Below are 228,340 nucleotides of genomic sequence, written 5' to 3' on the forward strand. Positions count from 1 at the left end.
GTCGATCCGGCCGTCGTCGGCGTTGTCGACCTTGAGCTGATAGCCCCACGCCTGGAGCGAGATCGGCTTGTCCAGCCCCTCGAACGGGCTGAGCATCAGCTTCTCCTTGCCCCGCACCTTGTCGGCGAGCTTCGTCACCTGGTCGGCGGGCAGGTCGGGGCGGTAGGTGATCCAGACCGTGCCGTGCTCCAGGCTGTGCACCGCGTGCTCGTTGGCGATCTGGGCGGGGTAGACGTCACCCATGCAGTTCTGCCAGGCCGCGTTGTGCGGGCCGGCCACCGGCGGCAGCACCGTGTAGGTGATGGGGCCCGTCTTGTGGTTGCCGCCCGCCACGAGGTCCTTGTCCTTCTCGCGGTAGTTGACGATGCCGTCGATCGCGTCCGCCCGGTCCTCCCACGGCTTAGCACCCTGGAACGTCGCCCAGGCGCCGTAGCCGATGATCGCCACGGCCAGCACACCCACGGCGACGAAGAGCGCGATCGGGCCCCACGAGCGGCCCTGGCTCACCTTCACCGGGGCGATGGGCTTGCGGCCCTTGCCCCCGGCGCCGGGGCGGGTGCCCACCGGCTTGCCGGACCCGGCCCTGGCACCGGTGGACCCGGTCTTCGCGCCGGTGGAACCGGGCTTGGCGCCGCCGGACCCGGCCTTGGCGCCTGCTGCCGGCCGGCCCGCCGCCGGCTTCTTGCCGGTGCTGACCACGTTCGGGCGCCGCTCGGGGCCGCCACCCGGTGTGCTGATGCTCATCGTGCCTCGTCAGGTCGGTCGGTCAGGGGATCCGGCGGGCCGGTCTCACACACTGGGTCGCCGCCGCGGGTGCCGAGTCTACCCCCGATAACATGGATCGGTGACTCCCGCAGAACTCGCCGAGGTCGTCCTCTCCGCAGCCCACGCCGTCTTCACCGAGCGTGGCCTCGACCGCTCCGCCCTGCCGGAGCGGACGGTGGTCGAGCGACCCCGCAACCCCGAGCACGGCGACTACGCCTCCACGCTGGCCCTCCAGCTCAGCAAGAAGGTGGGCGTCCCGCCGCGCGAGCTGGCGACGGCCCTGGCCGACCAGCTCGGCCGCGCCCCGGGGGTCAAGTCGGTGGAGATCGCCGGCCCGGGCTTCCTCAACATCCGGCTCGACGCGGCCGCCGCCGGCCAGCTGGCCCGCGCGATCGTCGAGGCGGGCGAGGCGTACGGCCGCAGCGACCGGCTCGCCGGCCAGCGGATGAACCTGGAGTTCGTCTCGGCGAACCCGACCGGCCCGGTGCACATCGGCGGCGTCCGCTGGGCGGCGGTCGGCGACGCGCTGAGCCGGCTCCTGCGTGCCACCGGCGCCGAGGTGGGCACGGAATACTACTTCAACGACGCGGGCTCCCAGATCGACCGGTTCGCCCGTTCCCTGCTCGCCGCCGCCAAGGGCGAGCCGGCCCCGGAGGACGGCTACGCGGGGGCGTACATCAACGAGATCGCCGACGCCGTGCGCGGCATCCGGCCCGACGTGCTGGAGCTGGACGACGACGCCGCCCAGGAGGTCTTCCGGGTCGAGGGGGTGCAGCTCATGTTCGCCGAGATCAAGTCCTCGCTGCGCGGCTTCGGCGTCGAGTTCGACACCTACTTCAACGAGAAGGACCTGCACGACCGGGGCGAGCTGGACCTGGCCCTCCAGCGACTGCGCGAGCAGGGCCGGGTGTTCGAGTCCGACGGCGCGACCTGGCTGCGCACCACCGACTTCGGCGACGACAAGGACCGGGTGCTGCGCAAGTCCAACGGCGAGTGGACCTACTTCGCCGCCGACTGCGCCTACTACCTCGACAAGCGGGAGCGCGGCTTCGAGCGGGTCGTGATCATGCTGGGCGCCGACCACCACGGCTACATCGGCCGGATGAAGGCGATGTCGGCGTGCTTCGGCGACGACCCGGAGCGCAACCTGGAGATCCTGATCGGCCAGATGGTCAACCTCGTCCGCGACGGCGCGCCGGTCCGGATGAGCAAGCGGGCCGGCACGGTCGTGACCCTGGAGGACCTGGTCGACGCCATCGGCGTGGACGCCGCCCGCTACGCGCTGGCCCGCTACTCCAGCGACTCCCCGATCGACATCGACGTGGAGCTGTGGACCCGGGCCACCCGCGACAACCCGGTCTACTACGTGCAGTACGTGGCCGCCCGGACGGCCAGCGTGGGCCGCAACGCCGCCGAGGTGGGGCTGACCCGGGGCGACGCCGAGGCGTTCCGGCCGGAGCTGCTCGGTCACGAGAAGGAGAACGAGCTGCTCAAGGCGCTCGCCGAGTTCCCCGCCGTGGTGGCAGCGGCGGCCGAGCTGCGGGGCCCGCACCGGGTCGCCCGCTACCTGGAGGAGCTGGCCGGGGCCTACCACCGGTTCTACGACGACTGCCGGATCCTGCCGCGCGGCGACGAGGAGACCACCGACCTGCACCGGGCCCGGCTCTGGCTGAACGACGCCACCCGCACCGTCATCGCCAACGGCCTGCGCCTGCTGGGCGTCTCGGCGCCGGAGAGGATGTGAGCGCCGTGCGAGCGCGACGAGTGAGCTTGCGAGCCCCGCAGTCGCGAAGCGGAGACAGCTGAGATGCGTGCTCACGAGGCCGGTGCGCTGCACGGTGACATCGGCAGCCGGGGGCCGGCGTGGCTGCGTGCCCCGGCCGACGTCAACGCCCTCGTGCCGCAGCTGTGGCCGCGCAACGTCGCGCGCGGCGGCGACGGCGTGCTCGCGGTGGCCGGGCTCGGCGTGCGCGACATCGCGGCCGAGTTCGGCACCCCGGTGTACGTCCTCGACGAGGACGACCTGCGCTCGCGCGCCCGGGACTTCCGCACCGCCTTCGACGGCCTCGACGTCTACTACGCCGGCAAGGCGTTCCTCTGCCGCGCGGTGGTCCGGATGATCGCCGAGGAGGGCCTGCACCTCGACGTCTGTACGGGGGGCGAGCTGGCCACCGCGCTGTCGGCCGGGATGCCGCCCGAGCGGATCGGCTTCCACGGCAACAACAAGTCGGTACGCGAACTGACCCGCGCGCTCGACGCCGGGGTCGGCCGCATCATCCTCGACTCGTTCGACGAGATCGACCGGCTCACCGCGCTGGCCCGCGAGCGGGGCGTCCGCCCCCGGGTGATGATCCGGGTCACGGTCGGTGTCGAGGCGCACACCCACGAGTTCATCGCCACCGCCCACGAGGACCAGAAGTTCGGCTTCTCCCTCGCGGGCGGGGCGGCGGCCGAGGCGGCCTTCCGGGTGCTCGACGACGGCGTGCTGGAGCTGCGCGGCCTGCACTCGCACATCGGCTCGCAGATCTTCGACGCCAGCGGCTTCGAGGTCTCCGCCCGCCGGGTGCTCGGCCTCCAGGCGCAGATCCGCGACGCGCGTGGGGTGGAGCTGCCCGAGCTGGACCTCGGCGGCGGCTTCGGCATCGCGTACACGACCCAGGACGACCCGGCCGCACCGCAGGACCTGGCGAAGCGGCTGCGTCGCATCGTCGAGTCGGAGTGCGCCGCGGAGCGGCTGGCGGTGCCGCACCTGTCGGTCGAGCCGGGCCGGGCGATCGTGGGACCCGCCGTGTTCACCCTCTACGAGGTCGGCACGGTCAAGTCCGTGCCGGTAGGCACTGGTGGTGACGGAGCGGACGGGCGTCGTGCCTATGTGAGCGTCGACGGCGGGATGAGCGACAACATCCGGACGGCCCTCTACGACGCGTCCTACTCGGCGACGCTGGCGTCCCGGGCGTCGGCCGCCGAGCCGATGCTCGCCCGCGTGGTGGGAAAGCATTGTGAGTCCGGGGACATCGTGGTGAAGGATGAATTCCTGCCCGCCGACGTGCAGCCCGGAGATCTTGTCGCGGTGCCCGGCACCGGTGCCTACTGCCGGAGCATGGCCAGCAACTACAACCACGTGCCCCGCCCCCCGGTCGTCGCCGTGCGCGACGGCCAGGCGCGCCTGATCGTCCGGCGGGAGACCGAAGAGGACCTGCTCGCCTTGGATGTGGGTTGACATCGTCCGCCGCCCTGATGGGCGGGGACTCCTTCGGTCACCCGAAGGTGTTCCTGCTTCGTCGCCGACTGCCCGTAGGGAGAATCCCGTGAGGTGTTACGTCAGCTCGACAGGCGTTTTACCTCTCCGCAAGCCCTGCGGCGAGAATGTTGTTGGCGGCGTTGACGTCCCGGTCGTACGTGGTGCCGCAGCTGGGGCACGTCCAGACGCGGACGCCGAGGGTGAGTTTGGTGTTGATGCGTCCGCACGCCGAGCAGGTCTTCGACGACGGGTAGAACCGGTCGACGGCGATCACGGTGCGGCCGTACCAGGCTGCCTTGTACTCCAGCATGTTGCGCAGTTCCGACCAGGCCGCATCGGAGATGGCCCGGGCCAGCCGATGGTTGCGAAGAATGTTGCGTACGCTGAGATCCTCGATCATGACCGTTTGGTTCTCGCGGATGAGTCGAGTGCTCAGCTTGTGCAGATGATCGCGTCGCCGGTCGGCGATGCGGGCATGGATACGGGCCACCTTGACGCGGGCCTTGGCCCGGTTCGCGGACCCCTTCTCCTTACGGGACAGGTCCCGCTGTGCTATGGCCAGCTTCCGCCGCTCGACGCGCTCGTGACGCGGGTTGGTGACCTTATCTCCGGTGGAAAGGGTCACCAGGCTGGTGAGGCCGGCGTCCACACCAACCACGCTGGACGAGGGCGGCAGCGGGACGACGGTCGGGTCTTCCACCAGCAGGGACACGAACCAGCGACCGGCCGTGTCTCGGGACACCGTCACCGTGGACGGATTCGCGCCTTCGGGCAGGGGCCGGGACCACACGACAGCCAGCGGCGCGTGCATTTTCGCCAAGGTGAGCTGACCGTCGCGCCAGCGAAACGCCGACCGGGTGTACTCCGCCGACGCGCGCGATTTGCGCTTGGACTTGAATCGGGGGTATCGGGCGCGCTTGTCCCAGAAGGCGGCGAAAGCACTTTGCAGATGTCGCAGCGTCTGCTGCAACGGCACCGACGACACCTCGTTGAGGAACGCCAGGTCGTCGGTGCGTTTCCATTCCGTCAACCACGCCGAGGACTGCACGTAGCTGGTGCGCTGCCGGTCGTTGGCCCATGCCCGAGTGCGCGCTGCCAACGCCCGGTTGTAGACCAGACGCACGCATCCGAACGTCCGGTTCAACTGTTCGGTCTGCTCAGGGGATGGATAAAAGCGGTACTTGTACGCCCGCTTCACTACCTCACCCACGCCTCATATCTTACCGGTTTGAGAACACTCACCGAGGGGAGGGAGCGGCGTTACCTCCCCTGCCTGGAGGCCGGGGTATCCACGCCGCGACACCGATGACGTCACCTGTGCGCCTGGCACTGCTCGGCTGCGGCACGGTCGGTAGCGAGGTGGTCCGGCTGCTGCACGGGCAGGCCGCCGACCTCGCCGCCCGGATCGGCGCCCCGCTGGAGATCGCCGGCATCGCCGTACGCCGTCTCGGCCGCGACCGGGGTGACCTGCCGGTCGACCCGACCCTGTTCACCACCGACGCGCTCGGCCTGATCAAGCGCGACGACGTGGACGTGGTCGTCGAGGTCGTCGGCGGCATCGAGCCGGCGCGGGGCTGGCTGGTCGAGGCGCTGCGGGCCGGCAAGAGCGTGGTCACGGCCAACAAGGCGCTGCTCGCCGAGGACGGCGCCGCCCTGCACGACGCGGCGGCCGAGGGCGGCGGCGACCTCTACTACGAGGCGTCCGTGGCGGGCGCGATCCCGCTGCTGCGCCCGCTGCGCGAGTCGCTGCACGGCGACCGGATCAACCGGGTCACCGGCATCGTCAACGGCACCACCAACTTCATCCTCTCCGCCATGGACGCCACCGGCGCCGGCTTCGCGGAGGCGCTGGAGGAGGCCACCGAGCTGGGCTACGCCGAGGCCGACCCGACCGCCGACGTGGAGGGCTTCGACGCGGCGGCGAAGGCGGCCATCCTCGCCTCGCTGGCGTTCCACACCCGGGTCGGCGCGGCCGACGTGCACCGGGAGGGCATCACCGAGGTCACGGCGGCCGACGTGGCCAGCGCCAAGGCGATGGGGTGCACGATCAAGCTGCTCTGCATCGCCGCCCGGGGCGCCGACGCCGCCGGCCGGGAGGCGGTCAGCGTGCGGGTGCACCCGGCGATGATCCCGCTGGGCCACCCGCTGGCCAGCGTCGGCGACGCGTTCAACGCCGTCTTCGTGGAGGCCGAGGCGGCCGGGCCGCTGATGTTCTACGGCCGGGGCGCGGGCGGCGCGCCGACGGCCAGCGCGGTGCTGGGCGACGTGGTGGCGGTCTCCCGCAACCGGCTCGCCGGGGTGCGCTCGCCCAGCGAGAGCGCGTACGCCGACCTGCCCGTACGGCCGATGGGGGAGGCGCTGACCCGCTACCACATCAGCCTCGACGTGGCCGACCGGCCGGGTGTGCTGGAGGCGGTGGCCGGGGTGTTCGCCCGGCACGACGTGTCGATCGCCACCGTGCGGCAGGGCCCGGCGGGCGGCGGCGCGGCCGGCCGGGGCGAGGACGCCGACCTGGTCATCGTCACCCACGTGGCCCCGGACGCGGCGCTCGCCGCCACCGTGGGGGAGCTGCGCGGGCTGGACATCGTCCGGTCGGTGGCGAGCGTGCTGCGGGTCGAGGGCGGGCTCTGACCGACCGGCCGGTGGGTGGGCTCGCGGGCTGACCGGCCGGTGCCTCCGGCTCCCGGGCTGACCCGTCCGGTGGCTCCGGGTCGCGGCCCGGGCGGCCGGTGACGGTGCCGCCCGACGCCCCGGCGGGGCGGGCGCCCACGCGTCTCGCCTGGTGGTTAACTGCGGGTGCGGCGGCGGCGACCGGGCGATGCTGGTCCAGGCTCAAGGGGCACCCCGCGCGGCGGGGCGGTACGAGGCGAGGGAGAACGACATGTGGCGGGGTCTGATCGACGCGTACCGGGACCGGCTGCCGGTCACCGACGCCACCCCGGTCGTGACCCTGCACGAGGGGAACACCCCGCTGCTGCCCGCTCCGGTGCTCTCCGCCCGGCTCGGTTGCGACGTGCACCTGAAGGTGGAGGGGGCCAACCCGACCGGCTCGTTCAAGGACCGGGGCATGACGCTCGCGGTCTCGAAGGCCGTGGAAGCGGGCAACAAGGCGATCATCTGCGCCTCCACCGGCAACACCAGCGCCTCCGCCGCGGCGTACGCGGCCCGCGCCGGCCTGACCTGCGCGGTGCTCGTGCCGCAGGGCAAGATCGCGCTAGGCAAGCTGGCCCAGGCGCTCGTGCACGGGGCGAAGCTGCTCCAGGTCACCGGCAACTTCGACGACTGCCTTTCGCTGGCCGCCAAGCTCGCCCAGGACTACCCGGTGGCCCTGGTCAACTCGGTCAACATCGACCGGCTGCACGGCCAGAAGACGGCCGCGTTCGAGATCGTCGACGCGCTGGGCGAGGCGCCCGACATCCACTGCCTGCCGGTCGGCAACGCGGGCAACGTCTCCGCCTACTGGATGGGCTACTGCGAGGAGCTGCGGGACGGCAACGCCACCCGCACCCCGAAGATGTACGGCTTCCAGGCGGCCGGCGCCGCCCCGATCGTCAGCGGGCAGGTGGTCCGCGAGCCGTCCACGATCGCCACCGCTATCCGGATCGGCAACCCGGCGAGCTGGACCAGGGCGGTCGACGCCCGCGACGCCTCGGGGGGCGTGATCGCCGCCGTCACCGACCGGGAGATCCTGGCCGCGTACCGGCTGCTGGCCCGCGAGGTCGGGGTCTTCGTCGAGCTGGGCAGCGCGGCCAGCGTGGCCGGCCTGCTCCAGCAGGCCGCCGCCGGTCGGGTCCCGGCCGGCTCGACGGTGGTCTGCACGGTCACCGGCCACGGCCTGAAGGACCCGGAGTGGGCCATCTCCACCGCTCCCGTGCCGACCACCATCGCAAACGACCCCCTGGCCGCCGCCCGTTGTCTCGACCTGGCCTGAGCCCCGGGGGCCGCGCCGAGGTCGGCCGGGCCGACGGTGGCGGGGAGGGACGCCGCGCGGCGGAAGCGAGTCCTGTGCATCGGACGGGGGCAGGGGCGAGCGGGGCCGCCCGCGCGGGGTGGGGGAGAATCCGTACCCCGCCAATCGCCTTTTCCAGGAGTGAGTCACGCCGATGTCGCTGCTCGCCAGATTCAGCCTCGCCAACCGGGGGCTGATCGCCCTCATCGCGGTGGTGACCACGCTGTTCGGGGCGTTCGCCGTACCGTCACTGAAGCAGCAGCTCCTGCCGTCGTTGGAGTTCCCGGCCGCGTTCATCGTGGCGGTCTATCCCGGCGCCGGGCCCGAGGTGGTCGAGTCGCAGGTCACCGAGCCGATCGAGAACAGCCTCCAGGGCATCCCCGGGCTGGACCAGGTCACCTCGACCTCCCGCGAGGGATCGGCGACCGTCCAGGTCCAGTACGAGTTCGGCACCGACCTGGACGACGTCGTCAACAAGATGCAGACCGCGCTCAACCGGATCGACGCGCAGTTGCCGGAGGGGGTCGACCCGCAGGTCATCGCCGGCAGCACCGACGACCTGCCCGCGGTGGTGCTCGCCGCCTCCGGCGGTGACGACCAGCGCGTCCTCGCGGAGAAGCTGCGGGGCACGGTCGTGCCGGAGCTGGAGGCGATCGAGGGGGTACGGACGGTCGAGCTGACCGGTGCCCGCGACGACGTCGTGGTGGTCACCCCGGACCCGGCCAAGATGGCGGCCGCGAAGCTCCAGCCCACCGCCCTCGGCGCGGCGCTGAAGACCAACGGCGTGACGGTGCCGGCCGGCGCGGTGACCGACGGCACCCGTGCCCTCCCCGTGCAGGTCGGCACCCGGCTGGCGACGCTGGACGACCTGCGGGGCGTCGTCGTCGCGCCGGCGGCGGGCCGGGCGGCCCCGGTCCGCCTCGGCGACGTGGCCACCGTCGAGCAGCAGCTCGCCCCGGCCACCGCGATCACCCGCACGAACGGCAAGGACAGCCTGGGCATCGCGATCACCGCGGCCCCGGACGGCAACGCGGTGGAGATCTCCCACGAGATCCGTGACCGCCTCGCCGACCTGCGGGGGGCCTCCGGCGCCGAGCTGACCGTCGTCTTCGACCAGGCGCCGTTCGTCGAGAAGTCGATCGAGACCCTGACCACCGAGGGCCTGCTGGGCCTGGTCATGGCCGTCGTGGTCATCCTGGTCTTCCTGCTGTCGGTCCGCTCCACGATGGTCACCGCGGTCTCCATCCCGCTCTCGGTGGTGGTCGCGCTGCTCGCCCTCTGGATCGGCGACTACTCGCTCAACCTGCTCACCCTCGGCGCGCTCACCATCGCGGTCGGCCGGGTGGTCGACGACTCGATCGTCGTGCTCGAGAACATCAAGAGACACCTGGAGTACGGCGAGCCGAAGCGGGAGGCGATCCTCGCCGCCGTCCGCGAGGTGGCCGGGGCGGTGACCGCGTCCACCCTCACCACGGTGGCCGTCTTCGCGCCGATCGCGCTGGTGGGTGGCTTCGTCGGGCAGCTCTTCGCGCCGTTCGCGATCACCGTCACGGTGGCCCTGCTCGCCTCGCTGCTGGTCTCGCTGACCGTCATCCCGGTGCTCGCGTACTGGTTCCTGAAGCCGCCGACCGGCACGGCGGACGACGCCGCGCTGCGCCGGGCGGCGGAGGAGAAGGAGCTGCGCAGCCCGTTGCAGCGGGCGTACCTGCCGGTGATCGGGTTCGCGACCCGTAAGCGGGCCACCCGGTGGATCACGCTCGGGCTCGGCATGCTCGTGCTCTTCGGCACCTTCGGCCTGTCCCGGCAGCTGGAAACCAACTTCATCGACGACTCCGGCCAGGACACCCTGAGCATCACCCAGGAACTGCCGGCGGGCACCGGCCTGGTCGGCACCGACGCGGCGGCCAAGCAGATCGAGGCGGTGCTGGAGCGCACCGAGGACGTCCAGACGTACCAGGTCACGGCGGGCGGCGGGGACAACCCGTTCGGCGGCGGCGGCAACAACGTCGCCAACTGGTCGCTGGCGCTCGGCGACGGCACCGACGCCCAGCAGATGCGGGAGAAGCTGCGCCGGGAGTTCGACGCGCTGGGCCCGGGCATCGGTGAGGTCAGCTTCGGCGCCGGTCAGGGCGGGGCGGCGGCCAACCAGATCGAGGTGGTCGTCCAGGGCGCCGACCCGGAGGCGCTGACCCGGGCCGCCGAGGAGGTCCGGTCGGCGATGGCCGGGCTGGCGGGCGTCGAGGACGTCTCCACCAGCCTCGCCACGCGGGTGCCGCGCGTCGACGTCACCGTCGACCGGGTCGCCGCCGGTCGGGTCGGGCTCACCGAGGCCGCCGTCGGCCAGGTGGTGGCCCAGGCGTTCCGGGGCTCGCCCCTGGGGCAGGTCACGCTCGACGACGGGCAGCGCGACGTGGTGCTGCGGTTCGCGGGCAAGCCGCCGACCACGGTGGAGGAGCTGCGCGCGATGCCGGTCGGGCCGGTGAAGCTCGACGACATCGCCGACGTCACCCAGACCGAGGGCCCGCAGCAGGTGAGCCGGATCGACGGCGAGCGCAGCGTCTCCGTCACCGGTACGGCCACCGGCTCGAACCTCGGGGCCATCACGCAGGAGTTGCAGAAGAAGCTGGACGGCATCAAGGTGCCGGGGGCGAGCTTCGAGATCGGCGGAGTCAGCGCCGACCAGGAGGAAGCTTTCGCGGACCTGGGCCTGGCGGTGCTCGCGGCCATCGCGATCGTCTTCCTGATCATGGTGGCGACGTTCCGCAGCCTGGTCCAGGCGCTGATCCTGTTGATCTCCATCCCGTTCGCGGCGACCGGCGCGATCGGCCTGCTGCTCGCCACCGGCACCCCGCTGGGCGTGCCGGCGCTGATCGGCGTGCTCATGCTGGTCGGCATCGTGGTGACGAACGCGATCGTGTTGCTGGACCTGGTCAACCAGTACCGGGCCCAGGGCATGGGCGTCCAGGAGGCGGTGGTCGAGGGCGGCCGGCGCCGGCTGCGGCCGATCCTGATGACCGCGGTCGCCACCATCTTCGCGCTGCTGCCGATGGCGTTCGGCCTCACCGGGGAGGGCGGCTTCATCTCCAAGCCGCTGGCCATCGTGGTGATCGGTGGTCTGCTCAGCTCGACGCTGCTCACCCTGATCCTGGTGCCGACGCTCTACGCGATGGCGGAGAACACCAAGGAGTCGTTCCGGGCCCGGCGGGCCCGCCGCTCCGGTGGTGCGGTGCCGGCCACCCCGGCGGGTGCGGACCCGGCTGGCGACGACGGCGGGACGCCCGCCGCCGAGCCGGTCCCGGTGCCCGCCGCGGGCCCGGCGTCCAGCGCCGACGCCGAGGCCGCCGACGCCCCGGCGTCCCGGCCGGCGCCGTCGGGCGCGCTGGTGGACGGCACCGACCAGTTCGAGGTGCTGCGGCTGCCGAAGAGCCGCACGTCCCCGCTGCCGCCGGCCGAGTAACGGCGGTCCGCGAACGCCCCCGACGGGTCCCACCCGCCGGGGGTGTTCGCGTTCGGTCAGGTACCCGCCGTACGCCCGGCCCGCCGGTCGCCGCCCGGTAGGGTCCCGGACGTGCCGTCCACCGTCTCGGTCCTCACCCACAACCGCAACTTCCGCAATCTGTTCCTCGCCGAGCTGGTGGTCTTCGGCGCCGACTGGTTCGTCATGGTGCCGCTGCTGGTGATGCTGCCGGACCTGACGGGCAGCGGCGTGTGGGGCGCGCTGGTGCTCGCCGTCGACACCGGGATCGTGGCGCTGCTGCTGCCGTACACGGGCACGATCGCGGACCGCTTCGACCGACGCAAGATCATGATCATTTCGAACGTCGCGGCACTGCTCGGCGTGCTGCTGCTGCTCGGGGTACGCAGCGCCGGAACGGCCTGGCTGGCGATGGCCGGGATCGGGGTGGTGGCGGTCGCCAAGGCCTTCTACTCGCCGGCGGCCCAGGCGGCCCTGCCCAACGTGCTCGACCCCGACGAGCTGGCCGCCGGCAACGCCGTCGCGGGGTCGGCCTGGGGCACGATGACCGTCGTCGGCGCGTCCCTCGGTGGCGTGCTCAGCGCCGCCGTCGGCCCGTACGCCTGCTTCTGGGTGGCGGCCGTGGGCCTGGTGGTCGCCGCGGGCCTGGCCACGCTGATCCGCCGGCCGTTGCAGGCGCCCCGCGACGCGGCGCTGCCGGTGCAGCGGACCTGGCCCGCGATCCGGGAGGCGCTGGGCTACATCGGGCACCGGCCGAGGGTCCTGGCGCTGGTCACCGTGAAGTCGGCGGTCGGCCTCGGCAACGGCGTGCTGACGGTGTTTCCGCTGCTCGCGGCGGTGTACGGCGTAGGCCCTGTCGGCACCGGGCTGCTCTTCGCGGTCCGCGGGGCGGGCGCGCTCGTCGGGCCGATCCTGATGCGCCGGGTGCTGACCAACCGGGCCTGGCTGCTGCCCGGGCTCGCGCTGTCCATGTCCCTCTACGGCCTGGCCTACCTCGGCACCTCGGTCGCCCGCTGGTTCCCGCTGGTGCTGGCCCTGGTCTTCGTCGCCCACTTCGCGGGCGGCAGCAACTGGGTGATGTCGAACTTCGCCCTCCAGGGCGAGGTGCCGGACCGGCTGCGGGGCCGCGTCTTCGCCACCGACATGATGCTCGCGACCCTCGCCGTCTCGGTGAGCCAGCTCGCGGTCGCCGCCGTGGTGGACACCGTGGACGAGCGGGTGGTGCTGGCCACCTGCGGCCTGGTCACGGTGGTCTACGCGATCGGCTGGCGGATCGCCACCCGCCGGCTCTCGCTCACGGACCCGGCCGGGCAGCCGGCCCCGACCCCCGCCCGCTGACCCGCCCGGCGGTCAGGGTCGGTCCGGCGCGGTGCCTGTCGGCGCGTCGGGCCGGGACCGCCCGTCCCACTGCGCCGGCACGTCGGCGCCGCCCGCCGCGTCCCACCCCGCGCCCGCCGGCGGCACTGGCTGAGCGCCCGGCACCGGCTGGCCGGCCGGCGGCACCGGCTGAGCGCCCGCCGGCGGCACCGGCTGAGCGCCCGGCACCGGCTGGCCGGCCGGCATCCGCCCGCCGTCGCCGAACGGGCCGGCCTCCGCGCCGCGCGCCCGCCGCCCGGCCAGCACCGCCGCGATCAGCAGACCCGTCCCGATCGGGTACGTCAGGGACTGCAGCCCGCCGTAGGCCATGTTCATCAGCTGGAAGTTCGAGCGCCCCCAGTCGAAGTCGAACGCGCGGGGCAGCAGCAGGGTCCAGGCCACGCTGAGCACCGCGTTGACCAGCAGCACGGTGAGCCCGGACATCGCCAGCAGCCGGGGCTTTCGGGGCAGCCGCCGCCCGGCCGTCGCAGCCAGTACGAGGCCGACCAGCAGTACCAGCGCCGTGGGCGTCTGGAAGGCGGCCACCGTCGCCACGTACCCGAGTTCGCGCATCCCTGCCTCCATCCGCCGTCGGTCGGGCCAGGCTAACGGAAGCACAGTGCCGCCACCGGCCGCCGGAGCAGCCAGCCGTCCGGCCCGTCCCAGCCGGCGGGCGGAGATTCGCGTCGTCGGTGTGCAGCCCTACCATGAGCCCGTGCCGACGAACTTCACCTCCGGCCCGGTCCGGGTCCGGGTCCCCGCCACCAGCGCCAACCTGGGGCCGGGGTTCGACGCCCTGGGGCTCGCCCTGGCGCTGCACGACGACGTGGCCGCCGAGGTGACGGCGCAGGGCGTCACGGTGGCCGTGGCCGGGCAGGGCACCGGGGAGCTGCCGACCGACGACCGGCACCTGGTCGTCCGCGCCATGCGTGCGGCCTTCGACGTGCTCGGCGGGCAGCCGCCCGGGCTGTCGGTGGAGTGCGTCAACCGCATCCCGCAGGCCCGTGGGCTGGGCTCCTCGTCCGCGGCGATCGTCGCCGGCGTACTGCTGGCCCGTGCGCTGGTCACCGACGGGGAGGCGCGCCTCGACGACAGCGCCGCACTGCGCCTCGCCGCGCAGATCGAGGGCCATCCGGACAACGTGGCGCCGTGCCTGCTCGGCGGCTTCACCCTGGCCTGGACGGAGCCGTCCGGCGCCCGCGCGGTGTCGCTGCCGGTCGCCGACGGCGTACGACCGATGGTCTTCGTGCCGGCGGAGCGCGGCCTGACGGCGGCAGCGCGGGCCGCGCTGCCGGCCACCGTGCCCCACGTCGACGCGGCGCTCAACGCCGGCCGGGCCGCGCTGCTGGTGCACGCGCTGACCGCCGACCCCGCTCTGCTGCTGCCGGCCACGGTCGACCGGCTGCACCAGGACTACCGCGCGCCGGGCATGCCGGGCACCGCCACCCTGGTGAAAGCGCTGCGTGAGGCCGGTGTGGCCGCTGTGGTCAGCGGTGCGGGCCCCACCGTGCTGGCCCTGAGCGACCCGCCCGAGGGCTTCGAGGCGGGAACAGGTTGGCAGGTCTGGCGGTTGGATCCAGACGGGCGCGGAGCACAGGTTGCCCGGGGTAGACTGGGACACGCAGAGCGGGACCCTGTTGCCGCAGGTCGGAAGAGTTGATTACGCTCTAGACTTAGCACAGCCGCGAAGCATGCGATCTCCCTGCGGGTCGGCGCACCCCCGAAGCTTTCGGCGGTCAGCCCGTCACCCCTGCCTAGGCCCACGCCGCACCGCAGTCTTCACAGGTCGCCGCAGACGGCGAGACCTGCTCACCGACGTTTGGTGAGTCGGGAAACCGACCGGCTGCTGTGTTACAGACTCCCGCGACGCGTCCTTGCGAGGCGGGTGCACCGAGGCCGCCCGGCCACCTTGCTTTTCGACCCCGGGCAGTCCCGGCCTATCGAGGGAAGGAATCCATTGAGCGACACCACCGACGTGACGTCGGATGTTTCCAACGTCGCTGGCGATGCCACCACCGCCGCCGCCCCCGCCCGTCGTCGGCGTAGCGGCACCGGCCTGTCGGCGATGCTGCTGCCGGAGCTGCAGAGCCTGGCCGCGTCGCTCGGCATCTCGGGCACGGCCCGCATGCGCAAGGGCGAGCTGATCAGCGCGATCTCCGAGCGGCAGGGCGGCGGCGCCGCCGGGACCCCTCGACCGCGGGCCGAGGCCGCGGCCGCTGCCGCTCCCACCCGGGAAGAGGCCCCCGCCGAGGTCCGCGAGAGCACCGAGCGGCCGGCGGCCGAGCGGCGCGCCGCGGAGCAGGCTCCGGCCGAGCCGGCGGCGGTCGAGGCCGAGCCGCGTGGCCGGACCCGGCGCAGCCGGGCCGCCACCTCCGAGGCGCGGGCCGCGGAGGCCCGCCCGACGGAGACGCGTCCCACGGCGGAGCGGCCCGCGGAGTCCCGTCCGGCCGAGACGCGTACGGACGAGGCCGAGGCCGGCGAGCGTGCCGAGGGCCGTGGCCGTGACCGCGCCGAGCGTGGCGACCGTACCGAGCGGGGCGCTGACCGTGCCGAGCGCGGCGACCGCAGCGAGCGGGGCGCTGACCGTGCCGAGCGCGGCGACCGTGCCGAGCGCGGCGACCGTACCGAGCGGGGCGCTGAGCGTGCCGAGCGTGGCGAGCGTGCCGAGCGGGGCGACCGCAACGACCGTGGCGAGCGTGCCGAGCGGGGCGACCGCAACGACCGTGGCGAGCGTGCCGAGCGGGGCGACCGGGACCGTAACGAGCGCGGCGACCGGGGCCAGCGGGTCGAGCGCGACAGCGACGGCGACGACGACGAGGGCGGCGGCCGGCGTGGCCGGCGCAGCCGGTTCCGGGACCGTCGCCGTGGCCGCGGCGAGCGTGCCGAGGGCGGCGACGGCGGCCGTGACGGCGGGCGTGACGGCGGGCGCGAGCCGCAGGTAGGCGAGGACGACGTGCTCGTCCCGGTGGCCGGCATCATCGACGTGCTCGACAACTACGCCTTCGTGCGGACCACCGGCTACCTGGCGGGCCCGAACGACGTCTACGTCTCCATGTCGCAGATCAAGAAGTACGGCCTGCGGCGCGGTGACGCCATCACCGGTGCGGTGCGCGCCTCGCGCGACGGCGAGCAGCGGCGGGACAAGTACAACCCGCTGGTGCGGCTGGACACCATCAACGGGATGGAGCCCGACGAGGCCAAGCGCCGGCCGGAGTTCTACAAGCTCACCCCGCTCTACCCGCAGGAGCGACTGCGGTTGGAGACCGAGCCGCACATCCTCACCACCCGGGTCATCGACCTGGTCATGCCGCTCGGCAAGGGCCAGCGTGCGCTGATCGTGTCGCCGCCGAAGGCGGGCAAGACGATGGTGCTCCAGGCCATCGCGAACGCGATCACGCACAACAACCCGGAGTGCCACCTGATGGTGGTGCTGGTGGACGAGCGGCCCGAAGAGGTCACCGACATGCAGCGGTCGGTGAAGGGTGAGGTCATCGCGGCGACGTTCGACCGCCCGCCGCAGGACCACACCACCGTGGCCGAGCTGGCGATCGAGCGGGCGAAGCGCCTGGTCGAGCTGGGCCACGACGTGGTCGTGCTGCTCGACTCGGTGACCCGCCTCGGTCGGTCGTACAACCTGGCGGCGCCGGCCAGCGGCCGGATCATGTCGGGTGGTATCGACTCCACGGCGCTCTACCCGCCGAAGCGCTTCCTGGGTGCGGCCCGCAACATCGAGAACGGCGGCTCGCTGACCATCCTCGCCACCGCGCTGGTGGAGACCGGGTCCATGGCGGACACGGTCATCTTCGAGGAGTTCAAGGGCACCGGCAACGCGGAGCTGAAGCTGGACCGGAAGATCGCCGACAAGCGCATCTTCCCGGCCATCGACATCCACCCGTCCGGCACGCGTAAGGAGGAGATCCTGCTCGCGCCGGAGGAGCTGGCCATCATCCACAAGCTCCGGAAGGTCCTGCACTCGCTGGACTCGCAGGCGGCGCTGGACCTGCTGCTCGACAAGCTCAAGCAGACCCGCACCAACATCGAGTTCCTGATGCAGATCGCGAAGTCGACGCCGGGGGAGTGACCCTACCCGGGTGAGACGAGCGAGCAGGGCACGGCCATCCGGCCGTGCCCTGCTCGCGTTCCGGGCCTGGTCTCGTCATCTCTGGCAGCGGAGCCGCCGACGGCGCCCGCCACGGGTCATCGACATCGCCGATCGCCCGAGTTGCTGTCGGTGACCAAGGCCTGCGGCGAATCCAGCATCACTCTGCGTGATTGATTGTGGTCGCGTGGCGAGTCCCAACGATTGGGCTGTCGCTGCTGACGCCCGTTGACCAGGCGATTCGCCGAAAGAGCCGAAGCCGCCCTGCCACTCTCCACGCCCCCTTTGCTCTGCATCCATAGGCGCACCGCTTACCGTGCGTGCCTGGTGCCTATGTGGATGCAGAGCAAAGGGGCGGAGTTGGAGGTGGGAGAGGGGCGGAGATCTTACGCTGCGTGATTCAAGGTGGAGGGGTGGGCGCGGCGGCTGTGCGACACGGTGCAGGCCGCGCGCCCGCTCCTGCGGCCCCCGCGCCGCAGTGCGGTTCCGTGGCACGGCGCCGCCTCCGCCGTGCCGCCGTGTCGCGGTGCGGCCGCGGGCGCGGTGCGGCTCAGGGCGGTGGCAACCCGGCGGGCGGAGTTTTCCTTCGCTTTGGCTGGCAGGTATTGAAACTTCTATTCACCGTCCGGTTGACTGTCGCCCATGCGTACCCGCAGACGATCCGCCCGGCTCGCAGGCGTCCTGCTGCTGACGCCGCTGCTCACCCTGGCCGGCACCGTGCCGGCGAACGCCGGTGCGCCCGCTCCGGCCACCGATCCCTCCGTCACCGCGGCCGAGGACGCACCGCGTGCCTCCTCGTACTCCGCGGACTCCGTGACGCTCGCGGGCGATCCCGCCGCGAGCACGTCGGCCGCCGCCGCACCGACCGGTGTGGAGCCGGCCGGCGGGCTGGAGACAGCGAAGACCACCCGCCCGGTCGCCCCGGGCCTCGCCCTGACCTCCTTCGACCGGTACGACGCCGACGGCTGGCTGCGCGCGGACGCGCTGACGGCCGACCTGACCGGCGGCCTCACCGTGGACTACGTCAACTCCGGCGCGGTCAGCCGGGCCGAGCCGCTGCGGGGCGCCGTCGACGCGGCCCGGGCGGTCGCCGCGGTCAACGGCGACTTCTTCGACATCAACAACTCCGGTGCCGCCCAGGGCGTCGGGATCCGGAACGGGCAGCTGGTCCAGTCGGCGGTCAGCGGGCACCGCAACGCCGTCGCGATCACCACCGAGGGGCTCGGCCGGGTCATCGAGGTGAACTTCGACGGCACCGCGACGCTGCCCACCGGTCCGGTGACGTTGACCCAGTTCAACAACATGATCCAGGCGAACGGCATCGGCGTGTTCACGGCGCTCTGGGGGTCGTACACCCGGGAACGTGCGGTTTCCGGCGCCGCCCGCGTGACGGAGGTCACGGTGGTCGACGGCCGCGTCGTCACCGTCGCCGGTACGGCCGGCAGCGGGGCGATCCCGGCGGGCGCCACCGTGCTGCTCGGCCGCGACGCGGGTGCGGACGCCCTCGCGGGGCTGCGCCCCGGCGACGCGGTGACGGTCGCCTACCGGCCCAAGCCGGCCGACGGCAGCAACCTGCACGCGGCGGTCGGCGGCGGCAGCGTGCTGGTCCGCGACGGGGTGGTGCAGAGCATCGCCGACACGTCGCTGGCCCCGCGTACCTCCGTCGGCTTCTCCGCCGACGGCCGACGCATGATCATGTTGACCGTGGACGGCCGGCAGGTCGACAGCCGCGGCGTCACCCAGACCGAGATGGGCCGCATGATGGCCGAACTCGGCGCGCACCACGCGCTCAACCTCGACGGCGGCGGCTCGTCCACGCTGCTCGCCCGGGAGCCGGGCGCGGCGGCCGTGCAGGTGGAGAACAGCCCGTCCGACGGCAGCGAGCGTGCCGTGCCCAACGGTCTGGCCATCTACGCGCCCAAGGGCAGCGGCCGGCTCACCGGGTACTGGCTGGAGACCGCCAGCGACCCGACGACCGCCCCGGGCGTAGCGCCGGTGCGCGGCGGCCGACCCGACCGCGTCTTCCCCGGCCTGACCCGGCGGCTCACCGCCGCCGGGCACGACGAGACGTACGGCCCGGCGGCCGGCGCGCCGACGTGGCGGGCCAACCCGGCGGTGCACGGCATCGTCGACAGCAAGGGCCGGTTCCGGGCCGGGTTGCCCGGGAAGACCACGGTCACCGCCTCGCGGGGCGCGGCCCGGGGCACCCTCGACCTCACCGTGCTCGGGCCGCTGGCCCGGATCGACTCCACCGTGGAGCGGGTCGGCCTGACCGGTGTCGAGGGCAGCGCGCTGTTCGGCGTCGTCGGCTACGACGCCGAGGGCAACACCGCCCCGATCGAGCCGGCCGACCTGAAGCTCGACTACGACAGGGACCTGCTGAAGATCGCCCCGACCGCCGACGGCAATCTCGCCGTGACCGCCCTGCGGGACACCGGCTCGGCGCTGGTCACCGTCCACGTCGGCCGCAGCAGCACCGTCCTGCCGGTCACCGTCGGGCTCACCGACGTGCCGGTGGCCGGCTTCGACGACGCGGCGGCCTGGAAGTTCAGCCAGGCCCGGGCCAGCGGTGCCGTCGCGCCCGCGCCGGGCCGCACCGGCACGGGCCTGAAGATGACGTACGACTTCAGCCAGTCCACCGGCACCCGGGCCGCGTACGCGGACCCGCCGGCCTGGATCACGGTGCCCGGTCAGCCGCAGGCGTTCGGCATGTGGATCCACGGCAACGGCACGGGGGAGTGGCCCAGCCTGCACCTGCACGACGCGCAGGACACCCAGCACGTGCTGCGCGGCCCACTGATCACCTGGACGGGCTGGAAGTACGTCGAGTTCGCCGTCCCCGCCGGGGTGCAGTACCCGGTGCGGGTCCGCCGGTTCTACGTGGCGGAGACCAACGCCGCCGCGCAGTACCGCAGCGAGGTGGTCATCGACGACCTGGTGGCGAAGGTGCCGCCGACGGTCGACGTGCCGGCCGAGAAGCCGCGTACCGACCGGGTGGTGCTGCGCGACGGCACTGTGGATGGTGCGCCCTGGCGCTTCGCCGTCCTGTCCGACGCGCAGTTCGTCGCGGCGAACCCGGACAGCGACCTGGTCGCCCAGGCCCGCCGTACGCTGCGCGAGGTCAAGGCCGCGAAGCCGGACTTCCTGGTCATCAACGGCGACTTCGTGGACACCGCCTACCCGGCGGACTTCGCGCTGGCCAAGCGGCTGCTGGACGAGGAGCTCGGCGGCGAGGTGCCCTACTACTACGTGCCCGGCAACCACGAGATCATGGGCGCCCCGATCGCCAACTTCCGGGCGGCCTTCGGCGACACCGAGCGCACCTTCGACCACAAGGGCACCCGGTTCGTCACGCTGAACTCGTCGACCGGCTCCCTGCGCGGCGGCGGCTTCGACCAGGTGCGGATGCTGCGCGAGGCGCTCGACTCGGCGGCCGGCGACCCGGCCGTCGGCTCGGTGGTCGTGCTGCACCACCACCCGCCGCGCGACCCGAGCCCGGCCAAGGCCAGCCAGCTCGGCGACCGCAAGGAGGCGGCGCTGCTGGAGCAGTGGCTGGCCGACTTCCAGCACCGCACCGGCAAGGGGGCCGCGTTCGTCGGCGGGCACGTCGGCACCTTCCACGCCGACCGGGTCGACGGGGTGCCGTACCTGATCAACGGCAACGCGGGCAAGAACCCCTCCACCCCGGCCGACCAGGGCGGCTTCACCGGCTGGACCGAGTTCGGGGTGGACCCGGTGAGCCCGGCCGAGGCCGACCGGGCGCGGCGCAACCCGCTCGTCGAGGGCCCGCGCTGGGTCGCCGCCGAGACCCACGCGCACGTGGACGCGCTGGCGCTGACCGCCCCGGCCAGCGTCGCGGTCGGCGCCCCGGCGACGGTCACCGCCGCGGTGACCCAGCCCGGCGGGCGTACGGTGCCGGTGGCGGCGCCGGTGAGCGCGGACTGGTCCGCCTCGCCGAACGTGCACGTCGGCTCGATCCTCGGGCTGAAGCCCTGGCACGTGGCCCGCTTCGATCCGGCCACCGGCAAGCTCACGGCCCTGCGCCCCGGCGCCCAGGTCAAGCTGGCCGTCGCGGTCAACGGCGCGCACGCCGAGGCCACGATCACCCTGACGGCCGCCGCCCAGGCCCCGGCCGCCTGACAGGTGCGGAGGGCCCTTCCGGCGGCAGCCGTCCGGAGGGGCCCTCCGCACTCCCGGGAGCGCGCGGGCCGGCCGGTCGGGCGACGGCCGGACGTCGGTGGTCCCGTCGCCTCCCGCGCCGTGCCCCGTGCGGGGCACGCCCGGACGGCGGCCGTGCCGGGGTGAATGCCCGGCCACGCTGCGGGAATGCGGGAGGTGCGGCGGGCGTTGTCGATGCCGGACCAGCCGTGCGGCCCGATTGCCGGGCCGGCGTCCGCCCATGGCACACTGGTCAATCGGCCACCGGTTCCGGTTCACGCCCGAGCCCGTCGCACGCCGCGACGGACACCGACGGCGACCCGGCGACCACCCACGAGAGGACCGAGGCGAGATGAAGTCCAACATCCACCCGGAGTACGTGACCACCGAGGTCAGCTGCTCCTGCGGCAACACGTTCACCACCCGCAGCACCGCCAAGGGCGGCTCGATCCACGTCGAGACCTGCAGCGCCTGCCACCCGTTCTACACCGGCAAGCAGCGCGTCCTGGACACCGCGGGCCGGGTGGCGAAGTTCCAGCAGAAGTACGCCAAGGTTCAGGCCAAGAAGGCCAAGTAGCTCCTCGTTCGGCGCCCGCGTCCGGTCTCGTGCCGGACGCGGGCGCCGTCCGTATTCCCCCTGGTCCCGCCCTCGTCGTCGAAGGAGCCTCCCCCGCATGAGCAGCGAGCGTCTGGCCGCCCTCCTCGACGAGTACGCCGAGCTGGAGAAGCGGCTGGCGGACCCGGCCATCCACGCCGACCAGGGCACCGCCCGCCGGGTCGGCCGCCGGTACGCCGAGCTGGTGCCGCTGCACAAGGCGGCCGGTGAGCTGGAGCAGGCCCGCGCCGACCTCGCCGCCGCCCGCGAGCTGGTCGCCGAGGACGCGTCCTTCGCCGCCGAGGCGGAGTCGATCGCGGCGAGCCTGCCGGGGCTGGAGGAGCGGCTAGCGGAGTTGCTGATCCCACGCGACCCGCACGACGCCAAGGACGTGATCGTCGAGATCAAGGCGGGCGAGGGCGGCGAGGAGTCCGCCCTGTTCGCCGGCGATCTGCTGCGCATGTACACCCGCTACGCCGAGCGGCGCGGCTGGCTCACCGAGGTGATCGACGCCCAGGACTCGGACCTGGGCGGGGTGAAGGACGTCTCGCTGGCGATCAAGACCAAGGGCGTGCCCGAGGGCGGCAACGGCGTCTGGTCCCGGCTCAAGTGGGAGGGCGGCGTGCACCGGGTGCAGCGCGTACCCGTCACCGAGTCGCAGGGCCGCATCCACACCAGCGCCGCCGGCGTGCTGGTGCTGCCGGAGGCCGAGGACGTCGACGTCACCATCGACCCGAACGACCTGCGCATCGACGTGTTCCGCTCCTCCGGCCCGGGCGGGCAGTCGGTGAACACGACCGACTCGGCGGTGCGGATCACGCACGTCCCGACCGGCATCGTGGTCTCCTGCCAGAACGAGAAGTCCCAGTTGCAGAACCGGGAGCAGGCGATGCGGATCCTGCGCGCCCGGCTGCTGGCGGCGGCCCAGGAGCAGGCCGACGCGGCCGCCTCGGACGCCCGCAAGGCGCAGGTGCGCACCGTGGACCGCTCCGAGCGCATCCGCACGTACAACTTCCCGCAGAACCGGATCACCGACCACCGGATCGGCTACACCGCGTACAACCTGGACCTGGCGCTCGCGGGCGACCTGGACGGGGTGCTCGACGCCCTGGCCGAGGCCGACCGCGCCGCCCGCCTGGCCGGCGACACGGAGCTGACCCGCCGCTGACCACGCCACCGGCGCGCGGTCAGGAGGCGCGGGGGCGGGCCTTCGCCGCCAGCATCGCGCGGTCGGCCGCCTCGAACGCGGTGCCGAGGGCGTCGCGCAGGCCCGGCCCGGTGGCGCCCACCTCGGCGAAGCCGACGCTGACGCCGACCGGGGTGCCGGGCACCAGCGACTCCCAGTCCTCCGTGCGTACCGCGGCGTCGATGCGGCGGCCCACCTCGGCCGCCTCGGCCATCCCGGCGCCGGGCAGCACCACCACGAACTCGTCCCCGCCGTAGCGGGCCACGAAGTCGCCCCGGCGCATCACCCGGTTGATCACCCCGGCGATGCGCTGGAGCACCAGGTCGCCCGAGTGGTGCCCGTGCCGGGTGTTGACGGCCTTGAAGCCGTCCAGGTCGCAGACGCCGATCACCACCCGGTCGCCGTGGGAGACCACGGTGGCGATGTAGCGCTCCAGCCGCCGCCGGTTGGGCAGCCCGGTCAGCGGGTCGGTCAACGCCTCGCCCTCGAAGCGGGCCGCCTCGCGGCGCATCTCCTCGTGGTCGATGCGGGCGGCGATGCCGTCGATGTAGACGTCCCGGAGCCGGTCGTTGCGCTGGGCGGCCAGCCGGAACGCCAGCCGGTCGGCCCGGTGCGCCCCGGCGTGGTCGCCGGCGCGGGCGAGGGCGATGCTGCGCAGCCGGGCCGGCTCGGCCGCGCCCAACGTCTCGGTGGAGACCTGGACGGTGTCCAGCCGGGTGACGGCCTCGATCGGCCGCCCCTCGGCGACGGCCAGGCAGACCTGGCCGAGCTGGCGCATGTCACGGGCGCGGGCGCTGTCGCCGCCGTGGCCGAGCAGCCGGGCCGGGGCGGCATCCGTGTCGGCGTCCAACCGGTCGCCGAGGGCCGCCCGCCGGGCGGCGGCGTAGCCGTACGCGGCCAGGCTGCTCGGGCGCAGCTTCCCGGCCCGACCGCTGCGCAGGAACCGGTCGAGGTCGGCCGCGACGTCGCGCAGCACCCGCAGGCAGCCGTCGCTGTCGCCGTTGTGGTCGAGGGCCACGGCGTTGCGCAGCCGGATGCCGGGGGCGGCGAAGGTCTCCTCGGGGATCTTGGCGGCGCCGCCGAGCTGCCGGGCCCGTTCGATGGCGCCGAGGGCGTAGCCGTGGAAGCTGAGGTACGAGTAGGCCATCGCCAGGTCGTGCCAGCCCCACGCGGTGTCCCGGTCGGGGTCCGCCACGGCGCCCAGCGCCCGCGCCGCCTTCACGAGGTGGGTGACGCAGCGGTCCGGCGCGCCCTGGTGGTGCGCGGCGAGGGCGGCCAGCGCGTTGAGGTGCCCGAGCAGGTAGGGCTCGGCGAGGTCGCGGACGGCGGTGGAGGCCTCCTCGACGGCCCGGGTGTACTCCGCCGTGCGCCCCAGGTTGATCACCGCGGAGAGGCGCTGCACCAGGGCGTCGGCCCGCGCGTACGGGTCGGTGGTGGTGGTGATGACCCGGTCGAGGATCGCGTACGCCTCGGCGGAGCGGCTGGACTCCTGGAGGGTCCGCGCCCGCGTCAGGGCGTCAACCTGGTCGGTGACCCGGTCGAGCCAACCCACCGCGACCTCCTGTCGGTGTGCGTCCGGACGCATCCGCTCGTGATGTCCAGCGCGACGCCCCATGATTATCTCGTGACCACCGTGCCGCAACACCCGTCCGAAGGGACGAGACGGCAGCGCCCTTCCGTGGCGTTGGCCCGGGCGTCCCGCGCCCTCGCCGACGCCGGGATCGCCTCGGCGCGGGCCGAGGCGGAGCAGCTGGCCGCGTACGTGCTCGGGGTGCCCCGGGGGCGCCTGGCGCTGGCCGACGACCTCACCGCCGACCAGCTCGACCGGTTCGACGAGCTGGTCGCGCGGCGGGCCGGGCGGGAGCCGTTGCAGCACCTCACGGGCAGCGCCGGCTTCCGGCACCTGGAGCTGGCCGTCGGGCCGGGCGTCTTCGTGCCCCGGCCGGAGACCGAGCTGCTCGCCGGGTGGGGGATCGCGCAGGGCCGGCGCCTCGGCGCCGGGCTGGTGGTGGACCTGTGCAGCGGCTCGGGGGCGATCGCCCTCTCGGTCGCCCAGGAGCTGCCGGCGGCCCGGGTGGTGGCGGTGGAACGGTCGACGGCGGCGCTGCCCTGGCTGCGGCGCAACGCGGCGGCCCGGGCGGCCGCCGGGGACCGGCCGATCGAGGTGGTGGCGGCGGACGTCACCGCCGCCGACCTGCTCGCCGACCTGGTGGGCCGGGTCGACGTGCTGCTGTGCAACCCGCCGTACGTGCCGTCGGACGTCGCCGTACCCCCGGAGGTGGGCCGGCACGACCCGGCGAGCGCGGTCTTCGGCGGCGCGGACGGCCTGGCGGTGATCCGTCCGGTGATCGCCCGGGCGGCGGCGCTGCTGCGCCCGGGCGGGGTGCTCGGCGTGGAGCACGACGACACGCACGGCACGGCGGTGCCCGACCTGCTCGCGGCGGACGGCCGGTTCGAGGCGGTCGCCGGCCACCCGGACCTGACCGGGCGGCCCCGCTTCGCGACCGCGTCCCGCCGGGCGGACGGCCAGCACGCCGCCGCCGGGGCGACGTGGCAGACTGACTCCTCGTGATGCTCTACGACTGCCGGTCGCCCGCCGACCGGGACCGCGGCATCGCCGCTGCCATCGAGGCGGTCAAGAACGGCGAGCTGGTCGTCCTGCCGACCGACACGGTCTACGGGATCGGCGCGGACGCGTTCACCCCGTACGCGGTCAAGGCCCTGCTGGACGCCAAGGGCGGCCGTCAGGTGCCGCCGCCCGTGCTGATCGGCTCCCGGCACACCCTCGACGGCCTGGTCTATTCGCTGCCCCAGGCGGCCCGGGACCTCGTCGAGGCGTTCTGGCCGGGGGCGTTGACCATCATCGTGGCGCACTCGCCCAGCCTGCGCTGGGATCTCGGCGACTCCTCGGGGACGGTGGCGGTGCGGATGCCGCTGCACCCGGTGGCGCTGGAGGTGCTGCGCGAGACCGGCCCGATGGCGGTCGCCTCGGCCAACAAGACCGGCCAGCCGGCGGCCCTCACCGCCGAGGAGGCCCGCGACCAGCTCGCCTACTCGGTGCGGGCCTACCTGGAGGCCGGGCCCTGCCCGGACCCGGTGCCGAGCACGATCGTCGACCTCACCGGCGAGGTGCCGCAGGTGCTGCGGCAGGGCGCCGTCCCGATCGAGAAGCTCCGCGACGTGGTGCCCGACATCCTCGCCGGCCAGGGGGTCTGAGTGCCTCCGTTCACCGTGCTGCACGTGTGCATGGGCAACATCTGCCGGTCGCCGATGGCCGAGCGGCTGCTGGCCCTCGCCGTGCGGGAACGGCTGGCCCGCCGCGAGGTCGATCCGGAGCGCGCCGACGAGCTGCTGCACAGCCACAGCGCCGGCACCGGCGGCTGGCACGCCGGCGAGGAGATGAACCCGCCGGCGTCGCGCCAGGTGACCGCCCGGGGCGGCAGCGTCGCCGGCTTCGCCGCGCGCAAGCTGCGGTCCGACCACATCGACGCCGCCGACCTCGTCCTCACGGCCACCGCCGACCAGCAGGACTACGTGGTGGCGCTGCGCCCCGACGCCGCGTCCCGCACGTTCGTGCTGGGCGAGTTCGGCCGGCTGCTCGCCGGGGTGGACGCCGCCGGGCTGCCGGCGGCCGAGGCGACCCCCGACGGGGTGTACGCGCGGGGCGTGGCCCTGGTGTCGGCCGCGCACGCCGCCCGCCTGGGCGCCACGGCGCTGCCCACCGACGATCTCGACGATCCGTGGGGTCGCGGCGACCAGTGCTTCAGCCGGGTCGCCGACGAGATCGAGGAGACCGTCCACCCCCTCGCGGCCGCGCTCCTGCCGTAACCCGCCCGAGGTACCCCCGCGCGTGAGTTTCCTGCGGGTTTGGGGGAAAGGCGCGGTCGAGAGGGTCATTCGGGTCATTCTGGGTGGGTCCTGACCGGCTCCTGCGGGGAGAGCTGATGACCCGGGCACGCCTCGACAAACTGTTCACCGTGCTGATCGCCGGCGTGCTGGCCGGGCTGGCGCTCGCGGTGGCGGCCCTCCCGGCCGCGCTGGTCTTCGGGATCGGGTTCTCGGCGCTCGCCGCGCCGTACTCGGAGCTGCCGAACACGCTGCGCACGCCGCCCACGCCCCAGCGCTCCAACCTCTACGCCAACGACGGCACCACCCTGATCACCTCCTTCTACCAGGAGGACCGGGTGGACGTGCCGCTGGCCGAGGTGGCGCCGGTGATGCGGCAGGCGATCATCGCCGCCGAGGACACCCGGTTCCACGAGCACCGCGGCGTCGACCTGCGCGGCGTGGTGCGGGCCTTCGCGGTCAACCAGCGCGACGGCACGACGAGGCAGGGCGCGTCCACGCTGACCATGCAGTACGTCCGCAACGTGCTCAGCAACGACCCCCGGCTCAGCGAGCGGCAACGCGCCGCCGCCAGCGAGCTGACCACCGCCCGCAAGATCCAGGAGATGCGGTACGCGTTGGCCCTGGAACGGGAGCTGTCCAAGGACGAGATCCTCACCCGCTACCTCAACATCGCCTACTTCGGCGCGGGCGCGTACGGGGTGGCCGCCGCGAGCCGGCGCTACTTCTCCAAGCCGCCGGCGGAGCTGACCCTGGCCGAGGCGGCGCTGCTGGCGGGCCTGGTCCGCTCCCCGCACACCGACGACCCGATCAACGGCGACGCGGACGCGGCACTCGCCCGCCGGGCGTACGTGCTCGACCGGCTGGTGGAGTCCGGGCAGGTGCCGGCCGAGGCGGCGGCCCTGGCCGAGGCCGAGCAGTTGAAGCTACGGCCCAGCCAGACGCCGAACGACTGCACGGCGGTGCCGGCCGAGCACAACGACTGGGGCTTCTTCTGCGACTGGTTCACCCGCTGGTGGAACGCGCAGCCGGCGTTCGGCGCGACGGTCGACGAGCGGCAGCTCACGCTGCGCCGGGGCGGCTTCTCCATCGTCTCCTCGCTCGACCCGGCGGTGCAGCGCGCCACCACCGAGCAGGTCCGCCGGATCTATCCGGTGGACGACCGCCGGGCGGCGCCGACGGCGGTGGTCCAGCCCGGCACGGGCCGGGTGCTCGCGATGGCGGTGAACCGGAACTACGGCGTGACCGCCAACCCGGCCGGGCAGAAGAACCACCCGAACACGGTCAACCAGCTGGTCGCCGGGGGCGGGGCGATCGAGGGCTACCAGGCCGGCTCCACGTTCAAGCTCTTCACGATGCTGGCCGCGCTGGAGGCCGGGCTGCCGCTGAGCACGGAGTTCGACGCGCCGGCGCGGATCGTGACGGACTACTCGGTGACCGAGGCGACGGCGAGCTGCGACGGATACTGGTGCCCGCGCAACGCCAGCGCCTCGATGGACGGCCGGCACACCATGTGGACCGCCTTCGGCGAGTCGGTCAACACGTACTTCGCCTGGCTGACCGAGCGGGTCGGCGCGGACCGGGTGGTGGAGATGGCCGAGCGGCTCGGCATCGTCTTCCGCTCCGAGGACGACGCGCGGCTGGCCCGCCACGGGGCGCGCGAATGGGGACCGTTCACCCTCGGCGTCTCCGCCACCACCCCGCTCGACCTGGCCGGCGCGTACGCGGCGGTGGCGGCCGAGGGCTCGTGGTGCGCGCCGCTGCCGGTCGTCTCGATCGCCGACGCCGCCGGCCGGCCGGTGGCCGCCGCGCAGCCGAACTGCCGCCAGGCGGTCGACGTGGACGTGGCCCGGGCGGCGGCCGACGCGGCCCGCTGCCCGGTCGGCGACCAGTCGATGTACCGGGAGTGCGACCGCGGCACCGCCGAGGGGCTGCACCGGCAGCTCGGCCGGCCGGTGGCGGGCAAGACGGGCAGCTCGGACGGGTACGCGACGGAGACCGTGGTCGCCTTCACCCCGCAGCTCGCGGTCGCCTCGATCGCCGCCAACCCCGACGACCCGGGCGACGCGGTCGGCCAGCGGGTGCAGAGGCAGCTGGTCGAGGCGGTGGGGGAGGTGCTCTCCTTCGCGCTGCGCGACGAGCCGGTGCGCGACTTCGTGCCGCCCAGCGAGGCGACCGCCTTCCAGCTCACCGGCGCCCGCGCCGGCAACTGAGCCCGCCCGCCCGCGCAGCCGTGCCCGCCCCGGCGGGTGCGGCTGCCGAACCGGGCGCCCCGGCGGGCGGCCCAGATCCGGCGCGGGGGCGCCCTCAGCGGCGCAGGAAGGCGGCGGGCCGGTGGGCCTCCTGCTCCGCCTGGCGGGCGATGTTGCGGGCCATCCCGCCGAAGACCACCGCGTGGAAGGGCGCGACGGATCCCCAGTAGGCGTGCCCGGGCAGCCCGCGCGGCAGGAACACGGCCCGCTGCTGGTAGCGGCTGCCGCCGTCGTCGCCGGGGAGCACGCGCATCTCCAGCCAGGCCCGGCCCGGCAGCCGCATCTCGGCGCGCAGCCGCAGCAGCTCGCCGGGCACGATCTCCTCCACCCGCCAGAAGTCCAGCGCCTCGCCGACCTGGAGGCGGTGCGGGTCGCGCCGGCCACGGCGCAGCCCCACGCCGCCGATCAGCCGGTCCAGCCAGCCCCGGACCGTCCAGGCCAGCGGGAACGAGTACCAGCCGTGCTCGCCGCCGACGCCCTCGATGACCCGCCACAGGTCCTCCGGCGGCGCGTGCACCGCCCGTTCGCGGACGTCGGTGTAGGCGGTGCCGCCGGACCACTCGGGGTCGCTGGGCAGCGGCTCGGCCGGCGCGTCGGGCCCGCTCGCGGTCGACCAGCGGGTCTCCACCTCGCCGTCGCGCACCTTCGACAGGGCCAGCGCGACCGCCTGGTCGAAGCTGGTCAGCCCCTCGGGCGGGTCCGGCACGTACCGCGCGATGTCGTGCTCGTGGGCGACGGCCTCGTGGACCAGGCTCTCCACCAACGGCCGGGCGATGGCGTTCGGCACCGGGGTGATGAGCCCGACCCAGTGCGAGGAGAGCGACGGCGTCAGCGGTCGCACCGGCACGATGACGCGCCGGCGCAGCCCGGCCACCCGCGCGTACCGCTGCATCATGTCCTGGAAGGTGAGGATGTCCGGCCCGCCGATGTCGAAGGCGCGGTTGACCTCCGGCGGCAGCTCGGCGCAGCCGGCCAGGTAGCGCAGCACGTCGCGGACGGCGATCGGCTGGATCCGGTTGCGGACCCAGCGCGGGGTGACCATGGCCGGCAGCCGCTCGGTCAGGTAGCGCAGCATCTCGAACGAGGCCGACCCCGAGCCGATGATCACCGCGGCCCGCAGCACGGCCGTCGGCACCCCGCTGTCGAGCAGGATCCGCCCCACCTCGGCCCGCGAGCGCAGGTGCGCCGACGGGACCTCCCGGTCCGCCGCCGGCTCCGGCCCGCCCAGGTAGACGATCCGGCGTACGCCCGCGGCGCGCGCGGCCTCGGCGAACCGGGTGGCGGCCTCGCGGTCGGCGGCCTCGAAGCCGGCCTGGCCGAGCGAGTGCACCAGGTAGTACGCGACGTCCACGCCCGCGAACGCGGCGGGCAGCGTCTCCGGCCTGCGCAGGTCGCCCTCGACGATCTCCGTCCGTACCGCCCACGGCACGTCCCGCAGCCGTCCCGCCTTGCGGGCCAGGCACCGCACCGTGTGCCCCTCGGCCAGCAGTCGGGGCGCCAGGCGCCCGCCGATGTAACCCGTCGCTCCCGTGACCAGGCATCTCACGGTCTCCAGTGTGCGGCCCAATAGACTCTGGCGCTGTGGCTACTGAGACGAGCACCTTCTGGGGGCCGGACTTCGACCAGCTCCGCACGACCGACCCGGAGATCGCCGGGGTGGTGCTCGGCGAGCTGGACCGGCTCCGGGGCGGCCTGCAACTGATCGCCAGCGAGAACCTCACCTCGCCGGCCGTGCTGGCCGCGCTCGGCTCCACCCTGACCAACAAGTACGCCGAGGGCTACCCGGGCCGGCGCTACTACGGCGGCTGCGCCGAGGTCGACCGGGCCGAGGAGATCGGCATCGCGCGGGCGAAGGAGCTCTTCGGCGCCGAGCACGCCAACCTCCAGCCGCACTCCGGGGCGAGCGCCAACCTGGCCGCGTACGGGGCGCTGGTCCAGCCGGGGGACACGGTGCTCGCCATGGACCTGCCGCACGGCGGCCACCTGACCCACGGCAGCCGGGTGAACTTCTCCGGCAAGTGGTTCCACACCGTCGGCTACACCGTCCGGCCGGACACCGAGTTGATCGACTACGACGAGGTGCGGGACCTCGCCCGGGCCCACCGTCCCAAGATGATCATCTGTGGCGCGACGGCGTACCCGCGCCTGATCGACTTCGCGCGGTTCCGCGAGATCGCCGACGAGGTCGGGGCGTACCTGATGGTCGACGCCGCGCACTTCATCGGGCTGGTCGCCGGGCAGGCCGTACCGTCGCCGGTGCCGCACGCCGACGTCGTCTGCGCCACCACGCACAAGGTGCTGCGCGGGCCGCGCGGCGGCATGATCCTGTGCCGGGAGTCGCTGGCCCAGCGCATCGACAAGGCGGTCTTCCCGTTCACCCAGGGCGGCCCGCTGATGCACGCGGTGGCCGCGAAGGCGGTCGCGCTGCGCGAGGCCGCCCAGCCCGAGTTCCGGGCCTACGCCGAGCGGGTGGTGGCCAACGCCCGGGCGCTGGCCGCCGGGCTGGCCGACGAGGGGATGCGCCCGGTCTCCGGGGGCACCGACACCCACCTCGCCCTGGTGGACCTGCGCGAGGTCGGGGTCACCGGCGCCGACGCCGAGGCGCGCTGCGACGCCGCCACCATCACCCTGAACAAGAACGCGATCCCGTACGACCCGCAGAAGCCGATGGTCGCCTCGGGTATCCGGGTGGGCACCCCGAGCGTCACCACCCAGGGCATGCGCGAGCCGGAGATGCGCCAGGTCGCCTCGCTGATCGCCCGCGCCGTACGCACCGATCCCGCCGCCCCGGGCGGCGCCGACACCCTCGCCGGGATCGCCGGCGAGGTCGCCGGGCTGGTCGCCGCCTTCCCGGCGTACCCCCGATGAGCGAGCCGCGCGCGGGCGAGCCCGGCGCCATCCGGGCCCGGCTGCCGCACCTGCGCCTGCCGCTGCTGGCCTGCGGGGTGCTCGCGCTGGTCGCGGTGCCGACCGCGGCGGTGCTGCGCGGCGGCACCGGCGCGGCCGGCGTGGCCGCCGGGATCGCGCTGGTCGTCGTCAGCTACCTGGTCTCCGGCGTCTCGGTGGCCTGGGCCGACGCCGTCAATCCACGGATGATCATGTCGGTGGGGCTGGTCACCTACGCCACCAAGATCGTGGTGCTCGGGGTGGCGATGGCCGCCGTGGCGGCCACCGGCTGGCCCGGCCTGCCGGACATGGGGGTGGCGATCATCGCGGCCGTGGTGGTCTGGACCGGCGCCCATCTCACCTGGGCCATGCGCTCGCCGCTGCCCACATTCGAGCGACGCGGTGAGTGAGCGTTCTGTCGGATCTGCGTCCGGCATTTCGGGCTGCCGCCGCGGGCCGCACGGGAGTAACCTGACCAACGACTTTCGCGCCCGCACCACGGCCCGCACGCTGTCCGCAGTGTGGGGGGTGCCGCACACTCCCGCGCGTGCCTGCTGATATTGTTCGCCACGTCATGGCCGAAGACCCACACCCCCGCAGGTCCGACGACCCTTCGTCGGAAGGCGCGGCAGGGGCCGTTCTGGGCTACCTACTCGCCGGCATCGTGGTGTGGGGCTTCCTCGGGTGGTTGGCGGAGCGACTTCTCGATCTGCGAACCGGCGTCGGGGTCGCCCTCGGCATGATCTTCGGCGCGGCCGGAGCGATTTACCTGATCATGAAGAGGCTCAGTGCTTGAGTGCCAGCACGCCCGGGTCTGTCGAGTGCGGAGGATGACACGGTGAGTGGACAGCTCGTCGCCGCCGAGGGGCTTCCCTGGCCCCCCAGCGTCGGAGATTTCTACCCGCCGGACGTGGCTGGCCCCTGGGTCACCAAGTTCGGGATCATGATCTGGCTCGCGGTCGCGCTGCTGATCGTCTTCTTCATGCTCGCCTACCGGAAGCCCAAGCTGGTCCCCGGCAAGGCCCAGTGGTACGCGGAGTCGGTCTACGGCCTGGTCCGGGACAACATCGCCCGTGAGCAGATGGGCAACGCGGGCATCCGCTTCGCGCCCTACTTCACGGTGCTGTTCAGCTTCATCGTGCTGACCAACCTCTTCGCCATCGTGCCCGGTCTGCAGATCTCGCCGAACTCGCACATCGCGTTCCCCATCGTGCTCGCGGCGATCTCCTACGTGATGTACCTCTACATCGGCGCCCGTAAGCACGGCCTCGGCAAGTACCTCAAGATGAGCCTGATCATCCCGAACGTGCCGTGGCCCATGCACATCCTGCTGATCCCGATCGAGTTCATGCAGACGTTCATCGTCCGGCCCGTCACGCTGGCGCTGCGGCTCTTCGCCAACCTGTTCGCCGGCCACCTGCTGCTGCTGGTCTTCACCATCGGCGGCTTCGTGATGCTCAACTCGAGCAGCCTTTTCGTCCAGGTGACCTCGATCTTCTCCTTCCTGATGGCGATCGTGATGGCCTTCTTCGAGGTGCTGGTCGCCGTGCTGCAGGCCTACGTCTTCGTCACGCTGAGCGCGAACTACATCGGAAGTTCGCTCGCCGACGAGCACTGATCGGGCTCGGCGGGCCACCCGGCCCGACCAAGCTTCTGGTACCGACCCGCGTACGCGTGAGACCTCACGCGTCGAACAGGAGGAATACCCGCAATGACTGTTCTTGCCGAGATCGGCGGTAGCGTCAACACCATCGGCTACGGCCTCGCCGCCATCGGCCCCGGTATCGGTGTCGCCCTGGTCTTCGCGGCCTACATCCAGTCGAGCGCGCGCCAGCCGGAGTCCGCCGGCTACAACCGCACCTGGCTGATCCTGGGCTTCGCCCTGGTCGAGGCGCTCGCGCTCTTCGGCCTGGTGCTCGCCTTCGCCGTCGGCGGCTGACGAGAGCTTTCTCCCGACCCGGAGGTCTGACATGTTCATCGCCGCAGAAGGTGTGGAGCACAACCCGATCCTGCCCATCTGGCAGGAGATGGTCGTCGGGACCATCGCCTTCGCCCTGCTCTGCTTCGTCCTGCTGAAGTTCGTCATGCCCCGCATGGAGGCGATGTACCAGGCGCGGGTCGACGCCATCGAGGGCGGGCTCAAGCGGGCCGAGGCCGCTCAGGCCGAGGCCAACCAGGTGCTCGAGCAGTACCGGGCCCAGCTCGCCGAGGTGCGTACCGAGGCAGCGCGGATCCGGGACGACGCCCGGGCCGACGCCGAGGGCATCCGCCAGGACATCCTCGCCAAGGCGCGGGAGGAGTCCGACCGGATCATCGCCGCCGGCAAGGAGCAGCTCGCCGCCGAGCGGGCCACCATCGTGCGCGAGCTGCGCACGGAGGTCGGCACGATCGCGGTCGACCTGGCCAGCAAGATCGTCGGGGAGTCCCTCGCCGACGAGGCGCGTCGCAAGGGCACCGTCGACCGGTTCCTGAGCAACCTCGAGAGCGCGGGGGCCCGCTGATGCAGGCCGCCAGCCGGGAGTCGTACAAGGTCGCGGCCGAGCGCCTCGACGCGTACGTCCGCGGTGCGGAGCCGTCGGCGGTGGCCACCACCGCCGACGCCATCCTCTCCGTCGCCGACCTGCTGCGGCGCGAGCCGCGGCTGCGCCGGGCGCTCTCCGACCCGGCCCGCAGCGGTGCCGACCGTGCCGGGTTGCTCGGCGAGCTGCTGCGCGGCAAGGTCGACGCCGAGGCGCTGGACCTGATCGCCTCGCTGGTAGCCGGCCGTTGGTCGGCGCCCTCGGAGCTGCTCGACGCCGCCGAGCGGTTGGGCGTCGACGCTCTCCTGGCCGGCGCCGACTCCGCGGGCGAACTGGGCGAGGTCGAGGACGAGCTGTTCCGCTTCGGGCAGGTCGTCGCCGGTTCGCCGGAGCTGTCCAGCACGCTCTCCGACTCGACCGTCCCGGCCGTCCGGCGGGCCACGCTGGTCGACCAGCTGCTCGCCGGCAAGGCCCGGCCGATCACCGGCTACCTCGTCGGGGTCGCGCTCGCCGGTTTCGGTGGACGCAACCTCTCCGGTGCGCTCAGCCGGCTGGTCGAGCTGGCCGCCGAGCGGCGGGACCGGCAGGTGGCGTACGTGACCGCCGCGGCCCCGTTGAGTGAGGAGGAGGAGCGCCGGTTGGGTGCCAGTCTCTCCGCGATATACGGTCGAGAGGTTTCCGTCAAGCAGACGGTGGACCCCTCGGTTCTCGGTGGCGTCAGTGTGCGGGTCGGCTCCGACCTGTACGACGGCACCGTCCTGCGCCGCCTCAACGAGAGCCGTAACGCGCTCGCGAAGCGCTGAGGCGGCAGCGCCGCCCAGTGCCTGTGACATAGACGCCATTCGGACCGGTCGGTACTAGGTATCCCGGGCCCCTGATACTTAAGGAAGCAGAGGATGGCCGAGCTGACCATCTCGACGGAGGAGATCCGCGGCGCCCTGGAGCGCTACGTCTCCTCCTACTCGTCCGAACTCTCCCGCGAGGAGGTCGGCACCGTCGCCGACACCGGCGACGGCATCGCCCACGTCGAGGGTCTTCCCTCGACCATGACCAACGAGCTCCTGGAGTTCGAGGACGGCACCCTGGGTGTGGCGCTGAACCTCGACGTCCGGGAGATCGGTGTCGTCGTTCTCGGTGACTCCGCCAAGCTCGAAGAGGGCCAGCGCGTCAAGCGCACCGGCCGGGTGCTCTCCGTGCCGGTCGGCGACGCCTTCCTCGGCCGCGTGGTCAACGCGCTCGGCCAGCCGATCGACGGGCTCGGCGACATCGCCAACGAGGGCTTCCGCGAGCTGGAGCTCCAGGCCCCGAACGTGATGTCCCGGCAGTCCGTCGACGAGCCGCTGCAGACCGGTCTCAAGGCCGTCGACGCCATGACCCCGATCGGCCGCGGCCAGCGTCAGCTGATCATCGGCGACCGGAAGACCGGCAAGACCACCGTCGCGCTGGACACCATCCTCAACCAGCGGGACAACTGGCGCTCCGGCGACCCGAAGAAGCAGGTCCGCTGCATCTACGTCGCCATCGGCCAGAAGGCCTCCACGATCGCCTCGATCAAGGGCGTCCTGGAGGAGGCGGGCGCGATGGAGTACACCACCATCGTCGCCTCCCCGGCCTCCGACCCGGCCGGCTTCAAGTACCTCGCCCCCTACACCGGCTCGTCGATCGGGCAGCACTGGATGTACGGCGGCAAGCACGTCCTCATCGTCTTCGACGACCTGAGCAAGCAGGCCGAGGCGTACCGCGCCGTGTCCCTGCTGCTGCGTCGCCCGCCGGGCCGCGAGGCGTACCCGGGTGACGTCTTCTACCTGCACTCCCGCCTGCTGGAGCGCTGCGCGAAGCTCTCCGACGAGCTGGGCGGCGGCTCGATGACCGGCCTGCCGATCATCGAGACGAAGGCCAACGACATCTCGGCCTTCATCCCGACCAACGTCATCTCCATCACCGACGGCCAGATCTTCCTGGAGACCGACCTGTTCAACCAGGGCGTCCGGCCGGCCATCAACGTCGGCACCTCGGTCTCCCGGGTCGGTGGCGCCGCACAGGTGAAGCCGATGAAGAAGGTCGCCGGTTCGCTGCGGCTCAACCTGGCCCAGTTCCGCGAGCTGGAGGCGTTCGCCGCCTTCGCCTCCGACCTGGACAAGACCTCCCGCGCCCAGCTGGACCGCGGCGCCCGCCTGGTCGAGCTGCTCAAGCAGGCGAACTACTCGCCCTTCCCGGTGCAGGAGCAGGTCGTCTCGGTCTGGGCCGGCACCGAGGGCAAGCTCGACGACATCCCGGTCGGGGAGATCCGCCGCTTCGAGTCGGAGTTCCTCCAGTACCTGCGCCACAAGCACGAGGGCGTGCTGGCCGCCATCGCCGACCACCAGTGGAACGACGACATCATCGGCTCGCTCGACTCCGCCATCGCCGACTTCAAGCAGGTCTTCCTCGGCAAGGAGGACGAGCGGCGGATCAACGAGGCCCCGGCCTCGCCGCTGGAGGGCGACGAGAACCGCGAGACGGTGACCCGCTACCGGGACGGCGCGGGCGACCGCCCGGCCGAGAACCAGTAAGGGCTGATCCATGGCGGCCCAGGTACGCGTTCTTCGTCAACGGATCCGCTCGGCGAAGGGGATGAAGAAGATCACCAAGGCGATGGAGCTCGTGGCGACGAGCCGGATCGCCAAGGCCCAGGCCCGGGTGGAGGCGTCCCTGCCGTACGCCCAGGCCGTCACCGGTGTGCTCACGGCGCTGGCGTCCAACGCGCAGATCGACCACCCGCTGCTCACCCCGCGTCCGCAGGTGCGGCGGGCGGGCGTCCTGCTGGTCACCTCCGACCGTGGCCTCGCCGGTGGTTACAGCTCCAACGCCATCAAGATGGCCGAGTCGCTGATCGCCCGGCTGCGGGCCGACGGCAAGGAGCCGGTGCTCTACGTCATCGGGCGCAAGGGCGTCGGGTTCTTCCGGTTCCGCGACCGGCCGATCGAGGCGAACTGGACCGGGTTCTCGGAGCAGCCGACCTTCGCCGACGCCCGCGCGGTGGGCGAGACGCTGATCAAGGCGTTCACCGCCGGCGCGGACGACGTCGACGGCGGCGCCGGGGCGGACGGGGTGCTCGGCATCGACGAGCTGCACATCGTCTACACCGAGTTCCACTCCCTGATGACCCAGACCCCGGTCGCCAAGGTCATCGGCCCCATGCAGGTGGAGGACCGGCCGCGCGCCGAGGGTGCGCTGCCGGCCTACGAGTTCGAGCCGGACGCGGAGGCGCTGCTCGACGCGCTGCTGCCGAAGTACATCAACACGCGGATCTACGCGGCGTTGCTGGAGTCGGCGGCGAGCGAGTCGGCGGCCCGTCGGCGGGCGATGAAGAGCGCCACCGACAACGCCGAAGAGATGATCGAGAAGTACACGCGTGAGATGAACTCGGCCCGCCAGGCCGGGATCACCCAGGAGATCAGCGAGATCGTCGGCGGCGCGAACGCGCTGGCCGCGTCGGGAAGTGAAGTGTGATGACTGCCCCTGTAGAGACCAAGACGGCCACGGGTCGCGTGGTCCGGGTCATCGGCCCGGTCGTCGACGCCGAGTTCCCGCGCGACGCCATGCCGGCCCTGTTCAACGCCCTGCACGTGGACGTGACGCTCTCGGGCGGCGAGAAGACGCTGACCCTGGAGGTCGCCCAGCACCTGGGTGACAACATGGTCCGCGCCATCTCGATGCAGCCGACCGACGGCCTGGTCCGCGGCACCGAGGTGCGCGACACCGGTTCGCCGATCACCGTTCCGGTGGGCGACACGGTCAAGGGCCACGTGTTCAACGCGATCGGCGAGTGCCTCAACCTGACCGAGGGCGAGACGCTCCAGCCCGACGACCACTGGGGCATCCACCGCAAGGCCCCGGCCTTCGCGGACCTGGAGCCGAAGACCGAGATGCTGGAGACCGGCATCAAGGTCATCGACCTGCTCGCCCCGTACGTCAAGGGTGGCAAGATCGGCCTGTTCGGCGGTGCCGGCGTCGGCAAGACGGTGCTCATCCAGGAGATGATCACCCGTGTCGCCCGGAACTTCGGTGGTACCTCGGTCTTCGCCGGCGTGGGTGAGCGCACCCGCGAGGGCAACGACCTCATCGCCGAGATGACCGAGTCCGGCGTCATCGACAAGACCGCGCTGGTCTACGGCCAGATGGACGAGCCGCCGGGCACCCGGCTGCGGGTCGCCCTCTCCGCGCTGACCATGGCGGAGTACTTCCGCGACGTCAAGAAGCAGGAGGTGCTGCTCTTCATCGACAACATCTTCCGCTTCACCCAGGCTGGTTCGGAGGTCTCCACCCTGCTCGGCCGCATGCCGAGCGCGGTGGGTTACCAGCCGACCCTGGCCGACGAGATGGGCGAGCTCCAGGAGCGGATCACCTCCGTCCGGGGCCAGGCCATCACCTCGATGCAGGCGATCTACGTGCCGGCGGACGACTACACCGACCCCGCCCCGGCCACCACGTTCGCCCACCTCGACGCGACCACCAACCTGGAGCGGTCGATCTCCGACAAGGGCATCTACCCGGCCGTGGACCCGCTGGCGTCCTCGTCCCGGATCCTCGCCCCGGAGTTCGTCGGCGCCGAGCACTTCGCGGTGGCGACCGAGGTGAAGCGGATCCTGCAGAAGTACAAGGACCTGCAGGACATCATCGCCATCCTCGGTATCGAGGAGCTCTCCGAGGAAGACAAGATCACCGTGCAGCGCGCGCGGCGTATCGAGCGCTTCCTGTCGCAGAACACCTACGCGGCGGAGCAGTTCACCGGCGTGCCGGGCTCGACGGTCCCGATCCAGGAGACCATCGAGGCCTTCAAGAAGATCAGCGAGGGCGAGTACGACCACTTCCCCGAGCAGGCCTTCTTCATGTGCGGTGGCCTGGAGGACCTGGAGCGCAAGGCTGCGGAGCTGATGAAGGGCTGACCTGTCGGTCCTGAGGAAAGGCCGCCCCGGCAACGCCGGGGCGGCCTTTCGTTCATCTTCGGGCCCTATCATCACCGTTGCCCGGTTCCGCGTGCTCGGCGATCATGTCGCACGCGAGGTACCGTCGATCCGCCCACTCACCGCGTGGGCGTCGGTCCGCAACGAATCGGCTGCATGCGCCCGTCTCCTGATCGTGGGCGTGACGAACGGAGATGATCGTGGGTAAGGCCGACAAGGCCGGCGGCAAACCGTCCAGGTGGTCGGGGGTGCCGCGCTGGGCCCGGGTGTGCACCGTCTTCGGTGCCGTCCTGATGCTGCTCAGCGGCGCGGTGCTGGTCGGCGCCGAGGCGTTGATGGCCCGCTACGAGGGGGCCGTGGGCAAGGCCGACCTCTTCGGCGACCAGGCGGCCGGGGCGAAGGAGCGCAAGAGCGACATCAAGGGCCCGCTCAACATCCTGCTGGTGGGCATCGACCCGCGCAACCCGGAGATGCCGCCCCTGGCCGACTCGGTGATGGTGCTGCACGTGCCGGCCGAGATGGACCGCGCCTACCTCTTCTCGATGCCGCGCGACCTCCTCGTGGAGATCCCCGAGTTCAGCCGGGCGGAGTTCAGGGGCGGCACCGACAAGCTCAACGCCGCGATGTCGTACGGCAGCCGGGTGCCCGGCGGCAACCCGGACGCCGCGCGCGGCTTCGAGCTGCTGGCCACCACCGTGCAGAACGTCACCGGCATCAAGCGCTTCGACGCTGGCGCGATCATCAACTTCAACGGCTTCAAGAAGATCGTCGACGCGATGGGCGGCGTCGACATGTACATCGAACGCGAGGTGCGCTCCGAGCACCGCGAGCCGGACGGCAAGCACCGCAAGGGCAACCCCAACGGCGAGGGCTACGTCGGCCCGCAGGCGGTCTACAAGAAGGGCAACCAGCACCTCAACGGCTGGCAGGCGCTCGACTACGTCCGCCAGCGTTACCCGAAGAACGGTGTCCCCGACGGCGACTACGGTCGGCAGCGCCACCAGCAGCAGTTCGTCAAGGCCATGGCCGGTCAGGCGCTCAGCGCCGACGTGGTGACCAACCCGGTCAAGCTGGACCGGGTGCTGCGGGCGGCCGGGCAGTCGCTGATCTTCAGCGGCCGGGGCAACAGCGTGGTCGACTTCGGTTTGGCGCTCAAGGACATCCGCCCGGAGACGATCCAGATGATCAAGCTGCCGGGCGGCTCGGTCGTCGAGAACGGCAAGTACCAGGGCGAGAAGTTCCAGCCCGCCGTGGACGACTTCTTCGCCGCCCTGCAGAAGGGGCAGCTGGACGCGTTCCTGCTCGAGCACCCGGACTTCCAGAACAAGGCCAAGTAGCCGTGGCGCAGGTCTCGCCACCCGCGTTGGGGGCGGGTCGGCGGCACGACTAGACTTTTGACAATCCGCCGCCGCAGCAAGGAGACAGCGTGGCAAAGCAGCTTCACGTCGAGCTCGTAGCCGTCGAGGAGAAGGTCTGGTCCGGCGAGGCCGAGATGGTCGTCGCCCGCACGACCGAGGGCGAGCTGGGTGTGCTGGCGGGGCACGCGCCCCTGCTCGGCCAGCTTGCCGAGCCCGGCCAGGTGCGCATCAAGCTCCCCGGCGGTGAGCAGGTCTCCTACGAGGTGGCCGGCGGCTTCCTGTCGGTGACCGGTGAGGGCGTCACCGTCCTGGCCGAGAGCGCCACCCCGGTCTCCGCCGCGCAGAGCCACTGAGCCGAAACGCCGATGGAGATCGTCGAAGGGATCGGAATCGGCGTCGCCGTCATCCTCGGCGCACTTCTGATCCTCTTCGCCCGGCGGGCCGTCGTCACCCGTAGCGGGGGCATCATCCGGCTCGGCGTCCGGACCTCCACGATGCTCGACGGCCGAGGCTGGTCTCCCGGCTTCGGCCGCTTCGTCGGCGACGAACTCCGCTGGTACCGGCTGTTCAGCTTCGCCATCCGCCCCACCCGGGTGCTCTCCCGCAAGGAGCTGGCCGTCGAGCGGCGGCGGCTCCCCGAGGGGCAGGAGCCCCTCTCGATGCCCGCCGACTGGGTCATCCTCCGCTGTACGAGCAACCACGCTCCGGTGGAGATCGCGATGGCCCGGTCGACCGTCACCGGGTTCCTCTCCTGGCTCGAGGCCGCCCCTCCGGGGGCGGTCTCGCCGCGTCTGGCCTCCCAGGACTGGCCCGCAGCCTGACGTCCCTCGTCCTTGGGGGTCTCCGGGGAGCCCATCCGCTCCGGGCGGTCAGGCTTGATCCCTCCGCGGGCGGGCTACCGGAAACCCCTGCCGTCGCACCGTCCGCGGTCCGGCGCACTCTTACACCACCTGCACCGTTACCGGTCTCGTCAGGTGACCCGCTGAACTAACCCCTGGTCGTCGGTGAGGTAGGCGGCGTGGGTGTCTGGACCGCCGGCGCGGGGATGACGGTCCGGGAAGATCGGGTACCCAGACCTCGGTGTGGTGCAGCGTGCCCACCGGGACATCCGGTGGGCACGGGCGACGGGTGGTCAGCGGTTACCGCCGGGCACCCATAGCACATCTCCATCCGGATTTGCCGTTCTTGACAGGATAAAGAGCAGGTCGGAGAGCCGGTTGAGATACTTTGCCGGGAGCGAGCTGGTCCGATCAGGGTCGTGCGCGACCAGGGCCCACGCCGCCCGCTCGGCGCGCCGGGCGACCGTCCGCGCCACGTGCAGCAGCGCCGCACCCGCGGTGCCGCCGGGGAGGATGAAGGAGTCGAGCTTGCTCAGGCGTGCGTTGTACTCGTCGCACCAGCCCTCCAGACGCTCGACGTACGCCTCGGTGACCCGCAGCGGCGGGTACTTCGGGTCGGGCTCGACCGGGGTGGCCAGGTCGGCGCCCACGTCGAACATGTCGTTCTGGATCGACGCCAGGACGGCCCGCAGCCCGTCGTCGAGCTGCCCCAGGGCGAGCGCAACGCCGATCGCGGCGTTGCACTCGTCGACGTCCGCGTACGCGGAGATGCGCGGATCGGTCTTCGGCACCTGCTCGTTGTTGCTCAGCCTGGTCATGCCGGCATCGCCGGCCTTGGTGTAGATGCGCGTGAGGTGGACGGCCATGACGCACAGCCTACGGATACCGGACCTGACGATCCCGGAGCGCCCGGGCGGCACCGCCGTCCGGACGGCCGGGGTGGGGCCCGGCGACGCCGGTGACCCGGCGGTCAGCGATCTCGACGTCATCCGGGTACGCGGCGACGCGCGCCTGGCCGGCACGGTGCACGTCGTCGGCGCCAAGAACTCGGCACTGAAGCTGATGGCCGCCGCGCTGCTCGCCCCGGGCCGCAGCGTGATCACCAACGTGCCCCGGATCACCGACATCGCGATCATGGGCGAGGTGCTCCGCCGGCTCGGCTGCGGCGTGCACTTCGACGCCGACGACCCCGTCGACCCGATGGTCGCGTACGACGGGGTGGCCCGCTCGCGGTCGGTGGTCATCGACGTGCCGGAGCAGCCCGGCGCCGAGGCGGACTACGACCTCGTACGCCGGCTGCGCGCCTCGATCTGCGTGCTGGGCCCCCTGCTGGCCCGCCGGGGGTACGTGCGGGTGGCCCACCCGGGCGGGGACGCCATCGGCTCGCGGGGCCTGGACATGCACGTCTCCGGGCTGACCCGGATGGGCGCCGAGATCTCCGGCGAGCACGGCTTCGTGATCGCGTCGGCGCCGCACGGGCTGCACGGCGCGGAGATCGTGCTCGACTTCCCCAGCGTGGGGGCGACGGAGAACCTGGTCATGGCGGCGGTGCTGGCCCGGGGGCCGAGCCTCATCGAGAACGCCGCCCGTGAGCCGGAGATCGTCGACATCTGCACCATGCTCAACCAGATGGGCGCCCGGATCTCCGGCGCCGGCACCTCCACCCTGCGCATCGAGGGGGTGCCGGGGCTGCGGCCGGTGCGGCACGCCACGGTGGGGGACCGGATCGTGGCGGGCACCTGGGCGTTCGGCGCGGCGATGACCCGGGGGGACGTCACCGTCACCGGGGTGGAGCCGGCGTTCCTGGAGGTGGCGCTCGACAAGCTGGTCTCGGCCGGGGGCCTGGTGGAGACCCGGGGCGACGCGTTCCGGATCCGGATGGACGACCGCCCGAAGGCGGTGGACGTCGTCACGCTGCCGTACCCGGGCTTCGCCACCGACCTGCTGCCGATGGCGATCGGGCTGGCCGCGGTCAGCGACGGGGCCTCCCTGATCACCGAGAACATCTTCGACGGGCGGTTCATGTTCGCCAACGAGATGATGCGGCTGGGCGCGGACATCAAGACCGACGGTCACCACGCGGTGGTCCGGGGCCGGGAGGTGCTCTCCGGCGCGCCCGTACGCGCCACCGACATCCGGGCCGGCGCCGGCCTGATCATCGCCGGGCTCCGCGCCGAGGGGGTCACCGAGGTCTCCCACGTGCACCACGTGGACCGGGGCTATCCGGACTTCGCCGCCGACCTGCGCGCGCTGGGCGTCGAGGTGGAGCGCGGCACCGCCCCGGAGGAGCCGGACCTGACCATCTGAGCCGCCGCGCCCCCGCCCGACACCTCGGCTGCGGGGCCGGGGGAGCGCGCCTGGAGCCGTCGCCCCGGCCACACGCCTTAGCGCTCGTTCAGGCTCGCCGACTAGGGTGCTGACAGACACTCCAACAGGCGAGGGAGATAGAGATGGCGGGTCGACTCGCGGTCGTCGGTGCCGGGCTGATGGGTTCGGGCATCGCCCAGGTGGCGGCGCAGGCGGGCTGGCAGGTGACCCTGCGGGACCTGGACGACGCGGCCACCGGGCGCGGCATGGCCGGGATCCGGAAGTCGCTGGAGAAGTTCGCCGAGAAGGGGAAGATCGAGGCGTCCGACGTCGAGGCGACCCTGGCCCGGATCACCCCGACCACCGAGCTGGAGGCGGCTGCCGACGCGGACATCGTGGTCGAGGCGGTCTTCGAGCGGCTGGAGATCAAGCACGAGGTGTTCCGCGCGCTGGACAAGATCTGCAAGGCCGACGTGGTGCTCGCGACCAACACCTCGGCCATCCCGGTGACGCAGATCGCCGCGGTGACCGGGCGTCCGGAGGCGGTCGTCGGCACCCACTTCTTCTCGCCGGTGCCGATGATGAAGCTCTGCGAGCTGGTGCGCGGCTACAAGACCAGCGACGCGACGCTGGCGGCGGCGAAGACGTTCGCCGAGGAGATCGGCAAGACCGTCGTGGTGGTCAATCGGGACATCGCGGGCTTCGTCACCACCCGGCTGATCTCGGCCCTGCTCGTCGAGGCCGTCAAGCTGGTCGAGGCGGGCGTGGTCTCGGCAGAGGACCTGGACACCGCCTGCCGGCTCGGCTTCGGCCACGCCATGGGCCCGCTGGCCACCGCCGACCTGACCGGCGTGGACGTGCTCATGCACGCCACGAAGAACATCCACACCGACACCGCGGACCAGAAGTTCTTCCCGCCGGAGCTGCTCCAGCGCATGGTCACCGCCGGCGACCTGGGCCGCAAGAGCGGCAAGGGCTTCTACACGTACTGAGTCGGCGCGGCGGACGGGGGCGGTGACCCGCCCCCGTCCGGCTCAGCCGTCGCGCTTGGTCGTCCAGCGGAACGTGGTCAGGCAGAGCACCAGGCCGATCACGCACCAGGCCACGAGCACCAGGGCGACCCGGTCCAGCTCGAACGAGCCGCCGGGCTCGCGGGCGCCGAAGGCGTCCGGCAGGAAGACCGAGCGCAGGCCCTGGCACATCCACTTCAGCGGGAAGAGCGCCGCCACCTGCTGCATCCACGTCGGCAGCTCGGTGAAGACGAAGAACACCCCGGAGATGAACTGGAGCACCAGCGCGACCGGCGTGACGACCGCCGAGCCGCTGCGGGCGGTGCGGGCCAGCGACGAGATGGCGATGCCGCACAGGGTGCAGGCGGTGACGCCGAGCACCGACACCCAGCCGAAGGTCAGCCACTTCGCGGCGGTGCCGGGCAGCTCCAGGTCGAACAGCGCCACCGAGACCGCGAGCAGCAGCACCGTCTCGGCGATGCCGATCGCCACCACCATGATCACCTTGCCGGCGAACCAGACCCACTTCGGCATCGGCGTGCCCCGGTAGCGCTTGAGCACGCCCCGGTCCCGCTCGATCGGGATCCAGATGCCCAGGTTCTGGAAGCTCACGGTCATCAGGCCGGTGGCGATCATGCCGGTGATGAAGTACTGCGTGTAGCTGACCCCGGGGGCGATCTCGTCGTCGAAGATCGCCGCGAAGATCAGGATCATGATGACCGGGAAGCCCATCGTGAAGACGACGGACTCCCGGCTGCGCAGGAACTGGGTGATCTCCAGCCGGCTCTGCCGCAGGCTGAGGGCGACCGGGCCGGGCCGCCGGGCCGGCGCCGTGGTGGCCGGCGCGGCCGGCTTCGTCGTGGTGGTCATCGGTGTCCGATCATGCGCAGGTAGATGTCCTCCAGGGTCGGCCGGGTCACCGTCAGGCCCGGGACCTCGCCGCCGAAGCGCGCGGCCAGCTCCGCCACCAGCGCCGTCGGCGTCGCGCTCTCCGCCGTCTGCCGCGCCCCCTCCGGCGTACGCCAGGAGACCGTCGCCAGGGCCTCGCGCCGGTTGCCGAGCTGGTCGGGCGTGGCCACCTCGACCACCCGGCCGCCCGCGATGACGCCGACCCGGTCGGCGAGGGACTCCGCCTCGTCGAGGTAGTGGGTGGTGAGCACGATGGTGGTGCCGGCGGCGGCCAGGTCGCGGATCAGCTCCCAGAACTCCCGGCGCGCCTCCGGGTCGAATCCGGTGGTCGGCTCGTCGAGGAAGAGCAGCTCGGGGCGGCCGACGATGCCGAGCGCCACGTCGAGCCGGCGCTTCTGCCCGCCCGAGAGGGTGTGCGTACGGGCCTTCGCCTTGCCGGCCAGCCCGACCCGCTCGACGACCTTGTCGGGGTCGTCCGCGTCGGCGTAGAAGCCGGCGAAGTGGCGCACCACCTCGGCGACCGTCAGCTCGTCGAACTCGCCGGTGCCCTGGAGCACGATGCCCACCCGCGAGCGCCAGTCCGGCGCCGGGCGGGCCGGGTCGCTGCCGAGGACGTCGACGTCGCCGGCGTCGCGCCGCCGGTAGCCCTCCAGGATCTCGACGGTGGTGGTCTTGCCGGCGCCGTTGGGGCCGAGGAGGGCGAAGACCTCGCCGCGGTGGACGTCGAGGTCCACGCCCGCGACGGCGACGTTGTCCCCGTACGCCTTGCGCAGCCCCCGCACGGAGATCGCCAGCTCGTCATGCATGCCTTCAAGTGTGCGACCTGGCCACGGCGGCGGGCCGGCCGGGGTGTGGTGGTCGCGCCCATGCCGGGCGCTTCGCACCCGGGTTTCCGCTCCATGGAGCTGTGTGGTTTTCCACAGCCCTGGTGACTGAACGGTAACTTAGACTCCCGCCATGGACGAGAAGGCACTCCCTGGCCGGCTGCCCGAACGCGACCGCCCCTGGGTGATGCGCACCTACGCCGGGCACAGCTCGGCCGCCGCGACCAACGCGCTCTTCCGCCGCAACCTGGCGAAGGGGCAGACCGGGCTGTCGGTCGCCTTCGACCTGCCGACGCAGACCGGCTACGACCCCGACCACGAGCTCGCGGCCGGAGAGGTGGGCCGGGTGGGCGTCCCGGTGGCGCACCTCGGCGACATGCGGGCCCTCTTCGACGGCATCCCGCTGGCCGACATGAACACGTCCATGACCATCAACGCGCCGGCGATGTGGCTGCTCGCCCTCTACGGCACGGTCGGCGTCGAGCAGGGCGCGGAGCTGTCCCGCTGCGCCGGCACCACGCAGAACGACATCATCAAGGAGTACCTCTCCCGGGGCACCCACATCTTCCCGCCGGCCGCGTCGCTGCGGCTGACCGCCGACGTCGTGGCGTACACGCTGCGCGAGATGCCGCGCTGGAACCCGGTGAACATCTGCTCGTACCACCTCCAGGAGGCCGGCGCGACGCCGGTGCAGGAGGTCGGCTTCGCGCTCTCCACCGCCGTCGCCGTGCTCGACGCGGTCCGCGACTCCGGGCAGGTGCCCGCCGAGCGCATGGGCGACGTCGTGCAGCGGATCTCCTTCTTCGTCAACGCCGGGGTGCGCTTCGTCGAGGAGATCGCCAAGATGCGCGCCTTCGGCGCGCTCTGGGACGAGATCACCCGCGAGCGCTACGGGGTGCAGAACCCGAAGCAGCGGCGGTTCCGCTACGGCGTGCAGGTCAACTCGCTGGGCCTGACCGAGGCACAGCCGGAGAACAACATCCAGCGCATCGTGCTGGAGATGCTCGGCGTCACCCTGTCCCGCGACGCCCGCGCCCGCGCCGTGCAACTGCCCGCCTGGAACGAGGCGCTCGGCCTGCCCCGGCCATGGGACCAGCAGTGGTCACTGCGGATGCAGCAGGTGCTCGCGTACGAGTCGGACCTGCTGGAGTACCCGGACCTGTTCGAGGGCTCGCACGTGATGACCGCGCTGGTCGACGGGATCGTCGCCGGCGCCCGGGTCGAGCTGGAGAAGGTGCTGGAGATGGGCGGCGTGGTGGCCGCCGTCGAGACCGGCTACCTCAAGAGCGCGCTGGTCGCCTCGCTGGCCGAGCGACGCCGCCGGATGGAGTCCGGCGCCGACGTGGTGGTCGGGGTCAACAGGTTCACCGAGACCGAGCCGTCGCCGCTGACCGCCGCCGGCGCCGAGTCCGTCGAGCAGGTCGACCCGGCCGTCGAGGCGGCGGCCACTGCCTCCGTACGCCGGTGGCGGGCCGGTCGGGACGACGCGGCCGTCGACGCGGCGCTGGCCCGGCTGCGCGCGGACGCCGCGACCACGACGAACCTGATGCCGGCGACGTTGGAGTGCGTGCGGGCCGGGGTTACCACCGGCGAGTGGGCCGGCGCGCTGCGCCAGGTCTTCGGCGAGTACCGGGCGCCCACCGGCCTGACCGGCGCCGCCGGCTCCGGCGGGGACCCCGGCCTGGCCGCCGTCCGCGCGCGGGTCGCCGCCACCGCCCGCGAGCTGGGCAGCGGCCGGCTGCGGCTGCTCGTCGGCAAGCCCGGCCTCGACGGGCACTCCAACGGCGCGGAGCAGATCGCGGTACGCGCCCGCGACGCCGGCTTCGAGGTGGTCTACCAGGGCATCCGGCTGACCGCCGGGCAGATCGTCGCCGCCGCCGTGGAGGAGGACGTGGACCTGGTCGGCCTCTCGGTGCTCTCCGGCTCGCACCTGGCGGCGGTGCCGGCGGTGCTGGACGGTCTGCGTGCCGCCGGCCGCCCGGACCTGCCGGTGGTGGTCGGCGGGATCATCCCCGCCGGCGACGCGCAGCAGCTCCGGGCCGCCGGGGTGGCCCGGGTCTTCACGCCCAAGGACTTCGCCCTGACCGGGATCATCGACGAGCTGGTCACCGTGGTCCGGGAGACCAACGGCCTGCGCTGACGCGGGAGCCGTGGTGGCGCTGGTCGACGTGCCGGGCGTGCCCGAGGCCGGCGCGGCACGCGGCGCCAGCGGCCCTCGCCGCCGGTGGTGCGGTCCCGCCCGTGGGCGCGCCGGTCCGGCGCGCCCCGGGCGAGGTCAGCGGCTGGCGTACGTCATGCAGTCGGCCATGTCGTTGTCGGGGCCGACCTTGATCGACGGCGCGTGGCATTCCAACTGCTCGTTGTGTCGGCAGTCCGCGCGCTGGCAGGCACCGACCTGCGCGGTCATGCCGCCGTCCACCCCGCCACGGACCGCCGGCATCTCGATGAAGGTGTGGCAGTGCGCGTGGTCCGGACTGCCGATGGTGATGGCGAAGGCGTGGCAGTCGTTGGTGTGGTTGTACGAGCACGCCGCCACGACACACTCCTGGACGCGGGGCATCTCCACTGCTGCGGTCACGGTGACCTCCTTAGTGTCTTGCCCCGATTTTAGGCTTTTGTGGGTTTTGCCGAGTCAGGTTCAGCCCACCCCGAGCACCTCCGACAGGGGGGCCGGCTCCAGGCCGCGCTCCGCGAGCCCGGCCAGGATGTGCGGCAACGCCTCGTCCGTCATCGGCGCGTTCGCCTCCGTCACGTGCAGCACGATCACCGAGCCGGGACGCACCCCGTCCAGCGACGCGCGCACCACCGGCCGCCAGGACTTCGCGAACGGGTCACCACTGACCACGTCGCCGTCCACCACCGTCACCCCCAGCGGCGCCAGCGCGGTCAGCGCCTTCCGGTCGTGGCACAGTCCCGGGAAGCGGAAGTACCGGGTCTGCCGCCCCCCGTACGCGGCCACCACGTCGAACGTCCGCGCCACGTCGGCGGTCATCTCGCGCTCCGCGATGCGGGGCAGGCCGTAGCAGTCCGGCGTGAAGGCCAGATGGCCGTACGTGTGGTTGGCCAGCTCGAAACGCGGGTTCGCGGCGAGTCGGCGGGTCACGTCCGGGTACTGCTCGACCCACTTGCCGGTGAGGAAGAACGTCGCCGGCACCCGCTCCCGCTCCAGCAGGTCGATGATCTTCAGGTTCGCGTACGACCGCACCGCGCCACTGCGCAACTGGTACCGCATCGCGTCCGTCATGTCGGCGTCGAAGGTGAGCGCCACCTTGTTCCCCGTACGCGGCCCGTGGTCGACGACGGGCGGCCTGGTGCCGACCGGGGTGGCGCCGGGGACCGTCCCGCTGGGCGCGGCCGTCGGCTCCTGACCGCTTGACGCCGTGGGCGTCGGCGGTGGGGCGGTCGGGGGCGTGGTCTGTCCCGGGGCGGTCGGGGTCTGCGGGGCTCGACCCGTCTCCGTCTGGCCCGTCGCCGTGGCCCGGACGATGCCGGCGGTGGCCGGCGCACGCACCGGCGCCGGGGCGGCGAGGAGGGCTGCGGCGGCGGCCACGGCGACCAGGGTCGCGACGAGTGGAACGCGGGGGATCTTCACGTGCACCGGGAGATGATGTCAGCGCGCCGGGGTTCCCGCGTGCCCTGGCACCGTGGCGTGGCGTTCGGATCGCCGCGTCGTACCGGCTCGGGTGGGCTGCGCGGGGAGATCTTGGCAGGAACGTGCCCCTCCAGGGGCCGGTATCCACCAAGATCTGCTGCGGGTCGCCGCCGCAACCGACTACGTGCGGTGTCGTGCGGGGTGTCCGGATGGGCTCGGCCAGGCCTGCGGTGGTCGAGCCCCGGGCGGGCGGGATGTCCGGTTCCGGCGTGTGACCGGGGGCATCGTGGGGGCGGAATCGTGGCGGGGGTCAGGTCGTTACACCATGCGTACGACCGAGCAAGGCCACGCGCCAGGCCTCGCCGCCCGACCGGGATGGCGGACCCGGGTCCCCGGGAATGGCGGCGGGCCGGTGGTCGTTACACATGGTCCGGTCGACGTGAGGGCAACCCCCGCCCCGCGAGACAGCCGGCCGCTTCCGACCCGCACAGGTCGGACATCCGGCCGACACGGCCGATCTGATCTTTCCTCCGGTGCGACGCCGGAGATCCCTCCAGTTCCGCTGGAGATCCCCTGAGTTCATGAGCGCCGGACGGTGCTTGCACCCGCGCGAAGCCGACCCCCTCGGTGTGGGTGCCAACCCCCGAATGGAGCATCTGTGATGAACACGATCATGCGTAAGAGCGTTCTTGGTATTGCTGGTCTGGCCGTTGCCGGTGGTCTGGCCGCCGGTCCGCTGAACCACGCCGAGGCCGGCGCCCCGGTGGCGGCGGCGCCGATCAGCGCGGTGGCGGTGCAGGCCGACAAGCCGGACATGGGCACGCTGGTGCCGCATGGTGTGCAGGGCGCCCAGTCGCGCATCGACCTGTCCGACGAGCAGGTCGCCAACGTCAAGGCCATCATCGCCGCGACGAAGAAGGCCGGCATGGACGAGCGGGCCGCCGTGGTCTCCATCGCGACCGCGCTGCAGGAGTCGAAGCTGGAGAACCTGGGTCACCTGGGTGACCGCAACGACCACGATTCGCAGGGCCTGTTCCAGCAGCGTCCGTCCAGTGGTTGGGGCACGGTGGAGCAGATCACCGACCCGGAGTACTCGACGACGGCGTTCCTGAAGGGCCTCAAGCAGGTCGACGGGTGGCAGGACATGCCGCTGACCGAGGCGGCGCAGACCGTGCAGGTGTCGGCGTACCCGGACCACTACGCCCAGTGGGAGCAGATGGCCGCCGACCTGGTCGCCCAGCACTGGAACAGCTGACCCGTACCCCGTGGTGAGAACCAGCGCCCGACTGGCCGGACCCCGCACCTCGGGGCCCGGCCAGTTCGACGTCTGACGGCCTGTGCGTGCCGTGCAGGCCCGGTGTAGTCCGCCGCGCCCCGGTTGCGGGTCTCGGCGAGGATGGGGCCATGTCTGCGTGGAACAGGTGGCGGTGCCGTCTGGGCACGGTCCTCGGTACGGTCGGGCTCTCGGTGGCCATACCGGTCGCGGCCTGGGCATCGTCGGGCAGCGGCGAGATCGTGGTGCGGGCGGGACAGAACGCACGCCCCGCCAAGGCCGGGTTCGGTGGCTTCGACTGCTGCCTGATTGTGTTCTTCGGCATCGGTCTGCTGGTGGTGCTGCTCATCAAGCTCGCCCGCAACCGCCCCCCAGACTGACACCGCCACCGCCCACCCGCCCTACCGGGAGTCGTCAGACGCGGAAGCCGGCGGCCCGCGCCGCCTGACGTTCCCGGCGGCGTTCGGAGCGGCGGCGCAGGAACCAGAAGAGGAAGAGGACCAGCCCGAGCAGGAACGCCAGCACCAGCACCGGCAGGATGATCGCCACCACCGACATGACGACGCTGGTGGCGTCCTCGGCGGTGCTGGCCACCGGCGCTCCGACGCCGGCCGTGGTCGCGTTGATGACCGGTCGCGCGGCGGACTTCAGCAGGTGCACGCCGAGGGCGATCAGCACACCGGTCACCACGGGGACCCACTCGCTGGACGAGAAGAAGCTGCCCGGGTCGCTCACCGTCACCGTCTCCGACGACGAGCCCGCGCCGAACGCCAGGCCGCCCGCCGTCGGCCGGACCACGGTCTGCACGACGTCGTTGACGTGGTCGACCACCGGGACCTTGTCGGCGACGACCTCGACGACCAGCAGCACCGCCAGGATCGCGATCACCCAGCCGTTGCCCAGCCACTGCCACCCGCCGGGCAGGTCGATCAGGCTGGTGTAGCGGGCCAGCAGGCCCATGGTGAGCAGGGGGATGTACGCGTTCAGCCCCGCCGAGGCGGCGAGACCCGTACCGGTGAGAACTTCGAGCACCGTCTCAGCATGGCACCGGCACGCCAGTGCCGCTCGCTGGCGAGGGCCGGGGTCTCGGCTACCCTCGTCGGGTGCGGTTGGTCATTGCGAAGTGCTCGGTGGACTACGTCGGACGGCTCTCGGCCCACCTGCCGCCGGCCACCCGGTTGCTCATGGTGAAGGCGGACGGGTCGGTGTCGATCCACGCCGACGACCGGGCGTACAAGCCGTTGAACTGGATGAGCCCGCCCTGCCGGCTGGAGGAGGCCCCCGGCGTCTGGCGGGTCGTCAACAAGGCGGGCGAGGAACTGCGGATCACCCTGGAGGAGATCTTCCAGGACACCTCGTACGAGCTGGGCGTCGATCCGGGCCTGCGCAAGGACGGTGTGGAGGCGCACCTCCAGGAGTTGCTGGCGGCCAACCCGGAGACCCTCGGCGAGGGGTTCACGCTGATCCGCCGGGAGTACATGACGGCCATCGGCCCGGTCGACCTGCTCTGCCGGGACGCCGCGTCCGGCACCGTCGCCGTCGAGGTGAAGCGCCGGGGCGAGATCGACGGCGTGGAGCAGCTCACCCGCTACCTGGAACTGCTCAACCGCGACCCGCTGCTCGCGCCGGTCACCGGGGTCTTCGCCGCGCAGGAAATCAAGCCGCAGGCCCGGGTGCTCGCGCTGGACCGGGGCATCCGCTGCGTGGTCGTGAACTACGACAGGCTGCGCGGCATCGAACGCGACGAGCTGACCCTCTTCTGACATACGGCCGCCGAACTGCTGCTCCGGCACGCCGGGGGCAGCGCGGCCCCGGGCCCGCACCACTGCCCGGCCAGCGGTCGTCGATCGGCCACGGCACCCGCGGCGACTGCGGGGGCCCGCCGTGTCAGGGCGACGGGACCGGCGGGCCGTCCGCGCGGACGGCGATCAGGGACTTGGGCAGGCCGGCCACCCGCTCGGCGAGGATCCGCGAGTCGGGGAAGTAGTGCCGCATCTGCGAGCGGTCGAGCAGTTCCGTCCAGAGCACCTGGTGGATGGCGGCCTCGTGGGTACGGGTCGGCTTGTGCCCGAGCGGCCAGCGGCGGGCGAACGCCGTCCGCAGCCGTACGGGGAGGAACTGCATCCCCGGCGCGATCCAGTGCGGCTCGATGGGGAAGTAGCGGTAGGGCGTCTGCACCCAGTGCCGGTCGCCGAGCCCGCGCACGGCGTCGGCGAAGCGCAGCCGCCGCTCGTGGCCGCCGACGTGCTCCAGCACGGAGTTGGAGAAGACCAGGTCGTAGCGGCGCGAGGTGATCCGGGCCGGCAGGTCGCAGGCGTCGGCCCGGTCGACCTCCGCCCAGTCCGGGACGTTCGCGGGCGGCCGTTCCAGGTTGACCACGTGTACGCGCGCCGGCCGCACGTCGGCGCGGGTCCAGGTGCCGAGCCGGCCCCCGAGGTCGATGACGTGCATCTTCTCCAGGTCGGGGAAGGTGCGGGCCAGCCAGTCGGCGCGTCGACGTCGCTGCCGGGCACTCCACGACCGGTCACTGTCGACGAGGTGGAAGCGCAATCGATGGGGGCGCATTTAACGCAATGTACCGCTCCCACCACGTTGGACACACGCGGGGATCTTCATGATCGGTTATCCGACAGTCACCTGCCGTACATGACCTTGATGGCCTTCACGAGCCGGGCGACGTCGGCCGGCGTCCGCTCGAAGGTCGTCGAGGGCAGCAGCGACCGGGCCCGCCGCCGGGTGACGGCCTTGGCGCGGCTGAACTCGCGCAGCCCGTCCTCGCCGTGGATGCGCCCGAAGCCGGAGTCGCCGACGCCGCCGAACGGCAGCGTGGACATCCCGGCGAAGGTCAGCGCCGAGTTCACCGACGCCATGCCCGAGCGCAGCCGCCGGGCGATCGCCACCGCGCGGCGCCGGCCGAAGACCGAACCCCCCAGGCCGTACGACAGGGCGTTGGCGCGGTCGACGGCCTCGTCGGCGTCGCGGACCCGGTTGATCGTCAGGGTCGGGCCGAACGTCTCCTCACGTACGGCGGCGGAGTCCTCCGGAACGTCCACCAGCACGGTCGGCCGCACGTACGGCGGCTGCACGGCGTCCGCGCCGCCGAGCACGGCCCGACCGCCCCGCGACAGCGCGTCGTCGATGTGCCGGCGGATCACGTCGAGCTGGCTGGGCATGGTGATCGGGCCGATGTCCGCGTCGTCCGGGCCGACCGTCAGCCGGGCGGCCCGCTCGACCACCTTGCCGACGAAGGCGTCGAAGACCGGCTCGACCGCGTAGACCCGTTCGATGCCGATGCAGGTCTGCCCGGCGTTGGTCAGCGCGCCCCAGACGCACGCCTCGGCGGCGGCGTCCAGGTCGGCGTCGGCGTCGACGATCATCGCGTCCTTGCCGCCGGCCTCCAGCAGCACCGGCGTCAGCGACTCGGCGCAGGCCGCCATCACCTTGCGCGCCGTGGCCGACGAGCCGGTGAAGGCCACCTTGTCGGCCCCGGAACGGCACAGCGCCGCCCCGACGTCGCCGAGCCCGTGCACCGCCGTGAACACCGGCTGCTCGGGCACGACCTCGGCGAAGGTGTCGACGAGCCACTGGCCGACGACGGGGGTGTATTCGCTGGGCTTCAGCACCACCGCGTTCCCCGCCGCCAGCGCGTACGCGGCGGAGCCGATCGGGGTGAAGACGGGGTAGTTCCACGGGCCGATCACGCCGACGACCCCGTACGGCTGGTATTCGAGGTGGGCGGAGAACTCGGCCAGGACGAGCCGCGAGCGGACGCGGCGGGGGCCCAGCACCCGGCGGGCGTTGCGGGCCGCCCAGTCGACGTGCTCGACGGCGGTGACGACCTCGACGACGGCGTCGGCGACCGGTTTGCCGCCCTCGGCGTGCACCAGCTCGGCGATCTCCTCGATCCGCCGGGCGAGCAGGCCGCGCCAGCGCAGCAGCCGCTCCCTGCGCCCGTCGAAGCCGAGCGCGGCCCACCACTCGCCGGCCGCGCGGGCCCGGTCCACAGCCCGCCGGACGTCCTCGGCGGTGGCGACCGGCAGGCGCCCGGCCTCCGCTCCGGTCGCGGGGCTCGTCGAGACCAGCCGACCGTCCTCGATGACCGGGGTGCCCGGGACATGCACAGCCGTCATGGCGGAAGTCTAGACCCGAGGATTACTCGCCGGTAGGGGCGCGGGCGGCGGTCCCGTCCGCCGGACCGGCCGCACAGGGCACGGAACGGGGTGGACGGCCGTCGGCCGGACTTGTGATGATTCCTGGGCCGATGCGCGCCGAACCGCTGAACGCGAGGTGTCCGGCCGGGGGCGCGTAGGTGACCAGGTGGCGGTGGAGGGCGACTACCGTGTGCTGGCAGGCTGACGCACGGGGTGACCGTGCGGGGTGGAGGCTGACTGTCCATGGAGGAACATCCGGAACTGAGACCGTTGTTGACGGTGGCCGGCGGGGCGATGCGGGGACTGAGCTTCCGGGTGGGCCCTGAGCGGCAGGTCATCGGCCGGGCGCCGACCGTCGACGTCGTGGTGCACGACGCCCACCTGAGCCGCAGGCACGCCGAGGTGTGGCTGACGGGGGAGGGGGCAGCCCTGGCCGACCTTGGCTCCACCAACGGCACCTGGCTGAACGACCGGCGGATCACCGGCGTGGAGCGACTGGCCGACGGGGACGTGATCCGGCTCGGCCGCACCGAACTGCGCGTCTACGACCCGGGTGTGGCGCGCACCGACCCGGTGGGCTTCAGCTTCAACGCGCCGCGCCGCGACCGTCGTCCGACCCTGCCGTTGCCGCTCGCGACCCCGGCCGTCGGCCCGGCGCCGCCGCCGGCGGTCCCGGCCGTCGACGCGGTGGCGGTCCCGGCCGTTCACGCGGTGGCGGTCCCGGCCGTCGCCCCTGCGCCGGGGGCGGTTCCGGCGGTGTCGTCCGCCCCGTCCTGACCGAGGCCGCCGGCACACACCGTACGGTGCCCGAAGGTGGCGGGCCGGCCCATGGACGCGTCCGGCGCCGCCGTGGCAGCATCCGGCGGATGGAGACCGGACAGCGGCTGGTGTCGGCGAACGGGATCACCCAGGCGGTACGGGTGGCCGGGCCGCCGGACGGCGCTCCCGTACTGCTGATCCACGGCAACTGCTCGTCGGCGGCCTTCTGGGAGCCGCTGGTGCGGCGGCTGCCGGCAACCCTCCGGGTGGTCGCGCCCGACCTGCGCGGCTACGGGCTGACCGACACCGTCGGGGTGGACGCGACCCGGGGGCTCAGCGACTTCGCCGACGACGTCGCGGCGCTGCTCGACGACCCGTCCCTCTTCCCGTCCGGCGCCCGGCCGGTGGTCGTCGGCCACTCGCTCGGTGGCGGGGTGGCCATGCGGCTGCTCGTCGAGCACCCCGACCGGGTGGGCGCGCTGCTGCTCGCCGCGCCGGTCTCCCCCTACGGCTACGGCGGCACCCGGGACCTGACGGGCACGCCGACCACCCCCGACTTCGCCGGCACCGGCGGCGGCACCGGCAACCGTGACTTCGTCAAGCGGCTGGCGGCCGGCGACCGGGGCGTGGACGCCCCGACCAGCCCGCGCGCCGTGCTGCGGGCGACCTACGTGGCGGACCCGGCCTCGCTCGGCGACGACGAGGAACTGCTGCTGGACAGCCTCCTCTCCACCGCCACCGGCGACGACAACTACCCCGGTACGGCGGTGGCCTCGGCGAACTGGCCCGGCACCGCCCCGGGCCGGCGCGGCGTGCTCAACGCCCTCTCGCCGGCGTACTTCCGCGTCGCCGACGAGCTGGTCGCGGTGGCCGGCAAGCCGCCGATCACCTGGATCCACGGGGACGCCGACGTGATCGTCTCGGACACGGCGATGATGGACCTGGCCCACCTGGGCTCGCTGGGCGTGCTGCCCGGCTGGCCGGGGGAGGCGGCCTGCCCGGCGCAGCCGATGGTGGGGCAGACCCGGGCGGTGCTGGAGCGGTACGCGGCGGCCGGCGGGTCGTACCGCGAGGTGCTGCTGCCCGGCTGCGGGCACAGCCCGCACCTGGAACGGCCGGCCGAGTTCGTCGCCGAGCTGCTCAGGCTGACCGACCCGGCGAGCTGACCGACCCGGCGACTTGACCGACGGCGTCGCCCGCCCGGTGCGCAGGCCCCGCTGTGCCCGTGAAATTTCCCACGGCGCCTCGACAACTCAGCGTCAGGTGGCAGACTCGCGCGCATAACCTTAATGGTCGTTCAAGCGGCCGTGCGGAGCATCGAGGAGGCTGGCCGTGGCGCGCGATTTCACCAGCGTGGGCGTAGTGGGTCTGGGCACCATGGGTGCCGGCATCGTCGAGGTGTTCGCGCGCAACGGGGTGGACGTCGTCGCCGTGGAGGTCTCCGAGGACGCGCTCGAACGCGGGCGGGCCATCCTCACCGGGTCGACGGACCGGGCCGTGGCCAAGGGCAAGCTCGCCGAGGCCGACCGGGACGCGCTGCTGAGCCGCGTACGGTTCGCCGTCGGGCTGGACGCGCTGCACTCCGTGGACCTGGTCATCGAGGCGGTGCCCGAGCACCTGGACCTCAAGCAGCGGATCTTCGCCGAGCTGGACCGGGTCTGCAAGCCCGAGGCGATCCTGGCCACGAACACCTCGTCGCTGAGCGTCACCGAGATCTCCGTCGCCACCAGCCGGCCCAACCAGGTCATCGGCATCCACTTCTTCAACCCCGCCCCGGTGATGAAGCTGGTCGAGGTGGTCCGGACGGTGGTCACCTCCGCCGACGTGGTCGCCGACGTGGAGGGGCTCTGCAAGCGGCTCGGCAAGGTCGACGTCACCATCAGCGACCGGGCCGGCTTCATCGCCAACGCGCTGCTCTTCGGCTACCTCAACCACGCCGTCGGCATGTTCGAGTCGCACTACGCCACCCGCGAGGACATCGACGCCGCCATGAAGCTCGGCTGCGGCCTGCCGATGGGCCCGCTGGCGCTGATGGACCTGATCGGCGTGGACACCGCGTACGAGATCCTCGACACCATGTACCGGCGCGGCGGGCGGGACCGCCGGCACGCCCCGGTGCCGCTGATCAAGCAGATGGTCACCGCCGGGCTCCTCGGTCGCAAGTCCGGCCGGGGCTTCTACACCTACGAGCGGCCGGGCTCCCCGGTCGTCGTACCCGACGAGCAGACGCCGGTGCCGGCGGACGCCGCGCTCGGCGACGGCACCCGCGCAGGGGGCGAGTCTGCCGGCCCCGCCGCCGTGACCAAGATCGGTATCGTCGGCTCCGGGACGATGGCCACCGGCATCATCGAGGTCTTCGCGAAGGCCGGCTACGAGGTCGTCTCGGTGACCCGGGGTGCCGAGAAGTCCGCCAAGGTCTTCGAGGCCGTCAAGACCTCGCTCAACAAGGGCGTGGTGCGCGGCAAGCTCAGCGAGGCCGACCGCGACGCCGCGCTGGGCCGGATCAACTGGTCGGCCACCCTGGAGCACCTCGCCGACGTCGACCTCGTCGTCGAGGCCGTGGTCGAGGAGCTGAGCGTCAAGAAGGCCCTCTTCGCCAGCCTCGACGAGATCTGCAAGCCGGGCGTCGTGCTCGCCACCACCACCTCGTCGCTGCCGGTGATCGACGTCGCGATGGCCACCCAGCGGCCCGCCGACGTGGTCGGGCTGCACTTCTTCAACCCGGCGCCGCTCATGCCGCTGGTCGAGATCGTGGAGACCATCCGCACCTCGGCGGAGACCACCGTCACCGCCCGCGCCGTCTGCGCCGCGCTGGGCAAGACGGGCGTGGTCTGCGGCGACCGGTCCGGCTTCATCGTCAACGCGCTGCTCTTCCCGTACCTCAACGACGCGGTGAAGATGCTGGAGGCGAGCTACTCGACGGCCGACGACATCGACCACGCCATGAAGCTGGGCTGCGGCTACCCGATGGGCCCGTTCGAGCTGCTCGACGTGGTCGGCCTGGACGTGGCGCTGGCCATCCAGCGGGAGCTCTACCTGGAACTGCGCGAGCCGGGCTTCGCCCCCGCGCCGCTGCTGGAGCACCTGGTCACGGCCGGCTACCTGGGCCGTAAGAGCGGCCGGGGCTTCCGCGACCACACCCGCCGCTGACCGGGTCAACGCCGCGCGCCGGTGACGGCGTCTGGATGGTGTGACCTTCGAGGAGTACGTCAGCAGCCGAGGCCCCGCCCTGGTACGGCTGGCCCGGCTGCTGACGGGCGACGAGCACCGGGCCGAGGACCTCGCCCAGGACGTGCTGGCCCGCGCGTACGTGCACTGGCGGAAGATCGCCCGGGCGGACCGGCCGGACGTGTACGTGCGCCGGATGCTGGCCAACGCCAACAACTCCTGGTGGCGCCGGCGATCGAACCGGGAACTGGCCGTCGCGGACTTCGGGGAACGGCCGCAGCACGGCGACCTGGGCGGGACCCGGGTCGCCGTCGACCCCGCCGACCCGCGTACCTGGGACTGACCGGGGCGGGGTGCCGGCCCGCCCGCCCCGGGCCGGCCCCGCCGTCGGCCCGTACGCTTGGCAAGCGTGAGCCCCCGTCGCAACCGACCCCGCCGCGATGACGCCGCGCACCTCGACTCCGACCGGGCCCGCCAGGGCGTCGCCTCGGTGCAGCAGTGGCGCGACGGCGACTGGCAGGTACGCGGGATCAGCGGCGGCGCCTCCACCAAGACGTACCGCTGTCCGGGCTGCGACCAGGAGATCCGGCCCGGCGTGGCGCACCTGGTGGCGTGGCCGGCGGACGGGCGGGGCGACCTGACCGACCGGCGGCACTGGCACAGCGGGTGCTGGCGGGCGCGAGACCGGCGCGGGCCGGTCGTGCAGCGTGGTCGCGGCGCTCCCCGGTACGGCTGAGCGATCTGGATCACGCTGTTTCCGCCCCGCCCGGCGCTTCCCGGCCGCACCGGCGAGACTGGTGGGGTGAGCACACCGATCCGCGCGTCCTCCATCCTGCCCGGCCACCGGGAGGACATCGAGCTGCACACCGCCGACGGTCTGCGGCTGGTCGGCGAGTTGGCCCGGCCGCTGGACCGTGAGCCGGTGGGCACCCTCGTCTGCCTGCACCCACTGCCGACGCACGGCGGAATGATGGACAGCCACGTGTTCCGCAAGGCGGCGTGGCGGCTGCCGGCCCTGGCCGACCTGGCGGTGCTCCGCTTCAACACCCGGGGCACCAGCAGCCTGCGTGGCACCAGCGAGGGGGCGTTCGACAACGCGGTCGGCGAGCGCTTCGACGTCGCCGCCACCATCGAGTACGCCGAGTTCCACGAGTTGCCGAACATCTGGCTGCTGGGCTGGTCGTTCGGCACCGACCTGACCCTCAAGTACGGCTGCGACCCGGCCGTCGTCGGGGCGATCCTGCTCTCCCCGCCGCTGCGCTTCTCCGCGCCGGCGGACCTGGAGCACTGGGCGGAGTCCGGCAAGCCGCTGACCGCGCTGGTACCCGAGTTCGACGACTACCTGCGCCCCGAGGAGGCCCGGGAGCGCTTCGCGGCGGTGCCGCAGGCCGAGGTGGTCGGGGTGCCCGGGGCGAAGCACCTCTGGGTCGGCGACGCCGAGACCGTGCTGGACGAGGTGGTCCGCCGGGTCAACCCGGCCGCCGCCGTGCCGCTGCCGACGACCTGGGACGGCCCGATGGAGACCGGCGACGTCAGCGCGTACGCCGACCGGACCGTGGCCTCCTTCGCGGACCGCCCGGTGCCCGGCCCGCCCGCCGGCCAGGCCGGCTGAGCCACCTCCGCCTCGCACTCCCGTCGTGGACCCGGCCGTCCGGTCCCCCGTGACCGACCGGGCCGGGCCGGGTCAGCGGGACTCCTGCCGGGGCAGGACCACCTCCCGCAGGATGAGCTGGAACGCGGCCACCGCCGGGATCGCGATGAGCGCGCCCACCACACCCAGCAGGGAGACCCCGAGCAGGGCGGCCACCAGGGCGGCCACCTCGTTGACCGCCACCGACCGGCGCATGATCTTCGGATAGATCAGGTAGTTCTCCACCTGCTGGTAGATCAGGAAGAACACCGCGCAGGCGATGCCGACCGGCAGGTCCGTGGCGAATCCGACCAGGCTGACGATCACCGCCCCCATGGTCGCGCCGATCTGCGGGATCAGGTCCGTGACCGCGACCACCACGGCCAGCGCGAACGGGTACGGCAGCCCGACGATCAGCGCGAACACGTACGTGGAGATCCCGGCCAGCACCGCGATGCTGAGCGCGCCGACCATGTACGCACCCACCTTGGTCAGGATCTCGTCCCCGATGAGCTGCACCCGCTCCCGGCGCGAGCGGGGCACCAGCGAGTAGCCCAGGTCGCGCAGCCGGTCGAAGTAGGCCAGGAAGTAGATGGTCAGCACCAGCACGGTCAGCCCCCGGAAGACCGTGCCGAAGAGCAGTTGGGCGCCGCCGAGCACCCCGCCGAGGGCCTGCCCGACGGTGTCGGCGTTGGCCGCGTTCTGCAACCGTTCCATGAGGTCGTACCGGACCACCAGGTCGTTGACCGTCTCGTTGCGGCGCAACGCCTCCAGGTAGCTCGGCAGCTGCTCGATGAACTGCCCGCTCTGGGTGACGATCGGCGGCACCAGGGCGAACACGCCACCGCAGAGCAGCAGCACGACCGTCAGCGCGACCACCGCCACGGCGATGCCGTGCGGCAGCCCCCAGGAGCGCAACCGGACCACCGCGGGGTGCAGGCCGACCGCGAGGAAGAGCGCGATGACCACCAGGACCAGGATGCCGGCCGCGTTGCGCAGGCCCAGATAGAGGGCGTACGCCAGCAGCACCCCCGCCGCGCCGGTGAAGCCGACCAGGAAGCTGCTGCGCTTCAGCGGCCGTCCCGGCGTACCGAACCGGCTCGACCCGTTCGCCTCCGGCTCGCTGCGGTCCGTGGCACCGGTGGCCCGCTGGCCGTGGTCCGTGCTCCCCGTTGCGGGCTGACCGCCGTCCGTGGTGCCCGTCGTCGGCTCGCTGCGGTCCGTGGTGCCCGCCGTCGGCTCGCTGCGGTCCGTGGTGCCCGTCGTCGGCTCGCCGCCGTCCGTGGTGCCCGAGGGCCGGGTGTGGTGCTCGGGCGCGGTGGCGTGCTCCGGCTTTCGGCTCCCGTCGCCCGGTCCCGGGGTGCTGGCGGACTCCCGGCCGCCGCTCGACGCCGTCGGTCCGTCGTCCGCCATCGGACCTCCCCTGATCGATTCGCGCCGACGGCTCCACCACGGTTCGCGTCGACGGATTCCACCCGGGAGCGTACGCCGCAAGCCCGACCCGCCCCGCAGCTCGCCCGACCCACCTGGCCCGCCCACACACCCCGCTGGGATGTGTGGGCAGGCCCGGGTCTTGAGATCTTGGTAGGAACGGGCCCCTCCCGGGGCCGTTTCTTACCAAGATCCGCCCGACGACCCAGGTCGCCGGGCGGTGCCGTGCACAGGGGTCAGTCCTTGTCGACGACCACCTTGCTCGGCTTGGCGCTGCGCTCGTCGGTGGTCGGCTTGGCCGGGCGCTTGCCGTTCTCGCCCGTGCTGGTGATCTTCGTCGGGGTCGCGCCCCGGCCGCCCTCGCCGGGTACCGCCGCCACGGTCGGCTCTCCGTCCACGCCGGCACTGGCCGTGCCCCCGTCGACGGTGGTCACGGTGGCGACCTTGCCGTTGGTCGGCTGCCCGGTGTCCGCCGGCTCGATCCGGCCCTTGGCCGGCTGCCCGGCATCCTCGGGCTCCACCTTGCCGGCAGCGGGCTTCTCACCCGAGGAGGACGCGCCCTCCGCGGCGCCCGTCGTCCCGGCGCCCGCACCGACCGGGGCCTTGTCCGTCGTGCCCGCACCGACCGGGGCCTTGTCCGCACCGACCGGGGCCTTGTCCGCACCGACCGGGGCCTTGTCCGCACCGACCGGGGCCTTGTCCGCGCCGACCGGGGCCTTGTCCGCCGCGCCCGCGCCCGCCTTGGCCTTGTCCGCGCCGACCGGGACAGCGCCCGCACCGACCGGGGCCTTGTCGGCGGCGTCCCCGCCGGCCGGGGCCGCCTCCGCCGAGGCCTTGGCCGCGTCGGGACGGGGCCTGCCGCCGTTCGCCGTGGCCGGCGAAGGCTTGCCGCCCGCCACGACCGGGGCGACGGCGCCGTCCGCTCCGCCCGGCCGGTCGGCCGCGCCGAGTACGCCCAACCGCAGCTCCGCCACCTGGCGCTGGAGCTCGTCGGACTCCTGCCGGGACTTCCAGGTCTCCTGCCGCAGGTCGGCCAGCTCCTGCTGGGCCTGGGCGATCTCCAGCATCACCTGGGCGAGCTGCTGGCGGCTCGCGGCGGCCTCCTGTTGGGTGGCGGCGAGATGCTGCTGGGTGGTGGCCAGGTGCTGCTGGGTCGTGGCCGCGTACTCCTCGAACTGCCGGCGCGACGTCGCCGCGTGCTCGTCGGCCCTGCGGCGCTTCTCGGCCGCCTCCGACTCGGCCCGGCCGAGCAGCGCCGCGGCCTCCTCCTCGGCCCGCTGGCGCATCGTCAGGGCGTCCTGCTCGGCGGCCTGGCGGACGGTGGCGGCACCCTGCTCGATCTCGTTCCGGCGGGCGGTGTACTCCGTCTCCAGGGCGGTGCGGCGCGCCTCGAACTCCGACTCCAGCTCGTCGTGCCGGCTCGTGTGCTGCTTGTCCAGCTCGGCGAGACGGGTCTTGTACTGCTTCTCCAACTCGTCGCGGCGTGCGGTGAACTCCTGCTCGGCCGTCGCGCGGCGCTGGGTCAGCTCGCGGTCCGCGGCCTCGCGCCGGTTGTTGACCTCCTGCTCCACCCCGGCCCGCCAGGCGCCCAGCTCCTGCTGCGTCTGGGCCCGGGCGTGCTGCACGTACGCCTCGGTCTCGGTGCGCATCCGCTGCACGTAGGCCTCGGTCTCGGCGCGGTTGCGCTTGGCGGTCTCGGCCGCCTGCGTGGTGAGCCGCTCCGCCTCCTGGCGGGCCTTCTCCCGGGTGGCCCGCCCGGCGTCGGCGGCGTCGTCGATGATCTGCTTGGCGTCGCGCTGCGCCTTGGCGTGGGTGGCCCGGCCGGCCTCGGTGGCCTGGTCGACCAGGCGCTTGGCCTCCTGCTGGGCCTTGGCGTGCACCTCCTTGGCGGCCTCGCGCAGCTGGGTGGCCTCCTGCTGGGCCTTGGCGTGCACCTCCTTGGCCGCCTCGCGCAGCTTGGTCGCCTCCTGCTGGGCCCGCTGGTGGATCTCCTTCGCCGCGTCCCGCAGCTGGGTGGCCTCCTGCTGGGCCTTGGCCAGCGCGTCCTGGGCGGCCTTGCGCAGCCGGGCGGCCTCCTCCTTGGCCGCCCTGACCGCGGCGTCCGCCTCGGCCCTGCGGGCGGCGCTGTGCCGCTCCTCCTCCGTCCGGCGGGCGGCCAACGCGATCTCGAAGTCCTTGAGGGCAGTGGCGGCCTGCTCGCGGGCCTCGTCCACGATGTGCTCGGCGGCGGCCCGGCGAGCTTCGATCTCCTCGTTGGCGGCGGCCAGGATCGCGTCGGCCTGCTCCTCGGCGATGGTGAGGATCTGCTCGACCCGCGGGCCCAGGTGCCGGTAGGAGACGTTCTCCAACGCCCCGGACGACTTGCGCGCCTGGGCGAGGTCGCGTTGGAGCACCTCGACCTGGCCGGCCAGCTTGTGGATCTGTGTGTAGGCCTGTTCCCGCTCGGCCGCCAAGGCCGCGATCTCGTGCTCCGCGCGAGCGACGTACCGGTCGACCTGTCGTTTCTCGTACCCCCGCAGAGCGGACTCGAAGCTGGGCTCCGTGGTCACGTCCCCGCCGAGAGCGAACAGTTCCTCGCCGTGCGACATGCCCCCATCCTCACACGCCTCCAGTCCGGCTGGGGCGATACGGACGCCCCGGATAGGACCTACTTCACTGCCGACACGCCCGGGCGATTCGCCTGGCGCGAAAAAGCGTACGGCGCGGGGCGCACCGGTCACCCGGTGTCACCCCGCGCCGTCGATCATGCCCCGGTCGGGTGGGTCGGTCTGGGTCAGTTGGACGTCTCCGCGGTCACCCGCTCGTCGGTGCTGTCGGCCTTCTTCGCCTCCGGCTTGGGTTGCGCGGCGGGCGGCGTGGCGGGCACGCCCGGCACGATGCCGGCGAGACCGGAGAGCATCTGGCCGAGCTGCGAGGTGACGGCGTCCTTCTGCCGGGTGAGGTCCTCGACCTCGCGGCGGGCCGCCTGGGTGGTCAGCTCGGCCTCGGTGCGCGCCTCGGTGAGCAGGCGGTTGGCCTCGGCCTTCGCCTCGGTGAGCGTCTTGTCGGCCAGCGCCTTGGCCTTGTCGACCGTCTCGTTGGCGGTGCGCTCGGACTCGACCCGGCGGGCCTCGGCGCGCTGCTCGATCTCCTTGGCCCGCTCCTGCGCGGCGTGGGCGCGCTGCTCGGCCTCGCTGACCAGCTTCTGGGTCTGGGCGACCTGCGCGGCGTGCCGCTCGGACTCCTCGCGCTCGGCCTTCTCCCGGCGCTCGGCGAGCTGGAGTTCGAGGGCCTGGAGGTCCTTGTCGCGCTTGTCGCGGGCGTCGGTGAGCAGCTTGGTCGCCTCGGCGCGCTTCTCCTCGGCCTCGCGGGCGGCCTTCGCCCGCTGCTGGGTGATCTCCCGCTCGGCGGTGGCCCGCAGGGTGGCGACCTCACGCTCGACGGTGGACTTCAGCTCGGCGACCTCGTGGGCGGTCACCGTACGCAGCTGCTTGGTCTCCCGGTCGGCGTCGGCGCGCAGCGTGTCGGCCTCGCGACGGGCCTGGACGCGGACCTCGGCGGCCTCGCGCTCGGCGGCGGTGCGGACGCTGCCGGCCTCCCGCTCGGCGTTGGCCTTCATGGCCGCCGCCTCGGCGCGCGCCTTGTCGGTGATCTCGCGCGCCTCGAGGCGGGCGGCGGAGAGGATGCCCTCCGACTCCCGCTTGGCCTCGTTGCGGTGGTCGTTGGCCTGCTCCTCGGCCAGCCGGAGGATCTGCTCGACGCGGGTGCCGAGGCCCGAGAGGGTGGGCCGGCTGTTCTCCTCGAGCTGCTTGTTGGTCTCGGCGAGCTTCTGCTCCAGCGCGCTCATGCGCTGCTCGGCCTGGCGCAGGCGGCGCTGGGCGTCGTTCATCCGCTGCTCGGCCTCGGCGCGGGCCTGCTCGGACTGGGTCAGCGCGGCCGTCATCCGGCCGATGAAGTCATCGACCTGATGGGTGTTGTAGCCGCGCAGGCCAACGGTGAAATCGGGCTGCGAGTTCGCGTTATCGAAGAACGCAAGAGGGGAGGACTGCTGGGGCATTGGGACATACTCGCAGACCCCCCAGGGTGCTTCGCAAGAGCGGTCCCGAGCTTTCGTGTCCTCTTTACATGGTCAACTACAGCTCCGTCCATGGCGGGACGGATCGCCGATCTTGGCAGGTCCCGGGCGGGTCGGACGGCACGGAGCGTGACAGGGGAGAGGGCACGGAGCGTGACATGGAAAAGGGCCGCGGGAGTACCCCGCGGCCCTTTGTCGCGCGATGGTCCGCATCACTCGAATGAGTGTCCGACACCCGGCGGAAAGGCAATCGCCGTTCACCGCAATGGTCGGCCCCGCCTCATCCGCCGGGTCAGTGGCCCCGGAACCGGTTGATCGCGTCCTCGTGCCGGGAGCGGAGTTCGCGGTCGCGTACGCCGAGGCCGTCCGACGGGGCGAGGCAGCGGACGCCGACCTTGCCCTGGTGCGCGTTGCGGTGCACCTCGTACGCGGCCTGGCCGGTCTGCTCCAGCGCGTAGGTCTTCGACACGGTGGGGTGGACCCTGCCCAACGCCACCAGCCGGTTGGCCTCCCACGCCTCGCGGTAGTTGGCGAAGTGGCTGCCGATGATCCGCTTCAGATGCATCCAGAGGTAGCGGTTGTCGTACTGGTGCAGGAAGCCGCTGGTGGAGGCGCAGGTGACGATGGTGCCGCCCTTCTTGGCCACGTAGACGCTGGCGCCGAAGGTCTCCCGGCCGGGGTGCTCGAAGACGATGTCCGGGTCCTCGCCGCCGGTCAGCTCGCGGATGCGCTCGCCGAAGCGGCGCCACTCGTCCTGGTCCTGGGTCTGCTCGTCCTTCCAGAAGCGGAAGCCCTCGGCGGTGCGGTCGATCACCAGCTCGGCGCCCATCTTCCGGCACAGCTCCGCCTTCTCCGGCGAGGAGACCACGCAGACCGGGATCGCACCGCCGTTGAGCGCCATCTGGGTGGCGTAGCCGCCCAGGCCGCCGGAGGCGCCCCAGATCAGCACCACGTCGCCCTGCTTCATGTTCGCCCCGTGGTGCGACACCAGCTGCCGGTACGCCGTCGAGTTGACCAGCCCGGGGCTGGCCGCCTCCTCCCAGCTCAGGTGGCGCGGCTTGGGCATCAGCTGGTTGGCCTTGACCACGCACAGCTCGGCCAGGCCGCCGAAGTTGGTCTCGAAGCCCCAGATCCGCTGCTGCGGATCCAGCATGGTGTCGTCGTGCCCGGCCGCGTCCTCCAGCTCCACGGAGAGGCAGTGCGCGACGACCTCGTCGCCGGCCTTCCACTTCGTCACCCCGGGCCCGGTGCGCAGCACCACGCCGGCGGCGTCGGAGCCCACCACGTGGTACGGCAGGTCGTGCCGGCGGGTCAGCTCGGAGAGCCGGCCGTAGCGCTGGAGGAACTTGAAGGTCGGCAGCGGCTCGAAGATGCTGGTCCAGACCGTGTTGTAGTTGATCGCGCTGGCCATCACCGCGACCAGCGCCTCGCCCGGCCCCAGCTCCGGCGTCGGCACCTCCTGCACGTGCAGCGCCTTGCGCGGGTCCTTGTCCCGGGTGGCCAGGCCGTCGAACATCCGGGTCTCGTCGGCGCGCACCACCACGCCGCGGTACGTCTCGGGTACCGGCAGGCCGGCGATCCCGGCGAGTTCCCGTGCGGGTTGGTCGGATCCCTCCGCCCCCATGATCGCTTCGAGGATGTCCTGCACGTCGACCTCCCGTTCGTCCGCACCCCGCCCACGCGGGCCTGGGTGCTGCCATCGTCGGCGCCGGTGCGGCCGACCGCCATGTCGGTGTCCGACACAACCGGCACCGGCCGCGCTCCTGTGGGCCGGGACGTTACTGAACAGTAGCTAGGGCCGGAAGTCCTCTGTGAAAAACTGCATTGGCCGATGAGTGGAGGTGTCCGGGCGGTGGTGGAACCATGCAGCGGCGCGCTCGGCGGGGCGGTGGGCGCCGGCCCCCGCCCAGGTGACGGGGGCCGGCGGCGGGGTCAGTGCCCGGCGGCGGGCTCGACGAGTTCGACCAGCACTCCGCCGGCGTCCTTCGGGTGGACGAAGTTGACGCGCGAGTTGGCGGTGCCGCGCTTCGGGGTGTCGTAGAGCAGCTTCACGCCCCGCTCGCGCAGCTTCGCGCAGGCGACGTCGATGTCCGCCACGGTGTACGCCACCTGCTGCACGCCCGGGCCCTTCTTGTCGAGGAACTTGGCGATGGTCGATTCCGGGCTCAGCGGGGCGAGCAGTTGCACGCAGCCGCCCTCGGCGTCCGGGCCCACGGCCAGCATCGCCTCGCGTACGCCCTGTTCGGCGTTCACCTCGGTGTGCACGCAGCGCATCCCGAAGGTGCGCTGGTAGAAGTCGATCGCGGCGTCCAGGTCGGCGACGGCGACCCCGACGTGGTCGATGCGGCGCAGGCCGATGTCTGTGACATAGTCGGCAGCGGTCTCGACGGGGGAGTTCTCAGCCATGGCGCTAGTCTGACCGAACAATCGTTAAGGCGTACAGGTCGGCACCCCTCGGAGGCAGGCATGGCTTCGGTGATCGTCAGCGGCGCGCGGACCCCGATGGGGCGCCTGCTGGGCAACCTCAAGGACCTCCCGGCGACCCGGCTCGGTGGCGTCGCGATCAAGGCGGCGCTCGAGCGGGCCGGCGTCGCCCCCGAGCAGGTCCAGTACGTGATCATGGGGCAGGTGCTCCAGGCCGGCGCCGGGCAGATCCCGGCCCGCCAGGCGGCGGTCGAGGCCGGCATCCCGATGTCCGTGCCGGCGCTGACCGTCAACAAGGTCTGCCTCTCCGGCCTGGACGCGATCGCCCTGGCCGACCAGCTGATCCGCGCCGGCGAGTTCGACATCGTCGTCGCGGGCGGCATGGAGTCCATGACCAACGCCCCGCACCTGCTGTTGGGCCAGCGCGGCGGCTACAAGTACGGCGACGTGGTGGTCAAGGACCACATGGCGCTCGACGGGCTCACCGACGCCTGGGACAGCTGTGCCATGGGGGAGTCCACCGAGCGGCACAACGCCCGGCACGGCATCACCCGCGAGGAGCAGGACGCGTTCGCCGCGACCAGCCACCAGCGGGCCGCCGCCGCGCAGAAGAACGGCCACTTCTCCGAGGAGATCGCCCCGGTCGTCATCCCGCAGCGCAAGGGCGACCCGCTGGTGATCAGCGAGGACGAGGGGATCCGCCCGGACACCACCGCCGAGTCGCTGGCGAAGCTGCGCCCGGCGTTCGCCAAGGACGGCACGATCACCGCCGGCAGCTCCTCGCCGATCTCCGACGGCGCCGCCGCCGTGGTCGTCATGAGCAAGGCCAAGGCCAAGGAGCTGGGGCTGACCTGGCTGGCCGAGATCGGCGCGCACGGCAACGTCGCGGGCCCGGACAACTCCCTGCACTCGCAGCCGTCCAACGCGATCCAGCACGCGCTCAAGAAGGGCGGGCTCGGCATCGAGGACCTGGACCTGATCGAGATCAACGAGGCGTTCGCCCAGGTCGGCATCCAGTCCACCCGTGACCTCGGGGTCAGCCCGGACAAGGTCAACGTCAACGGCGGGGCGATCGCGCTGGGCCACCCGATCGGCATGTCCGGCGCCCGGCTGGTGCTCACCCTCGCCCTGGAGCTCAAGCGCCGGGGCGGCGGCACGGGCGCGGCGGCGCTCTGCGGCGGCGGCGGCCAGGGCGACGCCCTGATCATCCACGTCCCGGCCCCCGGCGAGAGCGGTCACTGACCGCGGTCCGGCCGACCCGTAGAGGCAGCACAGTGAGCGAGATCGTCGACGACGTCCCGGCGGCGGGCGCACCCCCGGTGCGCCGCAGCCGGGACGTGCCGATGCTGGTCGAGCGGGCCCGCGCGGGGGATCCCCGCGCGGTGGCCCGGCTGATCACCCTGGTCGAGTCGGGCGACGAGACGCTGCCGCGCATCGCGGCGGCGCTCGCCCCGTACGCCGGTCAGGCCCAGGTGGTCGGGCTGACCGGCTCGCCCGGGGTGGGCAAGTCGACCACCACCAACGAGCTGGTCCGGGCGCTGCGTGCCCGCGGCCACCGGGTGGGCGTGCTGGCCATCGACCCGTCCAGCCCGTTCACGGGCGGGGCGATCCTCGGCGACCGGGTCCGCATGCAGGACCACGCCACCGACCCGGGCGTCTACATCCGGTCGATGTCCAGCCGGGGCCACCTCGGCGGGCTGTCGGCGGCGACGCCGCAGGCCGTGCGGGTGCTGGAGGGCGCCGGCTGCGACGTCGTGCTGGTGGAGACCGTGGGCGTCGGGCAGGCCGAGGTGGAGGTCGCCTCGCTGGCCGACACCACGCTGGTCCTGCTCGCCCCGGGCATGGGCGACGCGATCCAGGCGGTCAAGGCGGGCATCCTGGAGATCGCCGACGTCTTCGTGGTCAACAAGGCCGACCGGGACGGCGCCGACGCCACCTACCGCGACATCCAGGGCATGATCGCCCTGAGTGAGCGCGGCCCGGGCGACTGGCGGCCGCAGGTGGTGCGCGCGATCGCCTCCCGGGGCGAGGGGATCGACGACATCGCCGCCGCCATCGACAAGCACCGTGGCTGGCTGGTCGAGCACGGCGAGCTGCGCCGCCGCCAGGAGGCGCGGGCCGCCGCCGAGGTCGAGGCCATCGCGCTGGGCGTCCTGCGCGCCCGGATCGGTTCCCTGCGCGACGGTACGGAGCTGCCGGCGCTCGCCGCGAAGGTGGCCGAGGGCTCCCTCGACCCGTACGCGGCGGCCGACGAACTGCTCGCCCAGATCGCCTCCTGAGCCGATCGCGCGTCCACTGCGGACGGCGTCCGCCTAGTACGCTCGCACCGCCTCGCCCCGACGGCGCGGGGCGGTGCGACGTATGGGGAGATCATGGCTGACGAGGCGACGCGGGAGCTGCCGGTGGCACCGGGTGCGGTGGCGGGCGGCAGCACGCACGTGTCCGACGAGGTGGTGGAGAAGATCGCCGTGGCCGCCGCGCGGTCCGTGCCCGGCGTGGTCGAGTTGGGCGGGGACGTGGCCCGGTTCTTCAACGCCGTGCTGGACAAGGTCGGGCTCGACCAGGTCGGCGACGCCCGGCGCGGCTGCTCGGCCCACGTCACCAACGGGGCGGCGGTGGTCAACCTGGTCATCGTGATCGAGGCCGGCCGCGCGGTGCCGCAGGTGACCGCCGACGTCCGGGCGCAGGTCGCCGGGGCGGTCGAGGCCTACGGGCTGCGGGTCGACGAGATCAACATCAGGGTCGACGACGTGGCCCTGGGCGGGCCCGCGGCACCCGTCGCGTGAGGCGTCGGGCGGCCCAGGTTACCTGCCGGTACGAACTTACTTAGCGATCGTTCAGGTCGGGGCTCTACACTCGCAGTGCAGTCGAGGACTCGAGGAGGAGCCCCGCGGATGAACGCCGACGAGATCGCCGCCGGACGGGCACGCTGGCAGGCCCGCTACGACGCCGCGCGCAAGCGGGACGCCGACTTCACCACGCTCTCCGGGATGCCCGTCGACCCGGTCTACGGGCCGCCGGAGGGTGTCGCCTACCCGGGCTTCGAGCGGATCGGCTGGCCGGGCGAGTACCCGTACACCCGGGGCCTGCACCCGACCGGCTACCGCGGGCGGACCTGGACGATCCGGCAGTTCGCCGGGTTCGGCAACGCCCAGCAGACCAACGAGCGCTACAAGATGATCCTGGGCGCCGGCGGCGGCGGCCTCTCCGTCGCCTTCGACATGCCCACGCTGATGGGCCGGGACTCCGACGACCCGCAGGCGCTCGGCGAGGTGGGCCACTGCGGCGTCGCCATCGACACCGCCGCCGACATGGAGGCGCTGTTCGACGGCATCGACCTGGCCGGGGTCACCACGTCGATGACCATCTCCGGGCCGGCGGTGCCGGTGTTCTGCATGTACCTGGTGGCCGCCGAGCGGCAGGGCGCCGACCCGTCCAAGCTGGACGGCACCCTTCAGACGGACATCTTCAAGGAGTACATCGCGCAGAAGGAGTGGCTCTTCGACCCCGAGCCGCACCTGCGTCTGATCGGCGACCTGATGGAGTACTGCGCCCGGGAGATCCCGCGCTACAAGCCGCTCTCGGTCTCCGGCTACCACATCCGCGAGGCCGGCTCGACCGCCGCGCAGGAGCTGGCCTACACCCTCGCCGACGGCTTCGGCTACGTCGAGTTGGGCCTGTCCCGGGGGCTGGACGTCAACGTCTTCGCGCCCGGCCTGAGCTTCTTCTTCGACTCGCACGTCGACTTCTTCGAGGAGATCGCCAAGTTCCGGGCCGCCCGCCGGATCTGGGCCCGCTGGCTGCGCGACGTCTACGGCGCGACCAGCGAGAAGGCCCTCTGGCTGCGGTTCCACACGCAGACCGCCGGGGTGTCGCTGACCGCCCAGCAGCCGGTCAACAACGTGGTGCGTACGGCCGTCGAGGCGCTCGCGGCGGTGCTCGGCGGCACCAACTCGCTGCACACCAACGCCCTCGACGAGACCCTGGCGCTGCCCACCGACGAGTCCGCCGAGATCGCCCTGCGTACGCAGCAGGTGCTGATGGAGGAGACCGGGGTGACCAACGTGGCGGACCCGCTGGGCGGATCCTGGTACGTCGAGGCGCTCACCGACAAGATCGAGGCCGAGGCGGAGGAGATCTTCGCCCGGATCCGGCAGCTCGGCGGGGAGGGGCCGCACCAGATCGGGCCGATGACCTCCGGCATCCTGCGCGGCATCGAGGACGGCTGGTTCACCGGCCACATCGCCGAGTCCGCCTTTGTCTACCAGCAGGCGCTGGAGAAGGGCGACAAGCGGATCGTCGGCGTCAACTGCCACACCGGCACGGTCGCCAAGGACCTGGAGATCCTGCGCATCTCGCACGAGGTGGAGCTGGAGCAGCGCCGGGTGCTGGCCGAGCGGAAGGCCGGCCGCGACGAGGCCACCGTCAAGGCCGCGATCGAGCGGATGGTCGCCGTCGGCCGGACCGACGGCAACATGATCCCGGCCATGCTGGACGCCGTACGCGCCGAAGCCACCCTCGGCGAGATCTGCGACGCCCTGCGCGCCGAGTGGGGCGTCTACCGCGAACCGGCCCGCTTCTGACCCACCCCGTTCCCCGGCCCCGTCCCTCCGCCATCCGCACTCCGCGACCCATGTCTCCCACGCCCCCGCCAGCACCGCGCAGTCCGCGTGCCGGGGGCGCGGGCGCACGGTCGCCGCAGTGCCGGGCGAGAGGGCGGGGCAGGGGCGGGAGCAGCCGTGACAGTCGCAACTGTCGCCGTCGCGGTTGATCTGAGTTCGGCGGGTCGCGTGCGAGACTAGGTAACCATGAGCGACCCACGGATCACCTCGTCGATCTTCACCCGCGGCGCGGTCGACCTCAGCGCGCTGCGCACCCCCGCACCGGCCCCTGCCCGCCCCGCCACCCCGGCCCAGTCCGCCCCCTCCGCCGACTTCCCCGGCGCCGCCGGTGGCGGCGTCGCCGTCATCGACGTGAGCGAGGCGACATTCCAGTCCGAGGTTCTCGAGCGCTCGCTCAGCACACCGGTGATCGTGGACTTCTGGGCCGAGTGGTGCGAGCCGTGCAAACAGCTGAGCCCCGTGCTGGAGCGGCTGGCCGCGGAGGGCGGCGGCGCCTGGGTGCTCGCCAAGGTCGACGTGGACGCCAACCCCCGGATCGCCCAGATGTTCCGGGTGCAGGGCATCCCGATGGTCTACGCGGTCGTCGGCGGCCAGCCGATCGACGCCTTCTCCGGGGTGGTGCCCGAGGCGCAGCTGCGGCAGTGGATCCAGGCGGTGCTCAAGGCCGGTGGCGTGAGCGTCGAGGAGCCGGAGGACCCGCGCCTCGACGAGGCCGACGACGCCCTGATGAGCGGCGACCTCGACGCGGCCGAGCGGGCGTACCGCAAGATCCTCGCCGAGTCGCCGGCGGACGCCGCGGCGGAGGCGGGCCTCGCCCAGGTCGGGCTCGCCCGCCGGGTGGCCGGGGCCGACCCGGGCGCGGCGATCGCCGCCGCCCAGGCCAACCCCGACGACGTCGAGGCCCAGCTCCTGGCCGCCGACATCGAGGTGCTCAGCGGTCAGGCCGAGGCGGCGTACGCCCGCCTGGTGGGCCTGGTCCGCCGCACCGCCGGCGACGAGCGGGAGAGGGTACGCCAGCACCTGGTCGGCCTCTTCACGGTCGCCGGGCCGGAGGATCCCGCGGTCGCCTCGGCGCGCCGGGCCCTGGCCAGCGCCCTGTTCTGAGCACCCTTGTTCCGGGCCCGCCCTGTTCCTGAGCGCGCCCTGAACCTGTAGCACGCCAGCGCGGGCCGGCGTTCCGGCCGGCCCGCCCGACACCTCGAGGACGGGAGCCCATGATGCGCCGGATCGCCGTCCTCGACGCGCCCAGCAACCTCGGCCTGCGCCCACCCACGTCCACCTCGGTCCCCGGCTGCGGCAAGGCCCCGGGCGCGCTGCGCGACCAGGGGCTGCTCGCCCGGCTGCGGGCCCGCGACGCCGGCTGCCTCACCGCGCCCCGCTACGACCCCGGCGACTGGCGACCGGGTGACGGCGTCTGCCACGCCCGGGAGATCGCCGACTACTCGGTGGCGCTCGCGGAGCGGATCGGCGCCATCATCGACCGCAGCGAGTTCCCGCTGGTGCTCGGCGGCGACTGCTCCATCCTGCTCGGCTCGGCGCTGGCCATGCACCGGCTCGGCGAGGCGGTCGGCGGGCGCATCGGGCTGGTCTTCGTCGACGGGCACTCCGACTTCCGGCACCCCGGCAACGCCTCCTACGTGGGCGCGGCCGCCGGCGAGGACCTCGCCCTGGTCACCGGGCGGGGGCAGGCCGACCTGGCCGCCATCGAGGGCCGCCGGCCGTACTTCCGGGACATCGACGTGGTGGTGCTCGGCATCCGGGCGCAGGACGAGTACCGCCTGGACCTCCAGGCCGCCGGGATCACCACCCGGCCGGTGCCGGCGCTGCGCGCCGAGGGCGCCGCGCGTACGGCGCAGTGGGCGCACGAGCAACTCGCCGACTGCGCCGGCTACTGGGTGCACATCGACGTGGACGTGCTGGACCCCGCCGTGATGCCGGCCGTCGACGCCCCCGACCCGGGCGGGATCGCCTTCGCCGAGCTGGAGATCCTGCTCGCCGGCCTGGTCGACACCCCGCACTGCCTCGGCGTCGAGCTGACCGTCTTCGACCCCGACTACGACCCCGACGGCTCGTACGCGGCCGAGATCGTCAACACCGTGGTCGCCGGGCTGCGTCCGGTCTCCGCGCCGGCGGCGTCGCCGCCCCGACTGCTGCCGGGCCCGTCGACATCCGTCCGCTCGGCCGGCCGATCGTCTCCCGCCTCGGCCGGTTTGTCGTCGGTCCCCTCGGCGCGGCGGGGCAATGGTCGTCCAGAGGTCCCCATGCCCCCGTCCGTCGCCGGCCCGTCCGTCGCCGGCGCGTCCGTTGCTGGCCCGGTCGTCGTCCCCGGTCCGGAGCGCGACGGCGACCGTGGCGTGGGCGGGGCCGAGGAGATCTCGTCGGCTCCGCCGGGGGCGGCCGGATCGCTCGGGGCGGTGGGGCCGCTCGGGCCGATCGGTGCGGTCGGGTCGGGCACTCCGGTGCCGGCGACTGCCGCTTCCGACGACCCGGCCGCGCCGGAACCCGTCGGCCCGCCCGCCTCCGCCGGCCCGGGCCTGCTGCGTCGGACGCCCCTCGCGGACCTCGACCCGGACGAGCCGCTGCCCGCGCCCGAGGACGGCACCTCGCCGACCGCCGCCGGCATCGCCTGACCGCCGGGCCTCCCTCCGGACCGGACCAGTCGGCCGCAGTCGTCCTCCGCCGGGCAGGGGCCTGAGCCAACAGGCGCGTCGCGGCCCGGTCGGCGTGTGTGCCCCGTCCGTAGGGGCAGGTCGACAGCGCCGAGCGGGCTGGGCAGTCAGGGCGCTCACCCTCGATGACGAGGCCAACGAGGCCCCGGCTCGGCTACCGGTCAGGCAGACGCCGCCGACGGCGTCGGGGCGGGCACGGCGTCGGGTGAAGCCAGTGCCGGGCGAACGCGGTGTCAGCGGCCGAGGGCGCGGAGGAAGCGTTCGGCGGCGGGGACGGCGGTGGCGGTGCTGGCGCCGCCCTTCTCCACGAAGACCGCGAACGCGACGTCGCCCTGCCAGCCGACGAACCAGGCGTGGGTGTGGGCCGGGTTGTCGTCGTACTCGGCGGTGCCCGTCTTGCCGTGCACCGGCGCGCCCGGCACGTCCCGCAGCGCGCTGCCGGTGCCGGCCGTGACCACCTCCCGCATCATCGCGCGTACGGCCTGCACCGACTCCGGCTTGAGCTGCGGGCCGGGGGCGGCGGGCTGGGCCGGAGCCGGGTCGAGCACCAGCTTGGGCTGCTCGAAGCCGCCCCGGGCGACCGCCGCGGTGGCCGACGCCATGGCGAGCGGGCTGACCAGCGTCGTGCCCTGGCCGATGGCGGCTGCGGCCTGCTCGGTCGCGCCGCCGTTCGCCGAGACCTTGCCGGTGAAGGCGTCCAGGCCGACGTCCCACTGCCCCTCCAGCCCGAGGGAGCGGCCGGTCACGGCCAGCCCGTCGGCGCCGAGCTTCGGTGCCAGCGCGGCGAACGCGGTGTTGCAGGACTTGGCGAAGTCGGTGCGGAACGGCACCGGGCCCAGCACGAAGTTGTCGGAGTTCTTGAACGGCCGACCGTCGACGGTGAACGTCTTCGGGCAGGCCACCGTCGCGTCGGGCGTGACCGCGCCCCGGTCGAGCAGGCCGAGCGCGCTGACCATCTTGAAGGTGGAGCCCGGCGGAACCTGGGCGGTGAAGGCCAGGTTCTCCCCGGCCGCCCCGGGGCCGTTGGCCGCGGCGAGCACCGCGCCGTCGCTGATCCGTACCGCCACCAGCGCCGCCCGGCGCTTCTCGGCCCGCAGGGCGGCATCGGCCGCGTTCTGGGTGGACACGTCGAGAGTGGTCTTGACCGGCTGCCCCGGCTTCGGCTCGCTGCGGAACACCTCGGTGCCGGTGGGCACCAGCGTGCCGTCCGGGCCGGGACGCTCCGTGATCACGGTCAGCCCCGCCGCGCCACGGAGCCGCTCGTCGTGGCGGCCCTGGAGGCCCCCGTGGCCGACGAGGTCGCCGGCCTCGTAGCGGTCGGGGTGCCGGGCGAGGTCGTCGGCCTGCGCCGGGTCGACGGAGCCGAGCACCGCCCGGGCGAACTCGCGGGTGGGGGCCAGGTCGAGCTTGTCGCTGCGGAACTTCGTGCCCGGCAGGTCGTAGATGCGCGCCTTGATCTGCCGGTAGGCCTCCTCCCGCAGGGTCACCACCTCGACGAACGCGCCGGGATCCGCGTCGGCGAGCCGCTCAGGCAGGTCGGTGAGGTCCACCGGCGGGGTGATCGCGGGCCGGATCGCCCGGAACGCAGCGTCCAGCTTGCGGGCCAGGCTCGCCGCGTTGGTGACCTCGCTCGGTTGGAGCCCGACGCGCACCACGGGCCGGGGCGCCACGATCGGCTGATTGGCCGCGTCGAGCACCGCGGCCCGGGTGGCGGTGTCGCGGCGCAGCCCCAGCCGGTCGCCCCGGGTCAGCTGCTCCTGCACCAGCTGCGGCTCCCAGATCACCCGCCACTCGTCGCCGCCGCGGGTGAGCCGCACCGGGCGCTCGTACGCCCAACGGGTCCCGCCCGGGAGGGCCCACTCGACCTTGACCACCGCGGTCGCGACGTCCTTGGTCACCTTCGCCTCGCCCCGGCGCGTCAGCGTGGGCGGCGCGGCCGCCAGCTCGCCGGACAGCTCCTTGAGCTCGCGGACGACGTCGGCCGCCGGCACCTTGGCGCCGGTCGGGTCGACGAAGCCGACGGCCTGGAGGTCGCCCGAGCGCCAGCCGACGAGGAACGCGTCGACCTCGCGCTCCGGACCGTCACCGCCCGAGCACGCGGTGAGGGCGCCGCCCGCGAGCGCGGTCGCGGCGAGCAGCGCCAGCGCCGGGCGGAGCCGGTTGCGGCGGGGGCGGCGAGGGTACGGCAGGCGCATGGAACGGATCTCCGATCTCGGAACTGCCCTGCACGCTAGTACGGCGGCGCCGTCCGCACCGTCCCCCCGCACCGGGACGTGCGGAAAGAGAGGTCGGTGACGGGGTGATGAACGACTGGAGGCGGGGTACTCCCGAACCGGCCAACCTCGTACCCGCAACGGGTGAAAGGACGAAGTCCGGAACCGGACGTCCGCACTGAGGTCCGCCGAGCAAGGGGCGGAACGGCAGGGCCTAGGCTGGGCGGCAGAGTGACCCACAACGCGGTGGGTCGAGGGGAGTGGCACCGATGGACCGGCGTCCGGCGATCAAACCGGGACCCGACCTCCGGCAGGATGACACCGGCCGGGACGACAGCTTCGATTCGGCGACCGACGGGGACGGCTTCGGCCGGCTCGACACAGGAGTGACCGGGATGACCGGTTCGAGTATCGACACCCTCTACGACCTGGGTATGCCCGCCAACGCGCTGGCCGACGAGGTCGAGGACAACGAGCTCGACGAGCCCGTTCCCAACGTGGAGCGCCTGGTCGCCCAGGCGGTCGCGCTGGCCGGCGACGACCACGACGCGGCGACCCTGGTCAGCCGCTTCTGGCGGTTCGCGCCCGACGAGGAGCTGATCGGCTTCACCGCCGAGGAGATGCTGGAGGCGGCCCGCGCGCACCGCGACCTCGCCCAGCAGCGGGTACCGGGCGAGCTGAAGCTGCGTATCCACGAGCCCGACGCCGACCAGCACCACACCGTCATCGAGATCGTCACCGACGACATGCCGTTCCTGGTCGACTCGGTGACCGCCCTGCTCAACTCGCACCACCTGGACGTGCACCTGCTGGTCCACCCGCTGGTGGTGGTCCGGCGTGAGCCGCTGGGCCGGCTGGTCGAGGTCTCCGCCGACGTCGAGCCCGACGACGCCATCGCCGGCGACATCGTCGAGAGCTGGATGCACGTCGAGGTCGACCCGGTACGCGACGCCGCCGAGCGGGACCGGCTGCGCCGGGAACTCCAGCGGGTGCTCACCGACGTGCGGGAGGCCGTGGAGGACTGGCCGAAGATGCGCCAGCGGGCCCTCGCCCTCGCCGACGAGCTGGCGGCCGCGCGTACGTCGGACAACCGCCCACCCGTGCCGGAGAAGGACATCACGGACTCGGTGGAGCTGCTGCGCTGGCTCGCCCACGACCACTTCACGTTCCTCGGCTACCGGGAGTACCGGCTGGTCGACACCGCCGGGGACGGGGAGCGGGGCAGCGGCCAGGCGCTGGAGGCGGTGCTCGGCACCGGGCTGGGCATCCTGCGTCAGGACTCGCCGGAGGCCCGGCCGCTGTCGTCGATGACGCCCGAGGCGCACGACAAGGTCACCGAGAAGCGCCTGCTGATCATCACGAAGGCGAACTCGCGGGCCACCGTGCACCGCTCCGCCTACCTCGACTACATCGGCTTCAAGGTCTTCAACGAGTCCGGCGAGGTGGTCGGCGAGCGCCGCTTCCTCGGTCTGTTCTCCACGGCCGCGTACCGGACCAGCGTGCAGGAGCTGCCGGTGGTGCGCCGCAAGGTGGCCGAGGTGCTGGACCGCTCCGGCCTGAGCCAGCGCAGCCACTCCGGCAAGGACCTGCTCCAGATCCTGGAGACCTACCCGCGCGACGAGCTGTTCCAGATCAAGACGGAGGACCTCTACCACGCGGTGATCGGCGTGCTGCGGATGGCCGGCCGCCGGCAGCTGCGGGTGTTCCTGCGCCGCGACGCGTACGGGCGGTTCATCTCCTGCCTGATCTACCTGCCCCGGGACCGGTTCACCACGCAGAACCGGCTGCGGATGCAGGACATCCTGCTGCGCGAGCTGAACGGCGTCGGGGTCGACTACACGACCCGGGTCACCGAGTCGATGCTCGCCCGGGTGCACTTCATCGTCCGGACCGACCCGACGAAGGTCCCCGGCGACATCGACGCCGACCTGCTGGCCGAGGAGTTGGCCGACGCCACCCGGCTGTGGGACGACGACTACCGGCTGGTGCTGGAGCGCAAGCTCGGCGACGAGCAGGCCAAGCACCTGTTCACCCGCTACGCCGACGCCTTCCCCGAGGGCTACAAGGACGGCCACACGCCGTACGAGGCGATGAAGGACCTGGCGAAGCTGGAGCTGCTGGAGGAGCCCGGCCAGCTGGAGATGCACCTGTTCCGCAAGCAGCTCGCGCCGCGGGCCGGCGGGCGGGGGCCGGACGTCGACGAGGCGATGGACGTCCGCTTCAAGGTCTACCGCTACGGCGAGCCGATGATGCTCTCCGCCGTGCTGCCGGTGCTGCACTCGCTCGGCGTCAAGGTGGTCGACGAGCACCCGCACGAGGTGGACCGGATCGACGGTCGGGTCTACCTCTACGACTTCGGGCTGCGGCTGCCCGAGGGGCACCAGGAGCTGTCCGAGGTGCGCCCGCACGTGGAGAACGCCTTCGCGGCGGCGTGGCGGGGCGAGGCCGAGGTGGACGGCTTCAACGAGCTGGTGCTGCGGGCCGGTCTCACCTGGCGGCAGGTGGTGGTGCTGCGGGCGTACGCGAAGTACCTGCGCCAGGCCGGCACGGTCTTCTCGCAGGAGTACATGGAGCAGACCTTCATCGCGTACCCGAGGATCGCCACCCTGCTGGTGGAGCTGTTCGAGGTGCGGTTCGCGCCCGGCGAGGACGGCCACGAGTGGCGCCAGCAGCGCAGCGCCGAGCTGGTGGGCGACATCCGGACCGCGCTGGACGACGTCGCCAGCCTCGACCAGGACCGGATCCTGCGCGCCTACCTGACGATGATCCAGGCCACCCTGCGCACCAGCTTCTACCAGAAGCGCTCCGACGGGCGGCCGAAGTCGTACGTGGCGCTCAAGCTGGACCCGCAGGCGATCCCGGACCTGCCGGCGCCGCGGCCGAAGTTCGAGATCTTCGTCTACTCGCCGCGTTTCGAGGGCGTGCACCTGCGGTTCGGCCCGGTGGCCCGCGGCGGGCTGCGCTGGTCCGACCGCCGCGAGGACTTCCGCACCGAGGTGCTGGGCCTGGTCAAGGCGCAGATGGTGAAGAACGCCGTGATCGTGCCGGTGGGCGCGAAGGGCGGCTTCGTGCTCAAGCAGAAGCCGGGGGACCGCGACGAGGCGGTGACCTGCTACAAGGAGTTCATCTCCGCCCTGCTCGACGTCACGGACAACATCGTCAGCGGCGAGATCGTGCCGCCGGAGGACGTGGTCCGCCACGACGGCGACGACCCGTACATGGTGGTCGCGGCGGACAAGGGCACGGCGACGTTCTCGGACATCGCCAACGAGATCTCCACGGCGCACAACTTCTGGCTCGGCGACGCGTTCGCCTCCGGCGGCTCCGCCGGCTACGACCACAAGAAGATGGGCATCACCGCCCGGGGCGCCTGGGAGTCGGTGAAGCGGCACTTCCGCGAGATGGGCCACGACACCCAGACCCAGGACTTCACCGTGGTCGGTGTCGGTGACATGTCCGGTGACGTGTTCGGCAACGGGATGCTGCTGTCGGAGCACATCCGGCTGGTGGCCGCGTTCGACCACCGGCACATCTTCCTGGACCCGGACCCGGACGCCGCGTCCTCGTACGCCGAGCGGAAGCGGCTGTTCGACCTGCCCCGCTCGTCGTGGGAGGACTACGACCGGGAGCTGATCTCGGCCGGCGGCGGGGTGTACCCGCGTACGGCCAAGTCGGTGCCGATCTCGGCGCAGGTCCGGGAGCGGCTCGGCCTGGACGCCGACACGGAGCAGCTCTCCCCGCAGGAGTTGATGAGGGCGATCCTGACCGCGCCGGTCGACCTGTTCTGGAACGGCGGCATCGGCACGTACGTGAAGGCCTCCAGCCAGACCAACGCGGAGGTGGGCGACAAGTCCAACGACGCCATCCGGGTGGACGGCCGGAACGTGCGCTGCCGGGTGGTGGGCGAGGGCGGCAACCTGGGCTGGACCCAGCTCGGGCGCATCGAGTACGCCCAGACCGGCGGGCGGATCTACACGGACTTCATCGACAACGCGGCCGGGGTGGACTGCTCCGACCACGAGGTGAACATCAAGATCCTGCTGAACACGGCGGTCGCGGACGGCGCGCTGGAGCTGCCCGAGCGTGACGAACTGCTCGCGGGGATGACCGACGAGGTCGCCGAGCTGGTGCTGCGGGACAACTACGACCAGGCCCGGGCGATCAACAACGCGCAGGCGCAGGCCGCCTCGCTGCTGCCGGTGCACCGGCGGATGATCACGGATCTTGAGCGTTCCGGCGCGCTGGACCGGTCCCTGGAGGCGCTGCCGCCGGACGACGAGCTGGCGGTGCGGACCGAGTCCGGGCTGACCGCGCCGGAGTTCGCGGTGCTGCTCGCGTACGTCAAGATCGTCCTTGAGACGGAGATCCTGGCCGAGGGGCTCGCGGACGAGGAGTGGACGACCGACGTCCTGGTCAACTACTTCCCGACGCCGATGCGGGAGCGGTTCGCCGACCGGATGGGCCAGCACCGCCTGCGTCGGGACATCGTGACGACGGTGCTCGTCAACGAGGCGATCAACCGGGGCGGCATCTCGTTCGTCTTCCGGGTGGTCGAGGAGACGGCGGCTTCGGCGGCGGACGTCATCCGGGCGTACGTGGTGGTCCGCGAGGTGTTCGGGCTGCGCGCACTCTGGGACGCGGTGGAGGACCTGGACAACAAGGTCGACCCCGAGTTGCAGACCAGCGTCTACCTGGACACCCGACGCCTGCTCGACCGCGCGGTGCGGTGGCTGGTCACCAACCGCCGTTCGCCGATCGACGTGCCGGCGGAGATCGCCCGGCTGCGCGACGGGGTGGCGCGGCTCCTGCCCGACCTGGAGGAGCGCTTCCACGGCAGCGAGCGGGAGTCCCTCGCGGCGCACATCGACTCGCTCGCCGAGCGGGGGCTGCCGCGCGACCTGGCCGAGCTGGCGACCCGGCTGATGTACAGCTTCGGCCTGCTCGACGTGGTGGAGACGGCGGCGAGCAGCGGGCGGGACGTCGGCGAGGTGGCCTCGGTCTACTTCGTGCTCTCCGACCGCTTCCGGGTCGACTCGCTGCTGTCGAAGATCTCCCTGCTGCCGCGTGAGGACCGCTGGCAGACGCTGGCCCGGATGGCGCTGCGCTACGACCTGTACGCCGCGCTGGCCGCGCTGACCGTGGAGGTTCTCGACTCCACGCCGGACACCCTGTCGCCGCAGGAGCGGGTGTCGCAGTGGGAGCAGTCGAACGCCACCTCGATCCACCGCGCGGAGCGGGCGATGGGGGAGTTCGACGAGTCCCGGGCGGACCTCGCCGCCCTGTCGGTGCTGCTGCGCCAGATCCGCACCCTGGTGCGGACCTCCGCCGCCGCCTGACGCGTACGGCGGACGGCCCGGCCGGTCGGTGTCCCGACCGGCCGGGCCGCGTCGTGCCGGGCGGTGGCCTCCGCGCGGCGGCCGGCTCACACCGGCATGGAGGCGAAGACGACCACGTTGTCCGGGTAGCTGCCGGCGGCCTTGTCGAAGGTGCCGCCGCAGGTGACCACGCGCAGGCCGGGTCGGTCGCTGGGACCGTAGACCTGCTCGGTCGGGAACTGCGTCTTCGGGTACGCCTTGACCGACTCGACGGTGAAGGTGGCCTGCTGGCCGTCCTCGCGGGTGACGGTGATGGTGTCGCCCGGTTGCAGGGCGCCGAGGGAGAAGAAGACCGCCGGCCCGATCTCCGCCGAGTCGACGTGCCCGACGATGACCGCGTTGCCGATCTCACCCGGGCTGGGCCCCGGCTCGTACCAGCCGGCCAGCTGCGCCCGTTCGAGCGGGGGCACCTGGACGGTGCCGTCCGGGTTGGTGCCGAGCGACATGATCGAGGCGTCGACCCCGATCCGGGGGATGGTGATCGTGGTGGGGGCGGAGCGGGCCAGGCCGGTGCCGTTGCCGAGGTCCGGGTCCGTGTCGGGGGCGGGGACGTCGGCGACCGCCGGCCCGGTGCTGACGGGCGCGGCCAGCGGCTGCGGGGGCAGGGGAGCGGGCGCGGTCTTGAGCGAGGCGCCGATCAGGCCCGCGCCGACCATGGCGACCACGACGACGACGGCCGCGCCGGCGGCGCGCCACGGTGTCCCGTGACGGCCGCCGGCCGGTGTCGCCGTCGTGTCAGACGAAGGACTCATCGGTCCGACGCCGGCGCATCAGCACGAGGCCGCCCAGGGCGGCAGCGCCGATCAGGCTCGCCCCGCCGGCGGCCAGGCCCCGGTCGGTGCCGGCGACGGCGCCACCGTCACCACCGTCGACCCCGCCGCGCGGCAGCACGACCAGTTCGCCCTCGCCGCACGAGCCCTTGAGCTCGTAGCGGCCCGGCTTGGCGTCCTCGGACACCTCGGCCTCGCCGTAGTAGACGAAGTCCCGCTTGTGCTCCCAGCGGTCCTCGCCCTTGCCGTTGCCCTCGGACTCCTCGTCCGACCAGCCCTTGTCGTAACCCTTGCGGTCGTACGCGTCCGAGCCGTACTCGTGCTCGCGACCCTCGCGGTCGCCCTTGTCGTGGCCCTTGTCGCCGCGGTCGCCCTCGGCGTCCTGGCCGTGCTCGTGGCCCTTCCAGTCGCGCTCGCCCTCGGCGTCGGCGGCGTCGCCGCCACCCTGGCCGTTGGCGGGCGGCTGGCCACCGTTGGCCGGCGGCTGCGGCTGTCCGGTGCCGTTGGCCGGCGGCTGCGGCCTCGGGGTCTCGTCCTTGCCGTCCCCACCCTTGTCGTGGTCGCGGCCCTTGTCGTGGTCCTTGCCCTTGTCGTGGTCGCGGCCCTTGTCCTGGTCGCGGGAGTCCTCGTCGCCGCCACGCCAGTCGCCCCGGCCCTCGGCCGGCTTGAGCTTGACCTTGCCGGTGACCTTCGACCACACGTAGGCGTGCTCCTGTGGCTCGGGGCAGACCTCGATCAGCTTGACCGTGTCGCCCGCCTTGACGACGTGCGGCTTGGCGTAGACCTTGCCCTCGTCCTCGTGGTGGCCGCCGTCCGCCAACGCGATCCCCGGCGTGAACACGAGCAGGGAAGCACCACCGAGGGCAGCGCCCGCAACGACCTTCCCGAGCATCTTGTTTGCCATGACCTGCGTCACTCCATCCCTGTTGTCCTGGGCTCGGTGACAACCGAGCTACCGATGACGTTAGACCGTTTCACGAGCTATGAAGGGAAAGATTCGTGTTTTCGTGGCTTCGTGGAACTAAGCCCTCTAGGGCCGCTACGCGGCTTTAGTCGGCCGCCGTGCGAGCCGGGCGGTTCGCCACCGCAGGCGTGCCCAGGTGCTCCTCGGGTGGCGTGACGCCACCCCGGCCGGATCGTCCCGTCCCGCCCGCCCCGCCAGGTGTCGCCGGCCCCGGTGGCCTCGGCTGTTTCATCGAGGCATTGCCATGGAAGCGCTCCCATGCAAGAATCGCTCCACGCGGTTCGGGGAGCCACACCGCGCAGGCAGGAGTCGAGGGCACCGGTTCGCCGGACGACGTCCCGCCTCCCGGCCGGCACGTCGTTGCCGGTCGGACCACCACCAACACGCCCGTCCGGGTCGGGCACCCCCCGAAGAAACCCGTGGTACCGGCGGTCGTCCACGCAGGACGCCCATCGGGCCGTAACGCCGGGCCGTTCGCGGATCCGGTCTCGCCCAAGGAGATCAGTGGCATGAATGTGTGGAGAAGGCTGTCCGGCCCCCGCCGGGCCCTCGCGCTCGGTGGCGCGGGCGCCCTGGTCGCGGGCGGGCTGGTGACCCTGCCGGTCACCGTGGCGCACGCCGCCACCCAGTGCGACGTGTCGTACACGACCAGCGACTGGCAGGGTGGTTTCACCGCCACCGTCAACATCAAGAACGTCGGCGACGCCCTCAACGGCTGGACGCTGGGCTTCACCTTCCCGGACGGCAACCAGCGGGTGCAGCAGGGCTGGTCGGCCCGCTGGTCCCAGAGCGGCCAGAACGTCACCGCGCAGAACGAGTCCTACAACGGCGCGGTGGCCACCGGCGCCACGGTGAGCATCGGCTTCAACGGCGCCTGGAGCGGCAGCAACCCGAAGCCCACCTCGTTCACCCTCAACGGCGTGACCTGCAACGGCGGCACCCCGCCCACCACCACCCCGCCCACCACGGCCCCGCCGACGACGCCGCCCCCCTCGACGCCTCCGCCCACCACCCCGCCGCCCACCACTCCGCCACCCGGGCAGAAGGTGGACAACCCCTACCTGGACGCCCAGGGGTACGTGAACCCGGAGTGGAAGGCCAAGGCCGATTCGGTGCCCGGCGGCAACCGGGTGTCGAACAACCCGACCGCCGTGTGGATCGACCGGATCGCCGCCATCAACGGCACCCCGGACAGCAGCTCCAACGGCGCGATGGGCGTCCGCGACCACCTGGACAAGGCCCTCGAGCAGGGCGCGGACTACATCCAGTTCGTCATCTACAACCTGCCCGGCCGCGACTGCGCCGCGCTGGCGTCCAACGGTGAGCTGCGGGCCGACGAGCTGCCGCGCTACAAGGCCGAGTACATCGACCCGATCGCCGCGATCCAGGGCGACCCGAAGTACGCCGGCCTGCGGATCGTCAACATCATCGAGATCGACTCGCTGCCGAACCTGGTGACCAACACCTCCGGCAACCCCGGCGGCACCGCGATGTGCGACACCGTGAAGGCAAACGGCGCCTACGTCAACGGCGTCGGCTACGCCCTGTCGAAGCTGGGCGCGATCGGCAACGTCTACAACTACATCGACGCCGCCCACCACGGCTGGATCGGCTGGGACAGCAACTTCGGCCCGACCGCGCAGATCCTGAAGGACGCCGCCGTGGCCTCCGGCAGCACGGTGAACAACGTGCACGGCTTCATCGTCAACACCGCCAACTACTCGGCGCTGCGAGAGCCGTACATCAAGATCACCGACAACGTCAACGGCACCAGCGTGCGGCAGTCCAAGTGGATCGACTGGAACTTCTACGTGGATGAGCTCTCGTTCGCCCAGGCGTTCCGCAACGAGCTGGTGGCCAGGGGCTTCGACTCGAAGATCGGCATGCTGATCGACACCTCCCGCAACGGCTGGGGCGGCACCGCCCGGCCCACCGGCCCGGGTGCGACGACCAGTGTCGACACGTACGTCAACGGCGGTCGGGTGGACCGTCGGATCCACGCCGGCAACTGGTGCAACCAGGCCGGGGCCGGCCTGGGCGAGCGGCCGAAGGCCGCGCCGGAGCCGGGCATCGACGCCTACGTCTGGGTGAAGCCCCCGGGCGAGTCGGACGGCTCGAGCAAGGAGATCCCGAACAACGAGGGCAAGGGCTTCGACCGGATGTGCGACCCGACCTACACCGGTAACGCCCGCAACGGCAACAGCATGAGCGGCGCCCTGCCGGACGCCCCGATCTCGGGCGCCTGGTTCCCCGCGCAGTTCACGCAGCTCATGCAGAACGCGTACCCGGCGCTCTGAGACCGGAGCCCACCCGTCGCTGGCAGTAGGTGAGGCGCTCCAGCGGCAGGTTCCCCGGGCCCCCGGCCCGACCGTCCGACGGTCGGGCCGGGGGCCCCCTCGCGTACGCCGGTCAGGGCACCGTCTTCTCGATCGCGGCGCGGCCCAGCTCGGCCAGGTCCCGGCGGGCCCGCTCGACGTTCTCCGGCGTGATGTCCTGCCCCCGGGCCGCCACCAGGTCCTCCGGTTCCCAGGGCTGCTCCGCCCCGGTGCGGATGCCGTCCGGGGCCGCGCCCGTGCCGGTGCCCGTCGCACCGGTGCCGGCGGCGTACGGGTCGCCGATCAGCTCGTCGCGACCCGCCTCGTCCCCGGGCCCGGTGAACGACGGAGTGTCGCGATCGGCGCCGCCCCCGGTCATCAGCTGCGCGATGCCGGTGTCGTCCTCGGCCGCCGCAGCCATCTCCGGGCTCTCCTCCAGCGGCCGGTCACGGTCACGATCCGTCATGTCGCTGCCCTCCCGTCACCAGGTGGTGTCTCCTGATCCCGCTGGCGTACCCGGCGTGGCGGTGCCCATGCCGGATACCGGCGGTGGGACGGCTCAGCGCTCCTCCTCGGAGGTCTCCGGTGGCCAAACGTCCGCCGCGGGCCTCCCCGGCGACATCCGCCGCCTGGTCACCGAGGGCGGCCCGGCCGGCCACGGCGCCCTCCCGACCGCCGCCGGGGACCCGTCGACGCGGCGGCGCCCTCACCGGGCCGGGACACCGGGCGCTGCGGGCCGGGCACGGGAGGCGGCGGCAGCGGCGCCCGGGTCGTGGACGCGACGACGCCCCCGGCCGGTCGGCCGGGGGCGCCTCGTGGGAACCGGGGTCAGCGCCCGAGGACCCGGTCCAGGAAGTCGCGGTAGTGGCGGACGGCCATCCGGAGCTGCTCGGTGTCGGACGAACCGGCGTCCTGCCAGCCGCCCAGCTTGTTCTTCTGCGCGGACAGCGCCGAGGAGAGCGCCTGGATGGCCTCGTCGACCAGCGACTGGGCCTCCCCGGCCGCGGCGCGGGGGTCGTCCACGAAGCGCAGCTGGACGTCCCGCCAGCGGTCCCGGAAGCCCTGTGCCATCGCGGGGTCGAAGAGGCTGGCCGGCTCGGCGGCCACGGTGGCGCCCGCCGGCCGGTCCAAACCGGCGGCCTCCAGCTTTCCGGCGCCCGCGCGTCCGGCCGGCGTGTGCTCGGCGTCCGGGTCGACCATGGCCGGCGTGGCGCTGCCGTACCCGGCCGCACCGGCCTCCGCGTCTTCGGTCAGGTCGGCCCGACGCTCGGGGCGGCCGTCGACGGCGTCCGTGGGCAGCGCCTCCGCGTCGCCCCGGCGGGCCTGCCGCTCGTCGGGACGGGCGTCGCCGAGCCCGACGGAGCGGTGGAACTCCGCGGTCGGGTCCGCCCGGCGGCCCTCCCGGGGGCCGTCCGCGGCGCCGTCGCCCGGCCGCGCGGTCGACTCCGTACGCGGGTCGGGTTCGTCCTCGGGAAGCGGGCTGGCCAGGGCGGACGCGGCGACCGCGCCGCCGACGCTGGTGGCGCCGAAGGCGGTCGGCACCGGCCCCGGCTCGTGGAACTCGGCGCGGTCGCCGTCGGCGTCCCGCCCGTTCGTGCGGGTCCTGCCGGTGCCCCGGCCGTGCGACGGCTCGTCGCCGGAGACCGCCGGGTCGTCGAAGTTGCCCCGGTCGTCGAGGGCGTCCTCGGGTACGTCGGCGCGGCCGGCCCGGTCGCCCGGAGGCGGCACCGGCACCGGCTCGGACCGGACGGCCTCGGGGTGCTCGTTGCCCACCCGCTGCTCTTCCTGGCGCATGGTGATCCTCCTAGCGGCTCGTGGCGTCGTGCTGGCTGTCCGGGTTGCGCTGCTCTGCCGGTCGGGCCGCGACCGGCTCCTCGCCGAGCAGGTCGGCGAAGAGGGCGCGGTAGTGGACGACGGCCTGGCGCAGTTCCTCGGTGCTCGCCTCGCCCCGGGAGTTGCGCAGGTGGATCTCGTGGGCGTCGCGGTAGTGGCCCAGGGTGCGGGCGTGCTCCACGGAGAGGTGGGCGATCTGGTCGGAGAACTCGCCGGTGGGGTAGCCCCGTTCCGCGATGAGCCGGGTGACCAGTTCGTCCGCGTCACCCACGGTCTCGGCGGGGGAGTCGACGAAGCGGACCTGGAGCTCCTCCCACGCGGCGGCGTAGCGGGCCCGGGACTCGGGGGCGAGCGGGGTGAGCGTGAGATCCGCGTGGCGACGCTCCCGCTCCCGCAGCTCCCGCTCGGCGGCGGTCCGGCTGTCCTGCTCGGCGATGGCGCGGTCGTACTCGGGCCCGAAACGCGACCGCAGCGCGCGGCGGCGGGCGTACGACCGGGCGGCCACGGCCACGGCCGCGATCACCAGCACGACGAGAACTATGACGATTACCTGCGTGGGCGACATGGCTCCTCCTTCGTGGGTGGTATTCCCTCCGCTCGGTGATCGCCAATCCCGTTCCGGCGCACTTTCCTTGAGGAACCCGGCGGCGGCCCTTGTCCGACCGGGCATGACGAGTCACACAGCGTGATCGGGAGGTCAAAACTTGACTCGTTCCAGAAAACGAGCTTGGGTGGGGTGATGCCGGTCGGATCCGACGTCGAACGCCTGCGAGCTGCGGGGCTGCGTGTCACGCGGCCCCGGCTCGCGGTGCTCGCGGCGGTACGCGACCGGCCGCACCTGGATGCCGACACGATCACCCGACTCGCCCGGGTCCGCCTCGGGCGGATCTCCCACCAGGCGGTCTACGACGTCCTGCGCGCGCTCACCGGCGCGGGCCTGCTGCGCCGGTTCGCCCCGGCCGGCGGGCCGGCCCGGTACGAGCTGGGCGGGGACGACCACGACCACCTGGTCTGCCGGGACTGCGGCGCGATCGTCGACACCCGGCGCAAGCGGGCCCCCGGGCCCTGCCTCGACCCCGGGGCCTCCGCCTTCGAGGTGGAGGCCACCGAGGTCACGTACTGGGGCCGGTGCCCCGGATGCCAGCCGCGACACGGCTGACGCCAGCCGCCACACCGATCTGGAGGAGAGCCATGAGCGACCCGCAGGCCAGCAAGCAGATCCTCACCACCCGTCAGGGTCACCCCGTGCACAACAACCAGCAGCAGCGGACGGTCGGCTCGCGTGGCCCGGCGACGCTGGAGAACTACCACTTCCTGGAGAAGATCAGCCACTTCGACCGGGAGCGGATCCCGGAGCGGGTGGTGCACGCCCGCGGCTTCGTCGCGCACGGCGAGTTCGAGGCGTACGGGACGATCGGTGACCAGCCGGCGTCGACGTACACCCGGGCCAAGCTGTTCCAGACCAAGGGCAAGAAGACCCCGGTCACCATCCGCTTCTCCACCGTCATCGGCGGCCGGGACTCCTCCGAGGCGGCGCGTGACCCGCGCGGCTTCGCCGTCAAGTTCCGCACCGAGGACGGCAACTGGGACATGGTGGGCAACAACCTCCAGGTCTTCTTCATCCGTGACGCCATCAAGTTCCCCGACGTTATCCACTCGCTGAAGCCGGACCCGGTCACCTTCCGCCAGGAGCCGAACCGGATCTTCGACTTCATGTCGAACACGCCGGAGTCGATGCACATGCTGACCTGGCTCTTCTCCCCGTACGGCATCCCGAAGAACTACCGGACGATGCGCGGTTCCGGGGTGAACACCTACCGGCTCGTCAACGCCGCGGGCGAGGGCGTGCTGGTCAAGTTCCACTGGCTGTCCCAGCAGGGCGAGCACAACCTCACCCAGGCCGAGGCGGACGCCATCCAGGCCACCGACCTGGGCCACGCCTCGAAGGACATCTACGAGGCGATCGAACGCGGCGACCACCCGAAGTGGGAGCTCAACGTCCAGGTCATGAGCGACGACGAGCACCCGGAGCTTGACTTCGACCCGCTCGACGACACCAAGATCTGGCCGGAGGAGGACTTCCCCTACCTGCCGGTCGGCATGATGACGCTCAATCGCAACATCACCGACCACCACAACGAGAACGAGCAGATCGCCTTCGGCACCGGCGTGCTGGTCGACGGCATCGACTTCTCCGACGACAAGATGCTGGTCGGCCGGACGTTCTCCTACTCGGACACCCAGCGCTACCGGGTCGGCCCGAACTACCTCCAGCTGCCGATCAACCGGCCGCGCGAGGACGTCCAGGTCAGCACCAACCAGGGCGGCGGCCAGATGTCGTACGGGGTGGACAACCGTGGTGCCAACCCGCACATCAACTTCGAGCCGTCCTCGGTCGCGGGCCTCCAGGAGGCCGACGAGTCCTACCGGGAGTACCGTCCGTTCGTCTCGGGCCAGATCATGAAGGCCCCGATCGAGCGGCAGAACAACTACTCCCAGGCCGGTCGGCGCTACCGCGAGATGGACGACTGGGAGCGCGACGACCTGATCCTCAACCTCACCACCCTGCTGTCGCAGTGCGACAAGCACATCCAGGAGAAGATGGTCTGGCACTTCAGCCAGTGCGACTCCGACTACGGCCGCCGGGTCGCCGAGGGCCTCGGCATCGCCGTCGACGCCTGACCCGTACCGCCCACGAACGCCCCGCCGGCCCCCGGCGGGGCGTTCGTCGACTGTGGACGATCGGTCCGGTGGGCCCGACGCGACGGACGGTAGTGCATCGGGCGAGGATTACGTATCCTGCCCAAGGCGTCCGCCGGACCTGCCCGGCAACCGCGGGCCGGAACGGTCCGACCGCGACGCTGCCCGGCCGGCGCCGGCGCCCCCGCAGCCACACCTTCCGGGCGAGGTCTGATTGAACACCCGCGACTGGCCGATCCGCTCGAAGCTGACCGCACTGGTCGTCGTGCCGGTGACCGCGCTGCTGGCGCTCTGGATCTTCGCCACGACGCTGACCTTCGGGCCCGCCCTCGACCTGCTCGCCGCCCGCACCCTCCTCTACGACCTCGGCCGTCCCGGCGAGACCGTGGTGGCCGAGCTGCAACGGGAGCGCCGACTGTCGGTGGTGCAGTTGGCGGGCGACGGCGACGCACCGGGGCTCGCGGAGCAGCGGCAGCGGACCGACCGGGCGATCGCCGAGCTGCGCCGCCGGGTCGGCGGGGAGGACCTGCGCGACGCCGCCGACGACATCCTCGACGCCCGGCTCGACCAGCTGGTCACCGCCCTGGAGGCGCTGCCGGCCGGGCGGGGCTTCATCGACCGGCGGGCGGTGGACCGGGCCGGCGCGGTCGGGCTCTACAGCGGCATGATCAATTCGGCCTTCCAGGCGTTCTCCGCGATGGCCAGCCTGCCGGACCGCGAGCTCAACCGGCAGGCCCTCGCCGTCACCGCGCTCGGCCGGTCGCGGGAGCTGCTCGGGCAGACCGACGCCCTGCTCGCCGGAGCGTTCACCGCCGGCCGGTTCGCCGACGGCGAGCATCTCCAGCTCGTGCAGACCATCGGCAACCAGCGGTTCCTCGCCGAGACGGCGGTCGCCGACCTGCCGGACGCCGAGCGCGCCGCGTTCCAGCGATTGACCGAGGGGGAGGCCTTCGGTCGGCTGCGGGCGATGCAGGACACGCTGGTCGGCGCCGGATCCACCACGCGGCCGGCGGTGGACCCGGCCGCCTGGCAGGAGAGCTACCTGGCGGTGCACGAGGCGCTGCGGAAGTTCGAGCTGGCGCAGGCCGACGGGCTCGCCGACCGGTCGGTGCCGTCGGCCGTACGCATCCTGGTCCGGCTCGCCGCCGCCGGCGTGCTGGGGCTGGCCGCCGTCGTGGTCTCGGTCCTCGTGGCGCTGCGGGTCGGTCGCAACCTCGCGCACCGGCTCACCGGCGTACGCACGGCGGCGCTGGAGACGGCCGAGCGCCGGCTGCCCGACGTGGTGGCCCGGCTGCGCCGGGGCGAGCAGGTCGACGTCGCGCGGGAGGCGCCCCCGCTGGAGTACGGCGGCGACGAGATCGGTCAGGTGGCGCGGGCGTTCACCGAGGTGCAGCGCACCGCGGTCCAGTCGGCCGTCGACGAGGTGACCCTACGGCGCGGCCTCAACGAGGTGTTCCTGAACATCGCCCGGCGCAGCCAGGGGCTGGTGCATCGGCAGCTCGCGCTGCTGGACCGGATGGAGCGGCACACCGAGGACCCGGACGAGCTGGCGGAGCTGTTCCGCGTCGACCACCTCGCCACCCGGCTGCGGCGGCACGCCGAGGACCTGGTCATCCTGGCCGGGGCGGCCCCGGGCCGGGGCTGGCGCAACCCGGTGGCGACGGTCGACCTCGTCCGGGGGGCGATCTCCGAGGTCGAGCCGTACGACCGGGTCGACATCACCGCCGTGGCGCCCGCCGGCGTGCTTGGTCGGGCCGTCGGCGACGTGATCCACCTGCTCGCCGAGCTGATCGAGAACGCCACGGCGTTCTCGCGGCCGCAGACCCGGGTCGAGGTCGCCGGGCAGCACGTGGCGAACGGCTACGCGATCGAGATCACCGACCGGGGCCTGGGCATGTCCGCCGCCGCGCTGGAGGACACGAACCGGCGGCTGGCCCGCTCGCCCGACTTCGAGCCGACCGAGACCGCCCGCCTCGGGCACTTCGTGGTGGCCCGGCTGGCGGCCCGGCACGGCGTCCGGGTGCGGCTGCGCCCGTCCGACGGCGGCGGGCTGACCGCCGTGGTGCTCATCCCCGCCGACCTGGTCACCGACGAGCCCGCCCTGGCCCCGACCGGCGGCCCGCCGGTGGCAAGCCCGGCCACGGGGACCCCGGAGGAGCGGCGGCTCGCCCGGGCGAGCCGGCTCAGCACGCTGCCCCGCCCGGCCCGCTCCGCCGAGCCCGCCACGGCGGCCCCGGCCCCCGCGCGTCCGGCCCCGTCGTCCGGAGGTGCCGCAGCGCGCGGTGCGGCTGGCGGCGGTCCGACTCCGGGCGACGCGGCTGTCGGCGGTCCGCTCCCGAACGGCGTGGCTTCCGGCGGCCCGGCCCCCGTCGAGGCGGTCGGGGAGATCGACGGGCTGCCGCGGCGGGTGCGTCGGCGGCCGGCGGCGGTCCGGCCCCGGGCGGCGGCCCCGGGCGGGGGGCAGCCGCCCGGGGCCGGCCCGGGGCGCGGGTCCGCGCTGGACGGCCCGACGCTGCGGCAACCGGTGATCGAGAGTCCCGTCCCGCGCAGCCCGGAAGAGGCACGGCGGGCGATGTCCGCCCTCCAGGCCGGCACCGCCCGAGGCCGCGCGGCGGCCGCCGGCGCGGCCCCCGGGCAGGCCACCGCCGACGGGCAGGGTCAGCCACGCGAGGACCCGAGCCCGACGCCGGCCGAGCGGCCGGTGGACCCCGAACCGATGACCGCGACTGAGAGGGACGCCTGATGCATCCGACGAGGCAGAGCGCCGATCTCGACTGGTTGCTCGACGAACTGGTGGAACGGGTGCCGCCCGCCCGGCAGGCGGTGGTGCTCTCGGCGGACGGGCTGCTGATCGGCTCCTCCGCCGGCATGGACCGCGTCGACGCCGAGCACCTCTCCGCGCTGGCCTCCGGCTTCTCGAGCCTGGCGCGGGGCGCGAGCCGGCAGGTGGCCGGCGGAGCGGTCCGGCAGACCGTGGTGGAGATGGAGTCCGCGTACCTCTTCGTCACCGCCGCCGGGCAGGGCGCCTGCCTGGCCGTCGTCAGCGACGCGGACGCGGACATCGGCCTGGTGGCGTACGAGATGGCGATGCTCGTCACCCGGGTCGGGGAGAACCTGAGCGCGCCCGCCCGGTCGACGGCGGGGGTCGCCGATGCGGGCTGAGTCGCCCGGGCCGCAGCACGAGTGGCTGGACGACGACGCCGGCCCGGTCGTGCGGCCCTACACCCTCACCGGCGGCCGGGTGCGCTCCGCCGCCGACGGGTTCGACCTGGTCGCGTACGTGCTGGCCGAGAGGGCCGCCGACCCGACCGTCCATCCCGAGCTGCACCCCGAGCACCGGCGCCTGGTGGAGCTGGCCGCCCGGCCGGTCCCCGTCGCGGAACTCGCGGCCGACCTCGACCTCGCGGTGGGCGTGGTCCGCGTACTCCTCGGTGACCTGCTGGCGCGGGGCCTGGTCGCGGTGCACCAGCCGACAGCCGCCACGTACCTGCCCGACGACGACATCCTCAAGGCGGTGGTCAGTGGACTCCGTGCGCTATGACCGAACCGGATCCGGCTCCCGGATCCCGCTCGCGCTCAAGATCCTGATCGCCGGGGGCTTCGGCGCCGGCAAGACGACGCTGGTGAGCGCGCTCAGCGAGGTCCGGCCGTTGCAGACCGAGGAGGTGCTGACCGGCGCCAGCATCGGCACCGACGACCTCTCCGGCGTCGAGGCGAAGTCGACCACGACGGTGGCGATGGACTTCGGCCGGATCACGATCAACGACGATCTCCAGGTCTACCTCTTCGGCACCCCGGGACAGGATCGGTTCTGGTTCCTCTGGGACGAGCTGGCGTTCGGGGCGCTCGGCGCGGTGGTGCTCGCCGACACCCGCCGGCTGGCCGACTGCTTCCCGTCGATCGACTACTTCGAGCAGCGGGGCGTGCCGTTCGTGGTGGGGGTGAACTGCTTCGACGGCGCCCGGAAGTTCAGCCTGGAGTCCGTACGCCAGGCGCTGGACCTCGACCCCGACGTGCCGCTGGTGCTCTGCGACGCGCGGGACCGGCAGTCCGGCAAGGAGGTGCTGATCGAGCTGGTCGAGCACGTGGCCCGGCAGCGCGGCGAGCCCGTGCCGACGGCCTGACCGCCCGCGGCGGCGGTCCCGGCGGGCGTCCGCCCGGCCGGGCCGCCGCGATTCGGCGGGGTTTTCGGGGCTAAGCGGGCGGCCCAGCGGGAAGGCTGGTGGGATCGGTACGGGAATCGACGGAGGGCGGATCCGGTGACAGGTCAGGGCGAGATCGTCCACATCGGCGGCTACACGGCGCACAGCGGGGGTCGGGGCACCGGCATCGTCGCGGCGCGGCGGGACCCCGCCTCGGGTGAGCTGACCCCGCTCGGCACCGTCGCGACGACCCCCTCGCCGTCGTTCCTCGTCCGGCACCCGCGGCTGCCCGTGCTGTACGCCGTGAACGAGCTGCCCGACGGGCAGGTGAGCGCCTTCCGGGTCGGCGCCGACGGCGACCTCACCCCGCTCGGCAGCCGGCCCACCGGGGGCGCGGAGCCCTGCCACCTGGCGGTCGTGCCGGGCGGCGACCACCTCGTCGTGGCCAACTACGGCGGCGGCAGCGTGACGGTGTTCCCGCTCGACCCCGACGGGTTGCCGGGCGAGCGCAGCGACCTGGTGGAGCACGAGGGGCACGGGCCGGACCCGGAACGCCAGGACCGGGCGCACGCCCACATGGTGAACCCGGCTCCGGGCCGGGGCCCGCTGCTCGCCGTCGACCTCGGCACCGACTCGATCTACCGCTACGACCTGGACGCCGCCACCGGCCGGCTGGTGCCCCGGGCGCCCCGGGTGCGTACGGCCGCCGGCGTCGGTCCCCGGCACCTGGCCCGGCACCCCGACGGGCGGCGCTGCTGGGTGGCGGGGGAGCTGGACGGCTCGGTCACCGCCTACGAGCTGACCGACGACGGGGCGCTGCACCAGCGGGGCCGGGTCGAGGCCAGCGACCGGCCCGGGCACGTCCAGCCGTCGGAGATCGCGGTCGGCCCGGACGGGCGGCACCTCTACGTCGCCAACCGGGGGGTGGGCACCGTCGCGGTCTTCGCCGTCTCCGGTGAGCTGCCGGAGCTCGTCGCCGAGGTGGACACGGGCGGCGAGTGGCCGCGGCACTTCGCCCGGGCCGGGGAGCACCTCTACGTCGCCGACGAGCGGGCCGACATGGTCCGGGTCTTCCGGGTGGACGCGGCCACCGGCGTACCGGCTCCGGTCGGGGAGCCCGTGGCGGTGCCGAGCCCGACCTGCGTGCTGCCCTGACCAGCCACGACGTCCGCAGGGTCACTCCTGCGGGGCGGCGCCGTCACGTGAAGTGACGATTTGGCGATCAACTATTTCTCCTGCGTAACTTTCGTCCGAACGGCCGTGGCAGTTGTCCTGACAGGTCCGCAAGATGGTCAGCGTGTCAGCAGGCCGCCATCGCATGCGTACGAACCTCCACGCAGCCACCGCAGCCGCCGCCGTGGGCGTCCTCGCCGTCACGGCCGGCGGCTGGTTCGGCTACCGGCAGCTGACGCAACCCGACTGCTCGGGGCGGCTCGAACTCTCCGTCGCGGTGGCGGCCGAACTCGCGCCGGCGGTCGACGACGCCGCCGCGCAGTGGGTGAAGGACGGCGCCGCGGTGGGCGACACCTGCATCGCGGTGAACGTCACGGCGTCCGATCCCGTCGACGTGGCCGCGACGGTCGCCGCCAAGCACGGCGTCACCCTGGCCGGCGTGGGGCAGGCCAGCGGCACGTCGGTCAGCCCGGACGTCTGGGTGCCCGACTCCTCCACGTGGCTGCTGCGGCTCAAGACCGGCGGCGCCACCGCCTTCGAGCCCGGCAACGGGGCGTCCATCGCGCGCAGCCCGGTGGTCGTGGCGATGCCGGAGCCGGTCGCGACCCGGCTGGGCTGGCCGCAGAAGAAGTTCAGCTGGACCCAGCTCCTGCAACAGGTGCAGAGCGACAAGCCGTTGCGCACCGGGATCGTCGAGCCGACCCGCGACGCCGCCGGCCTGTCCGGCCTGCTCTCGCTGACGGCCGCCGCCAGCGCCTCCGGCGGCCCCGACGCCGAGAAGGAGAAGGTCGCCGCGCTGCGGGCGCTGGCCACCGACCGCTCGGCGCTGCGGCCGGACCTGCTCGCCCGGTTCCCCACCGCCTCGGACCCGACGACGATCGCGAGCAGCCTGGGTGCGGCGGCGCTCTCGGAAGAGGACGTGATCCAGTACAACAGCAAGAAGCCGCCGGTGCGGCTGGCCGCGCTCTACCTGGAGCCGGCACCCGCGGCGCTGGACTACCCGTACGCGGTGCTGCCCGGCATCGAGCCGGCCAAGGCGTCGGCGGCGCGGGTGCTCTACGAGGTGCTCAGCAGCGACAGCTTCCGTGACCGGCTGGCGAGCCGGTCGCTGCGCGCGCCGGACGGCAACTGGGGGGCGGGCTTCGACGCGCCGCAGGGTGCGCCCAGTCCGGCCGGTGGCGCGCCGGCCCCGCCGACCAACGGCGGCGGCTCGGCTGCCGGCGGGCTCGACCCGCAGGCCATGGACCGGGCGGTCTCCAGTTGGTCGATCGCCACCCAGTCCGGCCGGATGCTCGCCGTCATCGACGTCTCCGGCTCGATGAAGGAGAAGGTGGCCAACGCGGGCAACGCGACCCGGCAGCAGGTCACCGTCGAGGCGGCCCGTCGAGGGCTGAACCTCTTCGACGACTCCTGGTCGATCGGTCTCTGGACGTTCTCCACCCAGCTGGTGGGCGCCCGCGACCACCGGGAGCTGCTGCCCATCGGGCCGTTGTCCCGTCAGCGTGGCAAGCTGGAGCAGTCCCTCGGCTCGATCCGCTCCTCGACCGGCAACACCGGCCTCTACGACACGGTGCTGGCGGCCTACCAGAAGGTGCAGGACAACTGGGAGCCCGGCCGGGTGAACTCGATCGTGCTCTTCACCGACGGCAAGAACGAGGACTCCGACGGCATCACGCAGCAGAAGCTGCTGGGCGAACTCAACAAGATCAAGGACCCGGAGCGGCCCGTCCAGGTCGTGATCATCGGTATCGGCGGCGACGTGAGCAAGGCCGAGCTGAAGTCGATCACCGACGTCACCGGCGGCGGGGCGTTCGTCACCGAGGACCCGACCAAGATCGGCGACATCTTCCTCAAGGCGATCGCCTTGCGCAAGGCTCCGGCCTGAGCCGCCGCGCAGCGGGGAGCGGGTCCGGCGTGCGGGACCGGGTGCCGTGGGCCCTTTCCTCGAAAGGGGTTCCTCGGGGAAAGTAGTGACGGCAATGCGTCCGAAGCAATCGGCGACCATGGTTGTCGGGGCAGGATGTCCTGGTGCCCCCGTGACGGGCCCGCGACCCGGGCCCGGCCGGCGGGCCGTCGGCGACCGAAGTGGGGAGGGCCGGTGACCTCAGCGACGCTGTTGACCCCCGCCAGCACGTCGTCGAGACCGGACGAACCACGACCAGGGCCGGCCCGCACCCGCGAGCGCGCCTACGTCCGCTCCCTGGTGGTGCTGGACACCACCGTCCTGACCGTCGCCGTGCTCGTCGGCTACGTCGCCCGGTTCGGCGACGACGCCCCCGGCGGCTCGAAGATCCCCTACGTCCTGGTCGCCCCGGGGCTGGTGCTCGCCTGGCTGGTCTCGCTGCGGGTGCTGCGCTGCTACGACGACCGCGTCCTCGGCTACGGCGCCGACGAGTACCGGCGGGTCGGCACCGCCAGCCTGCGCCTCGCCGGCGGTATCGCGATCGCCGGCTACATCGCCGACGTGGGCGTCTCCCGGGGATTCCTCGGCATCTCGTTCGCCGTCGGGATGCTCGGCCTGGAGGTGGCCCGGTTCGCCGCCCGCAAGCGGTTGCACCGGGCGCGGTCCGAGGGTGCCGGCTGGTCGCGCAAGGTGCTGGTGGTCGGCGACACCGCGCACGTGCTGGAGCTGGTGCACACGCTGCGCCGCGAGCCGTACGCGGGCTACCAGGTGGTCGGCGCGTGCATCCCGGACGCGCTGCTCGCCCCGGTGGCCCAGCGGCTGGGCGACGTGCCGGTGGTCGGTTCGTTCCGGGGCATCCCCGAGGCGGCCACCGCCATCGGCGCGGACACCGTCGCGGTGACCGCCTCCGGCGAGCTGACCGCCACCCGGCTGCGGCGGCTGGGTTGGCAGCTGGAGGGCACCGGCATCGACCTGGTGGTGGCCCCGGCGCTGACCGACGTCGCCGGCCCGCGCATCCACACCCGGCCGGTCGCCGGGCTGCCGCTGATCCACGTCGAGGCGCCGGAGTTCCGGGGGGCCCGCAAGCTGGTCAAGGGCTTCGTCGACCGGGCTGTCTCCTCGGTGGCCCTGACGCTGCTGCTGCCGTTGCTGGCCGCCATCGCGCTGGCCATCAAGATCGACAGTCGGGGCCCGGTGCTGTTCCGGCAGACCCGCGTCGGGCAGGGCGGGCGGGAGTTCGGCGTCTACAAGTTCCGCACCATGGTGGTCGACGCCGACGCCCTGCTGGCCGCGCTGGCCGCCCGCAACGAGACCGACGGCCTGATGTTCAAGATGCGCGACGACCCGCGGGTGACCCGGATCGGGCGGCTGTTGCGCAAGTGGTCGCTGGACGAGCTGCCGCAGCTGGTCAACGTCCTGCTCGGGCACATGAGCCTGGTCGGCCCCCGTCCGCCGCTGCCCTCGGAGGTGGCCCGCTACGACGGCGACGTGGCCCGCCGCCTGCTGGTCAAGCCGGGCATGACGGGGCTCTGGCAGGTCAGCGGCCGGTCCGACCTGAGCTGGGAGGACGGCATCCGGCTCGACCTCTACTACGTGGAGAACTGGTCGCTCGCGGCCGACCTGACGATCCTGTGGAAGACCTTCGGCGCGGTGGTCAACAGTCGCGGGGCGTACTGAGCCCGCTCAGTCCTGCGGGCCCGTCCAGTCGAGACAGACCACCACCGCGTCGTCGATCAGGTCGCCGGCGACGAACGCACGCAGGTCGCCGATCAGCGAGCGGACGGCGTCCAGCGGCTCCATCGGCCCGGTCCGGCGCAGGAACCTGTCCAGCGCGCTCTCGCCGTACCGGACGCTCTGCCCGGTGGCGTCGATGACGCCGTCGCTGACCACGAAGAGCCGGTCGTCGCGGCACAGCTCGAAGCACTGCTCCTGGTAGTCGGTGGCCTCGAACATGCCGAGCGGGAACTGCGCCTCCAACGGCAGCTCCCGCACGTCCCCGTCGCGCAGCAGCACCAGGCGGGGCGACCCGGCGTCGACGACGGTGAGCCGCCCCGAGCGCAGGTCCAGCTCCATCAGCAGCACCGCGATGTGCCGGTCGCCCCGGTGCAGGTCGTAGACGGCCTGGTCGGCGAGGGCCGCCTGGTCGGCGAGGCCGAGCCCGGACCGGCGGGCGTTGCGCAGCGCGTGGGTGGCGAGCGCGGTCAGCATCGCGGCGGCCACCCCCTCGCCCGTGCCGTTGATGGTCGACAACCAGACCCGGGTGCCGTCGTCGGACCAGTCGAAGCTGTCGCCGCGTACCGCGTACGCCGGTTCCAGCTGCCCGGCCAGGCGGAACGACGGGCGGGTCCGGCTGCGGCCAGGCAGCAGCTCCCACTGCATCTCGGCGGCGAGGGTGAGCCGCCTGCTGCGGCTTGCCATCCGGTACACGTCCGTGCCGTCGGTGACGGCGGCGATCTCGTGGGCGAGCGCGGTCGCGATCTCCGTCAGCTCGTCGAGCGCGCCCGGCCGCGTCGGCACGGGGGCCACCACCAGTACGCCCCGGCGTTCCCCGCGCATCGACACGGGAAGGTAGCCGGTGTCGTCGGCGACGATCGGGGCCTGGTGGTCGAAGCAGCGCCAGGCGGGGTGCCCCGGTGTGGTGACGGGCTCGTCCCCGAGCAGCGGCAGCAGGGCGGCCAGCCGGTAGTCGACCTGGAGCAGCTCCACCCGGGTCGTCCCGTAGCCCGCGGCCAGGACGTCGGCGATCCGGTCCAGCAGGAGATCGGCGGGCGCCTCGTTGAGGACGTGCCGTGCCCGGTTGACCGGTTCGCTCATCATCGCTCCTTCAGCACGAGCCCAGACCAGTGGATTCGGAGTAGTCTCGGGCCCACCATGGCGGAAGTACACGGTCCCGACGGACCCGAGACGAGTATGGCCGTCGAGCTCGACGCGGTGGCCGGTGCCCTGCTGACGGTCTGGGAGGCCGCGCGCGAGCGCACGACCAGTCGGGTCTCGGGCGCGCAGTTGCGCGCGATCATGCTCGTCGAGCAGCACGAGGGAATCAACCTGCGCCGCCTGGCCACCGGGCTCGACATGCTGCTCTCCTCCGCCAGCCGACTCTGCGACCGCCTGGTGGCGGCGGGCATGTTGGAACGCGAGCCCGGCCGGTTCGACCGGCGGGAGATCGCGCTGCACCTCACCCCGGAGGCGCGCCGGCTCCTCACGGAGCTGCGGGACGACCGGCGCCAGCAGCTCGCGGCGATCCTCGCCGACATGACCCCCGAGGGGCGGCAGGCCCTGCTGCGCGGCATGCGGGAGTTCGACGAGGCGGCCCGCCACCGCGACGCGTCCGTGGAGTCCGTCGAGGCGGCCGGCCCCTGGCCGGGCGTGCCGAGGGAGCGCGCGGCAACCCTGCCGACGCAGGAGCGGTCCGGAAACGGGCCGCGGGTGGCCAGGACGGCCTGACCCGGGCGCCCCGCTCACGACCAGGCCGTCACGTTCCCGGCAGCACGGCGGCCGACGTGGTCCTGCCCCGTCCCGCCGGGCGCAGGCGCTCGGGGTCGAAGACGTCGAAGTGCCCGCGTCGAGCCGCCCGGGCGCTGCCGCTCGGCACGAGGGCGGGTCAGGCCGGCGCCGCCGCGACGACCAGCATCGCGATGTCGTCCTGGCTCTGCCCGTCGAGCCACCCGTCGAGGGCTTCCAGCAGCCGGTCGACCAGCTCCGCCGGCGTCGACCCGGCGGCCGCGGCGAGCGCCGCGTGCAGCCGTTCCTCACCGAACATCTCCTGACCGCCGGGGCCGCCGCGCGCCTCGACCACCCCGTTGGTGTACGCGAACAGCAGCTCACCGGGGGCGAGGCGGAACTCGGCCTCGGCGAAGCGGGCGGCGGCGAGCGCGCCCACCGGCATCCCGCCGACCGCCACGGGGCTGACCCCGCCGTCGGCGCGTACGCGCAGCGGGGAGGGGTGGCCGCCGCCGGCGATCCGGACGGTGAACCCGCCGTCGGCCGCGGCTTCGAGGGTGCCGAGCAGCAGGGTGGTGAACTGGCTGCGGCGGGCGGCGTCCGGGGCGTCGAAGAGCGCCTGGTTGAGCAGCCGCATCAGCTCCAGGGGCCGCTGCTCGACCAGGCGCAGGGTCCGCAGGGACTGGCGGACCCGACCGGTGAGCACGGCCGCGCCGACGCCCTTGCCGGCCACGTCGCCGAGCGCGAAGATCGCGCCCCCCGGGACGGGGAACACGTCGTAGAAGTCGCCCCCGATGCGCAGCCGGTCGCCGGCCGCCCGGTAACCGCCGGCGAGGGCGGCGCCCGGTACGGCCGGCAGGTCGGGCGGGAGCAGGCTGTGCTGGAGCACCCGGGCCAGGTGGACCTGCTCGCCGTAGAGGTCGGCGGCGCCGAGGGCCGTGCCCGCGCGGGTGGCGAACTCCCGGGCCAGCTCGACGTCGCGGCCGTCGAAGCCGGCACGCCCGGCGCGGCGGACCAGCACCAGGGCGCCGATGGTGCGCCCGGCGCCCCGCATCGGGCTGACCAGCACGGTGCCGGGGCGGCCGAAGTCGGCCGGCAGCACGGTGGCCGGGTCGGCCGCCTCCGCGTCCGGCCAGGGGGACGGGCCCACCGCGTGGCCGGCCAGCGCCTCGGCCAGACCGGGCAGCGAGCCGGTCAACGGCCACGTCGCCAGGCCTGTCGCCGGGGCGGCTTCGGTCCCGTCGTACCGGATCCAGTGCGGCTGATCCGCCGCCGGCGGGGGCGGCAGGTGCACCACCAGAGCCAGGTCGGCGAGGTAGGGCACGGGCAGGGTCGCGGCGGTGCGCAGCGTCTGCTCACGCTGGAGGGAGAGCCCGAGCCGGTTGCCGGCCTGGGCGAGGAACATCGTGCGGGACCGCTCGACGTGCAGCGCCTCGGTGCGCGCGTGTTCCTCGGTGACGTCCCGCACATACCAGGCGTGCCGCCCGTCGGCCAGGTCGCGCCGTACGCCACGCAGGCGGCGACCGCCGTGCTCGGCGTCGAAGGCGTCCGCCCCGGCGTCGACCGCCCGCGCCACGGCCGGCACCGCGCAGGCGCGCAGGTCCGTGCCGGGCGCGAGCTCGGGGAGCAGCGCGGTGGCCGTCGCGTTGACCAGCGTCACCAGCCCCGCCCGGTCGACCGTCACGACCGCCTCGGTGAGCCCGTCGAGCACCTCGCGGGTGAGCCGGGAGTCGGCCGGCGGCGTGGTGCCGGGGGAGCGGTCGGGGCGGGGGTGGGCGGGTTGCCCGCCGTCGGCCGGGCCCGTGACACCGCCTCGGGAAGCGGTGGTCACCGCCGCTCGCCGGGCACCCCGGTCTGTCGACCTGTGCGCATGCTGGTCGTGCACTCCTCGGATGTGGGTCGTTGCCTCGGGGCAAGCGTACCGAGGCAAAGCCGCGTCGCCACCGGAGGAACGGGGCTCAGGCCGGGCGGGCCAGCCAGCCGGCCGGCCGAGCCAGGATCCGGCGTACCACCGAACCGGCCCCGCCGACGGCCGCGGCGGCGGCGCCGAGGGTCGCCGGGCGGACGGTGACGGGGGACCAGGCCGCGGTGAGCACCCGCCGGGAGATCTCGGCGAGCACCGGCGGGCGCAGCCACGGCGCCAGCGGGGCGTATCCGCCGCCGAGCACCACGGTGTCCAGGTCCAGCAGGTTCACCACGCCGGCGAGGGCGACGCCCAGGGCGGTCCCGGCCCCGGCCAGGGCCCGCAGCGCGGCGGGGTCGCCGGCCCCGGCCAGCTCGGCCAGCCGGGTCGTCGCGGTGTCCGCCGGCAGGTCCGCGCCGGCGAGGCCGGCCGCCGCAAGGATGGCCTCCTGACCGGTGTACGTCTCCAGGCAGCCCCGGCTGCCGCACCGGCAGGGCGGGCCGTCGGGCCGGATCGGGAGGTGGCCGATCTCGCCGCTCCAGCCGCGTGCGCCCCGGTAGAGGGCACCGTCGAGCACGATCCCGGCGCCGATGCCGACCTCGCCGGAGATGTGCAGGAAGCTGGGCCGGCCGGCCGGACCGGCGTGCAGCTCGCCCAGCGCGGCGAGGTTGGCCTCGTTGTCGACCACCAGCGGCGGCACGCCGTCGACGTGCGCGGTCAGCGGCGGCCCCTTCCCGAGCAGCGCCGGGACGGGCACGTCGCGCCAGCCGAGGTTCGGCGCGAGGCGGACCAGGCCGGCGTCGTCGACCAGGCCCGGCACCGCGAGGGCCGCGCCGGCCAGGGTCAGCCCCTCGCGGGTGGCGTCGGCGCGGGCGTGCGCGGCCAGGTCCGCGAGCCGGGCGAGCGCCTCGGCGGCGGAGAGGGGCCGCAGGTCGGCGCGGCGCACGGTGTGGTGGCGGACCCGACCGGCGAGGTCCACCACGCAGGCGGCCAGGTAGTCGACGTTGATCTCCAGGCCGAGCCCGGCCGGCCCGTCGGTGGCGAGCACCAGGCCCCTCGACGGCCGGCCCGCGCCGGTGCGCGGCGTCGGCTCCGCCTCGGTGACCAGCCGGCCGGCGAGCAGGTCCTCCACGACGGCCGAGACCGTGGCCCGGGTGAGGCCGGTGCCGGCGGCCAGCTCGGCCCGGGAGGGCGGGCGGTCGGCGGCGGCGATCCGGCCGAGCACCACGGCGAGGTTCCACTCGCGCAGGCTGCCCTGGCGTACGGCCCCGGGCGGGGCGTCGGGTCGGGTCACCCCTTGACACTGCCACGGGCCGGCCAAATAATTCAACCACTGAACAAATAGCGGACGACACCTCGGAGGTCTGCCATGGCACCCCGTCCCACTCCCGCCGACAAGTTCTCCTTCGGCCTCTGGACGGTGGGCTGGCAGGGCCGCGACCCGTTCGGCGACGCCACCCGGCCCGAGCTGGACCCGGTCGAGGCGGTGCGCCGGCTCGCCGAGCTGGGCGCGTACGGGATCACGCTGCACGACGACGACCTGATCCCCTTCGGCGCGGACGCCGCCACCCGCGACCAGCACGTGGCCCGCTTCCGTAAGGCGCTCGACGAGACCGGCCTGGTGGTCCCGATGGTGACCACCAACCTCTTCACCCACCCCGTCTTCAAGGACGGCGGCTTCACCAGCAACGACCGCGACGTGCGGCGCTACGCGCTACGCAAGGTGCTGCGCAACGTCGACCTCGCCGCGGAGCTGGGCGCCCGCACCTTCGTGATGTGGGGCGGCCGGGAGGGCGCCGAGTACGACCTCGCCAAGGACGTGCGCGCCGCCCTGGACCGCTACCGCGAGGCCGTCGACGTGCTCTGCCAGTACGTCGTCGACTCCGGCTACGACCTGCGCTTCGCCCTCGAGCCCAAGCCCAACGAGCCGCGCGGCGACATCCTCCTGCCCACCGTCGGGCACGCCCTGGCCTTCATCTCCACCCTGGCCCGCCCCGAGCTGGTCGGGCTCAACCCGGAGGTGGGGCACGAGCAGATGGCCGGCCTGAACTTCGCCCACGGCATCGCCCAGGCGCTCTGGCAGGGCAAGCTGTTCCACATCGACCTCAACGGCCAGCGCGGCGTCAAGTACGACCAGGACCTCGTCTTCGGCCACGGCGACCTGCTGAACGCGTTCGCCCTCGTCGACCTGCTGGAGCACGGCGGCCCCGGCGGCGGGCCCGCGTACGACGGCCCCCGGCACTTCGACTACAAGCCCTCACGCACCGAGGACCTGACCGGCGTCTGGGCGTCGGCGGAGGCGAACATGCGCACCTACCTGCTGCTCAGGGAGCGGGCGGCGGCGTTCCGGGCCGACCCGGAGGTCGCCGAGGCGCTGGCCGCCAGCCGGGTCGCCGACCTGGGCACGCCGACGCTGGCGCCGGGGGAGGGCTACGCCGACCTGCTCGCCGACCGGTCCGCGTTCGAGGAGTTCGACGTCGACGCGGCCGCCGCGAAGGGCTTCGGCTTCGTCCGGCTCAACCAGCTCGCCGTCGAGCACCTGCTCGGCGCCCGCTGAGGGCCGCCGGCGATGCCGATCGTCGCGGGGGTCGACTCCTCGACCCAGTCCTGCAAGGTCGTCGTCCGGGACGCGGAGACCGGCGCGCTGCTGCGGCAGGGCCGGGCGCCGCACCCGGACGGCACCGAGGTCGACCCGGCGGCGTGGTGGTCCGCGCTGGGCGCGGCGGTCGACGCCGCCGGCGGGCTGGCCGACGTGGCGGCGGTCTCCGTCGCCGGCCAGCAGCACGGCATGGTCTGCCTCGACGAGGCGGGCGAGGTGGTCCGGCCGGCGCTGCTGTGGAACGACACGCGTTCCGCCGGGGCCGCCGCCGAACTGGTCGAGGAGGCCGGCGGCGGGGAGGCGGGCCGCCGGTTCTGGGCGGACGCGGTGGGCAGCGTGCCGGTGGCGAGCTTCACCGCCACGAAGCTGCGCTGGCTGGCCCGGCACGAGCCGGAGCGCGCCGCCCGGGTGGCGGCGGTCTGCCTGCCGCACGACTGGCTGACCTGGCGGCTGGCCGGCGCGCCCGACCTGGCGGCGCTGCGCACCGACCGGGGCGACGCCAGCGGCACCGGCTACTGGTCCCCGGGCACCGGCGACTACCGGCTCGACCTGCTGGAGCGGGCGTTCGGCCGGCGGCCGCACGTGCCGGCGGTGCTCGGCCCGGCGGAGCCGGCCGGCCACGTACGCCCCGACGTCCTGCCGGGGCTGCCCGCCGGTGGGGCGGTGCTCGGCCCCGGCACCGGGGACAACGCCGCCGCCGCGCTCGGCGTCGGCGCGGGCCCGGGCGACGTGGTCCTCTCGATCGGCACCTCCGGCACCGTGTTCAGCGTCGCCGACGCCCCGGCCGCCGACCCGAGCGGAACGGTCGCCGGCTTCGCCGACGCCACCGGCCGCTTCCTGCCCCTGGTCTGCACGCTCAACGCGGCCCGGGTGCTCGACGCCGCCGCGGCGATGCTCCGGGTCGACCTGGACGAGCTGGCCGGGCTGGCGCTCGCCGCCCCCGCCGGCGCGGACGGGCTGGTCATGGTGCCCTACCTGGAGGGCGAGCGGACACCCGACCGGCCGCTGGCGTCCGGTGCCCTGCACGGGCTGACCCTGCGCACCTCGACGGCGGCCCACCTGGCGCGCGCCGCCGTCGAGGGGCTGCTCTGCGCACTCGCCGACGGTCTCGACGCGCTCACCGCCCAGGGCGCCACGGTCCGCCGGGTGATCCTCGTGGGCGGCGGAGCCCGGTCGGTGGCCGTGCGCCGGATCGCGCCGCAGGTCCTCGGGGTGCCGGTGGTCGTCCCGCCGCCCGGCGAGTACGTCGCCGACGGCGCCGCCCGCCAGGCCGCCTGGGTCGCCCTGGGCGGCGCGGCGCCCCCCGCGTGGTCCGTCGCGGGCACCGAGGAGTACGCGGACGCCCCCGTCCCCGCCGTCCGGGAGCGGTACGCCGCCGCCCGCGAACACTTCCTCGACCGGGTCGACGCCGTGGCGGGGTAAACGACTGTACGGGCGCGCGCCGGCTCGCGATCATCGACGGATGCGGACCACCCCCGAAACGGACGCGGCACCCGGCACCGGCATCCCCTCGATGCTCCAGTACGACGACGCGGACACCCCCTGCGACGTCATCGACGCGCTGGTCCTGGCGGACTTCGTCACGGGCCGGCACCCGTGGTCGCACACCGTCCGGCTCTCCCGGGTGCGCCCCGACGCGCCGCTGACGGCCCCCGACGGGCGGCTGCTGCGCACGGCGGTCGAGAACCGGCAGCGGTCCCGGCTGCTGGCCGGCGACGGCTGGACGGCCCGGGTGGTCACCTGGAAGGGGCGCGGCGCCGAGGTGACGGTCACGGCGGTGTCCGAGGAGGTGGGTCGGTCGGCTCTCGACCGGATCGTCGACGGCGCCGCCGAACCGGAGGACCCGGGCGCCGGCCGGATCGGCTTCTGGCACCAGAACCCCCGCCGGGGCAGTCAGCGCGACGTACGGTCCATCGCCGCGCCGGACTGGGCGGCGATCCGGCCGAACTACACCGCGGCGGCCCGCGAGGCGCTCGACGCGCTGATGGCGACCACCCCGGAGCGCCTCTCCGGCCGGCTGGTGCTGCTGCACGGGGCGCCGGGGACGGGAAAGACCACCGCGCTGCGCGCCCTCGCCCGGCAGTGGCGCGACTGGTGCCAGGTCGACGCCGTACTCGACCCGGACGTGCTCTTCGCGGACACGGCGTACCTGTCCGAGGTGGCGGTCGGGGACGAGGACGGCGAGCAGGGCACGGGCCGCCGGTGGCGGCTGCTCATCCTGGAGGACTGCGACGAGCTGATCCGGGGCGAGGCGAAGCAGGCCGCCGGGCAGGCCCTGTCCCGGCTGCTGAACCTCACCGACGGGCTGCTCGGGCAGGGGCGCGACGTGCTCGTCGCGATCACCACGAACGAGGACCTGTCCCGCCTGCACCCGGCGGTGGTCCGCCCGGGGCGCTGCCTGGCCCGGATCGAGGTGGGCCCGTTGTCGTACGAGGAGGCGGCCGCTTGGCTGGGCACCTCGGCGCAGGTGCCGTCGCGGGGCGCCACCCTCGCCGAGTTGTACGCGCTGCGGGCGGGCACACCGGTCGCGCCCGCCGCCCCGCCCGCGATCGGCGGCTACCTCTGAGCGCTCGGGCGCGTCCGCGCGTCGTCACCCGCTCGTGACCTGATCCTGGTTGGCTGCCGAACATGACCTTGACCAGGGGTGGGCCGGCGCGGGCCCGCGGCGGCACGCCGGCGCACCGGTTCTACAGCGTCGTGGTCTTCGTGCTGCTCGCCTCGCTGGACAACGTGGCGATCGGCCTGGTTCCTCCGCTGTACGGGCCCATCTCCGACGCCTTCGACGTACCGCAGCGGCTGCTCGGCCTGGTCACCGCCGTGAGCTTCCTGGCCAGCGCCGTGGCCGCGGTCGGCTGGGCGTACGTCGGCGACCGCGCGAACCGCAAGCCGCTGCTGATGGTCGGCACCCTCATCTGGGCGCTCGGCACGGGCGGCAGCGCGCTCGCGGCGAACTATCCGGCCTTCCTGGCGGCGCAGATCCTGGCGGCGGTCGGCCTGGGCGCGGTCGGGTCGGTCGGGTTCTCGGTCGTCACCGACCTGATCTCGCCCCGCCGCCGGGGGCTGGTGATGAGCTTCTGGGGGCTGTCCCAGGGCGTCGGCACGCTCGCCGGCACGCTGGTCGGCGGGCTGCTCGGGGCCGCCGACTGGCGGCGGCCGTTCCTGCTGCTGACGGTGGTCGGCGTCGCGGCCACCGTCGCCTACCTGTTCACGTACGACATCCGGCGCGGGCAGAGCGAGCCGGAGCTGGCCGACGCGCTGGCCACCGGCGCCGAGTACGACTACCGGATCAGCCGGGCGGACCTGCCGAGGATCCTGAGCCGGCGGACGAACCGCTGGCTGATCCTCCAGGGCCTCACCGCGCAGGCGGCCTTCGGGTCGCTGGTCTGGCTGCCGGTGCTCTTCGCCCAGCGGGCCGAGGAGCAGGGCTACTCCGCCGCCACCGCCGTGGTCGTGGGCAGCGTCTTCGCCACCCTCTTCCAGCTCGGCGGGGTGCTCTCCATCGTGGGCGGGCTGGTCGGCGACGCGCTGCAACGGCGTACGCCCCGGGGCAGGGCGCTGGTGGCGGCGGTGGGCATCCTCGCGGCGCTGCCGTTCTACCTGGTGCTCTTCTTCGTGCCGATCCGCATCGACGTGCCCGACGGCGCCGGCACCGGAGCGGTGGTCCGGGCGGTGCTGGGCAGCGTGGTCACCGAGCCGACGGTCGGGCTGAGCCTGCTCACCGCGGTGGTGGCCCTGGCGCTGACCTCGGCCAACTCGCCGAACTGGTTCGCCCTGATCGCCGACGTCAACCCGCCCGAGCACCGGGGCACCGTCTACAGCCTCGGCAACCTGGTCAACGGCGTCGGCCGGGCGGCCGGCAACGGGCTGGTCGGGGTGGCCTTCCACGGGCTGCGGGCGGCCTTCCCGCCGCCGCTGAACTACGCCGTCGGGCTGGCGGCCTTCCAGCTCTTCTTCATCCCGACGGGCGTCATGTACTGGCTGGCCTCACGGACCTCGCCGGACGACATCGCCGCCGTCCGCGACCTGCTGCACGAGCGCGCCGAGCGCCTGTAGGCGTACGGGCCGGCCCGACCCGGACACGGGGAGGGTCCCCCGGGCAGCGTGCGGCGCTGCCCGGGGGACCCCTGTCGCGTCAGGCCGGGCGGACCCAGACCGTCACGTCGGTCCCGACGGCGCCGTCGTCGTCCAGCGGGGCACTGGCGTGCACCAGCTCGGACCCGGCGGGCAGCGGCACGGGGGCGTCGCCGAAGTTGGTCAGCACGGTCAGCCCGCCGTTGCGGAACGAGAGCACCTCGTCGCCGGAGGCGAGCCACTCCAGCGGGCCATCGCCGAGCCGGTGCTCGCGGCGCAGCCGCAGCGCCGTGCGGTACAGCTCGTACGTCGAGCCGGGCGTGTCCCGCTGCCGGTCCAGGGCGTACTCCGCCCAGCTCGACGGCTGCGGCAGCCAGCTCGCGTCGGTCGGCCCGAAGCCGTACGACGGTGCGTCGGCCTCCCACGGGATCGGCACCCGGCAGCCGTCCCGGCCCCGCTCGGTGTGGCCGCTGCGCGTCCAGGTCGGGTCCTGCCGGGCCTCGTCGCCCATCGTGGTGTGCTCCGGCAGGCCCAGCTCCTCGCCCTGGTAGAGGTAGGCCGAGCCGGGCAGGGCGAGCATCAGCAGGCTGGCCGCCCGGGCCCGGCGCAGGCCGAGTGCGGCGTCGGGCTGCGGGTCGCCGGCGCCGATGCCGTTGGGCCGCTTGACGCCGATCGGCAGCCCCAGCCGGGAGGCGTGCCGCACCACGTCGTGGTTGGAGAGCACCCAGGTGGTCGGGGCGCCGACGGCGTCCGTGGCCTCCAGCGAGCGGGTGATGACCGCGTACTGGGCCGGCGCGGTCCAGGAGGCGAGCAGGTACTCGAAGTTGAACGCCTGGTGCATCTCGTCGGGGCGGACGTAGCGGGCCAGCCGCTCGGCCGGCTCGACCCACGCCTCGGCGACGAGGATCCGCTCGTCCGGGTAGCCGTCCAACAGGCGCCGCCACTCCCGGTAGATCTCGTGCACGCCGTCCTGGTCCCACATCGGTGGGCGCGGCTTGTCGACCTCCTGGCCGGAGAGGATCTCCTGCGGCTCCTGCCAGTCGGCGAGGTCGGCCTGCTTGATCAGGCCGTGCGCCACGTCGACGCGGAAGCCGTCGACACCGCGGTCCAGCCAGAACCGCAGCACGTCCAGGAACTCCTCCCGCACCTGCGGGTTGTCCCAGTTGAGGTCGGGCTGGCCGGAGTCGAACAGGTGCAGGTACCACTGGCCGGGGCGGCCGTCGGCCTCGGTGACGCGGGTCCAGGCCGGCCCGCCGAAGACGCTCTGCCAGTCGTTGGGCGGCTGCGCGCCGTCCGGGCCGCAGCCGTCGCGGAAGACGTAGCGGTCGCGCTCCGGGCTGCCGGGGGCGGCGGCGAGCGCGGCGGCGAACCACCGGTGTGCCGACGAGGTGTGGTTGGGCACCAGGTCGACGATGACCCGCAGGCCCCGCGAGTGCGCCTCGCCGATCAGCCGGTCGGCGTCGGCGAGGGTGCCGAAGAGCGGGTCCACGTCCCGGTAGTCGGCCACGTCGTACCCGGCGTCGGCCTGCGGCGACGGATAGAACGGCGACAGCCAGAGCGCATCCACGCCCAGCTCCACGAGGTGGTCCAGGCGGGCGGTGATGCCGGGCAGGTCACCGATGCCGTCGCCGTCGGAGTCGGCGAAGGAGCGCGGGTAGACCTGGTAGATGGTGGCCCTGGTCCACCAACCGGTGGCGGGGCCGGCGGGCGTGTCCTGGTGCGTCGGGTTGCTGTTCAGGGCCTTCTCCCGTGTGTCGAGCCGGACGGTCGGGCGCTGCCGGGCGGCGGCGGTTTCCCGTTAGTGTGCCCGCGGTGCCGCCGTCGATTCACGCACGATCAGGCGAGTGGGCAGGATCACCGGCTCCCCGGGCGTGTCGAGGTAGGGGCCGCCCCACGACGACCGGGCCCCGCCGTGCAGCGGGTCGAGCAGGATCCGCGCCGCGAGGCGACCCTGTTCCGCCGCGGGCTGGGCGATCGTGCTGAGCCCGAGGACGCTGGCCAGGTCGTGGTCGTCGACGCCGATCACGCTGACGTCCTGCGGCACCCGCAGGCCGGAGTCGCGCAGCGCGGTCATCGCCCCCATCGCCATCTCGTCGCACGCCGCGAAGATCGCCGTCGGCGGGTCGCCGCGCCGCAGCAGCTCCTCGGTGGCCCGCGTACCGCCGCTGATGGTGAACTGCGACTCGACGTCGAGGCAGGGGTCCGGGTCGATGCCGGCGTCGGCGAGCGCCTCCCGGTAGCCGCGCCGCCGGTCGAGGTGGGTGGTGTAGGCCAGCTCGTCGTCGGGATCGCCGGAGATGTGCGCGATCCTGCGGTGGCCCAGGTCGAGCAGGTGCCGGGTGGCGGTGCGCGCGACACCCACGTCGTCGATGCGTACGCAGGGCCAGCCGGGCACCACCGTGCCGGAGCTGATGGTCACCCCGGGCAGCTTCAGCTTCGTCAGGGCGGTCAGGTCGGCGGGCCGCAGCGGCGTGGCGACCAGCATGATCGCGTCGACGCGCTTGTGCAGGTTGGCGGTGCGTAGCACCCGCTGGCGCACCTGCTCGCGCCCGCCGAGGTTGTAGAGCAGCAGGTCGTAGCCCGCCTGCTGGAGGAGGTCCTCGACCGCCTCCACGACGGTGCCGAAGAACCACCGGGTGATGCGGGGGACCACGACGGCGACGGTGCCGGTGCGTCCGCCGGCCAGCCGCGAGGCGCTCGGTGAGACGGCGTACTCCAGTTGCTCGGCCGCCGCGAGCACCCGGCGCCGGGTCGCGGCCGAGACCGTCGGCAGCCCCCGCAGCGCCCGGGACACGGTGGCGGTGGAGACCCCGGCCAGGCGTGCGACATCGTCGATATTCGTCACGCTATCCCCCGCTCCGCCCGTCTCCGCCGCCGCCGGTGTGCCCGGCGGCGGCGGAGACGCCTCAGCCCTTGACGCTGCCGGCGAGCAGGCCGCGCACGAAGAAGCGCTGGAGGGACAGGAAGACGATCATCGGTACGACGATCGAGACGAACGCGCCGGCGGTGAGCCGCTGCCACTCGTTGCCCCGGGTGCCGGCCATCTCGGCCAGCCGGACGGTGAGCGGAGCGGTCTCGTTGCCGCCACCGGCGAAGATCAGCGCGACCAGCAGGTCGTTCCAGACCCAGAGGAACTGGAAGATGCCGAACGCGGCCAGCGCCGGGGTGATCAGCGGCAGCACGATCGAGCGGAAGATCTTCGGGTGGGTGGCCCCGTCGACCCGGGCCGACTCCATCAGCTCTCCGGGCAGTTGCGAGATGAAGTTGTGCAGCAGGAAGACGGCGAACGGCAGCGCGAAGCAGGTGTGCGCGAACCACACCTGCGCGAACTTCTGTTCGTCGACCAGGTCCCAGGCCGGCATGACGGTGATCCCGGCGATGGTGACGCCCGTGGAGAAGAACTTCAGCAGCGGCACCAGGGCCATCTGGAGCGGCACGATCTGCAACGCGAAGATCGCGATGTACATCCAGTCCCGGCCCCGGAAGTTGATCCAGGCCAGCGCGTACGCGGCGAGGGCCGCGAAGGCGAGCGGGAAGAGCACCGACGGGATGGTGATCGCCAGCGAGTTGATGAAGTAGCTGGCGAGCTGCCCCGACGACGAGGAGCGCCCGAACAGCACCTCCTGGTAGTTCTCCAGGGTGAACGACGGGTTGGTGAAGAAGTTCCACCACCCGCTGCTCTTGATCTCGTCCTCCGGCCGGACCGAGGAGATGAACAGGCCGAAGGTGGGGATGGTCCAGAGCATCGCGATGACGATCGAGACGATGGTCGCGGTGCGGCTGTTCAGCCGCCTGCGGACCCGTCCGGCGGTACTGGTGCCCCGGCCGTCGGTCTTCTGGGTGCCGGCGGCGACGGTGGGCGTTGCGGTGGTCATCTCAGCCCTCCCGCTGCTGACGGAGGTTGCGGATCTGGTAGATCACGATCGGGATCACCAGGATGAACAGGAAGACCGCCAGGGCGGAGCCCTGCCCGTTCTGGCCGTACCGGAACGCCTGGTTGTACATCTCGTTGGCGATCACGCTGGTGTCGTAGTTGCCGTTGGTGGACGTCCGGACGATGTCGAATACCTTGAGGGTGGCGATCGACAGCGTCACCACGACCACGATCAGCGCCGGCCGGATGCTCGGCATGGTGATCTGCCAGAACATCTGCCACGGGGTGACCCCGTCGAGGCGGGCCGCCTCCACGATGTCGGCGGGGATCGCCTTGATCGCGGCGGAGAGCACCACCATCGCGAAGCCGGCCTGGATCCAGACCATGATCACGATCAGCAGCAGCGTGTTCAGCGGCGAGTCCAGCAGCCACTGCCTCGGTTCGCCACCGAGACTGACCACGATCTGGTTGAGCAGGCCGATCTGCTCCTGCCCTTCGCCCCGGTAGGCGTAGACGAACTTCCAGATGATGCTCGCGCCGACGAAGGAGATCGCCATCGGCAGGAAGATCAGCGACTTGGCCACCGCCTCTAACCGGGCCTTGTCCACCATCACGGCGTAGAGCAGGCCGAACGACGTGGCCACGAGCGGGACGAGGAGCACCCAGATCAGGGTGTTGATCAACACCCGGACGATCGAGTCCTCGGAGAACATCCAGCCGTAGTTGCGCAGCCCGACCCAGTCGTTGCCGCTCGCGTTCATGAACGAGAGCAGGGTGGTGCGGATGGCCGGGACCACCAGCCCGATGGTGAGCAGCAGTAGCGTCGGCAGCAGGAAGAAGAGCGCGAACACGCCCTCGCGCGCCTTGCGTCGGCGGGGCAGCGGGGCGCCGCTCGCGGAGGCGGCAAGGATCTGCTCCTCCCGGCGGCGGGCGAACCAGGCCGGCACCACGTCGAGGAGCAGGAGCAGACCGCCCACCACCGCGACGAAGGCGACCAGCCCGTACATCAGCATGAGGAACTTCGGCTGTTCCGCAGCGAAGTCGAACTCCATCGACCCTCCCAGGTCTCTGATCAGCCGGGTGGGCCGGCCCGCGTGCGCGGACCGGCCCACCCGGTTCAGATCACTTCCAGCTGCTCTCGATGCCGTCGAGGACCGTCTTGGTGTCCTTGCCGTTGATCCAGGCGACCATGCCCTTCCAGAACGTTCCGGCGCCGACGGCGGCCGGCATCAGGTCCGAGCCGTCGAAGCGGAAGACGGTGGACTTGTCCTGGAGGATCTGGACGGAGAGCTTGTCGATCGGGTTGGTGACGTTGGCCAGGTCGAGCTTGTTGTTGGCCGACACCCAGTCGCCGATCTTGGCCCGGCTGTTGGCGTACTCGCCGGACGCGAGGTAGGTCTGCACGGCCTGGACCTCCGGGCGGTCATTGAAGGCCGCGACGAACTCGCCGCCGCCCAGCACCGGCTTGCCCTTGCTGGCGTCGATGGCCGGGAAGTAGAAGGCGAAGACGTCGCCGTCCTCGGCCACCTTGGTGCCCTTCGGCCACTGGTTGGCGTAGAAGGACGCCTGGCGGTGCAGCGCGCACTTGCCGGTGGTGATCGGCAGACCGGCTTCACCGAAGGCAGTGGTGGCGATGCTCTTCACGCCGCCGAAGCCGCCGTTGACGTACTTCTCGTTCTTGAGGATCGTGCCGGCCCGGTCGAGGGCCTCGGCGACCTTGGGGTCGTTGAACGGGATGCCGTGGCTCGTCCACTGGTCGTAGACCTCGGGGGTCTGCGTCCGCAGCATCAGGTCCTCGACCCAGTCGGTGGCCGGCCAGCCGGTGGCCTCACCGGACTCGATGCCGGCGCACCACGGCTTGGTGCCGGTGCCCGCGATCTGGTCGCTGAGCTTGATCAGCTCGTCCCAGCTGGTCGGGACCGTCCAGCCCTTCTCCTTGAAGGTCTTCGGTGAGTACCACACGAAGGACTTCACGTTGGAGCCGAGCGGGGCGCCGTAGAACTGGCCGTTGACGGTGCTGTACTTCAGCCAGTCGGCCGGGTAGTTCTCCTCGGCCATCTTCTTGGTGTCGGCGCCGACCGGCTTGAGCTTGCCGGAGTCGACGAAGCGCTTGAGCAGGCCCGGCTGCGGGATGAACGCCAGGTCGGGGGCGTTGCCGCCGTCGACCCTGACGTTGAGCTGCGCCTCGAACTCGGCGCTACCCTCGTGGTCGATCTCGATGCCGGTGCAGTCCTCGAACTGCTTCCAGGACTCCGCGAGGCGGTCGGCCTCGACGTCCCGGATCGACGAGTAGATCGTGACCTTCTTGCCGTCGTTGTCGCCGTACTTCTCGTATGCGGCGCACTCCGCGGAGCCCCCCGCGGAGTCGCTCTTCTTGTCGTTGCCGGTGCCGCAGGCCGTGGCGCTCAGCGCCAGCCCCAGTACGCCGGCGATCGCGAAAGCCTGGCGTGATCTGGCAAACGCCATGCCGTTCTCCTTCCTTGCCGGCGCGTCAGGGATCGAACCCGCGCCGGTCCGATGGGCGTCACCACATGTAAGCGCTTGCATCTGGCCTGGTCCACCCCTAACCGGACACGAGGAAGTAACAATCCGGAAACCCGTAGTCCCCTGGTGGGCGCGCTCCCACACGGGAATCCGACCCCTTTTCATCGATGTCATTTTCTGTCACGCTGAAGGCAGGTGATCGAAGGATTTCGACATAGGAGGTGTTGGATGGGCAAGCGGTGGTTGGGCCTGCTGGCGGCCGGTCTGCTGGCGGTGGGCGCGCTAATTCCGGCGGCCCCGGCGATGGCCGCCCCCACGTTCAAGGTGCCGTTCCCGTGCGGGCAGTCCTGGTCCGGCCAGACGCGCACCGGCCACAGCCCGGCGTACGCGGTGGACTTCAACCGCACGGACGACCTCGGCGACCCGGTGGTGGCGAGCGCCCCGGGCACCGTCGACCGGGTCACCGACCTGGGCGGCACCAGCTACGGAAAGTACGTACGGATCAACCACGGCGGCGGCTACAGCACCTACTACGCCCACCTCAACGGTTTCAACGTCTCCGTGGGGCAGACCGTCGGCTACGGCAAGGTGATCGGCTGGGTCGGCAGCACCGGCGGCTCCACCGGCCCGCACCTGCACTACGAGCAGCGGCTCAACGGCGCCGACATCCAGGTGCGGTTCAACGGCTCGCTCGCCCTCTACTGGGGCACGAAGACCTACACCAGTGACAACGGCTGCGCCAGCAGCTCCGGCTCCGGCACGGTCAACACCAGCGGCACGCCGCTGACTGTCCGCTCCGGCCCGGGCACCGGCTACGCCGCGGTGGGCACCGTCGCGGACGGCACGCGGGTGACCATCCACTGCCAGACCAGCGGCACCAGCGTCACCGGCACCTACGGCACCAGCACCATCTGGGACCGGATCGGCTCCGGCCGCTTCATCGCCGACGCGTACGTCTACACGGGCCACGACGGCTACATCCCCGGCGTGCCCCGCTGCTGAGCGGGCGACGGGGCCCCGGCTGCGCGCCGGGGCCCCGTTCCGTCGTCTGCGAGTAGCGCCGTTCGGGCTGCTTGTCCCGCACATCTTGCGTGACCTCGGTGTGGCTGGTGGTGGCGGGAGGCTGCCCAGCCGCCTATTCAGTGGGCATGACGCGGTGTCGGTGGCCGCGGGACACTCACGCCGATCTGGCGGTTTGCCGCCTTGCCCGTCGTGCCGGGGTGCGCCGGCCGCGCCCGGCGAGTTCTTGCCGTCCTTCGGGGACCCGGTCTCGTCGACCACCCATGCCACCGGCCTGAGCGTCGCCGCACAACGGAAAGCTCCTCAGGGGCCACCGCAACATCGAACTAGCCAGACCCACTCCGACGGCTCAACGACAGGTTGACCCAACAAAGCGCTACCTGCGCCGACGTCGGAACGGTCGCTGCCGCTCGGTTCAAGGCAATCTGCAGACTTCAATCTCTCTGGTCAGGTCTGTGGCGGCGGATGGCGACTCTGGTGTAATGAACGCGCGGTCGGCCGCGTGGTCGGGCGCAGCCCCGTTACTCATGGTTGACTTTCGGTTACTGATCGCTTAGCTTACATGCATCAATCCTTCAACGGGGAGGTCTTGCCATGAGCGATCGTCGTAAGAGACTGAGGAGCGCGGGGGCTGTCGCCGCTCTTGCTCTTTCACTCATCGTGATTCCGGCTGGCCCGGCGCGCGCCGGCTGTGCGACGCTGGAGAGCACTTGGAAGGATGGGTTGACGGGATATTGGTACGCGACTATCTATAATCCCTGCCCGTCGGCGAAGCAGATGCGGCCTGTTGTTCCGTTTGCCCCGGATCCCTGCGACTGGGTGGGGGCCTACACCAGGAGAACGTTCACCACTGGCAACCAGGCGACCGGCGCTGCGGACGGCTGCTGAGCGTAAGCCCTCCTGACGCGGCTCTCCTGCACTGGTGATGAGCCCGCCGAGGCTTGAACGCCTCGGCGGGCTCATCAATGTCGCACCGGAACGCGGACCGATGCCGGTCTGCGCTGATTCACTGAACTCGGTGTGGGCGACCTTTTGGGTCCAGGGCTGTCGCTTCGGCGTGGCAGATTCGAAGTCGCCTGCTATTAATTGACGGGCCGGCGTCGCAAGCTTCGAGGGTGCACCTCCTGTGGAGGCTGAGCTGTTGCAGAGTAACCAGGCTTGGGTCGCGGCTCGCTGTTCCGGTAGTGGAATTATTGTGCCCGCAATCCGAGTAGGTGCTCAGTTGGAGGTGCTTCGCCGGGATGAGTCAGGTCCATCCAGTGGCCCTGCTTGAGTCCGTCGATTTCGCGACGTATGTCGTTGCCGGAGCGATTCTCCCGCGCGGTAAGGAGCCGGATTGAGGCAGCGGGCATGAGTAGCCATGGACAGGGGTGACGCGGGCGTGTGGCAGCTGCCGCCATCGCGGTAATGATCTTGCGGGCCAGGGGCCCGACCATCCCGACTTGAACCTAAGTGCTAGCTGTTCAGGCGCCAGATGGCGAAGTTCAGCGCGGCGGCGAAGGTGACCCAGGCCCAGTAGGGGAGCATCAGCAGCGTCGCCGGGCGGGACACCTTGCGGAAGAGCGCGACCGTCACGCCGATGGCCACCCACATCAGCAGGATCTCGATGAAGGCCAGCCCGTAGCGGCCGGCGCCGAAGAAGAGCGGGGTCCAGATCGCGTTGAGCACCAACTGGGCGATCCACGCCCAGAGGGCCGGGCGGAAGCCGACCCGCCGCCAGACCAGCCAGCCGGCCACCGCGATCATCGCGTAGAGCAGGCTCCAGACCGGCCCGAAGAGCCAGGACGGGGGAGCCCAGGCGGGCTGTTCGAGGCTCGCGTACTCGGTCGAGGTGCCCTGCACGCCGAGCCCGCCGATCGCCGCGGCGACGAAAACCGCCGCCCCGAAGCCGAGCAGTGCCCACCACTGCCGGGCGCCGCCGGTCCGTTCAGCGCTCCGAGACGTCTCCATGGCCGAGATATCTCCGCAAAGTGCGGGCGGTAAACCCGCCGTCACCCTCCGGGCGGCATGACACCGGGGTCGTCATGGCCGGAGGCTCCTGTCGGGAGGACGGAGTTCCGGGCACGACGACCCCGGTGGGTCCTGAACGGCGGCCTGTAGCCGCCTCGTCAATTGAAGATGCTCACACCACCCGGCCCGACGAGCAGGCCGACCACGATGAGGACGACGCCCCACAGGATCTGCCGCCGGAACAGCGCGAGGATGCCGGCGACCACGAGTACGACTGCGAGAATCCAGAGAATCAGCTCCATGTTTGCTGAATACCCGAGCTACCCACGCCGGAAACCTGCACCTGATCGGGGTGGTCGCCCAGGTGGAAGACGCTGTACGCCTGCTTGATCACAGGGTGGGCGACGTTGCGGACGCGTACCCCGCCGGGCGTGGTGCCCCGCTCGGTGCCGGCGTGCGCGTGCCCGTGCAGGGCCAGCGCGGTCGGCGCCGAGTCGATCGCCTGCCCGAGCTGGTACGAGCCCAGGAACGGATAGATCTCCAGCGGCTCACCGGCCAGCGTGTCCGGCACCGGCGAATAGTGGGTCAGCGCCACCAGCACGTCGCAGTCCAGCCCCCGCAGCGCGGCGGACAGGGCGTCCGCGCTCTGGGTGGTGGTCCGGACGAAGGCCTTCATCTCCGGTTCGCCGAAGTCGCTGGCGCAGCGGCCGGCGAACCCACCGCCGAACCCCTTCACCCCGGCCACGCCCAGCCGGCCGTCGGCGCAGTCGAGCACGACGCCGTCGCCCTCCAGTACGGTGATCCCGGCGTCCTCGAGCACCTTGACCACCTGCGGTACCTGGTCGCACTGGTGGTCGTGGTTGCCGAGCACCGTCACCACCGGCACGCCGAGCCCGCCGAACTCGGTGGCGACGCAGCGGGCCTCCGCCTCGGTGCCGTGCCGCGTAAGGTCGCCGGCGAGCAACAGCACGTCGGCGTGCTCAGGCAGCTCGTCCAGTGCCGGCCGGAACCGGCCGACGACGTCCTCGTCCAGATGCACGTCGCCCACGGCGGCGATCCGGATCACCATGGAACCTCCTCAGGGCAGTTGCTCGATCTCCGTGGGCGCCTGCGCGCGGATCACCCCGATGTCGCTGGTGATCGGCACGTCCGGGAAGCGTTCGGCGACCCGGCGCAGGATCTCCTCCCGGCGGTGCGGGCTCTCGACCTCGCCGTAGAGCATCAGGCCGCGCTCCCGGCGGACCACGGTGATCCCCTGTTCGGCCACGTCCGGGTCCTCGGTGAGCAGGCGGTGGACCTCGGCCTCGACGTACTCGTCGGGCGGTCCGGTGGCGACGTCGCGGTGCTCGGTCACGGTGTCCCCTCTCCCTCGCCGGTGCCGGAGTGCGGCACCACCTCCAGCCGGTCCAACAGCACCAGGAACGCCTCCGCGTACGGCGAGTGCTGCGTCTCCTTGCGTACCCGTTCCCAGTCGATCTGCTCCCGCAGCGAACGGGCCAGCGGCAGACCCCGGGCGAAGTCGCAGTAGTGCTGCGAGAAGCTCAGCAGTTTGTGCACCATGAGCTGGGTGGCCGAGAGCACCGGCATGTGGATCGCGTCGACGGGTCGTACGACCGTGTCGGCGAACGTCTCCTCGGTCACCGGGGTCTCGATCGGCCGATGGATCAGGTCCACCATGCGGCCGTCGTCGAAGACCTTGACCAGCCAGTCCTCGGGCGGTCGCTCGGCGGTGAAGCCCGCCGCGACCAGCGCCTCCAGGGAGCGCTCCACGTCGACCTCGCGGATCAGGAAGTCGACGTCGTGGTCGCTGGAGTGACCGCCGTGGGCGTACACCGCGAAGCTGCCCCCGAGCGCGAAGGGAATCTCTTCCTGCTTGAGCACGGCGGCGACCTTCTTCAGCGTGTGCACCAGGCTCTCGTCCCCGCGCTCTGCCATTGGCGTCTCCCGTCGATGGTGGTGGGCGGCTGATCCAATACCGGTACCCGGCATCCCGGCGGCCCACACCTGGCAGGCGGCGCGGTCGGGGTCAACCGGGAGGACACAGCACAAAACTCCCGGGTACGCGAGCGCGGGTCGGATAGCCTGTGCAGGGTGTCCAGATCACCGGAGGCACGACGCGGCAGGGCCCGATTGCGCGCCGTCGCCCTGATCGGCATCGACGGCTCGGGCAAGACGACCCAGGCGCACCGGCTCGCCGAGGCGCTGACCGCGGCGGGTTGCCCCGCCACCTACCACCGCAACGCCGGCGGGCGGCGCTGGCTTGGACGCCTCGCGCACCGTCTCGGCCGCCCCGACGCCCAGCGGCTCGTGGGGCGCACCGGCATGCTGGCGGTGGAGTCCGTGCTCCGCTGGCTGGCGATCGCCGTCGCCCTGCTCAGTTGCCTGGCCACCGGCCGGGTCGCGGTCATGGACCGCTACTCCGCCTGCCAGTACGCGAGCATCCGGGCGCACGGGGGGCAGCGCTGGGAGCGGCTGGCCCGGGCCGGCTACCGGATGTTCCCGCGACCGCAGGTGACCTTCCTGCTGACCGTCGATCCCGCCGAGGCGTACCGGCGGATCGAGCAGCGCGGCACCGACCACGAGAGCATGCGATACCTGACCGCCGCGGACACCGCCTACCGGACGCTGCCGGAGTACCCCACCTTCGTGGTGGTCGACGCCGGGCGCCCGCCGGAGGAGGTCTCCCGGCAGATCCAGGCCCACATGGCCGGTTGGCTGGCGTCCGCCGACGACCGCGACGACCGGCCGGCCGAGGGGCACGACGGCTGGCCGGCCGGCCGCGGGAGTCGACCTGCCGTGGTGCCCGTCCCGCCGGGGGCGGAACCGGTCGCGATCGCCCGGCTGACCCTCTGAACCGGCGCGGGCGCGGCGGGACGGCCTGAACGCGGTCGACCGTCCGGGCCGGTCGCGGGCGGTGCGCGGGCGGCGGCTGCCCGACGGGTCCCGTCGGGTGCCCGGGGCATCGCGCACGGCCGCGAGGTGGCATGGTCTGCACCAGGAGAGGGAGGATCGGTGGGCCCGCAGCCCTCGCGTGGGTCGCGCCGGGAGGGCCCACTGTTCGTGGGAATGGCACCGACGGGCAAAACGGCACGTCCGGGCGGGCGGTACTTTTCCCAATACGCCCAGTCATGGTTGACGCTCACGCCTCGTGAAAGTAAGTTTCATCCGTGGCGAAGAGTCCGAAGATTTCTGCGAGTCACGAGCCGGGTGGGCTGATCGTCCACATCAGCGGCCTGCTCCCCTCGTTGTCGCCGGCCGAGCAGCGGGTCGCCCGGCTGGTGGTCTCCGACCCGGCCGACGCCGCGCGTCGGACGATCACCGACCTCGCCACCGCCGCGGAGACATCCGAGGCGACCGTCATCCGCTTCTGCCGGTCGGTCGGCATGGACGGCTACCCGCAGCTGCGGATCCGGCTCGCCGCCGAGGCCGCCCGCCGGGTCGAGCCGCCGGACGCCCGGGTCGTCGGCGGCGACATCCCGCCCGGCGCCGACCTCGCCCAGATCATCGCGACCATCGCCTTCAACGACGCGCGGGCCGTCGAGGAGACGGCCGAGCAGCTCGACCCGGCGATCTGCGAGCAGGTCGTCGACGCCATCGCGGGGGCCGGCCGGATCGACGTCTACGGGGCGGGCGCCAGCGGGTTCGTCGCCTCGGACTTCCAGCAGAAGCTGCACCGCATCGGCCGCACCGCCTTCTACTTCCCCGACGTGCACACCGCGCTGACGTCGGCCGCGCTGCTCGGGCGCGGCGACGTCGCGGTCGGCATCTCGCACACCGGCACCACCTCGGACGTGATCGAGGTGCTGGAGCAGGCGCGGGCCCGGGGAGCGTCCACGGTGGCGCTCACCAACTTCCCCCGGTCGCCGATCACCGAGGTGGCCGACTTCGTGCTCACCACGGCCGCCCGCGAGACGACCTACCGCTCCGGTGCGATGGCGAGCCGGCTGGCCCAGCTCACCGTCGTCGACTGCCTCTTCGTCGGGGTGGCCGCGCGCAACCGGTCCCGGGCCAGGAAGGCCCTCGAAGCGACAGCCGAGGCGGTCCGGTCACACCGGGTCGGCCCGGGACGGAGGCGGGCATGACGGCGGGCGCGGTGGAACCCCACGAGGTGACGGCTCCGATGACGGCGCGGCCGGTGATCCGGGTCGGCGCGCCGACCGAGCGGCGCAACCCGCTCAGCGCGGACCTCGACCTCATGTCGACCCGCGACGTGCTCACGGTGATCAACGAGGCGGACCGGCGGGTGCCCGGCGCCGTCGCCGCCGTCCTCGACGAGATCGCCGCGACGGTGGACCTGGCGGTGACCGCCCTGCGCGGCGGGCACCGGGTGCACTACTTCGGCGCCGGCACCTCCGGCCGGCTCGGCGTGCTCGACGCCGCCGAACTCGCGCCCACCTTCAACTCGCCCCGGCACTGGTTCTGTGCGCACATCGCCGGCGGGCCGGAGGCCATGTGGCGGGCGGTGGAGGACGCCGAGGACGACGACCGGGGCGGCGCGGCCGAGGCCGCCGACTGCGTACGGTCCGGGGACCTGGTGGTCGGACTCGCCGCCAGCGGACGCACACCGTACGTCCTGGGGGCGCTCGCCGCGGCGAGCGCCAAGGGGGCCTCGACCGTGCTGCTCTGCGCCAACCCGGAGGCGGAGGCCGCCCGGTCGGTGGACGTCTTCATCGGGGTGGACACCGGGCCGGAGGTCGTCACCGGGTCGACCCGGATGAAGGCGGGCACCGCGCAGAAGCTGGTGCTGAACACGTTCTCCACGGCGGTGATGGTCCGACTGGGCCGGGTCTACTCGAACCTCATGATCGACATGGTCGCCACCAACGCCAAGCTGCGGGGTCGGATGATCTCGATCCTGATCGAGGCCACCGGCTGCTCGGAGGAGATCTGCCGGCGGGCCCTCGTCGAGGCCGACGGCGACATGAAGGTGGCGCTGGTCCTGCTCGTCTCCGGGGTGGATGTGTCCGCCGCGCGGGCCGCTCTGGCCCGCTCCGCCGACCAGGTCCGCGGCGCCCTGGCCCTGCTCGCCTCCTGATCCCCGCCTCACCGCCCGCCCGGCCCCATCCTGCGATCCCCGTCACGCGGGGGCATGCGATGGCGCGGCGGATTGTTCACCGGGGGGTGGGGTATTACCACGGGCGTGGATGAACCGAGCCGTCCACCGCTGCGTGTCTGGCGGTGACCAGGATCGCAGCGCGACGGTGACCCGGGTCGCTGCGTCTCCGGCCGGGGCGGTGCTGCCATGGATCGGGAGACGGTGACACGTCGATCCGCCGCCCCTGGTGTGATGCCCGTCGAGAGCCGCCACATGGGGTGCTGACAGCAAACATGGACCGCGCTCTCAGCGGATTATCAGGCATTCGTGACAGTTTCGACTCACGACATGGAATCCCCGACGCGTCTCAACTGTTGTGTAGGTGTCAGCACCGGTGGGCACAGCGGAAGTTACGGGGGAGGGCTGATGGACGTGGGGATGGCAAGGAACCGGGCAACCGGCGCGAGCGAGGGGACCGTGGGCAACGTGGACAAGAACATCGGCATGCGAACCGACGAGGTTGCCGAGGAGCGCGACCTGGTCGGCGTCTACCTTCACGAGATCTCCCGGACGCCACTGCTGGACGCCGCCAAGGAGGTCGACCTGTCCAAGGCGATCGAGGTCGGCCTCTACGCCGAGCACCTGCTCGGTGAGGACCGCGTCCCCGCCGGTGTCGACCGGGACGACCTGGAACGCCTGGTCGCCGAGGGTGAGCGGGCCAAGGACCTGTTCATTCGGGCCAACCTGCGGCTGGTCGTGTCGATCGCGCGCCGGTACGTCCGCTCGGGCATGCCCATGCTGGACCTGATCCAGGAGGGCAACACCGGCCTCGTGCGGGCGGTCGAGAAGTTCGACTACGTGCGTGGCTACAAGTTCTCCACCTACGCGACCTGGTGGATCCGCCAGGCGATCAGCCGGGCGATCGCCCAGCAGGAGCGCACCGTGCGACTGCCGGTGCACCTGGTCGAGGACGTCAACCGGATGCGTAACGTGGCCCGCCAGCTCACCCGCGAGCTGGGCAGCGACCCGGAGCCGGAGCAGATCGCGACGGCCCTCGGGGTCACCGTCGAGCGGGTCAACGAGCTGGTCCGCTGGTCGCAGGACACCGTCTCGCTGGACACCCCGGTGGGCGACGACGGCGACACCAACCTCGGTGACCTGGTCGCCGACAGCGACGCGCCGTCGCCGGAGGAGATCGTCCTCACCGGGCTGGAGCGGCAGCGGATCGAGGGCCTGCTCAACCACCTCGACGACCGTTCGGCCGGCATCATGCGGGCCCGCTACGGGCTCGAGGACGGCCGGGAGCACTCCCTGACCGAGGTGGCCTCGCGGTTCTCGCTCTCCCGGGAGCGGATCCGTCAGCTGGAGATCCAGGCGCTCGGCCGGCTCCGCGAGCTGGCCAGGGCCGAGGGGCTCCAGGCGGCCTGAGCAGGGTAGGAACAACGGCGAACGGCCGGCGTCCGATAGGGGGACGCCGGCCGTTCGCCGTACTCGGTCGAGGTCAGCGGACCCGGCCGTAGCCCTGGATGGGCATCAGGTTCATGCCCCGCTTGAGCACGTTGCGACCGGCGCTCGGCGCGTCGATGACCTGGCCGCCGCCGACGTACAGGCCCACGTGCCCGAGCCCGCTGTAGAAGACGAGGTCGCCCGGGCGCAGCTCGCTGCGGCTGATGTGGGTCACCGCGCCCCACTGCATCCGGGTGTTGTGCGGCAGCGACTTGCCGGCCGCCCGCCAGGCCGCCGAGGTCAACCCCGAGCAGTCGTAGCCGTTCGGCCCGTCGGCGCCCCAGACGTACGGCTTGCCGAGCGCGCCGTACGCGTACCGCACCGCGGTGCCGGCCCGGCCGGAGACCGCCGGTGCCTGCTTCGCGCTGTCGGGCCGGGCGGCCGGCTTCTCGGTGGCCCGGCCGTACGCCTGCCGGCGCAGCTCGTAGAGCTCGGCCAGGTCGCGTTCGATCCGCTTCTTCGCGGCGGTCATCTCGCGGGCCTGTGCCGCCTGCCGGCCCAGCGTGACCTCCAGCCGGGTCTTCTCGTCGAGCAGCCGGCGCTGGTTGCCGGTGAAGTTCGTGATCTTCGCCTGCCGTTGCCGGGTGAGCTGGTCGAGCATGCCGAGCCGGTCCAGCAGGGTGTCGGCGCCGCCGGGACGCAGCAGCGCGTCCGCGGTGGTCAGGTTGCTGCCGGTCTTGTACGCGGTCACCGCAATCTCGCCGACGTCGGCCCGGCTCCGCTCGGTCTCCTGCTCCAGGGGGCCGATGCGGCTCTGCACCCGCGCCACGGCGGCCTGGTTGGCCTTGATCTCCTCGCGGAGCTTGTTGTACGCCTCGACGACGTGTTCGAGCTTCGCGGAGGAGTTCTCGATCCGCCGGGTCAGCTCGGCGGGGGACGGTTCGGCCCGGGCGGGTACCGCCGGTGCGAGCAGCGTGGCCGACACCACGGCGACCGCCAGGGCGCGCAGCGTGTTCCTGAGGGACGACAAGAGCGGAAGGCTCCTCTCCCATCGGCCGACGCGGGCTGCTGAGGCCCCCGACGACACCGGGCCGGTGCTGTCCGGGTGGACGGCGATCGACCGGGCCGGCCCGGACAACCTATCCCGGGGCGGGAGTGATGCGCAGTTGAAGCTGGGTCGAATGTTCGCGGAGTGACGGAACTTGTTGATCACCGGGGACACGCAGAGTGATCAACTTTCTCCGGCTCGGCGCGGGTCACTGCGGCTGTTGCCGGTGTTGGGGTGATGTGTGCCATTCGTCGTTCTCGACGCATGCCGCCGGGCGCTGGTCCGTTATGACCGACAAGACCGACACGGTGGCCGGAAGCGACGGGACGCGGGGCCGTCGGCCCCGGACGCGAGCCGAAATCGCCGTCGGGGCTGGCACGCGCGCCACACAATGAAGCGCGCAGCCGGGAATCCCGCCGACCGGCACCGACGCGAGACCCGTCGACGGGAGCCGACCCGGCACCAGCCGAGGGAGGTAGAACCGTGAACCCTCAAGGCGCCACCCGACAGCCGCAGTCACCGTCGGTGACCGCAGCGAAGAACACCCTCCTCTACGCCCGACCCGGGATCATCGTCACGGTCGACCGGTTCACCGTCGGCCGCAACAGCTGGCAGGTCAACGAGCTGACCCACCTGCACACCGGCCGGGGCCCGCACGACCGCGTCGCGGTGCGGGCCGTCGTCGTCACCGGCGCCATGATCGGCGGCGTCGGCCTGCTGCTCGGCTTCACCGGCGGGCTGCAACGGCTCACCGCGGGGGCGTACCTCGTGCTGGGCCTGGTGTTCCTGTTGCCGGTGCTGGTCGCGCTGGTGGGGGACCGGTGGCGACCGCCCGCGTACGAGCTGTGGGGGCGGCGACGGGGCGAGCGGGTGCTGCTGTTCAGCAGCGACGACGAGCGGCAGTTCGGCCAGGTCTCCCGGGCCCTGCGCCGGGCCCGGGAGATCAACCGCTACGGCGGCTGGGAGGACCCGCTCGCCTCGGTCGACCCGTGGCGGCCCAACCGGTGACCGGCGTCAGCCGGCGACCGGCTCCGGCGTGCGCCCGGTCTCTTCCGCCGTCACCCAGGAGCTGACCCGGCGCTCGGCGAAGAAGGAGACGAACGGCACCGTGCCGGCCAGCATGACCAGGACCATCCGCTTCAGCGGCCAGCCGGCCCGGCGGGACAGGTCGAAGGCGGCCACCAGGTAGAGCATGTAGAGGAAACCGTGGGCCTGGCCCACGGTTTCCACCAGGATCGGTTCGTCGAAGGCGTACTTCATCGGCATGCCGATCACGACCAGCAGGATCAGCGCCACGCCGACGATCCAGGCGATGACTCGGTACCGGGTCAGGGCTGCGCCCACCGTCGTCCGTCCTTTCGCATCCCGGCCTCAGCCGGGGTAGTCACCGGGCTTGGCGCCCGGGTTGTCGTTCAGCCATTGCAGGTAGTGGTTGTAGGCGGCCAGGTCGCCGTCCTCGCCGCCGTCGGCAGCCGCGGCCACGCGGGCGACCCGGACGGGCCGGCGTACGACCGGGCGCGTCGCGGCGGCCTGCGGGGCGTCGGCGGACGCCTCCCCGGGGGTGTCGGCCGGCGCCGCGGGCCCCCGCAGCGTGTGCCGGACCTCACGCCACCAGACGAAGACCACGAAGCCCGCGAAGATCGGCCACTCGACCGCGTAGCCCCAGCTGATCGCGTTGCCGGCGGCGGCCCGGCTGACCTGCCACCAGCCGAGCGCCAGGAAGCCGGTGACCAGCACGACCATGGCCACGTGGCGCGCGATCCACGCCGGGGTCCAGAGCCGTTTCATGGCATCGAGGGTACCGGGGGCGGCAGCGGTCTCCGACACGGCGTCGTAGGGCGTTCTGGTTTGGTGCCACCCGGTGTGGGCATCCGTCTAGACGCGAGCCCAAACCAGAGCAGGGGGTCGATCATGACGGGATCGGTACGGCAGGACGACTTCGGCAGCCCGGAGCAGCGGATGTCCGAGTGGGATGGCGACCACGTCCACGACAGGGCCTCCGGCGAGGCGGACCAGCCCGACGGCGAGCTGCTCGGCGTCGACCCGGCCGAGCTGGCCGACGAGGACCTGGCCCGGGAGATGCACAGCCTGCACCGTACGCGCCTGGACACGTTGCGCCACGCGTCGGACTCCGCCCTCGCCAACCACCTGCGCCGCACGGCGGAGCTGGAGACCGAGTACCTCGCCCGGCACCCCGGCCGCGAGGTCGACCCGAGCCGGCTGCGGGACGCCTGATGGCGTCCGCCGAGCGCGGGATGTCCGCGCCGCCGGAGGTGGTCTTCAACACCGCCACCGACCCCGCCCGGGCGTCGGCGTGGCTGCCCGAGCCACTGCGCGCCGACGGCAGCCCGGCCGACGAGGTCAGGGCCGAGGAACTGCGCGCCCGGTGGAGCGGCGCCGAGGAGTGGTCGGCGGAGATCCGGGTGGAGCCCGCCCAGGCGGGTGGCGCCCGGATGCGGCTCGACCTCACGGGTGGGCCGGACGCCGGGCGACTGGCCGACGAGGCGCTGGACAGCCTCGCCCGCGAGGTGGCCGACAACCTGCAGGCCGGCTGAGCCGGCCCGCACCAGCGAGAAGACCGAGAAGACCGAGGAGACCGGGTGACCGCCCTGAAGGAGAAGGTGGCGCGGCTGCGCCAGGCGTACGCGCCGCACGAGCACCGGCCGCTGGGCGGTTACCTGGCGGCGATGGGCACCTACGCCGGGGTGACCGCCGGCATCGCCGGCCTGGTCCGGGCGACCGGCCGACCGGTGCCCGACCGGCCCGCCCCGGCCGACGTGGTGCTGTTGAGCATCGCCACCCACAAGCTGAGCCGGCTGCTGTCGAAGGACGCGGTGACGAGCCCGCTGCGGGCGCCCTTCACGCGATACGACAAGCCGATCGGCAGCGGCGAGGTGATGGAGCAGGTCCGTGACCAGGGCAGCTCCACCCGGCACGCGATCGGGGAGCTGCTGAGCTGCCCGTTCTGCCTCGCGGTCTGGGTCGCCACGGGGCTCACCGGCGGGCTGGTGCTCGCCCCCCGGCTGACCCGCCTGGTGGCGACCGCGCTGACCGCCGTGGCCGCCTCGGACTTCCTCCAGATGGCGTACGCGGTGGCCCAGCAGGCCGCCGAGGGCGGCGAGCACGACGAGGACTGACGACGTACGACGAAGGGGGCCGGCTGCGCGCCGGCCCCCTTCGCACGTCGATCCGTCCCACGTCCCCGGCCCCGCCGGGTCGCGCGGATCAGGTCGGGGTCGTGCCGTGGTCCTCGCCGGCCCAGCCGCGGGACGTCTCCGGCTCGCGCTCGTCGGCGTCGGCTCCCGTGATGATGTCCCGGTCGACCGCCGTACGGTCGTGCTCGTTGGCGAAGTCGGGCTCCGGCAGGGTGTCCCGGCCGCCGGGGGGTTGGCCGAGCGCCGGCAGCTTCTCGTGTTCTTCCTCGTGGTGGGACATCTCGTTCTCCTCACTGCTCGTCGGCCTCGGGTGCGCGAGGCCGTCCGCCCCAGGGGGGCGGGTGGGCGGCGAGCCGCCCCACGGACGACGGCCGCCACGGCCCGGGCCGTGGCGGCCCGGACCGCCGGGCGTCAGGTGACCGAACCGCCGAGCAGGTCGGCGACCTCGTCCACGGCGTACTCGCCCTCGGGCAGGGCGGCGATGCGGGTGAGGAGCTGCGCGGGCAGCTCCGCGGAGACGGCCCGGCGGTAGATGTCCGCCTGACTGATCCGCTCCTGGCCGTGGTAGAGATCCTCGAGCAGATCGTCGAGGCGCCGGATGTCCGGCTCCTCGACCACGGGCGCGTCCGTCACGGGTGCGTCGTCGGTCACGAGAGGTCAGCTACCCGCGACCGAATCGGCCAAACGTCACCGCGCCCCGGCGCCGTGCGTGAGCGTCCCTCGTGGCGTGGCCTCGTCGGAGCGGGGCCCGGGAAGCGCGGCCCCGGCTGTGACGGCGGTCATGGCGGAGGCCGGAACACCGGCGGCGGTTCGCCCGTTGAGTCAGGTGTCGGTGTGACCAGTGTCCCCGGGCCTCACCTAAATTGCCTTCGCGGAATACCGTCCGGCTGGAGCCGCGTCGCGCCACTCGCCGAGAGGCGACCTGCACACCGGCACCAGTGCCGCCCCCGAGCCTCAGGGCCCGGGGGCGGCACCGTTCTCCCACCCCGACGCCGACCGGGCGAGGCCGGTCAGGCGGAGGTGGGTACGGCGGTGCGGCGGCGGGTGCGGACGGCGGCGGCCAGGTGGCTGAGGACCTCCTCGGTGGTGTCCCAGCCGATGCAGGCGTCCGTGACCGACTGGCCGTACGTCAGCTCGCGGGTCGGGTCGAGGTCCTGGCGGCCGGGGAGCAGGAAGCTCTCCAGCATGATCCCGACGATGCCGCGCTGCCCGGCGTCGAGCTGGGCCGCCACGTCGGCGGCCACCCTCGGCTGGTTGCGGTGGTCCTTGCCGCTGTTGGCGTGGCTCGCGTCGACCACCACGCGCTCGGGCAGGCCGGCCGCGCGCAGCAGCTCCAGGGCGCCGGCCACCGACTCCGCGTCGTAGTTCGGCCGGCCGCCCCCGCCGCGCAGCACCAGGTGCCCGTCGGCGTTGCCCCGGGTGTGCAGGATCGCGGGCGTGCCGGAGACGTCGATGCCGGGGAAGACGTGCGGTACGCCGGCCGCCCGGATGGCGTCGACGGCGGTGCCGATGCTGCCGTCCGGGCGGTTCTTCATGCCGATCGGCATCGACAGGCCGGAGGCGAGCTGCCGGTGCACCTGGCTCTCCACCGTCCGCGCGCCGATCGCTCCCCACGCCACCGTGTCGGCGATGTACTGCGGCGTGATCGGGTCGAGGAACTCGCAGCCGACGGGGAGCCCCAGGCGCAACACGTCGAGCAGGAGCGCGCGGGCCGTACGCAGGCCGGTGTTGACGTCGCCGGAGCCGTCCAGCCCGGGGTCGTTGATCAGGCCCTTCCAGCCCACCGTCGAGCGCGGCTTCTCGAAGTAGACCCGCATCACGACCAGCAGGTCGTCGGCCACCCGCGCGGCGGCTTCGCGCAGCAGGTGGGCGTACTCCAGCGCGGCGGCCGGGTCGTGCACCGAGCACGGGCCGACCACCACCAGCAGCCGGTCGTCGGCACCGTCCAGCACGCGACCGACCGCCCGTCGCCCGGCCAGTACGGCCGAGGCGAGCGTGTCGTCGAGGGGCAGCTCGTGGTGCAGCAGGGCCGGGGTGGTCAACGGCACGACGCGGTCGATCCGTTGGTCGCTGACCCGATCGGTCTCCGGGGTCGTCACGGTGGGAGTCCTTCCGCCGACCGTGCCCCGGGGCCGGTGCCCGGGTCGAGCCGGCTGCTCGTACGCAAAAGGGCAGGAACGGAAGCTCCTGCCCGGCCGGCTCGAATGTGGTGACGTCAGATCATGGTGAAGTCACCGGCGTGCGAGCCGGCTGCCTAAACCATCGATACGAACGCGTCACGCGGCCCAGCGTACCCGACCGTGCGGGAAGGTCCACCCGATCGTCGGGAAAGACTCGCTTCGCGTTCGCCTCCATCGATGTCTTCGACGGTAGTTTCATCGACACCGACCGCTGTTTCCCGGAGGTTCCCGATGGACCGTCGTACCGTCCTGCGCGCCACCGTCCTCGGCGGCGCCGCCGCCTTCTCCGGCAGTCTCTGGGCCGGCGCCGCCCTGGCCGCCCCTGCTCAGCCCGGTGCCAGCCCGTACGGGCCGCTCGGCGCGGCCGACGCCAACGGCCTCCAACTGCCCGCCGGTTTCACCAGCCGGGTGATCGCCCGCTCCCGGCAGACGGTGCCGGGGACGTCGTACACCTGGCACGACGCGCCCGACGGCGGCGCCTGTTTCGTCGCCGGCACCGGATGGATCTACGTCTCGAACTCCGAGATCCTGACCACCGGCGGGGCCTCGGCGGTGCGCTTCGACGCCGACGGCAGCGTCGCCTCGGCGTACCGCATCCTGTCGAACACCAACCGCAACTGCGCGGGCGGCGCGACCCCGTGGGGGACCTGGCTCTCCGGCGAGGAGGTCAGCCGGGGATACGTGTACGAGACGTACCCGCAGGGCGGCCGGGCCGGGGTGCGGCGGGCCGCGATGGGCCGGTTCAACCACGAGGCGGCGGCCTGCGACCCGGAGCGACAGGTCGTCTACCTCACGGAGGACGAGACCAGCGGCTGCTTCTACCGGTTCCGGCCGACCACCTGGGGCGACCTCTCGGCCGGCACGCTGGAGGTGCTGGTCGCCGGCACGGGCACCAGCGGCCCGGTGAGCTGGGCGCGGGTGCCCGACCCGGACGGCTCGCCCACGCTCACCCGCAACCAGGTCTCCGGGGCGAAGAGGTTCAACGGCGGCGAGGGCTGCTGGTACGCCGACGGCACCTGCTGGTTCACCACCAAGGGCGACAACCGGGTCTGGGCCTACGACGCGGTCGACCAGCGCATCGACCTGGCGTACGACGACTCGCTGGTCTCCGGGACGGCGCCGCTGACCGGGGTGGACAACATCACCGGGGCCCGCTCGGGCGACCTCTACGTCGCCGAGGACGGCGGCAACATGGAGATCAACGTGATCACGCCGGCGGGGGTGGTCGCCCCGTTCCTGCGGATCACCGGCCAGTCCTCGTCGGAGATCTGCGGGCCGGCGTTCTCGCCCGACGGCGGCCGGTTCTACTTCTCGTCGCAGCGCGGCACGTCCGGCTCCTCCTCCGGGGGCATCACCTACGAGGTACGCGGCCCGTTCCGCTCCTGACCGCCCGCCGGGCGCGATCATGCGGCGTGCCGGAGGCGCCGGCGGGGTATGTGGGCGGTCATGAGTCACGAGCAGAGCGACCAGGAACGGGTGGAGTCCCGCGCCCACCTGCTGCCCGAGGAGGCGGCGGCCGGCAGCGACGACCCCCACGCGCAGGCGGCGGCCATCCTCGCCGAGTCCGACCTCCGGGAGGAGGACCGCAACGCCGCCCCCGACACCGTGCTGGAGCGGCGTACCTCCGATCAGACGGTGACCCCCATCGAGCCCCCCGACTGAGCCACGGCGCCCCGGGCCCGTCGCGAGCCCCGGTAGGTGTGCTCCCGCAGCCAGGCGATCGGGCCGACCGCCCGCAGCCCCGGCGGGAGATTGCCGATCGGGTCGAAGGCCAGCGCCGCGTCGTCGCGGGCGCTGAGCTGGGCACCGAGGCTGACCTGCCCGAACGGCCGCCACGGCCCGACGGCGGACGCGACCGCGAGCACCAGGCGCGGCGCGTCCGCCCGGGCCGCGGCGGCGACCTCGGGCAGGCTGCGGCCCAGGTCGGGCGACTCCGGGTCGGCCAGCGCGGCCAGGAAGAGCCGCCGCCGGCCCGCGCGGAACGGCATGATCGTGCTGTACGTCCCCGCGAAGCGGCGCCGGGGCAGCGGCAGGTTCCGCAGCAGCGGCGCGGCCCCGCTGGAGCTGACCAGCAGGTCGAACGGCCGGCCCGCGTCGGAGTGCAGCCGCACGGCCAGCCCCAGCACGTCCGGCCAGGCGCCCGGGGTGGGCACGCCCTTGGAGAGCCGGACGGTCGCCGGGAAGCGTCCCGGATCGTCCAGCAGCGGCACCCCGGTCGGCGGTCCCGGCGTACCCCAGACGACGACCTCGCCCGTGAACGAGCGGCCCGCGGGATGCAGCAGGCGGGCCCGGCGTAGCCGGGTCAGGGCGGCGGTCGCGCGGTCGACTGCGACGGCGGCCCGGTCGGTCACGGTGGCGGCAGGCGGCATGCCTCCCCGGTACCCGGCGGCCGGCGGTCGATGCCTCGCCGCGTGCGGCGCGTCCCGCTGCGCGTCCCCCGATCGGATAGCGTCGTGCCATGCCCGACAGCGGTTACCCCTGGCCCATCGAGACCACCCGCCTGGACAACGGCCTGCGCGTGGTGGTGAGTGAGGACCGCACCGCCCCGGCGGTCGCGGTGAACCTCTGGTACGACGTCGGTTCCCGCCACGAGCCCGAGGGGCAGACCGGCTTCGCCCACCTCTTCGAGCACCTGATGTTCGAGGGCTCGGTCAACGTGGCGAAGACCGAGCACATGAAGCTGGTGCAGGGCGCGGGCGGCTCGCTCAACGCCACCACCAACCCGGACCGCACCAACTACTTCGAGACCGTCCCCGCCGAGCACCTCGAACTGGCGCTGTGGCTGGAGGCCGACCGGATGGGCGGGCTGGTCCCCGCGCTGACCCAGGAGACGCTGGACAACCAGCGGGACGTGGTCAAGAACGAGCGGCGCCAGCGCTACGACAACGTGCCCTACGGCGACGCCTGGCTGCGGTTGCTGCCGCTGCTCTATCCGCCCGGACACCCCTACCACCACGCCACGATCGGGTCGATGGCCGACCTCAACGCCGCCGACCTGGCCACCTTCCAGGCGTTCCACCGGACCTACTACGCGCCGAACAACGCGGTGCTCACCGTGGTGGGCGACGCCTCGGCCGCCGAGGTGTTCGCGCTGGCCGACAAGTACTTCGGCGCGATCCCGCCGCGCGCGCAGATCCCGCCCGCGCCGGACGGCCGGACCGTCGCGGCCACCGGCCGACCCGCCGTGGAGACGGTCACCGCCGACGTGCCGGCGCCGCGCGTCTACGTCGCGCACCGCACCCACCCCTTCGGCAGCCCGGGCTACGACGTGCTGACGGTGCTCGCCACCGTGCTGGGCAGCGGCCGGGGCAGCCGCCTCTACCAGCGCCTCGCCGACGGGGAGCGGATCGCCCAGCCCGACCTCGTCGGGGCGTACGGGGTGGACCTCGCGCACGCCCCCGCGCCGCTGATCGCCACCGCCACGGCCCGCCCCGGGGTCAGCGCCGAACGGCTGGGCGCCGGGCTGGCCGAGGTGGTCGACGAGTTGGCCACCGTGCCGGTCACCGCCACCGAGCTGGACCGGGCCAAGTCCCTGTTGAGCACCTCGTGGTGGCGGCAGATGTCCACGGTGGACGGCCGGGCGGACACGCTCGGGCGCTACGCCACCCAGTTCGGCGACCCGGCGAAGGCCGCGCAGCGGCTGCCGGCCTGGCTCGCGGTGACCGCCGAGCAGATCGCCGAGGCCGCCGCCGAGGTGCTCGCCGCCGACGACCGGGTGACCCTGACCTACCTGCCCGAGGAGAAGCACTGATGACGCTGATCGCTGACCGCCCCGGGCCGGGCGCCGCCCGCCCGTACCGGTTCCCGCAGGTGGTCCGGCGCACGGTCGCCGGTGGTCAGGTGGTCGCCGCGCACCTGCCCGGGCAGAACCTGGCCGTGGCGCTGCTGCTGCTCGACGCGGGCGCCGGGCGCGAACCGACCGGCAAGGAGGGGCTCGGCGCGGTGCTCGCCAAGGCACTGGAGGAGGGGACCGCGCAGCGCGACGCGACAGCGTACGCGCTGGCGATCGAAGGGCTCGGCACCGAGCTGGTGATCGGCCTGGACTGGGACTCCTTCCAGGTCAGCGTGCAGGTGCCGGTGGAGCGGCTGAGCGCCGCCGTGGAGCTGCTCGCCGAGGCGGTACGCACCCCGAAGCTGGACCCGGACGACGTCCGGCGGGTGCGTGACGACGAGGCGACCGCGCTGCGGATGGACTGGGCCAACCCCGGCCCGCGGGCCGACGCGGCACTGCGCGCCGACCTGTTCGGCGCCGGCAACCGCTGGGGCCGCCCCATGTACGGCGACCCGGAGTCGGTGGCGGCGCTGGACGTCGAGGACGTCACGGTCTTCCACTCCGAGTGGTTCATCCGCCCCGGCACGCTGATCGTCGCGGGTGACCTGGAACGGCTGGACCTGGACGCGCTCGGCGCGACGGCCTTCGCCGGCACCGGCGGCGGGCCGGTCGAGCAGGGCGGCCCGATCGAGGTGCCGACCCGCTCCGGCCGACGGATCATCCTCGTGGACCGGCCCGGGTCGGTGCAGTCCACGCTGCGGCTGGGCCACCCGTCGCCGCACCGCGCCCACCCCGACCACGTGCCGATGACGCTCGCCGGCACGGTGCTCGGCGGGGCGTTCACCTCCCGGCTCAACCACCTGATCCGCGAGGTGCGCGGCTACACGTACGGCATCCGGGGCGACTTCGCCTCGTCCCGCCGGTTCGGCCGCTTCGGGGTCAGCTCCAGCGTGCAGACGGCCGTCACCGCGCCGGCCGTCGTCGAGGCCGTCGGGGAGATCACCCGTACCCGCGAGACCGGGGTGACCGAGGAGGAGCTGGCGGTCGCGCGTTCCTGGCGGGCCGGGCAGCTCTCGGTGGAGTTGCAGAGCCCCCGGGCCATCGCCGGCGCGCTGACCACCCTGGTCGTGTACGACCTGCCCGACGACTACCACGCCCGGCTGCGGGAGTCGCTGCTCGCCGCCGACGTGGCCCAGGTCTCCGCGGCGGCCGCCACGCACCTGCGCCCGGAGGAACTCACCCTCGTGGTGGAGGGCGACGCCGCCGTGATCCGCGACGAACTCGTCGCCACCGGCCTGGGCGAACTCGTCGAGGACGCCTCCTGACCGGCCGGGGCGGTGTGACGTGCGTCGCGCCGCCCCCGGCCGGCGCCGCGTCCCGTCCGGGGGCGGCCGGCGTGGATGCTGCGGCGGTCCGCCCCGCCGGCTGACGATCCTCTCGTCCCACCGGCCCTCCCGGCGGTGTCGTTTTCGTCCGGTGGCGGTTCCGGGGTGACCACCGCGACGCCGTCGCGGGCCCCGGTGGGTGGGAAAGCGTTCCCGGTCGGGCCGCCCGGCTGGGTAGCCTCGCGGGCATGAGGATCGGCATTGTGGGGGCCACCGGCCAGGTCGGTGGCGTGATGCGGCAGGTGCTGGCGGAGCGGGAGTTCCCGGCGGAGCAGGTGCGGTTGTTCGCCTCGGCGCGCTCGGCCGGGCGCACCCTGCCCTGGCGGGACGGCGAGGTGACCGTGGAGGACGCGGCCACCGCCGACTACTCCGGGCTCGACATCGCCCTCTTCTCCGCCGGCAAGGGCACCGCGAAGGAGCTCGCGCCGCGGGTCGCCGCCGCCGGCGCCGTCGTCATCGACAACTCCTCGGCGTTCCGCATGGACCCGCAGGTGCCGCTGGTCGTCGCCGAGGTCAACCCGCACGCCGCCGCCGTACGCCCCAAGGGGATCATCGCCAACCCGAACTGCACGACGATGGCCGCGATGCCCGTGCTGCGGCCGCTGCACGCCGAGGCGGAGCTGGTCAGCCTGGTCGTCTCGACGTACCAGGCGGTCTCCGGCGCCGGCCTGGCCGGCGTCGCCGAACTCGACGAGCAGGTCCGCAAGGTCGCCGAGCACGCCGCCGGTCTCGCCTTCGACGGCACGGCCGTGGAGTTCCCGGCCCCCCGCTCGTTCGCCCGGCCGATCGCGTTCAACGTGCTCCCGCTCGCCGGCTCGATCGTCGACGACGGCAGCTTCGAGACCGACGAGGAGCAGAAGCTGCGCAACGAGAGCCGCCGCATCCTGGAGATCCCCGGGCTGCGCGTCTCCGGCACCTGCGTCCGGGTGCCCGTGTTCACCGGCCACTCGCTTCAGATCAACGCCCGCTTCGCCCGCCCGATCACCCCGCAGCGGGCCCGCGAACTGCTCGACGGCGCCCCCGGCGTGGCGCTCGCCGACGTACCGACCCCGTTGCAGGCGGCCGGCCAGGACCCGACCTACGTGGGACGGATCCGCGCCGACGAGACCGTCGAGCACGGCCTCGCCCTGTTCTGCTCCAACGACAACCTGCGCAAGGGCGCCGCGCTCAACGCGGTGCAGCTCGCCGAGCTGGTCGCCGCCGAGCGCCGCTGACCGGCACGCCTCTCCGGGCCCCCGTCGGCGGGGGCCCGTCGCGTCCTCCGACGGGGCCCGGTCGCGCCGGCTACGTCGGGCGGGGCGTCCGCCGTGGTTCGATGGGACCGCCGTGACCGGTTTGAGCGGGAGGTTGCCGTGGCGGACGACGAGACCCAGCGGGCGTTGACGGAGCTGGTCGCCGGCCACCGGCTGGGGGTGCTGGCCACGCTCAAGCGGGACGGGCGCCCGCAGCTGTCCACCGTCATCTACGCCTTCGACGGCGCGTCGGCCCTGATCCGCGTCTCGGTGACCGACGGCCGGGCCAAGACCGCCAACCTGCGCCGGGACCCGCGCGCCTCCTTCCACGTCGGCAGTGCCGACGGCTGGGCGTACGCGGTCGCGGAGGCGCGCGCCGAGCTGACGCCGGTGGCCGCCGACCCGGACGACGCCACCGTGGCCGAGCTGGTCGACCTCTACCGGGCGATCCAGGGGGAACATCCGGACTGGGCCGACTACCGGCGGGCGATGGTCGCCGAGGGGCGCCTCGTGCTCCGGCTGCACGTCGAACGCCTCTACGGCGTCCCACCGCGCGCCTGACCCCTCCCGCCCGCCTGGCCCCTCCCGCCCGCGTGGCCTCCCTGCCCCGGGGCGCCTCGCGTTACCCCGTGCGGTCGGCGGGTAGACGGCGGTGCCGACACCGAGAGGGGAGCACCATGACAACGGTCGGAGAGTTCATGACGACCCGGTTGGTGACGATGGACGGCAACGACACGCTGACCGCCGCCGCGCAGGAGATGCGCGACAGCGCCATCGGCGACGTGGTGGTGACCGACGGTGACGATGTGATCGGCATCGTGACGGACCGGGACATCACGGTACGGGGCGTGGCCGAGAACATGGACCCGAACTCGACCCCGCTCAACCGGATCACCAGCAAGGACGTGATCACGGTCAGCCAGTACGACGACGCGGTGGCCGCCGCCGACCTGATGCGCACGTACGCCGTGCGCCGGCTGCCGGTCATCGACGACGGGCGGCTGGTCGGCCTGGTCTCGATGGGCGACCTCGCAGTGGAGCGGGAGCCGCAGTCGGTGCTCGCCGACATCAGCGCCGACGAACCGAACAACTGACCCGTCCGCCGCGGCGCGCCGGCTCCCCGAGACGGGAGCCGGCGTCGCGTCTTCACCAGGGGCGTGGCGCGTCACCCGGGGCGACATGCGGTCGATCACGACGGCGATGCTGGTGGTGCTGCTCGGTCTCGACGCACCGGACGGGAGCGACTCACCCCATCCGGGCGAGGTTGGCCCGGCGCCGGAGGGGGACCCCTGGTCGGAACTGACCGACGGGGGAGGAGAGGACCCGATGGTGGACGCGACGACGAGGTTCTTCGAGGACCTCGACCGGCGGGGGTACGACCCCCTGCTGGCGAAGTCCTCCGGGACCCTGCGCCTGGACCTGCACGAGGGGGCGCAGACGACACACTGGCTGCTGCGGGTCGACCAGGGACGGCTCCAGGTGAGCCGGGAGGACCAGGAGGCCGACACGGTGGTCGGCATCAGCCCGGCACTCTTCGAGGAACTCGCCGCCGGCCGCGAGGACGGGGTGGCGGCGCTGCTGCGCGGGGACATGACGGTCAGCGGGGACCTGCGGCTGGTGTTGCAGTTGGAGCGGCTCTTCCCCAGCCACCCGGACGCCCGCGGACCCCGCCGGCGCTTCCACAGCTACATGGAGGTGCGGTGATGGCGCAGAGCAACACGGTCCGGATCCTGGACGGCAGCACCTTCGTGGTGTCGGAGGACACCGGGGACATCGAGGCGACGCCGAGCGAACCGACGGGATTCTTCGCCCTGGACACCCGCTACCTGTCGACGTGGGTGCTGACGGTGAACGGGGAACGGCTCACCCCTCTGTCGTACGACGACCTCCAGTACTACGAGGCCCGCTTCTTCCTGGTGCCGGGAATGGCCACGCACTACGTCGACGCCAAGCTGTCGATCATCCGGGAGCGCGCGGTGGGGGGCAGCTTCCGGGAGACGCTCACCATCCTCAACCACGACGAGAAGCCGGTCGACCTGGAGATCAGGATGGCGGCGGCGTCCGACTTCGCCGACCTGTTCCAGGTGAAGGACGAGATCCTCAACAAGAAGGGCGAGATCTACACGGAGGTCGACTCCGACCGGCTGCGCCTGGGCTACCGGCGGGGCAACTTCATCCGGGAGACGCTGATCTCCGCGTCTCCGTCGCCCAGGTACGACCGCAGGGGCTTCGCGTACTCGCTCCACCTCCAACCCAACGAACGGTGGGCAGCCGAGATCGACGTCAAGACCACGGCGGTCTCCCCGGGCGGGCGGGACCTGCGGATGGGGCTGCGGGCGCACACCACCGAGCGGCGCGCCCTCCAGCACGACCTGGAGGAGTGGATCGCCAGGGCCCCCAAGGTCAACAGCCAGCACGACCTGGTCGCCTCCACGTACCGGCGCAGCCTCATCGACCTGGCCGCGCTGCGCTTCTCGCCACTCTCCCTCGGCGGGGCGACGCTACCCGCCGCCGGGCTGCCCTGGTTCATGACCATGTTCGGCCGCGACAGCATCCTGACCTGCCTCCAGACGCTGCCGTTCACGCCGGAGCTGTCGAAGACCACGCTGCGGATCCTGGCCTCCCTCCAGGGCACCCGGTTCGACGACTTCCGGGACGAGGACCCGGGCCGGATCCTGCACGAGATGCGCTACGGCGAGACCGCCGCCTTCGAGGAACAGCCGCACTCGCCGTACTACGGGTCGGTGGACGCGACCCCGCTGTTCCTGGTGCTGCTCGACGAGTACGAGAAGTGGAGCGGGGACGCCGAGTTGGTCATGGAGTTGGAGCGGGAGTGCCGGGCGGCGTTGAAGTGGATCGACGACTACGCCGACCTGGTCGGCAACGGCTACATCTGGTACGAGCGCCGCAACACCGACACCGGCCTGGAGAACCAGTGCTGGAAGGACTCCTGGGACTCCATCTCCTACCGCGACGGCACGCTGCCGCCGTTCCCCCGGGCCACCTGCGAGGTGCAGGGGTACGCGTACGACGCCAAGGTGCGCGCCGCCCGGCTGGCCCGTGAGTTCTGGGGCGATCCGGAGTTGGCCGACCGGTTGGAGCGGGAGGCTGCGGCGCTGAAGGAACGGTTCAACCGGGACTTCTGGGTGGACGACGGCGAGTACTACGCCCTGGCCCTGGACCCGGACGGCCGCCAGTGCGACGTGCTGAGCTCCAACATCGGCCACCTGCTCTGGAGCGGCATCGTCGACCACGACCGGGCCGAGAAGGTCGCCCAGCACCTGGTGGGGCCCCGGCTCTTCACCGGCTGGGGCGTACGCACACTGGCCGAGGGCGAGGTGCGCTACAACCCGATCGGCTACCACAACGGCACGATCTGGCCGTTCGACAACTCGTTCATCGCCTGGGGTCTGCGCCGGTACGGCTTCGCCGAGGAGGCGGCGGTCATCGCCAACGGCATCCTCGACGCGGCCACCTACTTCGAGGGCCGGCTGCCGGAGGCGTTCGGCGGCTACCCGCGCGAGCTGACCAAGTTCCCCGTCGAGTACCCGACGGCGTGCAGCCCGCAGGCCTGGTCGACGGGCACGCCGCTGCTGCTGCTGCGCACGATGCTCGGCCTGGAGCCGCACGAGGGGCACCTCGCGGTGGAACCCCGGCTGCCGATCGGGATGGGCCGGATCGAGGTGCTGGACATCCCGGGGCGCTGGGGCCGCGTCGACGCGTTCGCCCGGGGCCGCCTCGACATGCACCGGCTGACCGACTAGCGCGACCCGGCCGGCGGCGCGACCCGACCGCGCGCCGCCGGCCGGCCGCCACCCGAGGCCGCCACCGCTGGCGGGCCGGCATGGCCTTCAGCCGGGCAGGGTAAGTTCGCGCCATGCCGGAACTCGTGTACCCGCCCGTGATCGCTGCCGCCAAGACGATGTTCCGGGTCCTCGACCTGAAGATCACCATCGAGGGCGCACACCACGTGCCGCGTACGGGCGGGGCGGTGCTGGCGAGCAACCACATCAGCTACCTCGACTTCATCTTCTGCGGCTTGGGCGCGAACCCCGCGAAGCGGCTGGTGCGGTTCATGGCCAAGAAGTCCGTCTTCACGCACAAGATCTCGGGCCCGTTGATGCGGGGCATGCGGCACATCCCGGTCGACCGGCGGGCGGGTGCCGGGTCGTACGCGACGGCGGTCAGCGCCCTGAGGCGCGGCGAGGTGGTGGGCGTCTTCCCCGAGGCCACGATCAGCCGGTCGTTCACGGTCAAGGAACTCAAGAGCGGGACCACCCGGATGGCGACCGAGGCCGGCGTGCCGGTGTTGCCGGTGGCGATCTGGGGCACGCAGCGGCTCTGGACCAAGGGTCGGCCGCGCACCCTCAACCGCCGGCACATCCCGATCACCATCCTGGTCGGCGAGCCGATGGACCCGGCCGACTACCCGGACGCCAACGCGATGACCGTCGACCTGAAGGCGCGGCTGACCGCGCTCGTCGACCGTGCCCAGCGGAACTACCCCGACAAGCCGGCCGGCCCCGACGACACCTGGTGGCTCCCGGTGCACCTGGGCGGCACCGCCCCCACCCTGGAGGAGGCCGCCGAGCTGGAGGTGCGCCGCCGGGCCGCCGCGGTCGACCCCGACGCCTGACATCCCCGCGGCGCTACGCCCCGGCGCACGTGGTCGTCGGCGCCGGGACTGCCGCCCGTACCGTCGGCCTCAGCGGTGCCCCGAGGCGGCGCCGGCGGCGGGCCCCTGCCAGCCACGGTCGACGCGTCCCGGCCGGTAGTAGTCCTCCCGGGACTGGAACTCGACAGGCAGCGACCCGGGCAGGGTGATCCGGGTCTCGCCGGCGCCCGGCCCGGCCCCGGCGCGCACCGCCAGCACGTCCCGCTCGGGCGGCGACAGGTCGACCAGCTCGGGGTGGGCCAGCCGGAAACCGGCCACCGCCCGGCGCACCAGGCGGGTCAGCTCGACGATCTCCCCGGCGGGCCCGGTGAATCCGAGAGTCGGCTGCTGGATGGTGCGCAGCGCGTCGCAGACCACCAGCAGGCGGGCGTGCTCCCCGGGCTCCGCCGCCAGCAGTTCCAGCCGGGACGGCCACTGCCAGCGGATCTGACCGCTGATCAGGCCCGGCAACCGCACGCCTCGGCGGTGCCGCGCGCCTGCACCGCCCCCGCCGACCAGGGCGAGCTGCGGCCCGGCGCCGGCGTACGCGATCCGCCGGTCGGTGACGGTGACCGCCACCGGCTCAGGCAACGTCCACCGCTGCCGCGCCTCCGTGGGGCCGAGCAGGTGCCCCGAGGCGTGCAGCCGGCGCCGGGCGAGCACCCGCTCGCCGGCCTCGACGACCAGTTCGTGCCGCCGGTCCAGCGCCGGGGTCACGTCGTCGTCCGCGTCGAAGCGGTGTGGGGCGATGAAGAAGGGGGACGCGTCATCGTGCATCGTCATGACCTCCGCTGCCGACGGCATCTCACCACGAGCGTCGCCGACCCCCGGCCGGCTGTCATGACGCCCGTTAGGGGGTCGGCCGGTCGTAGGAAGCCTGTGACCGGTAGATGCCGATCTCCTCCGGCCGGACTAGGCCGTCCTCGATCGCCCGGGCGAGCAGCGCCGCCTTGGTGGCGGCCGGTCGCCCCGCTCGGGTGTACTTGATGCGCGCCCGGTCGACGTACTGCTTCACGGTGTGCTCGCTGATCCGCATCCGACGGGCCACTGACGCCTTCGACATCGACTGGAACCACAGCAGCAGCGCCTCGCGCTCCTTGTCGGACAGGGCGGGCCGGTCAGGGCGGGGGTCACCCACGATCGCCCCGGCGAGCGCCGGCGGCACGTACGGGCGGTCGCTGGCGGCGGCCAGCACGGTGGCCACGCAGTGCTCCCGCCCCTCGTGCTTGGCCAGGAACGCGACCGCCCCGGCGTCCAGGGCGGCGAGCATCGTCTGCGGGTCGGTGTGCTCCGAGTAGACCACCACCCGCCGGCCGGCCGCGCTCAGCTCGGCGAGCTTGTCCAGGGCCATCCGCCCGTGCAGCCGCAGGTCGAGCAGGATCACGTCGGCGTCGGGCGCGGCCCGCAGCACGGCGTCGGGGTCGTCACCGGTCGCCAGGACCCGCAGCCGGGGCTCGGCGGCCAGCCAGACGCGTACGCCCTCGATGACGACCGGGTGGTCGTCCACGATCGCCACGCCCACCGACCGGCCACCGGTCAACCCCGCCACCGGGTCTGCGCCCATCTGATCTCCCCGTCCCGCTCGTAGAGGTACTCCACCCGCCCGTCGTCGCCCGGCGGTCCGGCGGTGTCGGGGCCGGCCCGGTCGGGCGTGACCAGGCCGACCACCACCTCGTCGGGACCGGCGACCACGGTCAGCCGGGCCCAGCCCCGGGCGTCGGCCAGGAGCGCGGTGAGCGGGTCGGCCAGCCGGCGACGCACCTGCACCGGCAGCGGCGGCGGGTCGCCGATCGTGACCAGGTCGATCGGCAGCCCGTTTCGCTCCGCCAGGTCGGCCGCGGCCCGCAGCTCGTGCAGCAGCGGGTCGGGCACGTCGTCGGACTCGGCGATGAGCCGGCGCAGCCGGGCGGCGGCCAGCACGGCCCGCCGCTGCACGTCCGGGTCGGCCGGGTCGGCCCGGCCGTCGGCCAGCTCCGCGAGCACCTCCTCGGCGGCGCCGCCGGCCAGCGTGAAGCGGGCGCGCCGCTCCCGCCGGGCCCGTTCGGCGGCGTCCCGCTCGGCCTCCGCCGCGTGGGCGGCGGCCGCCGCGCCGGCCCGCTGCCGGGCCAGCCTCGCGATCGCCGTACCGCCCACGAAGACCGCCACCTGGAGCGTCGACGTGGCGTAGACGGACATGGCGTACCGGGCCAGGTCGGCGGGGGCGGTCGCGCCGTGGCCGAGTACCCCGGCCAGCGCGATCAGCGCGTGTACGCCCAGCGCCGCGATCAGCCCGTAGACCCGCCGCCCCCACAGCACCATGACGAAGAACCAGCCGAGGGTGCCCCACACCCAGTTCGCGGCGGTGAAGAGCTGCCGTTCACCGGCCGCCGCGACGACCACCGCGTCGACCACCAGCAGCAGCGCGACCAACGGCCAGGCCAGCAGGCGCGCGCGGCGCAGCAGCCGGAGGCCGGTCAGCACCCCGACCGCCGCCATGAGCAGCCAGCCGGCGAGGACCACCGCCGGCGCGGCCAGCTCCGCCCACGCGCCCAGCACCGCGGGCAGCGCGATCGCCGTGTGCCAGGCCAGCGCGATGACCACCGCCACGACCCGGGCGCCACCGTCGGAGGCGGCGGCCACCGCCGCCGCCGGGTCCACCGGGGACCGGCCCTCGTCCGGCGTACGCGCCGTCGGCACCGCCGTCGCCGGAGCGGTCGTCGTCTCAGTCGACATCGGACCACTCCAACCGGATCCGGGTACCGGCGCCGGGGCGCGAGTCGATCTCGGCGCGCCCGCCGACGGAGGACATCCGGCCGCGTACCGACTCACGCAGCCCGTACCGGTGCGCGGGAACGGCCGCCGGGTCGAAGCCCGGACCGTCGTCGGCGAGCTCGACCACGACGGTGTCGGCGACCCGGCTCAGCCGCAGCGCGGCGGACGCGCCCGGCGCGTGCCGGAGCACGTTGGACAGCGCCGCGTACGTGCTCTCCGCGAGCGCCTCCGCGACCGGGGCGGGCACGACGCACGGCGCCAGCTCGGTGGTGACCGGCAGCTCGGGCAGCCGGGCGCGCACCGCCCGCAGCCGCCCGTCCAGCGGCACCGGCCCCTCGTCGGGCGCGGACCGCGCGTCGGCCAGCGCGGTGAGGGTACGCAGGTCGGCGGCGCACCGTTCGCGCAGCGCGGCGGACGGGCCGGCGACCGCGCCCAGCCCGACCATCGTCAGGGTGGCCAGCACCGTGTCGTGCAGATCCCGGTTCTGCCGCCGCTCCGCGTCCCGCGCGGTCCGGGCGACCAGCGACTCCCGGGTGAGCCGCTGGTGCGCCACGAAGGCGTCGTCGGCCCGACCGATCCGCCGCCGCATGATGGCGGTGATCAGCGCGCCGCAGGCCGTCTGCACCAGCAGCGTCACCGCGTGCGCGGCGGCCTCGTCGGGCTGGCCGGCGGCGTGCGCGCCGGTCGCGTACGCCGCCGTCACCAGCAGCCCCGCCGGAACCGACCACCCGATGGGGGCGTTGGCCTGCGCGTTGAGGACCGTGGTGCTGGCCAGCACCGCGATCCAGCTCACCTCGCCGGGCAGCACCTCCGGGGTGACCAGCACCGGCATCGCCAGGCAGGCGGCGGCGGTCAGCGCCACGTCGCCGAGCACCATCGGGCGGCCGATGCCGTGGCGCAGCGCGCGGAACGCGTACCAGACCGACCAGGCGGTCAGGGCCGCGACGGCCGGAACCAGCAGCGCCGGCTCGACCGGCGGGGTACGCACCGACAGGGCGACCACCGCGCCGACCAGGCCGCAGGCCAGGCGCAGCAGCGCCGGCAGGCGGGTGAAGATGAGAGTGAACGCGCCACCGGCCGGGGTGTCCAGCGTGGTCGGCGACGTGGTCGGTGCGGCGACGGCCGGCATCGGGAAAGAGGGTCCTTCTGCGACAACGACCCGATCCGGGCCAAAACGGGGGATCGACGCCGGAGAATAGCACGAGCATCCGCCCGCGATCACCCTCGGTGCGTGCCGTGTCGCCGGTCGGTCAGCCCCTCCCGGTGCGGATTTCGCACCACCGACAGGACGGTGACCTGCCCGCACCGCCCCCGCGGGCACCCGGTCAGTTGATCGGCAGCACCTTCGTGCCGCCGCCCGCGATCGAGCGGGTCAGCTTCTTTCCGCTGGACCAGTACCAGCAGCGCACCCCCCGGTCGCCGCGCGCCCACGCCTGCTCCGACGGGAACCGGTACGTGCTGCCCGTGCGGTAGCGGAGCATGCCGTCGACCGGCACCTTCGCGTAGCGGGCGATGACCGGCCGGCACTTCGCGTGGACGGCGTCCTCGTCCTTCGTCGCGTCGTCGTAGGACACGTCGGGCGCGGTCCAGACGCCCACGTACTCGAAGCGGTGGAACTTCGTGCACGGGACCGCCAGCAGGTTGGACCAGTCGTCCTCCTCGGCGCAGCCGTACCGCAGCGGGGTGGCCGCCTTCAGCACGCCACGGAGGCTGCCCGCCCGGTTGACCGGCCGGTCGTTGTCGCCGTTGGCGCCGCTCACCGGGTCGAGTTCGAACAGGTCGCACCGGTACCACCGGCTGCCGCCCGTCCAGCCCGCCGGCGACGTGGGCGCCACCTGCACCGACAGCCGGGCGTCGCGCCACTCGCCGCCGACGTACTCCTTGGCCTTGGCGTCGCACTCGGCGAACGCGGACCGCATCGCCGCCGACCCGACGCGGGGCGGGACCGGGCGGGCGGCCAGGTCGCCGGTGAACGTGCCGATGTGGAACGTCTCGACGAGGTGCGCCTTCGCGCAGTCCACCGGCTGGTGGCTGGTGAGGTAGGCGGTCGGCTCGGCGACGACGTGGCACTCGCCGGCCTGCGGCGTGAACTGGCGGGCCTCGGCCACCGGCCGCCAGTCGTCGGTCAGGTCCCCGTCCGTGCCGGCCGGCGTGCCGCACCCGCTCACCGCCGCCGCGACCAGCGCGGCCGAAGCCGTGACGCCCAGCCAGCGTCGCATGTGTTCCTCCCCGTGCCCCGTCACAACCGGCGCAGCATATGGCACCCGGGGCCGGACCGGATGCCCGCGGGGCGTACCGCCGAGGTCAGCCGAGCCGCAGGTGCAGGTCGCGCAGCAACGCGATCTCGGCGAGGTGGTGGATGGCCTCCCGGTTTATGTGCAGCACGAGCGTCGCCAGCGACCGGTCCGCGTAGGGTCCCTCCGCCGGACCGCACGGCCGGGCCAGGCCCTCGCGGCCCAGGCCGCGAACCCCGGCCATCCACCGGTCGTACGCCTCGTCGAGCTGCGCCAGCGCCGTGTCGGCGGTGCCGGCGTACGCGAAGGAGCCGTAGTCCACCGGGGGACCACCGAAGTGGGCGGCGACGCGTGCGCCGAACACCCCCACGACGAGGTGCCCGATCCGCCAGGCGATCGTGGTGACGGGCGCGGGATCGGGCTGCGGCATCGCGAACTCGATCAGATGATCGCCCTGCCCGACCGCCATCGGGGCGGTGCTGCGCCCGCGCGGCCGTACGCCCCAGGTGTCGGGGACGGGCTCCCAGTGGTATTCGGCGTCGGTCATCCCGTCGAGGCGCGGGCGGGCCTGCCGCTGCCAGTGCCAGTCGAGCTGTTCGAGCAGCTCACCGTTCCAGTCGAGCTCCATGCCCCGACGCTACGCCCCACCACCGACGAGCCGCCGACTTTGGACGGTGGTGCTACCTTCGCGCCGTCGCCGTTCTCACCGCCGTCGGGAGCCCACCGTGACGAAAAGGTACGTCGGCCTGCTCACTGTCGTCGCCGTGACGGCGTGCCTCGCCGTGGTCGGCACCCTCGGCGGCTGGTACCTGGCCGACCGCGGCGGATCCGGGCGGGCCGACCCGACGCCGTCCGCGCGGGTCGCCGTCACCACCGGCGCCGTCGGCGGCCCGTCGACGGGATCCCCGGGTTCTCCAGCTGCCGGCGCGTCGCCGGGCTCCCCGGCTGCGGGTCGGACGTACCAGCTCGACCAGTTGGTTTACAGCCAGTCGGGCCTGACGGTCACGCTGGTCAGCGCGCAGACCACCGGCGGCAAGCTGCGGCTGAACCTGACGTACCGCAACGGCTCGCCGGTGCCGTGGCCGGTGAGCTGCCCGACCGCCGAGGTCGACCGGACGTCCTCGGAGATCGTCCTGGCGGACGGCCGTACGGTGCGTCCCGACTCCACCTGGTGCACCACCACGCGGCCCGACGAGTCCTTCGCCATCGCGCCGGGGGAGCGGGTGGAGAGCTGGGGCGTGTTCCCGGTGGTGCCGGAGAGCGGCTCGTCCTTCGAGCTGACCTGGTACGACTTCCCGACCCTCGACGTCCGGCTCCGCTGACGGCCTCCTACAGCACCACCGGGAGAGGCTCGACCCAGCAGCTCGCGACGTGGGGCTCGACCAGTCGCCTCGCCTCCTCGGCGTCCGCCTCGGTGAGGAAGACGCCCAGGTTGTCCCGGCGTCGGCGGCCGTCCTGCTCGGTCACCGCCGTGAGCAGGTGCACGCTGCGGTACCGCTCCCGTCGTACGCCCTCCGGCAGGCCCGTGAGGAACGCCTCCGCCACCTCCTGTGGCGAGGCCATGTCGAGCTCACCGCCGACTCCCAGGAGCGGCTTGACCGGCCACATCGGCAGGTACGGGCTGAACGTGTTGAAGAGCGAGGGTCGCAGGTCCGACAGTTCGCCCTCGCACCACCCCACGTTGACCGTGACCACGTAGCCCGTCGCCCCCTCGCCCTCCAGCACGAGCACCCGGGAGTTCCCGGAGCGGTGTTCGTCGTCCGAGAGGCCGCCGCGGATCCGCGCGGCCTCCTCCTCGGTTGCGCATCGGATCAGCAGACCGCGGTACGCCGCCTCGATCCGTACCGCGTCGACCGGGTTGAACAGGACCTCGACCGTCGTCGGCAGGCGGCCGCCACCACCGGGCGACTGGTCCGCCCGCAGCAGCAACTGCCCGTAGGTAGCCGAGTACGACCACAGCACGAACAGCCGGTCGCTGCGGAAGAGCTCGGCGCCTGGGCGGAAGTCCTCATCACGGGTGAGCCAGACCTTCGACGTCATCCGGTCACCTTCGGGCGCGGCGACGGCAGCCGTCAAGATCAGAAGTGTCCGGGCCCTTGCTCTCCGGCCTCACCGTGCGGAACCGGCCGATGGTGCGGGGCCGTCGGTCCGCGCCGTCGCCGAGCCGGCAGCGGCGCGGACCGACAGCCCGCTCGTCCACGGTGGCGGTCAGCCCGGCAGGGCCACCTGTGCCGGGGTCGACCGTTGGGTGGTCGTGCCGTCGCCGAGCTGCCCGAACGAGTTGTCGCCCCAGCACCACAGGCTGCCATCGGTGCGCATCGCGCAGGCGTGGTACGACGCGGCGAGGCTGTTCGCCCAGGTCGTGGCGCTACCGACCCGGGTCGGGGTCGACCGGTGGGTGGTGGTGCCGTCGCCGAGCTGCCCGGACGCGTTGTTGCCCCAGCACCACAGACTGCCGTCGGTGCGCGTCGCGCACGACGAGTCGATGCCCGTCTCGACCCTCGCCCAGGTGGTGGCCGTGCCGACCTGCAGTGGGGTGGTCTGGAAGCCGACGCCCCCACCCACCTGGCCGTACCCGTTCTCGCCCCAGCACCACAGCGTCCCGTCGGCGCGAACCGCGCAGGTGTGCACGTACCCGGCCGTCACGCCGGTCCACGTGGTCGCGGTGCCCACCTGCGTCGGTGTCGCCCGGTAGTCCCGGATGCCGAGACCGAGCTGCCCGTCCGAACTGCTGCCCCAGCACCACAGGGTCCCGTCGGCGCGGGTGGCGCAGGTGTGCGCGTACCCGGTCGTGACGCTCGCCCAGGTGGTCGCCGTGCCGACCTGCACCGGGGCGGTCGCCAGATAGGGGGTCACGCCGGTGCCGAGCTGCCCGTGGCGGTTCGAGCCCCAGCACCACAGGGTGCCGGTGGTCTGGACCGCACAGGTGTGGTTGGCGGCGGTGCTGACGCTGGCCCAGGAGGTGCCGTCGCCGATCCGTACGGGGCTGGTCCGCTTCGTGGTCGTGCCGTCGCCGAGCTGCCCGTTGTGGTTGCTGCCCCAGCACCACAGCGTTCCGTCCGCGCGTACCCCGCAGGTGGTGCTCATGCTGGCGTCGATACGCGCCCAGGTGGCGGCGTCGCCGATCCGGACCGGAGCGGTCCGTTGCGTGGTGGTGCCGTCGCCGAGCTGGCCGTAGAAGTTGTTGCCCCAGCACCAGAGCGCGTCATCCGCGCGGATCGCACAGGTGTGCAGATCGCCTGCGGCGACCCGGGACACCGGCCCGGCGGCGAGCGATGCGTTCGGCGTGCCCCGGTCGGCAGAGCCGGCGCTCGCCGTGGCCGCACCCGCCGTGAGCCCGATGGCGAGCACGGTGATCCCCACAGAGGCCGCTGCCGCGGCGGCAGTTCGGGCTGCCCGCCGCCATCGCGTCCGTAGCCGCCCCTCCCGATGTTCGTTCATGGTCTGTCCTCCTCGACATCGTCGTTTCGTACGGTGGAGGCGGCGCTGCCCCGACAGGTCGCCCAGCGACCCGTCACTTCACATCGATGAAACGCTACATTGACGTACGTCAGTTCTGCTGAGGTCTCTGCCGATCGACCACTCCTTGGACGCCCGGCGCCCGGTGGGGCAGTGGCGGAGGGCGTCGAGCGGGTGCCGGAGCCGGTCGAGCGGATCGTCGGTCCCCTGGCTGACAGGCGCTGGGTCCGCGGCGTCGAGTCCTCACGCCGACTCGGGCGGCACCGGTGGGTGATCGAGCGGCCCTTCGCCTGGTTCACCGGCGACCGCCGCTGGTAAGAAGTAGCAGGTCAAGCCTGCTGTGTGAGAGTGCGCCCGGCAGGATTCGAACCTGCGGCCTTGGGATTAGAAGAAGATCGCGGATGGCTGGTCGGGTGGCTGCGCACCTGGTCAGCCCGTCCGTCGTTGTCGGGTGGCGTCGGCGTCAGTCGGTGGTCTTGGCTGTACGGATGGCTGTACAGCCAGAGTCGTTGCAAGCGTCTGCCAGTCTCGATGGCTATGGAAGCGACCGCCATCCTCGCCGGCCTCGGTCTCGTCACCACCATGGCCGCTCCACTGCTGGCATCCTGGTTTACGCACCGTCGAGGGCGTGAAGCGCGGTTGCGTGACCTACGCATCCAGCTCTTCATCGACGTTGGAGAGTATCTGGAGGAGTCGTCACGTCGACTGGAGGCGGTGACAGAGTTCTACCCAACGTCCGGATCGTCAGGGCCAAAGAACTTGGTGCACCCGACACTCCTGACTGCAAGGGTGGATCTATTGGCGTCTGGATCGGTACGCGAGGCTTGGCGAGACTTCGTGAAGACTGAGGACCATCTCTCCTGGGAGTGGCAAGAGAATCCCGACGTCAACTCGGAGGGCCACCCTTACATACCGGATTCGAGACCTGTGGTCGCCACGTCGCGGGAATCGGTGGAGGCGCTGAGGAAGGCACTACGCGACGCCATGAAGAACCCGGACAAGCGCTGAGGCTCTTTCATGCAGATGCCTGCGGAACGTCTGTCCGGTGCTGCCTTACTCCGTAGCGCCACGAGATCGGTGCCGACATCATGGGCCCTATGAGCGATCTGTACGTCGTGCGGTTCGGTGATGAGCCGGAGAGTGGCCCCCCGCCTGAGGACGATGAGGACGGCACCGATGTCAAGACCACCTTTGCGCACTTCGGCCTGACCTACTACCGAGCCTGCGTGCTGGAACACCAGGTGGTCAACATGCTGGCCTTCTCACGGCTTCTGGAAGCTGAGGCCGAAGCGAGGAGGCTCCTCAACGATCCTTGGGATGAGCACTTCAAGGAGACCTTGGGGCGGCTGGTTCGTCGCTTCACACAGCAGGCGCAGGGCAACCCGCAGCTTGTAGACGACCTGGCTGAGGCAGTGCGGTTGCGGAACCACCTCGCCCATGCCTTCTGGAGGGAACGCGCAGAGGACTTCTGTTCCGACGCGGGGCGAGCTGACATGATCGCCTTCCTCAAAGAGGCCCGGGATCTCTTCATCTCGGTTGATGAACGACTCACCGAGCTGGCGGAAGCGCAGCGGAGGCGTGCGGGCATCACCCAGGAGCTAATGGAGCAGCACTACCAGACGATGCTGGCGCGAGCTGAGGCAAGGGACCAAAGCTGAGCGGGCAGCCGCCCTGACGGAACGGTGGTCGCCACTCTGCCCCCATCCCCCGGATAGGTGCCAAGGACTGCGTCGCCTGGTCGGGGTCAAGGGTGGCCGTAGGCCATCGGCGTGCCGACGCATAGCGCCCTTGACGCCGGGCAGGTGGCGTAGAGAATCGGGCATCCGGGGGATGGGTCACGCCCTGGTCCTCGTCGTCATCGAACCGCGGGCGGTACCCGAGAGACTTCGGAGGCAAGCAGCTCCGCTGCGCGGCAGCCGATCGCCCCAACCTCGACGGGCGTAACCCCGACGGCGATCGTCCCGCCTTAGCCCTTCATGCCCTTGCTGGTTCCGTCAGCGTGGCCGGCCGGCCCGGCCGATGCCGGCCGAAGGTCGCCAGCAGGCCGGGGCCGGGCCGGCGCGGCCCGCTTGCGGGCCGCCTTGATCTAATAGAGCGCAATTCGGCAGTGTTGTGAGGCGTCGCTGTGTCCCGTCGCCGTGCAGCGTTATCGGCGGTTGAACTCGATGACTGCTAGGGCCTTGTCGTCGTGGCGTTTGCTTCGCGGCCATTGGTTGCCGTTCGGGTCTTCGGCTTCGGTGTCGTGGACCAGGTCGACGAGTAGGGCGGGGTCAGCTAGTGCCATGTCGACGGCGGTTCTCCATTCGGCAGGCTGCCCGTAGCGGTCCACGCCCGCTGAAACGCCGTCGGTCATCATCAGGATGGCAGTCAGGTCCTGGATGTCCCAGCGGTCCCGCATGGCGTGGGCGGCTGCTTCGGGTGTGGCCTCGGCAATCCAGTAGCCACCTGGCTGGTTGCGCTGGGTGCGTTCGGCGTTGGTGAGGTTGCGCCACTGGTCGGCGTCATCGAATCCGAAGCCTGGGCCTGCTCGGTTCAGTTGTTGGCGCTGGTAACGGGCGACTTGCCGTAGCCGGTCGTCGCGTACCTGGCGTAGTTCACCGTCGTGAGTTAGCGCGATGACGGGGCTGTCGCCGAGTACCAGGATGTCGATGCTGTCGCTGTCCCACCGAGCGATGCTGACGGTGGTCGACGGGGCGGCGCCCGCTCGTAGGTCATGGCGCTTCATTACCGACGTGATGGCGTCCGTCAGAAGCTGGTCTAGGTCGTCGCCGGATTGGTGGAGTCGTTCAGCAATTTCACGGCCCAGGGTGTCGGCCAGCCAACCGCCGTCGCGGTCGCTTGCGTCTGGTTGTGATGCGCCGTCGAGCACAACGGCGGCGTTGTCGGTGGTGAAAATGCGGTCTTCGCTGGGGCGGTCGGGGCCGCGTCGTTGTGCAGTTCGGATGGTGGCTAGTCGTGGACTCTTGGGGCGCACAGTGGTTCGCTCCTTGTCACCGTTTCGCCGTCGTGGTCGCTGGCGACGACCATCGAGAACGGGCGCGTACCGACTTGGGCGTAAAGGTCTGGGAGGTTGCGCGCGAGGTAGTCGACCGCGCCGACGGAGCCCAGTGCGTGAACCCCGGCGATCACGACGAACGTTGGTCCGTTGCCTGGCAGCGAGAGCCGCGCGACGTAGGCCACGTCAGACCATCGCTGCGTGGTCTTGTCGTCCATGGGTGACTCGTACACCCGGCTGCCGTCACGCTCACGGATAGTCCACTTCCCCGACTGATCAGGCTCGAACATGAGATAGGGATCGGTACTGATGGCCTCAGCGGTCACCGGTGAGGACTTGGGGCCGCAGATGGCGGCAGCATCGTTCCGTGGCTGCCACCGGCCGTCCGGTGGGATCCGGAACTGCTCAACGTGAAAGGACAGGTCGGTCAACAGCTTGGAAAGTCGCTCGGCGGCGCGGGTGTCCTCGGATGAGATGACAGGAAGGGCGCGGCCGGGCAGCTGCCGCAGTGGCACCGCGACGGTTACCGGTCCGACGCCGAAGAAGGCTCGCTCTGCCGGCGGTGCGGTTTGGCGGATCTGGGTGATGCGGCCCCGCGTGAGGCCCAGCTCGGCCGCGATCCTGCTGTAGGAGATGCCTCGCTCTGCGGCCGCGCGGTTGATCGCCTCCTTGCGGAGCCTCGCGAGTTCAACGGACCGCTGTTGATACAGGGCGATCAGCTCGCTGGCGAGCTTCGCCTGACGCAACGGGTCGGGCTCGCTGCGCACGTGTTCGAACTGGTCAACGGGCTCGCTCACTCCCGCAGTTTAGAGCCCCTTGACAGTCGCGGCGCGGATGCTAATCTGCTTACACCCCCTAAACACATCGAACGGATCTCGTCGAAGGTAGGTGTTTAGGGGGGATAAGCAGCGCCGCCGGCGATGTGGCGGCAGAGACGAGAGGCAAGGGCATGGTCCCGAACACGATCAAGGTTCCGGTTCCGTTCGAGTACGTCTTCCCGCACGGGGCGCTGTGCCTGGGTGTGGAGCCGGTGACGGACTTCGACAAGCGCGGCCAGGGCGACGACCAGGCGCGGGACAAGGACACGGGCGAGCGCCTGTGGGTGGTCAAGGTCCTCGACTTGGACCCGGAGGCCGGGAAGTTCGGTGGGTCGAAGGAAGTGAAGGTGAAGATCGCGGCTGCGGTGCAGCCGGTGCCGCCGGCGTCGAAGATCCCGGGTTATCCGCCGGCGGTGGAGTTCGCCGACGTGACGTTGACGCCGTACGTGGACAGCCAGCGCTGCAAGGGCAACGCGCACAAGTGCCGGGCGCGTCAGGCGTGGTCGATCCGGGCCAGCGCGGTGACCGAGCCCGCCGCGGTGAAGCAGGCGGCCTGACCAGTTGTGGATGCGCGGGGCGGGCCTCTTCCGCCAAGTCGATTCCCGCCCCGCGCTTTCACCCGAACCCCTTGGAGGTGGGTAGGTGTTCAACGTATCCGATGGCGTCCCCGCTGGCGGTGAGCCGGTGGCGGTCACGTTCGCGGCGGTGTTCGTGGCGTTGTTCGTGGCTCATCAGGTCGGTGACCACTGGATTCAGACGCAGCATCAGGCATCGCACAAGGGTGATGCCGGATGGTCGGGTCGGTGGGCGTGCGTCAAGCATGTGCTGACGTACTGCGCTACGGCGATGGTTTCCCTGGCTGGTCTGGCTGCGGTGACGGGCTGGTGCCCTGATGGGGTGCCGGCGGTGGTGGGCATGGCTGTCTCCGGTGTGTCGCACTTCGTCATTGACCGGCGGTGGCCTTTGCGGTGGCTCGCGGATCGGCTGGGCAAGTGCCCGGACTGGTTGGAGCGTGGTGGAGGGCTGTACGCGCTGGACCAGTCGGCGCACATCGGGTTTCTGTTCATCGCGGCGCTGGTGATGGCGTCATGACCAGTCTCGATACTCACCCGCTGATGCGGATGATGCGCGCGTTGGACCTGCCCGCTACGGAGTATGTGGTGTTCGGGTCGGGTCCGCTGCTGGCTCACGGGTTGCGCAGGGACATCGGGGACCTGGACGTGGTCGCCCGGGGTCGTGCCTGGGACGTCCTGTCGGCCGCTGCCCGGCCGGTCGTGCCGCCCTCTGGTCGTGGCCAGATGGTGCGGCTTCAGATCGAGGCCGTCACGCAGTGGCTACCCGGATTCGACACCGACGCGCTGATCAGCTCCGCCGAGCACCACGCTGGAATTCCGTTCGCTCCGCTGGCGCAGGTGCGCCGGTCGAAGCAACTCACCGGCCGTCCGAAGGACCGCCGGGACCTCGCCCTCATCGACAGCCTGTCGCACACCTTCTGAACATCGCCGCCCTCGCCGGAGCACTTCGGTCTGACAGGGCGAGCGGACACCGTTTTCCGTAACGCGCGGGTGGCCTCTTCCGCCACGTCGATTCCCACCCGCGCTCTACCTCACATCTCCCCTTGGAAGGAGTGGACTGTGTCCACCGCATCGAACGCTGCTCGCATCGTCGGGAACCCGCGCCCCGCCCCGAACCGCAAGACCCATCGCCGCACCGTGATGCGCCTCGCCGGCCCCGGTATCCGGGCCGCCCGCGAGGTCTACACCACCATTCCCGCCGACGCCGTCCGCGTCGCCGCCCTGGTGGAGATCGCCGCCGCCGCTGCCGCCCTCGCCCGGACGGTGGTAAAGCTGCGGCACCTCGACCCGGACCTGATCGCCTCGCACGTCTCCGACCGGGTCGACCTGCGGGCGGTGTTGGGTCGGGGCCGGTGGCTGCCGACCATGACGCGTCACGTCCCCGCCCCGGACTCCGGCCCGGTCGACCTGGCCGCGCTGATGCCGGCTCGCCCGGTTGCGCGTCGTCGGGTGGTGCGTCGCCGTCCGGGTCAGCCGGGGCAGGGCTCCCTGTTCACCGCCGCGAAGGTGGAGGGCTGAGCGGTGCCGCTGGTCAACGTGATCCGGGGTGACCGGATCGAGGAAGCCCCCCTGAACCTGCGAACCCCGATCATCCGTATCCCGCTGTGGCTGGCCATCTCCTGGTGGGGCGCGAAAGCGGTCGGCCGGATGGCGGTGTTGGCGGGCCGATACTGGTACGTCACCGCCCCGACCGCCGGCCTCACCTGGCTCTACCTGCGCTACGGCTGGGCCGGTCCCGCTGTGACCGTGGGCGGGATCGGGTCGGCTGCCGCCGGCTGGTGGTACGGACACCGCCCGTCGTTCCTGCGGTTCGGCTGGTACCCGACCCTGGCCCGCTTCCGGCGGTGGTCGTACCGGCGCAACTGGCACGCCGCGATGGTCACCGCCCGCTTGGCGGTCGCCTTCGACTCCCACACCGTCCTGCCCGTCCTGCGCCGGGTCCGCTGCGGTGCGGGGGTGGATGTGGTGACGGTGCGGATGGTCACCGGCCAGATCCCCGACGACTTCGCGAAGGTCGCCGAACGCCTCGCCCACACGTTCGGTGTCCGGCAGGTCAAGGCCGTCCCCGGCACGCGGCCGGATGTGGTGCTGCTGCACCTGTACCGCGGCGACCCCCTCGCCAAGCTCGTCCGTCCGCTGCCGGTGCCGGCAGTACCGGAGTTCACCGCCCTGCCGGTGGGTCGGCAGGAAGACGGCGAGGTGTATCCGCTGCGCCTTTTCGGCACTCAGGTGCTGGTCGTGGGTGCGACGGGTGCGGGGAAGGGCTCGGTCATCTGGTCCATCGTCCGCTCGCTCGCCGCCGGGGTCACCTCAGGTCTGGTGCAGGTCTGGGGCCTCGACCCGAAGGGCGGCATGGAACTCGGCATCGGTGCGCCGATGTTCGCCCGCTTCGCCTGCAAGGACTACGCGGCCATGTGCGAGCTGATCGAGGAAGCCGCGTCGGTGGCGCGCGAGCGGGCGGGGAAGCTGCGGGGTCGGACCCGCCAGCACACCCCCACCGTCGATGAGCCGCTGATCGTCCTCGTCATTGACGAGCTGGCGAACCTCACCGCGTACCTGACCGACCGGCAGCTCAAGGACCGCATCAAGGCCGCTCTCTCGATCCTGCTGTCCCAAGGTCGGGCGGTGGGTGTGCATGTGGTGGCGGCGATTCAGGACCCCCGCAAGGAAGTGCTCCCGTTCCGGGACCTGTTCCCGACCCGTATCGGTCTGCGTCTGACCGAGCCGGCTCAGGTCGACCTGGTCCTTGGTGAAGGGATGCGCGACCGGGGCGCGTTGTGTGACCGCATCCCCAAGTCCCTGCCCGGCGTCGGATTCGTGGTCCTCGACGGGGACCCGACCCCGATGCGGGTCCGGTTCTCCTACCTCAGCGATGACGAGATCCGCGACATGGCCCACACGTACGGGCGGCTGCGCGTGATCGACGGCGAGATTCTGGACGGTGCCGCATGAGCGCTAACCCTGGACCGGGCACGGTGACCGAGCAGTTCGCCGCCGAGTACGCCCGCAACGCCGTGCCGACCATGCTCAAGGCCATTGGCTCGATCAAGCGCTACAACCGGTTCGTTCTGCTCGGTGCGCTGCTGACCAGCTACCTGCACCAAGCCCACTACCTGTGGACCCAGAACGCCGGCTACTTCGCCTACCTCGTGCCGCTGATCTTCGACGCGGCCATGGTGTCGATGCTGACCGTCGTCCGCACCTCCGGCATCGCGAAAGATGCCAAACGCGGCGCGATGGTCGTCTTCGCCGCCGCCGCACTGCTGTCGGCCACCATCAACTTCGCGTCCCCGGGCAGCCTCGGCCTACGGCTGGTCTTCGCCCTGGTCGTCGTCCTCGTCATCGGCGTCGAACTCGTCGCCGGCCGCATCCGACCCGACTTCGCCGCCATCGAAGCCGAAGCCGCCGCCCTTCTCGCCGCCGCCAACGACCTAGCCACCAAGAACCAACCCCCCACCATCGAGCAGCCCAACCCCGCCCAGGCAACCGAACAGGTCACCACCGCGCCCGCCCCGCCGGTCGAGCCGCCGACCCCAACGGTTGACGAACCGGCCCCGATCGTTCCGGCCCCGATCGACCCGAACCCTGCCCCTGTCCTTGAACCCGTGCCGGCGCGCACGGTTCCGCTTGCCCCGGTACCGCCGGCCGCGTTCGTCCGCCGCAACGGCACCCCTGTCATCGGGGAGGTGACCCGTTGACCACCACCCCGACGCTGCCCGGCCTCACCCCCACCCCCGATGCCTCGGCGGGTCCGAGGCCGGGCTCTCGGGCCGCCCGCATGCTCATGCCCCGCTCCGTCGACGTCGTGGCCGATCTCGCCGCCGACTACGGCGTCTGCACCCGACCCGTGTCCCTGCGCCGCACTGACCTCGACAGCGGACAGACCGAAGTCGTGGACATGCCGTGCGGCGCCACCCAGGAAGCCAAGTGCCCCGCCTGCGCGAAACGAGCTCGCCGGCTGCGGCAGCAGCAGATCCGGGAGGGCTGGCACCGTAGCGACGAACCCGACCCCGGACCCGAACCCGCCACCGACGCCCAACGCGGCCTGATCGTCGTCCGCGCTCACCTGGAGTTCGCCCGCGACGAGGCCGCTCGCGCCTCGCAGTGGGACCAGGTCGCCGACCTGGACGAAGCAATCAGCGAACTGGAAGGCCAGATCACCACCGAAGGGCTCCGCGGTCGACCCGCACCCCCACACCACAGCGACGACCAGGAGGACGGCGACGGCAAGCGGCGGGTGCGCTCCACCAAGCGGCGGCAGGACGCCCCCGACCTTCCCCGCCTCCCCGTGGAGAACCGGACCGTAGGCCGCACGTACGAGGGTCGGGCCGGCATGGTGTTCCGGCCGTCGATGTTCCTAACCCTCACGCTCGGCTCCTACGGCCGCGTCCACTCCGACGGCACCCCGGTCAACCCGGACGCCTACGACTACCGGCGGGCCGCTTGGGATGCCGTGCACTTCCCTCGGCTGCTTGATCGGTTCTGGCAGAACCTTCGCCGCGCGGTCGGCTGGAACGTCCAATACGCCGGTGCCGTCGAACCGCAGCGCCGGCTGGCCCCGCACGCGCACTTCGCCATCCGGGGCACCATTCCCCGGGCGCTGGTGCGGCAGGTCGCCGCCGCCACCTACCACCAGGTGTGGTGGCCCCCCGTCGACGTGCGCGTCTACGAACCGGGCAACGCGCCGCAGTGGAACCCGGACGCGGGCGGCTACACCGACCCGGACAGCGGGGAACTGCTGCCGTCGTGGGATGACGCCCTGGACCTCCTCGACGCCGACCCCGACGCCGAACCCGTACACGTCGTGCGGTTCGGCGTGCAGGTCGACGCCAAGGGCGTCCTCGCCGGCACCAAGGACGCCGACCGGTGCGTCGGCTACATCACCAAGTACCTGACCAAGCAGGCCGCCGACTGCCACCAGGTGACCACCGGCCGGCAGCGGGCACACCTCGAACGACTCTGGCAAGAACTGCGGCACACGCCCTGTTCCGAGCGGTGCGCCAACTGGCTGCTCTACGGCATCCAGCCGAAGAAGGCGCGGCCCGGGTTGAAGCCGGGTAACTGCAAGAACAAGGTGCACAAGCGGGACACCCTCGGCATCGGCGGCCGGCGTGTCCTGATCTCCCGGCAGTGGTCGGGAAAGACCCTCTCCGACCACCGCGCCGACCGGAAGGACTGGGTCAAGGCCCTGCTCGGCGTCACCACCGACGCCACCACCGCCCCGCCCGGCGGGGAACAACGCCACGCCTGGGAACTCGCCCGGCCAACCGACCCGGACGTCGCGCCGCTGGGCCACCGCGTCCTGCGCGCGATCTCCGAGCGGATCCAATGGCGCGCCCAGCTCGACGCCGCAAGACGCGCCGCCGACCCGCCCAGTGCTTCGGCAGTACCTCACTTCATTCGCTAGAGCAGGAAGGGGCCAGAGCATGAGCGAGAAGAAGAGCGTCCGGCCGGCTGAGGCTGCAGCCCTGCTCGGCGTCTGTCGGGACACCGTCTACGTCCTGATGCGCTCGGGTCGGCTGCGGTCGGTGAAGCTCGGGCGGGCTCGCCTGATTCCGGTCGCCGCGATCGAGGAGCTTCTTTCGGCAACCGAGGAGTTCGCGGCATGAGCGGCAAGCGGCGTCGGTCCCACGGGGAGGGATCGGTCTTCAAGTATCGGGACGGCTTCGCGGCTGTGCTCGAAGTGGGCTGGGGTGAGGGCAAGCGGTCTCGCAAGTGGGTCTACGGCAAGACGGAGCGGGAGGTGCTCGGCAAGTTGGCCGACCTTCGCCGCCGCCAGGAGCAGGGGCAGAACCTCGCTGCTGCGCCCCGCACCGTGGGGGAGTGGCTGGACGAGTGGCTGCGGATGAAGGAGCGCGACGGAACCCGACCGTCAACTTTGCAGGGCTATCGGAAGCTCATCGAGAACCATGTCCGTCCGGCCCTTGGCCGGCTGGCGCTCGACAAGCTGACTCCGACCGTCATCCGCCGGCTGTTGGCTGAGAAGACAGACTCCGGTCTCTCGGCAACGACGGTCCGCCACATCCACGGCTTGATCCGGAATTCGCTCGGTGACGCGGAGCGGGAGGAGCTGGTGCACCGCAACGCCGCGAAGTCGGTCCGTCCGCCCGCGATGCGTCAGGTCGAGCGGCGCGCCCTGGGCGTGGATGAGGCCAAGCGCCTGCTCGATGTACTGAAGGGTCACCGACTAGAAGCGCTGTACGTCTGTGCCCTAACGGTCGGGCTCCGTCGCGGGGAACTGCTCGGGCTTGCCTGGTCGGACATCGACTTCGACGCCGGCACCCTGACCGTTCGGCAAACCGTTCAGCGTGCCGATGGCCGGTTGCAACTCGTGGCACCCAAGACGGAGCGGTCCCGGCGGACGGTTCCGGTGCCGGCGCAGACCGTCGCCCTCTTCCGCGCGCATCGCCGGCAGCAAGCCGCGGATCGGTTGGCGGTGGGGGAGCGGTGGCAGGATCACGGCCTGGTCTTCCCGTCCAAGGTCGGTACGCCGATGGACCCGGACCACATCGACCGGACGTGGCACAAGATCCGGGCGGCGGCAGGCCTCGACTGGCTGCGTCTGCACGACCTGCGGCACGCCTGCGCGACGTTCCTGCTCGTCTCCGGTGCCTCGCCCCGAACCGTGATGAAGGTGCTCGGGCACAGCCAGATCGGGCTGACGATGAACACCTACGCTCATGTCCTGCCGGAGATCGAGCGGGCAGCCGTGGACGAGGCCGCGAAGCACCTCTTCGGCTGACTTGGCTGTACGAATGGCTGTACGGGGGCCGTGGTGATCGTCCCGACCGGGAGCGGGAAGCCGCTGACTTGCTGCGATGGTGGTGCGCCCGGCAGGATTCGAACCTGCGGCCTTGGGATTAGAAGTCCCCTGCTCTATCCGCTGAGCTACGGGCGCGCGCGTGCGTGTCGCGCGAGAAGGGTACCGCCGCCCACCGGGTGACCGGTGGAACGGGTGGTCGCGTTCCACGTCGCGGACCAGGGTCGCACGCGGTCCCGGCGTCGGTCACGCGGGTTCCGCCGTCCGCGCGGCCCGTGGTGCGTCGGCCCGTACCCTCGGCTGGTGCTGCTTGACCCGGAGACCGAGAACGACGTCGCCTACGAGCTGTGCCAGCTCCTCGGCCGCGCGATCCTACCCATCCGCCGGACCGACGCCGGGCCGGCGGACGACCGGGGCGAGGGCACCGCGTTCCTCTACACCGGGCAGGGGCGGGAACACCTGCTGACCGCCGACGCGCTCACCCGCGCCGGGGCGGGGGAGATCGGGCTGCGGGCGAGCGTGACCGAGCCGGCCGGGGTGGCTGCCCACGCCGTGGCCCTGCCCGACCTCGCCGACCGGTGGCGGCACCACGGGGATCTCGGCGTCGCCGTCCTGCCCACCGTCGCGTTGCACGAGCACGCGGCCGGGGAGGGCTGGCGGTGGCGTACCCAACAGGTGCCGGACGCGATCGCGGCCGATCGGGACGCGATCGCCCGGATCGGCGCGGAGCCTGGATCGGCGGTCGTGCTGGCCCACGGCGTCGGCGCGGGGGGCGCCCGGCCGCTGGAGGTGGCGATCGAGCGGGTGGCGCGCGTGGGTGGCGTCGTGCGGCTCATGGCGGAGCTGCCGGCCGGCTACCTGGGCGCGCCGGTGTTCGGCGTGCAGGCCGGCGGCGACGGCGAGGTGGGGCTGCGGTGCCTGGGCCTGGTGCTGCCGGCGCGCGACGGCGGCCACCCGCTGGCCACCTTCGACCGCATCCGGGCGGCCGTCGACGCGTCGTGAGGCCGGTGGACCGTCGGCGAGGGCGTGATCGGCGGGCGGGCGGCGCTCAGCCGCCCTGCGCGGGGGCGTCCGCCGGGTCGGCCTCGTCCGCCGGCTGCCGGCTCGCCGGTGGGCGCTCCCCGGCGCGGGCCGTCGGCCCAGCGTCGAAGAACGCGTCGGCCCAGCGTCCGACCTCCTGGAAGACCTTTTCCCGTACGGCGGTGCCGGAGAGCGTGAGGTCGTGCATCCCGCCGTCGAAGCGCGCCACGGTGACGTGCCGGCCGAGGCGGGGAGCCCAGCGGACCATGTGCTCGACGTCCAGGACGGCGTCGGCGAGCGCGGCCGACTCGTGCCACTTCTTTCCCCGGAACGAGCGGGTCGAGCAGGCGAGCAGCACCGGCACCTGGATGTCCAGGCCGGCGCGGAGCTGCCGCTGGGCGCTGCGGATGGCGTTCAGCCAGCCGGCCCGCACGGGGAATCCGGCGAGCGGCTTCCAGGTCAGGTCGTAGTTCCACTCGCCGTGGTGCTCGGCGTGGATGCTCTCGCTGTAGACCGTGCCCAGCCCGAACGGCAGCACCCGGCGCGGTGCCCGACGGCCCAGCCGGCTAACGGCGGCGGCGAGCGGTCGGCGTACCAGCCAGGGGGCGTTGATGTCGAAGAAGGGGCTGTTCAGGAAGAGCCCGTCGATGATCCCGGCGTCGCGGCGGGCGTGCGCCCACAGCGGCAGGATCAGCCCACCGGTGGAGTGGCCCATCGCGAGCAGCGTGTCGTGACCGTCGTCCTCACGGATGATCCGCGCGGCGGCGTCCAGCTCGGGGAAGTAGTCGCTGAGGTCGCGACAGAAGTTCGCCGTCTGGTGGGGCCGCAGGCTGCGTCCGTACTTGCGCAGGTCGAGGGCGTAGAAGTCCCATCCGCGCTCGGCGAAGAAGTCACCGAGGTGGCCCTGGAAGAAGTAGTCGGTGAAGCCGTGCACGTAGAGCACGGCCCGCCCCGTCGGGCGGTCGGCCCGGCGACGGACCAGGGTGGCGACCACCGGTCCCTCGTCGTCGGTGCCCAGGTCGATCGTCTGCCGCTCGTACGGCGGGCCCAGCACGTCCGGTTCCACGACCGCGACGGTACGCCGGGAAGCTACCGGGCGGTAGCCCCGGGTGCCGTCCGGCCCCGCCCGCCCGCACCCGGCGGACGGGGCCTCAGGCGTACGTCTCAGACGGTCTCGGCCTCGGCGCGGGCCGGGTCGGTGTCGGGCTCGGCCTCGACGACCGGCGGGGGTACGTCGCGCAGGTGCTTGTTGTGCCGCGGCTCCTGCTTGGTCTTCGCGTCGTTGAGCCGCCGCCGCAGGTCGTCCCGGACGTCGTTCAGCGCGGCGTGCAGGTCCTCCTCGCCGGAGGTGGTGACGATCTTCTGGCGGCCGGCGATCCAGCACTCCAGGGTGACCTTCTGACCCTTGGCCTCCCGATCCTTGACCGACACCTCCAGCTCGGTGGCGTCGGCGTGGAACCCGGCCAGCCGCGAGTCGAGCGTGGCGAACTGCTCCGCGATCCAGTTCCGGTCGCCCTGGGAGAACCCCGCGCCGACCCGCAGGCATTCCGCCACGGTGGCCGGGTTCGCGACGGCGCTCATCGCCGCACCTCGCCCGAGACGGTGGCGGCTGCGGTGCTGGTCATCTTCATGATCGCTGACCTCTCGTTCGTCGTGCTGTCGGCGGTGCGGTTGATCGGCTCCATACCCCGTCACGCTCCGTCCGGAACGTGACGCCTCACCCCGGGCGCGGCGCCCGGCTGCGCTCCCGCCGGACGGCGGGGCCTGGTGCTGCGGCCGTCGCCGGCGGGGCGGCTCGCCTCCAGATCATCGGACCGATCGCGCGGGCTCCCCAGGGCCGACCGGCTCTAGCACACCGGGACCTTGATCAGGTTCTTGTCCACAGGCGGTCCCGTTGTCCACAGGTCGACGCGCGGTGCTGGCGCGTCCCCGCGTCGAGGGCCCAGGCTCGGCACCGAGTCGACTCGCCATGGCAAGCCCGATCTCCCCCTGGAGGGACGATGTTCGACACCTACGTCACGATCGTGGGCAACGTGTTGACCGCGCCGGAATGGCGTCGCACCACCCAGAGCAACACCCTGGTGGCCAACTTCAAGGTCGCCTCGACCGCCCGCCGCCTCGACCGCGACAGCGGGCGCTGGGTCGACGGCAACAGCCTGCGCGTCCGGGTCAACTGCTGGCGCAAGCTCGCCGAGGGGGTGGCCGCCTCCGTGATGGTCGGCGACCCGGTGGTGGTCTGCGGCCGGCTCTACACCCGCGACTGGACCGACGACGCCGGCAACCACCGCTCGCTCTACGAGCTGGAGGCCGTCGCCGTCGGTCACGACCTGTCCCGGGGCCGCAGCCGGTTCCAGCGCAACCGGCCGACGATGACGACCAGCACCGTCGAGGACGCCGAGGCAGAGCACCGGGTGCACGGCGAGGCGACCGAGCCGGTGCCGGACGAGGAGGCCCCCGTCCTGCCCGACCGCCGGCCGCTCGACGACGACTTCGACCCCGACTTCGGCGCGTTCGCCGGTCACGGCCGGCCGGCCGGCGCCACCGGCGACGGCCCCCTCGACCCCTTCGACGACCCGGCGGACGACCCCCACGGCGGGGAGCCCGACGGGCCGGCGCCGGAGGCCGACGGCCCGGCGCCGGTGACCGACCCGCCGGAGGACGCCCCGGATACCCGGAGTGGTCTAAGCGACGTGGCCCTGGGGGAGTCGGGCCCGTCGTCCGAGGAGGCCGAGGCGGGCGTCTCCCCGACCGGCCGTGGCCGCCGGGGCCGGGGGCGGGTGCCGCAGCCCGTGTGACCGCCCGCGCCCGGGTGGCACGACGGGGGCGGGGTGGCGCCGGCGATGCCGTCGTCACCCCGCGTGTCCCCCGGGCGCTCCGGTGAGTCGCGGTGCTGTCGCGGCGGGCGGTCTTCTGGGTGCTGGCCGATCGCGGCCGGGTCATGCGTGATCGTTCGCGCGGCAGCCGGGCGTCCACCGTCGTTCCGCCCGGGGCGACGTCAAACGATCACGGGCGTCGCGCTCGACGCGCGCCCTTCCGCTGGACCCTCGCCCGACCAGCCCCGAGCGGGCAGGCGGTCGACCGGACCGTCGGGGAGGCGGAGTGTCCGGTGGGGTCCGGGCGATCGGGGACGACGACCGCCGGGGCACGGGTGGTCGGGTGTTCGGCCGGGGACGGGGTGGGCGCTCGGCTAGGCTGGCCGGCCGGAGGTGGTGGCGGGTGCGACAGGCGACGCCGGTGGCGACCGCGGCGGGACTGGTCGCGGGGTACGCCCTCGACGCGCTCCTGGGCGACCCCCGTCGGTACCACCCCGTGGCCGGCTTCGGCCGCACCGCCGGGGCCCTGGAACGGCGGATGTACCGTCCGGACCGGCTGGCCGGAACGGCGTTCACCGCGCTGGCCGTCGGCGCGCCGGTGCTGCTCGGGGTGGCCGCGACGGTCGCCACCCGCCGCCGGCCGGTGGCCCGGGCCGCGCTGGTCGCCGCCGGCACCTGGACCGTGCTCGGCGGGCGTACGCTGCGGCACGAGGCCACCGTCATGGGCCGTGCGCTGCGCGCGGGCGACCTCCCGGCCGCCCGGCAGCGGCTCGGCCACCTCTGCGGCCGGGACCCGTCCGCGCTCGACGAGCCCGAGCTGGCCCGCGCCACCGTCGAGTCGCTCGCCGAGAACACCTCGGACGCGGTCGTCGCCCCGCTGCTGTGGGGCGCCGTCGCGGGGCTGCCCGGCCTGCTCGGCTACCGCGCTGCGAACACGCTCGACGCGATGGTGGGTCACCGCTCGCCTCGGTACGCCCGGTTCGGCACCCCCGCCGCCCGCCTCGACGACCTGCTCAACCTGGTGCCCGCACGGCTGACGGGCCTGCTCACCATCGCGGTCGCGCCCACCGCGCACGGCGACCGGGACCGCGCGCTGCACGTGTGGCGTCGGGACCGCAACGACCATCCCAGCCCGAACGCCGGGCAGTGCGAGGCGGCGATGGCCGGCGCCCTCGGCGTACGGCTGGGCGGGCGCAACGTCTACTTCGGCCGCTCCGAGGTGCGCCCGTTCCTCGGCGACGGGCCCCGGCCCGAGGCGCGGCACCTCAAGCGGGCCGCCCGGATCTCCGGCGCCGTCGGGCTTGCCGCGCTCGGGCTGGCCGCCGCCTACCCGCTCACGCTCGGGCGGCTGACGGGCGCCCTCGGCCGCCGAGCCCTGCACCCCAACGTCTTCGGCCGCGGCGTTTCCGGCCGCGTCCCCGGGCGGGCCGTCGTTGCGGGCCGCGTCGTCGCCGGCCGCACCATCCTCGGGCGGGGCGGGGGCGGCGCGGGCGCGGCCGGGCTCGGGAGCCACCGGTGAGCGGCGGCCTGCTGGTCGCCGGCACCACCTCCGACGCGGGCAAGAGCGTGCTCACCGCCGGCATCTGCCGCTGGCTGCACCGCCGGGGCGTGAAGGTGGCGCCGTTCAAGGCGCAGAACATGTCCAACAACTCGGCCGTCGTCGTCGGCCCGGACGGCCGGGGCGGCGAGATCGGGCGGGCCCAGGCGATGCAGGCCGCCGCCTGCGGCCTCGCCCCCGACCTGCGGTTCAACCCGGTGCTGCTCAAGCCCGGCAGCGATCTGGCCAGTCAGGTCGTGCTGCTCGGCGAGGCGGTCGACACGGTCACCGCCGGCAACTTCCGCGAGCTGCGGCCCCGGCTCGCCGAGACGGCGTACGCGGCGCTCGCCGAGTTGCGGGCCGCGTACGACGTGGTGATCTGCGAGGGGGCCGGCAGCCCGGCGGAGATCAACCTGCGGGCCGGCGACTACGTCAACATGGGCCTGGCCCGGCACGCCAACCTGCCCACGATCGTGGTCGGCGACATCGACCGGGGCGGGGTCTTCGCCTCGATGTTCGGCACCCTCGCACTGCTGGACCCGGCCGACCAGGCGCTGATCGCCGGCTTCGTGATCAACAAGTTCCGGGGCGACCTCGGACTCCTCCAGCCGGGGCTGGACATGCTGCGCCAGGTCACCGGTCGCCCCACGTACGGGGTGCTGCCCTGGGCGCTCGACCTCTGGCTCGACGCGGAGGACTCGCTCGCGTACGGCCGCGTGCTCGGCCGACCGGCCGCCCCGCGCGGCACCGACTGGCTGGACGTGGCCGTGGTCCGGCTGCCCCGGATCAGCAACGCCACCGACGTCGAGGCGCTCGCCACCGAGCCGGGCGTACGGGTCCGGTTGACCGTCGAGCCCGCCGAACTGGCCGCCGCCGACCTGGTCGTACTGCCCGGCTCGAAGTCGACCGTGGCCGACCTGGCCTGGCTGCGGCAGACCGGGCTGGCCGACGCCGTACTGGCGCACGTGGCGGCGGGCAGGCCGCTGCTCGGCATCTGCGGCGGCTTCCAGATGCTGGCCCGGGCGATCCACGACCCCGTGGAGAGCCGGCAGGGGAGCGTACCGGGGCTGGGCCTGCTGCCGATCGAGATCACCTTCGACCCGCGCAAGACCGTCCGCCAGTCGACCGGCACCGCCGGCGGCGACGTCCCCGTGCGGGGCTACGAGATCCACCACGGGTACGTGTCCCACGCCGACCCGGCGCTGACCCCGCTGCTGACCTGCGCGGACGGCAGCGGCGAGGGGGCTGTGCTGGGCGCCGTGCACGGCACCCACTGGCACGGCGCCTTCGAGTCCGACGGGTTCCGCCGCCGCTTCCTGACCGAGGTGGCCCGACTAGCCGGTCGGACCGGCTTCACGGTGGCCCCCGACACGACCTTCGCCGCCGTCCGCGAGCGTTCCCTGGACCTGCTCGGCGACCTGGTGGAGGAGCACCTCGACACCGACGCCCTCTGGCACCTCGTCGAGTCCGGCCCGCCCGCCACCCTCCCCTTCATCCCACCCGGAGCCCCAGGAACCCCCTGACCCACCCCGCCCTGCCGTCCACCGGCACCCCGCGCTCTCGCACCCCCGGCACCCCCGGTGCGCCCCGTATGCCGCATGCCGCGTCTCGGAATGATCAAGAGGTTTGCGTCCTGTGGAAACCCGGATCAGGGCGCAAACCTCTTGATCATTGGCTGCGGGCTGCGGGCTGCGGGCTGCGAGGTGCGGGCTGCGCGGGTGCGGGGCGAGAGGGCGGGACGGTGGGCTCAGGGGCGGATGTCGGCGGGGCGGTCGGACATGGGCAGTCCCGCCTCGCGCCACGCCTGTACGCCGCCGATCATGTCGGTCGCGCGGTGCAGCCCGAGCGCCCGCAGGCTCGCCACGGCGAGGCTGGAGCTGTAGCCCTGGCGGCACACCACCACGATGCGCTGGTCGTACCCGGTGGCCTCGGGGATCCGCCAGGCGCTGGCCGGATCGAGCCGCCATTCCAGCACCGTCCGGTCGATCACGATGGCGCCGGGGAGGTCGCCCTGCTCCCGCCGCTGCGCGTCGGTGCGGGTGTCGACCAGCAACGCGCCGGTACGGACCGCCTCGACGGTCTGGTGCGGGGTCAGCCGGCGTACCCCGGCGCGGGCCTGTTCCAGGAGGGCGTCGACGCCCGGACTCATCACGCTGTGGGACACCAGCAGATCATCCCGCTCCGTTCCGGGCTCCGCCCGACGAACGCCCCGGCCCAGCCGACGACCGCTCGTTCGGGCGACCCCCGATCGGAGCGCTTTGACGGGCACGCAGGGCCGCCCACGTCAGCGGACCGGCGGCTGCGCCGACGCGCTTGCGACCCGCGCGCTGGTCGGGCATCCGGGGCTGGCTACCGTCGGCCACGTGGCGGTGGCGGTGATCGAGGCGTACGACCGGCTGGCCCGGCGGGTGCTCGCCGGGCCGGCGCGGTTGGGACGGACCCGGCTGGTGGCGGTGGACGGGCCGAGCGGCGCGGGCAAGAGCGCGTTCGCGGCGCGGCTCGCGGACGCCCTCGCCGCCCTGCCCGGCGGTGGTCCGGTGCCGGTGGTGCACACCGACGACCTGCTGGACGGCTGGGACGACCAGCTCACCTTCTGGCCCCGGCTGGAGGAGTGGGTGCTCGGGCCGCTGCGCGCCGGGCGGCCGGGGGCGTACCGCCGGTACAGCTGGGTGCGCCGGAGTTTCCTGCCGCGCCCGGTGCCGGTCCCGGTCGCGCCGGTGCTCCTCGTCGAGGGCGTGAGCGCGGCGCGGGCAGCGGTCGCCGCGGACCTCACCCTGGCCGTCTTCGTCACCGCCCCGGCGCCGCTGCGGCTGGCCCGGGCGCTGGAGCGCGACGGCCGGGCGATCCTGCCGGAGCTGCGCCGCTGGCACCTCGGGGAGCGGGCGCACTTCGCCGTTGACGGCACCGAGGCGCGCGCGGACCTGCTGGTCGACGGCGCCCCGGGCCTGCCGCACGACGCCGCCCGCTACTACGTCCGCCGCCGCTGAGGCCCTCTCCGGAGGTGAGCGGTCGCGGCGGGCTCGGGCGGTGCGGTCGGTAAGGCCGGCATACGATGCCGGTCATGACCACACCGATCATGTCCGAGTCCGAGGTCCGGGCCGCCGTCGAGCGGGAGATGCCCGGCGTCCGCGCCGACCTGGAACGTCTCGTCCGCATCCCCGGCATCGCGTTCGAGGGCTTCGACCACTCGCACGTGGAGCGCTCCGCCGAGGCGGTGGCCGAACTGCTGCGTGGCTGCGGTCTCGACGTCGAGATCGTGCGCTCCGGTGGCCAGCCGGCGGTCATCGGCAAGAAGGCGGCTCCGCCCGGGGCGCCGACGGTGCTGCTCTACGCCCACCACGACGTGCAGCCGGTCGGCGACCTGACGTTGTGGGAGTCGGACCCGTTCGAGCCGGTGGAGCGCGAGGGGCGGCTCTACGGTCGGGGCGCCGCCGACGACAAGGCCGGCATCATGGCGCACGTGGCGGCGCTGCGCGCGTACGGTGACGCGCTGCCGGTCGGCGTGGTGCTCTTCATCGAGGGCGAGGAGGAGTACGGCTCCGACTCGCTGGAGCGGCTGCTCGCCGAGCACCGCGACGAGATCGCCTCGGACGTGATCGTCATCGCCGACTCCGCGAACTGGGACATCGGCGTACCGGCGCTGACCACCTCCCTGCGCGGCATCGTCAACTGCTTCGTGGAGGTGCGCACCCTCGACCACGCCGTGCACAGCGGCATGTACGGCGGCGCCGTGCCGGACGCGTTGACCGCCCTGGCGCGGCTGTTGGCGACCCTGCACACCGACGCCGGCGACGTGGCGGTCGACGGGCTGGCCGCCCGGGAGGGCGCGAGCGTCGACTACCCCGAGGACCGGTTCCGCGTCGAGGCCGGGCTGGCCGAGGGCGTGAGCCTCATCGGCACCGGGCGGATCACCGACCGGCTCTGGACCAAGCCCGCGCTGGCGGTGCTCGGCATCGACGCCCCGGCCACCGGGGAGGCGCCGAACGCGCTGGTGCCGACCGCCAAGGCCAAGCTGAGCGTACGGCTGGCGCCGGGAGACGACCCGAAGCGGGCGTACGCGGCCCTGCGCGCGCACCTGGAGAAGCACGCCCCCTGGGGTGCCCAGGTGACGCTCACCTTCGAACACGACGGCGACCCGTGCGTCATCGACGCGTCCGGCCCGATGTTCGACGCGGCCCGCTCGGCGTTCCGGACCGCGTGGGACGGCATCGACCCGGTGGACCTCGGCATCGGCGGCTCGATCCCGTTCATCGCCACCTTCCAGGAGATGTTCCCCCGCGCGGCGATCCTGGTGACCGGCGTGGAGGACCCGCACGCCCGGGCGCACGGTCCGAACGAGAGCCTGCACCTCGGGGAGTTCGCCCGGGTCTGCCTGGCCGAGGCCCTGCTGCTCAGGAACGTGGCCGAGGCGGGCGTCGACGGGCGGTAGGTGTCGGAACCGTAACTTCCGGGTCGATGTGGGAGTTTGCGGTGTGTCGCCCGTGGGGTTGTTATAGCCTCTCGAACATGCGTACGAACGAGGTGATGGGCCGGCTCGAGGCCGCCGTCAGCGCACTGGGGGACGTCGACGTCTCCGCGTGGCCCGAGGACACGCTCAAGGAACAGCTCGATGACCTGTCGGCGGCGCTGGTCGCGCTCGACACGGTGCTCTCCCGGGTCGCCGAGGAGATCCGCGCCCGCGGCCTGCGCATCGAGGAGCCCGTCTCGGCCTGACCCGCCCGCTGCGTGACGGGCCGAAGTTCTCGGCGCGTCGCTGGCGGCGGGGCGGGCCGGTGGGATACCCGGGCACGGCAATGCCGGGGTCGTGTCGGGGGTGGCTGGCAGGATGGAGCCCGTGCGGTTCCTCGACCTGGCAGCCACCTCCGCCGCCGTCGGCGCCACCCGGGCCCGGAGGGCCAAGGTGGAGCTGCTCGCTGCCGCGCTGCGGGCGCTCGACCCGCCCGAGGTGCCGGCGGGCGCCGGCTGGCTGGCTGGTGAGCTGCGCCAGCGGCAGACCGGGGTGGGCTGGGCGAGCCTGCGTGACCTGCCGCCGCCGGCCGCCGAGTCGACCCTGACCGTGGCCGCCGTCGACGCGGCCATCGACGAGATCGCGTCCGTGCACGGGCCGGGCTCGCAGGCCCGCCGCCGGGAGCTGCTCGGCGCGCTCTTCGCCGCCGCCACCGCCGAGGAACAGCGGCTGCTCACCGGGCTGTTCAGCGGCGAGCTGCGCCAGGGCGCGCAGGCGGGGCTGCTCGCCGACGCGGTGGCCCGGGCCGCCGAGGTGCCGGTCGCCGCCGTACGCCGGGCGTTGCTGCTCGCCGGCGACCTGCGCGCGGTCGCGGTCGCCGCGCTCGACGGGGGCGCGGCGGCGCTGGCCGCCTTCGGCCTCCAGGTCGGCCGTCCGCTCGCGCCGATGCTGGCGCAGAGCGCGCCCTCGGTCGACGAGGCGCTCACGGCCACCGGCACCCCCGCCGTGGTCGACGTCAAGCTCGACGGCATCCGGATCCAGGTCCACCGCTCGGGCGACGACATCGCCGTGTTCACCCGCAGCCTGGACGACATCACCGCCCGCGTGCCGGAGGTGGTCGCCGCCGTGCGGGCGCTGCCCGCCCGCGAGCTGGTGCTCGACGGGGAGGCGATCGGGCTCGACCAGACGGGCCGGCCGCTGCCCTTCCAGCAGACGTCGAGCCGGGCGGCGCGGCGCACCACGTCGGGCGGCACCGGCCGCGCCCCGGTCGCCCCGGCGGTGCGCGCGGCCGCCGAGACCACCGGCGAGACGGTGCTGACGCCGTACTTCTTCGACCTGCTGCACCTCGACGGCGACGACCTCGTCGACCGGCCCGGCCGGGACCGCTGGGCCGCGCTCGACGCCGCCGTCGACGCCTCGCTGCTGGTGGGCCGGGTGGAGGTCGACGGCCCCGGGCCGGCCGGCGAGGCGTTCGCCGCCGCCGTCGACGCCGGCCAGGAGGGGGTCGTCGTGAAGGCGCCCGACGCCCCCTACGACGCGGGCCGGCGCGGCGCGGCCTGGGTGAAGGTGAAGCCCCGGCACACCCTCGACCTGGTGGTGCTGGCGGTGGAGTGGGGCAGCGGGCGGCGTCAGGGCTGGCTGTCCAACCTGCATCTCGGCGCCCGCGACCCGCGCACCGGCGACTTCGTCATGCTCGGCAAGACGTTCAAGGGCCTCACCGACGAGCTGCTGCGCTGGCAGACCGAGCGCTTCCTCGGCCTCGCCGTCGAGCGCGGCGACTGGGTGGTGCGGGTCCGCCCCGAGCAGGTGGTCGAGATCGCCTTCGACGGGGTGCAGACCAGCACCCGCTACCCGGGCGGGATGGCGCTGCGCTTCGCCCGGGTGCTGCGCTACCGCGACGACAAGACGGCGGCGGAGGCCGACACCATCGACGCCGTACGCGCCATCCACGCCGGCCGCGTCACCGGCTGAGCCGGCGGGCCGCCCGACACCGGAGCCGGGTGGTGCGGTGCGTACCCGTGGGGAGCCTGCCGTGTCCCGTGGGACCGGTCAGGCGGCGCCCTGCGGCGCGGGCTCGGCGGCCCGGTCGACGGGCCGCTTCGGCTCCACGCCCGCCAGCCGGCGGGCCTCCCGGCGGGCCACCCAGCCGTAGCCGAAGAGGGTCATCACGGCGAAGATCCACCACTGCACGACGTAGCCGAAGTTCTGCCAGTTGTTGGTGTATCCGACCGGCACGTCCTTGAAGACCGGGTCGGCCGCCGGGGACTGCTCGTCGAGCAGCAGGTACGCCCCGTGCACCGGGTAGGGCAGTTCGCGGGCGAGTCGGGGCACGCCGACGCGCCGGGTCTCCAGCTTGCCGTCGCGCCGGGTGACGGCGACCGAACCGCTCTCGCTCAGGTGCACCCGCCCCGTCACGGTCACCTCGCCGGGCGGCAGGGCCGGCACGTCCGGCTGGACGGTCGCGTCGCCGCCCCGGGCCGGCGGGATCCAGCCCCGGTCCACCAGCACGGCGGTGCCGTCGGCCAGCACCAGCGGCGTGACCACCTCGAAGCCGACGGTGCGGTCCACCGAGCGACCCCGGACCAGGACCACGTTCGCCGGGTCGTAGCGGCCGGTCACGGTGACCTTGGTCCACGCCTTCTCCGCGGCGGGGGCGGGGCCGGCCGTGCCGCTGCCGCCGGTCGGGGCGGGCAGCACGTCGCGCAGCGGCACCGGGTCCATCCGCAGGCCGGCGTCGATCCGTTCGTTGATCTCCGTACGGCTTTGGTAGCGGTCCAGCTGCCAGTTGCCGAGCAGCACCATCACGGCGGCGGCGACCAGGGTCAGCACGAGAATGCCCAGCCAGCGAGGCGTCAGCAGGAACCGGTACACGCACACGAGGCTACCCCTGTGACCGGAGGCACTCGCCGCGACAGCCCCCTCCGGGCCCAACCTCGGCGCCCGCCCCCGCCCGAACGCCACGGACGGTCCGCCCGGCGGCGGCGCGACACCGCCGGCACGCCCGTTCGGCGGCGGCCACCCGACGGTCGGTTGGGCTATCGTCACGCGGGCGGACCGCGCCGTCGGCCCGTCGCAGGTCCCCCGCCGCCCCGCAGGGAGTCGATGATGACCGTCGTGCCGCGCCTGGTGCTCAGCGCACCGTCCTCCGGCCACGGCAAGAACGCGCTGGCGATCGGGCTGCTCGCCGCCTTCGCCGACCGGGGCGTCGACGTCGCCGGATTCAAGGTCGGCCCCGACCGCGTCGACGCCGCTTACCTCGGGCTGGCCGCCGGTCGCCCCGGGCGGACCCTCGACCCCCGGCTGGTCGGCGCCGACCGGGTCGTCCCGCTCGTCGGCCACGGCGCGGCCGGCGCCGGGCTCGCCGTGGTGCAGGGCAGCATGGGCCTGTACGACAGTCTCGCCGGCAGCCCGGAGCGCGAGTCGACCGCCGCCGTGGCCGTCGCGCTGCGCAGCCCGGTCGTGCTGGTGGTCGACGTCGCCGCCACGGGGCAGTCGGTGGCCGCCCTGGTGCACGGCTTCCGGTCGTACGACGAGCAGCTCTGGTTGGGCGGGGTGATCCTCAACCGGGTGGCCTCCTCCCGGCACGAGGAGCTGCTGCGCGAGGCGCTCGACGACATCGGCGTACCGGTCTACGGCGCGCTGCGCCGCCAGGACCTGCCGTCCGTGCTGCCCGCCCGCCGCTACGGGGCGGTGCCCGCGCTCGCCCGCACCGACGATGCCACCCGGGCGGTCCGCCGGCTCGGCGAGGCGGTCGCCGCCACCGTCGAGCTGGACCGGCTGCTGGGCCTGGCCCGCTCCGCCCCGCCGCTGCCCGCGCCACCCTGGACGCCGGAGGCCGGGCGCGAGGGTGCCGCGCCGGCGCCGTCCGGGCCGCGCCCCGTCGTCGCGGTCGCCGGGACGCCGGGCGGCAGCTACAGCCATCCCGAGACCGTCGAGCTGCTGCGGGCGGCCGGCGCCGAGGTGGTGACGGTCGACCCGCTGCACGACGAGGCGCTGCCCGCCGGCACCGGCGCGCTGGTCGTCGGCGGCGGGCTGCCCGAGTCGTACGCGGGGCAGCTCTCCGCCAACCGTCGGCTCTGCATCGCGGTCGCCGAGCTGGCCCGCACCGGGCGGCCCGTCGTCGCCGAGGGGGCCGGCCTGCTCTGGCTGGCCCGGGAACTGGACGGGCTGCCCATGTGCGGCGTGCTCGCCGCGGTGGGCACCCGCCGTGACGGCCTGGTGCTGGGCTACCGGGAGGCGACCGCGCTGACGGACAGCCTCGTGGGCCCGGCGGGCACGGTGGTGACCGGGCACAAGGAGCACAGCGGGGTGCTCACCCCGCGTGCCGGGGCACGGCCGGCGTGGAGCTGGGACGGCGGGGCGCCCGAGGGCTTCGTCTGGCGGGGCGTGCACGCCTCGCAGCTCACCCTGCACTGGGCGGCGCACCCGCGGCTGGCGGCGCGGCTCGTGGACGCGGCGGCGGCCGAGCCCGTGGCCGCCCGGCCCGGCGGGGTGCCCGCGTGATCGGTCAGGTGGCCGTGCGGCGCTTCCCGGCGCTGACGGTCTCCACGCCCCGCACCGAGGTACGCGCGCTGACCGCCGCCGACGCGGCGGCGGCCGACGAGGTCTTCGGCGACCGGCAGACCCAGCGGTGGCTGCCGCTGGCCGACACCTCCGGCCAGATCGACGGGCTGGCCTGGTGCACCGACCTGGCCCGGCAACGACGCGACAGCGGCGACGGCGACCACTACGCGGTGGTACGCCGGGAGGACGACCGGGTGGTGGGCTGCCTGTGGACGCGGCGCACCGACTGGGGCGCCCGGTGCACGGAGGTCTCCTACGCGATGGCGGCACACGCCCGGGGCTTCGGCCTCGCGGTCGAGGCGGTCGACGCGCTCGCCATCGCGCTGATCCTCGAACACGGCTTCCAGCGCGTCGAGCTGCGGGTCGCCCCCGGCAACCTGGCCTCCCGCCGGGTCGCCGAGAAGGGCGGCTTCAGCTACGAGGGCCTGCTCCGCAACGCCGGCTTCGTCCGGGGCGGCCGGGTCGACCTGGAGGTCTGGTCCCTCGTCTCCGCCGACCTCCGCTGACGCCCCCCGGCCCGCCCGACCGTGGTCGGCGCGGCTCAGCGGACCATGCGGTCCGAGGGTGGGGTGAACTGGCGGGTGGGCTGGCCCTTGAGGCCGTCGCGGAGGGTCTGCGCCACCGCCTTGATCGGGATCTGCGACTGGCCGTCGCCGACCGCGTTGAACGGGTTGTCCGGGTCGGAGATGAAGCTGGCCGCCGCGAGTTCCGGGGTGTAGCCGACGAACCAGGCGGACCGGGTGCTGTCGGTGGTGCCCGTCTTGCCCGCCACCGGGCGCCCGACGGTGCCCCGCACGCTGTCCGCGGTCGACCAGCCGCCGCAGCTTCCCCGGGCCGGGGTGTCGCCGGTCGGGCAGCGCGCGGCGTCGGTGGCGGCGCGGGCCGCGTCGGCGTTCACCACCTGCCGGCAGCGCGGCTTGGCGACCTCGCGTTCGATCCCGGAGGTCGTCTTCCAGGTGGTCGGCGTGCCGTCGCGGTTGTAGATCGCCTGCACCGGGATCGCCTCGCAGTAGCGGCCGTCGGCGGCGATGGCGGCGTACGCGTTGGCCATCTCCAGGGGCGTGGCGTCGGAGACGCCCAGGGTGAACGCACCCCACTTCTTCACCTTCGCCGGGGACGCCTGCTCCCGGTCGACGTCGGTGCGCCAGCGCAGCCCGAGCTGCTCGGCGAGGTGGACCGCCTTGTCCGCGCCGACCTGCTCCTCCAGCCACACGAAGTACGTGTTCACCGACTTGCCGAAGCCGGACCACATGGTCTGGTTGCCGCTCATCGCGCCGCTGGCGTTGGAGGGCGCCCAGCCGTCGTAGACCTCGGAGCGGTAGCGGTGCGGGGCGTTGAACGAGGTGGACAGCGGCATGCCCGCGTTCAGCGCGGCCAGCATCGGGAACATCTTGAACGTCGAGCCGGCCTGGTAGCCCGGCAGGTCTCCGCCGCCGAGCAGGGGCGCCACGGTGTTCGGGTAGTTCGCCTTGACGTTCGGCCCGGCCTCGGGGTTGGAGCTCTGCCCGTTCTCGCTCAGGTCCAGCGAGTACGTCCGGTTCACCGCCATCGCCTTGACCCGCCCGGTGCCGGGCTCGGAGACCACGATGCCGTTGGCGAAGGGGCTGCCGGTGTTCTCCTTGGTGCCGACGTTCTTCTCCGCCGCCTCCTGGATCTTGGGATCCATGCTGAGCACGATCCGGTAGCCGCCCCGGCGCAGCTTGTCCATCCGTTCCAGCCGGTTCTCGCCGAACGCGGGCTGCGCGCTCCACCAGTTCTTCAGGTAGTCGCAGGCGAAGCCCCAGCTGTTCCACTTGTCGGGCACGGCGGCGCAGTCGTTCGGCGGGTACGTCAGCTTGAGCCGGATCGGCTCGGACTTCGCCTGCGTGACGGCGTCCGGCGAGAGGTAGCCGAGCTGGGCCATCCGGTCGAGCACGTAGTTGCGCCGGCCGGTGGCATCCTTCTGGTCGGAGCTGGCCGGGTCGTACTCGGAAGGGGACTTGACCAGGCCGGCGAGGGTGGCCGCCTCGACGGGGCTGAGGTCCTTGGGGGCCTTGGAGAAGAAGATCTCGCTGGCCGCGTAGATGCCGTACGCGCGGTGCCCGAAGTACGCGGAGTTGAGGTAGCGCTCCAGGATCTGGTCCTTGCTCAGCTCCTTCTCCAGGTCCATCGCCATCCGCATCTCGCGGACCTTGCGCAGGCTGGTCTGCTGGGTGGCCTCCTGCACCTCCTTCGGCGTCTTCGCGCTGTCCCGCAGCGCCATCCGCACGTACTGCATCGTGAGTGTGGAGGCGCCCTGGGAGACACCGCTGGAGCGGGCGTTCGCCACGAAGGCGCGGGCGACGCCCTTCGGGTCGACGCCCCGGTGCTGGTAGAAGCGGTTGTCCTCGGCGGCGACGATCGCCTGCTGCATGTTCGGCGAGATGTCGGCCAGCTTCGTGTACTGCCGGTACTCCTCGTAGAACATCGTCAGCACCGTCTTGCCGTCCGGCGCGTAGACGTACGACGTCTCGGCCGGCAGCGCGGTGGTGAGGATCTTGGTCTTGTGTTCCATGGCGTGCGCCGTGACCTTGGCGCCGAGGCCGGTGGCGGCGGCCACCGGGTACGCCACGGCGGCGACCACGATGCCGGCGATCAGTCCGGCGCGGAGGAGGGGAACGAGACGACCAGCGGCAGCAAGGGGTCGGTTGCTCACACGCCCAAGTTATGACATTTCCGATTCGTACCTGAGAAATATTCATGAACGCCCGTGTGGTGATGCGGCCCACGCCGGGATGCGCTGTCCCGCGCGCCACCTTCCCGGCAGGATCGCGGACATGCGTGGTCAGCCGACCGATACCCTCCCCGGAAGCGGATCCGAAGCCGGGGCCGGAGCCGGGCCCGGGCCCGGAGCCGAAGCCGGGCCCGGAGCCGAAGCCATCCGTCCCGAGGCCGGGCCCGACCTCGCCCATCACGGGGACGCCGAGGTGGGGCCGGGGCTGGTCGACCTCGCCGTCAACGTGCGGCGCGACGCGATGCCGGACTGGCTGGCCGACCCGATCACCGCCGCGCTCGGCGACCTCGCCGCGTACCCCGACCCGGGGCCGGCCCGCGCGGCCGTCGCGGCCCGGCACGGCCGCCCGCCCGCCGAGGTGCTGCTCACCGCCGGCGCCGCCGAGGGCTTCGTGCTGCTCGCCCGGGCGCTGACCGGCGTGCGCCGGCCGGTGGTGGTGCATCCGCAGTTCACCGAGCCCGAGGCCGCGCTGCGCGCCGCCGGGCACCGGGTGGAGCGGGTGCTGCTCGACGCGGACGACGACTTCCGGCTCGACCCGGCCCGGGTGCCCGCCGACGCCGACCTCGTGATGATCGGCAACCCGACCAATCCCACGTCGGTGCTGCACCCGGCCGCCGACCTGGCCGCCCTGGCCCGGCCCGGCCGGGTGCTGGTCGTCGACGAGGCGTTCGCCGACACCACCGTCGCCCCCGGCGTGAGCGGGGAACCGGAGTCGCTGGCCGCGCGGCGGGACCTGCCCGGCCTGCTGGTGGTCCGCAGCCTCACCAAGACCTGGGGACTGGCCGGCCTGCGGATCGGCTACCTGCTCGGCGAGGCCGCGCTGCTGGAGCGGTTGGCCGCCGCCCAGCCGCTCTGGGCCGTCTCCACCCCGGCCCTGGCGGCCGCGTCGGCCTGCGCCACGCCCGTCGCGGTCGAGGCCGAGCGCGCCATCGCCGTCCGGCTCGCCGCCGACCGCGACCACCTGGTCGCCCGCCTGTCGGCCCTGCCCGGCGTACGCGTCGCCGGCCGACCCGCCAGCGCGTTCGTGCTGGTGCACGTGCCCGGGGCCGCCGACGTGCGGCTCGCCCTGCGGCGGCGCGGCTGGGCGGTGCGCCGGGGCGACACCTTCCCCGGTCTCGGCCCGGACTGGCTGCGCGTCGCCGTACGCGACCGGGCCACCACCGACGCGTTCACCGAGGTACTGGCAGAGATCCTGGAGGCGTGATGCTGGAGACCACGATCGCGGCGATCCGGCCGCCCGACGAGCCGGCCATGGCCGCCGCCCGGGAGTTGCAGGGGCGGCTGACGAAGCCCGCCGGCTCCCTCGGCGCCCTGGAGGAGCTCTCCGTACGCCTGGCCGGCCTGGCGGGGCACTGCCCGCCGCCGCTGCCCGAGCCGGCCGCCGTCGCGATCTTCGCCGGTGACCACGGCGTGCACGCCCAGGGGGTGACGCCCTGGCCGCAGGAGGTCACCGCCCAGATGATCGGCAACTTCCTCGCCGGCGGCGCGGTGGTCAACGCGTTCGCCCGGCAGGCCGGCGCCTCGGTCACCGTGGTCGACGTCGGCGTGGCCACCGCGCTGCCGGTCGCCGCGCCGGGCGGGCACGCCGGAGACCGGCCGGCCCGCGACGAGCCCCGGCTGGTCGCGGCGAACGTCCGCGCCGGCACCCGGGACCTGGCGGTGACCGCCGCGCTGACCCGCGACGAGGCCCGCGCGGCCGCCGAGACCGGCATCCGGGTGGCCGGCGAGCTGATCGACGCCGGCGCGGGCATCCTGCTCACCGGCGACATGGGCATCGGCAACACCACGCCCGCCGCCGCCCTGATCGCCGCGTTCGCCGGCATCGACCCGGCGGAGACGACCGGCCGGGGCACCGGGGTCGACGACCCGACGTACGCCCGCAAGGTGGCCGTCGTGCGGGCCGCGCTGCGCCGGCACGCCCCCGACCCGGCCGACCCGCTGGGCGTGCTGGCCGCCGTCGGCGGCCTGGAGCACGCCGCGCTGGCCGGGCTGATCCTGGGCGCCGCCGCCCGCCGCACGCCGGTGCTGCTGGACGGGGTGATCGCGGTCTCCGCGGCGCTCGCCGCGGCGGCGTTCGCCCCGCACGCCGTGGCCGCCATGGTGGCCGGGCACCGCTCCGCCGAGCCGGGCGCCACGGTCGCGCTGCGCCGGCTGGGCCTGGAGCCGCTGATCGACCTCGGGCTGCGCCTGGGTGAGGGCACCGGCGCGCTGCTCGCGCTGCCGGTGGTCACCGGCGCGGTCCGGGTGCTGCACGAGGTCGCCACCTTCGACTCGGCGGGGGTGGCCGAGAAGTGAGCGGGCGAACCAGCGCACCCGGCGGCGGGAGGGCGGCGTGAGCGGCAACCCGTACCCGCTGGGCCTGCGCCTCGCCGGCCGGCGGGTGGTCGTGGTGGGCGGGGGAGCGGTGGCCACCCGGCGGGTGCCGGCCCTGCTCGACGCCGGCGCGGACGTCCTGCTCGTCGCGCCGGAGCTGACCCCGGCGCTGCGCGCGCACGTCGACGCGGGACGGCTGCACTGGGCGCCGCGCCGGTTCGCCCCCGACGACCTGGACGGCGCGTGGCTGGTGCAGGCCGCGATCGACGACCCGCTCGCCGCCGCGTCGGTCAGCGCCGCCGCCGCCGAGCGCCGCATCTTCTGCGTACGCGCCGACGACCGTGCCGCCGCCACCGCCTGGACCCCGGCGGTGACCCGGCACGGGCCGGTGACCGTGGCGGTGCTCGGCGGGGGGGACCCGCGCCGGGCGATGGCCGTCCGCGACGCCGTGCGCGCCCTGCTGGAGGTGCGCGAGGGCACCCTGTCGGCGCCCACGGCGTTGGAGGGGACGACGTCGGGCACCCGGCCCGGGCGGGTGGCGCTCGTCGGCGCCGGCCCCGGGGACCCGGAGCTGATCACCGTCCGGGGCTGGCGGCTGCTCACCGAGGCCGACGTGGTGGTCGCCGACCGGCTCGTCCCCGGCCTGCTCCTCGACGAGCTGCGCGCCGACGTCGAACTGGTCGACGCCTCCAAGATCCCCTACGGCCCGTCCCGCGCCCAGGAGGAGATCAACCGGATCCTGGTGGACCGGGCCCTCGCCGGCCGGTCCGTGGTGCGGCTCAAGGGCGGCGACCCGTACGTCTTCGGCCGTGGCGGCGAGGAGCTGCTGGCCTGCGCGTCGGCCGGCGTGCCGGTGACCGTGGTCCCCGGCGTGACCAGCTCGATCGCCGCCCCGGCGGCGGCGGGCATCCCGGTGACCCACCGGGGGGTGGCCCACGAGTTCACCGTGGTCTCCGGGCACGTCGCGCCCGACTCGCCGGCCTCCCTGGTCCGCTGGGACGCGCTGGCCGGACTGCGCGGCACGCTGGTCGTCCTGATGGGGCTGAAGAACCTCGCGGCGATCACCGCGACGCTCGTCGCGCACGGCCGGCCGGCGCGGACGCCGGCCGCCGTGGTGCAGGAGGCGACCACCGGGGCCCAGCGGGTACTGCGCTCCACGCTCGGCGCGGTGGCCGCCGACGTGGTCGCCGCGGGGCTGCGCCCGCCCGCGGTGGTGGTGCTGGGAGACGTGGTCGACGCCCTCGGCGGGGCTGGTGCTGCGGGACTTCCGGGGAGCCCGCTCGCTCCGGGCGGTCAGGCTGACCCCGTGGAATGAGCGACGACGGCCGGAGAGAGGTGTCTCTCCGGCCGCCGTCGTCGCTGGTCAGGTCACTGCTTGAGCATGTTGTCCAGCAGCAGCGCGCAGCGGATCAGGCCGAGGTGGCTGTACGCCTGCGGGTGGTTGCCCAGCCCGCGCTCGGCCAGCGGGTCGTACTGCTCGGGCAGCAGGCCCGTCGGGCCGGCGGTGTCCACCATCTGCGAGAACAGCTCCTCGGCGTCGGTACGCCGCCCGGTGCGCAGGTACGCCTCGATGAGCCACGCCGTGCAGATGTGGAAGCCGCCCTCGCGCCCGGGCAGGCCGTCGTCCCAGTGGTAGCGGTAGACGACCGGGCCGCTGCGCAGGTCCGCCTCGATCCGCAGGACGGTGGAGAGGAAGCGCGGGTCGTCGCCGGGGAGCAGACCCGACAGCCCGATCCACAGCGACGAGGCGTCCATGTCCTCGTCCCCGTACGCCACGCTGTATGCCTCGACGGTCTCGTGCCAGCCGTACTCCAGCACGTTGGCGCCGATGCGGTCGCGCAGCTCCACCCACTCCGGGCGGTCCTCGCCGCCGTGCTGGCGCATGACGTGCAGCGCCCGGTCGACGGTCATCCAGCACATCACCTTCGAGAAGATGTGGTGCCGCGGGGGGAGGCGGGCCTCCCAGATGCCGTGGTCGGGCTCGTGCCAGCGGCGGCGGACCGCCTCGACCATGTTGTCGAGCACCCGCCACTCGTCCTCGCGTACGGAGCCGCGGGCGTCGGCGACGGCCGCGATCAGGTCCGCGATGGGGCCGAACACGTCGAGCTGGAGCTGGTGGTTGGCGAGGTTGCCGACCCGCACCGGCCGGGAGCCGGCGTAGCCGGGCAGGGTGTCGATGACCGCCTCGGCGCCCAGCTCGTAGCCGTCGACCGTGTAGAGCGGGTGCAGCCGCTCCGGGTGCCCGCCGGTGCGCTCGATGCACCCGTCGACCCAGCGCAGCAGCGCCTCGGCCTCCTCGATCGAGCCCAGGTCGACCAGGGACCGCGCGGTCATCGCCGCGTCCCGCAGCCAGCAGTAGCGGTAGTCCCAGTTGCGGACGCCGCCCAGCTCCTCGGGCAGCGACGTGGTCGCGGCGGCCAGGATCGAACCGGTGGCCTCGTGGCAGAGCCCGCGCAGGGTGAGCGCGCTGCGCACCACCAGGTCCCGGGCGGTGCTCGGCAGCCGCAGGGTGGCCACCCAGTCCTTCCACGGTTGCTCGGCCAGGGTCTGCCGCTCGTGCACCGGCAGCCGGTGGTGTTCCAGGCTGTGCGTGCCGAACCGCAGCTCCAGCACGACCTGCCCGCCGGCGGCGGAGAGGTCGACGACCGCCTTGGCCGTCTCGTAGCCGCCGTCGTTGGTGACCTGCCACTCGACCCCGGGGGAGTAGAGCGCGACCGGCTCGTTGGAGCCGAGCACCAGCAGGCCGTCGCCGATCGGCTGCAACTGCACCGCGACCTGGCCGAACTCGGGCCGGGGCGCGAACTCCAGCCGGGCCCGGCCCGAGCCGGTCAGCACCCGGACCAGGGTCGAGTCGCCGCTGACGACGGCCGGGCCGTCGGGCGTGGTCTCCCTGGCCGGCTTGTCGAGCCAGTCGGTGACGGTCAGGCCCGACCACCGGGTCTCGACGGTCATCGTGCCCGAGCGGTAGCGCTGGCCGAGCGGGATGCCGCCGCGCTCCGGGGCGACGCTGAAGTGCCCGGCCGGGCTGCCGCCGACCAGGTCGGCGAAGATCGCCGCCGAGTCCGGCTTGGGGTGGCAGAGCCAGGTGACCTTGGCTTCGGGGGTGAGCAGGGCCACCGTCCGGCCGTTGGCCAGCATCGAGTGCCGCTCGATGGGGACCGCCCGCTCGCCGAAGAGCCAGTGCCGCCGGGTCTCCAGCAGCAGGCCGAGGGCGCGGGCGGCCTCGATCGGCTCGGCGACCCGGTAGCCGGCCTTGGTGTCGCCGGGACCGATCTTGATGCCGACGTCCGGCCCGTGCAGGTTGCCGAACGCGTTCTCGTCGGTGACGTCGTCGCCGATGAAGAGCACCGCGCTGGCGGAGAGCTGGGTGCGCAGCTGGTCGACGGCCGTGCCCTTGTGGGTGGCGACCACCGACAGCTCGATGACCTCCTTGCCCTGGGTGACCGTGACGTCGTCCCAGGTGGCGGGGCCACTGCGGACCGCCTCGATGGCGGCCGCCGCGACCTCCGGGGCCACCCCGCGGGTGTGCACGGCGACGCTCGCCGGCTTGCGCTCCAGCCGGATGCCCGGGTGCGCCGAGGCGATCTCGCGCAGGGCGTCGCGCAGCCGGGTACGGACCGCGATCAGCTCGGGGGAGAGCCGCTCGACGAACCCGATGTCGAACTCGGAGCCGTGGCTGCCGACCAGGTGGACCTCGCTGGGCAGCCGGGAGAGCGCGGCGAGGTCGCGCAGGGCCCGCCCGGAGACCACCGCCACGGTGGTCTGGGGCAGGGCGGCCAGGGCCCGGACGGCCGCCACCGACTCCGGCAGCGGCACGGCCTTGCTCGGGTCCTCCACGATCGGCGCCAGGGTGCCGTCGTAGTCGCAGGCGATCAGAAGCTGGGGCACCCGGGCGATGCGGCCGATGGCGGCGCGCAGCTCCGGGTCCATCGTGCCGGCCGCCGGGGTGATGATCTCGCTGGCGGCGTTCACGCGACCTCCGATTGAGGCACACCGAGCTCGGTGAGGAACGACTTCGCCCAGTGCCCCACGTCGTGGGTGCGTAGGTGGCGTTGCATTGTCCGCATTCTGCGGCGGGCCTCCGGCTTCTCGACATGCACGGCCCTCAGCAGGGCGTCCTTGACCGCGTCTGGGTCGTGCGGGTTACACAGGAACGCCTGACGCAGCTCGGTTGCGGCGCCGGCGAACTCGCTGAGCACGAGTGCACCGCCCTGGTCGGCGCGCGATGCGACGTACTCCTTGGCTACCAGATTCATTCCGTCTCGCAGCGGGGTCACCATCATCACGTCCGCGGCGGCGTACATCGCGGCCAGTTCAGTGCGACTGTACGACTGATGCAGATAATGCACCGCCGGCACGCCGACCCTGCCGAATTCGCCATTAATCCGGCCGACCTCGCGCTCCACCTTCACGCGTAGTGCCTGGTAGTGCTCCACGCGCTCGCGGCTGGGCGTGGCGACCTGCACCATGACCGCGTCGGGAACTGTCAACTTTCCGTCAGCCAGCAGTTCGCGGAAGGCCTTCAGGCGCAACTCGATGCCCTTGGTGTAATCCAGCCGGTCGACGCCCAGGATGATCGTCTTCGGGTTGCCCAGCTCCTCGCGGATCTCCTTCGCCCGGGCCTGGATCGCCGGGTCGGTGGCCAGCCGCTCCATCTCCCTGGTGTCGATGGAGATCGGGAACGCGCCGGCCTTCACCTGGCGGCCGTCGACCTGGATCATCTGCCCCTCGTAGCGCAGCCCGAGCAGGTGCCGGGCCAGCCGGACGAAGTTCTGCGCGGCGAGGCGCTGCTGGAACCCGACCAGGTCGGCGCCGAGCAGGCCGCGCAGGATCTCGGTGCGGAACGGCATCTGCATGAACAGCTCGATGGGCGGGAACGGGATGTGCAGGAAGAAGCCGATCCGCAGGTCGGGCCGCAGCTCGCGGAGCATCGCCGGGACGAGCTGGAGCTGGTAGTCCTGCACCCAGACCGTCGCCCCCTCGGCCGCGACCTCCGCCGCGGCCTCCGCGAAGCGGGCGTTGACCAGGCGGTACGCCTCGCGCCAGCGGCGCTTGTAGGCCGGCGTCTCCACCGCGTCGTGGTAGAGCGGCCAGATCGTCGCGTTGGACTGGCCCTCGTAGTAGCGCTCCAGTTCCTCCGCGCTCAGCGGTACCGGGTGCAGCCGGATGCCCTCCAGGTCGAAGGGCTCGGGGGCGGCGCCGGTGCCGCCGGCCCAGCCGACCCAGGTGCCCTGGTGCTCGGCGAGGACGGGGTGCAGTGCGGTCACCAGCCCTCCGGGGCTGCGACGCCACTGCCGTCCTTCGGGGGTGCTCACCTCGTCGACGGGTAGCCGGTTCGCCACTACGACAAAGGAGCTGCGGACGGTCACGTTCGGCCACCTCCGGGTGCTGACGGGTCAACCGCGAATGAGCGTACTGAGCGTAGCTGCGGCTTCTGGGGCCCCGTGCCGGAGTCACCTACCCTTCCCACGATGGTCCAACCCCTGGCGTGATCTTGTCGATACCCCTGTCCGGAAGCAGGGGTGGCGCGCCGCGCCCGGAGCGTCGGGGGGCGGGGTGATGTGGGCGCGGCGCCGCGTACCTGTCAGGATTGAGGATGGCGTGCGTGCGGCCGGCCATCGGCCGGTGGCGGCGGGCGGAGGTCGAAGCCCGCGCCCGCGCCCGCCAGCCCCAGTCGCAACCCTACGGAGGTAGCCCACACCGTGGCCCAGTACATCTACGTCCTCGAGAAGGCGCGCAAGGCGCACGGCGACAAGGTCGTGCTCGACAACGTGACGCTGAGCTTCCTGCCGGGGGCCAAGATCGGTGTGGTCGGCCCCAACGGCGCGGGCAAGTCCAGCCTCCTCAAGATCATGGCAGGACTGGACAAGCCGAGCAACGGCGAGGCCCGGCTGATGCCCGGCTACACCGTCGGCATGCTCGCCCAGGAGCCCCCGCTCAACGACGCCAAGACCGTGCTCGGCAACGTCGAGGAGGCGGTCGCCGAGACCAAGGCCAAGCTGGAGCGGTTCAACAAGATCGCCGAGCAGATGGCCACCGACTACTCCGACGAGCTGATGGAGGAGATGGGCCGGCTCCAGGAGGAACTGGACCACCTCGACGCGTGGGACATCGACTCCAAGCTCGAACTGGCGATGGACGCGCTGCGCTGCCCGCCGCCGGACGCCGACGTCACCCAGCTCTCCGGTGGTGAGCGCCGCCGCGTGGCGTTGTGCAAGCTGCTGCTGGAGGCCCCCGACCTGCTGCTGCTCGACGAGCCCACCAACCACCTGGACGCGGAGAGCGTCTCCTGGCTGGAGCAGCACCTGGCCAAGTACGCCGGCACCGTCATGGCGATCACCCACGACCGGTACTTCCTCGACAAGGTGGCCGGCTGGATCCTGGAGCTGGACCGCGGCCGGGCCATCGGCTACGAGGGCAACTACTCCACCTACCTGGAGAAGAAGGCCGCCCGGCTCGCCGTCGAGGGCCGCCGCGACGCCAAGATGAAGAAGCGGCTCACCGAGGAACTGGAGTGGGTCCGCTCCAACGCCAAGGCACGGCAGACCAAGTCCAAGGCCCGACTCGACCGCTACGACGAGATGGCCAACGAGGCGGAGAAGACCCGCAAGCTGGACTTCGAGGAGATCCAGATCCCGCCGGGCCCGCGCCTGGGCAACACGGTCATCGAGGTGCAGAACCTGAGCAAGGGCTTCGGCGACCGGCTGCTGATCGACAACCTGTCGTTCTCGCTGCCGCGCAACGGCATCGTCGGCATCATCGGCCCGAACGGCGTCGGCAAGACCACCCTGTTCAAGACCATCGTCGGGCTGGAGCAGCCGACCAGCGGCGAGGTCCGGGTCGGCCCCACCGTCTCGCTGTCGTACGTCGACCAGAACCGGCAGGGCCTCGACGGTGACAAGAGCGTCTGGGAGGTCGTCTCCGACGGCCTGGACTACCTCATGGTCGGCAAGGTCGAGATGCCGTCGCGGGCCTACATCGCGGCGTTCGGGTTCAAGGGGCCGGATCAGCAGAAGCCGACCAAGGTGCTCTCCGGCGGCGAGCGTAACCGGCTCAACCTCGCGCTGACGCTGAAGATCGGCGGCAACGTGATCCTGCTCGACGAGCCCACCAACGACCTGGACGTGGAGACGCTCTCCAGCCTGGAGAACGCGCTGCTGGAGTTCCCCGGCTGCGCCGTGGTCATCTCCCACGACCGGATGTTCCTCGACCGGGTCTCCACGCACATCCTGGCGTGGGAGGGCGACGACGAGGACCCGGCCCGGTGGTTCTGGTTCGAGGGCAACTTCGAGGCGTACGAGAAGAACAAGATCGACCGGCTCGGCGCGGAGGCGGCCCGGCCGCACCGGGTGACCTACCGCAAGCTGACCCGCGACTGAGTGCGCGGAGCGCTGCCGACCATGAGTGATCGTTTCGTGTACCACTGCACCCTGCGGTGGTCCGACCTGGACGCGTACGGCCACATCAACAACTCGCGCTTCCTCACCCTCTACGAGGAGGCGCGGGTGGCGTTGATGTTCGCCGGCGGCCGGGCGTGGGGGGTGGGCTCGTTCGCCGACGGTGTCGTGATCAGCCGGCACGAGATCGACTACCTGCGCCCGGTCGAGTACGCCCTCGGCCGGGCCACCGCCGAGGCCGCCCCCACGGTGCGCATCGAGCTGTGGGTGGAGGAGATCCGGGGCGCGTCCTTCACCGTCGCCTACGAGCTCTTCGACGGTGACGTGCTGGCCAGCCGCGCCCGCTCGGTGCTGGTGCCGTTCGACCTGACCCGGCAGCGGCCCCGGCGGATCACGCCGGAGGAGCGGACGTTCCTGCTCACGTACGCGCCGCAGGAGCCGGCGGCGTGACGGCGACCGACGGGCCGGCCGCCCCCGCGCGGTCCGGTGGCGGCGGTCCGGTCGGCGGCGGGCACGGGATCGCGGACGCCGCCGACGCCGGGGCCTTCCTGGCCCGCCTCGTCCGGCTGGACCGCGACGCGCCGGTCCGGCTGCGGTCGGGCGGTGTGCGGGGCCGTACGGCCCTCTGGGGGCGTCTGCCGTGGGGCGTGCTGGTCGTCCGGACGGTGGCCGGCGACGGCCCCGGCGACGCCACGGTCTCGGCCGGGGAACTGCTGGCCGAGTTGGCGGCGGGCGGTGCGGCCCTGCCGACGCGGCGGGACGAGCGGTGGCGCTGGCCGCTGCCGCCCGCGGCGAGCCGCCGGGTGGAGACGCTGCCGGGCGGCGAGCTGCGGCGGGTCGCGGCGGCGGCGGCCGACGCGCTGCGCGAGGCGGGCACCCACGGCGTCGGCGGCCGTGCCGTCGGGCAACGGGCGCTGCGCGACGCGCTGCTCGACCACGTGCCGGTGGTCGTCACCCCGGACGACCCACCCGGCGAGCCGGTGGAGGTGACCCAGCGGATGGTCCAGGGGTTGGTCCGGATGGGCTTCCTGGGGGCGTCCCAGGGGTCGGCCGAGACGGGGGACGGGGGCGACGTCCAGGTGCGGACGGTCGGCCGTTGGGTCGGACTGGTGGGACCGTACGGAGCGATCTGGTCGCAGAAGGCCACGGAACTTGCCGTGCGGCCGCTCTGAGTTCATCCGTTCGGATGACCCGTATTCATTCTTCTGTCCTGGGGCTGCCGTTGGGGGGGTGCCTCAACCCGGCTGTCCGGGTACCGCCCATCCTCGGATCCAACGCACCGTAGGCGAGTGGATCCGCTGGGGAGTGAGGTGCGCGAGCGATGCCGTGGTGGTCATGGCGCCCCGGTCCCGCCAATGGCGGCGGCGACCCGGAAAGGCGGAGCGGGGTCACAGTGGAGAGCACCGTCCGGGTCGGACCACCGACCCCGCGTCAGCCGGGAGACGACTGCCCACCGACGGAGCGAGCCGTGATCGCGGACATGCCCGCGACGGTCGAGCCGGTCACCCTGCGCCGCGTCTGCGACGCACTCGACATGCTCGACGTGCGCTACCTGGCCGACGGCGACGGCAACCTGCTGGCCATGTGGGAGCGGCACGCCGTGCTGGTCACCCTGGAGGGCCCCGAGGACGAGATCCTGGTGATGCGGGCCCGTCCACACGCGACGGTGCCGCCGGACTGGGCCGACCGCGCCTACCGGGTGGTCAACGAGTGGAACCACACCCGCCGCTTCTGCAAGGCCTACATCGGCGACCCGACCGAGCGCGGCCAGCTGCCGATCTACGCGGAGTTGCAGGTGCCGTTCGGCGCCGGTGCGCACGACGCGCTGCTGGTCGAGATGCTCGACTGCGGCGCGGCGGTCGCCACCAGCTTCGTGGACTGGCTGCACGACGAGGGCGCCCTGCTCTGAGCCGTCGTCCCGGCGGTGCCGGGCGCGGATCGGCGCACGACCCGGGTCGGGCCGACCGGGGTCAGGCCGGGCCCGCCGGGTTTTCCATCGCGTTGACCATGAAGAAGGCGGCCCGCTCCAGGTAGTCCCAGAGCGCGGTGGCGATCTCCGGCGGCAGGTCGAGACGGTCGACGGCGCGGCGCATGTGCAGCAGCCACGCATCCCGCTCGGCGGCACCGATCCGGTACGGCGCGTGGCGCATCCGCAGCCGCGGGTGCCCGCGCTGCGCCGAGTACGTGTTGGGGCCGCCCCAGTACTGCATGAGGAACAGGGCCAGCCGGTCCGCAGCCGGGCCCAGATCCTCCTCGGGATACATGGGGCGCAGCAGCGGGTCGGTGGCGACCCCGGCGTAGAACTCGTCCACCAGCTTGCGGAAGGTGGGCTCGCCGCCGACCGCTTCGAAGAGGGTCATCGACGCACCGGGCCGGTCGGACTCACCTGCGGCATTCACCGTTCCATCCTGCCAGGTGCCGCGCCGGCCGACCGGGGGGTGCCGGCTGTGGGCCGGGTCACCGTGTGCCGCTGCCGTCCCGCCGTGCCGGGGCGACCGCCCAGCGACCCGCCGGCCCGCCGGCCGATTCCTCCCCGTGCCGGCCCGGCGTGCCAGGGCCCGCCTGCCGGGGGGCGGACGCGCCCGGCTGCTGGGCCGCCTCGATGGCCGCGTCGATCGTCGAGCGGCTCGGCCAGTGCAGGGCGGCGAGCGTCATCAGCAGCACCCCGACCGCGCTCCACACCCCGACCACGACCGGGATGGAGAACCGCTCGGCCAGCAACCCGGTCACCAGGACGGCCAGGCCCTGGATGACCTGGACGCCGGTCGCCATCACGCCGAAGGCGCGGGCCCGGAAACCGTCGGGCAGGGCCCGGACGAAGAGCCCGTTGGCCACCGGCAGCATGCCGGCGACGGCGAACCCGCAGGCGGCGGCGAGCAGCGCCACCACCAGCGGCGGCGGGTCGAGCAGGGCGGGCACCAGGGCCAGCGGCGAGAGCACCGCCAACGGCCGCATCAGACTCAGCCGGCGGTCCGGCCCGAACGCCCGGCTGACGATCAGCCCGCCGAGGATGAAGCCGACGGGGTTCGCGGCCATGATGATGGCCTGGGCGGCCCCGGCGTCCAACCGGCCGGCGTGCTCGCTCGCCCAGGCGGCGGCGAGGCCCTCCGGCACGACGGAGAAGAGCATGGCCGCGAAGACCAGCACGGCGATGGCCCGCAGCACCGGGGTGCCGAACACGATCTGGAAGCCCTGCGCGGTCTCCCGCAGCAGGTGGCTGCGGTGCGCGGCGGTCATCGCCGTCGGCCTGTCGGTCACGCCGAAGCGCACCAGCGCGGCCGACAGGGCGAAGGTCGCCGCGTTCACCAGGAGCGCGGCGGTCGGATCGAACGCGGCGATGGCCGCGCCCGCCAGGTAGCCGACGACCTGCGCGGCCTGGCCGACGCTGCTGATCATCGACAGGCCGACCACCAGGCGGTCCCCGGTGAGGATCAGCGGGATCAGCGCCGACTTGGCGGCCTGGCTCGGTGGATTGGCCAGGGTCGTGGCGAAGAGCAGGGCCAGGATCATCGCGACGGGCATGCCGGGGATGGCGATGCACACCATCAGCAGCATCCGGACGAGATCGCAGATCACCATGACCTGCCGGTAGCGGTGCCGCTCCGCGAGCGTGGCGAGCAGGGGGCCGCCGACCAGCCAGGGCAGGTAGCTCACCGCGAAGGCGGCGGCGGAGAGCGCGACGGACCGGGTCTCCTCGTAGACCAGCAGGGTGACCGCGGCCTTGGCGATGTAGTCGCCGATCCAGGAGAGAGCGCTCGCTGTGAAGACGGCGCCGTACTCGCGATTGGCGAACACCTCGCGGAAGGTAGCCGGACCTTCCGGGGATGGTCGCTCGTCAGGCACCGTCGCCTCCATCGTTCCCCTGGGCGGGCCACTCGTGATGGACGGCCCGGGAACCGTCGTCAGATCTACGGATCAGCGAGGATGTGATCACGCTCCGGGGGAGCGCGTGCACCGGATTTTGCCCGATCGTCCGACGACTGGCTAGGGCGAAGGGGTTGATCGTCGCATCCCCGACTGAACGAACGGACGATACCCGAGGGGCCGCCCGGCTCGCGACCCCCGCCGGCCGTCGCCCCGACGCCTCAGGTCGCGCCCCCCTGCCCGGTCTCGCCGGGGGCGCGGACCGGGATGCCGGGGTAGAGCCGGGCGGCGGCGATCTTCGCGGTGATACCGGAGTTCTCCAGCGCCTCGGCGAGCCGGCGGCGCAACTCCCGGCCGACGGCGAACTGCCCGTCGGCGCTCGTCTTCACGACCGTACGGATCACCGCGCCGTCGACCGTCATCTGCTCGACGCCCAGCACCTCCGGCGCCTCGACGATCTCCGGCGCCAGGTCGGGGTCCATCGCCACCGACGCGGCGGCGGTCCGCAGCACGGCCGTGGCCTCCTCCGTGCCGGCGAAGCCGATCGGCAGGTCGACCACCACCAGGGCCCAGCCCTGGCTCTTGTTGCCCACCCGGACGATCTCGCCGTTGCGGATGTACCAGAGCACGCCCCGCCCGTCGCGCACGGTGGTGACCCGTAGCCCCACCGACTCCACCACGCCGGTCGCCTCGCCGAGGTCCACGGTGTCGCCGACGCCGTACTGGTCCTCGATCAGCATGAACAGGCCGGCGATCAGGTCCTTGACCAGGCTCTGCGCGCCGAAGCCCAGGGCCACGCCCGCGATGCCGGCGCTGGCCAGCAGCGGGGCCAGGTCGAAGCTGAACTCCTTGAGGATCATCAGCAGCGCGATGCCGAAGATGAACGCGGTGCTCAGGCTGCGCAGCACCGACCCGATCGCCTCGGCCCGCTGCCGGCGTCGCTCCGGCACGAACTCGCCGGGGTCGACGGCGGCGGTGGGGATCCGCTCGCGCAGCGGACGCAGCATGGTCGGTACGCCGGCGTCGGTGGTCGTCCGCACCAGCCGGCGGATCGTCCGGTGCACCAGCCACCGGGCGGCGACCGCCAGCAGCAGGATCATCACGATCCGCAGCGGCTTGAGCAGGATCCAGTAGCTGCCCTCGGCGAACCACACCGAGCCGGTCATGTCGTAGACGCTCTTGCAGAGGGCGTCGTCCAGGCAGGTCGGCGACGGAGCCGGGTCCGGCGCCTCGACGGCGGGCAGGGCGGGCAGCGTCAGGCTGGCAACGGTCACGCTGTCTTCGTACCGCACCCGGCGGGGCCGGATCCCCTCGACCCTCCGCGTCGTGACCCGGCCCCGGCTGGAGCGTGCCGGCGGGCGCGGGCGCACGGGTCAGGTGCGCCCCCGGGAATACGAGGTGACAGCGCGACTACCATGATCAAATGACAGCTTCCACCTTCGTCTTCGTGCCCGGTGCCGGCAGCAACTCGTTCACCTGGGCGCCAATGCAGCGGGAGCTGGCCCTGCGCGGGCACCGCTCGCTGGCCGTCGACCTGCCCGGGCACGGCTTCGGCGCGACGTTCCCGGCGGCGTACCAGGCACCGCAGGACCTCGCCGCCCTGGCGACCACGCCGAGCGCGATGGCCGGCATCGGCCACGCCGACAACGTGGCGCACGTCCTGGACGTCGTGCGGCGGGTACGCGAGCACGGGCCCGTCATCCTGGTCGGGCACAGCCGGGGCGGGCTCACCCTGACCGGCGTCGCGAACGCCGCCCCCGAGCTGGTGGACCGCCTGGTCTACATCTCGGCGTGGTGCTGCGCCGCCGACACCCCGGCCGGCTACCAGGCCTCGGCGGAGAACGCGTCGAGCGCCCTGAACGACGTCGGCGGCCTGCTCGCCGCGAACCCGATGGAACTGGGCGCGCTGCGGTTCAACTGGCGCACGGCCGACCCGGCGCTGCTCGCCATCCTCCGGGAGGCGGTCCTGGCCGACGGCACCGACGACGAGTTCCACGGCTACCTCAACACCCTGGAGCCGGACGAGAGCCTGGACGCCGGCGAGGAGCGGGCCGACCCCGGGACCTGGGGGCGCGTCCCCCGCACCTACGTGCGGCTCACCGCCGACCGGGCGATGCCGATCGCGCTCCAGGACCGGTTCATCGCCGACGCCGACGCGCTCACCCCGGACAACCCGTTCGACGTGCGGTCCCTCGACGTCAGCCACGCCGCCGTGCTGGTCCACCCCGAGGAGACCGCGGCACTGCTGTCCTCCCTGGTGCGGGTCTGACGGGGCCCGTGTCGACGCCCGGCGCGGCCGACGACGCGCGAAGGAGGCGGCACCGGGTCGCACCGCACGGCTGGTGATCGAATGCGGCCCGCCGTGGACGCCGGAAACGGCCTTCCTGGGCGTTTGCTCCCGCCGGCGTCTCATGGTGGATTCCCGCTTCACGTCAGCCACTCCAGCGATCGCGATTCTCCTTGATCGTGTTTATCGGCTTCAATGCGTAAACGTGATCATCGGATCGTGGTTCCGGGGCGGTGGGGCGCGGTGACGGGCGCCGGACGGCCGGCGACGTGGGAGGGGTCCGTCGCTGCTCAGCGGGCGGATCTGCCCGTTTCCGGGTGATGCCCGGTCGGCTTCCGACATTAGTGCGTGCAATCCGGGGGCCGATCAGGGACGATGGGCGCACGGACGTCGGTGATCCGGCCGGCGTCGGCCGTGGTGGGCGACCGCGCCCGTTTCCGGTCGGCGGTGGCGAGTAGGGGGCCGCTGAACCGGGAGGGTGAACGCGATGCCTGACATACGACCCACGGTGGGCTCCGGTGCGCTGGTCCTCAACGCCACCTACGAGCCGCTGTGCGTCGTGTCGGTGCGTCGCGCCGCCATTCTCGTGCTCTCCGCCAAGGCGATCTGCGTCGCCGACGGGGACGGCATCCTGCACAGCGCCCACGACGCGCTGCCGGTGCCGTCGGTCGTCCGGCTCACCCGCTTCGTGCGGGTGCCCTACCGCACCCACGTCGGGCTCTCCCGCCGCGCCATCTTCGCCCGCGACGGTTGGCGGTGCGCCTACTGCCGGGGGCCCGCCGAGACCATCGACCACGTCTTCCCCCGCAGCCGGGGCGGCCGGCACGCCTGGGAGAACGTCGTGGCCGCCTGCGCCCGGTGCAACCACACCAAGGGCGACAAGACCCCCGCCGAGCTGGGCTGGCGGCTGCACGCGCTGCCGGCGGCCCCGAGGGGCACGGCCTGGCGGGTGCTCGGGCACCGGGCGCCGGACCCCCGCTGGGCCGACTGGCTCGACCTGCGCGAGCCCGAGGCCGCCTGACCGTCACCCCCCCGTCCCGCTGAACGCGACGGCGCCGCATGGCCCGGCCTCCGTGGCGTCGAGCGCCAGCAGGCCGCACCCGGCGGAGCCGCTCGCGGCCGGTGCCGACGGTCGCCGAGGAGGCGCTGCCACCGGTCACGCCGTACGGGCCCGGACCAGGGACGCGAAGACCACCACGTTGTCGGCGTACCCGGTCTCGCCGCCCACCCAGCGCCCGCCGCAGGTGATCAGGCGCAGCCGGGGGCGGCTGAAGTCCCCGAAGACCTCGTCCACCGGCAGCCGGTCCTTGCCGAAGCGTTCGACGGAGTCCACCTCGAAGACCGCCACCGAACGGTCCTGCCGGGCCACCTCGATGCGGTCGCCGTCCCGCAGGTCCCGCAGCTTGTGGAAGACCGCCGGCCCGGTGCTGGTGTCGACGTGTCCAACGATCACCGAGGGCCCGTACTGTCCGGGGGTCGGGCCCTGGTCGTACCAGCCGGCCTCCTGGGCGCGGGCGGCGTCGGGCACCGCGATGCTGCCGTCCGGTGCGATGCCCACCGCGTGCACGGGTGCCCGGACGTCGATCGGGTCGATGGCGATGCCGACGGGCCGGCTGGCGGGCAGCACCGGGAACTTCTTCGGCGCGGGCCGCAGCCCGGCGAGGAACCGCTCCGGCAGCACGCTCACGCCCGCGATCCGCTCCACCCCGAGCATGGTGACGATGAGCGCCATGAGCGTGGCGATCACCAGGACCGGCAGGCCCGGCCCCCGGCCGGAAGCCAGCCGCCCGCCGGCCGGAATCCGGCGGTAGCGGGGTCGGGCGGGCAGCGGACCGGCGGCCGGGTCGGTGGTGGCGACGCTCGCCGACACCGCCTCCCCGGCCACCCGGCGCAGCCGGCGGGCCGTCGCGGCCGCCGCCTGGCGGGACACCCGCAGCGCCCGTCGGGTGGTCGCCCGGACCCGGTCCGGACCCGATCGCCTGGTACGCCTCTGGGAGCCGGCCATGGCGACGGCGGGTCAGGAACCGGACCCGGTCCGGCGACGGTTGCCGAAGAATCCGAAGCCCACGGCCAGCGCCACCACCGCGAGGCCGCCGACCATCAGCATCGAGCCGGTGCCCGAGGCGCCGGCGGTGCCACCGCCCCCGGTGGCCGGGCCCTTGCTGGGCTGCTCCATGTTCAGCACCGTGAGCGTGGTGGTGGCGGTCTTCCCGTTGTCGCAGCGCAGGTCGACCGGGTAGTCGCCGGGCTCCTTGCTGCCCGGGATGGTGACCTGGCCGGTCAGGAAGCCGTTGTCCGGTCGCAGCATCACCCGCCCGAAGGCGTCGGAGTGTACGTCGGCCTGGCGGTTGTTCGCGTTGTCGCAACCGGCCCGGATGCTCACCCGGGTGCCGGCCTGCGCACTGTTGGGCACCACCTCGACGAAGGTGTTCTCTCCCGCCCACCCGGGCGCGACGGTCGTCAGGACGAATGCCGCGACCAGGCCCAACACGGTCAGGGCGCGGGTCAGGGCACGTTGGAACGCTGTGAGCACCGGCATGATCCCCCCTTCCGGTGACGATCACCGGAAATCCTCCCCGGGCAACAGGGCCTGCTTTCCCGCTGGCCGGGGGGCAAACCCGGGGCGGGTCAGCGGGGCCGGTCGGCGGGAGGCACGGGGGTCACGGGCTGCCACTGGAGCGGAGTGGAGAGCACCATCGTGCTGGACGGCTGGCCGTACGGGGCGAGCCGGTCGATGACCGCCTCGAAGTCGTCGATCGACCCGGCGGCCACCTTGAGCATGCTGCACGCGTCGCCGGTGATGCGGTGGATCTCCAGGATCTCGGGCCACCCCGCCACGTCCGGGTCGTGCAGGATGCACCGCGACCCGTAGCAGGACATCCGGATCAGTGCGACCACGGTGCGGCCGGCCCGGGTCAGGTCGACGTGGGCGTGGTAGCCGGTGATCACGCCCGACTCCTCCAGCCGGCGAACCCGCTCGGCCACGGCCGGCGGCGACAGGTGCACCCGGCGGGAGAGTTCGCTGAAGGAGAGCCGCGCGTCGGCCTGCAGTTCCCGCAGCAGCGCCCAGTCCATGTCGTCCATGCGGCGACCTTACTTCCTCAAACCCGAATCCAGCTCATGCCTTCCGCGCCGCAGGTCAGAGGGCCTGCGTGCCGTTGATCCGGCATTCCGATCACGGGTTCCGCCGAGAGATCATGTCGGTCACCCCGAAAACGGCCGACCGTCGGTCGTCCCGGGTGACGCAGAGCAGAGGGAGGCCAACCGGTGGAGCAGACGGAGCTGCGGGCACCCGTCCAGGCGGCGGTGCGCCCGGCGACCCCGCGGCAGCGCGCCGCCCGCGCCGCCCGCAACGGCGGCGAACCGACGCTGGAGTTCGCCGAGCGGGTGCCGTACGACGCGTACGTGCACGCCAGCACGCTGCACCGGTTGCAGCAGCCGCTGAGCGACGACCCCGGCGAGATGTCCTTCCTGATGGTCAGCCAGATCATGGAGCTGTACTTCGGGCTGACCTGCCACGAGCTGCGCGAGACGCAGCGGCTGCTGCGGGCCGACCGGGTGTGGGACGCGCTGGCCCCGCTGCGCCGCGCCGCGCTGCACCTGGAAGGGCTGAACGCGGCCTGGAACGGGCTGCGCTGGATGACCCCGGCCGACTTCAACCGGTTCCGCAACCTGCTGGGCGAGGGCTCCGGCTTCCAATCGGCGATGTACCGCCACCTGGAGTTCCTGCTCGGCCTCCGCGACGAGACGCTGATCCGGCCGTTCCGGCGACAGACCGAGGTGCACGCCGAGCTGCGCGCCACCCTGGCGGCGCCGAGCCTCTGGGACGACGTGCTCGCCCTGCTGGCCCGGCACGGCCACGACCTGCCGGGCGACCTGCTCGACCGGGAGTTCACCGCCGAGCACCAGCCGCACGCCGCCGTCGAGGCGGCCTGGGTACGGATCTACGCCGAGCCCGGCCCGGAGAACCACCTGCGGATGCTGGGCGAGGCGCTGACCGAGGTGGCCGAGCAGTTCGGCGACTGGCGGCAGCACCACGTCAAGGCCGTGCAGCGCACAATGGGCGCCAAGGTCGGCAGCGGCGGCTCCGCCGGACTGGCGTGGTTGCAGCGCAGCATGGCCCGGGTGGTCTTCCCCGAGCTGTGGTCGGCCCGGACAGCGATGTGACCCGAGAGCGAGACAACCCCATGAACACCGGAGCACCTGAGTCGTTCGGGCTCGCCGACGGCGAGGCCGAGGCACGCCGCCTCGACGCCGCCGATCCCGGGCACCGTCACCTGTTCCACGTGCCGCCGGCCGACGGCGGCCGGCACCCCGAGGCCGCCTACCTGGCCGGCAACTCCCTCGGCCTGCAACCCCGGGCCACCCGCGACGAACTCGCCGCCGACCTGGCCGCGTGGAGCCGGCTCGGCGTCGAGGGCCACCTGGAGGGCGAGCGCCCCTGGCTGCCGTACCACGAGCTGCTGACGGCGCCGGCCGCGCGACTGGTCGGCGCCACCCCGGCGGAGGTCGTGGTGATGAACTCCCTGACCGTCAACCTGCACCTGCTGATGGTCAGCTTCTACCGGCCGGCCGGGGCGCGCACCAGGATCGTCATCGAGGACAGCACCTTCCCCTCGGACAGCTACGCCGTGCGCAGCCAGGCCCGCTTCCACGGCCTCGACCCGGACACCACGGTCGTCCGGCTGCGGCCACGAGCCGGCGAGGACACCCTGCGCACCGAGGACGTGACCGCCTTCCTGGCCGCCGAGGGCGACACGGTGGCGCTGGTGCTGCTCGGCGGGGTCAACTACCTCACCGGCGAGCTGATGGACATCCCGGCGATCACGGCCGCCGGCCGCGCGGCGGGGGCCGTGGTCGGCTGGGACCTGGCGCACGCCGCCGGCAACGTCCCGCTCGCGCTGCACGACTGGGACGTCGACTTCGCCGCCTGGTGTTCCTACAAGTACCTGAACTCCGGTCCCGGCGCGCTGGCCGGGGTCTTCGTGCACGAGCGGCACCTCGGCGACGCCGACCTGCCCCGCTTCGAGGGCTGGTGGAGCACCGAGGCGGCCACCCGGTTCGAGATGACCCCGGTCTCCCGGCCGCCGGCCACCGTGGAGGCCTGGCAGATCTCCAACCCGCCGATCTTCGCGATGGGCCCGGTACGGACCTCGCTGGAGCTCTTCGACGCCGTCGGGATGCCCGCGCTGCGCGAGCGCAGCCTCCGGCTCACCGGCTACCTGGCGGGGCTGTTCGACGAGGTGACCGCGAACCGCCCGCTGACCGTGGTCACCCCGCGCGAGCCGGAGCGGCGCGGCTGCCAGCTCTCGGTGCGCATCGGCGCCGGCAGCGCGGCCGAGCTGGCCAAGAGGCTGCGGCACGAGCACGGGGTGATCGCCGACGCCCGGGAGCCGGACATCATCCGGTTCGCCCCGGTGCCGCTCTATTCCACGTTCCACGACTGCTGGCGGGCCGCCGAGGCGCTGGCGGCCACGGTGGCGGAGGTGAACCGATGACCGAGACCGAGGAACGCAACGAGATCGCGGTGGTGGGCGCGGGCCTGGCCGGCTGCCTGCTGGCCTGCTTCCTGGCCCGGCGCGGCTACCCGGTGGCGCTCTACGAGCGGCGGCCCGACCCGCGTACCGGCACCGCCGAGCGGGGCCGCTCCATCAACCTGGCGCTCTCCGAGCGGGGCCTGGACGCGCTGCGCCGCATCGGGCTCGACGAGCAGGTGCTGGCGGACGGGCTGCCGATGCGCGGCCGGATGATCCACCCCGTGGACGGCGAGGCACAGTTCCAGTCGTACAGCGCCTCCGGCGACCGGGCGATCAACTCGATCAGCCGGGGCGCGCTGAACAACGCGCTGCTGGACGCGGCCACCAGCCTGCCGGGGGTGCGGGTCGCCTTCGACCACCGGCTCGTCGGGCTCGATGCGACCAGCGGCGAGATGACCTTCGAGACCCCGCAGGGCACGGTCGCGGCCGCCGCGTCGGTCGTGCTCGGCGCCGACGGCGCCGGCTCCGCGGTGCGCGGGCAGTTGCTGGCGTACGGGCTGCTGACCGAGAGCGTGGACTTCCTCGACTACGGCTACAAGGAGCTGACGATTCCGCCGCTGGGCGGGGAGTTCGCCCTCGACCCGCAGGCGCTGCACATCTGGCCGCGCGGCACCTCGATGATGATCGCGCTGCCCAACCCGGACCGCTCGTTCACCTGCACGCTCTTCTGGCCCACCCACGGCACCGCCAGCTTCGCCTCGCTGGGCAGCCCGGCGGCCATCGAGCGGCACTTCGCCGAGCACTACCCGGACCTGCCCCCGCTCGCCCCGGGCCTCGTCGACGACTACCAGCACAACCCGGTGGGCGTGCTCGGCACCGTCCGCTGCACCCCGTGGCAGGCGTACGGGAAGGTGGGCCTGCTCGGCGACGCGGCGCACGCCATCGTCCCGTTCTACGGCCAGGGCGCGAACTGCGCCTTCGAGGACGTGGTCGAGCTGGACCGCTGCCTGGACGAGTGCGCCGACGACTGGTCGGAGGCGCTGCCGCTGTTCCAGCAGCGACGGCAGGAGAACGCCGAGGCCATCGCGCAGATGGCGTTGGCGAACTTCGTGGAGATGCGGGACAAGGTCGCCTCGCCGCTGTTCCAGGCCGGCCGCAAGGTCGAGCACGCGCTGGAGCGGCTGCTGCCGGGCCGGTACGTCTCCCGCTACGAGCTGGTGTCCTTCTCGACCACCCCGTACGCCCAGGTGCGTCGCCGGGTCCGCCGCCAGCACCGGATGCTCGGGGCGGTGGCCGCCGGTGCGGCCGCGCTGCTGGCCGGGGCGGTCGGCCTCACGATCAGCCGAGGGAGGCGTCGATGACCGTGACCTGGGATCCCCGGTTGATGACCGGGCGGGCGCCCGACGGCCCGGGCCTGCTGCGCAACTTCGTCGGTGGTGAGTTCGTCGGGGGTGGGCGGCGGTTCGTCAAGCGCAGTCCGGTGACGGGTGAGCCGGTGTTCGAGGTGGTGGAGGCGGATCGGGGGTGTGTGGACGATGCGGTCGCGGCGGCGCGGGGGGCGTTGCGGGGGCCGTGGGGTCGGATGGGGGAGCGGGAACGTGCGGAGGTGTTGCGTCGGGTCGCCGAGGAGTTGGAGCGTCGTTTCGATGATCTGGTGACCGCTGAGGTGGCGGATACGGGTAAGTCGATTTCGCAGGCGCGGACGTTGGATGTTCCGCGTGGTGCGGCGAATTTCCGGGCGTTCGCGGAGATTGTGGCGACGGCGTCGACGGAGTCGTTCACGACGGTGACGCCGTCGGGTGGGCGGGCGTTGAACTATGCGGTGCGTAAGCCGGTGGGTGTGGTGGCGGTGATCGTGCCGTGGAACCTGCCGCTGCTGCTGCTGACGTGGAAGGTCGCTCCTGCCCTTGCCTGCGGCAATGCGGTGGTGGTGAAGCCGAGTGAGGAGACGCCGGCGTCGGCGACGTTGTTGGCGGAGGTGATGGCGGCTGCCGGTGTGCCGGAGGGTGTGTTCAATCTGGTGCACGGTTTCGGTCCGGATTCGGCGGGTGAGTTCCTGACCCGGCATCCGGGGGTGGACGCGATCACGTTCACCGGTGAGTCGTCGACGGGCAGCACGATTATGCGGGCGGCGGCTGATGGGGTGCGGCCGGTGTCGTTCGAGTTGGGTGGCAAGAACGCGGGGCTGGTGTTCGCCGACGCGGATCTGGACGTGGCGGTGGCCGGTTCGGTGCGCTCCAGCTTCACCAACGGCGGTCAAGTCTGCCTCTGCACGGAGCGGATCTACGTGCAGCGGCCGGTGTTCGAGGAGTTCACGGCGCGGCTTGCGCGGGAGGCCGGCGGGTTGCGGTTCGGGTGGCCTGCGGATGAGGCGACGGTGAACATGCCGTTGATTTCGCGTCAGCATCGGGACAAGGTGCTGGGCTATTACGACGTGGCTCGGGGTGAGGGTGCGCAGGTGTTGGCCGGGGGTGGGGTGCCGGCGTTTGGTGATGCGCGTGATGGTGGCGCGTATGTGCAGCCGACGGTGTTGACGGGGTTGGCTGCGGGGGCGCGGACGAATACGGAGGAGATCTTCGGGCCGGTGGTGCATGTGGCGCCGTTCGATGATGAGGAGGAGGCGTTCGCGTTGGCCAACGGCACGGAGTATGGGTTGGCGGCGGCGGTGTGGACGCGGGATGTGGGTCGGGCGCATCGGGCGGGGGCGCGGTTGGATGCGGGGATCGTGTGGGTGAACACGTGGTTCTTGCGGGATCTGCGGACGCCGTTTGGTGGGGTGAAGGCGTCGGGTATCGGGCGTGAGGGTGGCGTGCACTCCCTGGATTTCTATTCCGAGCTGACCAACGTCTGCGTGGACCTGACATGAGCGGGCGTGGCGAGCACATGGGTGTCGCGGAGTGTCGTGGCGGCGGCGAGCGGAGCGGAAGGCTGACATGAGCGTCGATTACGAGGCGGCGGCCCGGGAGTTGGTCGAGGCGCGGGAGAGCGGCAAGCCGTGCCCGCCGCTGCGGGGGCGGTTGTTGCCCGAGGGCGACGTCACCTCTGCGTACCTCGTCCAGCAGCTCCAGGTGCGGCAGTGGTTGCAGCGCGGCCACCGGCGGGTGGGTGCGAAGGTCGGGTTGACGTCGCGGGCGGTGCAGGAGAGCTTCGGTGTGTTCCAGCCGGACTTCGGGGTGCTGCTCGACGACATGGCGGTGCCCGACGGGGCCGAGGTGGAGATGGACCGGCTGTTGCAGCCTCGGGTGGAGGCGGAGGTCGCGTTCGTGCTGGGTGCGGATCTGCCCGACGAGCGGATCACGAGCGTGGATGTGATCCGGGCGGTGGATCACGTGTTGCCGGCGATCGAGATCGTGGATTCGCGGGTGGCGGGTTGGGACATCTCGATCGTGGACACGGTGGCGGACAACGCCTCCAGCGGTCTGTTCGTGCTCGGTACCGCGCCGCGTCGGCTGGCGGATGTGGACCTGCGGTTGTGCGGGATGGTCCTGGAGCGGGCTGGTGAGCCGGTGTCGGTGGGGGCGGGCGCGGCGTGCCTGGGTAACCCGTTGCACGCGGTGCAGTGGTTGGCGCAGACGATGGCCCGCTCCGGTGATCCGTTGCGTGCCGGGGATGTGGTGCTGTCCGGGGCGCTCGGCCCGATGGTGCCGGTGACGCCTGGTGCGGCGTACGAGGCGCGCATCTCGGGGCTGGGTTCGGTGCGTACCTGTTTCTCGGGGGAGGCGTCGTGACCGTGCGGGGTGGGTTGGCGACCGGTGTGGTCCTCGGTGACAGGGGTGTGGTGTGAGCGTTGGGGTGGCGGTGATCGGGTCGGGCAACATCGGTACCGATCTGATGATCAAGGTGCTGCGGTTGAGTGACAGCCTGCGGATGGTGGCGATGGTGGGCATCGACCCCGAGTCCGACGGGTTGGCGCGGGCGCGCCGGTTGGGTGTGGCGACCACCGCCGATGGTGTCGACGGCCTCGTCGCGATGCCGGAGTTCGCCGAGGTGGAGTTGGTGTTCGATGCCACGTCGGCGGGTGCGCATCGGCGCAACGACGCGGTGTTGGCGGCGCATGGTCGGCTGGTGGTGGATTTGACGCCGGCGGCGGTCGGTCCGTATGTGGTGCCGCCGGTGAACCTGGACGAGCATCTGGGCGAGCGCAACGTGAACATGGTGACGTGTGGTGGGCAGGCGACGGTGCCGATCGTCGCCGCCGTGGGTCGGGTGACGCCGGTGGTGTACGGGGAGATCGTGGCGTCGATCGCGTCGCGGTCGGCGGGGCCGGGTACGCGGGCGAACATCGACGAGTTCACCGAGACCACGGCGCGGGCGATCGAGGTCGTCGGTGGCGCGCAGCGGGGTAAGGCGATCATCGTGTTGAACCCGGCGGATCCGCCGCTGTTGATGCGCGACACGGTGTACTGCCTGTGTGAGGACGCCGACGCGGATCGGGCGGCGATCGCCGGGTCGGTGGCGGCGATGGTGGCGGCGGTGCAGGAGTACGTGCCGGGGTATCGGTTGAAGCAGGACGTGCAGTTCGACCGTGTCGACACCTTTGTGCCGTCGTTGGGTCGGCATCTGCGCGGGTTGCAGGTGTCGGTGTTCCTGGAGGTCTCCGGCGCGGGCCATTACCTGCCGGCGTACGCGGGGAACCTGGACATCATGACGTCGGCGGCGCTGCGCACGGCGGAGCGGCTGGTGGCGTTGCGTTCCGAGGCTGCTTCGGAGGTCCTGTCGTGACTGATCTGTACATCCAGGACGTGACGTTGCGCGACGGCATGCACGCCGTGGCGCACCGCTACACGGTGGAGCAGGTCCGCACCATCGCCGCTGCGCTCGACGCGGCGGGGGTGGCCGCGATCGAGGTCGCCCACGGTGACGGGCTGGCCGGCTCCAGCGTGAACTACGGCCATGGTGCGGCCAGCGACGCCGACTGGATCGCGGCGGCGGCCGAGGTCATGACGAACGCGAAGCTCACCACGTTGCTGCTGCCCGGTATCGGCACGATCGCCGACCTCAAGGCGGCGAAGGCCCTCGGCGTGACGAGTGTGCGCATCGCGACGCACTGCACGGAGGCCGATATTTCGGCGCAGCACATCGCGTGGGCGCGGGAGAACGGCATGGACGTCTCCGGGTTCCTGATGATGTCGCACATGAACGACCCCGCCGGCCTCGCCGGACAGGCGAAGTTGATGGAGTCGTACGGGGCGCACTGCGTCTACGTCACCGACTCCGGAGGCCGGTTGCTGATGTCGGATGTGGCGCAGCGGGTGGATGCGTACCGGCAGGTGTTGGAGCCGAGCACGCAGATCGGTATCCATGCCCACCACAACCTGTCCCTCGGCGTCGCCAACAGCGTCGTCGCGGTCGAGCACGGCCGCATCGCCGGCGACGGTCCGCTCGGCTCGCCGTCGGGGCGCACCGTGCGGGTGGACGCGTCGTTGGCCGGGCAGGGTGCCGGTGCCGGTAACGCGCCGTTGGAGGTGTTCGTGGCGGTCGCGGAGTTGCACGGCTGGGAGCACGGTTGTGACGTGTTCGCCCTGATGGATGCCGCCGACGACATCGTGCGGCCGTTGCAGGACCGGCCCGTGCAGGTCGACCGCGAAACCCTCTCCCTCGGCTATGCCGGGGTGTATTCGAGTTTCCTGCGCCACGCCGAGCGGGCCTCGGACAAGTACGGGGTGGACGTGCGCTCGATCCTGGTCGAGCTGGGCCGCCGCCGCATGGTCGGCGGGCAGGAGGACATGATCGTGGACGTGGCACTGGACCTCGCCGGCAAGGAGACCTCATGATCGGCCCGGACACCGCCGGTATCGCCGAACGCCTCGGCGTGGCGGCCGACACCGCCACCGCGATCGCACAGTTGGCCGCCGAGACCGGCCTGGACGTGGATGCGGCGTACGCGGTGCAGACCGCGCTGATCCAGCGTCGCCTCGACCGGGGCGAGCGTGTGGTCGGGTTGAAGATGGGCCTGACCAGCAAGGCGAAGATGGCGCAGGTCGGCGTGGACGAGGTCATCTGGGGCCGGCTCACCGACACCATGCGCATCCCCGACGGCGGCACCCTCGACCCCACCGCGTTCATCCACCCCCGCGTCGAGCCCGAAGTGGCGTTCCTCCTCGACCGCCTCCCCGAACCCGGCGAACCGGTGGGCGACTTCACCGACGCGGTCCGGGCAGTCGCACCCGCGATCGAGGTCATCGACTCCCGCTACGCGAACTTCAGCTTCTCCCTGCCGGACGTGATCGCGGACAACACCTCCGCCGCCGCCTTCGTCATCGGCGCCTGGTCGCCGGTCCCCGACGGCCTGGACAACCTGGGTGTGCTGCTGGAGATCGACGGACGCGTCGCGCAGGTCGGCTCGACCGCCGCGATCCTCGGCGACCCCCGCCGCGCACTCGACGAAGGCATCCGCCTCGCCGGCCGCCACGGCGTACGCCTACGCGAAGGCTGGGTGTTCCTCGCCGGCGCCGCCACCGCCGCCGTCCCCCTGAAACCCGGCGCCCACGTCCGCGCCGTCGTCGAACACCTCGGCACCACCACCCTACGAGCAGCAGCATGACCACAAACCACGGCACGACCGCCGGCCAGGATACGACCGCAAGCCAGGGCACACCAGCAGCCCACGGCACGGGCGCGCGGGCGCACGTCGTCGCCGGCAAGGCCACACCGCGTGGCGCGTTTCCCCACGTCAAGGTCGCCGGCGGCTTCGTCTACGTCTCCGGCACCTCCAGCCGCCGACCCGACAACACCTTCGCCGGCGTGCAGGTCGACGAGTACGGCACCACCAACCTCGACATCCGCGCACAGACCCGAGCCGTCATCGACAACATCCGAGACCTGCTACGGACGGTCGGCGCGGACCTGAGCGACCTCGTGCAGGTCACCACCTACCTCGTCAACATGAACGACTTCGGCGGCTACAACCAGGTCTGGGCCGAATACTTCGACGCCACCGGCCCCACCCGCACCACCGTCGCCGTACACCAACTACCCCACCCGCACCTGCTCATCGAAATCCAGGCCGTGGCCCTTCTTCCGTCAGGAGGTCAGTCGTGAGTGAGATCGCGGAGCCGTTCAGCTTCCCGGGCTGGATCGCGGAGAACCAGCACCTGCTCAAGCCGCCGGTCGGCAACAAGGAGATGTTCCCGGGCGGGGACGACTTCATCGTGATGGTGGTGGGCGGCCCCAACCAGCGCACCGACTTCCACGTCGACCCGTACGAGGAGTTCTTCTACCAGGTCAAGGGCAACATGCACATCAACCTGATGCTCCCGGAGGGGCCGCGTACGGTGCACGTGCGCGAGGGTCAGATGTGGATGCTGCCGCGCAACACCCCGCACTCGCCGCAGCGTCCCGAGGCCGGCTCGATCGGCGTGGTCGTGGAGCGGGTCCGCGAGGAGGGCACGCTGGAGAAGTTCCAGTGGTACTGCGCCGAGTGCGGGCACAAGGTGCACGAGGTCGAGTTGCAGGTCCGGGACATCGCCGCCGACCTGCCCCCGGTCTTCGCGGCGTTCTACGCCGACGAGGCCGCGCGGACCTGCGCGAACTGCGGCGCGCTGCACCCGGGCAAGGGCTGATGCGCGGTCCCGGGCCGGCCCGGCCGCCGGTGGTCGACGTGCACACGCACGTCGTACCGAAGGGATGGCCGGACCTCGGCGCGGCGTGCGGCGGGTCTGACTGGCCCCGGCTGCGGGTCGACTCCGAGCGGGCCGCCATGATCATGGTGGGGGAGACGGAGTTCCGCCCCGTCGGGGCGGAGTGCTGGGACGCGCCGACCCGGCTCGGCGACATGGACGCCGACGGCGTGGACGTGCAGGTCGTCTCGCCCACCCCGGTCTTCTTCAGCTACGACCGCCCCGCCGAGCAGGCGGTGAAGGTGGCGCGGATATTCAACGACCTGACCCTGGAGGTCACCGCCGCCGGTGGCGACCGGCTGGTGCCGTTCTGTCAGGTGCCGTTGCAGGACCCGGAGGCGGCCTGCGCCGAGCTGGACCGCTGCCTCGCGGCCGGGCACGCCGGGGTGGAGATCGGCAACCACGTCGGCGACCGCGACCTGGACGACGCCGGGATCGTGGAGTTCCTGACGCACTGCGCCGAGGTGGGCGCACCGGTCTTCGTCCATCCGTGGGACATGCCGGGCGGCCCCCGGCTGGACCGGTGGATGGCCCGCTGGCTCGCCGGGATGCCCGCCGAGACGCACCTGTCGGTGCTGGCGCTGATCCTCGGCGGCGTCTTCGACCGGGTGCCCGACACACTGCGGATCTGCTTCGCGCACGGCGGCGGCAGCTTCCCGTTCTGGCTGGGCCGGGCCGACAACGCCTGGCACCGCCGTGGCGACCTGGTACGCGGTGCCTCCACCGTCCCGCCCAGCTCGTACGTCGACCGGTTCTGCGTCGACTCGGTGGTCTTCTCCGCGCCCGCCCTGCGGCTGCTGGTCGACACGATGGGTGCCGAGCGGGTGCTCGTCGGCAGCGACTACCCGTACCCGCTGGGGGAACGGCCGGTCGGCCGGGTGGTGCGCGAGGCGGACTTCCTCACCGGCGAGCAGCGCGACCTGCTGCTGGGCGGCAACGCGCTGCGGTTCCTCGGCACCCGCTCCTGACCCGCGCCGCCGCGCGGCGCCACGGTCAGCCGGCACCCGCCGGCCGGCGGCGTCCCACGCCCGGCCCGCGGGAATGGAATCCGGAGCCGTCGCGGCCCCCAGTGCGCGCGACGGCTCCGGAGCTGTGGGTTCAGGAGTGCGGGCAGGTGTCCCGGTACTCCTCGATCGTCGTGCCCCGGGGGGCCGGGCAGAGGAACTGCTCGTAGCGGGTGTCGTCGTCGACGAACCGCTTCAGCCAGGAGATGCTGTACTTCGCCACCGTCACGTTGGACGAGGTGGGCGCCGAGTGGCTGGCCGCGTTCAGCTCCAGGTACGCCTTGTCCAGCGTGGCCGGCAGGCTGGTGTAGAACGGCTCCGAGTGCGACGAGACGGGGGCCACCGTGTCGTTCTCGGCCCCGATGACCAGGGTCGGTACGCGCACCGACGACCAGCTCTTCTGGGTGTGCCAGCCGGTCAGCGGGATCGCCGCCTGCAACGCGGGCCGCGTGCTGGCCGCCGACAGGCTGCCCCCGCCGCCCATCGAGTGGCCCATCACGGCGAGCCGGTTCCGGTCGATGCGGGTGCGGACGGTGCTCGTGTTGGTCAGGTAGTCCAGGGCGGCCAGCAGTTGGGTGCCCCGGCTGGCCGGCTGGTCCCACACGGACCGGGTGTCGATGGTGATGACGACGAAGCCCTGCGAGGCCAGGCGGGGGCCGAGCCACGCGACGGAGGTCTGGCGCGCGGTGAAGCCGGGGGAGATGGCGACTGCGCCGAAGGTGCCCTCGGCGGTGCTGGTCGGGTAGTAGATCGTTCCGCCGCCGAAGCCGCTGACGCTGCTGGCGGCGACGGTGGTCTGCGCGGTGGCGAACGGGCCGCGGGTGGCCTCGATGCTCGCCACGGTGGGCGCCGGACCCCGCTCGTACGGGTTGGCGGCGAGCGGCGCGGCCGTAGGCAGGTCCTGGGCGCCGGCCGGTGCGGCGGGCGTGACCGTCAGGCTCGCGCCGACCAGGACGAGGGCCAGCAGCGGCCGGGTGGCGCGCGAGGACCAGCGACGGCGGGGGACGGGGTGCAGAGCGGGTAGGGGTTGCACGGCGACACTCCCTGCGGGGGTGGGGGGTCGGTGGCGGCGTTGCGGGGGCCACCGGGTGGACGGTGATCGCCATCGATCGGATCCATCCTGCGTGCCGGGTGCCGGTGGGCGGTCATCCCGATGTGGTCATGTCAGGGGGATATGGCGCGCGTCGCACCGCGGGCCGGCCGTGTCGTACGGCACAGTGGCGGCCGGGCGGGCAGGATGAGGGGATGGCCGAGCCGCACGACCTGACCGCGCTGGAGCAGGCCGTCGCGATCGCCCGCGGCGAGCTGTCCAGCGTCGAACTGGTCGAGCACCACCTGACCCGGGTCGACGCGCTCGGCGACACCGTCGGCGCGTTCGTCACGGTCACCGGCGAGCGGGCCCGCGCGGCGGCCCGTGCCGCCGACGCCGTACCGGCCGAGGAGCGCGGCCCGTTGCACGGCGTGCCGACCGCGATCAAGGACCTCACCCTCACCGCCGGGGTGCGCACCACGTTCGGCTCGGCGGCGTTCGCCGACTTCGTGCCGCCGGTGGACGCCGACGTGGTCCGGTTCATGGCGCAGGCCGGGCTGGTGAGCCTGGGCAAGACCACGACCTCCGAGCTGGGCTGCTCGCTCTACTCCGAGGGGCTGGTCGCGCCGCCGGCCCGCAACCCGTGGGGCCTGGCGTACACCGCCGGCGGCTCCAGCGGAGGGGCGGCGGCGGCCGTCGCGGCCGGGCTGGTCCCGGTCGCCCAGGGCTCCGACGGCGGCGGCTCGCTGCGCATCCCCGCCTCGCTGTGCGGCCTGGTCGGCTACAAGCCGAGCCGGGGCCTGGTCTCCGGCGGGCCGGTGGGCTCCGGCGCCTACGGCCTGCCGACCAACGGACCGATCGGGCGTACGGTCGCCGACGTGGCGGCGCTGCTCGACGTGCTGGCCCGGCCCGTTCCCGGCGAGCCCTACCTGGCGCCCGCCCCGCCCGAGGGTGGTTGGCTCGGCGCGGCCCGGCGGGCCGACCCGGGGCGGCTGCGGGTCGGACGGTTCACCGCCCCGATGCTCGCCGACGAGCCGGTGCACCCCGACTGCCTCGCCGCAGTGGACCGGGCCGCGGCGCTGCTCACCGCCGCCGGCCACGAGGTGGTCGACGTCCCCGCGCCCATCGGGCCCGCCGTGTGGCCGCTGTTCGAGATCGTCTGGTACGTGCTGGCGCTCGCGCCCGTGCCGCCCGAGCGGGAGGCCGACCTGCTGCCGCTGACCCGCCACCTGCGCGCCCGGGGCGCGGAGATCTCCGCCGGCACCCTCACCGCCACGCTCGGCGAACTCCAGGCGCAGGTACGCCTCGGCGTACGCCGTACCGCCGGCTGTGACCTGCTGCTCTGCCCCACCCTCGCCGCGCCGCAGGCGCCGCTGGGCTGGTTCGCTGAGGGTGGCGACCCGGCCGAGGACTTCGACCGGCAACGCCGGTTCTCACCGTACTGCGCGGTCTTCAACGTCACGGGCGATCCGTCGGTTTCGCTGCCGGTGGGTGTCACCGCCGAGGGGCTGCCCGTGGGGGTCCTGCTGACCGGTCGGTACGGCGACGACGCGAGGTTGATCGCCACGGCTGCGCAACTGGAGCACTCCAGTGGCGGATGGGATCGCCACCCCGCAATCTGGCGGGCCGTGGGCTCCGCTAACGTGAATGGCAGCGGTGTCGGGCGGTCGGCGCCATGATCGTCCACCCGACCCGGATCCTTGAGGTCTCTTCTTCCGCCTGGGGGCGTTGGGATTGTCTGTAACCGAGACGTTGCTGGTCTTCGTCGGCATCCCGGCGGCCGCGGTGCTGGTGATCGCCGGTCTGGCGTACGCCGGTAACCGTGGTGGCGGCGGTGGCGGCGCGAAGCGCTACCGACCGGGCCGGCGCTTCGACTTCACTCCGGTCTGGTTCCTGGGCCGGCCGGAGCAGCTGGCCGACTCGGCCGGCACCGCCCTGGCAGCGGGCGCGCAGGCGCCGGCGCTGACCAGCCACAAGCTCGAGCGGGCCGGCGTCGAGGCGCCGGCCGGTGGAACCGGAGGCGCAAGTGACCGTTGGTGAGAAGCAGGCCGGGACTCCGCCCGAGGTGCTGGACGGGCCGTTCTCGACCCGCCAGCTGCTGCGCATCGACGAGGCCCTGCGCCTGGCCGACCAGGGCACCGGCCTGGTCTTCTCCGTCTTCGTCGGCGGCCTCGACGAGCCGATCCGGGAGCACGCCGAGCGGCTGCACCGCCAGCTCGCCGAGCCCGACCGGTCGGTCCTGATCGCGGTGTCGCCCAACCAGCGGCAGCTGGAGATCGTCACCGGTCGGCACGCCCGCAAGCGCATCCCCGACACGTACGCCCGACTCGCCGCGCTCTCCATGGTGGCGGCGTTCGGCGGCGGCGACCTGGCCGGCGGCATCATCAACGGCCTCGACCAGCTCGCCAGCCACGCCGGCAAGGGCTGACCGACCCGAGCCCACCCGACGTCCAAACGGTGAAGCCCGGTCCGCACAGCGGACCGGGCTTCACCGTGTCGGGCGTACGTCAGGCGCTGCGGGCGTCCCGCTCGCGGGCCCGCAGGGCGCGCACGACGCCGTCGCGGCCCTCCGCCACCAGCCGGCGCAGCGACGCCGGGTGGCCGTCGCCGGCAAGCCAGGCGTCGGTGGCCGCCACCGTCTCCTCGTCCACCAGGAACATCGGGTACGCCAGCTGCGCGAACTCCTGCGCCGGCTCGCTGTCCCGGCTGCCCCAGACCTGGCCCACCACGGCGAAGTACTTCTCCCGGTAGGGCGCGGTCAGCTCCGTCTGGGCCGGGTGGGTGAAGCCCTGCAACAGCGCCCGGTTGCGCCAGTTCGGCAGCGCCTCCGGCCCGGTCAGCTCGGCCCAGACGGCGGCCTTGTTCTCCGCCGTCGGCACCAGCGCGTGCGCGTACGCGGCCTCCCGCTCGCCGCTGGCCGTCCGGTCCCCGGCCAGCTCGGCCTCGATCTCGGCGGTGCCGGCCGCGCCGTTGGCGACCAGGGCGTCCAGCACGGCCCAGCGCAGCTCGGTGTCGATGGCCAGGCCGGCCGGCACGTCGTTGCCGGCCAGCCAGCCGCGCAGGGTGGCGAGGTCCTCGGCCGAGCGGGCCGCCTGGGCGTACGCGCGGGCCCAGGTGAGCTGGAAGCCGCTGCCCGCCTCCGCCGCCGCCAGCGCCGTACGCGCGGTGCGCGCCAGCTCCGCCCAGCCGGTCGGCGCCCAGGCCGGGTCGGCGTAGTAGGTGAGCGTCGTGTTGGCCTGGCGCAGGGCCGCGTTGACCAGGTTGATGTCGGTCTCGGCCGGCAGCCCCGCCAGCACCAGCGCCACGTAGTCGCGGGCGGCCAGCTCGGCGTCGCGGGTCATGTCCCAGGCGGCGGTCCAGCACAGCGCGCGGGCCAGCGACGACTCGAAGCCGGCGATGTGCTGCACGACGGTGGCCATCGACCGCTCGTCGAGGCGCAGCTTGGTGTAGGTGAGGTCGTCGTCGTTGAGCAGCAGCACGTCGGCGGCGGGCACGCCGCGCAGCGCGGACACCTCGGTGCGGTCGCCGGTGACGTCGACCTCGTGGCGCTCGCGGCGGACCAGCCGGCCGTCGGTCAGGTCGTAGAGGCCGACCCCGATCCGGTGGGTCCGCAGCGTCGGGTGCCCGGCGGGCGCCTCCTGGAGCACGACCACCTGCTCGTAGGTGCCGTCCGCGCCGATCGTCAGCTCCGGGCGCAGGGTGTTGACCTGCGCCGTCTCCAGCCACTGGGCGGCGAACTTGCGCAGCTCCCGGCCGGAGGCCGCCTCCAGCTCGGAGAGCAGGTCGTCGAAGGTGGCGTTGCCCCAGGCGTGCTTGGCGAAGTAGGCGCGCAGCCCGGCCAGGAACGGCTCCTCGCCGACGTACGCGACGAGCTGCTTGAGCACGCTCGCGCCCTTGGCGTAGGTGATGCCGTCGAAGTTGACCTCGACCGCCTCCAGGTCCGGCATCTCGCAGTAGACCGGGTGGGTGGAGGAGAGCTGGTCCTGGCGGTAGCCCCAGTTCTTGCGGATGGACAGGAACGTCGTCCAGGCCTCGGTGAAGCGGGTGGCGTGGGTGTTGCACCAGTGGCTGGCCCACTCGGCGAACGACTCGTTGAGCCACAGGTCGTTCCACCAGCGCATGGTGACCAGGTCACCGAACCACATGTGCGCCAGCTCGTGCAGGATCGTGTTGGCCCGCTGCTCGTACTCGTAGTCGGTCACCTGCGAGCGGAAGAGGTAGTGCGCCTCGGCGTGCGTGACGCAGCCGAAGTTCTCCATCGCGCCGGCGTTGAAGTCGGGTACCCACAGCTGGTCGTACTTGGGCAGCGGGTAGCGCACGCCGAACTGCTCGTGGAAGAAGTCGAAGCCCTGCTTGGTGACCAGGAAGAGGTCGTCCGAGTCGAGGTGCGGCGCCATCGAGGCCCGGCAGAACGCGCCCAGGTCGATGCCGTCGTGGCTGTCGCGCACCTCGTGGTACGGCCCGGCGCAGAGGGCGGTGATGTAGGTGCTCATCCGCACCGAGGTGGTGAAGTGGACCGTCTTCAGGCCCTCGCCCGCCGCCTCCTCCCGCTCCACCGGCATGTTGGAGATCACCTTCCAGTGCTCCGGGACGGTGGCGTGCCAGGTGTAGACGCTCTTCAGGTCGGGCTGGTCGAAGCAGGCGTAGACCCGCTGGGCGTCGGCCGTCTCGAACTGGCTGTAGAGGTAGGTCTCACCGTCGACGGGGTCGACGGCGCGGTGCAGCCCCTGCCCGCTGTTCGAGTACGCGAAGTCCGCCTCGACGACGAGCGTGTTGTCGCTGTCCAGTCCCGACAGGGTCAGGCCCTTCTCGGCCGACCAGTCGCCCAGGTCCACCGGTGCGCCGTTGAGCGTGGCGGAGCGTACGGAGTCGGCGGCCAGCTCGATGAAGGTGCTCGCACCGGGCTCCGTGCACCGGAACCGGACCTCGGTCCTCGACCGGAAGGTGCGAGCCTCGGCCGCCCGTACGGCGGACGAGAGGTCCAGACTGATGTCGTATCCGGTCACGTCGAGCAGGCGGGCCCGCTCCGTGGCCTCGACCTGCGTCAGGTTGCGCACTCCCGGCACTTTTCGTCTCCATCCCGTCTCGCCGCACGCCCCGTTGGCGCCGTGATCGGCCGCTCGTGACGGCCGGATTCGAGTCTTCCATGCACGAACACCCCTTGGTGGGCGAGGTCACGCTCTCATTCCGCTGTCGGTCGATACCCGCCGGGGTGAAGATCGCAGGAGGCGTCGGGAGGCCGGCGCACCCCGTTTCGAAGGGACCAGCCGTGAGCGAGCGTGCCGCCGTAGACATGTTCTTCGACCCCCTCTGCCCGTGGGCGTGGATCACCTCCCGTTGGCTGCTGGAGGTGGAGAAGGTCCGGGACGTGGACGTCCGGTTCCGCGTGATGAGCCTGTCGGTGCTCAACGAGGGCCGGGAGCTGCCCGAGGAGTACCAGGAGCTGATGCGGACCGGCTGGGGCCCGGTGCGGGTCTGCATCGCGGTGGAGCAGCGGTACGGCCAGGACGCCGTCCGGAAGCTCTACACCGCGCTCGGCACCCGGATCCACCTCGGGCGGGAGAAGCTCACGCGGGAGCTGTTCGTGGCCGCGCTGACCGACGTCGGGCTCGACCCGGCGCTGGCCGACGTCGCCGAGGGCAGCGACCACGACGAGGCGCTGCGGGCCAGCCACGAGGCCGGCATGCGCCCGGTCGGCACCGACGTCGGCACCCCGGTGATCCACGCTCCCGGTCCCGAGGGCGGCACGGTCGCCTTCTTCGGCCCGGTGATCACCCCGGCCCCCAAGGGCGAGGCCGCCGGCCGGCTCTGGGACGGCGTCCTGCTCGTCGCCTCCACCCCCGGCTTCTACGAGCTCAAGCGCTCCCGGGACCTCGACCCGATCTTCGACTGACCGTCCTCCCGCCGACCCGAGGAGTCCGGCGCCGGATGCCCGGCCCGGACCCCTCGGGTGGAGCCACGGGACGGGGGTGAGCAGGGGCGGGAAGGGTGTGCGGGGCGTCACCGGGACGGCGGCGGGATCGTTGGCCTCGGTGTCCGCCGCAGCGACCCGCAGGGCCGCACCCCGCAGCTCGTGGAGGCAAAACCGATGGCCAAGCACCGTGTGCCCGGTGACGATCCGTCGACCCGGGAGGGGGTGACCGAGCGCCCGGACACGGCGTACTGGTCGGTCGACGACTCCCGCTGGCCGACGCTCCGTCCCGACCTTCCCGCCCACATGGTGGACCTGCTCGCCCCGCCGATCGTGGTCGGCGTCGCCCGCGTGCCGGCCACCTCCCGGCTGACCCCGCCGGCCGAGCATCGGCCCGTCGCGGCGGCGGAGCACCGGCCCGCCCTGCCCGCCGACCGGCCCGTGGCGCCCGTCCTGCCCGCCGAGCATCGGCCGGTGCCGGCGGCGTCGGCCGGGTCCCGCAGGATCGTTCCCGCCGGGCCGGGTGTGCCGGGCCGGCGACCGGCGGGCGCTCCCACGCCGGGCGGTCGGCACCGCCGGGCGGCGGGACAGCCCGACCGCACCGTCTGAACCCGGCGCCCGCCCGGTAGCTCTTTCATCTGGTGGACCACGCGCGGGTCCCGCGTCGGCGGGACCCGCGCCGCCGGTAGCGTCTTCGCACATGACGGTCGTGCATCCGATCGCCCGGGCCTGGATCACCACTGGCGGCACCGGCGCGCAGAACTACGACGAGTTCGCCGACGACGCGGAGATCACCGCGATCATCGAGGCGAACCCGCACAGTGCCCTCGGCATCGAGATGCCGCATCGGGCGCCGGAGAGCCTGGGCAAGTCCTTCCTCGACGCCCTGCCGGACGCGGTGACCCGGCTCGCCGAGGCGAAGGCCGACGGCAGCTACACCCCGGCCGAGCAGGTCGTGGTCCTCTACCGGATCAGCGCGCCGGGGGAGGAGAACGCGTACGGGCTCTTCGCCATGGTCGACACCGACCAGATCTCCACCCGCGCCGACGAGCCCGGTCTGGTCATCCGCAACGAGGACGTCTTCATCGCCAAGGTGCGGGAGCGGGTGGCCCTCGCCGAGGCGCTGGGCCACCTGCTGTCGCCCGTACTCCTGCTCCAGACCGGGCGCGGCGACGAGCTGCACGCCGCCCTCGCGGCGGCGACCGAGGCGGCCGGCGCGCCGGCGGCGACCGACACCGACCAGGCGGGGCGCACCCACGCCATCTGGCTGCTCGGCCCGGGCCCGCGCCAGGACGAGCTGACCGCCCTGGCGGGCGGCGGCGAGCTGGTCGTGGCCGACGGCAACCACCGCAGCCTCGCCGCCCAGACCGGCGGGCTGCCGCGCTTCCTGTCGGTGATCACGACTCCGGCGTCGGTGGCGATCCAGCCCTACAACCGGCTGGTCAGCGAGCTGACCACCACCGCCGACGACCTGCTCGCCCGGCTCCGCGCCGCCGGCGCGGAGATCAGCCCGATCGACGGCCCGGTCGAGGTCCCGGAGGCTGGCGGCACCGTCCACCTGCGCCTCGCCGGCCAGGGGTACGCGGTCACCCTGCCGCACGTCGGCGACAACCGGCTGGAGAACCTGGACCACGCCCTGGTCGAGCGGCTGCTGCTGCGCGACGCGCTCGGGCTCGACCCGGGCGACAAGCGGATCACCTACGTCGGCGGCGACTACCCGGCTAGCTGGCTGACCGGCGAGGTCGACGCGGGGCGGGCCGAGCTGGCGGTGCTGGTGGCGCCGGTGACGGTGGACGACTTCGTCGCGGTCAACCTGGCGCGGGAGAAGATGCCGCGCAAGAGCACCTGGTTCACCCCGAAGGCGCGCGGCGGCCTGGTGGTCGCCGAGCTGTCCCGCTGACCCTGTGACGAATCCGCCTCCGGGGCGCCGCCCGCGCGCCGCCCCGGAGGCGGGCCTGACAGACTGCGCGGTATGCGCGTCTACCTGGGATCCGACCACGCCGGTTTCGAGTTGAAGGTGCACCTGGTCAACCACCTGACCAAGGAGGGCTACGACGTGGTCGACGTCGGCCCGCACGCCTTCGACCCGGACGACGACTACCCGGCCTTCTGCCTGCATACCGGCGACCGGGTGGTGGCTGACGGCGGCAGCCTCGGGGTGGTCATCGGCGGCTCGGGCAACGGCGAGCAGATCGCCGCGAACAAGGTGGCCGGCGTCCGGGCGGCCCTCGCCTGGAGCATCGACACCGCCCAACTGGCCCGCGAGCACAACGACGCGAACGTCGTGGCGGTCGGCGCCCGTCAGCACACGCTGGACGAGGCGACCGCCATCGTCGAGGCGTTCCTGACCACCCCGTTCTCGGGCAACGAGCGGCACGCCCGCCGGATCGCCCAGGTGGCCGACTACGAGGGCACCCGCCAGCTCCCCCCGCTGCCCTGACCGCCCGACCGGTCGTCCCGACGCCCGGATGACTCCGGGCGCCGCCAGGCTGGTTCGTGCCCCGGGGAGGGCCGGTTCCCGCCACGGTCCGCCGTCAGCGGCGGGGGAGGTCCTCGCGGGGCGTCCAGTTGCGGCGGATGATCACCACGCGTTCCTCGGCCGCGGCCAGGTCCTCGTCCGTGGGGCGGGCGGCGTCGCGGGCCCGCATCGCGGCGGTCACGCTCACCTGGGAGGAGCCGGGGCCGACGAGCCCCCGCAGGCCGCGGTCGCCCTCGTCGCCCGGCCCGCTGCGGCGGGCACGCGGCGGCTCGGGGCCGTCGTGCACCCCGGCGGTCGTCGCGTTCGGGCCGCCGGCCCCGCCCGTATCACCGGTCGGGTGCCGCAGCCGGCGCCGGCGGCGCTCCGTGTCCCCCATCAGCCGACCGTACCGCCCCGGCCCGATCCGCGCCGGCTCGCGCGTCCGCCGTCGGTCGAGCGCTGGCCCTGCTCCGGAAGGCGCGGTGGGGCGGGTGACGAGCCGGGTGGCGCGGTGGGGGCGGGTGGCCAGGCGGGTCGGCGGTGACCTCGGTCACGGCGCCACGGCCCTGAGCCCGGCGTAGGCCCGGCCAGTCCGTGCACCGGGGCCCGCGGTTCGGGTGCCGTGCCCCGGTGCGGCCTCGGCGTCCGGTTTGCCGGCTGGCTACCCTCGGAACGGACGGCGGCCGGTGGTCGCCGTCGGTCCAGGGGAGGGACGAGATGGTCGACCAGACGCAGCCGTGGGCCGAGCGGACCGTCGAGGTGCCGCCGCAGCCCGGTGTCGGGGTGCCGCCGCAGCGCGACGCGTTCCAGCGGGGGGTGGCCTCGGTCGGGCAGTCCCGTACGTCGCGCACGGAGCCGTTCCCCGTCGTCGAGCACGAGCCGACGGGCACGGGCTGGCCGGACGCGCCGGCCCCGCGCCGGCCGCTGAGCTGGCACGTCGAGCAGTTGAAGCGCGGCGGCGAGTGGAGTGCCGCCGGCGGACTCTTCGCCTTCGTCTGCTGGGGGATCTGGGCCATCTCGGGCGGCGGCGATCTCGCCGGCCCGTTCCTGATCTTCCTGCTGAGCCTGCTGGTGGCCGCCGGCCTGTTCGCGTTGGCCCGCCTGCTCGGTCGGGTGGTGCTGGAGCGGCAGTTGGGCCGGGTGCGGCGCAGCGCGCGCGGGGCGCACCTGGTGACGGCGGTCTTCCTGGCCGGTCTCGGGATCGCCTACCTCCAGCAGACCGAGTGGGTCGTGTCGGCCTGGAACTGGATCAGCAACAACTGACCGTACGCCCGGGCGGGCCGGCCTGCGCCGCCCGCCCGCGCGTCCGGTCGCGGGGTCTCGCGACCTCCGGTCGTTCCACCAGGTCGAGGGCTGCTTACCCGGCCGGACGCGGTTCATCCGTGCCCGGCCGGGGCTGATCCGCAGCTCAGTGCTTTCCGCCGTGGCCCTCCGCGTCCGCCTTCGGGGAGGCCACCCGGGCCTCCGGGTCCTCGACGCCGGGCTCCCCGCCGTCCGGGGCCACCATTCCGTCGTAGTTGTAGACCGTGCCGTCCTCGCCGTGCTGCTTGGTGGTCCGGACATAGCGGTGCATCATGCCGTCGATCTCCACCTCGAGGAGGGCGTCGCCGCCCGTGTCGATGGTGCTGCCGTCGCGGGGGCCGCCAACGAGGTTTGCCTTCGTGTTCGTGTCCATGCCAAGGCCCTACCCGGGCGGTCCCGGTGCAAAACGGGCGGCGTCCGGTCGGGCGGTCGGATCCCGTCGGGCGACGGTATGACCGACGCGGGATGTGTCGGGCCATTGCCATTCATCGATGCCTATCCATAGGCTCCCGCCATCGGTTTCCGGCGCACCGCCTCGGCGCGCCGCGAGGGTTCGGGAGGCTCCCATGGTCCGTTGGCGCACACTCGTCGGCCGGTTGGCCGCCGCGTTGGTGGCGGTCACCGCCGGCTCGTTCGTCCTGGCCGTTCCGGCCTCCGCCAAGCCCGGGCCCGAGGTGACTCCGTACGTCGTCGGCGGGACGCTGGCCGCGCAGGGGGAGTTCCCGTTCATGGTGCGGCTCTCCATGGGCTGCGGCGGTTCGCTCTACAGCCCGCGCCTGGTGCTGACCGCCGCGCACTGCGTCGGCAGGACCGGTACGAACACCAGCATCACCGCCACCCTCGGCGTGGTGGACCTCCAGTCGTCGAGCCGGATCCAGGTGCGCTCGAACTACGTCTACCGGGCGCCCGGCTACAACGGCAACGGCAAGGACTGGGCCCTCATCCGGCTGGCCACGCCGGTCACCACGCTCCCGACGCTGAAGATCGCCACCAGCACCGCGTACGACAACGGCACCTTCACGGTCGCCGGTTGGGGCGCCACCCGTGAGGGCGGCGCGCAGCAGCGCTACCTGCGCAAGGCCACCGTGCCGTTCGTCAGTGACGCGACCTGCAACTCCTACTACGGCGGCCAGATCATCGCGAGCGAGGAGATCTGCGCCGGCTACGCCAGCGGCGGCATCGACACCTGCCAGGGTGACTCGGGCGGCCCGATGTTCCGGCGGGACGCGAGCAACGCCTGGATCCAGGTCGGCATCGTGAGCTGGGGCAACGGCTGCGCCCGGCCCTCCTACCCCGGCGTCTACACCCAGGTGAGCACCTTCGCGCCGGCGATCGCCTCGGCGGCGGCGAGCCTCGGCGGCTGAACCGCGACGCCCCTGGGGGCCCGGCCGGCTCGTCCGGCCGGGCCCCCGCACGCGTGCTCCGGCTGGCCCTTGCCCCTGCGCCCGCCCGGTCGCCGGGCGTGCTGCTGGACCGATTGGTCGCCCGGGCCCCGCGGGGCCGGTTCTCCCACTGTTGCCGGGAGATGGACACGCGCTGATTACGTTCAGGTCGCGCTCGCGCACAAGGGGGAGTGGCGACGACGGCATCGCCGAGGGCGGCACGCCCCGCGCCTGGGATGGGGTCGGTCCGGCGGCCAGCGCGTCGCCGGCTACCGCCCGTCATCGTGCCTGCTCGTCCGCGCGGCGGGGCCGGTCCGTCCGCCCGTCGGTCCGCCTCCACCAACGCTCGACGGTCCAGCGTGGAACTTCCGCGTACGCCGGCCTGCGGGCGAAGGATTCCCTGGTGGGAGGCCGGTCCGCCGGACGGGCGGCGCGCGGCGGGCCGCCCGCTGGCGCGGTCGCCAATTCCAAGTGACAGGAATCGATGTAGCAGAAAGTTGCATATTCCCTCGCTTCGATCAGCCCTCTAATGTCCTTGACCAGCAGCCAGGGCATCGACCGGTGCCGATAACTACCCTTGCTGTGCGTCGGGTCGGATTCGTCCCTTCCGCGGCGGGACGACAGGCCTGGCGGGCACGGGGACAGGAGGCGTGATGAGGGCGGGCGACACCGTATCCGTGGCGGCGGTTCCCGTCTCCGACGGGCCCACCTGCCGGTGCACCGCCACCCCTGCGGCGGCCGCCGTCGGGACGCCGTACGACGACCGGCCCTTCCTGGCCGTGTCCGGCATGGTGGAAGAGCGCGTCGACCGGCACCCGCACCGCCGGGCGGTGTCGTTCCGGGGCCGCTCGCTGACGTACCGCGAACTCGACGACCTGGCCAACGGCGTCGCCGCCGCCCTGGCCGGGCGGGGCGTCCGGCGGGGCGACGTGGTGCCCGTCCTGCTCGCCGACGGGCTCGAACTGCCCGTCGTCGACCTGGCGTTGATGAAGCTCGGCGCGGCCTTCGTACCCGTCGACCCCGGCTGGCCGGCGGACCGGCTGCACGCCTCGCTGCGGGTGGTCCGGCCCCGGCTCGCGGTGGTACGCGGCACCGGCCCGCGCCCCGACACCGGAGACGTCCCCTGCCTGCCCGTCGACCTCGACGAGATCACCCCGACCCGCCGCCGGCCCGGCGTGCCGATCGGCCCGGCCGACCTGATCTACGGCATCTTCACCTCCGGCACCACCGGCACCCCGAAGTGCGCGCTGAACCGGCACGACGGCATCGCCAACCGGCTGCGGTTCATGACCCGTCACTTCGCGGCGACCGGTGACGAGGTGGTGCTCCAGAACAGCCGGCACACCTTCGACTCGTCGGTGTGGCAGATGTTCTGGCCGCTGACCACCGGCGGTCGGACGGTGGTGCCGGTCGAGGGCGGGTTCCTCGACGTCGAGCGGACCGTCCGGACCATCGCCGACGAGACCGTCACGATGACCGACTTCGTGCCGAGCGTGCTCGGCGCGCTGGTGTCGGTCCTGGACCGGGACCCGGCGGCCCGGCGCGCGGTCGCCTCGCTGCGCAACGTGATCGTCGGCGGCGAGGAGATCGACCCCTGGGCGGTGCACCGGCTGGTCGAACTGGTGCCGGGCGTGGCGGTCACCAACGGCTACGGTCCGACCGAGGCGTCGATCGGAATGATCTTCCACACCGTCGTCCGCAGCGACGGCGACGTCATCCCCATCGGTCGACCCATCGACAACTGCTACGCCGCTGTCGTGGACGACGAACTGCGGCCCCTGCCGCCGGGCGAGACCGGCGAGATCGTCATCGGCGGGGTGTGCCTGGGCGAGGGGTACCTCGGCGACTCGGCCCGCACCGCCGAGGTGTTCGTGCCCAACCCGCTGCCCGCCATTCCGGGTGTCCGGCTCTACCGCACCGGCGACCTCGGCCGGGTCGCCCCCGACGGCCGGCTGCACTTCGCCGGCCGCCGCGACCACCAGCTCAAGGTCAACGGCGTCCGGATCGAGGCGGGCGAGATCGAGACCGCCGCCACCCGGCTGGCCGGCGTACGGCAGGCGAAGGTCCTGCTCGCCCGCGAGCACCGGGGCAGGTCGCTGGCCCTCTTCCTCGCCGCCGACCCCGAGGTGACCGAGCCGCAGGTGCGGGCGCACCTGCGGCGGCTGCTGCCCCGGACCCACGTGCCCCGGCACGTCGTCGTGCGCGACGCGCTGCCGCTGACCGGCAACGGCAAGGTCGACCGGCAGGCGCTGGAGGCGTGGCTGGACCATACGTTCGCCGACCGGACACGTCCGTCGGCCGCGCCCGCCGAGGCGCGGACGCTGCCCGAGCGTGTGCTGGGGGTGTTCCGGACGGTCCTCGGCCGGCCAGACCTCGACCCCGACACCGACTTCCTCGACGCCGGGGGCGACTCGCTCCAGGCCCTCGACGTGGTCACCGCCCTCGGCGCGGACCAGAGCCTGCGCGTCGGCGTGCAGGACCTGTTCACCCACCGCAGCGCCGCCCGGCTCGCCCGGGCGCTCGCCGTACGGCTGCGTGCGGCCGACCCCGCCGAGACCGAGGACGAGCTGGTGGAGCGGGACGCGAAGATCCCGGCCGACCTGCCCGTACGCCCCGTCGGCCGGCGCCGGGCGCCGCGTACGGTCCTGGTCACCGGGGCCACCGGATTCGTCGGCGCGCGCCTGGTGCACGAGCTGCTCGCCACCACCGACGTCCGGGTGTTGTGCCTGGCCCGCGCGGCCGACGACGCCGAGGCCACCGCCCGCGTCGTGCGCGCGCTGGCCGAGCGGGGCCTGTGGCGGCCCGGCCACGACCTGCGCCTGCACGGGTACGCGGCCGACCTCGGCCGCCCGGCCCTCGGCCTGACGCCGCAGGCGTGGGACCGGCTGGCCCACGACTGCGACCTCGTGCTGCACGCCGGGGCGCTGGTCAACTTCCTGTTCGACTACCGGGCCCACCGCGCCGCGAACGTCCTCGGCACCGCCGAGCTGCTGCGGCTGTGCCTGACGGGCCGGCCGAAGCCGCTGCACCACGTCTCCACCCTCGGCGTCCTCGACAGCGAGGCCGCCCGCCATCCGCAGCCGCTGCCCGAGACGTACGACCCGGCCCTCGCCGTCCCGCCGACGAGCGGCTACAGCCGGTCGAAGTGGGTGGCGGAGCGGTACCTCGACGACGCCCGGCGGCGGGGCGCGACCATCACGGTGCTGCGCCTCGGCGAGGTGATGCCCGCGGCCGACGACGGCCACCCCAACCCCCGGGCCCTGACCCACCTGCTGCTGGCGGCCTGCCATCGGCTGCGGATGCGGCCCGACGCGCCCGTGCGCTCCGACTGGACGCCGGTGGACTGGGCCGCCCGGCGGATCGTCGCCACGGTCGTCGACCCGCGCCAGTGGGGCGGCACGCTGCACGTCCTGCACCCGGTGAGCGTCGACTTCACCGACCTGCCGCTGGGCGGCGCGGACGCCCTGCCCCGGGTGAGCTGCGGGCGGTTCCTGGCGGGGCTGCGCGAGGCGGCGGGCGAGGGCGACCGCGACGCCGCCGTGCTGCTGGCCCTCTTCCCGCCCGGCGCGGGCGCCGACGAGGAGCGGCTGCGCGCGGTCTTCGCGACGCTGCTCACCGACAACCCCCGGCTCTTCCGGCGCGACGGCTGCGCCGAGCTGGAACGGCGCCGGGGCTTCACCGACCACCGGCTCGGCCCGTCCGTCGGCGCCTACCGTGCCTGGCTGGGCGAGCACGAGGGGCGGGAGGCCGACCGGCTGCTGCTGCCGGCGGGACCAGGGTGAACGGCCGCGCGCGACGCGATGACCGGCACGGATGAGGGAGTGGAATGCGATACCGCAGGATGGGTCGGCTCGGCTGGCAGGTCAGCGAGGTCGGGTACGGGATGTGGGGCATCGGCGGTGGACCCGGCGGCTTCACCGGCTGGGACTACGACACCGCACCGGCCTGCCTGGACGAGGCGGTGGAACGGGGCTGCAACTTCTTCGACACCGCCTGGGTCTACGGGCGGGGCGTCAGTGAGCAGCTCCTCGGCGGCCTGGTACGCCGGCACCCGGACCGCCGGCTGTACCTGGCCACCAAGATCCCGCCGAAGAACCGCGAGTGGCCGCCCGGCCCCCAGGACACCCTGGACGACGTCTTCCCGGCCGAGCACATCCGCGAGTTCACCCACCGCAGCCTCGAGAACCTCGGCGTGGACCGGATCGACCTGCTCCAGTTCCACGTCTGGGAGGACCGGTGGGCCGCTGACGGCCGCTGGCAGGAGGCCGTCGCGGACCTCAAGCGGGAGGGCGTGGTCGACGGCGTCGGGATCAGCGTCAACCGCTGGGAGCCGACGAACTGCCACGCCGCCCTCGACACCGGCCTGATCGACGTCGTGCAGGTCATCTACAACGTCTTCGACCAGGCGCCGGAGGACGAGCTGTTCCCGCGCGCCCAGCGCGACGACATCGCGATCATCGCCCGGGTCCCGTTCGACGAGGGGACGCTGACCGGCACGCTGACCGCCGACAGCACCTGGCCGGAGGAGGACTGGCGCAGCACGTACTTCGGGCCGGAGAACCTGCTGCCCAGCGTGGAGCGCGCCGAGCGGCTGGCCGCCGACGTGCCGGCGGGGATGACCATGCCGGAGCTGGCGCTGCGG

The 228,340-nt window shown here is 73.0% G+C and carries 201 protein-coding genes, 1 tRNA gene and 5 pseudogenes (2 of these 207 running past the window's edge); 135 read left to right on the forward strand and 72 right to left on the reverse strand.

Annotated elements, in window-relative coordinates; translation table 11 throughout:
* On the reverse strand, nt 1-744 hold the 5' portion of the coding sequence (locus GA0070610_RS03195; protein ID WP_088998639.1) for a DUF3105 domain-containing protein. Its footprint begins 123 nt before the window's first position; the window shows 744 of its 867 coding nt (coding positions 1-744); the start codon lies at nt 742-744; its stop codon lies off the left edge, out of view.
* Nucleotides 745-844: 100 nt separating this feature from the next.
* Between GA0070610_RS03195 and argS the strand changes: the two genes are divergently transcribed.
* Both argS and lysA read left to right on the forward strand, forming a co-directional pair.
* Nucleotides 845-2,509, forward strand: a complete 1,665-nt coding sequence (argS, locus tag GA0070610_RS03200; protein WP_088998640.1) for an arginine--tRNA ligase — start codon at nt 845-847, stop codon at nt 2,507-2,509.
* A gap of 63 nt (nt 2,510-2,572) precedes the next feature.
* Complete coding sequence (lysA, locus tag GA0070610_RS03205; protein WP_088998641.1) at nt 2,573-3,985, forward strand: diaminopimelate decarboxylase; 1,413 nt, start codon at nt 2,573-2,575, stop codon at nt 3,983-3,985.
* A gap of 118 nt (nt 3,986-4,103) precedes the next feature.
* On the opposite strand, the gene GA0070610_RS03210 is transcribed toward lysA, so the two are convergent.
* On the reverse strand, nt 4,104-5,216 hold the full coding sequence (locus tag GA0070610_RS03210; RefSeq protein ID WP_088998642.1) for an RNA-guided endonuclease InsQ/TnpB family protein: 1,113 nt from the start codon (nt 5,214-5,216) through the stop codon (nt 4,104-4,106).
* Between the two features lie 107 nt (nt 5,217-5,323).
* Between GA0070610_RS03210 and GA0070610_RS03215 the strand changes: the two genes are divergently transcribed.
* From GA0070610_RS03215 to GA0070610_RS03230, 4 genes are all read left to right on the forward strand, one after another.
* A complete protein-coding gene (locus GA0070610_RS03215; protein ID WP_172896639.1) occupies nt 5,324-6,637 on the forward strand; it encodes a homoserine dehydrogenase in 1,314 nt (437 codons plus the stop codon).
* A 250-nt stretch (nt 6,638-6,887) separates the two neighbouring features.
* Nucleotides 6,888-7,937, forward strand: a complete 1,050-nt coding sequence (gene thrC, locus GA0070610_RS03220; protein ID WP_088998644.1) for a threonine synthase — start codon at nt 6,888-6,890, stop codon at nt 7,935-7,937.
* A gap of 172 nt (nt 7,938-8,109) precedes the next feature.
* On the forward strand, nt 8,110-11,412 hold the full coding sequence (locus GA0070610_RS03225) for an efflux RND transporter permease subunit (protein WP_088998645.1): 3,303 nt from the start codon (nt 8,110-8,112) through the stop codon (nt 11,410-11,412).
* 111 nt (nt 11,413-11,523) lie between these two features.
* The gene (locus GA0070610_RS03230; protein WP_089003233.1) at nt 11,524-12,768 is read left to right on the forward strand and encodes an MFS transporter; all 1,245 of its coding nucleotides are present in this window, start codon (nt 11,524-11,526) and stop codon (nt 12,766-12,768) included.
* 12 nt (nt 12,769-12,780) lie between these two features.
* On the opposite strand, the gene GA0070610_RS03235 is transcribed toward GA0070610_RS03230, so the two are convergent.
* The gene (locus GA0070610_RS03235; RefSeq protein ID WP_088998646.1) at nt 12,781-13,359 is read right to left on the reverse strand and encodes a hypothetical protein; all 579 of its coding nucleotides are present in this window, start codon (nt 13,357-13,359) and stop codon (nt 12,781-12,783) included.
* Nucleotides 13,360-13,501: 142 nt separating this feature from the next.
* Here GA0070610_RS03235 and thrB point away from each other — a divergent pair, with 142 nt between their 5' ends.
* The 5 genes from thrB (at nt 13,502) to prfA (ending at nt 22,806) form a co-directional block, all read left to right on the forward strand.
* Nucleotides 13,502-14,446, forward strand: coding sequence for a homoserine kinase (gene thrB / locus GA0070610_RS03240; RefSeq protein ID WP_088998647.1), 945 nt, complete (start codon nt 13,502-13,504; stop codon nt 14,444-14,446).
* Nucleotides 14,447-14,743: 297 nt separating this feature from the next.
* Entirely contained in the window at nt 14,744-16,867 is a 2,124-nt protein-coding gene (rho, locus tag GA0070610_RS03245; protein ID WP_088998648.1) for a transcription termination factor Rho, read from the forward strand.
* Between the two features lie 660 nt (nt 16,868-17,527).
* Complete coding sequence (locus tag GA0070610_RS03250) at nt 17,528-21,025, forward strand: phosphodiester glycosidase family protein (protein WP_088998649.1); 3,498 nt, start codon at nt 17,528-17,530, stop codon at nt 21,023-21,025.
* Between the two features lie 370 nt (nt 21,026-21,395).
* Nucleotides 21,396-21,620: a 50S ribosomal protein L31 gene (rpmE, locus tag GA0070610_RS03255; RefSeq protein ID WP_088998650.1), complete on the forward strand. Its 225-nt coding sequence runs from the start codon at nt 21,396-21,398 to the stop codon at nt 21,618-21,620.
* Between the two features lie 97 nt (nt 21,621-21,717).
* Nucleotides 21,718-22,806, forward strand: a complete 1,089-nt coding sequence (prfA, locus tag GA0070610_RS03260; protein WP_088998651.1) for a peptide chain release factor 1 — start codon at nt 21,718-21,720, stop codon at nt 22,804-22,806.
* Between the two features lie 19 nt (nt 22,807-22,825).
* On the opposite strand, the gene GA0070610_RS03265 is transcribed toward prfA, so the two are convergent.
* On the reverse strand, nt 22,826-24,376 hold the full coding sequence (locus GA0070610_RS03265) for a GGDEF domain-containing protein (protein ID WP_089003234.1): 1,551 nt from the start codon (nt 24,374-24,376) through the stop codon (nt 22,826-22,828).
* Between the two features lie 42 nt (nt 24,377-24,418).
* Here GA0070610_RS03265 and prmC point away from each other — a divergent pair, with 42 nt between their 5' ends.
* The 4 genes from prmC to GA0070610_RS03285 all read left to right on the forward strand — a co-directional run bounded on the left by prmC (nt 24,419) and on the right by GA0070610_RS03285 (nt 28,883).
* On the forward strand, nt 24,419-25,396 hold the full coding sequence (gene prmC, locus GA0070610_RS03270) for a peptide chain release factor N(5)-glutamine methyltransferase (RefSeq protein ID WP_088998652.1): 978 nt from the start codon (nt 24,419-24,421) through the stop codon (nt 25,394-25,396).
* Entirely contained in the window at nt 25,396-26,040 is a 645-nt protein-coding gene (locus GA0070610_RS03275) for an L-threonylcarbamoyladenylate synthase (RefSeq protein ID WP_089003235.1), read from the forward strand. The genes prmC and GA0070610_RS03275 overlap by 1 nt, the downstream gene beginning before the upstream one ends.
* Nucleotides 26,041-26,652 (forward strand): arsenate reductase/protein-tyrosine-phosphatase family protein, encoded by a 612-nt coding sequence (locus GA0070610_RS03280; protein ID WP_088998653.1) that lies wholly within the window; start codon nt 26,041-26,043, stop codon nt 26,650-26,652.
* Nucleotides 26,653-26,768: 116 nt separating this feature from the next.
* On the forward strand, nt 26,769-28,883 hold the full coding sequence (locus tag GA0070610_RS03285; RefSeq protein ID WP_088998654.1) for a transglycosylase domain-containing protein: 2,115 nt from the start codon (nt 26,769-26,771) through the stop codon (nt 28,881-28,883).
* Nucleotides 28,884-28,977: 94 nt separating this feature from the next.
* On the opposite strand, the gene GA0070610_RS03290 is transcribed toward GA0070610_RS03285, so the two are convergent.
* The gene (locus GA0070610_RS03290) at nt 28,978-30,468 is read right to left on the reverse strand and encodes an SDR family oxidoreductase (RefSeq protein ID WP_088998655.1); all 1,491 of its coding nucleotides are present in this window, start codon (nt 30,466-30,468) and stop codon (nt 28,978-28,980) included.
* Between the two features lie 35 nt (nt 30,469-30,503).
* Between GA0070610_RS03290 and GA0070610_RS03295 the strand changes: the two genes are divergently transcribed.
* The 13 genes from GA0070610_RS03295 to GA0070610_RS03355 all read left to right on the forward strand — a co-directional run bounded on the left by GA0070610_RS03295 (nt 30,504) and on the right by GA0070610_RS03355 (nt 41,452).
* Complete coding sequence (locus GA0070610_RS03295; protein WP_172896369.1) at nt 30,504-31,790, forward strand: serine hydroxymethyltransferase; 1,287 nt, start codon at nt 30,504-30,506, stop codon at nt 31,788-31,790.
* Entirely contained in the window at nt 31,787-32,218 is a 432-nt protein-coding gene (locus tag GA0070610_RS03300; protein WP_088998657.1) for a hypothetical protein, read from the forward strand. Before GA0070610_RS03295 ends, GA0070610_RS03300 begins: the two co-directional genes overlap by 4 nt.
* Before the next feature lie 164 nt (nt 32,219-32,382).
* Nucleotides 32,383-32,604: a hypothetical protein gene (locus GA0070610_RS03305; RefSeq protein WP_088998658.1), complete on the forward strand. Its 222-nt coding sequence runs from the start codon at nt 32,383-32,385 to the stop codon at nt 32,602-32,604.
* Entirely contained in the window at nt 32,605-33,426 is an 822-nt protein-coding gene (gene atpB / locus GA0070610_RS03310; protein ID WP_088998659.1) for a F0F1 ATP synthase subunit A, read from the forward strand.
* A gap of 93 nt (nt 33,427-33,519) precedes the next feature.
* Nucleotides 33,520-33,747, forward strand: coding sequence for an ATP synthase F0 subunit C (atpE, locus tag GA0070610_RS03315; protein ID WP_088998660.1), 228 nt, complete (start codon nt 33,520-33,522; stop codon nt 33,745-33,747).
* Between the two features lie 31 nt (nt 33,748-33,778).
* On the forward strand, nt 33,779-34,309 hold the full coding sequence (locus GA0070610_RS03320; protein WP_088998661.1) for a F0F1 ATP synthase subunit B: 531 nt from the start codon (nt 33,779-33,781) through the stop codon (nt 34,307-34,309).
* Nucleotides 34,309-35,130, forward strand: a complete 822-nt coding sequence (locus GA0070610_RS03325; protein ID WP_088998662.1) for a F0F1 ATP synthase subunit delta — start codon at nt 34,309-34,311, stop codon at nt 35,128-35,130. Before GA0070610_RS03320 ends, GA0070610_RS03325 begins: the two co-directional genes overlap by 1 nt.
* Before the next feature lie 93 nt (nt 35,131-35,223).
* Nucleotides 35,224-36,879, forward strand: a complete 1,656-nt coding sequence (atpA, locus tag GA0070610_RS03330; protein WP_088998663.1) for a F0F1 ATP synthase subunit alpha — start codon at nt 35,224-35,226, stop codon at nt 36,877-36,879.
* 10 nt (nt 36,880-36,889) lie between these two features.
* Nucleotides 36,890-37,819, forward strand: a complete 930-nt coding sequence (locus GA0070610_RS03335; protein WP_088998664.1) for a F0F1 ATP synthase subunit gamma — start codon at nt 36,890-36,892, stop codon at nt 37,817-37,819.
* Complete coding sequence (gene atpD / locus GA0070610_RS03340; protein ID WP_088998665.1) at nt 37,819-39,255, forward strand: F0F1 ATP synthase subunit beta; 1,437 nt, start codon at nt 37,819-37,821, stop codon at nt 39,253-39,255. Before GA0070610_RS03335 ends, atpD begins: the two co-directional genes overlap by 1 nt.
* 212 nt (nt 39,256-39,467) lie before the next feature.
* Nucleotides 39,468-40,610 (forward strand): LCP family protein, encoded by a 1,143-nt coding sequence (locus tag GA0070610_RS03345; RefSeq protein ID WP_088998666.1) that lies wholly within the window; start codon nt 39,468-39,470, stop codon nt 40,608-40,610.
* A gap of 89 nt (nt 40,611-40,699) precedes the next feature.
* Complete coding sequence (locus GA0070610_RS03350) at nt 40,700-40,984, forward strand: F0F1 ATP synthase subunit epsilon (RefSeq protein WP_088998667.1); 285 nt, start codon at nt 40,700-40,702, stop codon at nt 40,982-40,984.
* A gap of 12 nt (nt 40,985-40,996) precedes the next feature.
* Nucleotides 40,997-41,452 (forward strand): DUF2550 domain-containing protein, encoded by a 456-nt coding sequence (locus tag GA0070610_RS03355; protein WP_088998668.1) that lies wholly within the window; start codon nt 40,997-40,999, stop codon nt 41,450-41,452.
* A gap of 311 nt (nt 41,453-41,763) precedes the next feature.
* Here GA0070610_RS03355 and GA0070610_RS03360 read toward each other — a convergent pair whose 3' ends face one another.
* On the reverse strand, nt 41,764-42,336 hold the full coding sequence (locus GA0070610_RS03360; protein ID WP_088998669.1) for a cob(I)yrinic acid a,c-diamide adenosyltransferase: 573 nt from the start codon (nt 42,334-42,336) through the stop codon (nt 41,764-41,766).
* On the opposite strand from GA0070610_RS03360, the gene murA reads away from it, so the two are divergent.
* On the forward strand, nt 42,335-43,777 hold the full coding sequence (gene murA / locus GA0070610_RS03365; protein ID WP_088998670.1) for a UDP-N-acetylglucosamine 1-carboxyvinyltransferase: 1,443 nt from the start codon (nt 42,335-42,337) through the stop codon (nt 43,775-43,777). The two genes, GA0070610_RS03360 and murA, sit on opposite strands and share 2 nt — an antisense overlap.
* Before the next feature lie 143 nt (nt 43,778-43,920).
* Nucleotides 43,921-44,769 carry a 3-hydroxyacyl-CoA dehydrogenase family protein gene (locus tag GA0070610_RS03370; protein WP_088998671.1) on the forward strand — a complete coding sequence of 283 codons (849 nt, stop codon included), beginning with the start codon at nt 43,921-43,923 and terminating at the stop codon, nt 44,767-44,769.
* A 42-nt stretch (nt 44,770-44,811) separates the two neighbouring features.
* Here GA0070610_RS03370 and GA0070610_RS03375 read toward each other — a convergent pair whose 3' ends face one another.
* Nucleotides 44,812-45,657 (reverse strand): ABC transporter permease, encoded by an 846-nt coding sequence (locus GA0070610_RS03375; RefSeq protein WP_088998672.1) that lies wholly within the window; start codon nt 45,655-45,657, stop codon nt 44,812-44,814.
* On the reverse strand, nt 45,654-46,502 hold the full coding sequence (locus GA0070610_RS03380) for an ABC transporter ATP-binding protein (protein WP_088998673.1): 849 nt from the start codon (nt 46,500-46,502) through the stop codon (nt 45,654-45,656). The genes GA0070610_RS03375 and GA0070610_RS03380 overlap by 4 nt, the downstream gene beginning before the upstream one ends.
* A gap of 151 nt (nt 46,503-46,653) precedes the next feature.
* Here GA0070610_RS03380 and GA0070610_RS03385 point away from each other — a divergent pair, with 151 nt between their 5' ends.
* Nucleotides 46,654-48,660: a protein meaA gene (locus GA0070610_RS03385; protein WP_088998674.1), complete on the forward strand. Its 2,007-nt coding sequence runs from the start codon at nt 46,654-46,656 to the stop codon at nt 48,658-48,660.
* Nucleotides 48,661-48,795: 135 nt separating this feature from the next.
* Here the strand turns inward: GA0070610_RS03385 and GA0070610_RS03390 are convergent, their stop codons facing one another.
* Entirely contained in the window at nt 48,796-49,098 is a 303-nt protein-coding gene (locus GA0070610_RS03390; RefSeq protein WP_088998675.1) for a DUF1540 domain-containing protein, read from the reverse strand.
* Nucleotides 49,099-49,158: 60 nt separating this feature from the next.
* A complete protein-coding gene (locus GA0070610_RS03395; RefSeq protein ID WP_231925890.1) occupies nt 49,159-50,118 on the reverse strand; it encodes a polysaccharide deacetylase family protein in 960 nt (319 codons plus the stop codon).
* Nucleotides 50,119-50,773: 655 nt separating this feature from the next.
* Here GA0070610_RS03395 and GA0070610_RS03400 point away from each other — a divergent pair.
* Complete coding sequence (locus GA0070610_RS03400) at nt 50,774-51,367, forward strand: hypothetical protein (RefSeq protein WP_088998676.1); 594 nt, start codon at nt 50,774-50,776, stop codon at nt 51,365-51,367.
* Between the two features lie 149 nt (nt 51,368-51,516).
* Entirely contained in the window at nt 51,517-51,765 is a 249-nt protein-coding gene (locus tag GA0070610_RS03405) for a hypothetical protein (RefSeq protein WP_088998677.1), read from the forward strand.
* A gap of 34 nt (nt 51,766-51,799) precedes the next feature.
* On the opposite strand, the gene GA0070610_RS03410 is transcribed toward GA0070610_RS03405, so the two are convergent.
* Nucleotides 51,800-52,417 carry a DUF4126 domain-containing protein gene (locus GA0070610_RS03410; protein WP_088998678.1) on the reverse strand — a complete coding sequence of 206 codons (618 nt, stop codon included), beginning with the start codon at nt 52,415-52,417 and terminating at the stop codon, nt 51,800-51,802.
* A 71-nt stretch (nt 52,418-52,488) separates the two neighbouring features.
* Between GA0070610_RS03410 and nucS the strand changes: the two genes are divergently transcribed.
* Nucleotides 52,489-53,148, forward strand: a complete 660-nt coding sequence (gene nucS, locus GA0070610_RS03415; RefSeq protein WP_088998679.1) for an endonuclease NucS — start codon at nt 52,489-52,491, stop codon at nt 53,146-53,148.
* Between the two features lie 124 nt (nt 53,149-53,272).
* Here nucS and GA0070610_RS03420 read toward each other — a convergent pair whose 3' ends face one another.
* Nucleotides 53,273-53,950, reverse strand: coding sequence for a methyltransferase domain-containing protein (locus GA0070610_RS03420; protein WP_088998680.1), 678 nt, complete (start codon nt 53,948-53,950; stop codon nt 53,273-53,275).
* Nucleotides 53,951-54,018: 68 nt separating this feature from the next.
* Nucleotides 54,019-55,515 carry an aldehyde dehydrogenase family protein gene (locus GA0070610_RS03425; protein ID WP_088998681.1) on the reverse strand — a complete coding sequence of 499 codons (1,497 nt, stop codon included), beginning with the start codon at nt 55,513-55,515 and terminating at the stop codon, nt 54,019-54,021.
* A 264-nt stretch (nt 55,516-55,779) separates the two neighbouring features.
* Here GA0070610_RS03425 and GA0070610_RS03430 point away from each other — a divergent pair, with 264 nt between their 5' ends.
* The 6 genes and pseudogenes from GA0070610_RS03430 (at nt 55,780) to GA0070610_RS03455 (ending at nt 61,075) form a co-directional block, all read left to right on the forward strand.
* Nucleotides 55,780-56,313 (forward strand): FHA domain-containing protein, encoded by a 534-nt coding sequence (locus GA0070610_RS03430; RefSeq protein ID WP_197697792.1) that lies wholly within the window; start codon nt 55,780-55,782, stop codon nt 56,311-56,313.
* A gap of 89 nt (nt 56,314-56,402) precedes the next feature.
* On the forward strand, nt 56,403-57,461 hold the full coding sequence (locus tag GA0070610_RS03435; RefSeq protein WP_088998682.1) for an alpha/beta fold hydrolase: 1,059 nt from the start codon (nt 56,403-56,405) through the stop codon (nt 57,459-57,461).
* Nucleotides 57,462-57,627: 166 nt separating this feature from the next.
* The gene (locus tag GA0070610_RS03440; RefSeq protein ID WP_088998683.1) at nt 57,628-59,445 is read left to right on the forward strand and encodes a 3-hydroxyacyl-CoA dehydrogenase family protein; all 1,818 of its coding nucleotides are present in this window, start codon (nt 57,628-57,630) and stop codon (nt 59,443-59,445) included.
* Between the two features lie 40 nt (nt 59,446-59,485).
* Nucleotides 59,486-59,737, forward strand: a pseudogene (locus GA0070610_RS03445) (sigma factor); the annotation flags it as partial.
* 135 nt (nt 59,738-59,872) lie between these two features.
* Complete coding sequence (locus tag GA0070610_RS03450) at nt 59,873-60,199, forward strand: hypothetical protein (RefSeq protein ID WP_172896372.1); 327 nt, start codon at nt 59,873-59,875, stop codon at nt 60,197-60,199.
* A gap of 66 nt (nt 60,200-60,265) precedes the next feature.
* Nucleotides 60,266-61,075 (forward strand): alpha/beta hydrolase, encoded by an 810-nt coding sequence (locus tag GA0070610_RS03455; RefSeq protein ID WP_088998686.1) that lies wholly within the window; start codon nt 60,266-60,268, stop codon nt 61,073-61,075.
* Nucleotides 61,076-61,147: 72 nt separating this feature from the next.
* Here GA0070610_RS03455 and GA0070610_RS03460 read toward each other — a convergent pair whose 3' ends face one another.
* The 5 genes from GA0070610_RS03460 to mce form a co-directional block, all read right to left on the reverse strand.
* Complete coding sequence (locus GA0070610_RS03460; RefSeq protein ID WP_231925891.1) at nt 61,148-62,506, reverse strand: AI-2E family transporter; 1,359 nt, start codon at nt 62,504-62,506, stop codon at nt 61,148-61,150.
* Nucleotides 62,507-62,760: 254 nt separating this feature from the next.
* A complete protein-coding gene (locus GA0070610_RS03465) occupies nt 62,761-65,112 on the reverse strand; it encodes a coiled-coil domain-containing protein (RefSeq protein WP_088998687.1) in 2,352 nt (783 codons plus the stop codon).
* A 185-nt stretch (nt 65,113-65,297) separates the two neighbouring features.
* Entirely contained in the window at nt 65,298-66,560 is a 1,263-nt protein-coding gene (locus GA0070610_RS03470) for a coiled-coil domain-containing protein (protein WP_088998688.1), read from the reverse strand.
* Between the two features lie 310 nt (nt 66,561-66,870).
* On the reverse strand, nt 66,871-68,226 hold the full coding sequence (gene ccrA, locus GA0070610_RS03475) for a crotonyl-CoA carboxylase/reductase (RefSeq protein ID WP_088998689.1): 1,356 nt from the start codon (nt 68,224-68,226) through the stop codon (nt 66,871-66,873).
* Between the two features lie 284 nt (nt 68,227-68,510).
* Complete coding sequence (gene mce / locus GA0070610_RS03480) at nt 68,511-68,984, reverse strand: methylmalonyl-CoA epimerase (protein WP_088998690.1); 474 nt, start codon at nt 68,982-68,984, stop codon at nt 68,511-68,513.
* Between the two features lie 60 nt (nt 68,985-69,044).
* Here mce and GA0070610_RS03485 point away from each other — a divergent pair, with 60 nt between their 5' ends.
* From GA0070610_RS03485 to GA0070610_RS03510, 6 genes and pseudogenes are all read left to right on the forward strand, one after another.
* On the forward strand, nt 69,045-70,244 hold the full coding sequence (locus GA0070610_RS03485) for an acetyl-CoA C-acetyltransferase (protein WP_088998691.1): 1,200 nt from the start codon (nt 69,045-69,047) through the stop codon (nt 70,242-70,244).
* A 101-nt stretch (nt 70,245-70,345) separates the two neighbouring features.
* Nucleotides 70,346-71,281 (forward strand): methylmalonyl Co-A mutase-associated GTPase MeaB, encoded by a 936-nt coding sequence (meaB, locus tag GA0070610_RS03490; RefSeq protein WP_392567311.1) that lies wholly within the window; start codon nt 70,346-70,348, stop codon nt 71,279-71,281.
* A gap of 93 nt (nt 71,282-71,374) precedes the next feature.
* The gene (locus GA0070610_RS03495; RefSeq protein WP_088998693.1) at nt 71,375-71,788 is read left to right on the forward strand and encodes an Asp23/Gls24 family envelope stress response protein; all 414 of its coding nucleotides are present in this window, start codon (nt 71,375-71,377) and stop codon (nt 71,786-71,788) included.
* 108 nt (nt 71,789-71,896) lie between these two features.
* Nucleotides 71,897-73,585, forward strand: coding sequence for an acyl-CoA mutase large subunit family protein (locus GA0070610_RS03500; protein ID WP_088998694.1), 1,689 nt, complete (start codon nt 71,897-71,899; stop codon nt 73,583-73,585).
* 225 nt (nt 73,586-73,810) lie between these two features.
* Nucleotides 73,811-74,728, forward strand: coding sequence for a tetratricopeptide repeat protein (locus GA0070610_RS03505; protein ID WP_088998695.1), 918 nt, complete (start codon nt 73,811-73,813; stop codon nt 74,726-74,728).
* 110 nt (nt 74,729-74,838) lie between these two features.
* Nucleotides 74,839-75,781, forward strand: a pseudogene (locus GA0070610_RS03510) (arginase family protein); the annotation flags it as partial.
* 745 nt (nt 75,782-76,526) lie between these two features.
* On the opposite strand, the gene GA0070610_RS03515 reads toward GA0070610_RS03510, so the two are convergent.
* On the reverse strand, nt 76,527-78,488 hold the full coding sequence (locus tag GA0070610_RS03515) for a penicillin-binding transpeptidase domain-containing protein (protein ID WP_088998696.1): 1,962 nt from the start codon (nt 78,486-78,488) through the stop codon (nt 76,527-76,529).
* Nucleotides 78,489-78,775: 287 nt separating this feature from the next.
* Between GA0070610_RS03515 and GA0070610_RS03520 the strand changes: the two genes are divergently transcribed.
* Entirely contained in the window at nt 78,776-83,842 is a 5,067-nt protein-coding gene (locus GA0070610_RS03520; RefSeq protein ID WP_088998697.1) for an NAD-glutamate dehydrogenase, read from the forward strand.
* An 86-nt stretch (nt 83,843-83,928) separates the two neighbouring features.
* Here GA0070610_RS03520 and GA0070610_RS03525 read toward each other — a convergent pair whose 3' ends face one another.
* Both GA0070610_RS03525 and GA0070610_RS03530 read right to left on the reverse strand, forming a co-directional pair.
* Nucleotides 83,929-84,633 (reverse strand): class F sortase, encoded by a 705-nt coding sequence (locus GA0070610_RS03525; protein WP_088998698.1) that lies wholly within the window; start codon nt 84,631-84,633, stop codon nt 83,929-83,931.
* A complete protein-coding gene (locus tag GA0070610_RS03530) occupies nt 84,617-85,555 on the reverse strand; it encodes a hypothetical protein (RefSeq protein WP_089003238.1) in 939 nt (312 codons plus the stop codon). Before GA0070610_RS03530 ends, GA0070610_RS03525 begins: the two co-directional genes overlap by 17 nt.
* Nucleotides 85,556-86,124: 569 nt before the next feature.
* Between GA0070610_RS03530 and GA0070610_RS03535 the strand changes: the two genes are divergently transcribed.
* Nucleotides 86,125-87,912, forward strand: a complete 1,788-nt coding sequence (locus GA0070610_RS03535) for a glycoside hydrolase family 6 protein (protein WP_088998699.1) — start codon at nt 86,125-86,127, stop codon at nt 87,910-87,912.
* 112 nt (nt 87,913-88,024) lie between these two features.
* On the opposite strand, the gene GA0070610_RS03540 is transcribed toward GA0070610_RS03535, so the two are convergent.
* The 3 genes from GA0070610_RS03540 to GA0070610_RS03550 form a co-directional block, all read right to left on the reverse strand.
* Nucleotides 88,025-88,396 (reverse strand): hypothetical protein, encoded by a 372-nt coding sequence (locus GA0070610_RS03540; protein WP_088998700.1) that lies wholly within the window; start codon nt 88,394-88,396, stop codon nt 88,025-88,027.
* 362 nt (nt 88,397-88,758) lie between these two features.
* Nucleotides 88,759-89,724: a hypothetical protein gene (locus GA0070610_RS03545; protein WP_088998701.1), complete on the reverse strand. Its 966-nt coding sequence runs from the start codon at nt 89,722-89,724 to the stop codon at nt 88,759-88,761.
* Between the two features lie 10 nt (nt 89,725-89,734).
* Nucleotides 89,735-90,328 carry a hypothetical protein gene (locus tag GA0070610_RS03550; RefSeq protein WP_088998702.1) on the reverse strand — a complete coding sequence of 198 codons (594 nt, stop codon included), beginning with the start codon at nt 90,326-90,328 and terminating at the stop codon, nt 89,735-89,737.
* A gap of 174 nt (nt 90,329-90,502) precedes the next feature.
* Between GA0070610_RS03550 and GA0070610_RS03555 the strand changes: the two genes are divergently transcribed.
* The 9 genes from GA0070610_RS03555 to GA0070610_RS03595 all read left to right on the forward strand — a co-directional run bounded on the left by GA0070610_RS03555 (nt 90,503) and on the right by GA0070610_RS03595 (nt 101,358).
* Nucleotides 90,503-90,922: a Fur family transcriptional regulator gene (locus GA0070610_RS03555; RefSeq protein WP_088998703.1), complete on the forward strand. Its 420-nt coding sequence runs from the start codon at nt 90,503-90,505 to the stop codon at nt 90,920-90,922.
* A gap of 32 nt (nt 90,923-90,954) precedes the next feature.
* Nucleotides 90,955-92,445: a catalase gene (locus GA0070610_RS03560; protein WP_088998704.1), complete on the forward strand. Its 1,491-nt coding sequence runs from the start codon at nt 90,955-90,957 to the stop codon at nt 92,443-92,445.
* 232 nt (nt 92,446-92,677) lie between these two features.
* Entirely contained in the window at nt 92,678-95,206 is a 2,529-nt protein-coding gene (locus GA0070610_RS03565) for a sensor histidine kinase (RefSeq protein ID WP_088998705.1), read from the forward strand.
* Nucleotides 95,206-95,625 (forward strand): roadblock/LC7 domain-containing protein, encoded by a 420-nt coding sequence (locus GA0070610_RS03570; protein ID WP_088998706.1) that lies wholly within the window; start codon nt 95,206-95,208, stop codon nt 95,623-95,625. The genes GA0070610_RS03565 and GA0070610_RS03570 overlap by 1 nt, the downstream gene beginning before the upstream one ends.
* Entirely contained in the window at nt 95,615-96,004 is a 390-nt protein-coding gene (locus GA0070610_RS03575) for a DUF742 domain-containing protein (protein ID WP_088998707.1), read from the forward strand. Before GA0070610_RS03570 ends, GA0070610_RS03575 begins: the two co-directional genes overlap by 11 nt.
* Complete coding sequence (locus GA0070610_RS03580) at nt 95,985-96,587, forward strand: GTP-binding protein (protein ID WP_088998708.1); 603 nt, start codon at nt 95,985-95,987, stop codon at nt 96,585-96,587. Before GA0070610_RS03575 ends, GA0070610_RS03580 begins: the two co-directional genes overlap by 20 nt.
* Before the next feature lie 135 nt (nt 96,588-96,722).
* Complete coding sequence (locus GA0070610_RS03585; protein WP_088998709.1) at nt 96,723-97,760, forward strand: lactonase family protein; 1,038 nt, start codon at nt 96,723-96,725, stop codon at nt 97,758-97,760.
* Nucleotides 97,761-97,902: 142 nt separating this feature from the next.
* Nucleotides 97,903-99,663, forward strand: a complete 1,761-nt coding sequence (locus GA0070610_RS03590; protein WP_089003239.1) for a substrate-binding domain-containing protein — start codon at nt 97,903-97,905, stop codon at nt 99,661-99,663.
* Nucleotides 99,664-99,876: 213 nt separating this feature from the next.
* Entirely contained in the window at nt 99,877-101,358 is a 1,482-nt protein-coding gene (locus tag GA0070610_RS03595; protein WP_088998710.1) for a sugar transferase, read from the forward strand.
* Nucleotides 101,359-101,364: 6 nt separating this feature from the next.
* On the opposite strand, the gene GA0070610_RS03600 is transcribed toward GA0070610_RS03595, so the two are convergent.
* Nucleotides 101,365-102,495 carry a PP2C family protein-serine/threonine phosphatase gene (locus GA0070610_RS03600; RefSeq protein ID WP_088998711.1) on the reverse strand — a complete coding sequence of 377 codons (1,131 nt, stop codon included), beginning with the start codon at nt 102,493-102,495 and terminating at the stop codon, nt 101,365-101,367.
* A gap of 96 nt (nt 102,496-102,591) precedes the next feature.
* Here GA0070610_RS03600 and GA0070610_RS03605 point away from each other — a divergent pair, with 96 nt between their 5' ends.
* Nucleotides 102,592-103,125: a MarR family winged helix-turn-helix transcriptional regulator gene (locus GA0070610_RS03605; protein WP_088998712.1), complete on the forward strand. Its 534-nt coding sequence runs from the start codon at nt 102,592-102,594 to the stop codon at nt 103,123-103,125.
* A gap of 157 nt (nt 103,126-103,282) precedes the next feature.
* Here GA0070610_RS03605 and GA0070610_RS03610 read toward each other — a convergent pair whose 3' ends face one another.
* Both GA0070610_RS03610 and GA0070610_RS03615 read right to left on the reverse strand, forming a co-directional pair.
* Nucleotides 103,283-104,953 carry a SpoIIE family protein phosphatase gene (locus tag GA0070610_RS03610; protein WP_172896377.1) on the reverse strand — a complete coding sequence of 557 codons (1,671 nt, stop codon included), beginning with the start codon at nt 104,951-104,953 and terminating at the stop codon, nt 103,283-103,285.
* Between the two features lie 127 nt (nt 104,954-105,080).
* Complete coding sequence (locus GA0070610_RS03615) at nt 105,081-106,319, reverse strand: ROK family protein (RefSeq protein WP_231925892.1); 1,239 nt, start codon at nt 106,317-106,319, stop codon at nt 105,081-105,083.
* 75 nt (nt 106,320-106,394) lie between these two features.
* On the opposite strand from GA0070610_RS03615, the gene xylA reads away from it, so the two are divergent.
* From xylA to GA0070610_RS03635, 4 genes are all read left to right on the forward strand, one after another.
* The gene (gene xylA, locus GA0070610_RS03620; protein WP_088998714.1) at nt 106,395-107,582 is read left to right on the forward strand and encodes a xylose isomerase; all 1,188 of its coding nucleotides are present in this window, start codon (nt 106,395-106,397) and stop codon (nt 107,580-107,582) included.
* A gap of 12 nt (nt 107,583-107,594) precedes the next feature.
* Entirely contained in the window at nt 107,595-109,046 is a 1,452-nt protein-coding gene (xylB, locus tag GA0070610_RS03625) for a xylulokinase (protein WP_088998715.1), read from the forward strand.
* A 40-nt stretch (nt 109,047-109,086) separates the two neighbouring features.
* Nucleotides 109,087-110,190, forward strand: a complete 1,104-nt coding sequence (locus tag GA0070610_RS03630) for a DUF5925 domain-containing protein (protein ID WP_172896378.1) — start codon at nt 109,087-109,089, stop codon at nt 110,188-110,190.
* A gap of 62 nt (nt 110,191-110,252) precedes the next feature.
* Complete coding sequence (locus tag GA0070610_RS03635; protein WP_088998716.1) at nt 110,253-111,677, forward strand: MFS transporter; 1,425 nt, start codon at nt 110,253-110,255, stop codon at nt 111,675-111,677.
* A gap of 79 nt (nt 111,678-111,756) precedes the next feature.
* Here the strand turns inward: GA0070610_RS03635 and GA0070610_RS03640 are convergent, their stop codons facing one another.
* The 5 genes from GA0070610_RS03640 to GA0070610_RS03660 all read right to left on the reverse strand — a co-directional run bounded on the left by GA0070610_RS03640 (nt 111,757) and on the right by GA0070610_RS03660 (nt 118,035).
* Entirely contained in the window at nt 111,757-113,433 is a 1,677-nt protein-coding gene (locus GA0070610_RS03640; protein ID WP_088998717.1) for a glycoside hydrolase family 13 protein, read from the reverse strand.
* A gap of 60 nt (nt 113,434-113,493) precedes the next feature.
* Nucleotides 113,494-114,540, reverse strand: coding sequence for a LacI family DNA-binding transcriptional regulator (locus GA0070610_RS03645; RefSeq protein WP_088998718.1), 1,047 nt, complete (start codon nt 114,538-114,540; stop codon nt 113,494-113,496).
* Nucleotides 114,541-114,601: 61 nt separating this feature from the next.
* Nucleotides 114,602-115,570, reverse strand: coding sequence for a carbohydrate ABC transporter permease (locus GA0070610_RS03650; RefSeq protein WP_088998719.1), 969 nt, complete (start codon nt 115,568-115,570; stop codon nt 114,602-114,604).
* Between the two features lies 1 nt (nt 115,571).
* Entirely contained in the window at nt 115,572-116,621 is a 1,050-nt protein-coding gene (locus GA0070610_RS03655) for a carbohydrate ABC transporter permease (protein ID WP_088998720.1), read from the reverse strand.
* Nucleotides 116,622-116,691: 70 nt separating this feature from the next.
* Complete coding sequence (locus GA0070610_RS03660; RefSeq protein ID WP_088998721.1) at nt 116,692-118,035, reverse strand: ABC transporter substrate-binding protein; 1,344 nt, start codon at nt 118,033-118,035, stop codon at nt 116,692-116,694.
* A gap of 246 nt (nt 118,036-118,281) precedes the next feature.
* On the opposite strand from GA0070610_RS03660, the gene GA0070610_RS03665 reads away from it, so the two are divergent.
* Nucleotides 118,282-119,055 carry a M23 family metallopeptidase gene (locus GA0070610_RS03665; RefSeq protein WP_088998722.1) on the forward strand — a complete coding sequence of 258 codons (774 nt, stop codon included), beginning with the start codon at nt 118,282-118,284 and terminating at the stop codon, nt 119,053-119,055.
* A 1,473-nt stretch (nt 119,056-120,528) separates the two neighbouring features.
* On the opposite strand, the gene GA0070610_RS03670 is transcribed toward GA0070610_RS03665, so the two are convergent.
* The 5 genes from GA0070610_RS03670 to GA0070610_RS03685 all read right to left on the reverse strand — a co-directional run bounded on the left by GA0070610_RS03670 (nt 120,529) and on the right by GA0070610_RS03685 (nt 123,012).
* Nucleotides 120,529-121,023 (reverse strand): TspO/MBR family protein, encoded by a 495-nt coding sequence (locus GA0070610_RS03670; protein ID WP_088998723.1) that lies wholly within the window; start codon nt 121,021-121,023, stop codon nt 120,529-120,531.
* Nucleotides 121,024-121,181: 158 nt separating this feature from the next.
* Complete coding sequence (locus GA0070610_RS30820) at nt 121,182-121,325, reverse strand: GPGG-motif small membrane protein (RefSeq protein ID WP_165947907.1); 144 nt, start codon at nt 121,323-121,325, stop codon at nt 121,182-121,184.
* On the reverse strand, nt 121,316-122,092 hold the full coding sequence (locus GA0070610_RS03675) for a metallophosphoesterase family protein (RefSeq protein WP_088998724.1): 777 nt from the start codon (nt 122,090-122,092) through the stop codon (nt 121,316-121,318). The genes GA0070610_RS30820 and GA0070610_RS03675 overlap by 10 nt, the downstream gene beginning before the upstream one ends.
* Before the next feature lie 9 nt (nt 122,093-122,101).
* Nucleotides 122,102-122,377, reverse strand: coding sequence for a hypothetical protein (locus GA0070610_RS03680; RefSeq protein WP_088998725.1), 276 nt, complete (start codon nt 122,375-122,377; stop codon nt 122,102-122,104).
* Nucleotides 122,374-123,012: a nucleotidyltransferase family protein gene (locus tag GA0070610_RS03685; protein WP_089003242.1), complete on the reverse strand. Its 639-nt coding sequence runs from the start codon at nt 123,010-123,012 to the stop codon at nt 122,374-122,376. The genes GA0070610_RS03680 and GA0070610_RS03685 overlap by 4 nt, the downstream gene beginning before the upstream one ends.
* A gap of 102 nt (nt 123,013-123,114) precedes the next feature.
* Between GA0070610_RS03685 and GA0070610_RS03690 the strand changes: the two genes are divergently transcribed.
* The 4 genes from GA0070610_RS03690 (at nt 123,115) to GA0070610_RS03705 (ending at nt 127,486) form a co-directional block, all read left to right on the forward strand.
* Nucleotides 123,115-123,876, forward strand: a complete 762-nt coding sequence (locus tag GA0070610_RS03690) for a dTMP kinase (protein WP_088998726.1) — start codon at nt 123,115-123,117, stop codon at nt 123,874-123,876.
* 314 nt (nt 123,877-124,190) lie between these two features.
* A complete protein-coding gene (locus GA0070610_RS03695; RefSeq protein WP_088998727.1) occupies nt 124,191-125,105 on the forward strand; it encodes a MurR/RpiR family transcriptional regulator in 915 nt (304 codons plus the stop codon).
* On the forward strand, nt 125,102-126,058 hold the full coding sequence (gene murQ / locus GA0070610_RS03700) for an N-acetylmuramic acid 6-phosphate etherase (RefSeq protein WP_088998728.1): 957 nt from the start codon (nt 125,102-125,104) through the stop codon (nt 126,056-126,058). The genes GA0070610_RS03695 and murQ overlap by 4 nt, the downstream gene beginning before the upstream one ends.
* Before the next feature lie 438 nt (nt 126,059-126,496).
* The gene (locus tag GA0070610_RS03705) at nt 126,497-127,486 is read left to right on the forward strand and encodes a sigma-70 family RNA polymerase sigma factor (RefSeq protein ID WP_172896380.1); all 990 of its coding nucleotides are present in this window, start codon (nt 126,497-126,499) and stop codon (nt 127,484-127,486) included.
* Between the two features lie 73 nt (nt 127,487-127,559).
* Here GA0070610_RS03705 and GA0070610_RS03710 read toward each other — a convergent pair whose 3' ends face one another.
* Nucleotides 127,560-128,534 carry a C40 family peptidase gene (locus GA0070610_RS03710; RefSeq protein WP_088998730.1) on the reverse strand — a complete coding sequence of 325 codons (975 nt, stop codon included), beginning with the start codon at nt 128,532-128,534 and terminating at the stop codon, nt 127,560-127,562.
* Nucleotides 128,535-129,077: 543 nt separating this feature from the next.
* On the opposite strand from GA0070610_RS03710, the gene GA0070610_RS03715 reads away from it, so the two are divergent.
* Nucleotides 129,078-129,560 carry a DUF6232 family protein gene (locus GA0070610_RS03715; RefSeq protein WP_231925894.1) on the forward strand — a complete coding sequence of 161 codons (483 nt, stop codon included), beginning with the start codon at nt 129,078-129,080 and terminating at the stop codon, nt 129,558-129,560.
* Between the two features lie 6 nt (nt 129,561-129,566).
* Here GA0070610_RS03715 and GA0070610_RS03720 read toward each other — a convergent pair whose 3' ends face one another.
* Both GA0070610_RS03720 and GA0070610_RS03725 read right to left on the reverse strand, forming a co-directional pair.
* Entirely contained in the window at nt 129,567-129,896 is a 330-nt protein-coding gene (locus GA0070610_RS03720) for a DUF3817 domain-containing protein (protein ID WP_088998732.1), read from the reverse strand.
* A gap of 27 nt (nt 129,897-129,923) precedes the next feature.
* A complete protein-coding gene (locus GA0070610_RS03725; RefSeq protein WP_088998733.1) occupies nt 129,924-130,340 on the reverse strand; it encodes a hypothetical protein in 417 nt (138 codons plus the stop codon).
* 120 nt (nt 130,341-130,460) lie between these two features.
* Here GA0070610_RS03725 and GA0070610_RS03730 point away from each other — a divergent pair, with 120 nt between their 5' ends.
* From GA0070610_RS03730 to GA0070610_RS03740, 3 genes are read left to right on the forward strand one after another with little or no spacing between them, the layout of a single operon-like run.
* Nucleotides 130,461-130,787 carry a DUF6158 family protein gene (locus GA0070610_RS03730; protein WP_089003243.1) on the forward strand — a complete coding sequence of 109 codons (327 nt, stop codon included), beginning with the start codon at nt 130,461-130,463 and terminating at the stop codon, nt 130,785-130,787.
* Entirely contained in the window at nt 130,787-131,107 is a 321-nt protein-coding gene (locus tag GA0070610_RS03735; RefSeq protein WP_088998734.1) for a hypothetical protein, read from the forward strand. The genes GA0070610_RS03730 and GA0070610_RS03735 overlap by 1 nt, the downstream gene beginning before the upstream one ends.
* 45 nt (nt 131,108-131,152) lie before the next feature.
* The gene (locus GA0070610_RS03740; protein ID WP_088998735.1) at nt 131,153-131,689 is read left to right on the forward strand and encodes a DUF1360 domain-containing protein; all 537 of its coding nucleotides are present in this window, start codon (nt 131,153-131,155) and stop codon (nt 131,687-131,689) included.
* An 88-nt stretch (nt 131,690-131,777) separates the two neighbouring features.
* On the opposite strand, the gene GA0070610_RS03745 is transcribed toward GA0070610_RS03740, so the two are convergent.
* The 3 genes from GA0070610_RS03745 to GA0070610_RS03755 form a co-directional block, all read right to left on the reverse strand.
* Nucleotides 131,778-131,987: a hypothetical protein gene (locus GA0070610_RS03745; protein WP_088998736.1), complete on the reverse strand. Its 210-nt coding sequence runs from the start codon at nt 131,985-131,987 to the stop codon at nt 131,778-131,780.
* Nucleotides 131,988-132,118: 131 nt separating this feature from the next.
* Nucleotides 132,119-132,358, reverse strand: coding sequence for a hypothetical protein (locus GA0070610_RS03750; RefSeq protein ID WP_088998737.1), 240 nt, complete (start codon nt 132,356-132,358; stop codon nt 132,119-132,121).
* Nucleotides 132,359-132,717: 359 nt separating this feature from the next.
* A complete protein-coding gene (locus tag GA0070610_RS03755; RefSeq protein WP_088998738.1) occupies nt 132,718-133,806 on the reverse strand; it encodes a 3-deoxy-7-phosphoheptulonate synthase in 1,089 nt (362 codons plus the stop codon).
* Between the two features lie 312 nt (nt 133,807-134,118).
* Here GA0070610_RS03755 and GA0070610_RS03760 point away from each other — a divergent pair, with 312 nt between their 5' ends.
* Nucleotides 134,119-135,273: an alkaline phosphatase PhoX gene (locus GA0070610_RS03760; protein WP_088998739.1), complete on the forward strand. Its 1,155-nt coding sequence runs from the start codon at nt 134,119-134,121 to the stop codon at nt 135,271-135,273.
* 60 nt (nt 135,274-135,333) lie between these two features.
* Nucleotides 135,334-135,549 carry a hypothetical protein gene (locus GA0070610_RS03765; protein WP_089003244.1) on the forward strand — a complete coding sequence of 72 codons (216 nt, stop codon included), beginning with the start codon at nt 135,334-135,336 and terminating at the stop codon, nt 135,547-135,549.
* Here the strand turns inward: GA0070610_RS03765 and GA0070610_RS03770 are convergent.
* Complete coding sequence (locus tag GA0070610_RS03770) at nt 135,516-136,256, reverse strand: phosphodiesterase (protein ID WP_088998740.1); 741 nt, start codon at nt 136,254-136,256, stop codon at nt 135,516-135,518. The genes GA0070610_RS03765 and GA0070610_RS03770 overlap by 34 nt on opposite strands.
* Nucleotides 136,257-136,345: 89 nt before the next feature.
* Here GA0070610_RS03770 and GA0070610_RS03775 point away from each other — a divergent pair, with 89 nt between their 5' ends.
* The 8 genes from GA0070610_RS03775 (at nt 136,346) to GA0070610_RS03810 (ending at nt 144,912) form a co-directional block, all read left to right on the forward strand.
* Nucleotides 136,346-137,638 (forward strand): M16 family metallopeptidase, encoded by a 1,293-nt coding sequence (locus GA0070610_RS03775; protein WP_088998741.1) that lies wholly within the window; start codon nt 136,346-136,348, stop codon nt 137,636-137,638.
* Complete coding sequence (locus GA0070610_RS03780) at nt 137,638-138,984, forward strand: M16 family metallopeptidase (protein WP_088998742.1); 1,347 nt, start codon at nt 137,638-137,640, stop codon at nt 138,982-138,984. The genes GA0070610_RS03775 and GA0070610_RS03780 overlap by 1 nt, the downstream gene beginning before the upstream one ends.
* Before the next feature lie 248 nt (nt 138,985-139,232).
* On the forward strand, nt 139,233-140,258 hold the full coding sequence (locus GA0070610_RS03785; RefSeq protein ID WP_088998743.1) for an aspartate-semialdehyde dehydrogenase: 1,026 nt from the start codon (nt 139,233-139,235) through the stop codon (nt 140,256-140,258).
* 138 nt (nt 140,259-140,396) lie between these two features.
* Nucleotides 140,397-140,837 (forward strand): PPOX class F420-dependent oxidoreductase, encoded by a 441-nt coding sequence (locus GA0070610_RS03790; protein ID WP_088998744.1) that lies wholly within the window; start codon nt 140,397-140,399, stop codon nt 140,835-140,837.
* Between the two features lie 116 nt (nt 140,838-140,953).
* Nucleotides 140,954-141,370: a CBS domain-containing protein gene (locus GA0070610_RS03795; protein WP_088998745.1), complete on the forward strand. Its 417-nt coding sequence runs from the start codon at nt 140,954-140,956 to the stop codon at nt 141,368-141,370.
* 232 nt (nt 141,371-141,602) lie between these two features.
* Nucleotides 141,603-141,980, forward strand: coding sequence for an SCP2 sterol-binding domain-containing protein (locus GA0070610_RS03800; RefSeq protein WP_089003245.1), 378 nt, complete (start codon nt 141,603-141,605; stop codon nt 141,978-141,980).
* Nucleotides 141,980-144,040, forward strand: a complete 2,061-nt coding sequence (locus tag GA0070610_RS03805) for an amylo-alpha-1,6-glucosidase (protein ID WP_088998746.1) — start codon at nt 141,980-141,982, stop codon at nt 144,038-144,040. The genes GA0070610_RS03800 and GA0070610_RS03805 overlap by 1 nt, the downstream gene beginning before the upstream one ends.
* 113 nt (nt 144,041-144,153) lie before the next feature.
* Nucleotides 144,154-144,912 (forward strand): lysophospholipid acyltransferase family protein, encoded by a 759-nt coding sequence (locus tag GA0070610_RS03810; RefSeq protein ID WP_088998747.1) that lies wholly within the window; start codon nt 144,154-144,156, stop codon nt 144,910-144,912.
* A gap of 69 nt (nt 144,913-144,981) precedes the next feature.
* Here the strand turns inward: GA0070610_RS03810 and GA0070610_RS03815 are convergent, their stop codons facing one another.
* The 6 genes from GA0070610_RS03815 to GA0070610_RS03840 form a co-directional block, all read right to left on the reverse strand.
* Complete coding sequence (locus GA0070610_RS03815) at nt 144,982-145,707, reverse strand: hypothetical protein (RefSeq protein ID WP_089003246.1); 726 nt, start codon at nt 145,705-145,707, stop codon at nt 144,982-144,984.
* Nucleotides 145,708-145,780: 73 nt separating this feature from the next.
* Nucleotides 145,781-146,494 (reverse strand): response regulator, encoded by a 714-nt coding sequence (locus tag GA0070610_RS03820; protein ID WP_088998748.1) that lies wholly within the window; start codon nt 146,492-146,494, stop codon nt 145,781-145,783.
* A complete protein-coding gene (locus GA0070610_RS03825; protein ID WP_088998749.1) occupies nt 146,467-147,642 on the reverse strand; it encodes a hypothetical protein in 1,176 nt (391 codons plus the stop codon). Before GA0070610_RS03825 ends, GA0070610_RS03820 begins: the two co-directional genes overlap by 28 nt.
* Nucleotides 147,632-148,810, reverse strand: a complete 1,179-nt coding sequence (locus GA0070610_RS03830) for a sensor histidine kinase (RefSeq protein WP_088998750.1) — start codon at nt 148,808-148,810, stop codon at nt 147,632-147,634. Before GA0070610_RS03830 ends, GA0070610_RS03825 begins: the two co-directional genes overlap by 11 nt.
* A gap of 196 nt (nt 148,811-149,006) precedes the next feature.
* Complete coding sequence (locus tag GA0070610_RS03835) at nt 149,007-149,900, reverse strand: septum formation family protein (protein ID WP_088998751.1); 894 nt, start codon at nt 149,898-149,900, stop codon at nt 149,007-149,009.
* Nucleotides 149,901-149,985: 85 nt separating this feature from the next.
* Nucleotides 149,986-150,543: a DinB family protein gene (locus tag GA0070610_RS03840; RefSeq protein WP_088998752.1), complete on the reverse strand. Its 558-nt coding sequence runs from the start codon at nt 150,541-150,543 to the stop codon at nt 149,986-149,988.
* A gap of 97 nt (nt 150,544-150,640) precedes the next feature.
* Between GA0070610_RS03840 and GA0070610_RS03845 the strand changes: the two genes are divergently transcribed.
* The gene (locus GA0070610_RS03845; RefSeq protein ID WP_157747023.1) at nt 150,641-151,237 is read left to right on the forward strand and encodes a hypothetical protein; all 597 of its coding nucleotides are present in this window, start codon (nt 150,641-150,643) and stop codon (nt 151,235-151,237) included.
* A 7-nt stretch (nt 151,238-151,244) separates the two neighbouring features.
* On the opposite strand, the gene GA0070610_RS03850 is transcribed toward GA0070610_RS03845, so the two are convergent.
* Both GA0070610_RS03850 and GA0070610_RS03855 read right to left on the reverse strand, forming a co-directional pair.
* Nucleotides 151,245-151,955 carry a hypothetical protein gene (locus tag GA0070610_RS03850; protein ID WP_088998754.1) on the reverse strand — a complete coding sequence of 237 codons (711 nt, stop codon included), beginning with the start codon at nt 151,953-151,955 and terminating at the stop codon, nt 151,245-151,247.
* Between the two features lie 168 nt (nt 151,956-152,123).
* Nucleotides 152,124-153,266, reverse strand: coding sequence for an RCC1 domain-containing protein (locus tag GA0070610_RS03855; protein ID WP_449288792.1), 1,143 nt, complete (start codon nt 153,264-153,266; stop codon nt 152,124-152,126).
* Between the two features lie 336 nt (nt 153,267-153,602).
* Between GA0070610_RS03855 and GA0070610_RS31880 the strand changes: the two are divergent.
* The 3 genes and pseudogenes from GA0070610_RS31880 to GA0070610_RS03860 form a co-directional block, all read left to right on the forward strand.
* Nucleotides 153,603-153,686: pseudogene (locus GA0070610_RS31880) on the forward strand (IS5/IS1182 family transposase); the annotation flags it as partial.
* Nucleotides 153,687-153,911: 225 nt separating this feature from the next.
* Complete coding sequence (locus GA0070610_RS30305) at nt 153,912-154,382, forward strand: hypothetical protein (RefSeq protein WP_157747024.1); 471 nt, start codon at nt 153,912-153,914, stop codon at nt 154,380-154,382.
* Between the two features lie 89 nt (nt 154,383-154,471).
* Nucleotides 154,472-155,032 (forward strand): hypothetical protein, encoded by a 561-nt coding sequence (locus GA0070610_RS03860; RefSeq protein ID WP_088998756.1) that lies wholly within the window; start codon nt 154,472-154,474, stop codon nt 155,030-155,032.
* 488 nt (nt 155,033-155,520) lie between these two features.
* Here the strand turns inward: GA0070610_RS03860 and GA0070610_RS03865 are convergent, their stop codons facing one another.
* Complete coding sequence (locus GA0070610_RS03865; RefSeq protein ID WP_231925896.1) at nt 155,521-156,348, reverse strand: protein phosphatase 2C domain-containing protein; 828 nt, start codon at nt 156,346-156,348, stop codon at nt 155,521-155,523.
* Complete coding sequence (locus tag GA0070610_RS31300) at nt 156,324-157,166, reverse strand: hypothetical protein (RefSeq protein ID WP_088998757.1); 843 nt, start codon at nt 157,164-157,166, stop codon at nt 156,324-156,326. Before GA0070610_RS31300 ends, GA0070610_RS03865 begins: the two co-directional genes overlap by 25 nt.
* 152 nt (nt 157,167-157,318) lie before the next feature.
* On the opposite strand from GA0070610_RS31300, the gene GA0070610_RS03875 reads away from it, so the two are divergent.
* The 9 genes from GA0070610_RS03875 (at nt 157,319) to GA0070610_RS03915 (ending at nt 164,504) form a co-directional block, all read left to right on the forward strand.
* On the forward strand, nt 157,319-157,744 hold the full coding sequence (locus GA0070610_RS03875; protein WP_088998758.1) for a hypothetical protein: 426 nt from the start codon (nt 157,319-157,321) through the stop codon (nt 157,742-157,744).
* Between the two features lie 85 nt (nt 157,745-157,829).
* Nucleotides 157,830-158,279 (forward strand): DUF3307 domain-containing protein, encoded by a 450-nt coding sequence (locus GA0070610_RS03880; protein WP_231925897.1) that lies wholly within the window; start codon nt 157,830-157,832, stop codon nt 158,277-158,279.
* On the forward strand, nt 158,276-158,683 hold the full coding sequence (locus GA0070610_RS03885) for a hypothetical protein (RefSeq protein ID WP_088998760.1): 408 nt from the start codon (nt 158,276-158,278) through the stop codon (nt 158,681-158,683). The genes GA0070610_RS03880 and GA0070610_RS03885 overlap by 4 nt, the downstream gene beginning before the upstream one ends.
* Before the next feature lie 138 nt (nt 158,684-158,821).
* On the forward strand, nt 158,822-159,280 hold the full coding sequence (locus GA0070610_RS03890) for a hypothetical protein (RefSeq protein WP_157747025.1): 459 nt from the start codon (nt 158,822-158,824) through the stop codon (nt 159,278-159,280).
* Nucleotides 159,281-159,283: 3 nt separating this feature from the next.
* On the forward strand, nt 159,284-160,714 hold the full coding sequence (locus tag GA0070610_RS03895) for an FtsK/SpoIIIE domain-containing protein (protein WP_088998762.1): 1,431 nt from the start codon (nt 159,284-159,286) through the stop codon (nt 160,712-160,714).
* The gene (locus tag GA0070610_RS03900; protein ID WP_231925898.1) at nt 160,711-161,460 is read left to right on the forward strand and encodes a DUF2637 domain-containing protein; all 750 of its coding nucleotides are present in this window, start codon (nt 160,711-160,713) and stop codon (nt 161,458-161,460) included. The genes GA0070610_RS03895 and GA0070610_RS03900 overlap by 4 nt, the downstream gene beginning before the upstream one ends.
* On the forward strand, nt 161,457-163,169 hold the full coding sequence (locus GA0070610_RS03905; RefSeq protein WP_392567285.1) for a replication initiator: 1,713 nt from the start codon (nt 161,457-161,459) through the stop codon (nt 163,167-163,169). The genes GA0070610_RS03900 and GA0070610_RS03905 overlap by 4 nt, the downstream gene beginning before the upstream one ends.
* 19 nt (nt 163,170-163,188) lie before the next feature.
* Nucleotides 163,189-163,371 carry a helix-turn-helix domain-containing protein gene (locus tag GA0070610_RS03910; protein ID WP_088998763.1) on the forward strand — a complete coding sequence of 61 codons (183 nt, stop codon included), beginning with the start codon at nt 163,189-163,191 and terminating at the stop codon, nt 163,369-163,371.
* Complete coding sequence (locus tag GA0070610_RS03915; RefSeq protein WP_088998764.1) at nt 163,368-164,504, forward strand: tyrosine-type recombinase/integrase; 1,137 nt, start codon at nt 163,368-163,370, stop codon at nt 164,502-164,504. Before GA0070610_RS03910 ends, GA0070610_RS03915 begins: the two co-directional genes overlap by 4 nt.
* An 80-nt stretch (nt 164,505-164,584) precedes the next feature.
* Here the strand turns inward: GA0070610_RS03915 and GA0070610_RS03920 are convergent.
* Nucleotides 164,585-164,660, reverse strand: a tRNA-Arg gene (locus GA0070610_RS03920).
* A 165-nt stretch (nt 164,661-164,825) separates the two neighbouring features.
* On the opposite strand from GA0070610_RS03920, the gene GA0070610_RS03925 reads away from it, so the two are divergent.
* On the forward strand, nt 164,826-165,524 hold the full coding sequence (locus GA0070610_RS03925; protein WP_089003249.1) for a hypothetical protein: 699 nt from the start codon (nt 164,826-164,828) through the stop codon (nt 165,522-165,524).
* A gap of 46 nt (nt 165,525-165,570) precedes the next feature.
* On the opposite strand, the gene GA0070610_RS03930 is transcribed toward GA0070610_RS03925, so the two are convergent.
* Nucleotides 165,571-166,608 (reverse strand): alpha/beta hydrolase, encoded by a 1,038-nt coding sequence (locus tag GA0070610_RS03930; RefSeq protein ID WP_088998765.1) that lies wholly within the window; start codon nt 166,606-166,608, stop codon nt 165,571-165,573.
* A gap of 98 nt (nt 166,609-166,706) precedes the next feature.
* A complete protein-coding gene (locus GA0070610_RS03935; RefSeq protein ID WP_088998766.1) occupies nt 166,707-167,123 on the reverse strand; it encodes an HPF/RaiA family ribosome-associated protein in 417 nt (138 codons plus the stop codon).
* 419 nt (nt 167,124-167,542) lie between these two features.
* Between GA0070610_RS03935 and ssb the strand changes: the two genes are divergently transcribed.
* The 3 genes from ssb (at nt 167,543) to GA0070610_RS03950 (ending at nt 171,415) form a co-directional block, all read left to right on the forward strand.
* Complete coding sequence (ssb, locus tag GA0070610_RS03940) at nt 167,543-168,337, forward strand: single-stranded DNA-binding protein (RefSeq protein WP_088998767.1); 795 nt, start codon at nt 167,543-167,545, stop codon at nt 168,335-168,337.
* A 421-nt stretch (nt 168,338-168,758) separates the two neighbouring features.
* Nucleotides 168,759-169,874, forward strand: coding sequence for a cobalamin biosynthesis protein (locus GA0070610_RS03945; RefSeq protein WP_088998768.1), 1,116 nt, complete (start codon nt 168,759-168,761; stop codon nt 169,872-169,874).
* Entirely contained in the window at nt 169,871-171,415 is a 1,545-nt protein-coding gene (locus GA0070610_RS03950; protein ID WP_088998769.1) for a cobyric acid synthase, read from the forward strand. The genes GA0070610_RS03945 and GA0070610_RS03950 overlap by 4 nt, the downstream gene beginning before the upstream one ends.
* A gap of 224 nt (nt 171,416-171,639) precedes the next feature.
* Here the strand turns inward: GA0070610_RS03950 and GA0070610_RS03955 are convergent, their stop codons facing one another.
* A complete protein-coding gene (locus tag GA0070610_RS03955; protein ID WP_089003250.1) occupies nt 171,640-172,041 on the reverse strand; it encodes a rhodanese-like domain-containing protein in 402 nt (133 codons plus the stop codon).
* A 214-nt stretch (nt 172,042-172,255) separates the two neighbouring features.
* On the opposite strand from GA0070610_RS03955, the pseudogene GA0070610_RS03960 reads away from it, so the two are divergent.
* The 4 genes and pseudogenes from GA0070610_RS03960 to GA0070610_RS03975 all read left to right on the forward strand — a co-directional run.
* A pseudogene (locus GA0070610_RS03960) lies at nt 172,256-172,979 on the forward strand (uridine kinase family protein); the annotation flags it as partial.
* Nucleotides 172,969-174,321, forward strand: a complete 1,353-nt coding sequence (locus tag GA0070610_RS03965; RefSeq protein WP_172896640.1) for a dipeptidase — start codon at nt 172,969-172,971, stop codon at nt 174,319-174,321. The pseudogene GA0070610_RS03960 and the gene GA0070610_RS03965, both read left to right, overlap by 11 nt.
* Nucleotides 174,322-174,398: 77 nt before the next feature.
* Complete coding sequence (locus GA0070610_RS03970; RefSeq protein WP_088998771.1) at nt 174,399-174,605, forward strand: hypothetical protein; 207 nt, start codon at nt 174,399-174,401, stop codon at nt 174,603-174,605.
* 121 nt (nt 174,606-174,726) lie between these two features.
* A complete protein-coding gene (locus GA0070610_RS03975; protein WP_088998772.1) occupies nt 174,727-176,310 on the forward strand; it encodes an ATP-dependent DNA ligase in 1,584 nt (527 codons plus the stop codon).
* 78 nt (nt 176,311-176,388) lie between these two features.
* Here the strand turns inward: GA0070610_RS03975 and GA0070610_RS03980 are convergent, their stop codons facing one another.
* Complete coding sequence (locus tag GA0070610_RS03980; RefSeq protein WP_172896386.1) at nt 176,389-177,216, reverse strand: SURF1 family cytochrome oxidase biogenesis protein; 828 nt, start codon at nt 177,214-177,216, stop codon at nt 176,389-176,391.
* Nucleotides 177,217-177,444: 228 nt separating this feature from the next.
* Between GA0070610_RS03980 and GA0070610_RS03985 the strand changes: the two genes are divergently transcribed.
* Both GA0070610_RS03985 and GA0070610_RS03990 read left to right on the forward strand, forming a co-directional pair.
* The gene (locus tag GA0070610_RS03985) at nt 177,445-178,842 is read left to right on the forward strand and encodes a cobyrinate a,c-diamide synthase (RefSeq protein ID WP_088998773.1); all 1,398 of its coding nucleotides are present in this window, start codon (nt 177,445-177,447) and stop codon (nt 178,840-178,842) included.
* Nucleotides 178,839-179,408: a GNAT family N-acetyltransferase gene (locus tag GA0070610_RS03990; RefSeq protein ID WP_088998774.1), complete on the forward strand. Its 570-nt coding sequence runs from the start codon at nt 178,839-178,841 to the stop codon at nt 179,406-179,408. Before GA0070610_RS03985 ends, GA0070610_RS03990 begins: the two co-directional genes overlap by 4 nt.
* Nucleotides 179,409-179,443: 35 nt before the next feature.
* Here the strand turns inward: GA0070610_RS03990 and GA0070610_RS03995 are convergent, their stop codons facing one another.
* A complete protein-coding gene (locus GA0070610_RS03995; RefSeq protein WP_088998775.1) occupies nt 179,444-181,576 on the reverse strand; it encodes a transglycosylase domain-containing protein in 2,133 nt (710 codons plus the stop codon).
* A gap of 121 nt (nt 181,577-181,697) precedes the next feature.
* Between GA0070610_RS03995 and cobC the strand changes: the two genes are divergently transcribed.
* From cobC to cobA, 3 genes are read left to right on the forward strand one after another with little or no spacing between them, the layout of a single operon-like run.
* Complete coding sequence (gene cobC / locus GA0070610_RS04000; protein ID WP_088998776.1) at nt 181,698-182,858, forward strand: Rv2231c family pyridoxal phosphate-dependent protein CobC; 1,161 nt, start codon at nt 181,698-181,700, stop codon at nt 182,856-182,858.
* Nucleotides 182,858-183,949, forward strand: coding sequence for a nicotinate-nucleotide--dimethylbenzimidazole phosphoribosyltransferase (gene cobT, locus GA0070610_RS04005; protein ID WP_089003253.1), 1,092 nt, complete (start codon nt 182,858-182,860; stop codon nt 183,947-183,949). Before cobC ends, cobT begins: the two co-directional genes overlap by 1 nt.
* 37 nt (nt 183,950-183,986) lie before the next feature.
* Nucleotides 183,987-185,282 (forward strand): uroporphyrinogen-III C-methyltransferase, encoded by a 1,296-nt coding sequence (gene cobA, locus GA0070610_RS04010; protein WP_088998777.1) that lies wholly within the window; start codon nt 183,987-183,989, stop codon nt 185,280-185,282.
* A gap of 53 nt (nt 185,283-185,335) precedes the next feature.
* Here cobA and otsB read toward each other — a convergent pair whose 3' ends face one another.
* The gene (gene otsB, locus GA0070610_RS04015; RefSeq protein WP_392567312.1) at nt 185,336-187,897 is read right to left on the reverse strand and encodes a trehalose-phosphatase; all 2,562 of its coding nucleotides are present in this window, start codon (nt 187,895-187,897) and stop codon (nt 185,336-185,338) included.
* Between the two features lie 38 nt (nt 187,898-187,935).
* Nucleotides 187,936-189,336 (reverse strand): alpha,alpha-trehalose-phosphate synthase (UDP-forming), encoded by a 1,401-nt coding sequence (locus GA0070610_RS04020; protein ID WP_088998779.1) that lies wholly within the window; start codon nt 189,334-189,336, stop codon nt 187,936-187,938.
* 333 nt (nt 189,337-189,669) lie between these two features.
* On the opposite strand from GA0070610_RS04020, the gene ettA reads away from it, so the two are divergent.
* The 4 genes from ettA to GA0070610_RS04040 all read left to right on the forward strand — a co-directional run bounded on the left by ettA (nt 189,670) and on the right by GA0070610_RS04040 (nt 193,273).
* Nucleotides 189,670-191,346: an energy-dependent translational throttle protein EttA gene (gene ettA, locus GA0070610_RS04025; protein WP_088998780.1), complete on the forward strand. Its 1,677-nt coding sequence runs from the start codon at nt 189,670-189,672 to the stop codon at nt 191,344-191,346.
* Nucleotides 191,347-191,367: 21 nt separating this feature from the next.
* Complete coding sequence (locus GA0070610_RS04030; protein ID WP_089003254.1) at nt 191,368-191,814, forward strand: acyl-CoA thioesterase; 447 nt, start codon at nt 191,368-191,370, stop codon at nt 191,812-191,814.
* Entirely contained in the window at nt 191,811-192,536 is a 726-nt protein-coding gene (locus GA0070610_RS04035; RefSeq protein ID WP_088998781.1) for a hypothetical protein, read from the forward strand. Before GA0070610_RS04030 ends, GA0070610_RS04035 begins: the two co-directional genes overlap by 4 nt.
* A gap of 149 nt (nt 192,537-192,685) precedes the next feature.
* Complete coding sequence (locus GA0070610_RS04040) at nt 192,686-193,273, forward strand: type III secretion system chaperone family protein (RefSeq protein ID WP_088998782.1); 588 nt, start codon at nt 192,686-192,688, stop codon at nt 193,271-193,273.
* 61 nt (nt 193,274-193,334) lie between these two features.
* Here the strand turns inward: GA0070610_RS04040 and GA0070610_RS04045 are convergent.
* From GA0070610_RS04045 to GA0070610_RS04055, 3 genes and pseudogenes are all read right to left on the reverse strand, one after another.
* Nucleotides 193,335-193,825: pseudogene (locus GA0070610_RS04045) on the reverse strand (globin).
* Nucleotides 193,822-195,219 carry an MFS transporter gene (locus GA0070610_RS04050; RefSeq protein WP_088998784.1) on the reverse strand — a complete coding sequence of 466 codons (1,398 nt, stop codon included), beginning with the start codon at nt 195,217-195,219 and terminating at the stop codon, nt 193,822-193,824. Before GA0070610_RS04050 ends, GA0070610_RS04045 begins: the two are co-directional and overlap by 4 nt.
* A gap of 230 nt (nt 195,220-195,449) precedes the next feature.
* On the reverse strand, nt 195,450-196,502 hold the full coding sequence (locus GA0070610_RS04055) for a mechanosensitive ion channel family protein (protein WP_392567286.1): 1,053 nt from the start codon (nt 196,500-196,502) through the stop codon (nt 195,450-195,452).
* Nucleotides 196,503-196,651: 149 nt separating this feature from the next.
* Between GA0070610_RS04055 and GA0070610_RS04060 the strand changes: the two genes are divergently transcribed.
* Nucleotides 196,652-197,497, forward strand: a complete 846-nt coding sequence (locus GA0070610_RS04060; RefSeq protein WP_088998786.1) for an alpha/beta hydrolase — start codon at nt 196,652-196,654, stop codon at nt 197,495-197,497.
* A 505-nt stretch (nt 197,498-198,002) separates the two neighbouring features.
* On the forward strand, nt 198,003-198,536 hold the full coding sequence (locus GA0070610_RS04065) for an HNH endonuclease (RefSeq protein WP_089003255.1): 534 nt from the start codon (nt 198,003-198,005) through the stop codon (nt 198,534-198,536).
* A gap of 135 nt (nt 198,537-198,671) precedes the next feature.
* On the opposite strand, the gene GA0070610_RS04070 is transcribed toward GA0070610_RS04065, so the two are convergent.
* The 3 genes from GA0070610_RS04070 to GA0070610_RS04080 all read right to left on the reverse strand — a co-directional run bounded on the left by GA0070610_RS04070 (nt 198,672) and on the right by GA0070610_RS04080 (nt 200,599).
* Nucleotides 198,672-199,520, reverse strand: a complete 849-nt coding sequence (locus GA0070610_RS04070; RefSeq protein WP_088998787.1) for a class F sortase — start codon at nt 199,518-199,520, stop codon at nt 198,672-198,674.
* Nucleotides 199,521-199,532: 12 nt separating this feature from the next.
* Nucleotides 199,533-200,006: a hypothetical protein gene (locus GA0070610_RS04075; protein ID WP_089003256.1), complete on the reverse strand. Its 474-nt coding sequence runs from the start codon at nt 200,004-200,006 to the stop codon at nt 199,533-199,535.
* Between the two features lie 137 nt (nt 200,007-200,143).
* Nucleotides 200,144-200,599, reverse strand: a complete 456-nt coding sequence (locus GA0070610_RS04080) for an Lrp/AsnC family transcriptional regulator (RefSeq protein WP_088998788.1) — start codon at nt 200,597-200,599, stop codon at nt 200,144-200,146.
* A 183-nt stretch (nt 200,600-200,782) separates the two neighbouring features.
* On the opposite strand from GA0070610_RS04080, the gene GA0070610_RS04085 reads away from it, so the two are divergent.
* The 11 genes from GA0070610_RS04085 (at nt 200,783) to GA0070610_RS04135 (ending at nt 211,579) form a co-directional block, all read left to right on the forward strand.
* Nucleotides 200,783-201,682: a tryptophan 2,3-dioxygenase gene (locus GA0070610_RS04085; protein WP_088998789.1), complete on the forward strand. Its 900-nt coding sequence runs from the start codon at nt 200,783-200,785 to the stop codon at nt 201,680-201,682.
* A 20-nt stretch (nt 201,683-201,702) separates the two neighbouring features.
* Nucleotides 201,703-203,013, forward strand: a complete 1,311-nt coding sequence (gene kynU, locus GA0070610_RS04090; protein ID WP_088998790.1) for a kynureninase — start codon at nt 201,703-201,705, stop codon at nt 203,011-203,013.
* Nucleotides 203,010-204,353 (forward strand): FAD-dependent oxidoreductase, encoded by a 1,344-nt coding sequence (locus GA0070610_RS04095; RefSeq protein WP_088998791.1) that lies wholly within the window; start codon nt 203,010-203,012, stop codon nt 204,351-204,353. The genes kynU and GA0070610_RS04095 overlap by 4 nt, the downstream gene beginning before the upstream one ends.
* Before the next feature lie 23 nt (nt 204,354-204,376).
* The gene (locus tag GA0070610_RS04100; protein ID WP_089003257.1) at nt 204,377-205,858 is read left to right on the forward strand and encodes a 2-hydroxymuconic semialdehyde dehydrogenase; all 1,482 of its coding nucleotides are present in this window, start codon (nt 204,377-204,379) and stop codon (nt 205,856-205,858) included.
* 67 nt (nt 205,859-205,925) lie between these two features.
* Entirely contained in the window at nt 205,926-206,720 is a 795-nt protein-coding gene (locus GA0070610_RS04105) for a 2-keto-4-pentenoate hydratase (RefSeq protein WP_088998792.1), read from the forward strand.
* Between the two features lie 52 nt (nt 206,721-206,772).
* Nucleotides 206,773-207,714, forward strand: a complete 942-nt coding sequence (locus GA0070610_RS04110) for an acetaldehyde dehydrogenase (acetylating) (RefSeq protein ID WP_088998793.1) — start codon at nt 206,773-206,775, stop codon at nt 207,712-207,714.
* A complete protein-coding gene (dmpG, locus tag GA0070610_RS04115; protein WP_088998794.1) occupies nt 207,711-208,766 on the forward strand; it encodes a 4-hydroxy-2-oxovalerate aldolase in 1,056 nt (351 codons plus the stop codon). The genes GA0070610_RS04110 and dmpG overlap by 4 nt, the downstream gene beginning before the upstream one ends.
* Nucleotides 208,763-209,536: a 2-keto-4-pentenoate hydratase gene (locus GA0070610_RS04120; protein ID WP_088998795.1), complete on the forward strand. Its 774-nt coding sequence runs from the start codon at nt 208,763-208,765 to the stop codon at nt 209,534-209,536. Before dmpG ends, GA0070610_RS04120 begins: the two co-directional genes overlap by 4 nt.
* Nucleotides 209,533-210,033, forward strand: coding sequence for a RidA family protein (locus tag GA0070610_RS04125; RefSeq protein WP_088998796.1), 501 nt, complete (start codon nt 209,533-209,535; stop codon nt 210,031-210,033). Before GA0070610_RS04120 ends, GA0070610_RS04125 begins: the two co-directional genes overlap by 4 nt.
* Entirely contained in the window at nt 210,030-210,554 is a 525-nt protein-coding gene (locus tag GA0070610_RS04130) for a 3-hydroxyanthranilate 3,4-dioxygenase (RefSeq protein ID WP_088998797.1), read from the forward strand. The genes GA0070610_RS04125 and GA0070610_RS04130 overlap by 4 nt, the downstream gene beginning before the upstream one ends.
* Nucleotides 210,554-211,579, forward strand: coding sequence for an amidohydrolase family protein (locus tag GA0070610_RS04135; protein ID WP_088998798.1), 1,026 nt, complete (start codon nt 210,554-210,556; stop codon nt 211,577-211,579). The genes GA0070610_RS04130 and GA0070610_RS04135 overlap by 1 nt, the downstream gene beginning before the upstream one ends.
* 130 nt (nt 211,580-211,709) lie before the next feature.
* Here GA0070610_RS04135 and GA0070610_RS04140 read toward each other — a convergent pair whose 3' ends face one another.
* A complete protein-coding gene (locus GA0070610_RS04140) occupies nt 211,710-212,648 on the reverse strand; it encodes a poly(ethylene terephthalate) hydrolase family protein (RefSeq protein WP_392567287.1) in 939 nt (312 codons plus the stop codon).
* 212 nt (nt 212,649-212,860) lie between these two features.
* On the opposite strand from GA0070610_RS04140, the gene GA0070610_RS04145 reads away from it, so the two are divergent.
* From GA0070610_RS04145 to GA0070610_RS04155, 3 genes are read left to right on the forward strand one after another with little or no spacing between them, the layout of a single operon-like run.
* A complete protein-coding gene (locus tag GA0070610_RS04145) occupies nt 212,861-214,324 on the forward strand; it encodes an amidase (RefSeq protein ID WP_088998799.1) in 1,464 nt (487 codons plus the stop codon).
* A 49-nt stretch (nt 214,325-214,373) separates the two neighbouring features.
* Nucleotides 214,374-214,685 carry an aa3-type cytochrome oxidase subunit CtaJ gene (gene ctaJ, locus GA0070610_RS04150; protein ID WP_435832544.1) on the forward strand — a complete coding sequence of 104 codons (312 nt, stop codon included), beginning with the start codon at nt 214,374-214,376 and terminating at the stop codon, nt 214,683-214,685.
* Nucleotides 214,672-215,073, forward strand: a complete 402-nt coding sequence (locus GA0070610_RS04155) for a DUF5130 family protein (protein ID WP_088998801.1) — start codon at nt 214,672-214,674, stop codon at nt 215,071-215,073. The genes ctaJ and GA0070610_RS04155 overlap by 14 nt, the downstream gene beginning before the upstream one ends.
* A gap of 79 nt (nt 215,074-215,152) precedes the next feature.
* On the opposite strand, the gene pepN is transcribed toward GA0070610_RS04155, so the two are convergent.
* Nucleotides 215,153-217,702, reverse strand: coding sequence for an aminopeptidase N (pepN, locus tag GA0070610_RS04160; RefSeq protein ID WP_088998802.1), 2,550 nt, complete (start codon nt 217,700-217,702; stop codon nt 215,153-215,155).
* A gap of 212 nt (nt 217,703-217,914) precedes the next feature.
* Between pepN and GA0070610_RS04165 the strand changes: the two genes are divergently transcribed.
* From GA0070610_RS04165 to GA0070610_RS04180, 4 genes are all read left to right on the forward strand, one after another.
* A complete protein-coding gene (locus GA0070610_RS04165) occupies nt 217,915-218,538 on the forward strand; it encodes a mycothiol-dependent nitroreductase Rv2466c family protein (RefSeq protein WP_088998803.1) in 624 nt (207 codons plus the stop codon).
* A gap of 195 nt (nt 218,539-218,733) precedes the next feature.
* Nucleotides 218,734-219,165, forward strand: coding sequence for a hypothetical protein (locus tag GA0070610_RS04170; protein ID WP_088998804.1), 432 nt, complete (start codon nt 218,734-218,736; stop codon nt 219,163-219,165).
* Between the two features lie 91 nt (nt 219,166-219,256).
* Entirely contained in the window at nt 219,257-220,456 is a 1,200-nt protein-coding gene (locus GA0070610_RS04175) for a DUF1015 family protein (protein WP_088998805.1), read from the forward strand.
* A gap of 72 nt (nt 220,457-220,528) precedes the next feature.
* Complete coding sequence (locus tag GA0070610_RS04180; RefSeq protein ID WP_088998806.1) at nt 220,529-220,996, forward strand: ribose-5-phosphate isomerase; 468 nt, start codon at nt 220,529-220,531, stop codon at nt 220,994-220,996.
* A gap of 94 nt (nt 220,997-221,090) precedes the next feature.
* Here GA0070610_RS04180 and GA0070610_RS04185 read toward each other — a convergent pair whose 3' ends face one another.
* Nucleotides 221,091-221,411, reverse strand: coding sequence for a hypothetical protein (locus GA0070610_RS04185; protein WP_088998807.1), 321 nt, complete (start codon nt 221,409-221,411; stop codon nt 221,091-221,093).
* A gap of 320 nt (nt 221,412-221,731) precedes the next feature.
* Here GA0070610_RS04185 and GA0070610_RS04190 point away from each other — a divergent pair, with 320 nt between their 5' ends.
* On the forward strand, nt 221,732-222,277 hold the full coding sequence (locus GA0070610_RS04190; protein WP_088998808.1) for a hypothetical protein: 546 nt from the start codon (nt 221,732-221,734) through the stop codon (nt 222,275-222,277).
* 145 nt (nt 222,278-222,422) lie between these two features.
* Here the strand turns inward: GA0070610_RS04190 and GA0070610_RS04195 are convergent, their stop codons facing one another.
* Nucleotides 222,423-222,689 carry a hypothetical protein gene (locus GA0070610_RS04195; RefSeq protein ID WP_088998809.1) on the reverse strand — a complete coding sequence of 89 codons (267 nt, stop codon included), beginning with the start codon at nt 222,687-222,689 and terminating at the stop codon, nt 222,423-222,425.
* 193 nt (nt 222,690-222,882) lie between these two features.
* On the opposite strand from GA0070610_RS04195, the gene GA0070610_RS04200 reads away from it, so the two are divergent.
* From GA0070610_RS04200 to GA0070610_RS04210, 3 genes are all read left to right on the forward strand, one after another.
* Nucleotides 222,883-223,680, forward strand: coding sequence for a S1 family peptidase (locus GA0070610_RS04200; protein ID WP_088998810.1), 798 nt, complete (start codon nt 222,883-222,885; stop codon nt 223,678-223,680).
* 671 nt (nt 223,681-224,351) lie between these two features.
* Nucleotides 224,352-227,480, forward strand: a complete 3,129-nt coding sequence (locus GA0070610_RS04205; RefSeq protein ID WP_088998811.1) for a non-ribosomal peptide synthetase — start codon at nt 224,352-224,354, stop codon at nt 227,478-227,480.
* A 44-nt stretch (nt 227,481-227,524) separates the two neighbouring features.
* On the forward strand, nt 227,525-228,340 hold the 5' portion of the coding sequence (locus tag GA0070610_RS04210; protein ID WP_088998812.1) for an aldo/keto reductase. The gene runs 168 nt beyond the window's last position; only the first 816 of its 984 coding nucleotides appear in the window; it begins with the start codon at nt 227,525-227,527; the stop codon falls past the right edge of the window.

The organism is Micromonospora echinofusca (genome assembly GCF_900091445.1).
In the GTDB taxonomy this organism is placed as follows: domain Bacteria; phylum Actinomycetota; class Actinomycetes; order Mycobacteriales; family Micromonosporaceae; genus Micromonospora; species Micromonospora echinofusca.

Excerpts from the sequence above, each read along its gene's own strand:
- lysA (WP_088998641.1), top strand. The coding sequence starts at position 2,573 with ATGCGTGCTCACGAGGCCGGTGCGCTGCACGGTGACATCGGCAGCCGG.
- thrC (WP_088998644.1), top strand. The coding sequence starts at position 6,888 with ATGTGGCGGGGTCTGATCGACGCGTACCGGGACCGGCTGCCGGTCACC.
- GA0070610_RS03225 (WP_088998645.1), top strand. The coding sequence starts at position 8,110 with ATGTCGCTGCTCGCCAGATTCAGCCTCGCCAACCGGGGGCTGATCGCC.
- GA0070610_RS03235 (WP_088998646.1), bottom strand. The coding sequence starts at position 13,359 with ATGCGCGAACTCGGGTACGTGGCGACGGTGGCCGCCTTCCAGACGCCC.
- GA0070610_RS03250 (WP_088998649.1), top strand. The coding sequence starts at position 17,528 with ATGCGTACCCGCAGACGATCCGCCCGGCTCGCAGGCGTCCTGCTGCTG.
- rpmE (WP_088998650.1), top strand. The coding sequence starts at position 21,396 with ATGAAGTCCAACATCCACCCGGAGTACGTGACCACCGAGGTCAGCTGC.
- prfA (WP_088998651.1), top strand. The coding sequence starts at position 21,718 with ATGAGCAGCGAGCGTCTGGCCGCCCTCCTCGACGAGTACGCCGAGCTG.
- prmC (WP_088998652.1), top strand. The coding sequence starts at position 24,419 with ATGTCCAGCGCGACGCCCCATGATTATCTCGTGACCACCGTGCCGCAA.
- GA0070610_RS03275 (WP_089003235.1), top strand. The coding sequence starts at position 25,396 with ATGCTCTACGACTGCCGGTCGCCCGCCGACCGGGACCGCGGCATCGCC.
- GA0070610_RS03285 (WP_088998654.1), top strand. The coding sequence starts at position 26,769 with ATGACCCGGGCACGCCTCGACAAACTGTTCACCGTGCTGATCGCCGGC.
- GA0070610_RS03300 (WP_088998657.1), top strand. The coding sequence starts at position 31,787 with ATGAGCGAGCCGCGCGCGGGCGAGCCCGGCGCCATCCGGGCCCGGCTG.
- GA0070610_RS03305 (WP_088998658.1), top strand. The coding sequence starts at position 32,383 with ATGGCCGAAGACCCACACCCCCGCAGGTCCGACGACCCTTCGTCGGAA.
- atpE (WP_088998660.1), top strand. The coding sequence starts at position 33,520 with ATGACTGTTCTTGCCGAGATCGGCGGTAGCGTCAACACCATCGGCTAC.
- GA0070610_RS03320 (WP_088998661.1), top strand. The coding sequence starts at position 33,779 with ATGTTCATCGCCGCAGAAGGTGTGGAGCACAACCCGATCCTGCCCATC.
- GA0070610_RS03325 (WP_088998662.1), top strand. The coding sequence starts at position 34,309 with ATGCAGGCCGCCAGCCGGGAGTCGTACAAGGTCGCGGCCGAGCGCCTC.
- atpA (WP_088998663.1), top strand. The coding sequence starts at position 35,224 with ATGGCCGAGCTGACCATCTCGACGGAGGAGATCCGCGGCGCCCTGGAG.
- GA0070610_RS03335 (WP_088998664.1), top strand. The coding sequence starts at position 36,890 with ATGGCGGCCCAGGTACGCGTTCTTCGTCAACGGATCCGCTCGGCGAAG.
- atpD (WP_088998665.1), top strand. The coding sequence starts at position 37,819 with ATGACTGCCCCTGTAGAGACCAAGACGGCCACGGGTCGCGTGGTCCGG.
- GA0070610_RS03345 (WP_088998666.1), top strand. The coding sequence starts at position 39,468 with ATGATCGTGGGTAAGGCCGACAAGGCCGGCGGCAAACCGTCCAGGTGG.
- GA0070610_RS03355 (WP_088998668.1), top strand. The coding sequence starts at position 40,997 with ATGGAGATCGTCGAAGGGATCGGAATCGGCGTCGCCGTCATCCTCGGC.
- murA (WP_088998670.1), top strand. The coding sequence starts at position 42,335 with ATGACGCACAGCCTACGGATACCGGACCTGACGATCCCGGAGCGCCCG.
- GA0070610_RS03360 (WP_088998669.1), bottom strand. The coding sequence starts at position 42,336 with ATGGCCGTCCACCTCACGCGCATCTACACCAAGGCCGGCGATGCCGGC.
- GA0070610_RS03370 (WP_088998671.1), top strand. The coding sequence starts at position 43,921 with ATGGCGGGTCGACTCGCGGTCGTCGGTGCCGGGCTGATGGGTTCGGGC.
- GA0070610_RS03375 (WP_088998672.1), bottom strand. The coding sequence starts at position 45,657 with ATGACCACCACGACGAAGCCGGCCGCGCCGGCCACCACGGCGCCGGCC.
- GA0070610_RS03380 (WP_088998673.1), bottom strand. The coding sequence starts at position 46,502 with ATGCATGACGAGCTGGCGATCTCCGTGCGGGGGCTGCGCAAGGCGTAC.
- GA0070610_RS03385 (WP_088998674.1), top strand. The coding sequence starts at position 46,654 with ATGGACGAGAAGGCACTCCCTGGCCGGCTGCCCGAACGCGACCGCCCC.
- GA0070610_RS03400 (WP_088998676.1), top strand. The coding sequence starts at position 50,774 with ATGAACACGATCATGCGTAAGAGCGTTCTTGGTATTGCTGGTCTGGCC.
- GA0070610_RS03405 (WP_088998677.1), top strand. The coding sequence starts at position 51,517 with ATGTCTGCGTGGAACAGGTGGCGGTGCCGTCTGGGCACGGTCCTCGGT.
- GA0070610_RS03420 (WP_088998680.1), bottom strand. The coding sequence starts at position 53,950 with ATGCGCCCCCATCGATTGCGCTTCCACCTCGTCGACAGTGACCGGTCG.
- GA0070610_RS03425 (WP_088998681.1), bottom strand. The coding sequence starts at position 55,515 with ATGACGGCTGTGCATGTCCCGGGCACCCCGGTCATCGAGGACGGTCGG.
- GA0070610_RS03430 (WP_197697792.1), top strand. The coding sequence starts at position 55,780 with ATGGAGGAACATCCGGAACTGAGACCGTTGTTGACGGTGGCCGGCGGG.
- GA0070610_RS03435 (WP_088998682.1), top strand. The coding sequence starts at position 56,403 with ATGGAGACCGGACAGCGGCTGGTGTCGGCGAACGGGATCACCCAGGCG.
- GA0070610_RS03460 (WP_231925891.1), bottom strand. The coding sequence starts at position 62,506 with ATGGCGGACGACGGACCGACGGCGTCGAGCGGCGGCCGGGAGTCCGCC.
- GA0070610_RS03465 (WP_088998687.1), bottom strand. The coding sequence starts at position 65,112 with ATGTCGCACGGCGAGGAACTGTTCGCTCTCGGCGGGGACGTGACCACG.
- GA0070610_RS03470 (WP_088998688.1), bottom strand. The coding sequence starts at position 66,560 with ATGCCCCAGCAGTCCTCCCCTCTTGCGTTCTTCGATAACGCGAACTCG.
- mce (WP_088998690.1), bottom strand. The coding sequence starts at position 68,984 with ATGGCTGAGAACTCCCCCGTCGAGACCGCTGCCGACTATGTCACAGAC.
- GA0070610_RS03485 (WP_088998691.1), top strand. The coding sequence starts at position 69,045 with ATGGCTTCGGTGATCGTCAGCGGCGCGCGGACCCCGATGGGGCGCCTG.
- meaB (WP_392567311.1), top strand. The coding sequence starts at position 70,346 with ATGCTGGTCGAGCGGGCCCGCGCGGGGGATCCCCGCGCGGTGGCCCGG.
- GA0070610_RS03495 (WP_088998693.1), top strand. The coding sequence starts at position 71,375 with ATGGCTGACGAGGCGACGCGGGAGCTGCCGGTGGCACCGGGTGCGGTG.
- GA0070610_RS03500 (WP_088998694.1), top strand. The coding sequence starts at position 71,897 with ATGAACGCCGACGAGATCGCCGCCGGACGGGCACGCTGGCAGGCCCGC.
- GA0070610_RS03505 (WP_088998695.1), top strand. The coding sequence starts at position 73,811 with ATGAGCGACCCACGGATCACCTCGTCGATCTTCACCCGCGGCGCGGTC.
- GA0070610_RS03515 (WP_088998696.1), bottom strand. The coding sequence starts at position 78,488 with ATGCGCCTGCCGTACCCTCGCCGCCCCCGCCGCAACCGGCTCCGCCCG.
- GA0070610_RS03520 (WP_088998697.1), top strand. The coding sequence starts at position 78,776 with ATGGACCGGCGTCCGGCGATCAAACCGGGACCCGACCTCCGGCAGGAT.
- GA0070610_RS03525 (WP_088998698.1), bottom strand. The coding sequence starts at position 84,633 with ATGAGTCCTTCGTCTGACACGACGGCGACACCGGCCGGCGGCCGTCAC.
- GA0070610_RS03530 (WP_089003238.1), bottom strand. The coding sequence starts at position 85,555 with ATGGCAAACAAGATGCTCGGGAAGGTCGTTGCGGGCGCTGCCCTCGGT.
- GA0070610_RS03535 (WP_088998699.1), top strand. The coding sequence starts at position 86,125 with ATGAATGTGTGGAGAAGGCTGTCCGGCCCCCGCCGGGCCCTCGCGCTC.
- GA0070610_RS03540 (WP_088998700.1), bottom strand. The coding sequence starts at position 88,396 with ATGACGGATCGTGACCGTGACCGGCCGCTGGAGGAGAGCCCGGAGATG.
- GA0070610_RS03545 (WP_088998701.1), bottom strand. The coding sequence starts at position 89,724 with ATGCGCCAGGAAGAGCAGCGGGTGGGCAACGAGCACCCCGAGGCCGTC.
- GA0070610_RS03550 (WP_088998702.1), bottom strand. The coding sequence starts at position 90,328 with ATGTCGCCCACGCAGGTAATCGTCATAGTTCTCGTCGTGCTGGTGATC.
- GA0070610_RS03555 (WP_088998703.1), top strand. The coding sequence starts at position 90,503 with ATGCCGGTCGGATCCGACGTCGAACGCCTGCGAGCTGCGGGGCTGCGT.
- GA0070610_RS03560 (WP_088998704.1), top strand. The coding sequence starts at position 90,955 with ATGAGCGACCCGCAGGCCAGCAAGCAGATCCTCACCACCCGTCAGGGT.
- GA0070610_RS03570 (WP_088998706.1), top strand. The coding sequence starts at position 95,206 with ATGCATCCGACGAGGCAGAGCGCCGATCTCGACTGGTTGCTCGACGAA.
- GA0070610_RS03575 (WP_088998707.1), top strand. The coding sequence starts at position 95,615 with ATGCGGGCTGAGTCGCCCGGGCCGCAGCACGAGTGGCTGGACGACGAC.
- GA0070610_RS03600 (WP_088998711.1), bottom strand. The coding sequence starts at position 102,495 with ATGAGCGAACCGGTCAACCGGGCACGGCACGTCCTCAACGAGGCGCCC.
- GA0070610_RS03605 (WP_088998712.1), top strand. The coding sequence starts at position 102,592 with ATGGCCGTCGAGCTCGACGCGGTGGCCGGTGCCCTGCTGACGGTCTGG.
- xylA (WP_088998714.1), top strand. The coding sequence starts at position 106,395 with ATGGCACCCCGTCCCACTCCCGCCGACAAGTTCTCCTTCGGCCTCTGG.
- xylB (WP_088998715.1), top strand. The coding sequence starts at position 107,595 with ATGCCGATCGTCGCGGGGGTCGACTCCTCGACCCAGTCCTGCAAGGTC.
- GA0070610_RS03630 (WP_172896378.1), top strand. The coding sequence starts at position 109,087 with ATGCGGACCACCCCCGAAACGGACGCGGCACCCGGCACCGGCATCCCC.
- GA0070610_RS03635 (WP_088998716.1), top strand. The coding sequence starts at position 110,253 with ATGACCTTGACCAGGGGTGGGCCGGCGCGGGCCCGCGGCGGCACGCCG.
- GA0070610_RS03650 (WP_088998719.1), bottom strand. The coding sequence starts at position 115,570 with ATGACCACCGCAACGCCCACCGTCGCCGCCGGCACCCAGAAGACCGAC.
- GA0070610_RS03655 (WP_088998720.1), bottom strand. The coding sequence starts at position 116,621 with ATGGAGTTCGACTTCGCTGCGGAACAGCCGAAGTTCCTCATGCTGATG.
- GA0070610_RS03660 (WP_088998721.1), bottom strand. The coding sequence starts at position 118,035 with ATGGCGTTTGCCAGATCACGCCAGGCTTTCGCGATCGCCGGCGTACTG.
- GA0070610_RS03665 (WP_088998722.1), top strand. The coding sequence starts at position 118,282 with ATGGGCAAGCGGTGGTTGGGCCTGCTGGCGGCCGGTCTGCTGGCGGTG.
- GA0070610_RS03670 (WP_088998723.1), bottom strand. The coding sequence starts at position 121,023 with ATGGAGACGTCTCGGAGCGCTGAACGGACCGGCGGCGCCCGGCAGTGG.
- GA0070610_RS30820 (WP_165947907.1), bottom strand. The coding sequence starts at position 121,325 with ATGGAGCTGATTCTCTGGATTCTCGCAGTCGTACTCGTGGTCGCCGGC.
- GA0070610_RS03675 (WP_088998724.1), bottom strand. The coding sequence starts at position 122,092 with ATGGTGATCCGGATCGCCGCCGTGGGCGACGTGCATCTGGACGAGGAC.
- GA0070610_RS03685 (WP_089003242.1), bottom strand. The coding sequence starts at position 123,012 with ATGCCGGGTACCGGTATTGGATCAGCCGCCCACCACCATCGACGGGAG.
- murQ (WP_088998728.1), top strand. The coding sequence starts at position 125,102 with ATGACGGCGGGCGCGGTGGAACCCCACGAGGTGACGGCTCCGATGACG.
- GA0070610_RS03705 (WP_172896380.1), top strand. The coding sequence starts at position 126,497 with ATGGCAAGGAACCGGGCAACCGGCGCGAGCGAGGGGACCGTGGGCAAC.
- GA0070610_RS03725 (WP_088998733.1), bottom strand. The coding sequence starts at position 130,340 with ATGAAACGGCTCTGGACCCCGGCGTGGATCGCGCGCCACGTGGCCATG.
- GA0070610_RS03735 (WP_088998734.1), top strand. The coding sequence starts at position 130,787 with ATGGCGTCCGCCGAGCGCGGGATGTCCGCGCCGCCGGAGGTGGTCTTC.
- GA0070610_RS03745 (WP_088998736.1), bottom strand. The coding sequence starts at position 131,987 with ATGTCCCACCACGAGGAAGAACACGAGAAGCTGCCGGCGCTCGGCCAA.
- GA0070610_RS03760 (WP_088998739.1), top strand. The coding sequence starts at position 134,119 with ATGGACCGTCGTACCGTCCTGCGCGCCACCGTCCTCGGCGGCGCCGCC.
- GA0070610_RS03765 (WP_089003244.1), top strand. The coding sequence starts at position 135,334 with ATGAGTCACGAGCAGAGCGACCAGGAACGGGTGGAGTCCCGCGCCCAC.
- GA0070610_RS03770 (WP_088998740.1), bottom strand. The coding sequence starts at position 136,256 with ATGCCGCCTGCCGCCACCGTGACCGACCGGGCCGCCGTCGCAGTCGAC.
- GA0070610_RS03775 (WP_088998741.1), top strand. The coding sequence starts at position 136,346 with ATGCCCGACAGCGGTTACCCCTGGCCCATCGAGACCACCCGCCTGGAC.
- GA0070610_RS03780 (WP_088998742.1), top strand. The coding sequence starts at position 137,638 with ATGACGCTGATCGCTGACCGCCCCGGGCCGGGCGCCGCCCGCCCGTAC.
- GA0070610_RS03785 (WP_088998743.1), top strand. The coding sequence starts at position 139,233 with ATGAGGATCGGCATTGTGGGGGCCACCGGCCAGGTCGGTGGCGTGATG.
- GA0070610_RS03795 (WP_088998745.1), top strand. The coding sequence starts at position 140,954 with ATGACAACGGTCGGAGAGTTCATGACGACCCGGTTGGTGACGATGGAC.
- GA0070610_RS03800 (WP_089003245.1), top strand. The coding sequence starts at position 141,603 with ATGGTGGACGCGACGACGAGGTTCTTCGAGGACCTCGACCGGCGGGGG.
- GA0070610_RS03805 (WP_088998746.1), top strand. The coding sequence starts at position 141,980 with ATGGCGCAGAGCAACACGGTCCGGATCCTGGACGGCAGCACCTTCGTG.
- GA0070610_RS03810 (WP_088998747.1), top strand. The coding sequence starts at position 144,154 with ATGCCGGAACTCGTGTACCCGCCCGTGATCGCTGCCGCCAAGACGATG.
- GA0070610_RS03815 (WP_089003246.1), bottom strand. The coding sequence starts at position 145,707 with ATGCACGATGACGCGTCCCCCTTCTTCATCGCCCCACACCGCTTCGAC.
- GA0070610_RS03820 (WP_088998748.1), bottom strand. The coding sequence starts at position 146,494 with ATGGGCGCAGACCCGGTGGCGGGGTTGACCGGTGGCCGGTCGGTGGGC.
- GA0070610_RS03825 (WP_088998749.1), bottom strand. The coding sequence starts at position 147,642 with ATGTCGACTGAGACGACGACCGCTCCGGCGACGGCGGTGCCGACGGCG.
- GA0070610_RS03830 (WP_088998750.1), bottom strand. The coding sequence starts at position 148,810 with ATGCCGGCCGTCGCCGCACCGACCACGTCGCCGACCACGCTGGACACC.
- GA0070610_RS03835 (WP_088998751.1), bottom strand. The coding sequence starts at position 149,900 with ATGCGACGCTGGCTGGGCGTCACGGCTTCGGCCGCGCTGGTCGCGGCG.
- GA0070610_RS03840 (WP_088998752.1), bottom strand. The coding sequence starts at position 150,543 with ATGGAGCTCGACTGGAACGGTGAGCTGCTCGAACAGCTCGACTGGCAC.
- GA0070610_RS03850 (WP_088998754.1), bottom strand. The coding sequence starts at position 151,955 with ATGACGTCGAAGGTCTGGCTCACCCGTGATGAGGACTTCCGCCCAGGC.
- GA0070610_RS30305 (WP_157747024.1), top strand. The coding sequence starts at position 153,912 with ATGGAAGCGACCGCCATCCTCGCCGGCCTCGGTCTCGTCACCACCATG.
- GA0070610_RS03860 (WP_088998756.1), top strand. The coding sequence starts at position 154,472 with ATGAGCGATCTGTACGTCGTGCGGTTCGGTGATGAGCCGGAGAGTGGC.
- GA0070610_RS03875 (WP_088998758.1), top strand. The coding sequence starts at position 157,319 with ATGGTCCCGAACACGATCAAGGTTCCGGTTCCGTTCGAGTACGTCTTC.
- GA0070610_RS03885 (WP_088998760.1), top strand. The coding sequence starts at position 158,276 with ATGACCAGTCTCGATACTCACCCGCTGATGCGGATGATGCGCGCGTTG.
- GA0070610_RS03900 (WP_231925898.1), top strand. The coding sequence starts at position 160,711 with ATGAGCGCTAACCCTGGACCGGGCACGGTGACCGAGCAGTTCGCCGCC.
- GA0070610_RS03910 (WP_088998763.1), top strand. The coding sequence starts at position 163,189 with ATGAGCGAGAAGAAGAGCGTCCGGCCGGCTGAGGCTGCAGCCCTGCTC.
- GA0070610_RS03915 (WP_088998764.1), top strand. The coding sequence starts at position 163,368 with ATGAGCGGCAAGCGGCGTCGGTCCCACGGGGAGGGATCGGTCTTCAAG.
- GA0070610_RS03935 (WP_088998766.1), bottom strand. The coding sequence starts at position 167,123 with ATGAGCGCCGTCGCGAACCCGGCCACCGTGGCGGAATGCCTGCGGGTC.
- ssb (WP_088998767.1), top strand. The coding sequence starts at position 167,543 with ATGTTCGACACCTACGTCACGATCGTGGGCAACGTGTTGACCGCGCCG.
- GA0070610_RS03955 (WP_089003250.1), bottom strand. The coding sequence starts at position 172,041 with ATGAGTCCGGGCGTCGACGCCCTCCTGGAACAGGCCCGCGCCGGGGTA.
- GA0070610_RS03965 (WP_172896640.1), top strand. The coding sequence starts at position 172,969 with ATGTCCGAGTCCGAGGTCCGGGCCGCCGTCGAGCGGGAGATGCCCGGC.
- GA0070610_RS03970 (WP_088998771.1), top strand. The coding sequence starts at position 174,399 with ATGCGTACGAACGAGGTGATGGGCCGGCTCGAGGCCGCCGTCAGCGCA.
- GA0070610_RS03985 (WP_088998773.1), top strand. The coding sequence starts at position 177,445 with ATGACCGTCGTGCCGCGCCTGGTGCTCAGCGCACCGTCCTCCGGCCAC.
- cobC (WP_088998776.1), top strand. The coding sequence starts at position 181,698 with ATGCGTGGTCAGCCGACCGATACCCTCCCCGGAAGCGGATCCGAAGCC.
- cobT (WP_089003253.1), top strand. The coding sequence starts at position 182,858 with ATGCTGGAGACCACGATCGCGGCGATCCGGCCGCCCGACGAGCCGGCC.
- otsB (WP_392567312.1), bottom strand. The coding sequence starts at position 187,897 with ATGGACCCGGAGCTGCGCGCCGCCATCGGCCGCATCGCCCGGGTGCCC.
- GA0070610_RS04030 (WP_089003254.1), top strand. The coding sequence starts at position 191,368 with ATGAGTGATCGTTTCGTGTACCACTGCACCCTGCGGTGGTCCGACCTG.
- GA0070610_RS04040 (WP_088998782.1), top strand. The coding sequence starts at position 192,686 with ATGCCGTGGTGGTCATGGCGCCCCGGTCCCGCCAATGGCGGCGGCGAC.
- GA0070610_RS04050 (WP_088998784.1), bottom strand. The coding sequence starts at position 195,219 with ATGGAGGCGACGGTGCCTGACGAGCGACCATCCCCGGAAGGTCCGGCT.
- GA0070610_RS04060 (WP_088998786.1), top strand. The coding sequence starts at position 196,652 with ATGACAGCTTCCACCTTCGTCTTCGTGCCCGGTGCCGGCAGCAACTCG.
- GA0070610_RS04065 (WP_089003255.1), top strand. The coding sequence starts at position 198,003 with ATGCCTGACATACGACCCACGGTGGGCTCCGGTGCGCTGGTCCTCAAC.
- GA0070610_RS04070 (WP_088998787.1), bottom strand. The coding sequence starts at position 199,520 with ATGGCCGGCTCCCAGAGGCGTACCAGGCGATCGGGTCCGGACCGGGTC.
- GA0070610_RS04080 (WP_088998788.1), bottom strand. The coding sequence starts at position 200,599 with ATGGACGACATGGACTGGGCGCTGCTGCGGGAACTGCAGGCCGACGCG.
- kynU (WP_088998790.1), top strand. The coding sequence starts at position 201,703 with ATGAACACCGGAGCACCTGAGTCGTTCGGGCTCGCCGACGGCGAGGCC.
- GA0070610_RS04095 (WP_088998791.1), top strand. The coding sequence starts at position 203,010 with ATGACCGAGACCGAGGAACGCAACGAGATCGCGGTGGTGGGCGCGGGC.
- GA0070610_RS04100 (WP_089003257.1), top strand. The coding sequence starts at position 204,377 with ATGACCGGGCGGGCGCCCGACGGCCCGGGCCTGCTGCGCAACTTCGTC.
- GA0070610_RS04105 (WP_088998792.1), top strand. The coding sequence starts at position 205,926 with ATGAGCGTCGATTACGAGGCGGCGGCCCGGGAGTTGGTCGAGGCGCGG.
- GA0070610_RS04120 (WP_088998795.1), top strand. The coding sequence starts at position 208,763 with ATGATCGGCCCGGACACCGCCGGTATCGCCGAACGCCTCGGCGTGGCG.
- GA0070610_RS04125 (WP_088998796.1), top strand. The coding sequence starts at position 209,533 with ATGACCACAAACCACGGCACGACCGCCGGCCAGGATACGACCGCAAGC.
- GA0070610_RS04135 (WP_088998798.1), top strand. The coding sequence starts at position 210,554 with ATGCGCGGTCCCGGGCCGGCCCGGCCGCCGGTGGTCGACGTGCACACG.
- GA0070610_RS04145 (WP_088998799.1), top strand. The coding sequence starts at position 212,861 with ATGGCCGAGCCGCACGACCTGACCGCGCTGGAGCAGGCCGTCGCGATC.
- GA0070610_RS04170 (WP_088998804.1), top strand. The coding sequence starts at position 218,734 with ATGGCCAAGCACCGTGTGCCCGGTGACGATCCGTCGACCCGGGAGGGG.
- GA0070610_RS04175 (WP_088998805.1), top strand. The coding sequence starts at position 219,257 with ATGACGGTCGTGCATCCGATCGCCCGGGCCTGGATCACCACTGGCGGC.
- GA0070610_RS04180 (WP_088998806.1), top strand. The coding sequence starts at position 220,529 with ATGCGCGTCTACCTGGGATCCGACCACGCCGGTTTCGAGTTGAAGGTG.
- GA0070610_RS04185 (WP_088998807.1), bottom strand. The coding sequence starts at position 221,411 with ATGGGGGACACGGAGCGCCGCCGGCGCCGGCTGCGGCACCCGACCGGT.
- GA0070610_RS04190 (WP_088998808.1), top strand. The coding sequence starts at position 221,732 with ATGGTCGACCAGACGCAGCCGTGGGCCGAGCGGACCGTCGAGGTGCCG.
- GA0070610_RS04195 (WP_088998809.1), bottom strand. The coding sequence starts at position 222,689 with ATGGACACGAACACGAAGGCAAACCTCGTTGGCGGCCCCCGCGACGGC.
- GA0070610_RS04200 (WP_088998810.1), top strand. The coding sequence starts at position 222,883 with ATGGTCCGTTGGCGCACACTCGTCGGCCGGTTGGCCGCCGCGTTGGTG.
- GA0070610_RS04205 (WP_088998811.1), top strand. The coding sequence starts at position 224,352 with ATGAGGGCGGGCGACACCGTATCCGTGGCGGCGGTTCCCGTCTCCGAC.